The organism is Streptococcus hyointestinalis (assembly GCF_011039275.1).
In the GTDB taxonomy this organism is placed as follows: Bacteria; Bacillota; Bacilli; order Lactobacillales; family Streptococcaceae; genus Streptococcus; species Streptococcus hyointestinalis_A.
The window spans coordinates 1,149,998-1,380,683 of sequence record NZ_JAAKGB010000001.1 but is presented as its reverse complement, the minus strand read 5'-3'; the positions used below and the strand labels follow the sequence as shown (position 1 = coordinate 1,380,683).

224 protein-coding genes, 3 tRNA genes, 1 other RNA gene, 8 pseudogenes and 1 riboswitch (2 of these 237 cut by a window edge) are annotated in these 230,686 nt (G+C 43.5%); of the genes and pseudogenes, 197 read left to right on the top strand and 39 right to left on the bottom strand.

The annotated features are described in order from the left end of the window. Positions 1-4,445 (top strand): annotated as a pseudogene (locus G5B60_RS06655) (glycoside hydrolase family 70 protein); it begins 191 nt to the left of the window's first position. An 86-nt stretch (positions 4,446-4,531) separates the two neighbouring features. Here G5B60_RS06655 and G5B60_RS06650 read toward each other — a convergent pair. Beyond that, positions 4,532-4,708 (bottom strand): DUF3042 family protein, encoded by a 177-nt coding sequence (locus tag G5B60_RS06650; protein ID WP_115269045.1) that lies wholly within the window; start codon positions 4,706-4,708, stop codon positions 4,532-4,534. A gap of 120 nt (positions 4,709-4,828) precedes the next feature. On the opposite strand from G5B60_RS06650, the gene miaA reads away from it, so the two are divergent. The 11 genes from miaA (at position 4,829) to G5B60_RS06595 (ending at position 14,937) form a co-directional block, all read left to right on the top strand. Continuing rightward, the gene (gene miaA, locus G5B60_RS06645) at positions 4,829-5,734 is read left to right on the top strand and encodes a tRNA (adenosine(37)-N6)-dimethylallyltransferase MiaA (protein ID WP_164683314.1); all 906 of its coding nucleotides are present in this window, start codon (positions 4,829-4,831) and stop codon (positions 5,732-5,734) included. Positions 5,735-5,780: 46 nt separating this feature from the next. Further along, positions 5,781-7,019: a GTPase HflX gene (gene hflX / locus G5B60_RS06640; RefSeq protein ID WP_164683313.1), complete on the top strand. Its 1,239-nt coding sequence runs from the start codon at positions 5,781-5,783 to the stop codon at positions 7,017-7,019. After that, positions 7,012-7,656, top strand: a complete 645-nt coding sequence (locus tag G5B60_RS06635) for a cystathionine beta-lyase (protein ID WP_164683312.1) — start codon at positions 7,012-7,014, stop codon at positions 7,654-7,656. The genes hflX and G5B60_RS06635 overlap by 8 nt, the downstream gene beginning before the upstream one ends. A 1-nt stretch (position 7,657) precedes the next feature. After that, entirely contained in the window at positions 7,658-8,587 is a 930-nt protein-coding gene (gene rnz, locus G5B60_RS06630; protein ID WP_164683311.1) for a ribonuclease Z, read from the top strand. Further along, the gene (locus tag G5B60_RS06625; RefSeq protein WP_164683310.1) at positions 8,587-9,351 is read left to right on the top strand and encodes an SDR family NAD(P)-dependent oxidoreductase; all 765 of its coding nucleotides are present in this window, start codon (positions 8,587-8,589) and stop codon (positions 9,349-9,351) included. The genes rnz and G5B60_RS06625 overlap by 1 nt, the downstream gene beginning before the upstream one ends. Next, positions 9,348-11,567: a single-stranded-DNA-specific exonuclease RecJ gene (gene recJ / locus G5B60_RS06620; RefSeq protein ID WP_164683309.1), complete on the top strand. Its 2,220-nt coding sequence runs from the start codon at positions 9,348-9,350 to the stop codon at positions 11,565-11,567. The genes G5B60_RS06625 and recJ overlap by 4 nt, the downstream gene beginning before the upstream one ends. Next, complete coding sequence (locus tag G5B60_RS06615) at positions 11,564-12,142, top strand: sugar O-acetyltransferase (protein WP_164683308.1); 579 nt, start codon at positions 11,564-11,566, stop codon at positions 12,140-12,142. Before recJ ends, G5B60_RS06615 begins: the two co-directional genes overlap by 4 nt. Positions 12,143-12,215: 73 nt before the next feature. Further along, entirely contained in the window at positions 12,216-12,374 is a 159-nt protein-coding gene (locus G5B60_RS11790; protein ID WP_421038389.1) for a hypothetical protein, read from the top strand. 299 nt (positions 12,375-12,673) lie between these two features. Further along, positions 12,674-13,186 (top strand): adenine phosphoribosyltransferase, encoded by a 513-nt coding sequence (locus G5B60_RS06605; RefSeq protein WP_115269065.1) that lies wholly within the window; start codon positions 12,674-12,676, stop codon positions 13,184-13,186. A 107-nt stretch (positions 13,187-13,293) separates the two neighbouring features. Beyond that, positions 13,294-14,238: a homoserine O-acetyltransferase MetA gene (gene metA / locus G5B60_RS06600; protein WP_164683307.1), complete on the top strand. Its 945-nt coding sequence runs from the start codon at positions 13,294-13,296 to the stop codon at positions 14,236-14,238. Positions 14,239-14,247: 9 nt separating this feature from the next. Then, positions 14,248-14,937: a DnaD domain-containing protein gene (locus G5B60_RS06595; RefSeq protein WP_164683306.1), complete on the top strand. Its 690-nt coding sequence runs from the start codon at positions 14,248-14,250 to the stop codon at positions 14,935-14,937. A gap of 27 nt (positions 14,938-14,964) precedes the next feature. Here G5B60_RS06595 and G5B60_RS06590 read toward each other — a convergent pair whose 3' ends face one another. Beyond that, positions 14,965-16,632, bottom strand: a complete 1,668-nt coding sequence (locus G5B60_RS06590; RefSeq protein WP_164683305.1) for an Mbeg1-like protein — start codon at positions 16,630-16,632, stop codon at positions 14,965-14,967. Positions 16,633-16,723: 91 nt separating this feature from the next. On the opposite strand from G5B60_RS06590, the gene G5B60_RS06585 reads away from it, so the two are divergent. From G5B60_RS06585 to rfbB, 7 genes are read left to right on the top strand one after another with little or no spacing between them, the layout of a single operon-like run. Then, the gene (locus G5B60_RS06585; RefSeq protein WP_164683304.1) at positions 16,724-17,401 is read left to right on the top strand and encodes a tRNA (adenine(22)-N(1))-methyltransferase; all 678 of its coding nucleotides are present in this window, start codon (positions 16,724-16,726) and stop codon (positions 17,399-17,401) included. Next, positions 17,398-18,186 (top strand): Nif3-like dinuclear metal center hexameric protein, encoded by a 789-nt coding sequence (locus G5B60_RS06580; RefSeq protein ID WP_164683303.1) that lies wholly within the window; start codon positions 17,398-17,400, stop codon positions 18,184-18,186. Before G5B60_RS06585 ends, G5B60_RS06580 begins: the two co-directional genes overlap by 4 nt. Before the next feature lie 9 nt (positions 18,187-18,195). Further along, a complete protein-coding gene (locus G5B60_RS06575; protein ID WP_164683302.1) occupies positions 18,196-19,299 on the top strand; it encodes an NAD(P)/FAD-dependent oxidoreductase in 1,104 nt (367 codons plus the stop codon). A 54-nt stretch (positions 19,300-19,353) separates the two neighbouring features. Beyond that, complete coding sequence (gene rfbA / locus G5B60_RS06570; protein WP_164683301.1) at positions 19,354-20,223, top strand: glucose-1-phosphate thymidylyltransferase RfbA; 870 nt, start codon at positions 19,354-19,356, stop codon at positions 20,221-20,223. After that, entirely contained in the window at positions 20,223-20,816 is a 594-nt protein-coding gene (locus G5B60_RS06565) for a dTDP-4-dehydrorhamnose 3,5-epimerase family protein (RefSeq protein ID WP_164683300.1), read from the top strand. The genes rfbA and G5B60_RS06565 overlap by 1 nt, the downstream gene beginning before the upstream one ends. Positions 20,817-20,822: 6 nt before the next feature. Further along, positions 20,823-22,142, top strand: a complete 1,320-nt coding sequence (locus G5B60_RS06560) for a hypothetical protein (protein ID WP_164683299.1) — start codon at positions 20,823-20,825, stop codon at positions 22,140-22,142. Positions 22,143-22,199: 57 nt separating this feature from the next. Further along, positions 22,200-23,246, top strand: a complete 1,047-nt coding sequence (gene rfbB, locus G5B60_RS06555) for a dTDP-glucose 4,6-dehydratase (protein WP_115269083.1) — start codon at positions 22,200-22,202, stop codon at positions 23,244-23,246. 36 nt (positions 23,247-23,282) lie between these two features. Here rfbB and G5B60_RS06550 read toward each other — a convergent pair whose 3' ends face one another. Together G5B60_RS06550 and G5B60_RS06545 are read right to left on the bottom strand one after the other, a co-directional pair. Beyond that, the gene (locus tag G5B60_RS06550) at positions 23,283-24,560 is read right to left on the bottom strand and encodes a hydroxymethylglutaryl-CoA reductase, degradative (RefSeq protein ID WP_164683298.1); all 1,278 of its coding nucleotides are present in this window, start codon (positions 24,558-24,560) and stop codon (positions 23,283-23,285) included. Next, complete coding sequence (locus G5B60_RS06545; protein WP_164683297.1) at positions 24,541-25,725, bottom strand: hydroxymethylglutaryl-CoA synthase; 1,185 nt, start codon at positions 25,723-25,725, stop codon at positions 24,541-24,543. The genes G5B60_RS06550 and G5B60_RS06545 overlap by 20 nt, the downstream gene beginning before the upstream one ends. A 155-nt stretch (positions 25,726-25,880) precedes the next feature. Between G5B60_RS06545 and G5B60_RS06540 the strand changes: the two genes are divergently transcribed. The 6 genes from G5B60_RS06540 to mmuM all read left to right on the top strand — a co-directional run bounded on the left by G5B60_RS06540 (position 25,881) and on the right by mmuM (position 30,374). Then, on the top strand, positions 25,881-26,720 hold the full coding sequence (locus tag G5B60_RS06540; RefSeq protein WP_164683296.1) for a thymidylate synthase: 840 nt from the start codon (positions 25,881-25,883) through the stop codon (positions 26,718-26,720). 79 nt (positions 26,721-26,799) lie between these two features. Beyond that, positions 26,800-27,306, top strand: a complete 507-nt coding sequence (locus G5B60_RS06535; RefSeq protein ID WP_164683295.1) for a dihydrofolate reductase — start codon at positions 26,800-26,802, stop codon at positions 27,304-27,306. A gap of 2 nt (positions 27,307-27,308) precedes the next feature. After that, the gene (locus G5B60_RS06530) at positions 27,309-27,479 is read left to right on the top strand and encodes a hypothetical protein (protein WP_115269095.1); all 171 of its coding nucleotides are present in this window, start codon (positions 27,309-27,311) and stop codon (positions 27,477-27,479) included. Positions 27,480-27,526: 47 nt separating this feature from the next. Beyond that, complete coding sequence (gene clpX, locus G5B60_RS06525) at positions 27,527-28,756, top strand: ATP-dependent Clp protease ATP-binding subunit ClpX (RefSeq protein ID WP_164683294.1); 1,230 nt, start codon at positions 27,527-27,529, stop codon at positions 28,754-28,756. A 12-nt stretch (positions 28,757-28,768) separates the two neighbouring features. Further along, positions 28,769-29,365, top strand: coding sequence for a ribosome biogenesis GTP-binding protein YihA/YsxC (gene yihA / locus G5B60_RS06520; RefSeq protein ID WP_164683293.1), 597 nt, complete (start codon positions 28,769-28,771; stop codon positions 29,363-29,365). A 58-nt stretch (positions 29,366-29,423) separates the two neighbouring features. After that, entirely contained in the window at positions 29,424-30,374 is a 951-nt protein-coding gene (gene mmuM / locus G5B60_RS06515) for a homocysteine S-methyltransferase (RefSeq protein ID WP_164683292.1), read from the top strand. A 24-nt stretch (positions 30,375-30,398) separates the two neighbouring features. Here mmuM and G5B60_RS06510 read toward each other — a convergent pair whose 3' ends face one another. After that, entirely contained in the window at positions 30,399-31,085 is a 687-nt protein-coding gene (locus G5B60_RS06510) for a YoaK family protein (RefSeq protein ID WP_164683291.1), read from the bottom strand. A 402-nt stretch (positions 31,086-31,487) separates the two neighbouring features. On the opposite strand from G5B60_RS06510, the gene trpE reads away from it, so the two are divergent. The 15 genes from trpE to folK all read left to right on the top strand — a co-directional run bounded on the left by trpE (position 31,488) and on the right by folK (position 44,842). Beyond that, the gene (gene trpE, locus G5B60_RS06505) at positions 31,488-32,846 is read left to right on the top strand and encodes an anthranilate synthase component I (RefSeq protein ID WP_164683290.1); all 1,359 of its coding nucleotides are present in this window, start codon (positions 31,488-31,490) and stop codon (positions 32,844-32,846) included. Next, on the top strand, positions 32,843-33,418 hold the full coding sequence (locus G5B60_RS06500) for an aminodeoxychorismate/anthranilate synthase component II (RefSeq protein ID WP_164683289.1): 576 nt from the start codon (positions 32,843-32,845) through the stop codon (positions 33,416-33,418). The genes trpE and G5B60_RS06500 overlap by 4 nt, the downstream gene beginning before the upstream one ends. 25 nt (positions 33,419-33,443) lie before the next feature. Next, entirely contained in the window at positions 33,444-34,448 is a 1,005-nt protein-coding gene (gene trpD / locus G5B60_RS06495; RefSeq protein ID WP_164683288.1) for an anthranilate phosphoribosyltransferase, read from the top strand. Continuing rightward, on the top strand, positions 34,445-35,215 hold the full coding sequence (trpC, locus tag G5B60_RS06490) for an indole-3-glycerol phosphate synthase TrpC (protein ID WP_164683287.1): 771 nt from the start codon (positions 34,445-34,447) through the stop codon (positions 35,213-35,215). Before trpD ends, trpC begins: the two co-directional genes overlap by 4 nt. Beyond that, the gene (locus tag G5B60_RS06485; RefSeq protein ID WP_164683286.1) at positions 35,202-35,786 is read left to right on the top strand and encodes a phosphoribosylanthranilate isomerase; all 585 of its coding nucleotides are present in this window, start codon (positions 35,202-35,204) and stop codon (positions 35,784-35,786) included. The genes trpC and G5B60_RS06485 overlap by 14 nt, the downstream gene beginning before the upstream one ends. Then, positions 35,776-36,984 (top strand): tryptophan synthase subunit beta, encoded by a 1,209-nt coding sequence (gene trpB, locus G5B60_RS06480; protein ID WP_164683285.1) that lies wholly within the window; start codon positions 35,776-35,778, stop codon positions 36,982-36,984. Before G5B60_RS06485 ends, trpB begins: the two co-directional genes overlap by 11 nt. A 1-nt stretch (position 36,985) precedes the next feature. After that, positions 36,986-37,759, top strand: coding sequence for a tryptophan synthase subunit alpha (gene trpA / locus G5B60_RS06475; RefSeq protein WP_164683284.1), 774 nt, complete (start codon positions 36,986-36,988; stop codon positions 37,757-37,759). Between the two features lie 153 nt (positions 37,760-37,912). Continuing rightward, positions 37,913-38,761: a GyrI-like domain-containing protein gene (locus G5B60_RS06470; RefSeq protein WP_241154556.1), complete on the top strand. Its 849-nt coding sequence runs from the start codon at positions 37,913-37,915 to the stop codon at positions 38,759-38,761. 183 nt (positions 38,762-38,944) lie between these two features. Further along, positions 38,945-39,631: a YjjG family noncanonical pyrimidine nucleotidase gene (locus G5B60_RS06465; RefSeq protein ID WP_164683282.1), complete on the top strand. Its 687-nt coding sequence runs from the start codon at positions 38,945-38,947 to the stop codon at positions 39,629-39,631. Positions 39,632-39,734: 103 nt separating this feature from the next. Further along, entirely contained in the window at positions 39,735-41,021 is a 1,287-nt protein-coding gene (locus tag G5B60_RS06460) for a homoserine dehydrogenase (protein ID WP_164683281.1), read from the top strand. 2 nt (positions 41,022-41,023) lie between these two features. Further along, positions 41,024-41,887 carry a homoserine kinase gene (gene thrB / locus G5B60_RS06455; protein ID WP_164683280.1) on the top strand — a complete coding sequence of 288 codons (864 nt, stop codon included), beginning with the start codon at positions 41,024-41,026 and terminating at the stop codon, positions 41,885-41,887. A gap of 51 nt (positions 41,888-41,938) precedes the next feature. Then, positions 41,939-43,186 (top strand): bifunctional folylpolyglutamate synthase/dihydrofolate synthase, encoded by a 1,248-nt coding sequence (locus G5B60_RS06450; RefSeq protein ID WP_164683279.1) that lies wholly within the window; start codon positions 41,939-41,941, stop codon positions 43,184-43,186. After that, complete coding sequence (folP, locus tag G5B60_RS06445) at positions 43,183-43,989, top strand: dihydropteroate synthase (RefSeq protein ID WP_164683278.1); 807 nt, start codon at positions 43,183-43,185, stop codon at positions 43,987-43,989. The genes G5B60_RS06450 and folP overlap by 4 nt, the downstream gene beginning before the upstream one ends. After that, a complete protein-coding gene (gene folB / locus G5B60_RS06440; protein WP_164683277.1) occupies positions 43,990-44,355 on the top strand; it encodes a dihydroneopterin aldolase in 366 nt (121 codons plus the stop codon). It begins immediately after the preceding gene. Next, a complete protein-coding gene (folK, locus tag G5B60_RS06435) occupies positions 44,348-44,842 on the top strand; it encodes a 2-amino-4-hydroxy-6-hydroxymethyldihydropteridine diphosphokinase (RefSeq protein WP_164683276.1) in 495 nt (164 codons plus the stop codon). The genes folB and folK overlap by 8 nt, the downstream gene beginning before the upstream one ends. Before the next feature lie 264 nt (positions 44,843-45,106). On the opposite strand, the gene G5B60_RS06430 is transcribed toward folK, so the two are convergent. After that, entirely contained in the window at positions 45,107-46,192 is a 1,086-nt protein-coding gene (locus tag G5B60_RS06430; RefSeq protein ID WP_164683275.1) for a DEAD/DEAH box helicase, read from the bottom strand. A 162-nt stretch (positions 46,193-46,354) separates the two neighbouring features. Between G5B60_RS06430 and udk the strand changes: the two genes are divergently transcribed. The 11 genes from udk (at position 46,355) to G5B60_RS06375 (ending at position 56,696) form a co-directional block, all read left to right on the top strand. After that, the gene (gene udk, locus G5B60_RS06425) at positions 46,355-46,990 is read left to right on the top strand and encodes a uridine kinase (protein ID WP_164683274.1); all 636 of its coding nucleotides are present in this window, start codon (positions 46,355-46,357) and stop codon (positions 46,988-46,990) included. 272 nt (positions 46,991-47,262) lie between these two features. After that, positions 47,263-48,816: a 2-isopropylmalate synthase gene (locus G5B60_RS06420; RefSeq protein ID WP_164683273.1), complete on the top strand. Its 1,554-nt coding sequence runs from the start codon at positions 47,263-47,265 to the stop codon at positions 48,814-48,816. A gap of 9 nt (positions 48,817-48,825) precedes the next feature. Continuing rightward, entirely contained in the window at positions 48,826-49,863 is a 1,038-nt protein-coding gene (gene leuB, locus G5B60_RS06415; protein WP_164683272.1) for a 3-isopropylmalate dehydrogenase, read from the top strand. Continuing rightward, positions 49,860-50,147: a DUF1294 domain-containing protein gene (locus tag G5B60_RS06410; protein ID WP_164683271.1), complete on the top strand. Its 288-nt coding sequence runs from the start codon at positions 49,860-49,862 to the stop codon at positions 50,145-50,147. The genes leuB and G5B60_RS06410 overlap by 4 nt, the downstream gene beginning before the upstream one ends. Further along, entirely contained in the window at positions 50,125-51,507 is a 1,383-nt protein-coding gene (gene leuC, locus G5B60_RS06405) for a 3-isopropylmalate dehydratase large subunit (protein ID WP_164683270.1), read from the top strand. Before G5B60_RS06410 ends, leuC begins: the two co-directional genes overlap by 23 nt. 11 nt (positions 51,508-51,518) lie before the next feature. Continuing rightward, complete coding sequence (gene leuD, locus G5B60_RS06400; RefSeq protein WP_164683269.1) at positions 51,519-52,121, top strand: 3-isopropylmalate dehydratase small subunit; 603 nt, start codon at positions 51,519-51,521, stop codon at positions 52,119-52,121. Between the two features lie 132 nt (positions 52,122-52,253). Then, the gene (locus G5B60_RS06395) at positions 52,254-53,039 is read left to right on the top strand and encodes an L-threonylcarbamoyladenylate synthase (RefSeq protein ID WP_164683268.1); all 786 of its coding nucleotides are present in this window, start codon (positions 52,254-52,256) and stop codon (positions 53,037-53,039) included. A 107-nt stretch (positions 53,040-53,146) separates the two neighbouring features. Continuing rightward, positions 53,147-54,193: a zinc-dependent alcohol dehydrogenase family protein gene (locus G5B60_RS06390; RefSeq protein ID WP_164683267.1), complete on the top strand. Its 1,047-nt coding sequence runs from the start codon at positions 53,147-53,149 to the stop codon at positions 54,191-54,193. A gap of 80 nt (positions 54,194-54,273) precedes the next feature. Next, entirely contained in the window at positions 54,274-54,771 is a 498-nt protein-coding gene (locus G5B60_RS06385; protein WP_164683266.1) for a GAF domain-containing protein, read from the top strand. After that, positions 54,771-56,441 (top strand): DNA polymerase III subunit gamma/tau, encoded by a 1,671-nt coding sequence (gene dnaX / locus G5B60_RS06380; protein ID WP_164683265.1) that lies wholly within the window; start codon positions 54,771-54,773, stop codon positions 56,439-56,441. The genes G5B60_RS06385 and dnaX overlap by 1 nt, the downstream gene beginning before the upstream one ends. Positions 56,442-56,501: 60 nt before the next feature. Continuing rightward, positions 56,502-56,696: a DUF3272 family protein gene (locus G5B60_RS06375; RefSeq protein ID WP_164683264.1), complete on the top strand. Its 195-nt coding sequence runs from the start codon at positions 56,502-56,504 to the stop codon at positions 56,694-56,696. On the opposite strand, the gene G5B60_RS06370 is transcribed toward G5B60_RS06375, so the two are convergent. After that, the gene (locus G5B60_RS06370) at positions 56,668-57,456 is read right to left on the bottom strand and encodes a biotin--[acetyl-CoA-carboxylase] ligase (RefSeq protein ID WP_164683263.1); all 789 of its coding nucleotides are present in this window, start codon (positions 57,454-57,456) and stop codon (positions 56,668-56,670) included. The two genes, G5B60_RS06375 and G5B60_RS06370, sit on opposite strands and share 29 nt — an antisense overlap. A 192-nt stretch (positions 57,457-57,648) precedes the next feature. Here G5B60_RS06370 and metK (G5B60_RS06365) point away from each other — a divergent pair, with 192 nt between their 5' ends. The 12 genes from metK (G5B60_RS06365) (at position 57,649) to G5B60_RS06310 (ending at position 69,459) form a co-directional block, all read left to right on the top strand. Next, positions 57,649-58,839 (top strand): methionine adenosyltransferase, encoded by a 1,191-nt coding sequence (metK, locus tag G5B60_RS06365; protein ID WP_164683262.1) that lies wholly within the window; start codon positions 57,649-57,651, stop codon positions 58,837-58,839. Positions 58,840-58,991: 152 nt separating this feature from the next. After that, complete coding sequence (locus tag G5B60_RS06360) at positions 58,992-60,212, top strand: L-lactate MFS transporter (RefSeq protein WP_164683261.1); 1,221 nt, start codon at positions 58,992-58,994, stop codon at positions 60,210-60,212. A 153-nt stretch (positions 60,213-60,365) separates the two neighbouring features. Beyond that, positions 60,366-61,628: a UDP-N-acetylglucosamine 1-carboxyvinyltransferase gene (locus tag G5B60_RS06355; RefSeq protein ID WP_164683260.1), complete on the top strand. Its 1,263-nt coding sequence runs from the start codon at positions 60,366-60,368 to the stop codon at positions 61,626-61,628. Positions 61,629-61,742: 114 nt separating this feature from the next. After that, positions 61,743-62,372, top strand: coding sequence for a GTP pyrophosphokinase (locus tag G5B60_RS06350; protein ID WP_164683259.1), 630 nt, complete (start codon positions 61,743-61,745; stop codon positions 62,370-62,372). Beyond that, positions 62,372-63,052 (top strand): response regulator transcription factor, encoded by a 681-nt coding sequence (locus tag G5B60_RS06345; protein ID WP_164683258.1) that lies wholly within the window; start codon positions 62,372-62,374, stop codon positions 63,050-63,052. Before G5B60_RS06350 ends, G5B60_RS06345 begins: the two co-directional genes overlap by 1 nt. A gap of 25 nt (positions 63,053-63,077) precedes the next feature. Next, positions 63,078-64,307: a sensor histidine kinase gene (locus G5B60_RS06340; RefSeq protein ID WP_164684217.1), complete on the top strand. Its 1,230-nt coding sequence runs from the start codon at positions 63,078-63,080 to the stop codon at positions 64,305-64,307. 14 nt (positions 64,308-64,321) lie between these two features. Next, complete coding sequence (locus tag G5B60_RS06335) at positions 64,322-65,212, top strand: lactate/malate family dehydrogenase (protein WP_164683257.1); 891 nt, start codon at positions 64,322-64,324, stop codon at positions 65,210-65,212. A 202-nt stretch (positions 65,213-65,414) separates the two neighbouring features. Continuing rightward, the gene (mvk, locus tag G5B60_RS06330) at positions 65,415-66,293 is read left to right on the top strand and encodes a mevalonate kinase (protein WP_164683256.1); all 879 of its coding nucleotides are present in this window, start codon (positions 65,415-65,417) and stop codon (positions 66,291-66,293) included. Continuing rightward, on the top strand, positions 66,275-67,213 hold the full coding sequence (gene mvaD, locus G5B60_RS06325; protein ID WP_164683255.1) for a diphosphomevalonate decarboxylase: 939 nt from the start codon (positions 66,275-66,277) through the stop codon (positions 67,211-67,213). The genes mvk and mvaD overlap by 19 nt, the downstream gene beginning before the upstream one ends. Further along, positions 67,210-68,202: a phosphomevalonate kinase gene (locus G5B60_RS06320; protein WP_164683254.1), complete on the top strand. Its 993-nt coding sequence runs from the start codon at positions 67,210-67,212 to the stop codon at positions 68,200-68,202. Before mvaD ends, G5B60_RS06320 begins: the two co-directional genes overlap by 4 nt. A 4-nt stretch (positions 68,203-68,206) precedes the next feature. After that, a complete protein-coding gene (gene fni / locus G5B60_RS06315) occupies positions 68,207-69,244 on the top strand; it encodes a type 2 isopentenyl-diphosphate Delta-isomerase (RefSeq protein WP_164683253.1) in 1,038 nt (345 codons plus the stop codon). After that, positions 69,241-69,459 (top strand): DUF4649 family protein, encoded by a 219-nt coding sequence (locus G5B60_RS06310; RefSeq protein WP_164683252.1) that lies wholly within the window; start codon positions 69,241-69,243, stop codon positions 69,457-69,459. Before fni ends, G5B60_RS06310 begins: the two co-directional genes overlap by 4 nt. 388 nt (positions 69,460-69,847) lie before the next feature. Here G5B60_RS06310 and trhA read toward each other — a convergent pair whose 3' ends face one another. Then, a complete protein-coding gene (gene trhA / locus G5B60_RS06305) occupies positions 69,848-70,504 on the bottom strand; it encodes a PAQR family membrane homeostasis protein TrhA (RefSeq protein ID WP_164683251.1) in 657 nt (218 codons plus the stop codon). Further along, positions 70,473-70,937 (bottom strand): DUF1836 domain-containing protein, encoded by a 465-nt coding sequence (locus G5B60_RS06300; RefSeq protein WP_164683250.1) that lies wholly within the window; start codon positions 70,935-70,937, stop codon positions 70,473-70,475. Before G5B60_RS06300 ends, trhA begins: the two co-directional genes overlap by 32 nt. A 248-nt stretch (positions 70,938-71,185) precedes the next feature. Here G5B60_RS06300 and murB point away from each other — a divergent pair, with 248 nt between their 5' ends. From murB to G5B60_RS06260, 8 genes are all read left to right on the top strand, one after another. Next, a complete protein-coding gene (murB, locus tag G5B60_RS06295) occupies positions 71,186-72,091 on the top strand; it encodes a UDP-N-acetylmuramate dehydrogenase (RefSeq protein ID WP_164683249.1) in 906 nt (301 codons plus the stop codon). Between the two features lie 24 nt (positions 72,092-72,115). After that, positions 72,116-73,270: an ABC transporter ATP-binding protein gene (locus tag G5B60_RS06290; RefSeq protein WP_164683248.1), complete on the top strand. Its 1,155-nt coding sequence runs from the start codon at positions 72,116-72,118 to the stop codon at positions 73,268-73,270. Continuing rightward, positions 73,254-74,048, top strand: a complete 795-nt coding sequence (locus G5B60_RS06285; protein ID WP_115269214.1) for an ABC transporter permease — start codon at positions 73,254-73,256, stop codon at positions 74,046-74,048. The genes G5B60_RS06290 and G5B60_RS06285 overlap by 17 nt, the downstream gene beginning before the upstream one ends. Then, positions 74,045-74,821, top strand: coding sequence for an ABC transporter permease (locus tag G5B60_RS06280; RefSeq protein ID WP_164683247.1), 777 nt, complete (start codon positions 74,045-74,047; stop codon positions 74,819-74,821). Before G5B60_RS06285 ends, G5B60_RS06280 begins: the two co-directional genes overlap by 4 nt. Next, a complete protein-coding gene (locus G5B60_RS06275; RefSeq protein WP_164683246.1) occupies positions 74,814-75,887 on the top strand; it encodes an ABC transporter substrate-binding protein in 1,074 nt (357 codons plus the stop codon). Before G5B60_RS06280 ends, G5B60_RS06275 begins: the two co-directional genes overlap by 8 nt. A gap of 158 nt (positions 75,888-76,045) precedes the next feature. Then, complete coding sequence (gene nt5e, locus G5B60_RS06270) at positions 76,046-78,271, top strand: cell surface ecto-5'-nucleotidase Nt5e (protein WP_164683245.1); 2,226 nt, start codon at positions 76,046-76,048, stop codon at positions 78,269-78,271. A 54-nt stretch (positions 78,272-78,325) separates the two neighbouring features. Beyond that, positions 78,326-78,925: a sugar O-acetyltransferase gene (locus G5B60_RS06265; RefSeq protein ID WP_164683244.1), complete on the top strand. Its 600-nt coding sequence runs from the start codon at positions 78,326-78,328 to the stop codon at positions 78,923-78,925. A 70-nt stretch (positions 78,926-78,995) separates the two neighbouring features. Then, the gene (locus tag G5B60_RS06260) at positions 78,996-79,415 is read left to right on the top strand and encodes a VOC family protein (RefSeq protein WP_164683243.1); all 420 of its coding nucleotides are present in this window, start codon (positions 78,996-78,998) and stop codon (positions 79,413-79,415) included. A gap of 59 nt (positions 79,416-79,474) precedes the next feature. On the opposite strand, the gene plsY is transcribed toward G5B60_RS06260, so the two are convergent. After that, entirely contained in the window at positions 79,475-80,113 is a 639-nt protein-coding gene (gene plsY / locus G5B60_RS06255) for a glycerol-3-phosphate 1-O-acyltransferase PlsY (protein ID WP_164683242.1), read from the bottom strand. A 120-nt stretch (positions 80,114-80,233) separates the two neighbouring features. Between plsY and parE the strand changes: the two genes are divergently transcribed. The 13 genes from parE to G5B60_RS06190 all read left to right on the top strand — a co-directional run bounded on the left by parE (position 80,234) and on the right by G5B60_RS06190 (position 91,713). Then, positions 80,234-82,183 carry a DNA topoisomerase IV subunit B gene (gene parE, locus G5B60_RS06250; protein ID WP_164683241.1) on the top strand — a complete coding sequence of 650 codons (1,950 nt, stop codon included), beginning with the start codon at positions 80,234-80,236 and terminating at the stop codon, positions 82,181-82,183. Positions 82,184-82,195: 12 nt separating this feature from the next. Then, entirely contained in the window at positions 82,196-82,576 is a 381-nt protein-coding gene (locus tag G5B60_RS06245) for a GNAT family N-acetyltransferase (RefSeq protein ID WP_164683240.1), read from the top strand. Between the two features lie 12 nt (positions 82,577-82,588). Continuing rightward, entirely contained in the window at positions 82,589-83,068 is a 480-nt protein-coding gene (locus G5B60_RS06240) for a GNAT family N-acetyltransferase (RefSeq protein ID WP_115269232.1), read from the top strand. Positions 83,069-83,084: 16 nt separating this feature from the next. Continuing rightward, positions 83,085-83,834 (top strand): alpha/beta hydrolase, encoded by a 750-nt coding sequence (locus tag G5B60_RS06235; RefSeq protein WP_164683239.1) that lies wholly within the window; start codon positions 83,085-83,087, stop codon positions 83,832-83,834. A 43-nt stretch (positions 83,835-83,877) separates the two neighbouring features. After that, entirely contained in the window at positions 83,878-86,352 is a 2,475-nt protein-coding gene (parC, locus tag G5B60_RS06230; RefSeq protein ID WP_164683238.1) for a DNA topoisomerase IV subunit A, read from the top strand. Positions 86,353-86,418: 66 nt separating this feature from the next. Next, complete coding sequence (locus G5B60_RS06225; RefSeq protein ID WP_164683237.1) at positions 86,419-86,769, top strand: HIRAN domain-containing protein; 351 nt, start codon at positions 86,419-86,421, stop codon at positions 86,767-86,769. A 9-nt stretch (positions 86,770-86,778) separates the two neighbouring features. Beyond that, positions 86,779-88,497, top strand: a complete 1,719-nt coding sequence (pabB, locus tag G5B60_RS06220) for an aminodeoxychorismate synthase component I (protein WP_164683236.1) — start codon at positions 86,779-86,781, stop codon at positions 88,495-88,497. Positions 88,498-88,556: 59 nt separating this feature from the next. Then, positions 88,557-89,639 carry a branched-chain amino acid aminotransferase gene (locus G5B60_RS06215; RefSeq protein WP_277423791.1) on the top strand — a complete coding sequence of 361 codons (1,083 nt, stop codon included), beginning with the start codon at positions 88,557-88,559 and terminating at the stop codon, positions 89,637-89,639. Between the two features lie 68 nt (positions 89,640-89,707). Further along, positions 89,708-89,938 carry a DUF2969 domain-containing protein gene (locus G5B60_RS06210; RefSeq protein WP_164683234.1) on the top strand — a complete coding sequence of 77 codons (231 nt, stop codon included), beginning with the start codon at positions 89,708-89,710 and terminating at the stop codon, positions 89,936-89,938. 108 nt (positions 89,939-90,046) lie between these two features. Continuing rightward, positions 90,047-90,127, top strand: a tRNA-Tyr gene (locus G5B60_RS06205). Between the two features lie 44 nt (positions 90,128-90,171). Next, a tRNA-Gln gene (locus G5B60_RS06200) sits at positions 90,172-90,243 on the top strand. 123 nt (positions 90,244-90,366) lie between these two features. After that, positions 90,367-91,569: a 30S ribosomal protein S1 gene (gene rpsA, locus G5B60_RS06195; RefSeq protein WP_115269246.1), complete on the top strand. Its 1,203-nt coding sequence runs from the start codon at positions 90,367-90,369 to the stop codon at positions 91,567-91,569. Positions 91,570-91,641: 72 nt separating this feature from the next. After that, positions 91,642-91,713: transfer RNA gene (locus G5B60_RS06190), tRNA-Arg, on the top strand. A gap of 171 nt (positions 91,714-91,884) precedes the next feature. Here the strand turns inward: G5B60_RS06190 and G5B60_RS06185 are convergent. Continuing rightward, a complete protein-coding gene (locus G5B60_RS06185) occupies positions 91,885-92,250 on the bottom strand; it encodes a hypothetical protein (protein ID WP_164683233.1) in 366 nt (121 codons plus the stop codon). Between the two features lie 571 nt (positions 92,251-92,821). Here G5B60_RS06185 and G5B60_RS06180 point away from each other — a divergent pair. The 8 genes from G5B60_RS06180 to G5B60_RS06145 all read left to right on the top strand — a co-directional run bounded on the left by G5B60_RS06180 (position 92,822) and on the right by G5B60_RS06145 (position 107,267). Then, entirely contained in the window at positions 92,822-93,739 is a 918-nt protein-coding gene (locus tag G5B60_RS06180; RefSeq protein ID WP_164683232.1) for an amidohydrolase family protein, read from the top strand. Continuing rightward, positions 93,733-94,407 carry a putative quinol monooxygenase gene (locus tag G5B60_RS06175; RefSeq protein WP_164683231.1) on the top strand — a complete coding sequence of 225 codons (675 nt, stop codon included), beginning with the start codon at positions 93,733-93,735 and terminating at the stop codon, positions 94,405-94,407. Before G5B60_RS06180 ends, G5B60_RS06175 begins: the two co-directional genes overlap by 7 nt. Continuing rightward, entirely contained in the window at positions 94,404-95,516 is a 1,113-nt protein-coding gene (locus G5B60_RS06170) for a low temperature requirement protein A (protein WP_164683230.1), read from the top strand. Before G5B60_RS06175 ends, G5B60_RS06170 begins: the two co-directional genes overlap by 4 nt. Positions 95,517-95,730: 214 nt before the next feature. Next, positions 95,731-103,506 carry a GEVED domain-containing protein gene (locus G5B60_RS06165; RefSeq protein WP_164683229.1) on the top strand — a complete coding sequence of 2,592 codons (7,776 nt, stop codon included), beginning with the start codon at positions 95,731-95,733 and terminating at the stop codon, positions 103,504-103,506. Positions 103,507-103,694: 188 nt separating this feature from the next. Then, positions 103,695-104,531, top strand: coding sequence for a BglG family transcription antiterminator LicT (gene licT, locus G5B60_RS06160; protein ID WP_164683228.1), 837 nt, complete (start codon positions 103,695-103,697; stop codon positions 104,529-104,531). Between the two features lie 90 nt (positions 104,532-104,621). Beyond that, entirely contained in the window at positions 104,622-105,224 is a 603-nt protein-coding gene (locus G5B60_RS06155) for a nitroreductase family protein (RefSeq protein ID WP_164683227.1), read from the top strand. Positions 105,225-105,258: 34 nt separating this feature from the next. Beyond that, a complete protein-coding gene (gene pepV, locus G5B60_RS06150; protein ID WP_164683226.1) occupies positions 105,259-106,665 on the top strand; it encodes a dipeptidase PepV in 1,407 nt (468 codons plus the stop codon). Between the two features lie 11 nt (positions 106,666-106,676). Next, positions 106,677-107,267: a uracil-DNA glycosylase family protein gene (locus G5B60_RS06145; RefSeq protein WP_164683225.1), complete on the top strand. Its 591-nt coding sequence runs from the start codon at positions 106,677-106,679 to the stop codon at positions 107,265-107,267. A gap of 29 nt (positions 107,268-107,296) precedes the next feature. On the opposite strand, the gene mnmE is transcribed toward G5B60_RS06145, so the two are convergent. Then, a complete protein-coding gene (gene mnmE / locus G5B60_RS06140; RefSeq protein WP_164683224.1) occupies positions 107,297-108,673 on the bottom strand; it encodes a tRNA uridine-5-carboxymethylaminomethyl(34) synthesis GTPase MnmE in 1,377 nt (458 codons plus the stop codon). 249 nt (positions 108,674-108,922) lie between these two features. Between mnmE and G5B60_RS06135 the strand changes: the two genes are divergently transcribed. From G5B60_RS06135 to lpdA, 5 genes are all read left to right on the top strand, one after another. Continuing rightward, complete coding sequence (locus G5B60_RS06135; protein ID WP_164683223.1) at positions 108,923-110,839, top strand: ABC-F family ATP-binding cassette domain-containing protein; 1,917 nt, start codon at positions 108,923-108,925, stop codon at positions 110,837-110,839. Between the two features lie 203 nt (positions 110,840-111,042). Next, complete coding sequence (locus tag G5B60_RS06130; protein WP_164683222.1) at positions 111,043-112,008, top strand: thiamine pyrophosphate-dependent dehydrogenase E1 component subunit alpha; 966 nt, start codon at positions 111,043-111,045, stop codon at positions 112,006-112,008. 38 nt (positions 112,009-112,046) lie between these two features. After that, on the top strand, positions 112,047-113,045 hold the full coding sequence (locus tag G5B60_RS06125) for an alpha-ketoacid dehydrogenase subunit beta (protein WP_164683221.1): 999 nt from the start codon (positions 112,047-112,049) through the stop codon (positions 113,043-113,045). Between the two features lie 29 nt (positions 113,046-113,074). After that, complete coding sequence (locus tag G5B60_RS06120) at positions 113,075-114,451, top strand: dihydrolipoamide acetyltransferase (protein ID WP_164683220.1); 1,377 nt, start codon at positions 113,075-113,077, stop codon at positions 114,449-114,451. Positions 114,452-114,646: 195 nt separating this feature from the next. Then, on the top strand, positions 114,647-116,401 hold the full coding sequence (lpdA, locus tag G5B60_RS06115) for a dihydrolipoyl dehydrogenase (RefSeq protein ID WP_164683219.1): 1,755 nt from the start codon (positions 114,647-114,649) through the stop codon (positions 116,399-116,401). Between the two features lie 57 nt (positions 116,402-116,458). Here the strand turns inward: lpdA and G5B60_RS06110 are convergent, their stop codons facing one another. Then, complete coding sequence (locus tag G5B60_RS06110; protein WP_206225087.1) at positions 116,459-117,016, bottom strand: GTP pyrophosphokinase; 558 nt, start codon at positions 117,014-117,016, stop codon at positions 116,459-116,461. Between the two features lie 455 nt (positions 117,017-117,471). Here G5B60_RS06110 and G5B60_RS06105 point away from each other — a divergent pair, with 455 nt between their 5' ends. Beyond that, on the top strand, positions 117,472-118,464 hold the full coding sequence (locus tag G5B60_RS06105) for a lipoate--protein ligase (protein ID WP_164683218.1): 993 nt from the start codon (positions 117,472-117,474) through the stop codon (positions 118,462-118,464). Positions 118,465-118,494: 30 nt separating this feature from the next. Here G5B60_RS06105 and G5B60_RS06100 read toward each other — a convergent pair whose 3' ends face one another. Then, positions 118,495-118,686 carry a hypothetical protein gene (locus G5B60_RS06100; protein WP_164683217.1) on the bottom strand — a complete coding sequence of 64 codons (192 nt, stop codon included), beginning with the start codon at positions 118,684-118,686 and terminating at the stop codon, positions 118,495-118,497. 14 nt (positions 118,687-118,700) lie between these two features. Between G5B60_RS06100 and G5B60_RS06095 the strand changes: the two genes are divergently transcribed. Continuing rightward, positions 118,701-119,063 (top strand): HXXEE domain-containing protein, encoded by a 363-nt coding sequence (locus G5B60_RS06095; protein WP_164683216.1) that lies wholly within the window; start codon positions 118,701-118,703, stop codon positions 119,061-119,063. A gap of 212 nt (positions 119,064-119,275) precedes the next feature. Here G5B60_RS06095 and gatD read toward each other — a convergent pair whose 3' ends face one another. Continuing rightward, positions 119,276-120,061, bottom strand: a complete 786-nt coding sequence (gene gatD / locus G5B60_RS06090) for a lipid II isoglutaminyl synthase subunit GatD (RefSeq protein WP_164683215.1) — start codon at positions 120,059-120,061, stop codon at positions 119,276-119,278. Continuing rightward, positions 120,061-121,404: a lipid II isoglutaminyl synthase subunit MurT gene (gene murT, locus G5B60_RS06085; RefSeq protein ID WP_164683214.1), complete on the bottom strand. Its 1,344-nt coding sequence runs from the start codon at positions 121,402-121,404 to the stop codon at positions 120,061-120,063. Before murT ends, gatD begins: the two co-directional genes overlap by 1 nt. A gap of 159 nt (positions 121,405-121,563) precedes the next feature. Between murT and cdaA the strand changes: the two genes are divergently transcribed. The 19 genes from cdaA (at position 121,564) to G5B60_RS05990 (ending at position 140,919) form a co-directional block, all read left to right on the top strand. Further along, positions 121,564-122,412: a diadenylate cyclase CdaA gene (gene cdaA, locus G5B60_RS06080; RefSeq protein ID WP_115269293.1), complete on the top strand. Its 849-nt coding sequence runs from the start codon at positions 121,564-121,566 to the stop codon at positions 122,410-122,412. After that, positions 122,409-123,374 carry a CdaR family protein gene (locus G5B60_RS06075; protein ID WP_164683213.1) on the top strand — a complete coding sequence of 322 codons (966 nt, stop codon included), beginning with the start codon at positions 122,409-122,411 and terminating at the stop codon, positions 123,372-123,374. The genes cdaA and G5B60_RS06075 overlap by 4 nt, the downstream gene beginning before the upstream one ends. A 51-nt stretch (positions 123,375-123,425) precedes the next feature. Continuing rightward, positions 123,426-124,778, top strand: coding sequence for a phosphoglucosamine mutase (gene glmM / locus G5B60_RS06070; protein ID WP_164683212.1), 1,353 nt, complete (start codon positions 123,426-123,428; stop codon positions 124,776-124,778). 44 nt (positions 124,779-124,822) lie between these two features. Then, positions 124,823-125,410: a GNAT family N-acetyltransferase gene (locus G5B60_RS06065; RefSeq protein WP_164683211.1), complete on the top strand. Its 588-nt coding sequence runs from the start codon at positions 124,823-124,825 to the stop codon at positions 125,408-125,410. A gap of 41 nt (positions 125,411-125,451) precedes the next feature. Then, positions 125,452-126,582 (top strand): radical SAM family heme chaperone HemW, encoded by a 1,131-nt coding sequence (gene hemW, locus G5B60_RS06060; protein ID WP_164683210.1) that lies wholly within the window; start codon positions 125,452-125,454, stop codon positions 126,580-126,582. Between the two features lie 3 nt (positions 126,583-126,585). Then, entirely contained in the window at positions 126,586-127,317 is a 732-nt protein-coding gene (locus tag G5B60_RS06055; protein ID WP_164683209.1) for an acyl-ACP thioesterase domain-containing protein, read from the top strand. Between the two features lie 9 nt (positions 127,318-127,326). Continuing rightward, entirely contained in the window at positions 127,327-128,100 is a 774-nt protein-coding gene (locus G5B60_RS06050; RefSeq protein ID WP_164683208.1) for a TIGR01457 family HAD-type hydrolase, read from the top strand. After that, positions 128,090-128,734, top strand: coding sequence for a TIGR01906 family membrane protein (locus G5B60_RS06045; RefSeq protein ID WP_164683207.1), 645 nt, complete (start codon positions 128,090-128,092; stop codon positions 128,732-128,734). The genes G5B60_RS06050 and G5B60_RS06045 overlap by 11 nt, the downstream gene beginning before the upstream one ends. A 95-nt stretch (positions 128,735-128,829) precedes the next feature. Next, positions 128,830-128,994 carry a hypothetical protein gene (locus G5B60_RS06040; protein ID WP_164683206.1) on the top strand — a complete coding sequence of 55 codons (165 nt, stop codon included), beginning with the start codon at positions 128,830-128,832 and terminating at the stop codon, positions 128,992-128,994. A gap of 142 nt (positions 128,995-129,136) precedes the next feature. Next, complete coding sequence (gene ndk / locus G5B60_RS06035; RefSeq protein WP_164683205.1) at positions 129,137-129,553, top strand: nucleoside-diphosphate kinase; 417 nt, start codon at positions 129,137-129,139, stop codon at positions 129,551-129,553. Between the two features lie 124 nt (positions 129,554-129,677). Continuing rightward, complete coding sequence (gene lepA, locus G5B60_RS06030; RefSeq protein ID WP_164683204.1) at positions 129,678-131,501, top strand: translation elongation factor 4; 1,824 nt, start codon at positions 129,678-129,680, stop codon at positions 131,499-131,501. Between the two features lie 119 nt (positions 131,502-131,620). Continuing rightward, positions 131,621-133,483, top strand: a complete 1,863-nt coding sequence (locus G5B60_RS06025) for an AAA family ATPase (protein ID WP_164683203.1) — start codon at positions 131,621-131,623, stop codon at positions 133,481-133,483. A gap of 86 nt (positions 133,484-133,569) precedes the next feature. Continuing rightward, the gene (locus tag G5B60_RS06020; RefSeq protein ID WP_164683202.1) at positions 133,570-134,520 is read left to right on the top strand and encodes a helix-turn-helix transcriptional regulator; all 951 of its coding nucleotides are present in this window, start codon (positions 133,570-133,572) and stop codon (positions 134,518-134,520) included. Positions 134,521-134,595: 75 nt separating this feature from the next. Continuing rightward, positions 134,596-135,963, top strand: a complete 1,368-nt coding sequence (locus G5B60_RS06015; RefSeq protein WP_164683201.1) for a DUF262 domain-containing protein — start codon at positions 134,596-134,598, stop codon at positions 135,961-135,963. After that, positions 135,960-137,720 carry a DUF262 domain-containing protein gene (locus G5B60_RS06010; RefSeq protein WP_164683200.1) on the top strand — a complete coding sequence of 587 codons (1,761 nt, stop codon included), beginning with the start codon at positions 135,960-135,962 and terminating at the stop codon, positions 137,718-137,720. Before G5B60_RS06015 ends, G5B60_RS06010 begins: the two co-directional genes overlap by 4 nt. A gap of 56 nt (positions 137,721-137,776) precedes the next feature. After that, complete coding sequence (locus G5B60_RS06005; protein WP_164683199.1) at positions 137,777-138,475, top strand: aspartate/glutamate racemase family protein; 699 nt, start codon at positions 137,777-137,779, stop codon at positions 138,473-138,475. A 36-nt stretch (positions 138,476-138,511) separates the two neighbouring features. Continuing rightward, positions 138,512-139,162 carry an HD domain-containing protein gene (locus G5B60_RS06000; RefSeq protein WP_164683198.1) on the top strand — a complete coding sequence of 217 codons (651 nt, stop codon included), beginning with the start codon at positions 138,512-138,514 and terminating at the stop codon, positions 139,160-139,162. 24 nt (positions 139,163-139,186) lie between these two features. Next, the gene (locus G5B60_RS05995) at positions 139,187-139,654 is read left to right on the top strand and encodes a GNAT family N-acetyltransferase (protein WP_164683197.1); all 468 of its coding nucleotides are present in this window, start codon (positions 139,187-139,189) and stop codon (positions 139,652-139,654) included. Positions 139,655-139,782: 128 nt separating this feature from the next. Then, positions 139,783-140,919 carry an Mbeg1-like protein gene (locus G5B60_RS05990; protein ID WP_164683196.1) on the top strand — a complete coding sequence of 379 codons (1,137 nt, stop codon included), beginning with the start codon at positions 139,783-139,785 and terminating at the stop codon, positions 140,917-140,919. Positions 140,920-140,967: 48 nt separating this feature from the next. On the opposite strand, the gene G5B60_RS05985 is transcribed toward G5B60_RS05990, so the two are convergent. From G5B60_RS05985 to G5B60_RS05975, 3 genes are all read right to left on the bottom strand, one after another. After that, positions 140,968-141,585 carry a DUF3862 domain-containing protein gene (locus G5B60_RS05985; protein ID WP_164683195.1) on the bottom strand — a complete coding sequence of 206 codons (618 nt, stop codon included), beginning with the start codon at positions 141,583-141,585 and terminating at the stop codon, positions 140,968-140,970. 164 nt (positions 141,586-141,749) lie between these two features. Next, positions 141,750-142,099: a transfer-messenger RNA gene (gene ssrA / locus G5B60_RS05980) on the bottom strand. Positions 142,100-142,160: 61 nt separating this feature from the next. Beyond that, positions 142,161-143,357: an ROK family transcriptional regulator gene (locus G5B60_RS05975; protein WP_164683194.1), complete on the bottom strand. Its 1,197-nt coding sequence runs from the start codon at positions 143,355-143,357 to the stop codon at positions 142,161-142,163. Between the two features lie 196 nt (positions 143,358-143,553). Here G5B60_RS05975 and G5B60_RS05970 point away from each other — a divergent pair, with 196 nt between their 5' ends. From G5B60_RS05970 to G5B60_RS05865, 22 genes are all read left to right on the top strand, one after another. Then, positions 143,554-144,453 (top strand): haloacid dehalogenase-like hydrolase, encoded by a 900-nt coding sequence (locus tag G5B60_RS05970; RefSeq protein WP_164683193.1) that lies wholly within the window; start codon positions 143,554-143,556, stop codon positions 144,451-144,453. A gap of 14 nt (positions 144,454-144,467) precedes the next feature. Then, on the top strand, positions 144,468-144,779 hold the full coding sequence (locus G5B60_RS05965) for a PTS sugar transporter subunit IIB (RefSeq protein WP_164683192.1): 312 nt from the start codon (positions 144,468-144,470) through the stop codon (positions 144,777-144,779). Positions 144,780-144,784: 5 nt separating this feature from the next. Then, the gene (locus G5B60_RS05960) at positions 144,785-145,108 is read left to right on the top strand and encodes a PTS lactose/cellobiose transporter subunit IIA (protein ID WP_164683191.1); all 324 of its coding nucleotides are present in this window, start codon (positions 144,785-144,787) and stop codon (positions 145,106-145,108) included. Then, positions 145,105-146,415 (top strand): PTS sugar transporter subunit IIC, encoded by a 1,311-nt coding sequence (locus tag G5B60_RS05955; RefSeq protein ID WP_164683190.1) that lies wholly within the window; start codon positions 145,105-145,107, stop codon positions 146,413-146,415. Before G5B60_RS05960 ends, G5B60_RS05955 begins: the two co-directional genes overlap by 4 nt. A 185-nt stretch (positions 146,416-146,600) precedes the next feature. Further along, the gene (locus G5B60_RS05950; protein ID WP_115269332.1) at positions 146,601-147,467 is read left to right on the top strand and encodes a GRP family sugar transporter; all 867 of its coding nucleotides are present in this window, start codon (positions 146,601-146,603) and stop codon (positions 147,465-147,467) included. A gap of 89 nt (positions 147,468-147,556) precedes the next feature. After that, a complete protein-coding gene (locus tag G5B60_RS05945; protein ID WP_164683189.1) occupies positions 147,557-148,402 on the top strand; it encodes an alpha/beta fold hydrolase in 846 nt (281 codons plus the stop codon). A gap of 24 nt (positions 148,403-148,426) precedes the next feature. Further along, positions 148,427-148,795, top strand: a complete 369-nt coding sequence (locus tag G5B60_RS05940) for a hypothetical protein (RefSeq protein WP_164683188.1) — start codon at positions 148,427-148,429, stop codon at positions 148,793-148,795. 62 nt (positions 148,796-148,857) lie between these two features. After that, on the top strand, positions 148,858-149,799 hold the full coding sequence (locus G5B60_RS05935; protein WP_164683187.1) for a competence protein CoiA: 942 nt from the start codon (positions 148,858-148,860) through the stop codon (positions 149,797-149,799). Positions 149,800-149,817: 18 nt separating this feature from the next. Beyond that, positions 149,818-151,620: an oligoendopeptidase F gene (gene pepF / locus G5B60_RS05930; RefSeq protein WP_164683186.1), complete on the top strand. Its 1,803-nt coding sequence runs from the start codon at positions 149,818-149,820 to the stop codon at positions 151,618-151,620. A gap of 127 nt (positions 151,621-151,747) precedes the next feature. Beyond that, entirely contained in the window at positions 151,748-152,383 is a 636-nt protein-coding gene (locus tag G5B60_RS05925) for an SDR family oxidoreductase (protein WP_164683185.1), read from the top strand. A gap of 3 nt (positions 152,384-152,386) precedes the next feature. Next, positions 152,387-153,439 (top strand): LLM class flavin-dependent oxidoreductase, encoded by a 1,053-nt coding sequence (locus G5B60_RS05920; protein WP_164683184.1) that lies wholly within the window; start codon positions 152,387-152,389, stop codon positions 153,437-153,439. Positions 153,440-153,459: 20 nt separating this feature from the next. Then, complete coding sequence (locus G5B60_RS05915; RefSeq protein ID WP_164683183.1) at positions 153,460-154,074, top strand: HAD-IA family hydrolase; 615 nt, start codon at positions 153,460-153,462, stop codon at positions 154,072-154,074. 103 nt (positions 154,075-154,177) lie between these two features. Then, a complete protein-coding gene (locus G5B60_RS05910) occupies positions 154,178-154,747 on the top strand; it encodes an NAD-dependent epimerase/dehydratase family protein (RefSeq protein WP_164683182.1) in 570 nt (189 codons plus the stop codon). A gap of 2 nt (positions 154,748-154,749) precedes the next feature. After that, positions 154,750-155,190 (top strand): SRPBCC family protein, encoded by a 441-nt coding sequence (locus G5B60_RS05905; protein ID WP_164683181.1) that lies wholly within the window; start codon positions 154,750-154,752, stop codon positions 155,188-155,190. Next, entirely contained in the window at positions 155,177-155,647 is a 471-nt protein-coding gene (locus G5B60_RS05900) for an RrF2 family transcriptional regulator (protein ID WP_164683180.1), read from the top strand. The genes G5B60_RS05905 and G5B60_RS05900 overlap by 14 nt, the downstream gene beginning before the upstream one ends. A gap of 33 nt (positions 155,648-155,680) precedes the next feature. Next, entirely contained in the window at positions 155,681-156,391 is a 711-nt protein-coding gene (locus G5B60_RS05895; RefSeq protein WP_164683178.1) for an O-methyltransferase, read from the top strand. Positions 156,392-156,487: 96 nt separating this feature from the next. Further along, positions 156,488-157,534, top strand: coding sequence for a foldase PrsA (locus G5B60_RS05890; protein WP_164683176.1), 1,047 nt, complete (start codon positions 156,488-156,490; stop codon positions 157,532-157,534). A gap of 254 nt (positions 157,535-157,788) precedes the next feature. Then, on the top strand, positions 157,789-158,274 hold the full coding sequence (locus G5B60_RS05885; RefSeq protein ID WP_164683174.1) for an LURP-one-related/scramblase family protein: 486 nt from the start codon (positions 157,789-157,791) through the stop codon (positions 158,272-158,274). A 30-nt stretch (positions 158,275-158,304) separates the two neighbouring features. Further along, positions 158,305-160,923, top strand: coding sequence for an alanine--tRNA ligase (gene alaS, locus G5B60_RS05880; RefSeq protein WP_164683172.1), 2,619 nt, complete (start codon positions 158,305-158,307; stop codon positions 160,921-160,923). Between the two features lie 145 nt (positions 160,924-161,068). Further along, positions 161,069-161,398 carry a hypothetical protein gene (locus tag G5B60_RS05875; protein ID WP_164683170.1) on the top strand — a complete coding sequence of 110 codons (330 nt, stop codon included), beginning with the start codon at positions 161,069-161,071 and terminating at the stop codon, positions 161,396-161,398. Positions 161,399-161,449: 51 nt separating this feature from the next. After that, entirely contained in the window at positions 161,450-161,683 is a 234-nt protein-coding gene (locus G5B60_RS05870; protein ID WP_115269361.1) for a helix-turn-helix transcriptional regulator, read from the top strand. Next, the gene (locus G5B60_RS05865; RefSeq protein ID WP_164683168.1) at positions 161,655-162,422 is read left to right on the top strand and encodes a DUF3169 family protein; all 768 of its coding nucleotides are present in this window, start codon (positions 161,655-161,657) and stop codon (positions 162,420-162,422) included. The genes G5B60_RS05870 and G5B60_RS05865 overlap by 29 nt, the downstream gene beginning before the upstream one ends. Positions 162,423-162,453: 31 nt before the next feature. Here G5B60_RS05865 and thiT read toward each other — a convergent pair whose 3' ends face one another. The 5 genes from thiT to nrdH all read right to left on the bottom strand — a co-directional run bounded on the left by thiT (position 162,454) and on the right by nrdH (position 167,013). Further along, the gene (thiT, locus tag G5B60_RS05860; RefSeq protein ID WP_164683166.1) at positions 162,454-163,014 is read right to left on the bottom strand and encodes an energy-coupled thiamine transporter ThiT; all 561 of its coding nucleotides are present in this window, start codon (positions 163,012-163,014) and stop codon (positions 162,454-162,456) included. A gap of 57 nt (positions 163,015-163,071) precedes the next feature. Continuing rightward, positions 163,072-163,168: riboswitch (TPP riboswitch) on the bottom strand. 50 nt (positions 163,169-163,218) lie between these two features. Beyond that, a complete protein-coding gene (gene nrdF / locus G5B60_RS05855; RefSeq protein WP_164683165.1) occupies positions 163,219-164,181 on the bottom strand; it encodes a class 1b ribonucleoside-diphosphate reductase subunit beta in 963 nt (320 codons plus the stop codon). 15 nt (positions 164,182-164,196) lie between these two features. Next, a complete protein-coding gene (locus tag G5B60_RS05850) occupies positions 164,197-164,580 on the bottom strand; it encodes a nuclear transport factor 2 family protein (RefSeq protein WP_164683157.1) in 384 nt (127 codons plus the stop codon). Between the two features lie 18 nt (positions 164,581-164,598). Then, positions 164,599-166,758 (bottom strand): class 1b ribonucleoside-diphosphate reductase subunit alpha, encoded by a 2,160-nt coding sequence (nrdE, locus tag G5B60_RS05845; RefSeq protein WP_164683154.1) that lies wholly within the window; start codon positions 166,756-166,758, stop codon positions 164,599-164,601. Between the two features lie 30 nt (positions 166,759-166,788). Next, positions 166,789-167,013 carry a glutaredoxin-like protein NrdH gene (gene nrdH / locus G5B60_RS05840; protein WP_115269370.1) on the bottom strand — a complete coding sequence of 75 codons (225 nt, stop codon included), beginning with the start codon at positions 167,011-167,013 and terminating at the stop codon, positions 166,789-166,791. A 455-nt stretch (positions 167,014-167,468) separates the two neighbouring features. On the opposite strand from nrdH, the gene G5B60_RS05835 reads away from it, so the two are divergent. From G5B60_RS05835 to G5B60_RS05775, 13 genes are all read left to right on the top strand, one after another. Beyond that, positions 167,469-167,732 (top strand): phosphocarrier protein HPr, encoded by a 264-nt coding sequence (locus tag G5B60_RS05835; protein ID WP_003064009.1) that lies wholly within the window; start codon positions 167,469-167,471, stop codon positions 167,730-167,732. A 1-nt stretch (position 167,733) separates the two neighbouring features. Then, positions 167,734-169,467 (top strand): phosphoenolpyruvate--protein phosphotransferase, encoded by a 1,734-nt coding sequence (gene ptsP / locus G5B60_RS05830; RefSeq protein ID WP_164683152.1) that lies wholly within the window; start codon positions 167,734-167,736, stop codon positions 169,465-169,467. A 204-nt stretch (positions 169,468-169,671) separates the two neighbouring features. Continuing rightward, positions 169,672-171,102, top strand: a complete 1,431-nt coding sequence (locus tag G5B60_RS05825; protein ID WP_164683151.1) for an NADP-dependent glyceraldehyde-3-phosphate dehydrogenase — start codon at positions 169,672-169,674, stop codon at positions 171,100-171,102. 139 nt (positions 171,103-171,241) lie between these two features. After that, the gene (aroA, locus tag G5B60_RS05820) at positions 171,242-172,525 is read left to right on the top strand and encodes a 3-phosphoshikimate 1-carboxyvinyltransferase (protein ID WP_164683149.1); all 1,284 of its coding nucleotides are present in this window, start codon (positions 171,242-171,244) and stop codon (positions 172,523-172,525) included. Beyond that, positions 172,518-172,994: a shikimate kinase gene (locus G5B60_RS05815; protein WP_164683147.1), complete on the top strand. Its 477-nt coding sequence runs from the start codon at positions 172,518-172,520 to the stop codon at positions 172,992-172,994. The genes aroA and G5B60_RS05815 overlap by 8 nt, the downstream gene beginning before the upstream one ends. Continuing rightward, complete coding sequence (gene pheA, locus G5B60_RS05810; RefSeq protein WP_164683145.1) at positions 172,991-173,815, top strand: prephenate dehydratase; 825 nt, start codon at positions 172,991-172,993, stop codon at positions 173,813-173,815. The genes G5B60_RS05815 and pheA overlap by 4 nt, the downstream gene beginning before the upstream one ends. Positions 173,816-173,831: 16 nt before the next feature. After that, positions 173,832-175,187 (top strand): LCP family protein, encoded by a 1,356-nt coding sequence (locus G5B60_RS05805; protein ID WP_164683144.1) that lies wholly within the window; start codon positions 173,832-173,834, stop codon positions 175,185-175,187. Between the two features lie 73 nt (positions 175,188-175,260). After that, positions 175,261-176,616, top strand: coding sequence for a 23S rRNA (uracil(1939)-C(5))-methyltransferase RlmD (rlmD, locus tag G5B60_RS05800; RefSeq protein WP_164683142.1), 1,356 nt, complete (start codon positions 175,261-175,263; stop codon positions 176,614-176,616). Positions 176,617-177,052: 436 nt separating this feature from the next. Next, a complete protein-coding gene (locus G5B60_RS11465) occupies positions 177,053-177,217 on the top strand; it encodes a CpXC domain-containing protein (protein ID WP_241154509.1) in 165 nt (54 codons plus the stop codon). 41 nt (positions 177,218-177,258) lie between these two features. Then, complete coding sequence (locus G5B60_RS05790; RefSeq protein ID WP_044668935.1) at positions 177,259-177,873, top strand: CadD family cadmium resistance transporter; 615 nt, start codon at positions 177,259-177,261, stop codon at positions 177,871-177,873. Positions 177,874-177,884: 11 nt separating this feature from the next. Then, positions 177,885-178,223 carry a Cd(II)/Zn(II)-sensing metalloregulatory transcriptional regulator CadX gene (cadX, locus tag G5B60_RS05785; RefSeq protein ID WP_143934994.1) on the top strand — a complete coding sequence of 113 codons (339 nt, stop codon included), beginning with the start codon at positions 177,885-177,887 and terminating at the stop codon, positions 178,221-178,223. A 266-nt stretch (positions 178,224-178,489) separates the two neighbouring features. Continuing rightward, positions 178,490-179,602: a recombinase family protein gene (locus tag G5B60_RS05780; RefSeq protein ID WP_164683140.1), complete on the top strand. Its 1,113-nt coding sequence runs from the start codon at positions 178,490-178,492 to the stop codon at positions 179,600-179,602. Between the two features lie 14 nt (positions 179,603-179,616). Next, on the top strand, positions 179,617-180,024 hold the full coding sequence (locus G5B60_RS05775; protein WP_164683138.1) for a hypothetical protein: 408 nt from the start codon (positions 179,617-179,619) through the stop codon (positions 180,022-180,024). Between the two features lie 228 nt (positions 180,025-180,252). On the opposite strand, the gene G5B60_RS05770 is transcribed toward G5B60_RS05775, so the two are convergent. The 6 genes and pseudogenes from G5B60_RS05770 to G5B60_RS05750 form a co-directional block, all read right to left on the bottom strand. Then, the gene (locus tag G5B60_RS05770) at positions 180,253-180,546 is read right to left on the bottom strand and encodes a DUF5960 family protein (RefSeq protein ID WP_164683136.1); all 294 of its coding nucleotides are present in this window, start codon (positions 180,544-180,546) and stop codon (positions 180,253-180,255) included. Then, positions 180,533-180,910, bottom strand: coding sequence for a hypothetical protein (locus G5B60_RS05765; RefSeq protein ID WP_164683134.1), 378 nt, complete (start codon positions 180,908-180,910; stop codon positions 180,533-180,535). Before G5B60_RS05765 ends, G5B60_RS05770 begins: the two co-directional genes overlap by 14 nt. A 23-nt stretch (positions 180,911-180,933) precedes the next feature. Then, a pseudogene (locus tag G5B60_RS05760) lies at positions 180,934-182,348 on the bottom strand (Y-family DNA polymerase). A gap of 3 nt (positions 182,349-182,351) precedes the next feature. Continuing rightward, positions 182,352-182,483 carry a hypothetical protein gene (locus G5B60_RS11630; protein ID WP_260663587.1) on the bottom strand — a complete coding sequence of 44 codons (132 nt, stop codon included), beginning with the start codon at positions 182,481-182,483 and terminating at the stop codon, positions 182,352-182,354. Next, entirely contained in the window at positions 182,473-182,691 is a 219-nt protein-coding gene (locus G5B60_RS05755) for a hypothetical protein (RefSeq protein WP_143934991.1), read from the bottom strand. Before G5B60_RS05755 ends, G5B60_RS11630 begins: the two co-directional genes overlap by 11 nt. Before the next feature lie 2 nt (positions 182,692-182,693). Beyond that, positions 182,694-183,392, bottom strand: a complete 699-nt coding sequence (locus tag G5B60_RS05750) for a S24 family peptidase (RefSeq protein WP_164683132.1) — start codon at positions 183,390-183,392, stop codon at positions 182,694-182,696. A gap of 167 nt (positions 183,393-183,559) precedes the next feature. On the opposite strand from G5B60_RS05750, the gene G5B60_RS05745 reads away from it, so the two are divergent. From G5B60_RS05745 to G5B60_RS05735, 3 genes are all read left to right on the top strand, one after another. Further along, positions 183,560-186,859 (top strand): Eco57I restriction-modification methylase domain-containing protein, encoded by a 3,300-nt coding sequence (locus G5B60_RS05745; RefSeq protein ID WP_164683130.1) that lies wholly within the window; start codon positions 183,560-183,562, stop codon positions 186,857-186,859. A gap of 513 nt (positions 186,860-187,372) precedes the next feature. Further along, entirely contained in the window at positions 187,373-189,232 is a 1,860-nt protein-coding gene (locus tag G5B60_RS05740) for a hypothetical protein (protein WP_164683128.1), read from the top strand. Positions 189,233-189,603: 371 nt separating this feature from the next. Next, positions 189,604-190,173 carry a hypothetical protein gene (locus G5B60_RS05735; RefSeq protein WP_164683127.1) on the top strand — a complete coding sequence of 190 codons (570 nt, stop codon included), beginning with the start codon at positions 189,604-189,606 and terminating at the stop codon, positions 190,171-190,173. 37 nt (positions 190,174-190,210) lie between these two features. Here the strand turns inward: G5B60_RS05735 and G5B60_RS05730 are convergent, their stop codons facing one another. From G5B60_RS05730 to G5B60_RS11625, 6 genes are read right to left on the bottom strand one after another with little or no spacing between them, the layout of a single operon-like run. Continuing rightward, on the bottom strand, positions 190,211-192,166 hold the full coding sequence (locus G5B60_RS05730; protein WP_164683125.1) for a DNA polymerase: 1,956 nt from the start codon (positions 192,164-192,166) through the stop codon (positions 190,211-190,213). A 48-nt stretch (positions 192,167-192,214) separates the two neighbouring features. After that, positions 192,215-192,382 carry a hypothetical protein gene (locus G5B60_RS05725; RefSeq protein ID WP_164683123.1) on the bottom strand — a complete coding sequence of 56 codons (168 nt, stop codon included), beginning with the start codon at positions 192,380-192,382 and terminating at the stop codon, positions 192,215-192,217. Positions 192,383-192,400: 18 nt separating this feature from the next. After that, positions 192,401-192,964, bottom strand: a complete 564-nt coding sequence (locus G5B60_RS05720) for a DUF2815 family protein (RefSeq protein ID WP_164683121.1) — start codon at positions 192,962-192,964, stop codon at positions 192,401-192,403. Between the two features lie 3 nt (positions 192,965-192,967). Beyond that, positions 192,968-194,089: a DUF2800 domain-containing protein gene (locus tag G5B60_RS05715; protein WP_164683120.1), complete on the bottom strand. Its 1,122-nt coding sequence runs from the start codon at positions 194,087-194,089 to the stop codon at positions 192,968-192,970. After that, positions 194,082-194,405, bottom strand: a complete 324-nt coding sequence (locus G5B60_RS05710) for a hypothetical protein (RefSeq protein WP_164683118.1) — start codon at positions 194,403-194,405, stop codon at positions 194,082-194,084. Before G5B60_RS05710 ends, G5B60_RS05715 begins: the two co-directional genes overlap by 8 nt. Next, entirely contained in the window at positions 194,380-194,514 is a 135-nt protein-coding gene (locus tag G5B60_RS11625; RefSeq protein ID WP_277423790.1) for a hypothetical protein, read from the bottom strand. Before G5B60_RS11625 ends, G5B60_RS05710 begins: the two co-directional genes overlap by 26 nt. A gap of 287 nt (positions 194,515-194,801) precedes the next feature. On the opposite strand from G5B60_RS11625, the gene G5B60_RS05705 reads away from it, so the two are divergent. From G5B60_RS05705 to G5B60_RS05680, 7 genes and pseudogenes are all read left to right on the top strand, one after another. Then, positions 194,802-197,087, top strand: a complete 2,286-nt coding sequence (locus tag G5B60_RS05705; RefSeq protein ID WP_164683116.1) for a phage/plasmid primase, P4 family — start codon at positions 194,802-194,804, stop codon at positions 197,085-197,087. Positions 197,088-197,437: 350 nt separating this feature from the next. Continuing rightward, positions 197,438-197,719 carry a VRR-NUC domain-containing protein gene (locus G5B60_RS05700; protein ID WP_164683115.1) on the top strand — a complete coding sequence of 94 codons (282 nt, stop codon included), beginning with the start codon at positions 197,438-197,440 and terminating at the stop codon, positions 197,717-197,719. Then, positions 197,700-199,076 (top strand): DEAD/DEAH box helicase, encoded by a 1,377-nt coding sequence (locus tag G5B60_RS05695; RefSeq protein ID WP_164683113.1) that lies wholly within the window; start codon positions 197,700-197,702, stop codon positions 199,074-199,076. The genes G5B60_RS05700 and G5B60_RS05695 overlap by 20 nt, the downstream gene beginning before the upstream one ends. After that, the gene (locus G5B60_RS05690; protein ID WP_164683111.1) at positions 199,069-199,578 is read left to right on the top strand and encodes a hypothetical protein; all 510 of its coding nucleotides are present in this window, start codon (positions 199,069-199,071) and stop codon (positions 199,576-199,578) included. The genes G5B60_RS05695 and G5B60_RS05690 overlap by 8 nt, the downstream gene beginning before the upstream one ends. Before the next feature lie 113 nt (positions 199,579-199,691). Next, a pseudogene (locus G5B60_RS11785) lies at positions 199,692-199,805 on the top strand (DUF6900 domain-containing protein); the annotation flags it as partial. A gap of 47 nt (positions 199,806-199,852) precedes the next feature. Beyond that, positions 199,853-200,890 carry a methionine adenosyltransferase gene (gene metK / locus G5B60_RS05685; RefSeq protein ID WP_164683110.1) on the top strand — a complete coding sequence of 346 codons (1,038 nt, stop codon included), beginning with the start codon at positions 199,853-199,855 and terminating at the stop codon, positions 200,888-200,890. A 1-nt stretch (position 200,891) separates the two neighbouring features. After that, positions 200,892-201,257: an HNH endonuclease gene (locus G5B60_RS05680; protein ID WP_164683108.1), complete on the top strand. Its 366-nt coding sequence runs from the start codon at positions 200,892-200,894 to the stop codon at positions 201,255-201,257. A gap of 27 nt (positions 201,258-201,284) precedes the next feature. On the opposite strand, the gene G5B60_RS05675 is transcribed toward G5B60_RS05680, so the two are convergent. Together G5B60_RS05675 and G5B60_RS05670 are read right to left on the bottom strand one after the other, a co-directional pair. Continuing rightward, entirely contained in the window at positions 201,285-201,605 is a 321-nt protein-coding gene (locus tag G5B60_RS05675) for a type II toxin-antitoxin system RelE/ParE family toxin (protein ID WP_164683106.1), read from the bottom strand. Beyond that, a complete protein-coding gene (locus G5B60_RS05670) occupies positions 201,595-201,888 on the bottom strand; it encodes an addiction module antitoxin RelB (protein ID WP_164683105.1) in 294 nt (97 codons plus the stop codon). Before G5B60_RS05670 ends, G5B60_RS05675 begins: the two co-directional genes overlap by 11 nt. A gap of 331 nt (positions 201,889-202,219) precedes the next feature. Here G5B60_RS05670 and G5B60_RS05665 point away from each other — a divergent pair, with 331 nt between their 5' ends. The 29 genes and pseudogenes from G5B60_RS05665 to G5B60_RS05525 all read left to right on the top strand — a co-directional run bounded on the left by G5B60_RS05665 (position 202,220) and on the right by G5B60_RS05525 (position 228,136). Further along, complete coding sequence (locus G5B60_RS05665; protein WP_014636328.1) at positions 202,220-202,681, top strand: hypothetical protein; 462 nt, start codon at positions 202,220-202,222, stop codon at positions 202,679-202,681. Next, positions 202,653-203,531, top strand: a pseudogene (locus G5B60_RS05660) (ParB N-terminal domain-containing protein); the annotation flags it as partial. The gene G5B60_RS05665 and the pseudogene G5B60_RS05660, both read left to right, overlap by 29 nt. Positions 203,532-203,642: 111 nt before the next feature. After that, positions 203,643-204,380: pseudogene (locus tag G5B60_RS11675) on the top strand (hypothetical protein); the annotation flags it as partial. Positions 204,381-204,383: 3 nt separating this feature from the next. Next, positions 204,384-204,764, top strand: a pseudogene (locus G5B60_RS05655) (DNA-methyltransferase); the annotation flags it as partial. Beyond that, the gene (locus G5B60_RS05650; RefSeq protein WP_164683103.1) at positions 204,761-206,014 is read left to right on the top strand and encodes a DNA cytosine methyltransferase; all 1,254 of its coding nucleotides are present in this window, start codon (positions 204,761-204,763) and stop codon (positions 206,012-206,014) included. The pseudogene G5B60_RS05655 and the gene G5B60_RS05650, both read left to right, overlap by 4 nt. A 66-nt stretch (positions 206,015-206,080) precedes the next feature. After that, positions 206,081-206,362: a hypothetical protein gene (locus G5B60_RS05645; protein WP_164683101.1), complete on the top strand. Its 282-nt coding sequence runs from the start codon at positions 206,081-206,083 to the stop codon at positions 206,360-206,362. Position 206,363: 1 nt separating this feature from the next. Then, a complete protein-coding gene (locus G5B60_RS05640) occupies positions 206,364-206,576 on the top strand; it encodes a DUF4314 domain-containing protein (protein ID WP_164683099.1) in 213 nt (70 codons plus the stop codon). 282 nt (positions 206,577-206,858) lie between these two features. Then, positions 206,859-207,332 carry a phage terminase small subunit P27 family gene (locus G5B60_RS05630; protein WP_164683095.1) on the top strand — a complete coding sequence of 158 codons (474 nt, stop codon included), beginning with the start codon at positions 206,859-206,861 and terminating at the stop codon, positions 207,330-207,332. Beyond that, positions 207,329-208,921, top strand: coding sequence for a terminase large subunit (locus G5B60_RS05625; RefSeq protein ID WP_164683093.1), 1,593 nt, complete (start codon positions 207,329-207,331; stop codon positions 208,919-208,921). The genes G5B60_RS05630 and G5B60_RS05625 overlap by 4 nt, the downstream gene beginning before the upstream one ends. 70 nt (positions 208,922-208,991) lie before the next feature. Continuing rightward, positions 208,992-209,249, top strand: a complete 258-nt coding sequence (locus tag G5B60_RS05620; RefSeq protein ID WP_018374772.1) for a type II toxin-antitoxin system Phd/YefM family antitoxin — start codon at positions 208,992-208,994, stop codon at positions 209,247-209,249. Next, the gene (locus G5B60_RS05615; protein ID WP_024399328.1) at positions 209,246-209,617 is read left to right on the top strand and encodes a type II toxin-antitoxin system death-on-curing family toxin; all 372 of its coding nucleotides are present in this window, start codon (positions 209,246-209,248) and stop codon (positions 209,615-209,617) included. Before G5B60_RS05620 ends, G5B60_RS05615 begins: the two co-directional genes overlap by 4 nt. 140 nt (positions 209,618-209,757) lie before the next feature. Then, positions 209,758-211,041 carry a phage portal protein gene (locus tag G5B60_RS05610; protein WP_164683091.1) on the top strand — a complete coding sequence of 428 codons (1,284 nt, stop codon included), beginning with the start codon at positions 209,758-209,760 and terminating at the stop codon, positions 211,039-211,041. After that, a complete protein-coding gene (locus tag G5B60_RS05605; RefSeq protein WP_164683089.1) occupies positions 211,034-211,729 on the top strand; it encodes a head maturation protease, ClpP-related in 696 nt (231 codons plus the stop codon). The genes G5B60_RS05610 and G5B60_RS05605 overlap by 8 nt, the downstream gene beginning before the upstream one ends. An 18-nt stretch (positions 211,730-211,747) precedes the next feature. Further along, a complete protein-coding gene (locus G5B60_RS05600; protein ID WP_164683088.1) occupies positions 211,748-212,953 on the top strand; it encodes a phage major capsid protein in 1,206 nt (401 codons plus the stop codon). Between the two features lie 2 nt (positions 212,954-212,955). Then, complete coding sequence (locus tag G5B60_RS05595) at positions 212,956-213,213, top strand: head-tail connector protein (protein ID WP_164684210.1); 258 nt, start codon at positions 212,956-212,958, stop codon at positions 213,211-213,213. Further along, the gene (locus G5B60_RS05590) at positions 213,213-213,551 is read left to right on the top strand and encodes a head-tail adaptor protein (protein ID WP_164683086.1); all 339 of its coding nucleotides are present in this window, start codon (positions 213,213-213,215) and stop codon (positions 213,549-213,551) included. The genes G5B60_RS05595 and G5B60_RS05590 overlap by 1 nt, the downstream gene beginning before the upstream one ends. Continuing rightward, positions 213,544-213,912, top strand: coding sequence for an HK97 gp10 family phage protein (locus G5B60_RS05585; RefSeq protein ID WP_164683084.1), 369 nt, complete (start codon positions 213,544-213,546; stop codon positions 213,910-213,912). The genes G5B60_RS05590 and G5B60_RS05585 overlap by 8 nt, the downstream gene beginning before the upstream one ends. 6 nt (positions 213,913-213,918) lie before the next feature. Beyond that, entirely contained in the window at positions 213,919-214,245 is a 327-nt protein-coding gene (locus tag G5B60_RS05580; protein ID WP_164683082.1) for a hypothetical protein, read from the top strand. 1 nt (position 214,246) lies between these two features. Continuing rightward, positions 214,247-214,816 (top strand): major tail protein, encoded by a 570-nt coding sequence (locus G5B60_RS05575; RefSeq protein ID WP_164683080.1) that lies wholly within the window; start codon positions 214,247-214,249, stop codon positions 214,814-214,816. An 11-nt stretch (positions 214,817-214,827) separates the two neighbouring features. Further along, entirely contained in the window at positions 214,828-215,247 is a 420-nt protein-coding gene (locus G5B60_RS05570) for a hypothetical protein (RefSeq protein WP_014638110.1), read from the top strand. 182 nt (positions 215,248-215,429) lie between these two features. Then, entirely contained in the window at positions 215,430-218,549 is a 3,120-nt protein-coding gene (locus tag G5B60_RS05565; protein ID WP_164683078.1) for a phage tail tape measure protein, read from the top strand. Then, positions 218,546-219,268, top strand: a complete 723-nt coding sequence (locus G5B60_RS05560) for a phage tail protein (RefSeq protein WP_164683077.1) — start codon at positions 218,546-218,548, stop codon at positions 219,266-219,268. Before G5B60_RS05565 ends, G5B60_RS05560 begins: the two co-directional genes overlap by 4 nt. Continuing rightward, entirely contained in the window at positions 219,268-222,975 is a 3,708-nt protein-coding gene (locus G5B60_RS05555; protein ID WP_164683075.1) for a phage tail spike protein, read from the top strand. Before G5B60_RS05560 ends, G5B60_RS05555 begins: the two co-directional genes overlap by 1 nt. Positions 222,976-222,987: 12 nt before the next feature. Then, positions 222,988-223,194 (top strand): hypothetical protein, encoded by a 207-nt coding sequence (locus G5B60_RS05550; protein ID WP_002943561.1) that lies wholly within the window; start codon positions 222,988-222,990, stop codon positions 223,192-223,194. A 5-nt stretch (positions 223,195-223,199) separates the two neighbouring features. Continuing rightward, complete coding sequence (locus G5B60_RS05545; protein ID WP_024407620.1) at positions 223,200-223,568, top strand: hypothetical protein; 369 nt, start codon at positions 223,200-223,202, stop codon at positions 223,566-223,568. Then, on the top strand, positions 223,546-223,941 hold the full coding sequence (locus G5B60_RS05540) for a phage holin family protein (protein WP_164683066.1): 396 nt from the start codon (positions 223,546-223,548) through the stop codon (positions 223,939-223,941). The genes G5B60_RS05545 and G5B60_RS05540 overlap by 23 nt, the downstream gene beginning before the upstream one ends. A gap of 6 nt (positions 223,942-223,947) precedes the next feature. Further along, entirely contained in the window at positions 223,948-225,417 is a 1,470-nt protein-coding gene (locus G5B60_RS05535; RefSeq protein ID WP_164683064.1) for a LysM peptidoglycan-binding domain-containing protein, read from the top strand. A gap of 222 nt (positions 225,418-225,639) precedes the next feature. Further along, positions 225,640-226,881 (top strand): recombinase family protein, encoded by a 1,242-nt coding sequence (locus G5B60_RS05530; protein ID WP_164683063.1) that lies wholly within the window; start codon positions 225,640-225,642, stop codon positions 226,879-226,881. Beyond that, positions 226,784-228,136: a recombinase family protein gene (locus G5B60_RS05525; protein ID WP_206225104.1), complete on the top strand. Its 1,353-nt coding sequence runs from the start codon at positions 226,784-226,786 to the stop codon at positions 228,134-228,136. The genes G5B60_RS05530 and G5B60_RS05525 overlap by 98 nt, the downstream gene beginning before the upstream one ends. Positions 228,137-228,267: 131 nt before the next feature. Here the strand turns inward: G5B60_RS05525 and G5B60_RS05520 are convergent. Beyond that, positions 228,268-228,402, bottom strand: a pseudogene (locus G5B60_RS05520) (IS3 family transposase); the annotation flags it as partial. Between the two features lie 110 nt (positions 228,403-228,512). Between G5B60_RS05520 and G5B60_RS05515 the strand changes: the two are divergent. The 5 genes and pseudogenes from G5B60_RS05515 to G5B60_RS05495 all read left to right on the top strand — a co-directional run. Beyond that, positions 228,513-229,127, top strand: a complete 615-nt coding sequence (locus G5B60_RS05515) for a CadD family cadmium resistance transporter (RefSeq protein ID WP_346773327.1) — start codon at positions 228,513-228,515, stop codon at positions 229,125-229,127. Positions 229,128-229,139: 12 nt separating this feature from the next. Continuing rightward, positions 229,140-229,478, top strand: coding sequence for a Cd(II)/Zn(II)-sensing metalloregulatory transcriptional regulator CadX (gene cadX / locus G5B60_RS05510; RefSeq protein WP_000711078.1), 339 nt, complete (start codon positions 229,140-229,142; stop codon positions 229,476-229,478). A gap of 457 nt (positions 229,479-229,935) precedes the next feature. Further along, on the top strand, positions 229,936-230,382 hold the full coding sequence (locus G5B60_RS05505; RefSeq protein WP_164683061.1) for a CopY/TcrY family copper transport repressor: 447 nt from the start codon (positions 229,936-229,938) through the stop codon (positions 230,380-230,382). Positions 230,383-230,398: 16 nt separating this feature from the next. Further along, positions 230,399-230,599: pseudogene (locus G5B60_RS05500) on the top strand (HAD-IC family P-type ATPase); the annotation flags it as partial. Positions 230,600-230,637: 38 nt separating this feature from the next. After that, on the top strand, positions 230,638-230,686 hold the 5' portion of the coding sequence (locus tag G5B60_RS05495) for a multicopper oxidase family protein (protein ID WP_164683060.1). 1,394 nt of this gene lie beyond the right edge of the window; only the first 49 of its 1,443 coding nucleotides appear in the window; it begins with the start codon at positions 230,638-230,640; its stop codon lies off the right edge, out of view.

Here is a 230,686-nt window from a genome sequence, read left to right as displayed (position 1 = left end):
TGAAGAAGCCGCTTCTAGTCAAGAGGAAGCGACTGAAGAAAGCTCTTCTGACACAAATGTCACAGACACGCAAGAGGTGACGACGACACAAGAAGTCACAACAGAGTCTTCTCAAAGTGATAGTGACAGTCAGACAGAAGCAGAAGCGTCTACTAGTCAAGAAGAGAACACAAATGCTCAGACGGAGTCGTTGACTGCTCAAGAAACTGCTGTTTCAAAAACCTCAGCACCAGGTATTCAGACGATTGATGGTAAGACTTATTATATCGCCGAAGATGGTACTTATAAAACCAATTTTGTCGTTGAATCTGAAGATGGCAAGCTGCTTTATTTTGGTAAGGATGGCGTTCTTGAAAATAGTACGGAAACTTGGTTTAGCAGCGAAGGTTTGACCAGTCTCAATGATACTTTTAGTGAAAATAACGCTTTTGCCCAGTTAGATGAAAAAGGAGTCGAGCTGGTTGATGGGTATTTGACAGCCAATACTTGGTATCGTCCAAAGAAAATTCTCTCAAATGGAGAACAGTGGTTACCATCACGTCAGACGGATGTCCGTCCTTTATTGATGGCATGGTGGCCTGATAAGCAAACACAACTAGCTTATGTCAATTACATGGCGGCAGAAGGTTTTGGTGATATTGTCCAAGCGACAGCCAGCCAAGAAGAGCTCAATAAAGCGGCTCAAGATATTCAAAAAGCCATTGAAAAGAAAATTTACGTGAATGGTACGGCTTGGCTACGTGAGACGATTTCAACATTTGTAGCGACACAACCTAACTGGAATAGCCAAACAGAAGGATAACACAGCTGGAAAAAATCAAGACCACTTGCAAGGTGGGGCTCTGACCTTTATCAATAGTGATAAGACACCAGAAGCCAATTCTGACTATCGTTTGTTTAATGAAACGATTACCAAGGTAACTCGTGATAGAGATTTGGATAGCGAACTTGGTGCTAAAGCAGTTGATGAATTGTTAGAAAAGTACAATAATTTAGAAACAGATGGCTATGAATTGCTTCTTGCTAATGACATTGATAATTCTAATCCCGTTGTTCAAGCAGAGCAATTAAACTGGCTACACTTTATCATGAACTTCGGTGAGATTGTAGCAGGTGATGCCAGCGCTAACTTTGACGGTGTTCGTGTTGATGCGGTTGACAATGTCAATGCTGATTTGTTGCAAATCGCTTCTGACTACTTCAAGGCTAAGTATGGTGTTGCTGATAGCGAAGCCAACGCTATCAATCATCTCTCTATTTTAGAAGCTTGGTCTGAAAACGACCCTTACTACAATGAGGCTATGTCAGGTGCTCAACTGCCAATTGACAATAAAAATCGTCTGTCTCTCCTTTACTCACTCATGCGTCCTGTCGAAGGAGATGAGAGCAGAACGCCATCACTGGCACCAATCATCACAAACAGCTACAATAACCGTAGTTCAGACATTGACCCAACAACTGGCAAGGCTTATAAAGATGGCAAACGCATGGCGAACTATGTGTTTGTACGAGCACACGATTCAGAGGTTCAAACAGTTATTGCTAAGATTATCAATAAAGAGCTGGGACGTACAGATACAGACGGTTTGACCAATATCACGCTTGATGAAATCAAAGAAGCCTTCAAGATTTACAATGAAGATATGAATCAAGCGGATAAGAAGTACACTCAGTTCAATGTGCCTGCGGCTTATGCGCTCATGTTGACCAATAAAGATGCCATTACACGTGTTTACTATGGTGACATGTACACAGATGATGGGCAATACATGGCTAAAAAATCGCCTTACTATGATTCTATTGAGACCTTGCTAAAAGGGCGTATCAAGTATGTTTCTGGTGGTCAAGACATGAAACTTCATTACCCAGCAGGAGCTAATGAAAGCCTCAATAATGCAGGAAAAACAGCTTATGACAGAACGGAGCTCTTGACATCTGTACGCTATGGTAAAGGCGCTGATACAGCAGAAGACTCGGGAACAGAGGAGACACGTTATTCAGGTATATTGACCATTGTATCCAACAACCCTAAACTAGAACTTTATCAAGGCGATGATAGTTTTGCTAATACCATAACGGTCAATATGGGAGCTGCGCACAAGAATCAAGCCTATCGTCCACTCCTTTTGGGAACTGAAAATGGCATTCTTCAGTTTGCTAGTGACCAAGAAGCTAGTGCTTATATCAAATACACGGACGATAATGGCAATCTGACCTTCTCACCGAGTGAGATTAAAGGCTATGCTACCGTTGATATGAATGGTTACTTGGCTGTTTGGGTACCAGTTGGCGCCAGTGATACGCAGGATGTTCGTGTAGCAGCATCAACTGAAAAAAATAGTTCAAATCTGGTCTATGAAAGCTCAGCTGCGCTTGATTCACAAGTTATCTATGAAGGTTTTTCTAACTTCCAAGACTTTGTTGAAAACGACGCTCAGTACACCAACAAACTCATTGCTCAAAATGCAGACTTGTTCAAGTCTTGGGGAATTACTTCCTTTGAGATGGCGCCCCAATATGTCGCTAGTGAAGATGGAAGTTTCCTTGACGCTATCATCGGAAACGGCTACGCCTTTGAAGATCGCTATGATATTGCTATGAGTAAAAACAACAAGTATGGTTCTTTCAATGACTTGCTAGATGCCGTTCGTTCTCTTCACGCTGCTGGTATCCAAGTGATTGCTGACTGGGTGCCTGATCAGATTTATAATCTTCCTAGTGAGCAGATTGTCACAGCTAACCGTACCGATAGTTATGGGAACTACCGTAGTGGCGCTGTTATCAAAGAATTGCTCTATGCTGCCAAGACACGCACTAATGGCGATGATTATCAAGCGGTTTATGGCGGAGCTTTCTTAGAAGAGCTTGCGGAGAAATACCCTAGCATTTTTGAGCGTGTCCAAGTATCTAGTGGTCAAAAAATAGACCCAACAGTTGCCATTAAGCAATGGGAAGCTAAATACTTCAATGGAACCAATATTTTGGGACGTGGGGCTTATTATGTACTAAAAGATTGGGGCTCAAACGATTACTTTAGAGTGGATGAAACCACCGTTATCCTACCAAAACAATTGCTAGGGCAAGAAGCCGTGACAGGATTTGCCAAGGACGACACGGGTTACTATTATTATTCTACAAGTGGGTCTCGTGCCAAGTCTGTCTTTATCCAAGATGAAAACGGCAACTGGTACTATTTCGATGAGAATGGCTACATGGTGACAGGTGCTTACCAGATAGGTGATGATTTCTATCGTTTCTTGCCAAATGGAGTTCAATTGCGTGACGCTTTTGTCATGGACGCTAGTGGCAATTACTATTACTACAGCAAGTTAGGTGCACAGTACCGCAACGACTATTATCTCTTTGGCAGCGACTGGCGTTATTTTGATGCTAATGGTGTGATGGCACGAGGTATTGTTTCTATTAACGGTAGCAAACAATATTTTGATGCGGATGGTTTCCAACAAAAGGATATTGCCATTCGTGATGCTGATGGTAATCTTTATTACTTCGAGGCAGGTTCTGGAAATGCTGTGGCAAATCGTTGGTTTGAAATCGAAAAAGGTAGTGGTCAGTTTGCTTATGCTGGCAGCGACGGCAAGGCGGTTGTAGGCAGTCAGGTTATTGATGGCAAGTCTTACTACTTCCAAGCAGACGGCACACAAGTCAAAGGAGACTTTGTGACCAACAGCGATGGCAGCCAGTCTTACTATGACGCCGACTCAGGAGAATTGTACGTTTCCCGTTTCTTCCAAGTAGGCGATAGCTGGTATTATGCCGACAGCACAGGTCATGTAGTGACGGGTTCTCAAACTATCAACGGTCAACGCTTGTACTTTGCTACAGACGGCAAGCAAGTTAAAGGTGCCTTTGTGACCAACAGCGATGGCAGCCAGTCATACTACGACGCTGACTCAGGAGAATTGTATGTTTCTCGTTTCTTCCAAGTAGGTGACAGCTGGTACTATGCCGACAGTACAGGTCATGTGGTGACGGGTTCTCAAACTATCAACGGTCAACGCTTGTACTTTGCTACAGACGGCAAGCAAGTCAAAGGCGCCTTTGTGACCAACAGTGATGGTAGCCAGTCTTACTACGATGCTGATTCAGGAGAACTGTATGTTTCTCGCTTCTTCCAAGTAGGTGACAGCTGGTACTATGCCGACAGTACAGGTCATGTAGTGACGGGTTCTCAAACTATCAACGGTCAACGCTTGTACTTCGCTACAGACGGTAAGCAGGTCAAAGGCGACTTTGTGACTAACGGCGATGGCAGCCAGTCTTACTATGACGCTGACTCAGGAGAGCTGTATGTTTCTCGCTTCTTCCAAGTAGGAAACACTTGGTACTATGCTAACAGGGCTGGACGAGTGGTTAAGCTTAGCGCTTCAACGAGAACAGAGCTTTCACTTAAAAAAAAAGACACTGTAGACACTATCGGATAAAGACTGTCAGAGTCCGATATATCAAAGTTATCTGGATGTAACAAAAAAACCGCTGCAACAGCGGTTTTTTACTATGACAATTAAGATTAGCGAGCAATGCGTTTGCGGGCTGCTTTTTTACGGTTTTCTTCGATAAAGGCAGCTTTTTCTTCTTCAGGCTCGATGATTGTCTTTTTGACAGCATAGACAGCTCCTGCAACAGTAGCAGCAGTAGCAGCGACACCTGTAACAACACCTTTAGCAAATGCAAATTTTTTAGCCATAATCATTCTCCTTTTGGTTATTCGTTATTGAAAGGTCTCCCTCTCAGCTTCTGTGTTATAATATATAGTAACCTATGCTTGTGAAAATAGCAAGTAAAAAACGAAAAAAGGATGGAAGTCATGTCCCAAAAATTAATTTGTGTGGTAGGACCGACAGCTGTCGGCAAAACGGCGCTAGGTGTGGAGCTGGCACAGATATTTGACGGTGAGATTATCAGCGGAGATAGCCAGCAGGTATATAAGCGACTAGATATCGGAACGGCAAAGGCAAGTCAGGCTGAGCAGGCGGCAGCTCGTCATCATTTGATTGATGTTAGAGAGGTGTTTGAGACTTACTCTGCTTTTGACTTTGTCAAGGAAGCAAGACAGGCGGTTGGTGAGATTGCTGAGCGTGGTCATGTGCCCATTATTGTCGGAGGGACTGGTTTATACTTGCAGAGCCTTCTTGAGGGCTATCACTTGGGCGGACAGGTTGACCAAGAGGCGGTTCTTGCTTACCGAGCAGAGTTAGAAGGATTGTCAGACGCTCTTTTAGAAAAAGAGCTGAGTGCTTATGGGCTTTCTATGCCTTTGTCTAACCGTAGGCGTGCCATACGGGCTTTGGAGTTGGCTCGTTTTGGAAATGACATGGAAAATCAAATGCCAGATTATGACGTTCTTATCATTGGGCTAAACGATGAGCGTGAAAAGCTTTACCAGCGTATCAATGCCCGTGTTGACCAAATGGTCAAGGAGGGTCTGCTTGATGAAGCTAAGTGGCTCTATGAGACTTATCCTGATGTGCAGGCTAGCCGTGCGATTGGCTACAAAGAGCTCTTTCCTTACTTTGCAGGCGGGGTGAGTCTTGATGTGGCGCTTGATAAGCTCAAGCAAAACACCCGTCGCTTTGCCAAGCGCCAGCTGACTTGGTTTCGTAATCGCATGGCGGTGGAATTTTATAATATCAGTGACAGCAAGAGTCATGACGCTATCATAGAGGCTGTGCGTGATTTTTTAGAAAGTCAAGAGCAAAGCAAACGTAAATAGCTGAAATATGCTATAATGAAAGTTACGCAATAAAGGAGGTGAGGCGATGTTTGAGACGCAAAAAGAAGAGGAGCGTGTGCTGCTCCTTGGAGTGACACTCCCAGAGCAAGAAAACAGCGACATGTCCATGGCTGAGCTAGAAAGCCTTGCAAAAACAGCTGGGGCACAGGTCATCGACAGTTTTATCCAAAACCGTGAGCGCTATGACAGCAAAACCTTCATCGGCTCAGGAAAATTACAAGAAGTTGCCCAAATTGTTGACAGCGAAGAAATCGATACTGTCATTGTCAACAATCGCTTGACGCCACGGCAAAATACCAACCTAGAGCAGGCGCTGGGAGTTAAGGTTATTGACCGCATGCAGTTGATTTTGGATATTTTTGCCATGCGTGCTCGTAGTCATGAGGGAAAACTGCAGGTGCACCTAGCGCAGCTCAAGTATATGCTGCCCAGACTGGTGGGGCAGGGTGTTATGCTCAGTCGTCAAGCCGGTGGTATCGGCAGTCGTGGTCCTGGTGAGAGCCAGCTGGAGCTTAATCGCCGCTCCATTCGCCAGCAAATCACAGATATTGAGCGCCAGCTCAAGCAAGTGGCTAAAAATCGAGCTACCAGTCGTGAAAAACGCTTGGACGACAGTACTTTTAAGATTGGCTTGATTGGCTACACCAATGCTGGCAAGTCTACTATCATGAACGCTCTAACGGACAATAAACAATACGAAGCCGATGAGCTTTTTGCTACACTAGACGCTACGACAAAACAGGTCTATCTAGCTGAACATTTCCAAGCAACGCTGACCGACACGGTTGGTTTTATTCAGGATTTACCGACGGAGCTGGTCGCAGCCTTTAAGTCCACGCTAGAAGAGAGCAGGCATGTGGATTTGTTGCTCCACGTCATTGACGCCAGTGACCCCAACCATGCGGAGCAGGAAAAGGTTGTCCTAGATCTCCTTGATGAGCTGGGCATGTCAAACATCCCTCGCCTTGCTATTTACAATAAAATGGATAAGGTAGAGAGCTTGACAGCAACCACGTTTCCCAATATCCGCTTGTCCGCTAAGGATAAAGACAGCAAGCAAGCTTTGCGCCGTTTGATTGTTGACCAAATCCGTGAGCAGTTTGAGCCTTTCACTATTAAGGTCAATTCAAGCGAACTCTACAAGCTCTATCAACTGCAAAAGGTGGCGCTACTAGAGCCATTTGACGGCACACAAGACATAGAAGAAGTTTCAGGTTACATTTCCCCTAAAAATAAATGGAGGTTAGACACGTTTTATGACTGATTATATCGACTTGGCGCTGCGCTATGGCGGCTTTACAAGCCTTGATAAGGTCTATCTGACCAATTGCCTAAAAAACTTATCAGACGCTGATAAGCTTACTTTTATCACCCCTCCGCCTAGTGTAATTAACGCTTACTTTGCTGAGATTTACCAAAAGCAATCGCCAAAGGCAGCGACGGACTATTATTTTGACTTGTCACAGGCACTCAAGCTCTTTGTGAGTCAGCCTAATTTTGAAGAAGCAAAACCTTTTGTACGTTTGAATTTATCTGGGAAGTCCTACGGTTTTGCCTATGTCTCAGAAAGAGAGCTGGCGCAGGTTTTCTCCGAAAACTCTGAGCACATCTCGACTGCTGTGCTACTTGAGCTTGCGCAGATTTTCCCGCATTATGTAGTGTATGTGAAAGACGACGCTATCATGATGGAAGCGCTAGATTTTTCTGAAAATGTCCTAGCGGATGAAACGCCAGAGGACAGTCTTTTAGGGCAAGTGCTGCGCTTAGAAGATGATGTGATAAAAATCACAAGCTTTAACCATGAAGAGCTTTTAGACTTGGCAAAAGCCTACAGCGGACAGCGTTATTACCAATCAGACGGCAAACAAGCCACCCTCTACATCAAGGACAGAAAGGACTAATATGGAAATCCAATTTTTAGGAACAGGAGCAGGACAGCCCTCTAAGGCGCGCAATGTCTCAAGCTTGGTGCTCAAACTCCAAGACGAAATCAATGAAATCTGGATGTTTGATTGTGGCGAAGGGACGCAACATCAGATTTTAGAAACGACCATTAAACCACGCAAGGTGCGCAAGATTTTTATCACTCACATGCACGGTGACCATATCTTTGGACTGCCTGGCTTCTTGTCTAGCCGAGCCTTTCAGGCAAATGAAGAGCAGACCGACCTTGACATCTACGGTCCAGCGGGGATTAAAAACTATGTCCTCACTAGTCTTCGTCAGTCGGGCTCAAGACTGCCTTACCACATTCATTTTCATGAGTTGACTCAAGACAGCTTGGGTAAGGTTTTGGAGACGGATAAATTCACTGTCTATGCTGAGGCGCTTGACCACACTATTTTTTGCATTGGCTACCGTGTCATGCAAAAAGATTTGGAAGGAACGCTGGATGCGGAAGCGCTAAAAGCGGCAGGTGTGCCTTTTGGTCCTTTATTTGGCAAGGTTAAAAATGGCGAAAACGTGACGCTAGAGGATGGGCGTGAGATTATCGCAAAAGACTATATTTCCGAGCCTCGTAAGGGCAAGGTGATTACCATTTTAGGCGATACTAGAAAGACCAATGCTAGCGTGCGGTTGGGTCTGGGAGCGGATGTGCTCGTCCACGAGTCTACTTATGGCAAGGGTGATGAGAAAATCGCAAGAGCACATGGGCACTCGACAGCTACTCAAGCTGCTGAAGTGGCTAAGGAAGCGTTCGCCAAGCGTTTGCTGTTAAATCATGTCAGTGCACGCTTTTTAGGGCGAGACTGCAGGCAGCTAGAAGCGGACGCTAGAGAGATTTTCCCTGAGACACGCATCGTTCGAGATTTAGAGGAGTTTACAATCTAATGGCAGAGCGAGTAATACTGATAACAGGAGCCAGTGGCGGCTTAGCGCAGGCAATTGTTGAAAAACTCCCTAGCAGTGACCAGCTCATCCTGCTTGGGCGTGATGAGAAAAAACTGGAAAAACTCTACGGCAAGCGGGCCAAAACAGCGCTTTATAGCTGCGACATCACAGATGAAAAAGAGGTTGAAGAGCTAGTCGAGCAACTCTATCAGCGCTTTGGTCGCATTGATATTCTCATCAATAACGCTGGCTTTGGCTCTTTTAAAACCTACGAAAACTACACCGACGCTGAGATTCGGGATATGTTTGCGGTCAATACCTTTGCGGTCATGCTCTTTTCTCGCCTTGTCGGTGAGAAGATGGCACAGGCTGGTCATGGGCATATTGTCAACATCGCTAGTATGGCGGGGTTGATGGCAACGAGCAAGGCTTCGGTCTATGCGGCAAGCAAGTTTGCGGTCATCGGTTTTTCAAATAGCTTGCGCCTAGAGCTAGCGGACAAAAAAGTTTACGTGACCACGGTCAACCCAGGTCCTATCAGCACAGGCTTTTTTGACACAGCAGACCCATCGGGCAATTACCTCAAAAGTGTTGGGCGCTTTACACTGAGCCCAGAGCAGGTGGCAGACAAAATCATAGCGAACCTTGGTAAAAACAAGCGTGAAATTAACCTGCCACCGCTTTTAAACGCCGCTCACAAAGCCTACACGCTCTTTCCTAAAACAGCTGACTTTTTAAGCAGAAAGGTCTTTAATTTCAAATGATTTCAGCAACATACGAGTGGGCATTTGACCCGAAAACGCCTGATGAGGCTTTTTTAGAGCTGGCAAAAGCGCACAAGCTTGATGAGACGACGAGTCAGTTTCTCTACAATCGTGGCATTGATAGTGAGGAGAAGCTGACTGACTTTTTGACCCTTGACATCTCAAAGCTGCATGACCCTTATCTCCTGCATGATATGGACAAGGCAGTGAGTCGCCTGCGTATGGCTATTGAAAATGGCGAGCAGATCCTCATCTACGGAGACTATGACGCTGACGGGATGACATCAGCCTCTATCGCCAAAGAAGCACTTGAAATGCTAGGTGCCGAGGTTCAGGTCTATTTGCCCAATCGCTTTACAGATGGCTACGGTCCCAATCAAAGTGTCTACAAGTATTTCATTGAGCAACAGGCTATCTCGCTCATCTTAACGGTTGATAATGGCGTTGCTGGGCACGAAGCGATTGCTTACGCTATGGAGCAGGGTGTGGATGTGATTGTCACAGACCACCATAGCTTGCCAGAAGAATTGCCAGAAGCTTATGCCATCGTGCACCCTGAACATCCAGAAGGAAACTATCCTTTTTCCTATCTAGCAGGGTGCGGTGTTGCCTTTAAGCTGGCTTGCGCTCTTTTAGAGACAGTACCAATGGAGCTTCTAGACCTTGTTGCCATTGGGACAATTGCGGATATGGTCAGCCTGACAGATGAAAATCGCCAGTTGGTGGCAATGGGCTTGCAGGTCTTAAAAACTACCGAGCGCATGGGCTTACAAGAGCTCCTCAGACAGTCCTCTGTCCGCCCAGAGGAGGTTGATGAGGAGACGATTGGTTTTCAAATTGCACCGCAACTCAATGCCCTTGGACGCCTTGATGACCCTAACCCTGCCATTGAGCTGTTAACGGGCTTTGACGACGAGGAAGCGGCTGACATTGCCAAGATGATTGGCGCTAAAAACGAAGAGCGTAAAGCGCTCGTGCAGACCATCTACAATGAAGCTATGGATATGGTGGACTTGACAAAACCAGTGCAGGTCCTAGCAAAAGAGGGCTGGCACCCAGGTGTTTTGGGCATTGTCGCAGGGCGTATTTTAGAGAAAATCGCGCAGCCAGTTATTGTCTTGACCATTGACGATGGCAAGGCTAAGGGAAGCGCTAGAAGCGTTGAGGCGCTGGATATTTTTGCGGCGCTTGATGGGCATCGTGAGCTTTTTGTTGCCTTTGGCGGGCATAGCGGAGCTGCCGGCATGACTCTAGAAGTGGACAAGCTATCAGCTCTTGAGGAGATGCTTATCCGCTACATTTCGGACAATCATCTGGATATGTCTCGAAAGAAAGCCCTGCAGCTGGACGCTGAGTTGCGTTTTGAGTCGCTTAATCTCGAGCTTATCCGAGACATCAACACCTTGGCACCTTTTGGTATGGACAATCCAAAGCCTGTCTTTTGGCTAAAGGACATCACGGTTGAGCAAGCCAGAACTATGGGGCAAGACAATGCCCACCTAAAACTCAAGCTCTCGCAAGACGGTGTGTCTTATGACTTGGTTGCCTTTCATCAAGGCAGTCGCCTGCTTGATTTTCAGCAGGCACAGCACTTAGAGCTAGCTGTGACACTGGCTATCAATGAATGGAATGGTAAGACCACTCTTCAGCTCATGCTGGTCGACGCTCGTGTCAATGGCTTGCAGCTCATTGATTGTAGGGCAAAGACAGCGATGATTCCAGAGGGCGTGCCAGATATTTTTGAGCAGCCAGAGAGCAGTCTGGTTGCAGTTGAGGCAGTGCCAGAGCGTGAGGAGGATTTACGCCAGCTCTTTAGAAGCCATGCGTTTGAGGCGGTTTATTTTAAAAATGCTATCGCAAAACCTTACTACCTGACAGGATTTGGTACACATGAGCAATTTGCTAAGCTCTATAAGACCATTTATCAATTTCCAGAGTTTGACGTGCGCTATAAGCTGGGTGAGCTCAGCCATTACCTTAAAATCCAAGACATCTTACTCATCAAAATGATTCAAATCTTTGAAGAGTTGCAGTTTGTCAACATTACAGACGGCGTGATGACGGTCAATAAAGACGCCCAAAAACGTGAGATTTCAGAGAGCACCATCTACCAAGACTTGAAAAAACAGGTCGCCTTTCAAGAGTTGATGGCGCTTGCAACGCCAAGAGAGATTTACGACTATTTCACACATGACAAGGAGGACGAAAACCTATGACCATGTCTGAACTTGAAAAACTAGAAGCAGGACTGCCTTATCGCTTTACAGATGAGGCGGTCAATGAACGTAAACTCCAGGCTGTTGTGGGCTGTCAAAAACTCAACAGCATTAGCGTTTTAGAGACTAGCGAACGCCACAAGGCGATTGTGGACTTGCTTGGCTCAGCGGGGAAAAATCCGCAGATTTTGTCGATTTTTAACTGTGACTACGGCAAAAATATCCATGTCGGAGATGACTTTTTAATCAACTATAACGGTGTGATTTTGGACATTGCCCCTGTGACCATCGGCAACAATGTCATGATTGGACCAAACACCTTGATTACTACCGTTGGGCACCCTTTGTCGCCTGCTGGGCGCAGGGAAAAGCTGGGCATTGCAGAGCCTATCACTATTGGTAATGACGTCTGGATTGGTGGTAACGTTACGATTTTACCAGGAGTGACTATTGGAGACAATGTCGTTGTCGCAGCAGGAGCAGTTGTTACCAAAGACATCCCTTCTAACTACGTCGTCGGTGGCATTCCAGCAAAAGTCATCAAGGACATTCCAAATGATGTTGATAGGAGTTAAAGCAGTTACCGGCATTTAGTCTAATGTCATAAAAGAAAAGAGTAAAATGGTTCATTTTTGAGAGGAGGTTGCCATGGCGATTTCTCATACAAAGGTTACTCTTTTATGTCCAGTAGAAAAAGTATGGAATAAAGTAACAGATTTAACAAATTTTGCTTGGAGAAGTGACTTAGCAAATATAAAAATCATCGAAAGGAGCTTGGATAGGGAAGTTTTATGCGCATGGAGATAGAACAACACTCGATTTTACCGAAAATATAGTGTCTAAAAAACTCCTGTTGAAACCTTTTGTCAGGTCATATCTGCGAAAACAACAGAAATTGTACATCAAAGATTTAAAGCAAGCGCTCCATTGTGAAGAAGCAAGCTCTGTTTAGAAAACAGACATCGATGATAAATGTGCTAAGGCTGAACTCTCTCATTTCTATTTTGAAAAATCTGAGCACCTGTAACTTTCCATGTACGAATACTCAAAGTTATGATATAATAGACTGTAAAAAATATTTTGGTAAAAGCCTAGAAAGTAAGGAAATGGATTTAAAAAATTACATTGCCTCTATTAAAGACTATCCTCAAAAAGGGATTGTATTTCGTGATATCAGCCCATTGATGGCTGATGGTAATGCTTACAGTTATGCTGTACGTGAAATTGTGCAATACGCAACGGACAAAGAAATCGATATGATTGTCGGTCCTGAAGCCCGTGGTTTTATCATTGGCTGTCCTGTTGCCTATGAGCTTGGTGTCGGTTTTGCACCGGTGCGTAAGCCTGGTAAGCTCCCACGTGAGGTTATCTCAGCTGACTACGAAAAAGAGTACGGTGTTGACACGCTCACTATGCACGCTGATGCTATCAAACCTGGTCAACGTGTGCTTATCGTTGACGATTTGCTTGCAACTGGTGGTACTGTCAAAGCAACCATTGAGATGATTGAGCGCTTGGGTGGCGTTGTTGCAGGTTGTGCCTTTTTGATTGAGCTTGATGACCTTAAAGGACGTGAAGCTATCGGTGATTACGACTACAAAGTCTTAATGCACTACTAATCATATAGTTTATAACTATATCTAACTAAAGAAAATATATAATTGAAACCTATATCTCCATGTTCTATAATAGAGGATAACGATATTATAGAAGTGGAGATGTTTTCATGCCAATCAAAATTGATAATGCACTGCCAGCTCTAGATATTTTACGTTCTGAGAATGTTTTCATGATGGACGATAAGCGTGCCAATCACCAAGACATTCGTCCGCTTGAGGTCTTGATTGTCAACCTCATGCCTACAAAAGAAGCGACCGAAACCCAGCTTTTGCGCCTCTTAGCCAATACCCCTTTACAGATCAATATTGATTTGCTCTACATGTCCTCGCACACCTCAAAAAACACCAAGGCAGAGCACTTGGAGACTTTTTATAAGACCTTTGAGGACATCAAGAACCGCTATTATGACGGCATGATTATCACAGGAGCACCTGTTGAGACCTTGGCTTTTGAGGAAGTGGATTATTGGCAGGAGCTGTGCCAGCTTCTCAAGTGGAGTAAGAAACATGTCTTTTCCACACTTCATCTCTGCTGGGGAGCGCAGGCTGGTTTGTATTACAATTACGGCATTGACAAGGTTTTAATGCCTCAAAAACTGTCTGGTATCTATCGTCAGGACGTTTTAGACCATCTCAATCCTTTAATGAGAGGGTTTGATGATAGCTTTAAGTCGCCACACTCCAGATATACTGAGGTGACCAAAGAGAGCTTAGAAGATTTAGCTCAACTGGACATTTTAGCAGCAGGAGAGGAAGTTGGCTTGTCCATTTTGGCGACAAAGGATTTGCGGGAAGTCTACAGTTTTGGGCATTTGGAGTATGACCGTGATACGCTAGAAAAAGAGTATCAGCGTGACCTCAAAGCTGGAAAACATCCGCAAGTGCCTAAGCACTATTTTCTAGATGATGACCCGACCAAAAGACCACAGATGTGCTGGAATCTGCCTGCTGCGACTTTCTTTAGTAATTGGATTAACTATGCGGTTTATCAAGAAACCCCTTATCGTTTAGAAGAGCTAAACGATGATTACACTTACTATGCCTGTTTGTAGAGAGGATTTATGAGTTATTTAGAGTACTTTCGTCATGGTAATCTTGTCTTACCGAGTGATTTATTGTTTCACTATAGTGAACTCTTTACCTCAAGCGAGGAGTTTTTGGTTTGGCAATTTTTCTTTTTGCAAAATACAACCAAGCTCGATGATTTAGCACCGAGTCAGATTGCTAGCGCCCTTGGCAAGTCCTTGAGCGATGTCAATCGCATGATTAGTAACCTTACTAGTCAAGGGCTGCTAGACACTAAGACCATTGATATGGCGGGCGAGATTGAGGTGATTTTTGACGCTAGTCCAGCGCTTGACAAGCTAGACGCCCTCACAAAAAAGGACACAGTAGCAGAGGAGAGCCTGCCTCAAACACCTAGCAATGCCTTTAAAGATTTGGTTAGTGACTTTGAGCGTGAGCTCGGGCGTTTCTTGAGTCCCTTTGAGATTGAGGAATTGCAAAAGACCATTGACGAGGACAATACAGAGCCTGAGGTTATTCGCTTGGCGCTTCGTGAGGCTGTTCTCAATGGAAAAACCAACTTCAAATACATCAACGCTATTCTGCGCAATTGGCGACATGACAATCTCAGAACTGCCCGCCAAGTCAAGGAGCGCTTGAATGAGCGTGAAAATAAGCAGACAAAGGAAGTGCCCATCTCAGACGACTTTTTATCTGCTATTAACAATCTTTGGATGGATGATTAAAAAGCATTTGGAGTTTTCCAAATGCTTTTATCTTTGCCTCGCTCTAAAAGAGCGATAAGTCAGTGTGATAATCAAAATCATCTTATAGAGAAAAAGACAGGCTAGCCCTTGATTGGTGATAAATGCCATCAGACTAGGGAAATGATAAGCCATAAGGACAAAGACGACACCTAGAAGGCTGATGATATTTAGCGCTTTGCTAAACTCGGGAAAGTAAGCTTTGATGTGGTAGGCTTGAAAGAGGAGTTTGGCGATGAGTAAAAGGAGAAAGCCAAGCATGGAGTGTGGCAAAATTTCAGAGAATTTCTGCGTGTGTAGGATGGTTAGGACGATGGTAGCGATACTGTAAATCCCTGGAAGATAATCAAAAGACAGACGCTTTGGTGCTTTTAACCAGCGATTGAAGGCTGTGATACCAGTCACTAGTAATGCAAGCAAATAAAGGCTAGAAAAGACCAGCAGATTCAGCTCTTGATTGCGCAGGAAAAAGTAAGCGCCCCAGAGCAGAAAAGCGATAGTGACCAAGCCGAGATAAGGGGATTTGCTGGCGAGCTGTTCAGGCAGGTAAAAGAACTTTAGAAACATGCGGCGTGGTTTTAGTTTTTGGCGGTCTGAGAGGTCTTGCTCGATGTCGCTGGTGTACCAAGAGGTAAAAAAGATAGACAGTACAGCAAGAAGCCTTTGGCGCTCAACTTTTGAGCTTGATGTCATGGCTGAATAGACATTTTTTAGTCGCACAGAAAAGGGCTCTTTATCAGCTCTTTTTTTGAAAAAGAGCTTCCAGACAAAGGAAATAGCGGTTTGATTGTCGGATTTACTGGCTTGTGCTAGGTAGAGATTAGCGATTGCCTGCATTTTGCGACTGCTGGGTGTTGCATGGTCTGTGGTGACAAAGCAACACATTTTGGTATCGACTTGCCAGAGAAAAAGCAGGTGTTGCATGGCGCTGATACCATAGCTTTTGATAATAGCAGTTTCTACAGGCAGATGAAACAAGACGCCAACCAGAGACGCCTGTGGACGAAAAGCGTGAATTTTAGGAAGGGTTTCTTTAAAAGCAGTGCTTTTGGTTAGATGTTCTTGGAGACCTGGCGCATCAAAGAGGTAAACATCAGAGATGTTTGCTTTAGCTTGAGAGTAGCAAGCGGCGTAGAGTGCTAGATTGCCACCCTTAGAGTGCCCAGAGACAATGATAGAGCTATCAGTCGTTTCTGCTAGCAGGTTGAGGTAGTTGGCAGCTAGGCGTTGTGATGGGATACTCTCCATGTAAGAGAGATTGAAATCCTCTTTCCAACCAATGACACTGCTGTCAGTCCCACGATAAACGACAAGAATCCTATCATCTAGATAAAAGCTGGTCGCAGCAAACTGCGTTTCCTCCTGCTCACTAAAATAATCGCTATAGGCAAAAGCGATGACGTCTTTGAAGCGCTTACTAGTAGCCAAGCGGTGTAGCAAATCAACACGAGCCTCATAAGCGATGAGGAGTTCTTTAGGCTCTCTGTTATGGCGTTTTTGGTAAGCAAGTGCCAAGTCCTGTAAGCTCAAGCCTTCTTGTGGCTCAAAGGAAGAAGTTAAACTATCCGAAAAGGTCAGATAGCTTATCTCCGTCAGACAGGCAATGTCTAAAGCGTTTAGAGGGCGCTGTTTTAAGCTAGTGTTACTATGCTGGTTGAGGTAATCCACGATGTTCATAGTGTTATTATAACACAACGGTAGAGAGGATAGACCTTTATTTTTTGGGCGTTTGATGATAAAATGAAGTCATCACATTAAAGGAAAAACAATGGAATTACAATTATCTTATAGACTAGAAACAATAGCGACGCTTGTGCCTGATGGGGCACGTCTTTTAGATGTTGGCAGCGACCATGCTTACTTGCCAATTGCTCTGATTGAAGCAGAAAAAATCGCCTTTGCCCTAGCGGGTGAGGTGGTCAAAGGTCCTTACGAGTCCGCTGTGTCTAACGTTTGTGACCACAAGCTTCAATCTCAGATCACTGTTCGCCTAGCCAATGGACTTGATGCGCTTGAGTCTTCTGACCAGATAGACTGTATCACCATTTGCGGTATGGGTGGGCGCTTGATTGTTGAGATTTTGGAAAAAGGCAAGGAAAAGCTGGCGGATGTTGATTGTTTGATTTTACAGCCCAACAACCGTGAGGATGATGTCCGTGCTTGGCTAGCTGCAAATGGCTTTGCCATTGACAAGGAAGTTGTGCTCAAGGACAAAGGGAAATTTTACGAAATCATAAGAGCGCAAAAAGGTGAGATGAGCCTGTCAGAAGGTGAGCTTCGCTTTGGTCCCTGTCTCATGAAAGAAAGCTCAGCTATTTTCATAGAAAAATGGCAAGTGGAGTGTGCTAAGCTAGAAAAAGCGCTGTCTCGTGTGCCACTAGATAAAGCAAAAGAGCGAGGGCAACTAATAGAAAAAATCGAGAGGATAAAGGAGGTTCTCAAGTGAAAGCTAGTCAAGTAATCGAGCGATACGAAGCCTATTGCCCGCAGGATTTGTCCATGGAGGGCGACATTTCAGGACTTCAGATAGGAACTTTGGACAAGGACATCAAGACGGTCATGGTGGCGCTGGATATCCGTGAGGAAACTGTCGCAGAAGCCATCCAAAAGCAGGTGGACTTGATTATTGTTAAGCACGCACCGATTTTTCGTCCGCTGAAAAATCTAGTTGCCAGTCCGCAAAATCACATTTACTTCGATTTGATTAAGCACGATATCGCTGTTTATGTCAGCCACACTAATATCGACATTGTGCCAGATGGGCTCAATGACTGGTTCTGTGACCTGCTGGAGATAAAGGATACGAGCATTCTCAGCCCAACCAAGGACGGCTTTGGTATTGGGCGTGTGGGGACGGTAGAAGCGCAGGATTTCCAAAGCTTTGCTAAAAAGGTCAGGCAAGTGTTTAACCTTGATAGTGTACGCTTGGTGGCTTATCAGCCCACAACAAAGCTGATTTCACGTGTTGCTATTTGCGGAGGTAGCGGTCAGAGTTTTTACAAGGACGCTCTTCGTGCGGGAGCGGATGTCTTTATCACAGGAGATATCTACTACCATACAGCGCAGGAAATGTTGACAGCTGGGCTTTTAGCCATTGACCCCGGTCATCACATCGAGGTGCTTTTTGTCAGCAAGGTTGCTGAAAAATTGCGCCAGTGGCAAGTTGAGGACGATTGGGACGTGAGCATTGTTGAGAGTACAGCAAACACCAATCCCTTTTTCCACTTGTAAGGAGGTTGTATGCGAGTTGCAGTGATTGGAGCGGGTGCTGTGGGAGCCAGTGCCGCTTACTATCTCTCAAGGGCAAAAGATGTTGAGCTCACTGTTTTTGATGAGGGCATTGGGCAGGCGACCAAGGCAGCGGCGGGTATTATCAGCCCTTGGTTTTCCAAACGGCGCAATAAAGCCTGGTATCGTCTAGCGCGTTTGGGAGCTGATTTTTACCCTCAGCTCCTGTCTGATTTAGAGGCAGATGGCATTTTTTCTAATTTTTATCAGAGAACAGGTGTTTTTGTTCTCAAAAAGGACGAAGAAAAGCTGGAGGAACTTTATCAGCTGGCACTATCAAGGCGTAAGGAGTCTCCATTGATTGGGGAACTTGCTATTCTTGACGAGGCAGAAGCTAAGGAGCGCTTCCCAGACTTGGAGGGCTTTTCAAAACTGCTCTACGCTGCAGGTGGGGCAAGAGTTGATGGTCAAATGCTAACCGAGACGCTCTTAAAAGCATCAGGCGCAAAGGTCGTTGTAAAGAAAGTGACGCTAGCACCAGTTGATGACGGCTATTTGATAGGCGGACAGCACTTTGACAAGGTGATACTGGCAACTGGCGCTTGGCTTAGCGAGTGCTTAGAGCCACTCGGCTACACAGTGGATATTCGTCCGCAAAAAGGGCAGCTACGCGACTACTATTTTGAGGATAGAGACACACAGGACTACCCTGTTGTTATGCCAGAAGGCGAGATTGATATCATTCCTTTTGCTAAACATCGCCTGACTCTGGGCGCTAGCCATGAAAATGACAAAGGCTTTGACATCAGCCTTGATAGGGCTGTTTTAGACGATATGGAGCACAAGGCGCAGCCTTATTTTTCAAAATGGGACCAAGCAAAAAAGACACGAGAGCGTGTCGGTATCAGAGCTTACACCAGTGATTTTTCCCCCTTTTTTGGAGAAGTCCCACACCTAGCACATGTCTATGCAGCAAGCGGTCTAGGCTCAACAGGCTTGACCATAGGACCTTTACTGGGGCAGCAACTAGCCCAACTTGTCCTAGGTGAGCCTTTGCTGTTAGAGAGAAGAGACTATCCTATTGAAAAGTATATCCGCTTACAAGATGAGGGGTGACAGTGTCCTTAAAAAATGATAAAATAAAGTGAACAACAAGAAAGGAAAAAACGTATGAAAGGTATTATTTTAGCAGGAGGCTCTGGCACACGTCTCTACCCTTTGACCCGTGCAGCCTCTAAACAGCTCATGCCTGTCTATGACAAGCCAATGATTTACTATCCACTGTCTACGCTGATGTTGGCAGGTATCAAGGAGATTTTGATTATTTCAACACCTCAGGATTTACCACGTTTTGAGGATCTTCTTGGTGATGGCTCTGAGTTTGGTATTTCGCTGTCTTATGCAGAACAACCTAGCCCAGACGGTTTGGCACAAGCCTTTATTATCGGTGAAGAGTTCATCGGAGACGATAGCGTTGCCCTTATCTTGGGAGACAATATCTACCATGGTCCAGGGCTTTCAAAAATGCTCCAACGTGCTGAAAGCAAGGAAAAAGGAGCAACTGTCTTTGGTTATCAAGTCAAAGACCCAGAACGCTTTGGTGTTGTCGAGTTTGATGAGAACATGAACGCCATCTCTATCGAAGAAAAACCAGAACAACCAAAATCAAACTATGCGGTAACTGGTCTTTATTTCTACGACAACGACGTTGTTGAGATTGCTAAAAACATCAAGCCAAGCCCTCGTGGTGAGCTTGAAATCACAGATGTCAACAAAGCTTACCTTGAGCGTGGTGACTTATCTGTCGAGCTGATGGGACGTGGTTTTGCTTGGCTCGATACAGGGACACATGAAAGCCTACTCGAAGCTGCTCAGTATATCGAAACCGTACAACGCATGCAAAATGTCCAAGTAGCTAACCTAGAAGAAATCGCCTATCGTATGGGCTACATCACTAAAGAGCAGGTGCGTGAGTTGGCACAGCCTTTGAAGAAAAATGAATACGGACAATACTTGCTTCGTTTGATTGGAGAGGACTAATGACAGAAGAATTTTTTGGCAAAACACTTGCTGCTAAAAAAGTAGACGCTATTCCTGGCATGTTGGAGTTTGACATTCCTGTTCACGGCGATAACCGTGGCTGGTTCAAGGAAAATTTCCAAAAAGAAAAAATGGTGCCGCTTGGCTTTCCTGAAAGCTTCTTTGCCGAAGGTAAGTTGCAAAACAATGTCAGCTTTTCACAAAAAAATGTCTTGCGTGGGCTTCACGCTGAGCCTTGGGACAAGTATATTTCTGTGGCAGATGAAGGAAAGGTTCTAGGAACTTGGGTAGACCTGCGTGAGGGGGATACTTTTGGAAATACCTACCAAGCTATCATTGACGCTAGCAAGGGGATTTTTGTTCCTCGTGGTGTGGCAAATGGTTTCCAAGTGCTCTCTGATAAGGTATCTTACAGCTATTTGGTTAATGATTACTGGGCGCTTGAGCTCAAGCCTAAGTATGCTTTTGTCAACTATGCAGACCCAAGTCTTGACATTAAATGGGAAAACCTAGAAGAAGCAGAAGTGTCAGAAGCAGACAAAAACCACCCATTGCTAAAAGACGTTAAACCTTTAAGAGCAGAAGATTTGTAAGAGATTATGAAATATTCAGTTTTTGATGTAAATAAAATATCTAACACACATATCCGTAACTATTTTAGTGAGGTGCTGAGTTGTTACGAAAATGAAAATTATAGAGCTGCTATTTCTACTTTATATACTGTAATTCTCTATGATTTTGTTTTCAAATTACAAGAATTAGAAGATGAATATGAAGATTCTGATGCAAGGAAGTTATTAGCAAGTTTGAAAGAAGATGGGGATAAACGTAAAGATACTTGGGAAAACCTTTTGATTGATGGCTTACACAAATCAAAGAATTTTGAAATTGTTGATGATAATTTATACTCCACAATAAAGGCAATAAAAGATAAACGCAATTTAAGTGCCCATCCTTCCTTTCAGCATGGTCAAGAAATTTATCAGCCAACTCGAGAGTTGACACTTGCGTTCATAAAAGAAATTTTTGAAAATTTATTAATACATCCTAGTCAATTTATGACTAACAAATTGGATAGAATTTGGAATTTTTTTGAAGGACGGGTAGCTGAGTTTGGTACCTCAAATTTTTATCTAGATACGAGTGAGAGTAACTATTTTTTTAGTCATTTTAATTCTAGATATTATTCAAGAATGGGAACTGTACAAAAAACTATTTTCTTTAGGAATTTATGGGTTATAACATTTGAAAAAAATACTCCAGAATTGGAAGATAATTTTTTAAATCTTTTTGTTATAATCAAGTTATTTAATGTAGATAGACATTTATACAATGATTTTGTGCAGGATAAAATAAAGTCGGATAAGATGAAGGATGTTATTGATTTAAAAATTAAGCTTAATCGATTTATTTTGTTTCTAAATGTTTTTCCTGAATTATTTTCAAACTTGGATCAAGATGTTCAAGCTAAAATTAAAACTAAATTTCGAAATAAAGACTATTGTCTTTGTTTGTGGTATACAGAAGACTCATTATCAGAGTACCTTAATGAATTAATTGAAGATGATAATATGGACGACTTATATAAAATAACATCAAATCAGTTAAGGTTTTTCCATTTTATATGCAAAGAAAGAGGGGAAATAGAGTCTTTTAATAAGTTTTCTCTTTCCGTTTTAGAGAAATATGTCCCAGATTGGTTAGGTTATGATAGGGCTAATGACATAATGGCTACCTTTGTTTTACCATATATTAGTGGTTTTAAAGAATCAGATTTTTTAAGATATGCAGATATACGAAATCTAAATAATCAAATAAGTGGTAGAGATAGAGATTTACAAGATAATAAGGTGATGATTGAAACTATGAAAAAAGTTGGCATAGAAACGCAGCAATTCGAACAACGATTAGAATCATAATTTTTTAATTTTGAAGTTAAGGAAAAAATCATTATGAAATATATAAAAGGAGAAAACATGTCAGACTACAAAAACATCATCGTGACAGGTGGAGCTGGTTTTATCGGCTCAAACTTTGTGCACTATGTTTACAACAATCATCCAGACGTTCATGTGACCGTCTTGGACAAGCTTACTTATGCTGGAAACCGAGCTAACATCGAGGAAATCTTGGGTGACCGTGTAGAGCTGGTTGTTGGGGACATCGCAGACGCTGAGTTGGTTGACAAGCTAGCTGCTAAGGCAGACGCTATCGTGCACTATGCGGCTGAAAGCCACAATGACAACTCGCTCAACGACCCAAGTCCTTTCATCTACACTAACTTTGTAGGGACTTACACGCTTTTGGAGGCAGCACGCAAGTACGATATTCGCTTCCACCATGTCTCTACAGACGAGGTTTACGGTGACTTGCCACTACGTGAGGACTTGCCAGGTCACGGTGAAGGTCCAGGTGAGAAATTTACAGCCGAAACTAACTACAACCCAAGCTCACCTTACTCATCAACCAAGGCAGCGTCAGACTTGATTGTTAAAGCATGGGTGCGTTCATTTGGCGTTAAAGCAACTATCTCTAACTGCTCAAACAACTACGGACCTTACCAACACATCGAAAAATTCATCCCACGTCAAATCACTAACATCTTGAGCGGCATCAAACCAAAACTCTACGGCGAAGGTAAAAACGTGCGTGACTGGATTCACACCAATGACCACTCATCAGGTGTTTGGGCGATTTTGACTAAAGGTCGTATCGGTGAGACTTATCTTATCGGAGCGGACGGTGAAAAGAACAACAAGGAAGTGCTTGAGCTTATCCTTGAGAAAATGGGGCAACCAAAAGACGCTTATGACCACGTAACAGACCGTGCCGGTCACGATTTGCGCTACGCTATCGACTCCACAAAATTGCGTGAAGAGCTTGGTTGGGAGCCAGAATTCACCAACTTTGAACAAGGGCTTGAAGACACCATCAAATGGTACACAGACCACAAAGACTGGTGGCAAGCTGAAAAAGAAGCTGTCGAAGCCAATTACGCCAAGACACAAGAAATCATCAAATAATGAAAAAATCTACCATGACCATGGTAGATTTTTTGTTTAGTTAATTTGTCGTACTTGCTCTAGCAGTTGTTTAGCAACTGCTAAGTTCATGGTAGGCTGTTTGAGGAGTTCTTTAACTAGAGGCGCTACTTCGTTTTCTGTGGCACCAGCTAGAAGCGCTAGCGATTTGGCTTGCAGTTTCATGTGTCCGGATTGGATGCCTGTGCTGGTGAGGGCTTTCAGCGCCGCAAAATTTTGCGCTAAGCCGATAGAAGCGATGATAGCAGCTAAGGTCGTAGCTTTTGGCTGTCCTAGCAAGTCATGCGTTAGTCTTGTGCTAGGATTGAGCCCAATTGAGCCGCCTTTGGTGGCAATAGGCATAGGCAGTGTGAGTGTCCCTTCAAGCATTTTCGTAGACGAATTATAGCTCCAAGTGGACAGACCTTGATAGCTGCCTTTGCGACCAGCGTAGGTATGTCCAGCTGCTTCAATAGCCCGCCAGTCATTTCCCGTAGCCAGTACAACAGCGTCGATACCGTTAAATATCCCTTTGTTGTGGGTGCTGGCTCGGTAAGGGTCGACTTGTGCTAGTTGACTAGCCAATGCCATTTTGTGTGCCAACTGTTCAGCTTCATCAGGCTTTCTGCTGAGGTAGCGAAGCGGTATCTGGCAGGTACTGGTCACAAGAGATTGCGTAGCGTAGTTTGAGAGAATAGCCATGAGCGACTTGCCGCCGCTGAGCGCCTCAAGTGTCGGCACCAGTGCCTCCATCATGGTATTGACCATGTTAGCCCCCATAGCTTCCTTGGTGTCAACGCTCAAATAAACGATAAGAAAATCACCTTTTTCCTCCACGCTCAGCTCGCAAGCTCCGCCCCCACGCTTGACAATGGACGGATAAGCGCTATTGGCTAGAGCTAGCAGTTCTGCCTTTTTATCAAGAATAGCTCTTGTTGCTTGCGCTTTATTGTCTACATCATAGAGAGCGACCTGCCCAATCATTTGCCGTTTTTCTTGCTGGGTTTTAAAGCCACCAGAGCGTTTGATAATCTTGCTAGCAAAGCTAGCTGCAGCGACGACAGAGGGCTCCTCGGTGACAAAGGGCACCTGATAGACCTTGCCGTCAACCAAGACATCAGGCACCACGGAAAAAGGCAGAGCTTGTCTGGTAACGACATTTTCCACCATCTGGTTGGCAATGTCAAGAGGGAGCATTTTTTCCTGCTCTAGAGTCGCTACGCTGTCAGCTGATAAATCCAACTTTTCTAAGAAAATCGCCCGCTCTTTTGCTGTTTTCTTGGAAAATCCAGCCCAGTTAATTGTTTTCTTGTCCATCTTTTGCCTCGTATATACGCTGGTGTCCTTTGATTGCGACAAGTGAAAAATCATTTGTCACATAGTCAGCAAAGCTAGCATTGCCAGCCTCATCAAGCGCAGCTTCTTCAAAGAAGATTGTCTCATAATCAGCAACAGAAATGCTTTGGCGTGACTCAAGCTCTTCTTTGCGGTTGGTTTTGAGCTGTGCCTTGAAACCATCAACAAGTGTTGCGCTAAAGATTTCAGCCACTGCACCGCTTCCATAGCTAAAGAGAGCAATATTCTCCCCAGCTTGCAAGTTGTCGCTATTTTCTAAAAGAGAGAGCAGACCTAAAAAGAGCGAGCCAGTGTAGATGTTTCCGATTTGACGGCTGTAGGTGATTGAAGCGTCAAAATTGTCTTTCAAAGTCTCCTTTTTAGTGTCTGGGAGGGTCTTGTCCATGATTTTATTGAAGCCTTTGAGGGCTAATTTTGGAAAAGGCAGGTGAAAGCAAAAAGCGCTAAAATCAGCCAAGGTTTTTCCAGAGCGTTTTTGGTATTCTGCCCAAGTGGTTTTGAGCATATCGAGATATTGCTTGGTCGAGTACATGCCGTCCACAAAAGGCGTTGTGCTGTAGTTTGGACGCCAAAAGTCCATAATGTCACGGGTCTGTGCGACATTGTCATCATGCAGCTCTAAAAGCCGTGGATTTTGGCTGATAAGCATAGCGATACTACCTGCACCTTGTGTCGGCTCACCTGGTGTATTGATACCATATTTGGCAATATCTGAGGCAATGACCAGCACTTTTGATTGTGGGTATTTTTCCACATGTAGCTTAGCGTAGTTGAGTGCAGCAGTCGCACTGTAGCAGGCTTCCTTGAGCTCAAGGCTACGAGCAAATGGTTGAATGCCTAAAAGGCTGTGAATATAAACGGCAGCTGCCTTACTTTGGTCAATGCTCGATTCCGTTGCGACAAGAACCATGTCAATGCTAGCCTTGTCCTCCTCATCTAAAATACTGTTTGCAGCACTGGCACCTAGAGTGACAATATCCTCTGTGATAGGTGTAATGCTCAAAGCGTCAAGAAGCAATCCTTTACTGAATTTTTCAGAGTCAACCCCACGACTTTGAGCCAAATCTCCCATATCAAGACGATAGCGACCAGTTGCAAAACCGATTTTATCAATTCCGATAGTCATAGTGTTCCCTTTCTTACAAGTAATGTTATTATCCCATTCAACATTTTAACATAAAACCGCCTAAAGTCGTACTTTAAAAATGGTAAACTTTTAAGAGAAGTTTTCTAGTGGCTAGAAGTGCGCTTTTTTGGTAGAATATGCTTTTGGAGGATATCATGACCAAAGCGGATAAGATTTTTAAAGAGAACATACAAAAGATTATGGAAGAGGGCGTCTTTTCTGAAAACGCCCGTCCTGTCTATCAATCTGGTGGACAAGCCAACTCAAAATACATCACAGGTGCTTTTGCTGAGTATGATTTGAGTAAGGGAGAATTTCCCATCACAACGCTTCGTCCTATCCCGATAAAAAATGCCATTCGTGAGATTTTTTGGATTTACCAAGACCAGTCAAATAGCCTAGAGCTTTTAAACGACAAGTACAAGGTCAAATATTGGAACGAGTGGGAAGTGGGAAATACTGGAACCATTGGTCAGCGCTACGGAGCTGTGGTGAAAAAGCACGACATCATCAGAAAAATCCTCAAACAGCTAGAAGCCAACCCTTGGAATCGTCGTAATGTCATCTCACTCTGGGACTATGAGGCTTTTGAAGAGACCGAAGGGCTTTTGCCTTGTGCTTTTCAGACCATGTATGATGTGCGTCGTGTGGACGGTGACATTTATCTGGATGCGACCCTAACGCAGCGCTCTAATGATATGCTGGTCTCTCATCACATCAATGCTATGCAATATGTCGCACTTCAAATGATGATCGCCAAGCACTTTGGCTGGAAAGTCGGCAAGTTCTTTTATTTTGTCAATAATCTCCATATCTATGACAATCAATTTGAACAAGCAAGAGAACTGCTTAGACGTGAGCCAAGCGATTGCAAGCCACGCTTAGTCTTAAATGTCCCTAATGGAACAGATTTTTTTGACATCAAGCCAGAAGATTTTGAGCTGGTAGATTATGCGCCAATCAAGCCACAACTGCATTTTGACTTAGCGATTTAAAGAAAAGAAAGCGTCCATCTTTATCTCAGCATTTTTTGACGCTTTTTGTTACAATAATAGAAAGTAAAAAGGAGACAAGATGACACACAATGTAATTGCCCTCTGGGCTGAGGACGAAAAGCACCTCATCGGAGCGTGTGGCAAGCTGCCTTGGCATTTACCAAAAGAGCTCAAGCATTTCAAGGAAACAACGCTAGGTGGGGCGCTACTCATGGGACGTGTGACCTTTGAGGGGATGAATAAACGCCCGCTGCCTGGACGTGAGACGCTGGTTTTAACGAGCGATACGACATACACAGCTGATGGTGTCACCATTGTCCACAGTGTAGATGAGGCGCTTGCTTGGTTTCACCAGCAGGACAAAACACTCTACATCATAGGCGGTGCTAAGGTTTACGCCTCTTTTGATGGTTATTATGACAAGGCTATCAAAACCGTCGTTCATGGTGACTTTACAGGAGACACTTATTTTCCAAACTTGATAAAGAGCTCTTTTGTGAAAACAGCAGAGAGAACCTTTGACGCCGACGACAAAAACGCTTATGCCTTTACGGTAGAATACTATGACAACAAAGATGTGAGGTAGCTATGGAAAAAAGTTTACTCGGCTTATTTACCGCTTTTTTAGCTGCGATATGCTTTGCTTTAGCTATCCCTGCTTTTAAGAAAAAGCGCTACGGTTTAGGCATTATTTTCTTGTTAAATACCTTTACCAATCTTGTAAACACTATACATGCCTTTTACGGCACCTTATTTTAACAATCTATTCGCTGAAAATACAATAAAATAAACATTTAGGAGAACTAATGGCTGGAAATCGAAATAACGATGTTAAAGTTTATTGCTCATTCTGTGGTAAAAGTCAGGATGAGGTCAAGAAAATTATTGCTGGCAACAACGTATTTATCTGTAATGAATGCGTCGAGCTTTCTCAGGAAATCATCCGTGAAGAGCTAGCAGAAGAGGTTCTAGAGGACTTAGCAGAAGTTCCAAAACCAAAAGAACTCTTAGATATTTTAAACCAATATGTTGTGGGTCAAGACCGTGCTAAGCGTGCTTTGGCTGTCGCTGTTTACAACCACTATAAGCGTGTCAGCTTTACTGAGAGCCGTGACGAAGAAGATGTTGACTTGCAAAAGTCAAATATCCTCATGATTGGACCAACGGGTTCAGGAAAGACCTTTTTGGCACAAACCTTGGCTAAAAGCCTCAATGTGCCTTTTGCCATTGCCGATGCGACATCTCTCACAGAGGCTGGTTATGTCGGTGAGGATGTGGAAAATATCCTCCTAAAACTCATCCAAGCCGCTGATTTCAATATCGAGCGTGCGGAGCGTGGGATTATCTATGTGGATGAGATTGATAAAATCGCAAAAAAAGGTGAGAATGTCTCTATCACCCGTGACGTCTCAGGTGAGGGCGTTCAGCAGGCACTTCTAAAAATCATCGAGGGGACTGTCGCTAGTGTGCCACCGCAAGGCGGACGTAAGCACCCAAACCAAGAAATGATTCAGATTGATACCAAAAATATCCTCTTTATCGTTGGTGGGGCTTTTGATGGGATTGAGGACATCGTCAAACAACGTCTGGGTGAGAAAGTTATCGGCTTTGGGCAAACCAACCGCAAAATTGATGATGACAGCTCTTACATGCAAGAAATCATCTCTGAGGACATTCAAAAGTTTGGGCTTATCCCAGAGTTTATCGGACGTTTGCCAGTTGTGGCGGCGCTTGAGCGCTTAACGGCAGATGACTTGGTGCGTATCTTGACAGAGCCACGCAATGCTCTTGTTAAACAGTATCAAACCCTTCTTTCCTATGATGGTGTAGAGCTTGACTTTGACGAGGATGCTCTTAAGGCTATCGCTGACAAAGCCATTGCTCGTAAGACTGGAGCACGTGGGCTTCGCTCTATCATCGAGGAAACCATGCTTGACGTTATGTTTGAAGTGCCGAGCGAAGAAGGTGTGGTTAAGGTTCGTATCACTAAGGACGCTGTTGAAGGTACAGACAAGCCTGTACTAGAGACAGCTTAGCAAGGAGGCGCTATGGCTGAGGAATATTTAAATACGCACAATGCTTCCATTTTGCTAAGTGCTGCCAATCAGTCGCACTATCCAAAGGATGACCTCCCAGAAGTGGCGCTTGCAGGACGCTCAAACGTTGGCAAATCTAGCTTTATCAATACACTCCTAGGACGTAAAAATCTCGCTCGCACCTCTAGCAAACCAGGTAAAACGCAGCTGCTTAATTTCTACAACATTGATGACAAGTTGCGTTTTGTCGATGTGCCAGGTTATGGCTACGCCAAGGTTTCAAAAAAAGAGCGTGCTAAGTGGGGCAAGATGATTGAAGAATATCTAGTCACTCGTGACAATCTGCGTGTGGTCGTCAGTCTCGTAGATTTTCGTCATGAGCCAAGCAGTGATGACGTTCAGATGTATGAGTTTTTGAAGTACTATGATATTCCTGTCATTGTCGTTGCGACCAAGGCTGACAAGGTACCACGCGGCAAGTGGAACAAGCAAGAAAGTCTCATCAAAAAAAGTCTAGACTTTGATAACAGCGATGCCTTTCTCGTCTTTTCATCTGTTGAGCGTATTGGTATTGATGAAGCTTGGGACACGATTTTGGAGCATTTATAACAGAGGCTGCTTTGTCAGCCTTTTTGTTATAGTTTTTATAGACTAAAAAAGGAGCATTATGAGACAATTTAAAGACTTACTAGCTAGTCAAGATTATGTTATTTTAGATGGTGCCTTGGGAACGGAGCTGGAAAAGCGTGGTTATGACGTTTCAGGAAAACTCTGGTCCGCCAAGTATTTATTGGAACAACCCAGTGTCATCAGAGATTTACACACGGTCTACTTAGAGGCAGGCGCTGACATCATCACAACTTCTAGCTACCAAGCCACAACAAAAGGACTAGAAGCTATTGGTTTATCGGAAGAAGAAGCCCTAGAAGTTATTTCCTTGAGCGTGCTGCTTGCAAAGGAAGCACGAGAAGTTTTTTGGAGCGGTTTATCAGATGAAGAAAGGCAAAAACGCCCCTATCCCTTGATTGCTGGGGACGTCGGACCTTATGCAGCTTACCTAGCGGACGGCTCGGAGTACATTGGCAATTATCAGCTCACAAAAGAAGAATATCAAGACTTTCACCGCCCACGTATCAAAGCTTTGCTAGAAGCTGGTAGTAATCTTTTAGCCGTCGAGACCATCCCAAACTTTCTTGAAGCGAGTGCTCTTATCGACTTGCTTGCGACAGAGTTTCCTAATGTGGAAAGCTATATGTCCTTTACGGCGCAGGACAGTCAGCATATCTCTGATGGGACGCCGATTGAGAAGGTGGCACAGCTGTGTGACAGTAGTGAGCAGGTGCTGGCTTTTGGTATCAACTGTAGCAGTCCTAGCCTTATTTCTCCTTTGCTTAAGCGCATAGGAAGCCTTTCGCAAAAGCCTCTAGTAACCTATCCCAATTCTGGTGAGATTTATGACGGTAGCAGTCAGACCTGGACATCCATACCAGACAATGCCCACACGCTGCTTGAAAACAGCAGAGCGTGGCACAAGCTGGGAGCAAAAGTGGTCGGTGGTTGCTGCAGAACGAGCCCCGAGGACATTTTTTGCCTAGCAAAGGCTTTGAAAAAACATTAAAAAGGTTGGGATTTCCCCAACCTTTTAGACGTTGCTGTATTTGAGTTTGTAGCGGATGACAATGGCGGTGTAGTGGTAGCAGACAGTCGCTAGGCTAAGGGTGACCAGCCACAAGGTCTTTTCATGCAGGATATTGTCTAGAAAAGCGACACTGACAGCTCCCAGCACAAAGCTTGAGACGACAAAACTGTAATTGGTTGCTTGCCGTCTAAGTTCTGGCGATTTGTCGTGGGTTGTTAGATATTGGTACCAGCTGGTCAGCATTTTGCGGTAATTACCAGAGGTCATCAAAATAGTGTAGGCGTGCGACTCAATCTGGCTTCCTGTAAAGGTCAGTGTCAGCATGCCAGTCGCTGTCGCAAGCAGTATCACCCAAAGTGCGGCAACTTTTGGAAAAAAGGGCAAAATAGCAGAGCTAACCAGCAAGGGCAGAATGCAGTAAGTCCGCCAGTAAGCGGTCTGGGCTCTTTTTTTGATAGCCGTCGCCAAAAGAAAACCAATGGAGAAAAAGAGGATGGAGAGTAAGCGTATGATACTTTTAGAGAGAGGGCTATCATCCCAATCTGCAACAAGCAGCAAGATATTTCCCGTCTGGGTTGCTACCAGAGAGTCAAACTGCATGTGGCAGTAGACATCCAAAGCGCCACCCATAAATCCAAGTAAAATAGCATTCAAACGATTGTGCTGAGGCATGTATTTGAGATTCAGCATAAGTTCCTCCTTTAACATTCCATATTGTACCACTTTTTGACAAATGACACAGATAAAAAGGTAAATGATTATTTTTAGAAAATTTGCAAAAATCTCTTGACAAGTTTAAAATGCTTTTTGTATAATGTTAACAATCAGAAAAGTAAGTTAGAGTTGCTTTCAGGGAGTCTGCGGTTACTGCAAGCAGATAGCAGCTTTAGGTGAACATTGGGCTGATGTAGAAATGAATTTGAAACCATAACAATTCGGTGGGCACTCCTTATCGTGCAACTCGTTGTTTGACGAGTATGAGACAGGTATTTTTGTGTACCTAAGATTGAGGTGGCACCGTGTTAGCAATAACGCCCTCGTACAGAGTTTTTCTGTGCGAGGTTTTTTCGTTTTTTTGAGAGGGAGGACAAGATGGAAAAGATTTTGGCAGCAGATAGCTTGACACCGATTTTGGCTTATAAGCGTCTAAAAGGCGAGCACAAGGTGATTTTAGAGAGTATTCCTCGTGAAAAGGAAAATGCCAGATACTCTATCATCGCTTATAATCCTGTCTATGAGATTACCTATCAAGATGGCGTCCTTAAACAAAATGGGCAGGTCGTAAAGCAAGATCCGCTGGATTACTTAAATGCACTTGTCGTGACAAATAAAGAAGCGGATGCTATTCCTTTTGCAGGCGGGGCGCTAGGCTATGTGGGCTATGACATGCTGCACCTCTATGAGCCGCTGGGTACCATTCCAAAGGATACCGTGGGCACACCAGATATGCACTTTTTTGTCTATGAGTCCTATCTCATTTTTGACCATAAAAAAGAAATTGTGCGTGTGGTTGAGGACAACACTTATAGTAAGCGTAGTGTAGAAGCAGAGCAGCAAGTGCTTGATGCGGTGCTAGCGCAACTAGAAACCATGAGTGCTGATGAGCTGGCACCAAAGGCAATCGCCCCTTTGCAGTTTAGCAGTCATCTGGAAAAAGAGACCTTTGAGCGCATGGTCAATCAAGCCAAGCAGCTCATTCGTCAAGGGGATATGTTCCAGTGTGTACTCAGTCAGCGCTTTTCAGCTGACATAGAGGGCAATCCGCTGGATTATTACCGCAATCTGCGTGTGGTCAATCCGTCTAACTACCTTTATTTCTTTGATTTTGGTGATTATCAGGTGATTGGTGCCAGTCCAGAGAGCCTAGTGTCTGTCAAGGGCAAGACCGTTGTCACCAATCCAATCGCAGGCACACGCCCAAGAGGAAAAACAGAAGAAGAGGACGCAAGACTGGCTAGAGAGTTGCTAGCGGATGTCAAGGAAACCGCAGAGCACCGTATGCTGGTTGACCTAGGGCGCAATGACATTGGACGTATCGCTAAGACAGACACTGTGCAGGTCAGCAAGTACATGGAAGTGGAGTATTTCCGCTATGTCATGCACTTAACGAGCGTTGTGAAGGGCGAGTTGCGTGACGATATGTCTGCCATGGACGCCCTCAAGGCGACCTTGCCAGCAGGTACCGTCTCAGGTGCGCCAAAACTGCGTGCCATGCAGCGTATCTATGAGCTTGAGCAGGAAAAGCGTGGCATTTATGCTGGTGCTATCGGTTATCTGTCGGCTACGGGTGATATGGATTTTGCCATTGCCATTCGGACTATGATTTTGAAAAATGGCAGAGCTTATGTGCAGGCGGGAGCAGGCATTGTCTACGATAGTGTCGCCGAAAACGAGTACCACGAAACCCTCAATAAAGCCAAAGCGATGACAAAGATTGGAGACTTAGAATGATTTTATTAGTGGATAATTACGACTCCTTTACCTTTAACCTCATGCAATACCTCAGCCGTTTTGATGAGGTGCATGTGCTTAGAAATGACGATGAGCGTCTCTATGATGTTGCCAAAAAGGCAGACGGTATCGTCTTATCACCTGGTCCAGGCTGGCCTAGTGACGCTGGTCAGATGGAGGATTTAATCAAGGATTTTGCTGGTCAAAAGCCGATTTTGGGGATTTGTCTGGGACATCAGGCGATTGCGGAGAGTTTTGGTGGTAAACTTGACCTTGCAAAACAGGTCATGCACGGTAAGCAAAGTCAGATGGCGATTGAAAAGCTATCTCCTATCTTTACAGATGTCACAAAAGAAACACCTGTCATGCGTTACCATTCCATTGTCGTCTCGCAATTACCAGAAGGGTTTGAGGTGACGGCTAAAACGACAGATGACCACGAAATCATGGCCATTCAAAATCAAGACTTGCAGATTTATGGTTTGCAGTACCATCCTGAGTCTATTGGGACAGATGAGGGAATGAAGATGGTGGAAAACTTTGTAACTCTTGTAAAGGAGAGTATGGGCTAAGTTTTTTGAAAGGGAGGATGAGAGGATGAAGGAAATATTTGCAAAGTTGGTGGCAAAAGAGGATTTGAGCGCTGAGGAGATGACAGCCGTTGCTGAAAAGCTTTTTTCAGGTCAATTGTCAGACGCTGAGACGGCAGCGTTCTTGCTGGGCTTGACCGCCAAAGGAGAGAGTTTTGATGAGATTGCTAGTCTCATTAAGGTCATTCGCAGCCATGCTAAGAAAGTGCCAGGCAACTTTCGTGACCTGATGGACAATTGTGGGACTGGAGGCGACCGTTCGTTTAGTTTTAATATCTCAACGACGACAAGTTTTTTACTGGCAGCAGGAGGGATTAAGCTTGCTAAACATGGCAATCGCTCCATTTCTTCAAAGTCTGGCTCAGCCGATGTGCTTGAAGAGTTGGGCATTAAGCTGGATGCTAGTCCAGAAGTGATTGAAAGGGCGCTTGATGAGGCTGGCTTAGCTTTTCTATTTGCCCAGTCTATGCACCCAGTCATGCGCTATGTGGGACCAGCTAGACAAACGCTAGGTATTCCTACGATTATGAATATCATAGGACCGCTCAACCACCCCATGGACTTGGATTATCAGCTCATGGGCTTGTATCGGGAAGATTTGCAGGAGACCTGTGCCAAGCTTCTTGATTACCTTGGGCGCAAGCGTGCGGTTATTATCACAGGTCCGGACAATATGGATGAGGCTGCGCTCTACGGTATCAATCACTACACGCTGCTAGACCACGGCACGATTACCAAGGGGCAATTTAGCTATGCGGACTTGGGCATGGACGAGGTGCCTCTTGAGGCGATAAAAGGTGGAGATGCTAAGGAAAATGCGGCTATTCTCCTCAGTGTCCTCAGAAATGAGCCTAGTCCATTTCGAGAAACGACTATTGTCAATGCAGCGCTCGGCTTTTTTGCAGCGGGTAAGGTAGAAACATTAAAAGATGGTGTTGTACTGGCTCGCGAGGTACTTGCTTCAGGTAAAGCGCTAGCTGTTTTAGACAAACTCAAGGAGGTGCAGGTATGAGCGACGGGAAGTTTTTAGAGCGTATCCTATCGGTTAAAGAGCAGGAAAATGCAAAGCTAGAAGTCGAGGACATCAAGCCACTGCGCAAGACCTATTCCTTTTACGACTACGTCAAGGCGCACAATGATAGGGTACATGTCATCGCTGAGGTCAAAAAAGCCAGCCCTAGCCTAGGCGCTATCAATATGGACGTTGATTTGTTGGAGCAGGCGAGAAGCTATGAGGCAGCTGGTGCCAGCATGATTTCTGTCTTGACAGACGAGCCCTTTTTCAAGGGGCACATAGATTATCTGCGTGAAATTTCAGACGAGGTGGCTATTCCGACACTGAACAAGGACTTTATCATTGATGAAAAGCAGATTATCAGAGGTCGCAATGCTGGTGCGACGGTGATTTTGCTGATTGTCGCAGCACTAAGCAAAAAGCGTCTGCAAGAACTCTTTGATTTTGCGACGTCTTTGGGGCTAGAGGTCTTGGTTGAGACGCACAATCTAGCTGAGCTTGAGATTGCTCACCAGATTGGTGCTAAGATTATCGGGGTGAATAACCGTGATTTGACCACCTTTAAGACGGATTTGCAAACCAGCGTAGACCTGATTCCTTACCTCAAGAGTGAGCCAGTCTATATCTCAGAGTCTGCTATCGTCACAGCGGACGACGTCAAGCGCCTAGTGCCAGCTTATGACGGTATCCTCTGCGGGACGACCCTCATGCAGTCTGAGAATGTTACGACTAAATTAAAGGAGCTTGCTATTGACAAAGGTTAAGATATGTGGGCTAAAGACACCAGACGCAGTGCAGGCAGCGGTTGAAGCTGGCGCTGACTATATCGGCTTTGTCTTTGCGGACAGCAGGAGAAAGGTCAGCCCAAAAGAAGCAAACACTTTAGCGCAGCTGATACCAGACACCGTTCAGAAAGTTGGCGTCTTTGTCAGCCCTAGCCTAGAAGAACTGCAGGAAGTGTTAAGAGAGGTGGAGCTCGACCTCATTCAGATACACGGCGACTACGACGAGGCTTGTAGAAGCTTGGGGCTGCCTATCATTCGTGCACTAGCTGTTGGAGGGGACAATCAGCCATCTAGCGAGCTAGCGGATTATTATCTCTTTGACGCACCGACTGCAGGCAGCGGAGTGAGGTTTGATTGGGAGGCGTTTGACGCACAAAACGTTATTAAACCTTACTTTATAGCAGGGGGCTTGACCCCAGAAAATGTCACAGACTGTATCGCCCACTTTCATCCTTATGCTGTGGATGTGTCCTCAGGGGTGGAGACAGATGGCAAGAAGGACGTGGACAAGATAAAAGCATTTATAAAAGGAGTAAAACATGGCTTATAAACAACCAGATGAAAAGGGATTTTTTGGTGATTTTGGAGGGCGTTTTGTCCCAGAAACACTGATGACAGCAGTTTTAGAGTTGGACGAGGCTTATAAAGAAGCAAAAGCTGACCCAGCTTTCCAAGAGGAGCTTAACCAGCTCTTGACCTATTATGTGGGGCGAGAAAATCCGCTGTATTTTGCTAAGCGTTTGAGTGATTATGCGGGTGGCGCTAAAATTTATCTCAAGCGTGAAGACCTCAACCACACAGGAGCGCACAAGATTAACAATGCTCTTGGGCAAGTGCTTTTAGCCAAGCGCATGGGTAAAAACAAGATCATAGCAGAGACAGGTGCTGGTCAGCACGGGGTTGCGACAGCGACAGCAGCAGCGCTGTTTGACATGGAGTGCACCATTTACATGGGAGAAGAGGACGTCAAGCGTCAAGCGCTCAATGTCTTTCGCATGGAGTTGCTGGGCGCTAAGGTGGAAGCTGTCACAGACGGTTCACGTGTGCTCAAAGACGCTGTTAACGCTGCTCTTCGTGCTTGGGTGGCAAATGTAGAGGACACGCACTATATCATGGGGTCTGTCCTTGGTCCAGCGCCATTTCCAGAGATTGTGCGTGATTTTCAGTCGGTCATCGGTCGTGAAGCTAAGGAGCAATTTAAAGACTTGACTGGGCAAGATTTGCCTGACGCTCTTGTCGCCTGTGTTGGTGGTGGCTCAAATGCCATGGGGCTTTTCTATCCATTTGTCGATGACACGTCTGTTGCCATGTACGGTGTTGAGGCGGCAGGTCTTGGCTTAGACACAGAAGAGCATGCGGCGACCATGACAAAAGGCAGAGCGGGTGTTCTTCACGGCTCACTCATGGATCTTTTGCAAGACGCCGAAGGGCAAATCCTAGAAGCCTTTTCGATTTCAGCGGGATTGGACTATCCTGGTGTCGGTCCAGAGCATTCGCATTTTAATGCTATCGGTCGAGCTCACTATGTGCCAATCACAGATGAGGAGGCGCTTGAGGGCTTCAAGTTGCTGTCACGTCTTGAGGGTATTATCCCTGCCTTGGAATCCAGCCATGCGATTGCCTATGTGGTCAAGCTAGCCAAGGAACTCGGCAAGGACAAGTCTATTATCGTCTGCCTGTCAGGACGAGGTGATAAGGACGTTATGCAGGTCAAAGAGCGTTTTGAGAAGGAACAAAAAGGAGTCTAGGATGGAAAAAACACTAACACGCCTCTTGCAGGCAAAAAAAGCAGCAGGTAGTAGCATTTTTATCCCTTATATCATGGCGGGTGACCATGATAAGGGCGTTGATGGGCTGGCTGAGACCATTACTTTTCTAGCGGACTTGGGAGTGTCTGCCATTGAGATTGGTATTCCCTTTTCAGACCCTGTGGCAGATGGTCCTGTTATCGAGCTGGCTGGCAATCGCAGTCTGAAAAACGGTACAACGCCCCACACGATTGTAAAGGCGCTAAAAAGCATTGTGACAGAAACGCCTCTGATTATCATGACGTATTTTAATCCGATTTTCCAGTACGGTTTGGAGCAGTTTATCACTGACTTGGCGGACACGCCTGTCAAGGGACTCATCATTCCAGACTTGCCACATGAGCAGGCTTACTTTATCAAGCCATTGCTTGAAGAAACGGACATTGCTCTCGTGCCACTGGTCAGTCTCACCACAGGGATTGAGCGCCAAAAGGTGCTGGTCGAAGACGCCGAGGGCTTCATCTACGCCGTTGCTATTAATGGGGTGACTGGTAAGGCAAGCAGCTACCGCAAGGACTTAGACGAGCACCTCTCACGCCTAAGAGACCTAGCACCTATCCCTGTTTTGACAGGATTTGGCATTTCGACACATGAGGATGTCGAGCGCTTCAATCACGTCTCAGACGGCGTCATCGTCGGCTCCAAAATCGTCCAAGCTCTAGCTGACAAAAAAGACACAGAAATTGCAGACTTTATACGAGAAAGTTTGGGGTGAAGATATTGATTTGACTGCAGAAAAAATTATGGTGAGATAAATAGTGAAGTTTATTTTTGGACTTTAATTTTTACTTCTAACTTATCTGAAATAAAGAAGGTTAATAAAACAGGATTATTAAAATAATTTGTAAAAGAGGGAGTATTGATTTTTATGAAAATAAGTATTGCCGAAAAAACTGAAATTAAACTGTATGGTATAGAGAATCAAGCATCAAAAACTAGTGATTTTACTGCTTTTTGGGAAAACTATTATCAATACGTTTCACCGGATTATAGAACACCAATTGGATTTGTTACGACTCCAGATGAACAAGGATTTTTTAGATATTATACTTGTCTCAATCATGTTCCTAAAAAATCTGATATATTTAGTGAAGTAATACTTCCAAAAGGAAATTATGCTATTTTTGAATTGACTGGATCTGTCGAAAAGACAATTCCTAGAGCATGGAAGTTTGCTAAAGAAAATTTTGTAATTAGGAATAGCCCAAGTATTGAAGTTTATAGTGCTGGCGATAGACTTAATAAGAAATATCGCATGAAGCTCTGGATTCCTATTACAGACGTGTTACCGAACTTTAAGAAAAATACTAGTCTAATTGGTAATTTGAAGAGAAAAGTTTCAGATTCAGTTGAAAATGTTGTTGAATTTTCAAAGACTGATACTGGAAAAAAGGTATTTGTTGTTGGAGGGACAGTTTTTGTTGCGGGTGTAACATGGCTATTAGTAAGCTTAGCTAATACTAATTCTAACAATGACGAATTTGATAGTGATGATGATTCTGATATTCAAAATGATGAGAATTTTGATACTGAAAATTATTCGGTTTCCGAGGTATTAGATAATGAAGAAGCTTATCTAGGAGGAACACACGACTATCCTGATGAAAGAAAATCTCCTATTGTTCATATAGCTACTCGTGGTGAAACTAAATATCTCCGAGGCGGTTCAGATGATGAGAAACAGGCGTTCAGAGAAGAAAATAATCTAGATTTCTAATATGCGGATAGTAGATGATTAATCTTTAAGATTCTATATAAGCAATTGCAACAAGTGATAGGGGTTAGAAGTATTGAAGTTTTTAGAAAAAGAAATCGAAAGTCTTTCTTTATACTTATGATATAATATTCTCAATAACCAAAGGGAAACTTGTTTTCTCCCTTACAGAAAGGAAAATAACTTTTGTACAAATATCTTTTATTCGACCTTGACCACACTTTGCTTGATTTTGATTGTGCTGAGGATAAGGCTTTGGATGCGCTTCTTGCGCATGAGGGCTTTATGGACGTGTCGGCTTTTAAAGACTACTATATCCCTATGAATAAAGGGATGTGGCGTGATTTAGAAAAAGGAAATATTACTAAGCCTGAGCTTATCAATACCCGTTTTTCACGTGCTTTTGCGCATTTTGGAGTGGAAAAGGATGGCAAAGAGCTAGCGCAACTCTATCAACGTTTTCTAAGCCAGCAGGGGCAGACCTACGAGGGTGCACATGAGCTGTTAGCGGATTTGAAGCAGGCGGGTTATCAGATTTACGCAGCGACCAATGGCGTTACAGCTATCCAGCAGGGGCGTTTGGAGCGCTCAGGTCTTTTGCCTTATTTTGATGCCATTTTCATCTCTGAGCAGTTGGCGACAGCAAAACCGTCTCTTGATTTTTTTGAAAAAGTAAGCGAGCACATTGCTGGATTTTCAAAAGAGAAGACACTGATGATTGGGGATAGTTTGACGGCAGATATGGCTGGGGGAGCTGCCTTTGGCATTGATACCGCTTGGTATAATCCCAATCAGCTAGACAATAACAGCCCAGTGCAGCCAAGCTATACTTTGTCAGATTATGATGATTTACGTGCGCTTTTGCTAAGATAAATGCAAAAAAGTAGCCTTTGATGATTAAATTGTCGCTAAAATTTGGTATAATAGAGCTAATCACCACCTTTTTAGAAGTGTGTAAAGAAAAAAGGAGAGCCCTATGTCGATTAAAATTGGATTATTAGGATTTGGAACAGTTGCGAGCGGGATTCCGTTTTTATTGCAGGAAAATGGTCAAAAAATTGAAGAAGCCGCTAAAGATAAATTAGAAATTGCAAAAGTCTTGGTCAAAGACGACGCTGAAAAAGAGCGACTTGTCGCAGCAGGACATGCCTACAACTTTGTGACGGATGTGGATGCGATCTTAAGTGACGACGACATTCAAATCGTCGTTGAGTTGATGGGACGTATCGAGCCAGCAAAAACCTTTATCACAAAGGCACTGGAAGCTGGTAAGCACGTGGTGTCAGCTAATAAAGACTTGATTGCCACACACGGCAAAGAGCTCATTGCTCTCGCTCAAGAAAAAGGACTTGCTTTTTACTATGAAGCAGCTGTTGCGGGCGGTATTCCTATCTTGCGGACATTAGCCAACTCCCTCACTTCTGACAAGGTGACCCGTATTTTAGGTGTCTTAAATGGTACCTCTAACTTCATGATGACCAAGATGGTTGATGAAGGCTGGACTTATGACGCAGCGCTTGCTGAAGCACAACGTCTAGGTTATGCGGAAAGCGACCCAACCAACGACGTTGAAGGGATTGACGCTGCTTATAAAGCGGTTATTTTGAGTCAGTTTGGTTTTGGCATGACCATTGATTTTGAGCAGGTTGACCACCAAGGTATCTCGACCATTACGCCAGATGATGTGGCGGTTGCGCAAGAGCTAGGCTATGTCATCAAGTTGGTCGGTGATATTCGTGAGACTGCCTCTGGTATCTCTGCCGAAGTGTCGCCAACTTTCTTGCCAAAAGACCATCCACTAGCCAGCGTCAATGACGTGATGAACGCTGTCTTTGTCGAGTCTATCGGTATCGGTGAGTCTATGTACTACGGACCAGGGGCTGGGCAAAAGCCAACAGCGACATCTGTAACGGCTGATATTGTGCGCATTGCTCGCCGTTTGTCAGACGACACTGTTGGAAAACCATTTAACGAATTTAGCAGAGAAACACGCTTGGCGGACGCTAGTGACGTGAAGAGTCATTACTATTTTGCCATCACAACGCCAGATGAAAAGGGGCAACTTCTTCGCCTTGCTGAATTATTTAACGCTGAGGACATCTCATTTGAGCAAGTCTTACAGCAAAAAGCAAGTGACAACCAAGCACGTGTTGTCATCATCACGCACAGCATGAGTAAGACACAGCTAGCGCATATCACTGAGAAACTTTCAGCCATCAGCGATATGAAGCTTCTCAATACATTTAAGGTCTTAGGGGAATAAGCATGAAAATCACAGTTCCAGCAACGAGTGCGAATATTGGTCCAGGCTTTGATTCCGTTGGGGTTGCTGTCAGCAAGTACCTGACCATCACGGTTTTAGAGCCATCTAGTCAGTGGGAAGTGCAGCATGATTTGGGGGACATCCCGACAGATGAGCGTAATCTCCTCATCCAAACAGCACTCAAAGTGAAACCTGATCTTGCACCACACAAGATTGATATGGTGTCTGATATCCCACTAGCACGTGGTTTAGGGTCATCCAGTTCTGTCATTGTCGCAGGCATTGAGCTTGCTAATCAGCTAGGCGACCTTAACCTTAGCGATCAAGAAAAGCTTGACTTAGCGACGCAAATCGAAGGACACCCAGACAATGTCGCACCAGCTTTATTTGGCAATCTCGTTGTCGCAAGTTACGATGGTAAGCAGACGACAAGTGTTGTAGCACCTTTTCCAGACTGTGCTTTTGTCGCTTTCATTCCTAGCTATGAGCTCAAAACCAGCGACAGCCGTGGTGTCTTGCCGACTACCTTTGACTACAGTGAATCGGTTAAGGCAAGCAGTATCGCCAATCTCGCTGTCTCTGCTCTCTTGACAGGTGATTTGACAAAGGCAGGCAAAGCTATCGAGGCGGATTTGTTCCATGAGCGTTTTCGTCAGCAGTTAGTGGCTGAGTTTACTCCTATTAAGGAACTCGCTCACAAAAATGGCGCTTATGCGACTTATCTCTCAGGTGCAGGACCAACTGTTATGACCTTGATTGCAAAAGACAAGGCAGCGCCGTTTGTAGATCAGCTTGAAAAGCTAGGGCTTGATGGTAGCATTGAGGTCTTGAGCCTAGATACAAATGGTTTAGTAGTAACAGAATAAACAGGATAAAATGGCTAGTCAATAAGCCATTTTTCTTTAGAAGGGAAGATCATGACTTATCGAGAAGCTCTGGAGTGGATACATAGTAAGCTCACTTTTGGCATAAAGCCGGGGCTTGAGCGCATGGATTGGATGCTTGAGCAGCTGGGACATCCCGAGCGCAACTTAGCGGCTGTCCATATCGTTGGCACCAATGGCAAAGGCTCTACGACCAGCTATCTGCAGCATATTTTTAGCTTAGCTGGCTATGAGGTGGGGACTTTTACCTCGCCATACATCTTGGATTTTAGAGAGCGTATCAGTGTCAATGGCGAGATGATGGCAAAGGTGGATTTTTTGCAGGCAGTGGAGCGTATCAAGCCTGTTGTGGAGCGCATGTCACTTGAGTCTGACTTGGAGCCTGCGACAGAGTTTGAAGTGATTACGCTCTTGATGTTTGAGTATTTTGGGCATATCCATCCTGTTGACATCGCCTTTATCGAGGCAGGCATGGGTGGGCTTTACGACTCGACCAATGTCTTTAAAGCGCTGGCTGTCATTTGCCCATCAATCGGACTTGACCATCAGGCAGTACTCGGTGAGACTCACGAAGCTATCGCTCGTCAAAAAGTCGGTGTTCTAGACCAAAAGGTTCCCTTGATTTATGCCAATAGCAGAGCTGATGTTGAGCGTGTCTTTCAGGCAAAAGCAAGGGAGACCGACAGTCCGACTTATTGCTTGGGACGTGATTTTAGTATCGAGGTTGCAGGGGATAGTTTTACCTACCGCAAGCGTGCGTGTGAGATTTCAGCTATTCACTTGCAACTGCTTGGAGCTCACCAGATGGCAAATGCTAGTCTCGCCATTACTGCTAGTCTTTTGCTGGAGAAAGAGTACCCTCGTGTGACAAAAGATGTCATCAAAAAAGGACTAGAGAGCACGCATTGGGCTGGGCGGACAGAGCTAATGCGTCAAAATCTCATGATTGACGGCGCTCACAATCAAGAAAGCATAGCCGCCTTGGTTGCTGTGATGAAAGACTACACTGACAAGCCTATCAAGATTTTGGTTGCAGCTATCAATACAAAGCCAGCTGCAGCCATGCTTGAGCAGCTAGAAGAGCTAGGCGAAGTCAGTGTGACGACTTTTGATTATCCACGAGCGCTGGCTTTAGAGAATTATCCTGAAAAGTATGACAAGGTGATTTCTTGGCAGGAATGGGTGGATGAGGCAAAGAGTCCAGACGTTTTTTACCTCATCACGGGGTCTCTCTACTTTATCTCGCAAGTTAGACAGTATATCACAAAGGAGTTAGCATGAATATCGGACCTTATCACATAGACGGCAAAGCCGCTATCATGGGGATTTTAAACGTCACCCCAGATTCTTTTTCAGATGGCGGGCAATACGACAGTGTAGAAAATGCCCTCAAACAGGCAGAGCAACTCATCGCAGACGGCGCAGCCATTATTGACATCGGTGGTGAGTCGACAAGACCTGGCGCTAGCTTTGTGACTGAAGAGGAAGAAATCAAGCGTGTTGTTCCTGTCATCACAGCGATTAGAGAGGCATTTCCAGAGGTTCTCCTATCGATAGACACCTACAAGACACCTGTCGCAAAGGCAGCACTTGAAGCTGGCGCTCACATTTTAAACGATGTCTGGGCAGGGCTTTACGATGGGGAAATGCTGGCTTTAGCAGCTGAGAAAAAAGCACCGATCATCCTCATGCACAATCAAAAAGAAGAGCACTATGACGATGTGACGCAAGATGTCTGTGACTTTTTGAGCGAGCGAGTACAGGCAGCACGTGAGGCAGGTGTGCCAGAGGAAAACATTTGGATTGACCCAGGCTTTGGCTTTGCCAAAAACGAAGCGCAAAATATTGAGTTGTTAAAGGGATTGGAGCGAGTGACGTCTCTTGGTTATCCAGTGCTTTTTGGCATTTCACGTAAGCGCACGGTGAATTATCTGCTTGGTGGCAATCGTGATATGTTAGAGCGTGACCAAGGGACAGCGGCTCTGTCTGCTTGGGCACTGATGAAGGGCTGTCATATCGTGCGGGTACACAACGTCAAAGCTAATAAAGACCTTGTCAAGGTCATTGAACAGTTGGTGGATTAGATGGATAAGATATATTTAGAAAATTGCCGTTTTTACGGCTATCACGGCGCTCTTTCAGAAGAACAGGTTTTAGGTCAGATTTTTCGAGTGGACTGTGTCTTGAGTGTTGATTTGCTGTCTGCTTCACAGACGGACAATCTAGAAGATACGGTGCATTATGGGCAAGTCTTTGACTGTATCAAAGAACACGTAGAAAAGGAGCGCTATGCGCTGATTGAGCGCTTGGCGGGTGTGATTTGTGAGGATTTGCTTGCGACATTTCCAAAAATCAAGAAAGTAACTCTTAAAATCACCAAGGAAAATCCACCTATTAACGGGCACTATGATAGTGTAGGGATTGCATTGGAGCGTGAACGCCATGAGTAAAGTTTACCTCAGTCTTGGTAGCAATATGGGCGAGCGTAAAGCCTACCTAGAGCAGGCGGTGAGAGCGCTTAGCCACCTAGATAGTACAGAGCTAGTCGCCGTGTCACCTATCTATGAGACCGCCGCTTGGGGCAATACCAATCAAGACGATTTTTTAAATCTCTGCTGTCTCCTTGAGACAACGCTTTTGCCAGAAGAGTTGCTAGAGCAAACGCAGGTAATCGAGACTCAGTTAGGGCGTGTGCGCCATGAGCATTGGGGACCTCGAACCATTGACATTGACCTTTTGCTCTACGATGACCAGACGCTAAAAAGCGCTCAGCTCACCCTGCCTCACCCTTATATGTGCCAGCGTGCCTTTGTCTTGCAGCCCTTGCTGGATATTGAGCCGAAGCTTACCCTGCCAAATGGCAATAAGCTAGCAGAGTATCTGGAACAGCTAGACAGGTCTGACATTCATTACTACAGTGAATTAAACTTGTCATGAGAAACTTTAAGAAATTACGACAAGACTATAGAGAAGGTCGCTTTTCAGCTCAGGAGAGTTTTATCGAGTGGTTCTTAAAGCGAAAGCTAGGTTTTTGGGGTAAACTTTTCTTTGCTTTTTGTCTTTTCTTGTTATGGCTAATCGTTATGACACATCTTGGTATCATCATCTTTGGCTTTTATGCTGTTATCGTTTTAGCAATTGTCGTGCTGGTTTATGATTATTGGCACAGAAAAAAATGAAAAACTAGATTGGTTGTCCAATCTAGTTTTCTTTGATGTAAAATTGCTGATTTTTTAGGGAAATTTCCTGCACAGGAGCGTATTTTTTGAGCTGTTTGAGTTCTTCTTTGTTGGTGACAAACGTGATGACAGAGCCTTCTTTGTGCATGCGTCCTGTACGTCCAGCACGGTGTGTGTAGGTTTCTTTGTCTCGAGCCAGCTCTGCATTGACCACATAATCAAGCGCCTCAATATCAAGCCCACGAGCTACCAAGTCAGTCGCAAGAAGTAGGGCAATCTCATTTTGTTTAAACTTATCCAAAATCACCTTGCGGAATTTGACATTGATGTCACTGGCAAGAGACACGGCTGACGCTTGGTGAAATTGCAAACGCTCCTCACAAGCACCAAGTTCAGACAAGCTATTGAAAAAGACCAGCGCTCTAAAGTCAGGGATGTTTGAGAGCTTGCGCAAAAAGTCGGTCTTGTCGCGCTTATCAAGCATGACGTAGTAGTGCTTGATAGGTGCCGTCTCCGTATCAGACAGGTCGATACGCACCGTGTCATCTGCTAAAGCGTCCTGTGCAATTTTTTGTGTGGCTGAGATGTAAATCATCTGGTGACTACGAGGCACATAGTGGCAGATTTTGGTGACAAAGCTGTACTGAGAGTCACCGAGAAGCTCATCAAACTCGTCTAAGACGATGGTGTCAACCTTCATCATTTTGATTTTTTTGAGCTTGACCAACTCAAAAATCCGACCAGCAGTCCCAATGAGAATTTCTGGTCCTTTTTTCAAGCGCTCAATTTGGCGTTTCTGACTAGAGCCGGATAAAAAGAGCTGCGCTTGTAAGCCAAGAGGCTCTGCCCAAGTTTTGCTGACCTCAAATAACTGTCCAGCCAGCTCTGAATTTGGCGCTAGAATAAGCAATTGCTGCGCTTTTTTAGGTTGCAATTTTAGGAGCAAGGGCAGAAGATAAGCAAGAGTCTTTCCTGTGCCTGTCGGGCTGATACCAAGGACATTTTGCCCTTTAGTGATAGGCTCAAACAGCGCCTCTTGAATAGGCGTGAGTGCTGTGATATTTTTTTCCTCAAAAAGTGTGTTCCAACTATCAGGAAAACGGTTCATAGTAAATCCTCAAATTCTTTTGTTTTTACCATTATACCAAAAAAGCTAGGGAGACAGAAGTGTTCGAAAGCTTACATTTTGTCTAAGTTGCCTTTTGGGGCTTTTCAAATGTCAAATATAGTGTAAAATAGATAGGAAAGCATTTTTGAGAATGGAGTAATTATGCCTAAAAAACCAATTATTATCGGTGTTACTGGTGGTTCTGGTGGAGGAAAAACCAGTGTGTCACGAGCTATTTTGTCACATTTTCCAGATGAAAATATCGCTATGATTGAGCACGATTCTTACTACAAAGACCAAAGCCATCTGACCTTTGAAGAGCGTGTCACAACCAACTACGACCACCCGCTTGCCTTTGATACGGATCTGATGATTGAGCACTTAAACGAGCTGATTGCAGGGCGCCCAGTCGATATTCCTATCTACGACTATACGCAGCACACTCGCAGTAGCGAGACCTATCGTCAAGAACCTCAAGATGTCTTTATCGTTGAAGGGATTTTGGTGCTTGAGGATAAGCGCTTGCGTGATTTGATGGACATCAAGGTCTTTGTGGATACGGATGATGATATTCGTATCATTCGTCGTATCAAGCGTGATATGGAGGAGCGTGGGCGTAGCTTAGATAGCATTATCGAGCAGTACACAAGTGTGGTGAAGCCTATGTATCATCAGTTTATCGAGCCGACAAAGCGCTATGCCGATGTGGTCATCCCTGAGGGTGTCAGCAATGTTGTCGCTATTGACTTGATTAACACCAAGGTGGCAAGCATTTTGGCGGACGCTACTGAAGAATAAGAGTAAAAGACTTGGCACAAGCTGAGTCTTTTTTGTCTCAAAAAGTCAAAAAACTTTTCACATTATCATTGACAAAATAGTCTGAAAATTATATACTACTATCAACAAACATTCAAGGAGAAGTCAAATGCGTACAGTTTCAATCGTTTTGCTATTGAGGTGTCTGGGCTAGTGCAAAAGCATTAGTCCTGTTTGGCTTACCAAGCGGGAAAAACATCTCGCTTGGTAGTGGGATGTTTTTTAGTATATTAGAATTAGAAAAGGTGAAGCAGATGCAAACAGTTGAATTTCTTGATACCACACTTCGTGACGGTGAGCAGACACCAGGCGTTAATTTTTCCATCAAAGAAAAAGTAGCTATCGCAAAGCAGCTTGAAAAATGGGGCATTTCAGTCATTGAGGCAGGTTTTCCTGCAGCCAGTCCAGATTCATTTGAGGCGGTCAAACAAATCGCCAAAACCATGACGACAACCGCTGTGTCAGGGCTAGCCCGCTCGGTTAAATCAGACATTGACGCTTGCTATGAAGCGCTCAAAGACGCCAAATATCCTCAATGCCATGTCTTTATCGCAACCAGCCCAATCCATCGTGAGTTCAAACTCAAAAAATCAAAGGCAGAAATCCTTGACATCATCAAAGAGCAGGTCAGCTATGCTAGAAAGTATTTTGATGTGGTGGAGTTCTCGCCAGAGGACGCCACACGCACAGAGCTTGACTACCTCCTTGAGGTCTGCCAAACCGCTGTGGACGCAGGTGCGACCTATATCAACATCCCTGATACTGTTGGTTTTACAACACCGACAGAATACGGCGCTATCTTCAAACACCTCATCGAAAATGTCAAATCAGACCGCAAGATTATCTTTAGCCCACACTGTCACAATGATCTTGGTATGGCGGTAGCCAACACACTTTCTGCCATCAAAAATGGCGCTGGTCGTATCGAGGGGACAGTCAATGGTATTGGTGAGCGTGCGGGAAATGCTGCGCTGGAAGAAGTCGCTGTAGCGCTCAACATCCGAGAAGATTTCTATCAAGCTAAAAGCCCTATCAAACTCAACGAAACTGTCAATACAGCCGACTTGGTGTCTCGTTTTTCAGGGATTGCCATTCCAAAAAACAAGGCTGTGGTCGGTGGCAATGCCTTCTCACACGAGTCTGGTATCCACCAAGACGGCGTGCTGAAAAATCCACTGACATACGAAATCATCACCCCAGAGCTGGTTGGCGTCAAGAAAAACTCACTGCCACTTGGCAAGCTCTCTGGTCGTCATGCTTTCATTGAAAAGCTCAAAGAACTTGACTTGACCTTTGATGAAGCGGAAATCAAGAGTCTTTTTGCCAAGTTCAAAAAACTGGCAGATAAAAAACACGAGATTACAGACGCTGATATTATCGCCCTTGTCTCAGGTGTTGAGATTGAAAATCCAGAAGGCTTCCACTTTAGCAATCTGACCCTGACTTCAAACAGCGACGAAACCAACACAGCAGAGGTCTTTATGACCAATACAGACGGCGAAGAAGTCGCTATCCTAGCAAACGGCAAAGGCTCTGTTGAGGCAATTTACAATGCTATCGACAAGTTCTTTAACCAAACAGTGAAACTGCTCAGCTATACGATTGATGCGGTGACGGATGGGATTGATGCGCAGGCACGAGTGTCTGTTTCCATTGAAAATGTAGATACAGGCACTATTTTCAACGCTTCAGGTATTGACTTTGACGTCCTAAAAGCTGGAGCTATCGCTTACGTTAATGCCAATGCTCTTGCGCAAAAAGAAAACGCTGGCGAAATGAAGCACAAGCTTTCTGAAAAAGATTTTTAAGAGGTGCTTATGACAAAGAAAATTGTGACCCTAGCAGGCGATGGTATCGGTCCAGAAATCATGGCAGCAGGACTAGAGGTTCTAGCTGCGGTGGCGAAAAAGACAGGTTTTAGCTACGAGATTGATGATAGAGTATTTGGCGGCGCAGCCATTGACGCCGTTGGTGAACCTCTGCCAAAGGACACGCTTGAGGCAGCCAAGTCTGCGGATGCTATTTTACTAGCTGCTATCGGAAGCCCTAAGTACGACACAGCTCCAGTGCGCCCTGAGCAAGGACTGCTTGCTATTCGCAAAGAGCTCAATCTCTTTGCCAATATCCGTCCGGTGCGTATTTTCGAGGCGCTGAAGCACTTATCGCCACTCAAAGAGGAGATTATCCGAGACGTTGACTTTGTTGTCGTGCGTGAGCTGACAGGTGGTATCTACTTTGGCGAGCATCATCTTGAGGATGACAGTGCACAGGACATCAACGCCTACGCTGCTTTTGAAATCGAGCGTATCGTGCGTAAAGCTTTTGAGCTAGCCAAAGAGCGCAAGAAAAAAGTCACTAGCATTGATAAGCAAAATGTCCTTGCCACTTCAAAACTTTGGCGTAAAGTCGCTGACCAAGTCGCAAAAGACTACCCAGAAGTGACCCTAGAGCACCAGTTGGTCGATAGCGCAGCCATGCTTATGATTACAAATCCTAGCCGATTTGACGTTATCGTGACGGAAAATCTCTTTGGCGACATCTTGTCTGACGAGTCCAGTGTCCTACCAGGTACACTTGGTGTTATGCCGTCAGCCAGCCATTCTGCTAATGGACCAAGTCTTTACGAGCCTATTCACGGCTCTGCCCCAGACATTGCAGGGCAAAATATCGCTAATCCCATCAGCATGATTTTGTCTGTTGCCATGATGTTGCGTGACAGCTTTGCGCAAAAAGAAGCGGCAAGCATGATTGAAAGAGCTGTTGAGAAGACTTTGTCAGCAGGTATACTGACCGCAGACCTTGGCGGCAATGCCAAAACAAGCGAGATGACACAGGCGATTATTGATAACCTATGAGACTGTACATTTTAGTGGTGCTGGTGTGGAATAGCCTTGTCTTTTGCTGCTATGGTTATGATAAACGGCAGGCTAGAGTGAAGGGCTGGCGCTTGTCTGAAAAGAGTCTCCTTGCCATGACTTACCTTTTAGGTGGTGTGGGAGCTTATCTCGGCGCTCTTGTCTTTCATCATAAGACAAGAAAGTGGTACTTTCAGTTGAGTTGGGCGCTGGGTATTGTCATACTAGCTCTCGTTAGCTATTATCTTTGGAGGATGACAAATGAGTGGAAAATCCATTTTTGATAAATTGTGGGAACGTCATGTGATTACAGGTAGAGAAGGTGAGCCGCAGCTCATGTATGTCGACCAGCACTATATCCATGAAGTGACGAGTCCGCAGGCTTTTGACGGTCTGAGAGAAGCTGGGCGCAAAGTTCGCCGTCCAGACCTGACCTTTGGGACTTTTGACCATAATGTCCCAACTGTCAATATCTATGATATCCGTGACGTCATCTCCAAGGCGCAGATGGATGCTCTTGCTCGCAATGTCAAAGAATTTGGCATTCCGCATGCGGACCACGGCTCAGAATTGCAGGGTATTGTTCACATGGTTGGACCAGAGACAGGGCGTACTCAGCCTGGGAAATTTATCGTCTGCGGCGACAGCCACACAGCCACACACGGCGCTTTTGGTGCTATTGCCTTTGGGATTGGAACGACAGAAGTGGAGCATGTCTTTGCGACGCAAACGCTCTGGCAAGTCAAGCCAAAGAAACTCTTGGTACGCTTTGTTGGGCGTCCGCAAAAGGGTGTTTACGCTAAAGACTACATTTTGGCTTTGATTGCCAGATACGGAGTGTCTCTTGGTGTTGGTCATGTGGTGGAGTATCAAGGCGAGGCTATCTCCAACCTCACCATGGAAGAGCGCATGACCATTTGCAACATGTCCATTGAGTTTGGGGCTAAGATGGGGATTATGAATCCCGACCAGACCACCTATGATTATCTAAAGGACAAACCGCACCGTCCTAAGCGCTTTGACGAAGCGGTCGCTGATTGGAAGACGCTAGTGTCAGACGAGGATGCGACCTATGACAAGGTCATCACGCTTGATGTGTCAGAGCTAGCGCCCATGGTCACTTGGGGCACCAATCCGTCTATGGGTGTGGCTTATGGTGAAGTCTTTCCAGAGAGTCGTGACCTCAATGACGAGCGTGCCTATGCTTACATGGACTTAGAGCCAGGTCAAAAAGCCAGTGATATTGAGTTGGGTTATGTCTTTTTGGGCTCTTGTACCAATGCCAGATTGAGTGACCTTCAGGTGGCGGCTCGCTTTGTTGAGGGCAAGCATATTGCACCTAATATGACCGCCATTGTGGTGCCTGGCAGTCGTCCTGTCAAGCGTGCAGCTGAACAGCTGGGATTGGACAAGATTTTCAAGGAAGCAGGATTTGAGTGGCGTGACCCAGGCTGCTCCATGTGTCTTGGGATGAATCCTGACAAGGTGCCAACGGGAGTGCACGCTGCCTCTACCAGCAATCGCAACTTTGAGGACAGGCAGGGTGTTGGTGCACGCACGCACCTTTGTAGTCCAGCTATGGCAGCAGCGGCAGCTATTTTTGGACGCTTTGTCGATGTGAGAGAGCTAGAAGAAGCCACTTAGCAAGGAGACCTATGGAAAAATTTACCGTTTACACAGGGACGACAGTTCCCTTGATGAATGACAATATTGACACCGACCAGATTTTGCCCAAGCAATTTTTGAAGTTGATTGATAAAAAAGGCTTTGGCAAGTATCTCATGTACGAGTGGCGTTATTTGGATGACAATTACACGGAAAATCCCGATTTTATCTTCAACCAAGCGCCTTATAAGAATGCTGGCATTCTCATCACAGGGGATAATTTTGGAGCAGGCTCGTCACGTGAGCACGCTGCATGGGCGCTGGCTGACTACGGTTTTCGAGTAGTGATTGCAGGTTCTTTTGGCGACATTCACTACAATAACGAGCTCAACAACGGGCTTTTGCCTATTGTTCAGCCAAGAGAGGTGCGTGAAGAGCTGGCTAAGCTCTCGCCAGATGAAACCATCACAGTTGACCTTGAAAAGCAGTTACTTATCACACCTATTGGTGATTTCAGCTTTGAGATTGATGGTGAGTGGAAGCATAAGCTCCTAAATGGTTTAGATGATATCGGCATTACCTTGCAGTATGAGGACTTGATTACAGCCTATGAAAAGAAGCGACCAGCTTATTGGCGTGACGATGAAAAATAATTTTTGAAAATTTAGAAAAATACTTGAAAAGTCAGAATTGACATGATAAACTAAGTTTTATAAGTCATTTGTTTGTCAAAACAATGATGACAATATTAGAAATTAGAAAATAATACAGAAGAGGAAAACAAGATGACAAAACACATTCAATGGGATGGCAATCTTTCGCAGGAAGGATTTGAGATTATGCGTGGTGAGGGTGGCGTTATCGTCTGCCCGACAAAAGTTGGCTACATTATCATGACAGCGGACAGAAAAGGTTTGGAGCGTAAATTTGAAGCTAAGGAACGTAACCGCAACAAACCAGGTGTCGTACTTTGTGGTTCACTAGATGAGCTTCGTAGCCTAGCACAGCTCACTCCTGAAATTGACGCTTTTTATCAAAAACACTGGGATGAGGACATTCTCCTTGGTTGTATCCTTCCTTGGCGTAAAGACGCTTATGAAAAGCTCGTTGCCATTGGTGACGGACGTGAAGAACTCATGACAGACGTGCGAGGCACCTCATGCTTTGTCATCAAGTTTGGTAAAGCTGGTGAGCAGTTAGCTAAAGAAATGTGGGAAAAAGAAGGACGTATGGTCTATGCGTCATCAGCCAACCCATCTGGTAAAGGAAACCGTGGTAAGGTCGAGGGTATCGGTGAGCGTATCGAGTCTATGGTCGACCTTGTCATCGAAGCAGACGACTATGTAGCGTCTATCCAGCCAGATAAGACAGTTGAGACCCGCTACGAGCAAGGTGTTATGGTGTCTATGGTGGATAAGGATGGCAAGCTCATCCCTGAGCAAGGCGCAAGCAGTCGCTCAGTCACACCTTGTCCAGTCGTTATCCGCAAAGGGCTTGACATTGATAAAATCATGATGCACTTGTCAGACACCTTCAACTCTTGGGACTATCGCCAAGGTGAATACTACTAAAATCATCATACCTATTGGTTATGGTAAGCCATCACTAATAGGTATTTGTTATTTTTAAAATAAAAGCTTATAATGGGAGACAAATAAAGAACGGAAAGGGAAATACAATGAAAAAAGCTGTATTTATCAAAGAAGGGCAAGTAGCTATTCAAGACGCTCCTATGCCAGAAATCATAGAGCAAGACGATGCGGTCATCCGTGTGGTTAGAACCTGTGTTTGCGGGTCTGACTTGTGGACTTACCGAGGAGATGACGCCAAAGAAGCTGGCTCAGACAATTCAGGACATGAAATCATTGGGATTGTTGAAAAAGTCGGTGCTGCTATCAACACGGTAAAGGCAGGAGACTTTGTCATTGCGCCTTTCACGCATGGCTGTGGGCATTGTGCTGCTTGTCGTGCAGGATTTGAAGGAGGTTGTCAAAGTCATTCTGCTGCAACTAACTTCTCACACGGCTACCAGGCAGAGTATGTGCGCTACACCCATGCTGACTGGTCCTTGGTCAAAATCCCTGGTCAGCCCGACGACTATAGCGAAGGCATGTTAAAATCCTTCCTAGCACTGGCAGATGTGATGCCAACGGGCTATCACGCTGCACGTGTGGCAAATGTCAAGGCAGGTGATACGGTTGCTGTTGTCGGTGATGGTGCGGTTGGTTTGTGTGCAGTTATCGCAGCTAAATTGCGTGGCGCTAAGCGCATTATCATCATGAGCCGTCACGAAGACCGTCAACAGCTTGCTCTTGAGTTTGGGGCGACAGATGTCGTGGCTGAGCGTGGTGAAGAGGGTATCGCTAAAGTTTTGGAATTGACAAATGGTGATGGTGTGGACGCAGCGCTTGAGTGTGTAGGGACACACTTATCTACCGAGACGGCTATTGCTATTGCTCGTCCGGGTGCTGTCGTTGGACGTGTCGGTGTGCCTCACACGGGTGACATCAACATGGGCGACTACTTTATGAAAAACACTATCTTTGCAGGTGGTCCAGCCTCTGTGACGACTTATGACAAGGCAGTGCTTTTAAAGGCAGTGCTTGATGGTGACATCAACCCAGGAAAGGTCTTTACGCAAACCTACAAACTTTCTGACATTGACCAAGCCTACAAGGACATGCAAGAGCGTAAGACTATCAAAGCCATGATTACCATTGACTAGTAAAGGCAAGATGAGTTTCTCATCTTGTTTTTTACTTATATTTTCAGCGCGTGCGTAGCAAATATGCTATAATAAAAAGTATGGAAAAAGCACGAAAAAAAGAAAATTATCAGCTCATGCTAGCGCAGGCAGAAGCGCTATTTACAGGTGAAACAAATGTTATCGCAAACCTCGCAAACGCTTCAGCTCTGCTAAGAGAAACTCTGCCAAACACTGTTTTTGCTGGCTTTTATCTCTATGACGGAAGTGAGCTTGTCTTGGGTCCTTTTCAAGGGCATGTCTCTTGTGTAAGGATTGCACTTGGAAAAGGTGTCTGTGGTGAGGTCGCTCAGTCGCAAAAAGCCATGATTGTTGAGGATGTGACAAGGCACGCCAACTACATCGCCTGCGACTCGGCAGCAAGAAGTGAGATTGTCCTGCCTATGCTAAAGGACGGGCACTTGCTGGGTGTTTTAGATTTGGATTCTCAGAAAGTAGCGGATTATGACGAGCTTGACCTAGACTTTTTGCAGGCGTTTTTAGATGTTCTATTGTCAAAAACGCAGTGGGATTTTTCTATGTTTGAGGTGAGAGCATAATGTATCAGGCTTTATACCGTAAATACCGTAGCCAGACTTTTGATGAGATGGTGGGGCAGTCGGTTATCTCAACCACGCTCAAGCAAGCAGTGGCTTCGGGTAAGATTAGTCATGCTTATCTTTTTTCTGGACCACGTGGGATAGGGAAAACCAGCGCAGCCAAGATTTTTGCCAAAGCCATGAACTGCCCCAACCAAGTGGACGGCGAGCCCTGCAATCACTGTGATATTTGCCGAGATATTACCAGTGGTGCGCTTGAGGATGTCATTGAAATTGACGCTGCGTCTAATAACGGTGTCGATGAAATCCGTGACATCAGAGATAAGTCGACCTATGCGCCGAGCCGTGCGACCTACAAGGTTTACATCATTGATGAGGTGCACATGCTCTCAACAGGGGCTTTCAATGCCCTTCTGAAAACGCTAGAAGAGCCAACGGAGAATGTCGTTTTCATTTTAGCGACGACAGAATTACACAAGATTCCAGCGACCATTCTCTCTCGTGTGCAACGCTTTGAGTTCAAGGCGATTAAACAGCAGGCGATTGAAGAACACTTGGCTTCTATTTTGGAGAAAGAAGCCATTAGCTATGAGAAAGAAGCGCTAACGCTCATTGCCAGACGAGCTGAGGGTGGTATGCGTGACGCCCTGTCTATTCTCGACCAAGCGCTGAGCCTTAGCGCTGACAATCGTGTGACGCTTGCCATTGCTGAGGAGATAACGGGCAGTATCTCCCTGCGAGCTCTGGACGAGTACGTCTATCATATCGCTCAAAAAGATGTTAATGGAGCGCTCGAAAACTTGGAGACCATCTTTGATAGTGGCAAGAGCATGAGCCGTTTGGCGACGGATTTGCTGGTTTACCTGCGGGATTTGCTGGTGGCAAAGGCAGGCGGTAGCTCCTCCAGCCAGACAGAGATGTTCACGGAGAATATGTCCTTAGACAATGACCTGCTCTTTGAGATGATTGACACGGTCACCAAGCAGCTTGGTGTCATCAAGTCTGCCAGTCAGCCAAGGATTTATGCCGAGATGATGACCATTCAGTTGGTCGAGCTAGCAGAAAGTAAGACTACAACTTTACCAGAAAATGTCGCTGAAGAACTGGATAGCCTGCGTAGCGAGATAACAGAGCTCAAGCAAGAAATGGAGCGCTTGCGCACGCAAACGCCAAAAGCTAGCAGTATACCTGCTAGAGCTAAGAGTAGCTTTACCTACAAAGTAGACCGAGCTAAGATTTTGACCATCATGGAAGAAACGGTGGTCGACAGTCAAAAGTCTCGTGAGTACCTAGAGGCGCTTAAGAGCGCTTGGAATGAAATTTTGGACAGCATTTCCGTTCAGGACAGGGCGCTTTTACGTGGTTCAGAGCCAGTGCTAGCCAATAGCGAAAATGCCATTTTGGCTTTTGACGCTGCCTTTAACGCCGAGCAAGCCATGAAACGCTCAGACCTCAACGCTATTTTTGGTAATATCATGAGCAAGGTCGCTGGCTTCTCACCAAATATCCTAGCCGTTGGGCGTTCGGACTTTAACAGCATTCGTGGAGAGTTTGCTAAGCAGCGAAAAGCGCAGCAGCAGGACCAACCTGCTGAGGAAAACACCTTAGACGCCACTATCCCAGAAAACTTTCACTTTCTAGCTGATAAGATTGAGCTGGTGGAGGATTAGAACTAAAAGAGAGACTAGTACAACTAGCCTCTCTTTTTGAGAATGTGTTATAATAGCTTTATGAACATACAACGTTTTTTACTGACAGCTGTTCTGTGTGCAGCTGAGACTTACTTTATGAATGAAGCTTTTTTTGCAGGGTCTTATTTCTTTGCAGGGGTCTGGGCGTTTTTGCTGTATCGTGATTTGCGCCGTGCTTATCTTGTCTCAAAAGCGACGGACGCTATTATTGATCTGACCAAGAATCAAGACTAATCTCACCGCTTGAGAGGTATTTGACCTCACCATTATCTAACTCTACGACAAGCGTCCCTGAATTGAGGATGTCTGTGGCAAGTCCTGAAAAGAGCTTGCCATTTTCACTAAAGCGCACTCTCTGTCCAAGTACCAGTGATTTTTCCTTATAAACCTTGATATGGTCATATTCTGGAATGGTAAAAAAGAGCCGCCAAATCTCTTTGATGAGGGCATTTCGACTGATTGTCGGCATGTCATCAAAAAGACTGCCTGCTTTATCTTGTAACTCCACTGGGAAGTCTGAGATAGCAAAGTTTATCCCGATACCGATGATGACACCGTCTGTTTGCCCTGTTTTCTTATTGGTTGTGGTTTCTGTTAGGATACCAGCGATTTTTTTACCATTGCGGTAAATATCATTGACCCACTTGATGTGTGTGTCTATGCGTGTCAATTTTTTAATGGCTTTGACAATACTAGAAGCTGCCATCATGGTATAGGTAGACAGCTCTTTTTCGGCTTTTACTGGCAGGTAGAGAGACATGTAGATACCTTGATTGTTGCTGGCAAAAAAAGGACGTGAGAAGCGCCCAACAGCTGCTGTCTGGTGGTTGGCTATAAAGAGATGAGGAAGCACGAGGGCTTCTTTTTCTTTGGCTTTTTTGGCATCTAGCTGTGTGGACTGGCTATTTTCCATAAAGGTCACTGAAAAAGCGAGCTCTTTTTGCAACCACTGGGGATCTAATCTGTCTGTGTAGCTTGTATTTCCTTTTATCATAAGACCATTATACAATAGTTTTTGGCGAAATACTGATATAAAGTTTTTATCAAAAATCAGGTGTCAGCTATTTCTATAAAGGCTAAAAAGTGTTATACTTAAACAGTTATTAAGTCCCGATAAGGTGACCACTTACTTTGGTCAGTGCTTTGTAACTTTTTAACACACTATTTATTAAAAGGGGGACCGTTCATGTCAGAACGTAAATTATTCACTTCGGAGTCTGTGTCTGAGGGACATCCAGACAAGATTGCCGACCAGATTTCAGATGCTATTTTAGATGCGATTTTGGAAAAAGACCCAGAAGCGCACGTGGCAGCAGAGACAGCTGTTTATACAGGAAGCGTCCATGTTTTTGGTGAGATTTCCACCACAGCTTATGTGGACATCAACCGTGTGGTGCGTGACACTATTGCAGAGATTGGCTATGACAAAGCAGAGTATGGCTTTTCTGCGGAGTCTGTCGAGGTTCATCCGTCGCTGGTTGAGCAGTCGCCAGACATTGCCCAAGGGGTCAATGAAGCTCTTGAAGTGCGTGGCAATAAAGACCAAGACCCGCTTGATTTGATTGGTGCGGGTGACCAAGGCCTTATGTTTGGCTTTGCAGTAGATGAGACGCCAGAGCTCATGCCGCTACCTATCTCACTGTCTCACAAATTGGTCAAGAAATTAGCGGATTTGAGAAAGTCAGGTGCTCTGTCTTACCTACGTCCAGATGCTAAAAGCCAAGTTACTGTTGAGTATGATGAAAATGACCAGCCTGTGCGCGTGGATACCGTCGTTATCTCGACCCAGCATGATCCAGACGTGACCAATGAGCAAATTCAAAAAGACGTGATTGAGCAGGTCATTAAGGCTGTCATTCCAGACAAATATCTGGATGAGGAGACCAAGTACTTCATCAATCCGACAGGGCGCTTTGTTATCGGCGGACCTCAAGGGGACTCAGGATTGACAGGTCGCAAGATTATCGTTGATACCTATGGCGGCTATGCCCGTCACGGTGGCGGTGCCTTCTCTGGTAAGGATGCGACCAAGGTAGACCGCTCGGCTTCTTATGCGGCACGCTACATTGCTAAAAATATCGTGGCAGCTGGTCTGGCTAAAAAGGCAGAGGTTCAGCTGGCTTATGCCATCGGTGTGGCTCGTCCAGTATCAGTGCGCATTGACACTTTTGGGACAAGTGCGGTTGCTGAAAACAAGCTAGAAGCGGCTGTGCGTGCTATTTTTGACCTGCGTCCAGCGGGTATCATCCAGATGTTGGATTTGAAGCGCCCCATTTACAAGCAAACTGCAGCCTACGGACACATGGGACGTACAGACATTGACCTCCCATGGGAAAAATTGGACAAGGTTGAAGCCCTTAAAGCAGCGGTGCAATAACATGAAAAGTTCCTGCAAAGGAGCTTTTTTATCACGCAAATAAGAAAACGCTTTCCGGTCAAATGAATTGGTTTCTAGGTAAAAAGCTGTTAGACTAAATACGAACGATGAAACAAAAAAATAACAAAACGTTCATATATAAGGAGTTTTTCATGCAGAAAACCAATCGATATATTGTTGCTATTTCGGGAATTATCCTGCACTTGATGTTAGGCTCAACCTATGCTTGGAGTGTCTACCGCAATCCTATCATGGAAGAGACGGGCTGGAGTGCGTCGTCCGTTGCTTTTGCCTTTAGTCTGGCTATTTTCTGTCTCGGCTTGTCGGCTGCTTTTATGGGGCGGCTGGTAGAAAAGTTCGGACCACGGGTAACAGGGACCATTTCCGCTGTCCTCTATGCGCTGGGCAATATCTTGACAGGGGTTGCCATTGATAGACAGGAGTTGTGGTTGCTCTACTTTTCTTACGGCATTTTAGGTGGTTTGGGGCTAGGTGCTGGCTATATCACACCTGTCTCTACCATTATCAAGTGGTTTCCAGATAAGCGTGGTCTAGCGACAGGTCTTGCCATTATGGGCTTTGGCTTTGCTTCGCTGTTGACAAGTCCTATTGCTCAAGTCTTGATTGATGATTTTGGTGTCAGCAAGACCTTCTACATCCTAGGGGTCATCTACTTTGTGGTTATGTTTGTCGTCTCACAGTTTATCAAAAGACCGACCGAAGAAGAGCTTGCCAGTCTCTCTAAAGCAAGCACGAAAAAACACTCTAGCACAGCTGCTGAAAAAGGCATGACTGCTAATCAAGCCCTAAAAACGAAAGAATTTTACCTACTTTGGCTTATGCTTTTTATCAATATTTCCTGTGGTTTGGGTTTGATTTCCGCAGCGTCACCTATGGCGCAGGACATGACTGGCATGTCAGCAGAGGCAGCGGCTCTTATGGTTGGTATCCTAGGGCTCTTTAATGGCTTTGGGCGTCTCCTCTGGGCAGCTTTGTCAGACTACATCGGACGCCCTCTGACCTTTACGCTTCTGTTGGTGGTGAGTCTTATCATCTCTGCGCTGCTGTTGGTCGCTCACGCACCGATTATCTTTATCATTGCCATGTCTCTTGTCATGACTTGCTACGGTGCTGGCTTTTCGCTTTTGCCGGCTTATCTGAGTGATATTTTTGGGACAAGAGAACTAGCAGCCATTCACGGTTTTGCTCTGACGGCTTGGGCAATGGCAGGTTTGGCAGGTCCTATTTTGCTGTCGTCCACCTATGAGCTTTTTAACAATTACACCACGACTTTGCTGGTTTTCATCGTTATCTACCTTATCGCTCTTCTTTTGTCACTCTATCTGACAAGACTTATCAAAAAGAATGCCTAAGACAAAAAGCTGCTTTAGCAGCTTTTTTATTCTCTTGATTGACAGATTGACAAAATTTCATAGTAGGAGAAACTAAGGGCAAGTTATTGCTAAAGAGGTAGGCTTGTGGTAAAATGAAAAGGTTGAATTCATGTATAAGAAAGATTGGACAGTATGCGAAAAATTGTAATTGAAGGTGGCAAGTCTCTAAAGGGTGAAGTGGTGATTTCGGGCGCTAAAAACAGCGTCGTTGCCCTCATTCCAGCCATTATCCTAGCAGATGATGTCGTGACATTAGACGGTGTGCCTGCCATTTCTGATGTGGAAAATCTCATTGGTATTTTGCTAGATATGGGTGTGCATGTGGAGCGCTGTGGGACAAGTCTCACCATTGACCCAAGAGGGCTCAAAGACATGCCTTTGCCCTTTTCAAAGGTGACAAATCTCAGAGCATCTTATTACTTTTACAGTAGCCTTTTAGCTAAGTTTGGGCGTGCGATTGTGGGGCTTCCTGGTGGGTGCGACCTTGGTCCACGTCCTATTGACCTGCATTTAAAAGCCTTTGAAGCTATGGGAGCACAAGTGTTCTATGAGGGTGAGGTCATGCGCATTGCCGTTCCAGAAGGCGAGGAATTGCACGGAGCGCATATTTATATGGACACTGTTTCTGTGGGTGCGACCATCAACACCATGATTGCAGCCAGCAAGGCAAAAGGACGCACCGTTATTGAAAATGCTGCTCGTGAGCCTGAAATTATTGATGTAGCGACCCTACTCAATAACATGGGCGCTCACATTCGTGGGGCGGGGACAGATACCATCACTATCATAGGTGTCGAGGAGTTGCACGGTACACGTCATCAGGTCATTCCAGACCGTATCGAGGCTGGGACTTATATCGCTCTTGCGGCAGCTATTGGCGAGGGAGTTCGTGTGACTAATGTCCTCTACGAACACTTGGAGTCCTTTATCGCTAAGCTTGAGGAGATGGGCGTTCGGATGACGGTCGAAGAGGACGCTATCTTTGTTGAAAAGCAAGACAGTTTGCGTGGTGTTTCGGTGACAACAGCGCCTTATCCAGGTTTTGCGACAGATTTGCAGCAACCGCTAACGCCGCTTTTACTAAAAGCTAGCGGGCGTTCACAGGTGATTGATACCATTTACGAAAAAAGGGTCAATCATGTACCAGAACTTGCTCGTATGGGAGCGGACATCAGTCTTGTTGGCGGTCGTATCGTAGCGCATGGACCAAATAAGCTGACAGGGACACAGGTTGTTGCGTCTGACTTACGAGCTGGTGCTGCCTTGGTTATTGCTGGCTTGATGGCAAAAGGCAAGACAGAGATTACCCATATCGAGTACATCCTGCGTGGCTATGCCAATATCATTGATAAATTGCGTGCGCTGGGTGCGTCCATTACCATCGTTGATGAATAAGAGCAAAAAAGTGGTGAAAGAGACTTTCATCGCTTTTTATTGATGACCTTTTAAGGTGCAATTCCTCTTTAGTGTGCTATAATGGATAGAAAGTAACGATAAGAAAGGCAAGTTATGGATACCAGTATTTATGGGGAATACGAACCCTATTTGCAGGAGATTTTAGAGACTTTTAGCCAGCGTATCATGGCTGAAAATAAAACCCAAAAGGCAAAAACAGGCTACAAACTCTATGAGCATTTCAATGCTCGTATCAAAGCAGAAGACAGCATGCGTGAAAAGTGCAGGCGAAAAGGTCTGCCAGAGACAGAGCAATCAGCGCTCAAAGTTATTCGTGATAGCATTGGTCTTCGGATTATCTGCGGTTTTGTGGATGATATTTATAGACTAGTTGAACTTATCAGAAACTACGAGGACTGCAAGATTGTCACTGAAAAGGACTATATCTTACATGCCAAGCCCAATGGCTATCGCTCTTATCACTTGATTTTAGAGATTGAGACGGATAGACCAGACTGCGAGGGCAATCAGCCAGGGCGCTATTTCATCGAGATTCAACTGCGCACCATTGCACAGGATTCTTGGGCGAGTCTCGAGCACCAGATGAAGTACAAGCACGAGATTAAAAATCCCGAGAGGATCGTGCGTGAGCTTAAGCGCTGCGCTGATGAGATGGCGTCGGTTGATTTGACCATGCAGACTATTAGGCAGCTTATCGTGGAGAGTAGTAAGGAGGAAGAGTAATGCGGGTATTGATTGCAGAAGATGAAGTGCAGATGGCACGAGTGCTAAGCACTGCACTAGCCCATGAGGGCTACAAGGTTGATGTGGCACAGGACGGGCAGATGGCAGTAGATATGGCAAGCCAAAACGCCTATGACGTTATGGTCATGGATGTCATGATGCCAAAGAAAACAGGTATCGAAGCCGTTGAGGAAATCAGACAGTCAGGCAGTCAAGCGCACATTATCATGCTGACGGCAATGTCTGAGATTGATGACCGTGTGACAGGACTAGACGCTGGAGCAGATGACTATCTCACCAAGCCTTTTTCGCTAAAAGAGTTGCTGGCACGCCTGCGCTCAATGGCAAGACGAGTGGATAGCTTCACGCCTAATATCCTTGAGGTTGGCAGCGTCACACTTAACGTCGGTGAGCAAGAGTTAAGCAGTGAAAACACAATTCGTCTAGCTGGTAAAGAAGCTAAAATGCTCGAGTTTTTCATGCTCAATGTCGGCAAAACTCTCTCAACCGAGCGTTTGTTTAACCACGTCTGGTCAAATGACGCTGACGGTGTGGACAGCGGCTATGTCTTTATGTACGTGTCCTATCTGCGTCAGAAGCTGAAATCTGTCGGTGCCAACTTGGACATTATCGGAGATGAGGGGCGTGATTACACCCTAGTTGAGGTTTCGCATGAATAGGACGCTAGCTTTTTTTCGGCTCAATATGTTTCAAAGGCTGCGCTTGCAGTTTATCGCCATCGCAACAGCGGCTGTCTGTGTTATTTTGGGGACGGTTTTTGGCATTACCACGCTAGTCGTTGACAATCAGAGCAACACTCAAATTAACAATATCCTAACCGTTCTCTCAGACAATGGCGGTGAATTTCCAAAGCTCTCTGAAATCAGTCAAGCTCTAGGTGAGCCTGTGACGGAGGACACGCTGAGTCGCTATTCTTATTTTAGTGCGACCTTGTCTCGAAACAACGAGATAAAATCGCTCAACACCGACCATATCAGAGCTTTGAGTGAGGATGAGGTCGAGAGTTACAGCAATGATATTTTTGACATTGGTGATAGCACGGGGCGTCTTCGTATATCGGGTGTGCCCTATGCTTACAAGGTCACCAAGCAAAAAAACAATACTTACCTGCTGGTGGTGCTAGACGTTTCGGTCTTTACCTCCACGTCTTATCGCCTGCTCAATACCGCTGTCTGGCTGAGTATCGTCTGTCTTGGTTTCTTTGTGGTGGTGATTGTCGTCTTCTCTGGGCGTGCCATTCGTCCTTTTGTTGATAATTACAAGAAACAGCGCCGCTTTATCACCAATGCAGGGCATGAACTTAAAACGCCTCTGGCGATTATCTCTGCCAACACTGAACTCGAAGAGCTTATGAACGGAGAGTCTGAGTGGACCAAGTCCACTAAAGACCAGATTGCCCGCCTGACAGGGCTTATCAATAGCTTAGTTACGCAGGCAAGACTAGAAGAGCAGCCAGAGTTGGTACTAAAAGATTTGGATTTTTCAGCCATCACAGAGGATGCGGCTGAGGACTTTAAAGGACCAGTTATTCGTGACGGCAAGTTCTTTGAGATGTCCATCCAGCCCAATATCCATGTCAAAGCAGAGGAAAAATCCCTCTTTGAGCTGGTGACCTTGCTAGTGGACAATGCCAATAAATATTGCGACCCAGAAGGTACAGTCAGTGTGACTCTGACCAAGCCAAAGCGTAGCAGACGAGCTCGCTTGGTAGTCTCAAACACTTATGTGGCTGGGCGTGATGTGGACTACAGTCGCTTTTTTGAGCGCTTCTATCGAGCGGACGAGTCGCACCATAGCGAGACATCGGGCTATGGTATTGGCTTGTCCATCGCAGAGAGCATGGTGCATTTGTTTAAAGGGAGTATCAAGGTCACTTATAAAGACGACACCATTCATTTTATTGTCTTTTTATAGTAAAAGGAGAAGGTATGCATAAGGTAGGTATCATTGGTTTAGGAAATGTCGGAAGCACTCTAGCAAATAATCTGGTACAGTCTGGAGCAGTTGATGAGCTTGTTTTGATTGATAAAAGGGAAGATAAGCTCCTAGCAGACAAGCTGGATTTGGAGGATAGCTTTGCTGCAAGTGGGCATTTTGTCACTATCAGGACAAATGACTATACAGCCCTTTCTAATGCAGAGATTTTAGTCATTTCGGTTGGTGACATCAAGGCTTACTTCGGTGACAATCCTGACCGATGGGTGGAGCTAGAAATCAACCGCAAGAATGTCAAAGACATCGCTGAAAAGCTAAAAATAACTGCCTTTTCTGGCATTATCATCGTCATCTCAAATCCATGTGACGCTATCACGACATTGCTCCAAAAAGAGCTGGATTATCCAAAGGATAAAATCTTTGGGACAGGAACTTTGCTGGACACCAGCCGTCTGAAGAGACAGCTCTGGCAGGAAACGGGTATCAATCCTAGCTCTCTATCAGGTTATGTGCTAGGTGAGCATGGGGATTCGCAGTTTATCGCTTGGTCGACAGTTGATACGGCTTTGTTGTCTAACATTGAGCCTATCAGCTTTGAAGAGAGCGTACGCAAAGGCGGTCAGGCAGTCTTTAATGGCAAACGCTACACCAACTTTGCCATCGCTAAGTGTTGCCAACAGCTGATTGAGACCATTTTTCAAGATAGCCGTAGTGTCTATCCTGTCTCGACTTATCATGAGCAGTTTGGTGTCTATCTCAGTTATCCAGCTATCGTTGGTAGAGACGGCATTGTCTCCATTTATCCATTGTCCTTGAGCGAGGAGGAGGAGAAAAAGCTGTCCTTATCAGCCCAAGCTATTCTATCCAAAGCACATCCAAAGTAAAAAAGTAGTCTGGGACTGCTTTTTTTCTCATTTTATGATATAATTAGCTTTCGGACTTATGCTGATGAAACCATTAAAAAAACGGCTTGTGTCACTAGCATTTAGGTGAATAAGGAATAAGAGCGCTATCAGGTCAACAGTCGCTTTTTTAGTGGTTTTATATTACAATAGAAATGACTGAAATGTAAAAAAGAGTAGTAATATGACAAAAAAAATCGGACTCGGAAAAGCGCATAGTAAGATTATTTTAATGGGGGAGCACTCGGTGGTGTATGGTTATCCAGCCATTGCTTTACCTCTGAAGAACATTGAAGTGGTTTGTCAGGTGACAAAGGGAAGTCATCCCTTAGAGCTTGATGTGACAGATCCGCTTGCCATGGCTATTTTTGCAGCGCTTGAGCATTTGGATAAGCAAGAGGAGTGCTTGGATGTTCACATCCAATCGCAAGTGCCTAAAAAGCGTGGCATGGGCTCCTCAGCAGCGGTTGCTATCGCTGCTATTCGTGGTGTTTTTGACTATTTTGAGGAGAACTTATCACTTGAGACACTGGAGTATCTGGTCAATCAAGCAGAGATGATTGCGCACACCAACCCTAGCGGTCTTGACGCCAAGACCTGTCTCAGTGAGGTGGCGATTAAGTTTATCCGAAATATCGGCTTTTCAGAAATCGCTCTCAATCTGGACGCACACCTCTTGATAGCTGATACAGGTATCTATGGGCACACCAGTGAAGCCGTTGAAAAGGTCAAAAGCCTAGGTGCGCCAGCGCTACCTTTGCTAAAAGAGCTAGGCAATTTAGCAGAAACCGCAGAAAAAAGTATCGCCGCAGGTCAGCTAGAAGTGCTTGGTAGCAGTATGTTTGCAGCGCACAAAGCCCTAAGACAGCTGGGTGTCAGCAGCAAAGAGTGTGACCACCTTGTCGCTATTGCCCAAAAAGAGGGTGCCATAGGCGCCAAAATGACAGGCGGTGGTCTAGGCGGATGTATTATCGCACTTGTCAAAAGCCAAGAAGAAGCAGAAAAACTCAGTGGTCAACTAAAGAAAGAAGGAGCAGTCAATACATGGACGGAAAAACTGTAAGTGCCAAGTCTTACGCCAATATTGCCATTATCAAATATTGGGGCAAAGAGGATAGCCAAAAGATGATTCCCTCAACCAGCAGTATCTCTTTGACGCTAGAAAATATGTTTACCCAAACGACACTCACATGTTTACCAGATGATGCTAAAAGCGACTTGTTCTATATTGATGGTGTGCTCCAAGACGAGGCAGAACATGCTAAGATGGCGGCGGTTTTAGACCGCTTTAGAGATGGAAAAAGGCAGTTTGTCCGCATTGATACGACAAATAACATGCCAACAGCAGCAGGGCTTTCATCGAGTTCTAGCGGTTTGTCTGCTCTCATTTTAGCAGCTAATAAACTCTTTGAAACTAATCTCAGCCAAGAAGAGCTCGCTCAAGAAGCAAAATTTGCCTCTGGCTCCTCGTCACGCTCCTTCTTTGGTCCTATCGCTGCTTGGGACAAGAAGAGCGGAGCGGTCTATCCGGTTGAGACTCAGTTAAAACTAGCTATGATTGTGCTAGTGCTTAATGACCAGAAAAAGCCTATCTCAAGCCGTGAGGGCATGAAGCGTTGTCATGATACCTCTACTAGCTTTCAACAGTGGATTGAGCAGTCTGACAAAGATTACCCACAAATGCTAGATTATTTAAAATCTGGAGACTTTGAGAAGGTAGGAGTGCTGACAGAGCAAAATGCCCTTGCCATGCACGAGACGACACGAACCTCAAATCCTGCTTTTTCTTACCTAACCGACCAGTCCTACCAGGCAATGGAGTATGTGCGTGCACTTCGTAAGCAAGGTGAGCGCTGCTATTTCACCATGGACGCTGGACCAAACATCAAGGTACTCTGCTTAGAAGAGGACTTAGAGCGTCTCTCTAAGCGCTTTGAGGAGGACTACACGATTATCGCATCTAGGACAAAGGAGATCAGATGATAGAGGTCAAAACAGGTGGAAAGCTCTATGTCGCTGGTGAGTACGCTATTTTAGCGCCCAAACAAACAGCGCTGCTGGCTTTCATCCCCATCTATATGCGTGCTAGTATCCAGCCAAACAGCACCTATCAGCTCTCCTCTGACATGTTTGACTACAGCTGTGATATGGCAAGCCCTGACGCTAATTACGCTCTCATCCAAGAGACTGTTGCGGTGATGGAGGAGTATGCGCTCGCTTGTGGTCAGAAGCTTCAGTCCTTTTCTCTTGCTATCACAGGTAAGCTGGAGCGTGATGGGCTAAAGCTAGGTATCGGCTCGAGCGGTAGCGTTGTGCTTTTGACGCTAAAGGCAATGGCTGCGCTCTATCAGCTCGATGTATCAGCTGACCTGCTGTTTAAGCTGGCAGCTTATGTGCTCTTAAAGCGTGGTGATAATGGTTCGATGGGTGATATTGCTTGTATCTCTTATGAGTCTTTGATTGCCTACACAGCCTTTGACAGAGAAGCGGTGCGCCGTCAGATAGACTCGCACAGTTTACAAGAGGTGTTAGCGTCTGATTGGGGCTACAGTATTCGTCCAGTGCATTCTGTTTTAGATATTGATTTTCTGGTGGGCTGGACAAGACAACCCTCTATCTCAAAAGACATGATAAGGCGTGTCAAAGGTTCAATTGATGAAGCCTTTCTGACTGAGACAAATCAGCAGGTTTTACGCTTGATAATCGCTCTTGAGACAGGTGATAAACCCGCTATCAAGGACAGTTTAGAGATGATTAGCACACTTCTTGACCAGCTCAGCCCTGCCATTTACAATGATAGCCTACGACGCTTAAAAACAGCTAGCTCTGGCTTAGACTGTGTCGCTAAGTCATCGGGTTCTGGTGGCGGTGATTGCGGGATTGCCCTCTCTTTTGATGAGAAGTCCAGCCAAACTCTAATTGAGCGCTGGAGAAAAGAGGGCATTACACTTCTCTTACAGGAAAGGTTATAGTTTTATGAGAAATCGCAAGGATGACCACATCAAGCACGCTCTTACCTATCAGTCACCCTACAATAGCTTTGATGAGATGGAGTTGATTCAAGCGTCTCTGCCCAAGTACGCTCTTTGTGACATTGACCTTAGTACTAGCTTTTTAGGGATGGACTTTGACTTTCCTTTTTACATCAATGCGATGACAGGAGGGAGTCAAAAAGCAGCAGCGGTCAATCAAAAGCTAGCGCAAGTAGCAGAGGCGACAGGTCTTGTCATGGTGACAGGCTCCTACAGTGCTGCCCTCAAAAATCCTCATGACCAATCCTATCCACGACACGAGGACTATCCAAAGCTTAAACTCGCAACCAATATCGGCTTAGACAAGCCCCTCTCAGCAGCGCTTAAGACCACCAAGAGCATGCAGCCGCTCTTTTTACAAGTCCATGTCAATGTCATGCAAGAGCTTCTAATGCCAGAGGGCGAGCGGGATTTTAGTCAGTGGCAGAGCCATCTACAGGACTATGTGCAAAATCTCTCAACCCCTCTCATGCTAAAAGAGGTCGGCTTTGGTATGGATCTTGCCAGTATCAAGAGAACTTATGAGCTGGGCATTCGTTGCGTCGATATTTCTGGTCGAGGCGGTACCAGCTTTGCCTACATCGAAAATCAACGTGGCAAAAAGCTTGATTATCTAAACGATTGGGGACAGACAACTGTACAAGCCCTAATAAATGCAAGTCCTATGATGGACAAGATGGACATCTTAGCATCAGGTGGCGTTCGCCATCCCCTTGATATGATTAAGTGCTTGGTGCTTGGTGCTAAGGCAGTCGGGCTATCACGGACGGTTTTAGAGCTTGTTGAGCGCTATCAAGTAGACCAAGTGATTGCCATTATCAACGGCTGGAAAGAAGAGTTGCGCCTTATCATGTGTGCTCTGAATTGCAAGAACATTGCGGATTTACGCCAAGTAGATTATCTCCTCTACGGACGACTAGCGCAGGCAAATCCACAGCACAAAAGAGAAGGCGTGACAAGCAGAAAGGAGGATAGCTTATGATTACACTACGCTATCGTGATTCTTACCAAATGGAGCGAGAGCAGGTTTATGACAATCCTGATGAGTTCTTACTCGCACTATCAGGCTGTGTCACTCTGCCTGACAGCACTCCTGTCTTAAGTGTCACTTATAAAGGCAAAGACCTCGGTTACAAAGGTAACTTTGGGGATTTGTACAAAACTTTTAGTCAGTTTGACTGGTCAGCAGTTAACTAATGAAAATAGCAGGCAAAAGCCTGCTGTTTTTTCTATGGTAAAAACATTTTCCTCTCATTACTAGACATTTTAAAAAAATGCAACAAGTATATTGACAATTGTATCAAAATGAGAGATAATAGATAATGAAAAAGGGAAAGGTTGTACGAGTGCAATCAAACACCTCTTTAGCTAGACTTGTTTTTGGGAGAACGGTCTAGCTAAGGTATAGTTTTCTATACCAAGTGTTGACTAGTGATGGGACTTGTCTCTTCACAACTGAATAGACTTCCTCGTTTTTAAAGTCTATTATCATGTTACGGGAGTATAACCTCTCTAAAGTCGTTAAAGTTCCATCCTTAACGGCTTTTTTTTGTGCCAAAAAATAAAGCTTGGAAAATATCCAAGCTTATAGCATGTAGTAGACAATGCCGATATATTGTAGAGCTGAAGCAAGCAGGATAAAGAGGTGCCAAATCATATGGTCATAAGGACGCTTTCTAGCATAAAAGATAGCACCGATGGTGTAGCACAAGCCACCTGCTAACATCAAAAGCCAAAAGGCTAAGCCTGTCTTTGTCACAATAGCAGGGACAATAAAGACTGCTAGCCAGCCCATCATCAGATAGAGAAAGAGACTGAATTTTTCATTGATGTTTTTAGCAAAAATCTTATACAAAATCCCAAAGATAGTCGTTCCCCACTGCAGGATGATAATGGCGTAACCTAGCCAGCCACCGACAAGGGATAGCGCTACTGGTGTGTAACTGCCTGCGATAGCGATATAAATCATCGAGTGGTCAATAATACGCAAGACGTACTTTTGAGGTGAATTATAGGACATGGAGTGGTAGATGGTTGATGATAAAAACATGAGAAACAAGCTAATCACAAAGATAGACATCCCAACAGAGGCTGCTAGACCGTACTGCTGGTAGCTATAAGAGGCTGTGATAGGCAGTAGGATAAGCATCAAGAGGCTGCCGACAGCGTGGGTGACACTGTTTGCGACCTCTTCTCCAAAGGTTAGTTGTTTACTCAGTTTCATGGTTTGTGTTGGGCTCATACTCTTCTCCTTCTAGGTTTTGAACCAGTTTCTGTGTGTGGTCATAGAGTTTTAGCGTTTGACAAGCTGAGATGACAACCTCAGGCAGTCCGTTTGTTTCTTGCTCATTCATGCAAGCTACAAAGCCATCGTAGCTTTCTTTGGACTGGTCATTAGCGGTTAGTATGGTTAAGGTTTGGCTAATTTCTTGGATAGAAAAGACGTTTTTTAAAGCGGTAATCGCAATCAGACGCGCCAAATGTTTGCGGTTGTATTTTTTTTTGATTGGTTTTGTGAGTTGTTCGTGTTTGACATAGTTGTTAACCATTGAAGCGGTTAGCCCCTTGTCACTTGGAATATTATGTTGCGTGACTTGATTGACATAGAGCAATACCTGATCGAGATAGAGATCAATAGCTGGCAACTCGTCCCAGCTCGGGTAATGATAAGTCATAATATAAAAACACCTCTCATCTAGTATTGATAACTAGATTATATAATTATCAAAAGTAAAAGTCAAGTCAAAATGGCAGAATTGTCGCATAAAAGTTCAAAATGTAACAATAGAATAATAAGGCAGACTTTGGAAAGGTATAGCATGAATTGCTTTTTTTTGCTATAATGTGTGTAGGTATTTCTACCTGTATGAGAATAAAAAATGAAGGAAAGCTGAGACAACTGTCCCAGCTACTTTAGTGTCAAATGCTTAATAAACTACATGAAGAGTTAAAGGGAATTGATATTCGTATTGATGAACCTTTGAAAAAGTATACTTATACCAAGGTTGGTGGACCAGCAGATTTTTTGGCTTTTCCAAGAAACCGCTACGAGCTTTCACGCATTGTTCGCTTTGCCAATCAAGAAAATATTCCGTGGATGGTGCTAGGAAATGCTAGTAACCTTATCGTGCGTGATGGAGGCATTCGTGGTTTTGTCATTATGTTTGACAAGCTAAATACCATCACTGTTGACGGCTACATCATCGAGGCTGAAGCAGGTGCCAATCTGATTGAGACGACACGTGTCGCTCGTTTTCATAGCTTGACTGGTTTTGAGTTTGCCTGCGGTATTCCAGGCAGTATCGGCGGAGCCGTTTATATGAATGCTGGCGCTTATGGTGGCGAGATTGCGCATATCTTAGTCTCTGCCCAAGTGCTTAATAAAGCAGGTGAGGTGCGCACCATAGACGCTCGTGAGATGAAGTTTGGCTACCGCCACTCTATCCTGCAGGATGAGGGCGATATTGTCATCTCTGCTAAGTTTGCGCTAAAACCAGGAGACTACACGCTGATTAGTCAGGAGATGGACCGTCTGACGCATCTTCGTCAGCTTAAACAGCCACTTGAGTATCCGTCCTGCGGTTCTGTCTTTAAACGTCCTGTTGGGCATTTTGCGGGGCAACTCATCAGCGAAGCAGGTCTACAAGGCGTGCGTGTTGGTGGCGTTGAAGTGAGTAAGAAACACGCTGGTTTCATGGTCAATGTCGCAGAGGGTACTGCAAAAGACTATGAAGACCTGATTGCACAAGTGATTGCAAGAGTAGAGGAAAAATCTGGTGTCATACTAGAGCCAGAAGTTAGAATTATCGGAGAAAGTGAGAGCGATTAGCGCTCTGTGGAGGTTTTATGTCAAGTGACTAATCCTATTATTTCATTTAAACATGTGTCAAAGGTTTTTGAAGATAGCGGGACAGTTGTCCTAAAGGACATCAACTTTGAGTTGGAAGAAGGGAAGTTCTACACTCTTCTTGGGGCATCTGGAAGTGGGAAATCAACGATTTTAAACATTATCGCAGGTCTCCTAGACGCCACTTCTGGAGATGTATATCTAGACGGCAAGCGTATCAATGATATTCCCATCAATAAACGGGACGTGCACACCGTCTTTCAGAACTATGCTCTCTTTCCGCACATGACAGTTTTTGAAAACGTCGCTTTTCCACTAAAGTTGCGTAAAGTGGACAAGAAAGAAATCAAAGAGCGTGTCACAGAAGCGCTCAAGATGGTGCGTCTTGATGGTTTTGAAAAGCGTGCCATTCAAAAATTGTCCGGTGGGCAGAGGCAGCGTGTCGCTATCGCTCGTGCCATCATCAATCAACCAAAGGTTGTCCTACTTGATGAGCCCCTGTCTGCGCTTGATTTGAAGCTAAGAACGGAAATGCAGTATGAACTGCGTGAGTTGCAGCAGCGCCTTGGCATTACCTTTGTCTTTGTCACGCATGACCAAGAAGAAGCACTTGCTATGAGTGACTGGATTTTTGTCATGAATGACGGTGAGATTGTCCAGTCTGGGACACCTGTTGACATCTACGATGAGCCGATTAACCATTTTGTGGCGACCTTTATCGGAGAGTCCAATATTATCGCAGGGAAGATGATTAAGGACTATCTAGTGGAGTTCAATGGACAGCAGTTTGAGGCAGTTGACGGTGGTATGCGCCCTAATGAGCCTGTTGAAGTGGTTATTCGCCCAGAGGACTTGCAAATCACATTGCCAGATGAGGGCAAACTCAGAGTCACTGTTGACACCCAGCTCTTTCGAGGGGTGCACTATGAGATTATCGCTTATGATGAGCTTGGCAATGAATGGATGATTCACTCGACTAGAAAAGCCATCGAGGGTGAGGTTATCGGACTTGACTTCACCCCTGAGGATATCCATATCATGCGTCTCAATGAAACTGAGGAAGAGTTTGACGCTCGTATCGAAGAATACGTTGACCTTGAGGAGCCAGAAGAAGGGCTTATCCATGCCATTGAGGAGGAGCGTCATGAAGAAAACCTCTAGTCTTTTTTCGCTTCCTTACCTCCTGTGGCTCTTTCTCTTTGTCTTAGCGCCTGTGGCTCTCATCATCTGGACGTCTTTTTTTGACATTCAAGGGCGCTTTACGCTAGATAATTACAAGACCTTTTTTAGCTCTTGGACTTATCTGCTCATGAGTGTCAATTCGGTCCTTTATGCGGGGATTATTAGCCTAGTGACGCTTGTCATCAGCTACCCAGCAGCCTATGCGCTGACCAAGTTTAAGCACAAACAGTTGCTGCTCATGCTGGTTATTTTGCCCACTTGGATTAACTTGCTTCTAAAAGCTTATGCTTTTATGGGAATTTTTAGCCAGCAGGGTGGTATCAATCAATTCTTAAATTTCATCGGTATCGGCTCAAAGCAGCTGCTCTTTACTGACTTTGCCTTTATCTTTGTAGCGAGCTACATTGAGTTGCCTTTTATGTTACTGCCTATTTTTAATGCGCTGGATGATATTGACCAAAATCTCATCAATGCCAGCTACGACCTTGGCGCTAATAGCTGGCAGACTTTTAGAAAAGTCATCTTTCCTTTGTCGCTCAATGGTGTCAGAAGTGGTGTGCAGTCTGTTTTTATCCCCAGCCTCAGCCTTTTCATGCTGACACGTCTCATCGGAGGCAATCGTGTCATTACGCTTGGGACAGCTATTGAACAGCACTTTTTGACCACGCAAAATCGTGGAATGGGCTCAACCATCGGCGTGATTTTAATTCTCGCCATGGTTGTCGTGATGTGGTTGACAAAGGAGCGAAAACGATGAAAAAACTAGCACATTTTTATTTGGCATTTGTCTTTATTATCCTCTATATTCCTATTTTTTACTTGATTGTCTATTCGTTTAACAGCGGAGGTGACATGAATGGCTTTACAGGGATTACCTTTGAGCATTATAAGGACATGTTTTCAGACAGTCGCTTGATGTTGATTTTGCTGCAGACCTTTTTCTTGTCCTTTCTAAGTGCTCTGTTAGCGGCTGCTATTGGGACTTTTGGCGCTATTTGGATTTATCAAGTCAAGCAAAAACGCCAGCAGACTGTGCTGTCGCTGAATAACATCCTCATGGTGGCACCTGATGTTATGATTGGGGCGAGCTTTCTCTTGCTCTTTACAGCGCTTGGTTTTCAGCTGAGCTTTGTCTCAGTTTTACTGAGTCACATCGCCTTTTCCATACCGATTGTGGTCTTGATGGTGCTTCCTAGACTCAAGGAGATGAATGACGCCATGATTCATGCGGCTTATGACCTTGGGGCGACCACTTGGCAGATGTTGCGTGAGGTCATGTTGCCTTATCTGACGCCGGCTATCATCTCTGGATTTTTCATGGCATTTACCTACTCGCTAGACGACTTTGCAGTGACTTTCTTTGTCCAAGGAAATGGCTTTTCAACGCTGTCTGTTGAGATTTACTCCCGAGCAAGACGTGGGATTTCGCTAGAAATCAATGCCCTCTCAACCATTGTTTTTCTCTTTAGTATCTTGCTAGTTATTGGCTACTACTATATCGTCAGAGAAAGAGAGGACAAGCATGCGTAGATTATATTCCTTTATTTTAGGTATTGTAGCGGTTATTGTTCTACTCTTTGTGGGCATGACCATCATGGAAAAGACGACGAGCACGAGCGCCCAGTCGGATAAGCTAGTCATCTATAACTGGGGAGACTATATCGACCCTGCCTTGATTACCAAGTTCACCAAAGAGACAGGTATCGAGGTGCAGTATGAGACCTTTGACTCTAACGAAGCCATGTACACTAAGATTAAGCAAGGTGGGACGACCTATGATTTGGCGGTTCCTAGTGATTACATGATTGACAAGATGATTAAGGAAAATCTGCTCATCAAGCTGGATAAAAAGCGTATCAAGGGTTTGGAAAATATCGGCAGTGAGTTTCTTGGCAAGAGCTTTGATACCAATAACGACTATTCCATTCCTTACTTTTGGGGAACAGTTGGTATTGTTTACAATACTAAGCTAGTCAAGACCGCACCCAAGCATTGGGATGACTTGTGGGATAGTAGCTATCGCAACAGCATTCTCCTAGTTGACGGAGCTCGTGAAGTCATGGGTGTTGGGCTCAACTCCCTAGGTTACAGTGTCAATACCAAAAATATGACTGAACTCAAGCAAGCTCTAGCGAAATTACAAAAACTCACACCAAACATCAAGGCGATTGTTGGTGATGAGATGAAGGGTTATATGATACAGGGAGATGCTGCTATTGGTGTGACTTTTTCTGGTGAGGCTAGTGAAATGCTGGAGTCCAATCCTGATCTGCGCTACATCGTCCCAAGCGAAGGCTCAAACCTCTGGTTTGACAATCTAGTTATCCCTAAAACAGTCAAGCACAAAGACCAAGCCTATGCCTTTATCAACTTTATGCTAAAACCTGAAAATGCTGCGCAAAATGCAGAGTATATCGGCTATGCGACACCTAACCAAGCCGCTAAAAAACTTCTGCCAAAAGCGCTTCGAGAAGATAAGGCATTCTATCCTGACCAGTCCACTATCAACCATCTAGAAGTCTACGACAATCTAGGACTCAAGTGGCTGGGCATTTACAATGACCTCTATCTGCAGTTTAAAATGTATCGCAAATAGGAAGGAGCAAGAAGAACATCTTGCTTCTTTTCATATCAAACTAAAAAAATCCTTAAAATATTGTCTAAAGATTTCCAAAAATGTAAAAAATAGTGTACAATAGAGGTAATAGCGGTAGCTGTAAGCTACCAAGTACGATATTATTTGGGAGGTTTTCAATGAAAAAGAAAAGTTTGCTATTGTCAACTGTTCTTATTTCAACAACTTTATTGGCAGGGCAGGTCGCTGCTGATGAGACAGAGGTCAGTCTAGTACAGGAGAGTAATGTTAGCCAGCAAACAAGCGTTGTATCAAACGAACAGGCAACACCATCACCTGTAGAGACAAACACACCATCAGCTGAAGTCGCAGAAGTTACAGCCGAGTCTACAAACCAAGCACAAGAAGAAACGCCAGCAGCTACAACAGAGGACACAAGCACAGCTGATAATCAGTCAGAAGAGCTAGCGTCAACAAGTGAGACAAATTCAGATGACACCATCACTGTCCTTCATACCAATGACATGCATGGGCGTATTGTTGAGGAAAGCTCTGTCATCGGGACACCCAAGTTAGCAGAAGCAGTCAAGGAAAGCAGAAGTCAGGGAACGACTTTGGTACTTGACTCAGGTGACGCTTTCCAAGGCTTGCCGATTTCAAATAGCACCAAGGGTGAGGACATGGCGACACTCATGAATGAGATTGGCTATGACGCCATGGCGATTGGCAATCACGAGTTTGACTTTGGCTTGGATCAGCTCAAAAAACTAAAAGAGCTTTTGCAGTTTCCGCTTTTGAGCGCCAATACTTATGTCAACGGTGCACGTTTGTTTGAAGCCTCAACGATTATTGATAAAAATAAAGAAGTTGTGGGCGATGAAGTGGTGGTTATCGGAGTGACGACACCTGAGACTGCTACCAAAACGCACCCTAGAAATGTTGTCGGTGTGACCTTTAGCGACCCAATTGCAGAGGTGACATCTGTCATCGCTGAAATTGAAGCAAGGGCTAAGGCAGAGGGTAAGAGCTACAATAAATACATCATCCTTGCTCACCTAGGTGTGGACACAACGACACCAGCTGAGTGGCAAGGCTCTACATTGGCTGAAGCTTTATCGCAAAATGCTCTACTTTCTGGAAAAAATGTGCTGGTTTTAGATGGGCATTCGCATACAGCAAAGGTTGATACCTATGGCAATGTCACCTACAACCAAACAGGTAGCTACCTCAATCACATTGGGAAGATTGTGCTGAATTCTGAAAAAGTGCTTGAAAACAGCCTCATCACAACAGAAGCCGGCAAGGCTCTAAAGGAAGACGAGACTGTAGCAGCACTTGTCAAGACCATCCAAGAAAAGTATGCGGCTGAAAATGCCGTTGTTGTCCTAGACAAGAGCCCAGTGGAGCTCAATGGGCAACGTGAAAACGTTCGTGTTCGTGAGACCAATCTTGGAAATATCGTTGCTGACGCTCTCTACGACTACGGTCAAACAGGCTTCTCACACCCAACTGACCTCGCTGTGACAAACGGTGGTGGCTTGCGTGAGACCATCCAAAAAGATAAGCCAATCACAAAAGGCGACATCATCGCTGTTCTTCCTTTTGGCAATATCATCTCACAGATTGAAGTGACCGGTCAGCAAACCAAAGACATGTTCATCAAGTCTCTAGGCTCTATCAATCAAGTCGACAGCAACGGCAATGTCGTCCTAGATGAAAATGGACAGCCTTTACTTGAGCCAAGTGGCGGTTTCTTGCAAATTTCTGGTGCACGAGTTTATTATGACACAACTTTACCAGCTGACCAGCGTGTTCTAGCTATACAAATCCTAGACCATGAAAGCCAGACTTATAAAGACTTGGTGCTTGATAAGGTTTATTATCTAGCGACAAATGACTTCCTAGCTGCTGGCGGTGACGGCTACACCATGCTTGGTGGTAGTCGTGAGGAAGGTCCTTCCATGGATGGTGTTTTTGCAGACTTCTTGGCAAAAGCAGACCTCACCAAGTACGCTGTTATCAATCCAAACTCACGCACTATCTCTATAAAAGCAAGTGAGCTTGCAACATACCTAACACCAGAAGAGACAAAACCGACAAAAAACAATACGCAACGAACAACACAAAACACAACGACCACTACAACACTAGAGCTCAGTCCTAGTGGTCAAACGAAGACCATAACAGTCAGCTATCAGACAGCAGCCTTTAGGCCCAAAGCGCAAGTAGCACATGGGCAAAACAAGGTAAAAGACAATCTCTATTTTGGACAAGCCTTAGCATTTGCTGATGGGGACTTATTGACGCTGCCGTTGACAGCAAGCAATCGCTCTATTGCAGCAGTTTTGGTTGGATTTGTCCTCTTGTTAGTTGGTCTTATCGGTGTTCGTAGAAAACGTCATTAACATCAAAGCCCCAGTTTTGGGGCTTTTTGCCTAATCACACAAGGAGAGAAAACGATGACCTTAGAAGAACAAAGACAAGATATCCTATCAGGAGCGGTCTATGATGACCTAACACCTGAACTCATCAAGGCAAGACAAGCAGCTGTTTTATTGACAAATGCCTACAATCAAGCCTTTGGTCAAGATGAAAAGATTAGACAAGACTTACTCAAAAAGCTTCTGAAGTCCGTTGGAGACAATTGTTATTTTGAGCCCAACTTTCGCTGTGAGTTTGGCTACAACATCGCTATCGGTAAAAATTTCTATGCTAACTTTGACTGTGTGCTGCTAGATGGTGGTGGGATTGAGATTGGTGATGATGTGCTGTTTGGTCCACGTGTCGGTATTTACACATCAAATCATGCTACTGACGCTAGTGAGCGAGCAGCAGGCGCTTGCTACGCAAAGAGAGTCACGATTGGCAATAAAGTCTGGGTCGGTGCAGGTGTGCATATTAATCAAGGCGTCACTATCGGAGACAATACCATCATAGGCTCTGGTAGCGTTGTCACCAAGGACATCCCAGCCAACGTCATTGCTGCTGGCGTGCCTTGCCGTGTTATTCGAGAGATTACTGAAGCGGACAAAACAGGCTTTACATCAGCTAGGCTCTAGGAGCATATAGCTCGTCTTATTTTCTGATTTTCAGTATAATGGAAACATAAGGAAAATAAAAGGAGCTAGTATGATTAAACGTATTGACACCTATATCGTGACAGACGGCAACGGTCAAGAAGCAGTTGAGTTTTACAAAAATGTATTTGACGCAGAGCTTGTGAGTCTCAAACTCTGGGGTGAGATGGTGCCAGACTGCCCCGAAGACAGAAAGCACTTGGTGCTAAATGCTCAGTTAGCTTTTGATGGCTTACTTTTGCAAATCTCTGACGAAAGTCCAGACTATGCCTATCAAGCAGGTAAAAATGTTGTGCCAACCTTGATTGTTGACTCAGTTGAAACGGCTAAAAAGCTTTATGCTGCCTTGTCTGTGGATGCCAAGGAAATTTTTATGGAGTTGCAGGAAACCTTTTGGACGCCTGCTTATGCCAACTTGGTAGATAAGTTTGGTGTCATGTGGCAAATTTCGGCTGAAGTCGCAGAAAGCTAGAATAGTACATAAAAAAACGCTGAAACTTTTGTGTTTCAGCGTTTTGTGTCTAGCTAGAATTATTTACTTGGCTTTTGATGGCTGAGGTTGAGCCCAAAAGGTACGATATTTTCTTTTTTCTGACGGATACGGCTCAGATTTTCTCGGTGTCTGACAATGATAAGTGTGGCAATGGCTAGCGTTATTATCATAAAGAGTGGGTCGTAGCTGGTCAGGATAAAGTGGCAGGCAGGAAAGACCAAAACGCCAATAATACCGACACTAGCTGCAGCGACACTGGCTAGCGAAATCATGCTGTACAAATACAGCACAATGCCAAAAATAATCAGCAAGAAGATGAGGAAAATCGGTGAATAGCCCAGCAGTACCCCAGCACTAGTAGCAACGGCTTTTCCTCCCTTAAAGCCTGCAAATATCGGAAAAGTATGCCCGATGATGGCAAAAAAACCAAACAAAAGCGGATTGACGCTAACGCCAAAAAGGGCAGGCAGGCAAGTGGCGATAGTCCCTTTTAGAGCATCGATAACAAAAGTGGTGATACCAGCCTTGGCACCTAAGATACGAAAAGTGTTGGTGGTTCCTGTATTGCCAGAGCCGTGCTCTCTAAGGTTTGTGTGGTAAAAAATCTTTCCAATCCAAAGCCCACTAGGAATGGATCCTAATAAATAAGCGATTAAAATAAAAACGAAAACTCTCATGTTTCTAGTATATCACATAAAGCCCTTTTAGCTAAATTCTTTTTGAAAAATAGCAATTTATTTTGCAAAAATCGCCAAAAACTTGTAAGATAGAAAAGATGACTTATTCTGGAGGTTCAAATGCCTAAAAATGATATTAATATAACAAATTATGGTGATGACGCTATTCAGGTGCTAGAGGGGCTTGATGCGGTTCGCAAGCGCCCTGGGATGTATATCGGCTCCACCGATAGCACAGGTCTGCATCACTTGGTTTGGGAGATTGTCGACAATGCAGTTGACGAAGCACTGTCTGGCTTTGGTCAGCAGATTGATGTGACGCTAAATGCGGATGGTTCTGTCAGTGTCGCAGACAGCGGTCGTGGAATGCCAACTGGCATGCACGCTATGGGAATCCCTACTGTTGAGGTGATTTTTACTGTGCTTCACGCTGGAGGGAAGTTTGGTCAAGGTGGCTACAAGACCTCTGGTGGTCTTCACGGTGTCGGCTCATCTGTTGTCAATGCCCTCTCAACATGGCTTGAAGTAGAAATCAAACGTGACGGCAATCTCTACAAGCAGCGCTTTGAAATGGGCGGAAAACCTGTCACAACGCTTGAAAAAATCGGCAAAGTGCCTAAAAATCAGACAGGGACAAAAGTAACCTTCCTGCCAGACGCCAGCATTTTTTCAACAACGGAGTTTAAATTCAATACCATTTGTGAGCGCTTGAAAGAGTCTGCTTTTCTCTTAAAGGACGTCACCATGACGCTGACGGATTTGCGAGGTGACGAGCCGGTCAAGGAAACCTTCCACTATGAAAATGGTGTTGAGGACTTTGTCAGCTACCTCAACGAGGACAAGGAAACGCTAACGCCTGTTATCTTTATCGAGGGCAGTGAGCAGGAGTTTCAAGTGCAGGTGGCACTACAGTATAACGACGGCTTTTCTGACAATATCCTCTCCTTTGTCAATAACGTCAGAACCAAGGATGGCGGGACGCATGAGACAGGTCTCAAGTCAGCCCTGACAAAAGCTATGAACGACTACGCCAGAAAAACGGGGCTTTTAAAAGAAAAAGACAAAAATCTAGAGGGTGCTGACTACCGGGAGGGGCTGTCTGCCGTGCTGTCTATCCTCGTGCCTGAGGAGTATTTGCAGTTTGAAGGGCAGACTAAGGACAAGCTAGGCAGTCCTCTTGCTCGTCCCATTGTTGAGGGCATTGTCGCTGAAAAGCTGACCTTTTTCCTTTTAGAAAATGGTGAGGTGGCGACCAACCTCATCAAAAAAGCCATTAAAGCCCGTGATGCTCGTGAGGCGGCACGAAAAGCCCGTGACGCTAGTCGCAATGGCAAGAAAAACAAGAAAGACAAGGGCTTGTTGTCTGGAAAATTGACCCCAGCCCAGTCTAAAAATCCAGCTAAAAATGAACTCTATCTGGTCGAAGGAGACTCTGCGGGAGGTTCAGCCAAGCAAGGACGTGACCGCAAGTTCCAAGCCATTTTACCGCTACGTGGTAAGGTACTCAACACCGCTAAAGCTAAGATGGCAGACATTCTCAAAAACGAGGAAATCAACACCATGATTTACACCATAGGTGCTGGTGTGGGGAGTGATTTTAAAATTGAGGACATCAACTACGACAAGATTATCATCATGACCGATGCGGATACGGACGGTGCGCACATCCAGACGCTGCTGTTGACCTTTTTCTACCGCTACATGCGTCCGCTGGTTGAAAAGGGGCACGTCTACATCGCCTTGCCGCCACTCTATAAGATGAGTAAAGGCAAAGGCAAGTCTGAGAAAATCGCTTATGCTTGGACAGATGGCGAGCTTGAGGAATTGCGCAAGAGCTTTGGCAAGGGAGCGAGTCTGCAGCGCTACAAAGGGCTCGGTGAGATGAATGCCGACCAACTCTGGGAGACGACCATGAATCCAGAGAGCCGTACGCTCATTCAGGTGACTATTGATGACCTTGCACGTGCTGAGCGCCGTGTCAATACCCTCATGGGAGATAAAGTCGCCCCACGTCGCAAGTGGATTGAAGACAATGTCAAGTTTACCTTGGAGGAAAATACAGTGTTTTAGGAGGTGTTTGCAATGGCTGATATTACACTACGTTTTGGGAAGCCTAGTGACCTAGATGGGATTTTTGTGCTTTACGAGGCTGAGGGATGGACAAACTTTAGTAAAGACAAGGTCGCAAAGATGTTAGCCGCTCCCCTGTCTATTTACTTGGTTTTGGTAGACGATGAGGAGATTGTCGGCTTTGCCCGTTATATGACGGACGAGGTTGAGATGACCTTTATCGGGGAGTTGATTGTCTCCAAAAACTACCGCAGGCAAGGTCTAGGCAGGCGCTTGATAGAGGAGATAAGCGCTCGTCATCCCAAGACACGGCTGGAGCTGGTCTCAGAAGAAGACGACTTTTACAAGGCTGTCGGCTTTTCCTTTATCGGTCATGGCTTTCGGAAAAGATAGGAGTAAAGCAAAATGCAACTAAAACCCTACGAAGATAAATATAAAAATCAAGTTATTGCGCTTATTCTCTACCTGCAAAACTATGACAACAAGGTAGACTTGTCGCTAGAGGAACAGCCAGATATGAATGCCATTCCTCGTTACTATTTTGAGACGGGTGGCAATTTCTGGATTGTGGTCAACGACGAGGACTTGGTGGTAGGCACTATTGGTTTTCTAGTCAAGGGAAAGACCGGTGTGCTCAAGAAATTTTTCGTTCATCCAGACTACCGCGGGCGTGACAAGGGCGTCTCAACGCCGCTTTATGACAAGCTAATTGAGACGGCAAAGGAAAAAGAGCTGGACGCTATCGTGCTAGACACGCCAGCCAACTGTCACGCTGCTCATCGTTTCTACGAGAAAAAAGGATTTGTCCGCATCGAAAAAGATGATTTGCCAGTGCAGTATGATTATCCCGACAGGGATTCGCTCTTGTTTTTGCTAGAGCTTTAGAGGGAAAAGAGAGAGTATGACGAAAACGATTGTGTTTATTCATGGCTTTATGAATAACAATAAGGTCTGGACGGACTGGAAGAGCTTTTTTGAGGAGCGAGGTTACACGGTACATGCGCCGTCATGGCCTTACTTGGACGGAAGAATAGCAGAGCTGCAACAATCTCCAAATCCTGCTTTAGCGCAGCTGATTTTTTCTGATGTGGTCAGCTATTATCAAGACTACATCGCAAAACTCACTGAAAAGCCGATTCTCATCGGGCATTCCTTGGGTGGCGTTATTGTCCAAAAACTAGTAGAGTTGGATTGTGCTGCAAAGGCGGTTTGTGTCAACTCTGGTCCGCCAAAAGGCCTAGCGATTTTGGATTGGAACTTTATCGTTTCTAACCTTCAGTTATTAAACCCATTGTCAAAAGCGCCTACGGTTTGGATGTCGGATAAGTGGTACCACACCTATGTGACCAACGACCTCACCTTTGAGGAGACCAAGGTTTTTAGAGAGAGCTACACGCTACCAAGCAGTAAGCAAGTGGCAAAAACTATCGAAGCCATTGATTTTGCAAAACCGCATGCGCCGCTGCTCTTTATCGCAGGAGGGGCTGACAAGTCACAGCCCGCCAAGATTAACCTCAAAAACGCCAAAGCCTACACGGACAAAAACAGCCAAGTAGACTACAAGTGCTTTGATGAAAGAACCCACAATACCCTCAACCAAACAGGTTGGCAGGACGTGGCAGACTACATCTGTCATTGGGTGGAGAGTTAGGAAAAGGGAAATAGGAGTCGATTAGAAAATTAAGAGGAATCTTATGACCAACATTCAACACATGTCCCTAGAGGACATCATGGGAGAGCGCTTTGGGCGCTACTCCAAGTACATTATTCAAGAGCGGGCGCTGCCTGACATTCGTGATGGGCTAAAGCCTGTTCAGCGTCGTATTCTCTACTCCATGAACAAGGACGGCAATACCTTTGACAAGGGCTACCGCAAGTCAGCGAAATCCGTCGGAAATATCATGGGGAATTTTCACCCGCACGGTGATAGCTCCATCTACGACGCTATGGTGCGCATGTCTCAGGACTGGAAAAACCGTGAGATTTTAGTGGAAATGCACGGGAACAATGGTTCCATGGACGGTGACCCGCCTGCGGCTATGCGTTATACCGAGGCGCGTCTATCTGAGATTGCGGGATATCTCTTGCAGGACATTGACAAGGAGACCGTGCCTTTTGCTTGGAACTTTGACGATACGGAAAAAGAACCGACCGTTCTTCCCGCTGCCTTTCCAAACCTTCTAGTCAATGGTGCGACAGGGATTTCTGCTGGTTATGCCACGGACATTCCACCGCACAATTTAGCGGAAGTCATTGACGCTGTGGTTTATCTGATTGACCATCCAAAGGCGAAGCTAGACAAGCTCATGGAGTTTTTGCCAGGACCAGATTTTCCGACAGGCGCTATTATCCAAGGGCGTGACGAGATTAAGAAAGCCTACGAGACCGGCAAAGGTCGTGTCGTGGTGCGTTCTCGCACAGCGATTGAAACGCTAAAAGGTGGTAAATCGCAGATTGTCGTGACCGAGATTCCTTACGAGGTCAATAAAGCCACGCTGGTGAAAAAAATCGACGAGATTTGCCTCAATAACAAGGTACCTGGTATTGCAGAAGTGCGTGATGAGTCTGACCGTACAGGGCTTCGCATTGCCATTGAGCTAAAGAAAGACGCAGACCAAGAGACCATCCTCAACTACCTGCTCAAATACACCGACTTGCAAATCAACTATAACTTCAATATGGTAGCTATCGACCACTACACGCCTCGTCAGGTGGGCTTGATTGCTATGCTGTCCAGCTACATCGCACACCGCAAGGATATCATCATTTCCCGTTCTCGCTTTGACAAGGAAAAGGCAGAAAAACGCCTGCACATCGTTGAGGGGCTGATTCGTGTCATTTCCATCTTGGATGAGGTGATTGCGACTATCCGAGCGTCTGAAAATAAAGCGGACGCCAAAGAAAACCTCAAGGTCAGCTACGACTTTACCGAGGCACAGGCAGAAGCTATCGTGACGCTTCAACTCTATCGCCTGACCAATACCGATATTGTCACGCTTGAGGAAGAAGAAGCGAGCCTTCGTGAGCGCATTACGCTCCTGCAAGCCATTATCGGTGATGAGCGGACCATGTACAATGTCATGAAAAAAGAACTGCGTGAGGTCAAGAAAAAATTTGCCAGCCCACGTCTGTCTGAACTGCAAGACCAAGCAGAGGTCATTGAGATTGACAGCGCCAGCCTTATCGTGACTGAGGACACCTATGTCAGCGTGACGCGTGGCGGTTACCTCAAGCGCACTAGCCCACGTTCTTATTCGGCGTCGACGCTAGAAGAACTCGGCAAGCGTGAGGATGATGAGCTGATTTTCCTTGCGCAGGCAAAGACCACGCAGCACTTGCTGCTCTTTACCAACCTTGGCAATGTCATCTACCGTCCTGTGCATGAACTGGCTGACATTCGCTGGAAGGAAATCGGTGAGCATTTGTCGCAGACTATTACTACTTACGGCGTTGAGGAGGAGATTATTCATGCGGAGCTTGTCGACGACTTTGAGACATCAGCAGTTTACATGGCAGTCACTGCTCACGGACAAATCAAGCGCTTTGAGCGCTCAGACATCGCACCGTGGCGTACTTACAAGTCAAAAGCACTCAAATACGCTAAGCTAAAAGACGACAAAGACCGTGTGGTGCTATTGACTTTTGCAAATGATGAGGATGTCATGCTGGTATCGCAAAAAGGTTACGCTCTGCGCTTTAATAGCTCGGAAGTGCCCATTGTCAGCAACAAAGCGGCTGGTGTCAAAGCCATGAATCTCAAAGACGGGGACGTCATCAACAGTGCCTTTCTTGTTGTGACAGATAGTTTTTATCTTTTGACCCAGCGTGGTAGTCTCAAGCGCATGGCAGTTGATGTCATTGCCCCAACTAGCAGAGCCAAGCGTGGACTTCTCGTTCTACGTGAGCTCAAGTCAAAACCGCACCGTGTCTTTAAGGCAGGTAGCCTACGAGCTGACGACGCAGCGCTTGATTTATTTACCGCAGAAAATAGCACAAATGCTCCACAAGAACTTGAAATCCTCTCGACCACAGGACAAGTTTACCGTGTCGTGCTGTCAGACTTATCGCTCTCAGAGCGCACAAGCAATGGTAGCTTCATCTCAGAGACTATCTCAGACGAGGAAGTGCTGTCTGCTCGCATTATCAACGATACTTTTGTGACCAAGTAGTAGGATTCTACTTGGTTTTTCATTTGTCTTTTTGCTATAATGTCAGATAGAAGTAGGAGGATAACCATGACTGATATTGTAAAAGGATTTGAGCTGAGCAGGCATTTTTGTGATTTTCATTTGGCAGGATTTACCTACCATGACGGGCTTGACGTGATTAGCGAGTTGACCTTGGGAGCACCAGTCTCTCTAAAGGCTGAACCAAACAACATCCACGACCCAGAAGCTGTCGCTGTCTTTTACGGCGACACCAAGATTGGCTATGTACCACAAGGCAAAAACAAACGTCTCTTTCAGCTCATCTATTTTGGCTATGCGGATATCTTGGAAGCACAGATACAAATGGCAAAGCTAGATACCCATCCAGAGCGCCAATTTCGAGTGCTGGTGCGCCTAAAGGATGGACGTAAGAAGTAGGAAGTGAGCATGCATAAAAAGACCATTATTGATTTTAAGGCCTTAGGCAAACGTCTCATTTTTACTGAACCAATAGCAGAGCTTGTAGCGAGAAAACTCAGCGATGTGAAGCAAGTGCTTGATGCGGTGCAGGCCTATCAAGATAAAGGCTACTATGTCGTAGGCTATGTCAGCTACGAAGCGGCACCAGCTTTTGAAGCTCATTTTGCGGTCAAAAAAGAAGGTTTATCACAAGAATATTTGGCTTATTTCACCGTTCACAAGTCTGCAAAAGAAGTCCCTTTTCCAAGCAGTTACGAGTCAGTCACTATGCCGACTCAGTGGGACAATGCTGTCACAGAAGCTGCCTACCAAGCGGCTATCAGTGCCATTCACGAGCAGATTAGACAAGGCAATACCTATCAAGTCAACTACACGACTTGTTTGAGTGCAGATTTGGCAGCTGATTCCCTCGCTGTTTACAATCGTCTCGTGATTGAGCAGGGCGCTTCTTACAATGCTTACATTGCCCATGATGACTTTGCTGTGGTGTCTGTCAGTCCAGAGCTCTTTTTTGAAAAGCGAGGGCAAAAACTTATCACACGCCCCATGAAAGGGACAACTAAGCGAGGACTAACAGCAGCAAGTGACCTCGAAAACAAGGAATGGCTCAAGAAAGATACGAAAAATCGTGCGGAAAATCTGATGATTGTTGATTTACTGCGTAACGATATGGGGCGCATTTCAGAGATTGATAGCGTTCAAGTCGCTAAACTGTGCCAAGTGGAGCAGTACTCGACCGTCTGGCAGATGACCTCCACTATCGAAAGCAAACTCCAAAAAGATAAGAGACTGCCTGCTATTTTTGAAGCTCTTTTTCCCTGCGGGTCTATCACAGGAGCGCCCAAGATTGCGACCATGGCGATTATTGAGAAGCTTGAAACGCAGGCACGAGGTGTCTATTGCGGGACGATTGGTCTTTGTCTGCCAAATGGCGATGCGCTCTTCAACGTTGCCATCAGGACGCTTCAGATAGCGGGTAGAAAAGCTTACTACGGTGTTGGAGGAGGTATCACATGGGACAGCCAGTGGCAGGACGAGTACATAGAAACTCAGCAAAAAAGCGCTGTGCTCACCCACACCAAGCCTAGCTTTGAGCTTTTGACAACAGCTAAGATTGAAAATGCTCAAGTGACTTTTCGTGACCAACACCTAGAGCGTCTAAGCGAAGCCAGTCGTTATTTTGCTTATCCCTTTGATGAGGAGACTATCTGTGCGCAGCTATCAGCCTTGTGTGAGCAGCTAGATGTGCAAAAGATCTATCGCTGCCGCATGCGTCTCGATAAGCTAGGGCAGTTCACGGTTGACTGTGAGGAATTGCTGCCGCTAGCAGCTAGCATGACAGAGGCTGTGCTTGTCCAGCGAGAGAAACCAGCTGATACTCCCTTTTATTATTTTAAAACCACTTACCGCAAGCATATTCCAAGTGTGTCTCATGAGCAGATTTTCATCTCACCAGATGGCTTTTTACAGGAAACGTCAATTGGTAATATCGTTTTGAAATATGGTGATAGCTACTATACACCGCCTGTTGATGTTGGTATCGTAGACGGCATTTACCGCAGGTTCCTTATTGACAAAGGGCAAATCATTGAGAAACAATTGACACTCAGTAGCCTCAAAAAAGCTGACGCTATCTATGCTTGCAACAGCGTCAGAGGTCTTTATGAATTATGCTTGAAAAGCTAGGAAACATCTCTCTTTAGAGATGTGACCAAAGAAAATTTTCTGAATTTTTAGAAAAACACTTGAAAAACCGTGAAAAAAGCGTACAATATAATACAAGTAAACAGGAAAGAGGACACGCCATGACAGTAGAACTTGACTGGGAAAATCTAGGTTTTTCTTATCGCAAATTACCATTTCGTTATATTTCTTACTATAAGGACGGCAAATGGGACGATGGACAATTAACAGAAGATGCCACCCTTCATTTGTCTGAGAGCTCACCAGCCCTTCACTATGGACAACAAGCTTTTGAAGGCCTGAAGGCTTATCGTACCAAGGATGGCTCTATTCAGCTTTTCCGCCCAGATAAAAATGCAGAGCGCCTGCAAAGAACAGCAGACCGCCTTCTCATGCCGCAAGTACCAACGGAAAAATTCATCGACGCAGCTAAGCAGGTCGTTCGAGCAAACGAAGAGTTTGTGCCGCCTTACGGCACAGGTGCGACCCTTTATCTACGTCCATTGTTGATTGGTGTGGGGGATATTATCGGCGTTAAGCCTGCCGATGAGTATATCTTTACCATCTTTGCCATGCCTGTTGGCAATTATTTTAAGGGTGGCTTGGCACCGACAAACTTTATCGTTTCTGAACATTACGACCGTGCAGCCCCTTACGGAACGGGTGCCGCTAAGGTTGGTGGTAACTATGCCGCTAGTCTCTTGCCTGGTAAGTACGCTCACGACCATCAGTTCTCAGACGTTATTTACCTAGATCCTGCCACTCACACTAAGATTGAAGAAGTCGGATCAGCCAATTTCTTTGGTATCACAAGGGACAATCAATTCATCACACCACTAAGCCCATCTATCTTGCCATCTGTGACCAAGTATTCACTGCTTTACTTGGCTAAAGAAAGATTTGGTATGGAAGCTATTGAGGGTGATGTGAAGATTGATGAGCTGGATAAGTTTGCTGAAGCAGGAGCTTGTGGCACAGCAGCCGTTATCTCACCTATCGGTGGTATCCAGTACCGCGATGATTTCCACGTCTTTTACAGTGAGACAGAGGTTGGACCAGTTACACGTAAACTTTATGATGAATTGACAGGCATTCAATTTGGTGATATTGAAGCACCAGAAGGCTGGATTGTCAAAGTAGACTAAGAAAATGAGCTTGCTCTTGCAAGCTCTCTTCTTTTTGTGTACAATAGAACGAGTGAAAGGAGCATGTTATGGCAAAAAAAGATAAAAAAATTGAAATTCAACTTGTAGATGCTAAGGTTACTGTCAATGCCACATCTGTTGATGGCAGTCAATTAGTGATTGGAAAGCGCATTGTCGGCAACATCGCAGAGCTAGATGGTAAGTTTGCTGTTATTAAAAACGAACAAGTGGCTAGCTTTTACAAAACACTTGACCAAGCCATCGAGAGTATCATCGAAGATTATAACCTCAATCACTAATAAATACATCGAAACAGGCATTTGTGAAAAAATGAGCCTGAAAAGATGAGAAATGGTGAAAAAGGCTTGCACACTAACAAAAACTATGTTAGAATAGTATTTGTTTTTGGAAGGGTAGCGAAGAGGCTAAACGCGGCGGACTGTAAATCCGCTCCTTCGGGTTCGGGGGTTCGAATCCCTCCCCTTCCATTTTTTAGATACTAAACGGGTAGTATTTAAATTAAAATACATCTTGGGGTATAGCCAAGCGGTAAGGCAAGGGACTTTGACTCCCTCATGCGTTGGTTCGAATCCAGCTACCCCAGTCAAAGGTATCAAACTTAGTTTGACACCGTAAAAGCGATAGTCATTGTCCTTGCGGGTTACCTTGAAAAATATATTGTTATCAAAAGTTAGTTAGGCTAACTTTTGTCGGAGGATTTTTTAGAATGAATGAATTTGAAGATTTGCTAAACAGTGTTAGCGATGTTAACCCTGGTGATGTTGTCACTGCGGAAGTTTTAACAGTTGATAATAATCAAGCAAACGTTGTTATTGAAGGAACAGGTGTTGAAGGTGTCTTGACACTTCGTGAATTGACTAACGATCGTGATGCTGATATCAATGATTTTGTTAAAGCTGGTGACACTGTTGAAGTGCTTGTTCTTCGTCAAGTTGTAGGTAAAGATACAGATACTGTAACTTTCCTTGTCTCTAAAAAACGTTTGGAAGCTCGCAAAGCATGGGATAAACTTGTTGGTCGTGAAGGTGAAGTTGTTACTGTTAAAGGAACACGTGCTGTTAAAGGCGGACTTTCAGTTGAGTTCGAAGGTGTGCGTGGTTTCATCCCGGCTTCAATGATCGATACTCGTTTTGTACGTAACACTGAAAAATTTGTTGGCGAAGAATTTGAAGCTAAAATCAAAGAAATCGACCCATCAGAAAACCGCTTCATCCTATCACGTCGTGACGTTGTAGAAGAAGCTGCAGAAGCTGCACGTAAAGAAGTCTTCTCTAAACTTGAAGTTGGTTCTATCGTTAAAGGAACTGTTGCTCGTTTGACTAGCTTTGGTGCTTTCGTTGACCTTGGTGGTGTTGACGGACTTGTTCACGTGACTGAGTTGTCTCACGAACGTAACGTGTCACCAAAATCAGTTGTTTCTGTTGGTGAAGAAATCGAAGTTAAAGTACTTGCTATCGATGAAGAAGCAGGTCGTGTATCATTGTCATTGAAAGCAACTACACCTGGACCTTGGGATGGTGTTGAACAAAAACTTGCTGCTGGTGATGTTATCGAAGGTAAAGTAAAACGTTTGACTGACTTTGGTGCTTTCGTTGAAGTATTGCCAGGTATCGATGGACTTGTTCACATCTCACAAATTTCACACAAACGTGTCGAAAATCCAAAAGATGTTCTTTCAGTAGGTCAAGACGTTACTGTTAAAGTTCTTGATGTGAATGCTGCTGATGAACGTGTATCACTTTCTATCAAAGCACTTGAAGAACGTCCAGCACAATCTGAAGATAACAACAACGAAAAACGTCAATCACGTCCACGTCGTCCACGCCGTCAAGAAAAACGTGATTACGAACTTCCAGAAACTCAAAGTGGTTTCTCAATGGCTGACTTGTTTGGCGATATTGAATTATAATAACAAAAAAGATTTATCAAGATGATAAATCTTTTTATTTTTGCTTGAAATGTGGTATAATGATATCTGTTGCCACCTTTAGTGTAATGGATATCACGTAAGATTCCGGTTCTTGAGATGGGGGTTCGATTCCCTCAAGGTGGATAATATGACGCTCTAAACCCTTGATATACCAAGGGTTTTTAATTATCTTGTCCATTTTTTAAAATGATTTGAATAGTATAGGGATATTGTTTGCAATCAGATAAGATAATTTTGATAGTTATTAAAATCTTTTGAAATTATTTAATTTATTGGAATTATCTATTGCCATGGTTAGTAGTTTTTCTTGATAATGAATTGTGATGATGTATCTTCTTTATCATCATCGGGTGAGGGAAACTTGTTCAAATCATTAAATATATTGTTAACGATTGTCTTTATTTCGAGGATATCATGATAAAGTCTTTCCTCTAAAGTCCCTTGCTCAAGGTCATTATGGGGAGAATATTCTAAATTATTAGCTGTGTTGGATATTCTTTCTTTTGCAATTTTCACATTTGCCAGAGTCTTTTCTCCACCATCTTTGATATTGTAGGAGATGATATTGATCGTTCGGATGTCAAATGGAATATTCTCAGGAGTTTCCTGTCGGATATAAATTGTCGGCTTATTTAAAGCTATTCTATAACCTAGTTCCAAAAAGACATTTGGATTATTGTCTGTGATATCAACTAATACTAAATCAGAATTGATAAGTAATTCAAATATTTTTTCGTCAATTTTGTCAGAATGATAGATTTCATCTACTCGCTTAACATCAAATCCTGATTCAAGCGCTGGTTTGATGATGTGTTCAAGGACTGTATCTGCGTGTTTACGAATTTCAGTTCCCTCTTCGCCAATAGCTGAAACAACAAAGCAAGTTTTTTTTTAGGCATAAAAATCTCCAATCATTTTTAGTTGCATAATATAAAATTAATTGCTATACGGTTAAAGTATTTAGTTTTCAATTAATATATTATGTTTAGGGTTGTGATATTCGAATAATATATTTATGATACCATTTTAAAATCCATTTGTAAATAAAAAATCGAATATTTAGAACATTTTGTCATTCAAGGCTGGTAATGGTCATCTTGATTATATCTAATAAGATAAGTTATTGGTGTAGGTATGCTATTTATAACCTTTCTTCCACACAATACCCTAAAGCGTCTACTTATGCTATAATAGGCATAACATGTGTTTGAATGGTTTTGGAGGGAAAGAGATGAAGATAGATGTGTTTGCGCATGTGTGGTTGCCGGAGTTTAAGAAGCGGATGTTGATGTTGGATGACGATTTGCTGGCTAAGTATCCTTTTGCTAGGCATCCTGATTTAGATAATTTAGCTTTGCGTAGGGAGCATGCTCAATCGGATGTACGGCAGATTGTGTCTTATATCAACACCAATCCAGAGGATTATATGGCAGGGAAAATGGCTGCGCTGCTTGTGCGAAAGGCAAATGAAGAGTTGCTAAAGACTGTCAAAGTAAATGACGACCTCTTTTACGGTGCTGTTGCCATGCTGGCGCTCAACAATATTGATGAGAGTTTGAACATACTAGAGGATACTGTGCTAGCGCACAAGGAAATGCTTGGTGTTCAGCTCTTTACACGCCATTTGGGTAAATCTGTTGCAGGTGAGGCATTTCGTCCTATTATCAGCGCTTGTGCTAAGCTAGGCATTCCTATTTGGTTGCATCCTGTTTTTGATGAGCGTAAGCCGGATAATAATGTCGTATTTTCGTGGGAATATGAGCAGTCGCAGGCGATGTTGCAGCTGGTTCAAGCGGGTTATTTTCAAGAGTTTCCAGATTTAAAAATCATCGTTCACCATGCAGGAGCGATGGCACCTTATTTTGCAGGCAGGATTGAGCATATTTTACCAAAGGAGCTGGCGGCTGACTTTAAAAAGTTTTATGTGGACACGGCACTTTTGGGAAATAGCAAAGCGTTAGAGCTTGCTGTAGATTATTTTGGTGTTGAGCATGTCCTGTTTGGGACAGATGCACTGCTCGGGATTGCGCCAGCTGGTGCGACCAAGGAGATTATAGCAGCTATTGAACAGCTGCCTTTGTCATCCCAAGACAAGGAAGCTATTTTCAAGACTAATATCGAGCGCTTAGTAAGGAGAAAGAGATGTTAACACAACCACCAATGATGCGATTATTTTTTCTAGAGCCTTTTGAGGACAAGATTCAAGAGTTTTCACGTTTGGGGCGAAATAATTTTTCCTCGTCTTTAGAGAAAGAAGAGGGAACGCTTTTTATGGCGTGTGCGCATGAAAAGAACAATCCAGCTAAAAAGATTGTCTTTGAGGTGTATGAGGATGCAGTTGCTTATCAAACGCACGCTGCCTCACAGCATTTCAAAGCATTTGCCTCTTTTGCCAAAGACAACTTGAAAGAGCGTCGAGTCGTGGAGCTTTCTCCGCAGATTTTAGTGGAAAAGCATGGCGAGAAAGCCTTTTTATCGGAAGTGGCTGTAGATATGCGACTAGCCCGTCTAAAGTTCAACCCAGCCCATGCTAAAGCATTTGAAGCGATTGTGGCGAGAGAGATGAAAAAGGCAGTTGCCGTAGAGGATGGTGTTCTCTCCTTGATGGCTGCAAGGGACGTTTCTGACTTGTCTACTTGGTACTTTTTTGAAATTTATAGCAGTCAAGAGGCTTACGACCTCCACAGAGAGACAGCGCATTTTAAAGACTACATCACAGAGTCGCTAGAACTTGTCAGCCAAAAATCCCTTTTTCCTCTATCTGCTGAGTTTCTTATTAGCAAGGGCGGGCTTTCTTTTGAAGGAGGTCTAGCGTGAAGCATAAAAAAGTTGAGTTGACAGAGTTGTTTTATGACCTCGTTTATGTCTATGCTATCAGTCAGATTACTGGCCTCATTCATCACCTGCACCACGGCGTGGTTGCACCTTATGCCTTTTTTAGCTTTGCCTTGGGCTTGATTATTTTTGTCAATTCCTGGATGGTGCAAACTGTCTACACCAACCGTTTTGGGAGCAATTCGCTGGTCAATATCTGCTTTATGCTGGCTCAGATGATTCTTCTGATGATTTCTGCGACAGCTATGTCGCTGGATTGGCAGGAAAACTTTGCAACGATCATGCTCCCTATGGCTGCCATTTCAGGTTTGCTCTTACTGCAGTATGCGGTGAGCTATTATCAAACGGACAATCCTGCTGACAAAGTCTTTATCAAGAATTTCTTTGTCATTTTAGGTGTTCGTACCTTGGTTCTAGCCGTTTCGGTCTTCTTGCCCTATCACTTAGGACTTTTATGTGCTGCGGTTGGTGTTGTGGGGACTTGGATTTTGCCGGGAGTCTTGGGTGCTAGAGGGCATGCCATCAATGCTAAATCCACGCAGCTTAATTTTCCCCATCTCATCGAGCGTCTGTCCTTGCTTGTGATTATCACTTTTGGGGAGATGATTATCGGCATTGCGCCCTTTTTCAAGGAAGAGGTGCTGTCGATCTGGTCAGTTTTGATTTTCATGATTGTGGCGAGTTTGTTTATGGTTTATATCGTAGAGATAGACCATTTGATAGACACTAACCGCAAGGAGCTGACGGGCAATCGTGCTATTTATTTTCACTACCTTATCTTCTTTGGGCTTAGCTTTATCACGGTAGCACTGAGCTTTTTAGAGCAAAGCGGGGTCAATCTTATCTTTGCAACAAGTGTTTTGTATCTTGGGATTGGCTTAGTCCTGCTAGGGACATTGCTACACAATTGCTACAATAAAACCAGCCACCGTATCGAAAGCCTTTTACGCTGGCAGTTGCTTCTCATCTACCTCATCAGTCTAGTACTTACTGTGCTTGGTCGAAATGTGGAAGTCATCATCCTTACAACCTTCATCAGTACCCTGTTAATGGCTGTGCTCATGGTCAGACATAATATCCAAAAAAGCTGAGATTTTTCTCAGCTTTTTTTAATCATACACTGGTTTATCCTTAATAAATGAAAAGATAAAAATAAAAATATTAAAAAAAAAGACCATTTCGTTTTGTTTTAATAATGTGTTATGTTACAATATGACATATAAACATACCAAAACCAAATGTGATAAAGTACAGATGGCGTTAGGTACGGTGTGTTGGAATAGAAAAGGAAGGATGGCGTTTGACATGAAAACATTTGATCCAAAACGCACGAATTTGAAAAGGCAAGATCACTTTTCAATTCGAAAATTTAAGTATGGCGTAGCCTCTGTTTTGATTGAGACAGGCTTGCTCTTTAGTCCAGGAGTAGTTGCAAAAGCATCTGAAACAACAGCAACATCTAATCCAGAAACTCCAGTTCTTACCGTTGACGATAATGACACAACGACTGCAAGTAGTAGTCAAGAAATTATCGCTGAAGCAACTGAAACAGCAGCTAGCTCATCAACTCCAGCAGCTGAAGTAGCCGATACGACAGCTTCGACCTCAAACGAAGAAACGGCTACTGACACAACGGCGGATAAAAGGCTAGACGCTGAAGTATCTGCTTCAGGTGTTGTGACCTTTACGGATGGCACAGCTGTTCAGACAGTAACCCTTAATGGTGGGGCAACGACTTATCCAGTAGATGGTGGTACTTTTGTCATTACAGGGACAACAGTGTCCTTTATATCTAATGGTACAACGGATGCCACTTACACTGTGACAGTAGAAGCTTACGATGCAGATGGCAATAAAGATACTGAAACCTATAGTGTAACCGCTAAAAAGTCGGAATCTTCTGAAACAACTGCGCTAGAAGCGGAGGAAGTAGCTACCGAAGAGACTGCTACTGAAACCGCTACAGAAACGACAACACTTGAAAATGTAAGCGTTTCTAATGTGCTAAAAGCAGAGGAAGTCACAACAGTGCAGGCTACCATAGAGCAAGACGCTACAGAACAAACCATGGTGGCTCTAGACGCTACAAACGTAATCATGGCTTTAGATGATAGCAATGCGCTAGAAGTAGCCGCTACAAGCGCAACAGCTACAACAAGCAGTGCGACAACATCAGGAACAACGGACAATGACTACCGTACAGATAAGGCAATCATTACAGAAACGGTCGAGGAAATCGCTGCTGTAACAGCCACAAACCCAACACTTAACAATGACCACTATACCAAGTATGCTGACTACAATCTTAACGATTTGAAACAACAAATCGCTTGGCTGAACTTGAATGACGCATCTGTTACCATTACAGACGCAAATGGTAACAGCATTGAGCCAGGTACTGTCAATACTTTGTCTGTTGGTATGACCTTTACTCAGGAACTTGTTCCAGGTTATACGGTTGTTGTGACGGTTACGGGTCTACAACCATTCCAAGCCAGTGATGTTTTCCGTCAACGTTTGATTGATGCTGGGCTTGACCCAGACGATCCAGAGGTTCGTGCAAGAACAGGTTATGACCCAGATGACTACAACCGTTATGCTGTATTGATGAAAGACTCTGACGATAAGAACTACTCAGTAGAAGCACCAGTTATCTTGAGTACTCCAGACTCTTACTCTTCAGCACGTACTTACGGCTATGATACTGGTGACCTTGATGGAGACGGTAACCGTACAGACTGGACAGCAATTGGTGTCGGTAGTCCTACGGGCTCTGTAGTTGGTGGTGACGGTGGTGCTGTCGGTATCCAACTTAACATCAAAGCCTACAATGCCGCAGGTGAGCAAGTACCAGCCAACATTATCATGATGGATAATGAAGAAGCAGGGACCAATGAGTTTACAGCTTACACGACAGATGGTGAAGGTTGGGAGCTTATTTATGAATTGTCAAATGAAAATGTTGTAGGATCTTACACGCCACTAGGTACCCGTCTAGGTCTCTCTGAATATGGAGCGACGATGGGCGTGGACTACTCGCTTCGTTACTTCAAGGACAAAGATGGTCATTACCTTTCTGAAAAATCAGACCCACTAACCACATCTCAAGGTGGTCCAGAGGTTCAAGGGGTAACTGCTGAGAACGCGAAATATTGGGTCAGCCGTGAGTTGACCGACTCTACCGTTCGTGCGCACCAGTTTGTCATTGCCCAAGATGGCAATGAAGAGGAAGACCTGTCTCTCATCGTAACAGATGGTCTTGGTACCCAAGTCTTTGGTCCTGTTTCTAACAAACAAAACACCTATTCTGTACCAATCGTTATGTCACGTAATGCAGAGAACATCGGTCTCTACATCATGTCTACAGGTATGCAGCGTGCTTCTATTGGATTCATCGTTTTGGATACGGGGGATGCGCCAGATAGCTATGGTTCAGCCAGCCACGCCATTACAAACGCTAATGAGTTGCCTTACCTTGGTACAATAAAACCTGACGCTGATAACTACACGAGTACAACTCTTGAAGACGAGACGAAAGTGGGTAGTGGTTGGGTACTTGATGACAATATCAACCCAGTAGAAGATGGCAAAGCTGCCTTTGCCGATGAAGGCAATCTGCAGTTGGTTGGTGAGAGCGAAATCCACAATGGAACAGAGTTGACTCTCCACAAGGCAACAGACGGCACTTATCAGATTAGTGTCCTTGCAACAGCTGGTGACACGTCTGGTGTTGCCTATGTTCACGGTTTCATCGACTTTAACAACAACGGTGTCTTTGACGAGGGTGAAGGTTCTGATATTGTAGAAACGACCAATTCTGAACCCGGTCTTGTGACCTTGACTTGGTCTGACATTTCACAAAGCGTGGACACCAGTGCTACTCAACTGGGATTCCGTGTGCGTATCTCTTCAAACGCCGCAGATATTGCAGAAGCTACAGGTATGGCATTTACCGGTGAAGTGGAAGATAGCACTATCCAACAAACCTTCCCACCACGTGGTTCAAAAGTAACAACAAGTGGTAACAAAGGGGAAACACAAACCAGCCAAGTGACCTTCACTGCTTATGGTCAAATTGACTACGACTTTACAACAGTCAATACGATTGACACAAGTAAGGTCTACAAGCTCGTTGTAGATGGTAATGAAGTAGATGACACCACACTTACTGTTGCTGGACAAGGAACCTACACTCTTAATAACACCACAGGTGAAGTGACCTTTACGCCTGAAGCAGACTTTGTCGGCACAGCTACTGGTATCGTTGTACGTGCTTGGGATAAGAATGGAGCTAGCACAGGCTGGACAGCAGATACGGCTACAAACGGTCTTGAAAATGTCCAACAAATCCAAACAACCTACACCATGGACTCTGTCTACATCCCAACCGTTGTTGCTCCAACCATTTCTGGTAAGGATGTGACCTCTACAGGTCTCCAAAATGTGACACAAACAGGCACACCAACCTTTACCGACTCTAATGGCAATGCTGTAGCTGCTAGCGCTACTTACCCAGCTAAGTTAGTGGATTCAGACGGGAAATTAACTGATTCTATTAGCATCGCTGGTGAGGGAACGTACACTATTGACCCATCAACAGGTGTTGTGACCTTCACCCCAGTAGAAACCTTTACAGGTGTAGCGACAGGTGTTACGGTTCAATTAGAAACTTCTGTAGGTACGGATGAAGATGGCAATGCTGTAACAGCCACAGCGACTGCGACCTACACTCCAACGGTTCTTGCAACAACACCAACTATCGAAGATGTGAACACTGCAGCAACCACTGTTACCGTCGGTGTTCCAACAGAATCAATCGGTATGGTAACAAGCTTGGAAGTGACCTTCCCAGTCTCAACCAATACAGACACCAGCTCAACCACATCTTCTACCGTTTCTGTAACGCTTACTAAAGGCACAGATGGTACTTGGACAGACGCAGATGGCAACACTTACACAGCGACAACAGGTACAGATGGTCTTACTACCTTTACCGTCAAAGTGCCAGCTACAGCAGACTTGCAAGCAACAGGAGACGGCTATACAACCAGCCCAATCACTGTAGAAGCTAGCTACACAGATGGCGCAAATACCACGAAAGCTTCTGCTAAAGATGTCATCACCAACCAAGCGCCAGTGATTACGACTGTAACAGCGGTTAAGGAAATCGAAAAAGGCTCAAGCTTGACCGAAGCGGTTCTTGCAGCCCTCTTTGATGGTGGTAGCGATAAGGAAGATGATACGTCTGCAACGGACAGCAAGACCTCAACAGTGACTTACGTCATTACAGACGCTAGTGGTAGTGTGGTCACCCCTGAACAAGCAGCTGCGAACCCAGGCAACTATACTGTCACAGCTACTATCACTGATTCTGATGGTAAGACAGACACGGCTGTTTCTGTCCTTGTCACAAAAGACACAACAGCACCAACTGTAGATGTTGCGGATGTTCGTACAGATGCGACTGACGTTACATTGACCGTTTCTGATGATGTAACCGAGTTGACCGTGAACTTCCCAGTCTCAAGCAACACAGACACCAGCTCAAGCACCGCTTCAACGGTTGCGGTGACCCTTACTAAGAATGCGGATGGTTCTTACACAGGTAGTAATGGCAATACTTACACCACAACAGCTAACGGAGATGGTACGGTGTCATTGACCGTCAAAGTACCAGCCACAGCGGACTTGCAAGCGACAGGAAATGGCTACACCACTAGCCCAATCACAGTGACTGCTCGTGACGCCGCAGGAAATACTGCTACATCCACAGACATCATCACCAATGAAGCACCAGTCATCACAGCTACTGTAGAGAGCACAACGCTTGCTCAAGGTGACAGTGTCGATGTTGCTGCTAAGTTCACCTCATCAGACCTTGAAGATGACGCATCAGCTACAGACAACAAGACCTCAACTGTTACTTACAGCTTGACTGTGGGCGATACAGTATTGACTGATGAAGCAGCTATCAATGCTTATATCTCAGCTAACCCAGGTACTTACACTGTAGTTGCGACCATTACCGATTCTGATGGTAAGACTGCAACAGCTTCAACCGTATTTACCACAGAAGATAAGTCTGCACCGGTAGTTACAGTAGAAGATGTCAATACTGCTGCTACAGAAGTTGCAGTGAAGGTATCTAGTGATTCAACCAAAGTGGACGTCAACTTCCCAATCTCAACCAATACCGATACCAGCTCGACAACAACTGGAACAACAACCGTAACTCTTACTAAGAACGCAGACGGCTCTTACACAGGTACGGATGGTAACACCTACACACCAGTGGATAATGGTGACGGTACGGTGACATTGACCGTGAAAGTCCCAGCAGAGGCTGACTTGCAAGCGACAGGAGACGGCTACACAACCAGCCCAATCACCTCAACTGCAACAGACGCAGCTGGCAACAGTACGACATCTAGTGATGTGATTTCTAACGAGCCACCTGTTATCACAACTGTAACTCCAACGACAGTTATTGAAAAAGGCAGCACGCCATTGACAGAAGCTCAAATTGCAGCGCTCTTTGATGGCGGTAGCGATAAGGAAGACGATGCCTCAACCACAGACAGCAAGACCTCAACCGTCACATATGTGATGACCGACTCTGAAGGCAATGTTGTCACTCCTGAACAGGTCGCTGCAAACCCAGGTGACTACACAGTGACAGCGACCATCACTGATTCTGACGGTAAGAGCGCAACAGCGACTGCTCTCATCACGACTAAAGATACCACCTCACCAAGTGTGGCAATTGAAAATGTTAGCACAGCCGCTACAGAAGTTGCCGTAACTGTTTCAGATGACGCTGAAAAAGTAGATGTCACCTTCCCAGTATCAACCAACACTGGTACGACATCTACAACAACGGGTACAACAACTGTAACTCTTACCAAGAACACAGATGGTTCTTACACTGGTACTGATGGTAATACTTACACACCAGTAGCTAATGGTGACGGTACGGTGACATTGACGGTTAAAGTCCCAGCAGACGCTGACTTGCAAGCGACAGGCGATGGCTACACAACCAGCCCAATCACCGCAACTGCAACAGACGCAGCCGGCAACAGCACGACATCAAGTGATGTCATCACAAATACGCCACCGGTTATTGAAACCACTGTTCCAGTAACCACCATCACTAAGGGGGCTTCTGTTGATGTGACAAGTCTCTTTGATGGCGGTAGCGATAAAGAAGACGACGCTTCAACCACAGACGCTAAGACTTCAACGGTCACTTACACGGCTGTAGACGCTTCTGGTAATGCCGTAACAGCTTCAAGTGTTGAAGAGTTGAACAGTTACATTTCAGCTAACCCAGGTACTTATGTGGTAACAGCGACTATCACCGATTCAGATGGTCTTACAGACACCGCCACTGCGACTGTTGTGACGACCGCAACAACCGTAACTACCTTCGTAGATGAAGACGGCAACACCGTATCACCAGAAGAAGAAGGTAACCAGCCTAAGAAGGATATCGATGGCTACACTTACATCACAACTAACGTTGACGAAAAAGGTAATGTAGAACACGTTTACGCTAAGACCACAACTTCTTATGTAGACAACAACGGTAACCCAATCGCACCAGATGAAGACGGTACCCAAACGAACAAAGAAATCCCAGGCTACACTTACGTAACCACTAAGACTGAAGGTGGTAAGACCATCCACGTCTACACTCCAGTTGAGGTCACTAAGACTACCTTCGTGGATGAAGACGGCAACACCGTATCACCAGAAGAAGAAGGTAACCAGCCTAAGAAGGATATCGATGGCTACACTTACATCACAACCAACGTTGACGAAAAAGGTAATGTAGAACACGTCTACGCTAAGACAACAACTTCTTATGTAGACAACAACGGTAACCCAATCGCACCAGATGAAGACGGTACCCAAACTAATAAAGATATCCCAGGCTACACTTATGTAACCACTAAGACTGAAGGTGGTAAGACTATCCACGTCTACACTCCAGTTGAGGTCACTAAGACAACCTTCGTAGATGAAGACGGCAACACCGTATCACCAGAAGAAGAAGGTAACAAGCCTAAGAAGGATATCGATGGCTACACTTATGTAACCACTAAGACTGAAGGTGGTAAGACTATCCACGTCTACACTCCAGTTGAGGTCACTAAGACAACCTTCGTAGATGAAGACGGCAACACCGTATCACCAGAAGAAGGTAACAAGCCTAAGAAGGATATCGATGGCTACACTTACATCACAACTAACGTTGACGAAAAAGGTAATGTAGAACACGTCTACGCTAAGACCACAACTTCTTATGTAGACAACAACGGTAACCCAATCGCACCAGATGAAGACGGTACCCAAACTAATAAAGATATCCCAGGCTACACTTATGTAACCACTAAGACTGAAGGTGGTAAGACTATCCACGTCTACACTCCAGTTGAGGTCACTAAGACAACCTTCGTAGATGAAGACGGCAACACCGTATCACCAGAAGAAGAAGGTAACAAGCCTAAGAAGGATATCGATGGCTACACTTACATCACAACTAACGTTGACGAAAAAGGTAATGTAGAACACGTCTACGCTAAGACAACAACTTCTTATGTAGACAACAACGGTAACCCAATCGCACCAGATGAAGACGGTACCCAAACTAATAAAGATATCCCAGGCTACACTTATGTAACCACTAAGACTGAAGGTGGTAAGACAATTCATGTCTACACACCAGTAACACCAGAAACTAAGACAACAACGTCTTATGTAGATGGAGATGGCAACCCAGTTGCACCAAGTGAAGATGGTAACCAGCCAAATAAAGATATCCCAGGTTACAAGTTCATCACTACAACAGTAGATAAAGATGGCAATGTGACTCACATCTACACGAAAGTAGAACCAGCTACGCAAACACCTCCAGCAGCAAAAACTACCACAGCCAAGGCGGAATCCGCTCAATCTGATAAAGCCTTGCCTAAGACAGGTAGCGATAGTGGTATCCTAGCAACCGCTATAGGTAGCGTCCTTTCTGCACTTGGACTTTTCGGAATTGGAAAAGGTCGCAAGAAAGATGATGACTAATTGTCATTAGCCTAGCTTCTATACTAGCAGAGATGTCTCTCATGTGTAGTTGAGAAGAGAACCCTTTAGGGTTCTCTTTTTATGTCGTAAAATCCTTTAACCCATCGAATAATCTGCCTATCTATGCTATAATAGCAAGAGGAACAAGTGGCTGGTTGGTCATGAGGATAAGGAGTACAGTTAGTGCCATGAAGATCGAAAAAGTGTATAATAACAATGTTGTGCAGGCTAAGAGTTCATCTGGTGATGAGATTATCCTCATGGGTGCTGGGCTTGGTTTTCAAAAGCGTGCAGGTGATGAGCTGGACGAGAGTCGGATTGAAAAGACCTTTGTGCTCTATGATAGTGATAAGGTAGAGGACTTTTCACAACTTTATCATACTTTGCCAGAAGCTGAGATTGACCTAGTGCTAGAGTTGATTGCTTATGCCAAGGAGGAGCTTGATGTGACTTTTGAGACTAGCTTTTATATCGGGCTAGCTGATCACATTCACTATGCCATAGAGCGCAATCGCAATAATCTCCCTGTCCAAAATCCGCTGAACTGGGAAATCAGAAAGTTTTATCCCAAAGAGTACCAGTTAGGCAGAAAGGCTGTTCAGATGATTTTTGAGCGTTTGCAGTTGTTACTTCCAGAGGATGAGATTTCCTCTATCGCTCTGCATTTTATCAATGCCCAAAAGGAAAAGTCCATCAGCTCAGAGAGCTATCGGGTGACTAAGATTGTGCGGGATATTCTAGGCATTGTCCGTCTCTACTATGGGCAGGTCACAGACGAGGACTCCATCAGCTACAACCGCTTTGTCACGCATATCCAGTACTTTGCCCAGCGTGTCAGTAGCGGTCTTGTCCAAGGGAAAAACGACAGTTTTCTCTACGAGCAGGTTAAGCTCAACTACCCACAAGCCTTTTCTTGTACGCAAAAGATAAAGGCCTACGTGCTGTCGTCTTATGACTTTGACATGAGCTATGATGAGCAAGTCTACCTCACCATTCACATCGCTCGCTTGGAGACGAGTCCATAAAAGACTTTGTGAAAATGTAACAAAGTGCTGAAAACCATTTCAAAAAATGGTAAAATAGCAGTAGTTATCACTAGAGAGGACGATTTTGCCATGAAGTTTCTGGATTTAAGTAAAAAACGCCGTGCCATTAAGCACTTTAATGAGAAGCCTGTCGATAAAAAGGATGTGCGTACAGCCATTGAAATCGCAAGCCTTTCCCCATCTGCCCACAATATCCAACCGTGGAAGTTTGTGCTGGTTGATAGTAAAAAAGAAGAGCTTGCAGATAGCCTGCCAGCTGCAAACAAGGAGCAAGTCCAGTCAGCAGCTTATGTGATTGCCTTGTTTTCTGACACGGACTTGGAAAAGCGCGCGCGTAAAATCGCCCGCATTGGGCGTAAGGACTTGTCTGATGGACAGCTTAGCTATTTCATGGAGACCATGCCAGCTCGTTTTAAGGGCTTTGATGAGGTGACAAAAGGTGAATATCTAGCGCTCAATGCTGGGCTTGTCGCTATGAACTTGGTGCTTGCGTTGACGGACCAAGGGCTTAGCTCCAACATGATTTTGGGCTTTGACAAGAGCGCGACTAACGCTATTTTGGCGATTGATGAGCGCTTTCGTCCTGAGCTCTTGATAACGGTTGGCTATAGCGACGACAAGCCAGAGCCGACTTACCGCTTGCCAGTGGACGAGATTTTGGAAGAACGCTAAAGCATAGGAAAAAACACACTTGAGAGGAAGAACAATGACAGTAGATTTTAACGCAGAAGTCGAAAAACGTAAAAGTGATATGATGGAGGACTTGTTTAGCCTCTTGCGTATCAACTCAGAGCGTGACGATAGCAAGGCAGACAAGGAACATCCATTTGGACCTGGACCAGTTAAAGCTTTGGAGCATTTCTTGAAAATGGCAGAGCGTGACGGCTATGAAACAGCCAATATCGACAACTACGCTGGGCACTTTACCTTTGGTGAAGGGGACGAAGAACTCGGTATCTTTGCGCACTTGGACGTTGTGCCAGCAGGTAGCGGCTGGGATACAGACCCTTATGAGCCTGTTATCAAGGATGGTCGTCTCTATGCTCGTGGTTCGTCTGACGACAAGGGGCCAACTATGGCTTGCTACTATGGCTTGAAAATCATCAAAGACCTAGGGCTTCCTGTGTCTAAAAAAGTCCGCTTTATCGTGGGGACAGACGAGGAGTCTGGCTGGGGCGATATGGAGTATTACTTTGCCAATAGCGGTTTGAAAAAGCCAGATTTTGGTTTTTCTCCTGACGCTGAGTTTCCTATCATCAATGGGGAAAAAGGAAATATCACAGAGTATCTCCATTTTGCTGGCAAAAATGCTGGTGACTTTACGCTTATCAGCTTTACAGGTGGTTTGCGTGAAAATATGGTACCAGAGTCTGCTACAGCTGTCTTTACAGCAAATAGCAGCCTAGCTGCTCTGCAAAAAGACCTAGAGGCATTTACCAGCCAACATCCAGTCACAGCAGAAGTGAGCGAGGAAAACGGACAGTTCAGCGTGACTGTCTATGGAAAATCAGCTCACGGTTCAACTCCAGAAGAAGGGATTAACGGAGCGACTTATCTCGCTAACTTCCTCAAGGAGTATGCCTTTGAAGGCGCAGCCAAAGACTTTATCGCCCTAACAGCTGACGTTTTACACGACGACTTTGACGGTAAAAAACTAGGTGTTGCCTACACAGACGCTAAGATGGGTGCGCTGTCTATGAATGCTGGTGTCTTTAACTTTGACGCTAATTCTGATGACAATACCATTGCTCTCAACTTCCGCTACCCACAAGGCACAGACGCAAAAACTATCCAAGCAGAACTTGAGAAGCTAGCAGGTGTGACAAAAGTCACTCTGTCTGAACACGAGCACACACCACACTATGTCCCAGTGGATGACCCGTTGGTTGTGACTTTGCTATCTGTTTACGAAAAACAAACAGGGCTCAAAGGACATGAGCAAGTCATCGGTGGCGGTACCTTTGGTCGTCTCCTAGAGCGTGGTGTCGCTTACGGTGCTATGTTCCCAGACTATGTCAATACCATGCACCAAGCCAATGAATTTGCTGACGTTGAGGATCTCTACCGTGCAGCGGCTATCTACGCCGAAGCTATCTACGAGCTCATCAAGTAAAGGAGCGACTTATGGTGTTTGAGACGATTGAGGAGATAAGGACTGCCATTATGGCAGATGAGGCAAATCAAGCCTACACCAAAGCTGGTATCGAGCCACTCTTTGCCGCACCCACGACAGCTAAAATCAATATCATTGGACAAGCTCCAGGACTCAAGACCCAAGAAGCAGGGCTCTACTGGAAGGACAAGTCAGGGGACCGTCTGCGGGACTGGCTGGGTGTGGATGAGGAGACCTTTTACCAGTCGGACAAGATTGCTGTCATTCCTATGGACTTTTACTATCCAGGAAAGGGCAAGTCTGGCGACTTACCGCCTCGGGTTGGCTTTGCTAAAAAATGGCACCCGCAGATTTTACGTTTGCTGCCAGACATTGAGCTGACCTTGCTCATCGGAAGCTACGCTCAGCACTACTATCTGCACCAGAAAAGCTCGGTCAAACTGACAGATAATGTCCGCCAGTTTCGAGATTTCCTCCCAGACTTTTTCCCAATCGTTCACCCCTCACCGAGAAATCAAATCTGGCAAAAAAAGAACCCTTGGTTTGCGACAGAAGTGCTGCCAGAGCTAAAGGAACGTGTGACCAAGATTTTAGAGGACTAAAAAGACACTGCTTAGGCAGTGTCTTTTTGCTATTTACCAAGGCAAAATTGGCTAAAGAGCTGGGTGATGAGCTCGTCTGGTGCAGCGTCTCCTGTAATCTCGCCCAAAATCTCCCAACAGCGGGTCATATCGACTTGGAGCAGGTCAACAGGCATACCTAGCTCCAAACCTTCATTGACAGACTTGAGACTGTCAAGCGCATTCTCAATCAGTGAGATGTGGCGGGCGTTGGAGAGGTAGGTGGCGTCTTTTTCGACCGCCTCAGCATTGTCAAAGAAGAGTTGATTGATACGTTCTTCGATTTTGTCGATATTTTGGTTGTTGAGGACGGAGATAGGGATGACGTCCTCAGGCAGTTGGTCACGCTCAATAGCTTCCGGAAGGTCGGTTTTATTGAGCAAAATGATACGGTTGGTCATGTCACTCAAAGCTAGCAAATCTCTATCCTGCTGGGTGAGTGCTTCTGCGCTGTTGAGCACAAGGAGGATAAGGTCAGCTTCGCTTAGTGCTTTTCTGGAGCGTTCAACCCCAATCTTTTCAACGACATCATCAGTCTCACGGATACCAGCAGTATCGATGAGTTTTAGCGGCACGCCCTTGATATTGACATACTCCTCGATGACATCTCGTGTCGTCCCCTCAATATCTGTGACAATGGCTTTGTCCTCACGCAGGAGATTATTGAGCAGGCTTGACTTGCCGACATTTGGGCGTCCGATGATAGCAGTAGACAAGCCCTCACGCAGAATCTTGCCACGTCTAGCCGTTTTGAGGAGGTTTTCAAGGAGGGTTTGAAATTCCTTGGTCTTTTCACGCATGAGAGCAGTGGTCATCTCCTCGACGTCGTCATACTCTGGGTAGTCGATATTGACCTCGACTTGAGCGAGAGTGTTGAGGATTTCCTGACGGGTGTTGTTAATCAAGTCTTTGAGGGAGCCGTCCAGCTGTTTGACGGCGATATTCATGGCTTTATCGGTCTTTGCTCGGATGATGTCCATTACCGCCTCGGCTTGCGTTAGATCCATGCGACCGTTGAGAAAGGCACGCTTGGTAAACTCACCAGGCTCTGCCATGCGTGCGCCAGAGCGTAGCACGAGCTGCAGGATTTCATTGGTCACAGCGATACCGCCGTGGGTGTTAATCTCAACGACAGTCTCACGGGTGAAAGTCTTTGGGGCGTGCATGACGCCGACCATGACCTCATCGAGCACTTCGTCTCGCTCTGGATCGATGATATGCCCGTAGTTGAGCGTGTGGCTGGCGACATTCGCCAAGTCCTTTCCTTTAAAAATACGCTTGCTGATGGTAATAGCGTCGCTTCCTGAGATACGAACGATACCAATCGCCCCCTCACCAAGCGGCGTTGAGATAGCAGCGATAGTATCAAAATCTTTTGTAATTGGCATAAGCTCTTCCTTTGTCATCTTTTTTCAGTTCTTTCATTATACCACTTTTAGAGGGGAATGTAATCTAGCAAAAATCGTGGTAAAAGAAGCGGAAAATACTAGGTGTACATAAATAAATATGTAGCATTGTAAGAAGGTTTTCCTTTTTTAGCTCAAAAAATCAAATAAGGAAGGCTGTGAGCATTTTCTATCATAGCAACAATTTTCCCCCACTAGCCTATACGCTAGCAAATATGCTATAATAAGACCATGATTATACTACAGGGAAACAAGCTAGAGCGCTCATTTTCAGGTGATGTGCTTTTTGATAATATTTCGATTCAGGTGGATGAGCGTGACCGGATTGCGCTTGTCGGGCGTAACGGTGCGGGCAAGTCGACTCTGCTCAAGATTTTAGTTGGTGAGGAGGCACCAACATCTGGTGAGATTAACACCAAAAAAGATTTGAGTCTCTCTTATTTGGCGCAGGATAGTCGCTTTGAGTCCAGCAATACCATCTTTGAGGAGATGCTTTTGGTTTTTGACGATTTGCGTCAGATGGAAAAGCGCTTGCGCAGCATGGAGATGCAAATGGCAGAGCTCTCTGGAGCGGAGCTAGAGCAGCTCATGTCAGCTTACGACCAGCTGTCTGAGGATTTTCGCAAAAAAGGTGGCTTTAGCTACGAGTCGGATGTCAAGGCGATTTTGAACGGCTTTAAGTTTGACGAGAGCATGTGGCAGATGCCTATTTCTGAGCTGTCTGGTGGGCAAAACACCCGCCTAGCTCTTGCTAAGATGTTGCTTGAGAAGCCAGAGCTTTTGGTGCTGGATGAGCCGACCAACCACCTTGACATTGAGACTATCGCTTGGCTGGAAAATTACCTGACCAACTATCAAGGCGCTCTTATCATCGTCAGTCACGACCGCTATTTTCTGGATAAGGTCGCAACCGTGACTTATGATTTGACGCCGCATTCGCTAGACCGCTATGTGGGCAATTACTCGCAGTTTATGGACTTGAAGGCAGAAAAGCTTGCCACCGAGGCGAAAAACTACGAAAAGCAAGCCAAGGAAATTGCTAAATTAGAGGACTTTGTCAACCGCAATATCGTCCGAGCCTCAACGACCAAGCGAGCGCAGGCAAGACGCAAGCAGTTAGAAAAAATGGAGCGCCTCGACAAGCCACAAAGCGCTCAAAAGTCAGCCCACATGACCTTTCACGCTGGTAAGGTCTCGGGCAACGTCGTCCTCACTGTCGAGGATGCGGCTATCGGCTACGACGGCGAGATTTTAGCTGAGCCGATTGACCTTGCGGTGAAAAAGTTTGACGCTATCGCTATCGTTGGACCAAACGGTGTCGGCAAATCAACCTTTATCAAGTCGGTTGTGGGGCAGATTCCTTTTATCAAAGGGCAGGCGAGCTACGGTGCTAATGTCGAGACTGGCTACTATGACCAGAACCAAACCAACCTCACCAGAACCAACACAGTGCTCGATGAGCTGTGGAATGCCTTTCCAACGACACCAGAAGTGGAGATTCGCAACCGTCTGGGTGCCTTTCTCTTTTCCGGTGATGACGTCAAAAAGTCTATCAGTATGCTGTCTGGTGGCGAGCGAGCTCGTGTTTTGCTGGCTAAGCTCTCCATGGAGGACAATAACTTTCTCATACTGGATGAGCCGACCAACCACCTAGACATCGACAGCAAGGAAGTTCTGGAGAATGCTCTGATTGACTTTGATGGGACACTACTTTTTGTCAGTCACGACCGCTACTTCATCAACCGTGTGGCGACCAAGGTGCTGGAGATTTCAGAGGATGGCTCGACCCTTTACTTAGGCGACTATGACTACTATGTGACCAAAAAAGCTGAACTTGAGGAATTGCAGCGCTTAGAGGAGGAAAAAACTACTCCAAAAGACGAGCCAAAACCGTCAGCTGGCGCTATGGACTACCAAGCGCAAAAGACCAACCAGAAAGAGCAACGCAAGCTCAAACGCCGAGTTGAGCAAATCGAAGCCGAGCTAGAGGGCGTTGAGGATAAGCAAGCAAGCGTCACCGAGCGCATGCACACCACCAACGACACGACCGAGCTCATGGATTTGCAGGCAGAGCTTGACGAGCTGACGCAAAAAAGCGAAGCCCTTATGCTCGAGTGGGAAGAGCTCAGCGAACAGCTAGAAGACTAGATGAAAACACCTCAAGGAGGTGTTTTTTTGCTAGCATAAACTTTGTGAAAAAACGAACGAGACAAGCATTAAAAAGCTCATTGTAGCGCTAGTTGAAAGCGAGTTCAATTGCTTGCAGTTTGTGAAAAAAAACGATAAAATGAAAGCAATCAAGAGATTGATAAAAGGTTATCAGTTTAGGAAAAACAGTTAGGAGGCTCGCTATGAGTTTATCAAAAGAAGATTACTTGGATATGTTTTTGAAAATGCAACGTATCCGTGATATAGATATGACCTTTAATAAATTGGTGCGCCGTGGCTTTGTGCAGGGCATGACGCACTTTTCAGTTGGTGAGGAGGCAGCTTCAGTTGGGGCTATTCATGCGCTGACAGATGAGGACATCATCTTTTCAAACCACCGTGGACACGGGCAAACCATCGCTAAGGGCATTGACATCGGCGGCATGTTTGCTGAGCTTGCTGGCAAGGCGACAGGAACGTCCAAAGGGCGTGGTGGCTCTATGCACCTTGCAAACATCGAAAAAGGCAACTACGGTACCAACGGTATCGTTGGGGGTGGCTACGCCCTAGCCGTTGGAGCTGCGCTGACACAGCAGTATGAAAATACAGGCAATATCGTGGTGGCTTTTTCGGGTGATTCTGCGACCAACGAAGGGTCTTTCCATGAGTCGGTCAATCTAGCTGCCGTTTGGAATTTGCCGGTGATTTTCTTTATCATCAATAATCGCTACGGTATCTCGACAGACATCAGCTACTCGACGAAAATCCCTCACCTCTATCTGCGTGCGGATGCTTACGGCATTCCTGGGCATTATGTCGAGGATGGCAATGACGTCATCGCTGTCTACGACAAGATGAAAGAAGTGGTGGATTCTGTGCGTGCGGGCAATGGTCCAGCTATTATCGAAGTGGAGTCTTACCGTTGGTTTGGGCATTCAACAGCGGACGCTGGCGCTTATCGCTCAAAAGAAGAGGTCGAAGAATGGAAAGCTAAAGACCCGCTCAAAAAATACCGCAAGTATCTGCTTGACAACGCTATCGCAACAGAAGAAGAGCTGGACGCTATTGTCAGCCAAGTCAAGGAAGAAGTCGAGCAGGGCGTTACCTTTGCCCAAGACAGTCCCTACCCAGACTTGTCCGTTGCTTTTGAGGATGTCTATGTGGACTAATCATTACCAGCTAGAAATTAAAAGATGTGGAGGAAATCATGACAGAAACAAAAGTAATGGCTTTGCGTGAAGCGATTAACCTTGCTATGAGCGAGGAAATGCGAAAAGACGACAAGGTATTTTTGATGGGTGAGGATGTCGGTATCTACGGTGGTGACTTTGGGACTTCCGTTGGTATGCTGGCTGAGTTTGGCGACAAGCGTGTGCGTGATACACCGATTTCAGAGGCAGCGATTGCAGGGGCTGCCATCGGTGCTGCACAGACAGGATTGCGCCCGATTGTGGATCTGACCTTTATGGACTTTGTGACTATTGCCATGGACGCTATTGTCAATCAAGGGGCTAAGACCAACTACATGTTTGGTGGCGGCTTAAAGACGCCAGTTACTTTCCGTATGGCGTCTGGTGGGGGAATTGGCTCCGCTGCTCAGCATTCTCAGTCGCTAGAAGCGTGGCTGACTCACATCCCAGGGCTAAAAGTGGTCGCACCAGGGACAGTCAATGACGCTAAAGCCCTTCTAAAATCCTCTATTCTGGACAACAACCCTGTTATTTTCCTAGAACCAAAGGCGCTTTATGGTAAGAAAGAAGAGGTCAATCTCGACCCCGACTTTTACCTGCCGCTTGGCAAGGGCGACATCAAGCGTGAGGGGACTGATGTGACCGTTGTCTCTTATGGTCGCATGCTGGAGCGTGTGCTTCAAGCAGCAGACGAGCTGGCAGCGGACGGTATCAATGTCGAGGTCGTTGACCCACGTACGCTTATCCCGCTTGACAAAGAGCTTATTATTAACTCGGTCAAGAAAACAGGCAAGCTTCTCCTTGTCAACGACGCTTACAAGACAGGTGGCTTTATCGGCGAAATCGCTGCGCAAATAGCTGAAAGTGAAGCCTTTGATTATCTCGACTATCCTATCGTGCGCCTAGCTAGCGAGGATGTGCCAGTGCCTTACTCACGTGTGTTAGAAGAAGCTATCCTGCCTGATGTGCCTAAGATTAAAGACGCCATTTACAAAATGATGGCAAAGGGAAAATGAGTCTGACAGAAAGGAGCACAAAGTAGAATATGGCTGTCGAAATTATAATGCCAAAGCTCGGTGTGGACATGCAAGAAGGCGAAATCATCGAGTGGAAAAAACAAGAGGGCGATGTGGTGAGTGAAGGCGATATCCTCCTTGAAATCATGTCGGACAAGACCAATATGGAGCTAGAAGCTGAGGATTCTGGTGTTTTGATTAAGATTGTCCATGGCAATGGCGATGTCGTGCCTGTCACAGAAGTCATCGGCTATCTAGGGGCTGAGGGCGAAGTGGTCGCAGAAAAGACTACAACCCAAGCGCCAGCTCAGCCTACACCACAAGAACAGGTAAAATCAGCGCCTGCTAATGAGCCAGTTCAAGAAGTGGCTATCAAGCGTTCAGCAGGTGAAAAGGTTCGTGCCACGCCAGCCGCACGTGCCACCGCTCGCAAGCTCGGACTTGACCTTGAGGTTATCCCAGGCAGTGGTGCCAAGGGACGCATTCACAAAGACGACGTTGATAACTTCAAGGGTGCACAGCCTAAGGTCAGTCCACTGGCAGCTAAGATTGCGCTTGACCACGGACTGGACCTAGCAACCATCACAGGTACAGGGACTAATGGCAAGATTATGAAAGCAGATGTTCTAGCTGCCATTAAGCCAGCTGTGGCTGAACAAGCAGCGCCAGCACCAGCGATTGAGGAAAAACCAGCCTTGCCTGAGGGCGTTGAAATCATCAAGATGAGTGCTATGCGTAAGGCGATTGCAAAAGGCATGACCCATTCTTACCTGACGGCACCGACCTTTACGCTCAACTATGACATTGACATGACCAATCTTATTGCCCTGCGTAAGCAAGTCATTGAGCCTATCATGAATAAGACCGGCAACAAAGTGACCTTTACCGATTTGATTGGGCTTGCGGTGGTTAAGACGCTGATGAAGCCAGAGCACCGCTATCTAAACGCCTCTCTCATCAATGACGCTCAAGAAATCGAGCTGCACCAGTTTGTCAATCTGGGAATTGCTGTTGGACTTGATGATGGTTTGGTCGTGCCAGTTGTGCATGGTGCGGACAAGATGAGCCTGTCTGAGTTTGTCACAGCCTCAAAAGACGTTATCAAAAAAGCACAGACCGGCAAGCTAAAAGCTGCTGAAATGTCTGGTTCAACCTTCTCTATTACCAACCTTGGTATGTTTGGCACCAAGAGCTTTAACCCAATCATCAATCAGCCAAACTCAGCTATCCTAGGGGTAGCAGGGACCGTGCCAACGCCTGTAGCGCTTGACGGTGAAGTCGTTATCCGACCAATCATGGCAATGTGCCTGACCATCGACCACCGTATCGTTGACGGCATGAACGGCGCCAAATTCATGGTTGACCTCAAAAACCTACTCGAAAACCCAATGGAACTACTGATATAAGAGCGTAAAAAACGAAGAAAAAATAGGAAAGCGGCGCAGGGACTGCAAGTCCCAAGACGACTTTATCTTTTTTCCAAAGTGTTTCGAGCAAACTCAGTTGTTTTTTGAAAAATGGGAAAACAAAAAAAGTTTACATAAATATAAGTTTGTGAACATCTATTTCAAACGATTATCATAAAAAGAATAGGAGACATCATGGCAGTTGAAGTGATTATGCCAAAACTCGGGGTGGATATGCAGGAAGGCGAGATCCTCGAGTGGAAAAAACAAGAAGGTGATGTGGTCAACGAGGGCGACATTCTCCTTGAGATCATGTCGGACAAGACAAATATGGAGCTTGAGGCAGAGGACTCAGGTGTGCTTTTGAAAATTGTGCACCAAGCAGGTGAGACGGTGCCTGTCACCGAGGTTATCGCCTACATCGGTGCCGAGGGCGAGAGTGTAGAAGCGCCAAGCGCAAGTGCGATTATCACTGCAGCAGACGGTCAGTCTGTCACAGCACCAGCACAACCAAGTAAAGAAGCCGTCGCAGAAGTGGCAGCCCAGCCAAAAGAAGCGCTCGGTGCGGATGAGTACGATATCGTGGTCGTCGGCGGTGGTCCTGCTGGTTACTACGCAGCCATCCGTGGCGCTCAGTTGGGTGGCAAGATTGCCATCGTCGAAAAGTCAGAGTTTGGTGGCACCTGCCTCAACAAAGGCTGTATTCCAACCAAGACTTACCTCAAAAACGCAGAGATTCTCGATGGTCTGAAAATTGCAGCGGGTCGTGGAATTAACCTCGCCTCAACCAACTACAGCATTGATATGGACAAGACTGTAGCTTTCAAAGACGGTGTGGTTAAGACCTTGACCGGCGGTGTGCGTGGGCTTTTGAAAGCCAATAAGGTCGAGATTTTCAACGGTTTGGGGCAAGTCAACCCAGACAAGACCGTAGTTATCGGTGATAAGGTCATCAAAGGACGCCATATCATCCTTGCCACAGGCTCAAAAGTCTCTCGTATCAACATCCCAGGTATCGACTCACCGCTTGTCCTCACATCTGACGATATCCTTGACTTGAAAGAAATCCCAAGTTCACTGGCTGTTATCGGTGGTGGCGTTGTCGGGGTTGAGCTGGGGTTGGTTTATGCGGCTTACGGCACAGAAGTGACCGTTATTGAGATGGCAGACCGTATCATTCCCGCTATGGACAAGGAAGTGTCGCTTGAGCTTCAACGTATCCTCGCTAAAAAGCACGGCATGAAGTTCTTGACCTCTACTTCTCTAAGCGAAATTGTCGAGCACGGCAACCAGCTGACACTGAAATTAGCGGACGGTACTGAAATTGTCGCTGACAAGGCACTGCTTTCTATCGGTCGTGTGCCACAGCTCAAGGGGCTTGAAAATCTTGACCTTGAGCTTGAGCGTGGACGTATCAAGGTCGACGCTTACCAAGAAACATCTATCAAGGGTATCTACGCCCCAGGTGATGTCAACGGTACCAAAATGCTTGCCCACGCTGCTTATCGTATGGGTGAGATTGCGGCTGAAAATGCGCTGCGTGGCAATACAAGAAAAGCCCACCTCGACTTCACACCAGCAGCTGTTTACACCCACCCAGAAGTGGCAATGGTCGGCTTGACCGAAGACCAAGCCCGTGAGCAGTACGGCGAGATTTTGGTCGGCAAAAATAGCTTTGCCGGAAACGGTCGTGCCATCGCTTCAAACGAAGCAGAAGGCTTTGTCAAAGTCATCTCCGAGCCAAAATACCACGAAATCCTAGGTGTCCACATCATCGGACCAGCTGCCGCTGAAATCATCAACGAAGCAGCCACCATCATGGAAATGGAGCTCACCATCGACGAGGTTGCCCAATCCATCCACGGACACCCAACCTTTTCAGAAGTTCTCTACGAAGCCGTTATGGACGTCCTTGGCGAAGCCATTCATAACCCACCAAAACGTAAATAATGATAAACAAATAGAAGCCTGATTAAGGGCTTCTATTTGTTTATTTTTATATGAAAGTCATTTTGAAGCAAGAGCTTGCTTATGACTTTCAATGTTTTGTTTAGCATCTTTTTCATCCCAAATCTGTAACTCCCAAGGAAAGTTACCATTAGGAGCGAAATAAGCATGAACACCAATATAACCGTCAGCGTCTTTCAAGTACCAATTATTAAGTTTGTAATTATCTGTCCAATCATCTATCTTGTTTAAGACAGCATTGACATCATGAGAATCAAGTATCACCCTCACCCCAAAAATGTCGTTTAAAATGGTGTTGACGGGATATTTTGTCTCTTTTTTCCTGTGGTAGTCGATTTTGTCTAAGATACTTTCAGATGTCTTGACTCTGTAATAAAAATTGATGTCTTTGATGTCAGCTTTATACAGATAATCATTGATAGATTCATGCAAATGTAAGCGATACGCCAAAATATGCTCTGTAGGAACTTTGCTAAATGTCCTAGAAAAATTGACTTTTTCAACTTTACTGGTCTCAAAATAATCTTTTGCGTATTGTTCATGTATCTTATTGATTTCAGCAACTAAGCGTTCGACTTTTTCAATCATTTTTGACATTATTTCTATTAGTAACTGCAGCGTTTACTTTGGTTGCTGACTGTTGTGAACGGGATATTTGCGCCCTTGTTTATGGTGCTTGTTTTGACGTTTTCGTCTTGTAATAGGTCTACTGTACGTGCTTTCATTGTTGTTACGGCTATTATCTCTACTAATCCAAAGATAAACTAAAAGGCAAAAAGCCAAAGTCAAAATGTATTTCATTATTGTACTCCCTCACCATTCATCATTGTTGGAATCCCAACTCTTCTATACTGTTGTTATATCAATTTTTGACAACAATAAAAAGCGTATTTTGTCTCTTTTCTAATGAACTTTGGATGGTGGTAAGGCTTTTTATGGTCTTGTCATTATATGGAGTTATATTATTTGGGCTGTGTGCGGCTTTATGCTATAATGAAAGCGGTTAGGTGTTGAAAAACATCTCAAAAACCTTTTAGAAAGAGTGCGTTTTTATGAAATATATCGTTAATAACAGTCATGACCCTGCTTATAATATCGCCCTTGAAGCTTACGCTTTTCGTGAGTTGACGGCGCTGGATGAGATTTTTATCCTTTGGATCAATGAACCTGCCATCATCATCGGCAAGCACCAAAACACCATTGAGGAGATTAACAAAGCTTTCACCGATGAGCACGGTATCCACGTGGTTCGTCGGCTGTCCGGTGGCGGTGCGGTTTACCATGATTTGAATAACCTCAACTACACCATCATTTCTAATAAATCCGACGAAGGAGCTTTTGATTTTAAGACCTTCTCAAAACCGGTCATTGATACGCTGGCAAATCTCGGTGTTAAGGCGGAGTTCACAGGGCGCAATGACCTTGAGATTGACGGCAAAAAGTTCTGTGGCAATGCGCAAGCCTACTATAAAGGGCGCATGATGCACCATGGTTGTCTCCTTTTTGACGTGGATATGTCTGTTCTTGGGCAAGCCCTCAAGGTGTCAAAAGACAAGATTGAGTCTAAAGGGGTCAAGTCAGTGCGTGCCCGTGTGACCAATATCGTTGACGAATTGCCAGAGAAAATCACAGTGCAGGAGTTCAGCGACGATTTGCTTAATCAGATGAAAAAAGAGTATCCTGATATGGATGAGTATGTCCTGACAGACGAGGACCTTGTCGCCATTCAAAAGATGCGTGATGAGCAGTTTGCGACATGGGATTGGACCTACGGGCAAGCGCCAGAATACACTATTGAGCGTAGCGTGCGCTACCCAGCTGGGAAAATCACGACCTATGCTGATGTGGAAAATTCCATCATCAAGTCGCTCAAGATTTACGGGGATTTCTTTGGCGTGCGTGGAGTTGAGGATATCGAGGAGCTCCTAAAAGGCGTGCGCTACGAATACAGCGATGTGCTGGCCAAGCTCAAAACCATCGACACTACCCAGTATTTCTCACGCATGACCACCGAAGAAGTAGCAAAAGCCATTGTCGAAGCTTAACGAAAAGCTCTCTACTTGTGTAGAGGGCTTTTAGAGTATATTGAGCTTTGCGACAAGTTCTGCGATGATAGCGGCGACTTCCTGTGAGGGGCGGTCGTAGTCTAGTGTGAGGTAGTATTGCAGCGTTCCAAAGATAGCGTTTGCCATAAAGTGGGCTTGGTAGTGTCGCTTGGCTCGAGTGAGCGGTTTGTCTGAAAGCATCAGCAAGCAAGCCTCAACCATTTGACTTTTTCTTTGTGATTTGGTGGCATCAGTTCGAGGAATACCGCCTGCCAGGAGGTGAGGCTGCTATTACCAATCTCGCCATGCAGCCAAGTGATGAAGGACCGAGCGACCGCTATCCGCTCAATCAAAACAATGCCATGCTCATCAATATCCTAGCTAGTCTTATCTTTTACTTTTTACCTGTTTTCTTTCCAAATGTCCTTTGGCTTAGCTTTGCGCCTGTAGTCTTTGGGCTCTTGCAGTTTGTCGGGCATGCTATCATCACTCCTAAGAAAATCGGCAACCGCTTTTACTCACCAGGTCTAGGCGCTGTCATTTTAGGGCATGTGCTTATCGCTTGTTATTGGTTCTACTATACCATAACAAAAGGATAGTTAACACTACTTGATGTCGTATTTGGTGTTGTTTATCTCATGCTCTTTGTGGCTGGCTTTATGATGAAAATAGGCTACGGGCTTCTAAAAAGCCCAACATCACCCTATCCATTTCCAAAAACTGAATTTGAACGTGGCGGCTATGCTGAGCGTATCAGACAGTTGCAGAAAAAATAACACACAAAAAAGCTTCCTTGTGGAAGCTTTTTTGTCTATTGAAATTCAGCTTTGCTTTTGACATCGCTGTATTCCTCAGGAGTTTCAGCAGAGAGGATGTCCTCGTAGCTGGGGAGTTTGATGTCCTTGCCGTATTTGTTTTTGAGAGCCGTTGTGACAAGGCGGTAGGCAAGATTAGCATTGCGTGAGAGGATAGGTCCGTGGAAATAAGAGCCAAAGACGTTTTTGTAGTGGACGCCCTCGCCGCCATCTTCCTTATTATTGCCATTGCCATAGACGACCTTGCCAAGTGGTTTTTCATCGTCTGAGAGGAAGGTGCGCCCTTGGTGATTTTCAAAACCATAGTAGGTCTCGTCAAACTCGTCGTTATGAATCTTGATGTCGCCGATGTAGCGGTTGTTTTGCTGGTTGAGGGTGTAGTGACCCATGACACCGATGCCATTGATTTTCTCGCCGTTAGCTTGAACATAGTATTGCCCGAGGAGCTGAAATCCACCACAGATAGCAAGGATAACGCCGTCATTTTGGATATAGCGCTCAATAGCGTCGTGTTTTTGAGGCAGGTCTTTTGCCACGATAGACTGCTCGTAGTCCTGACCACCTCCGAAAAAGACGAGATTGTAGGCAGCGTCGTCAAAGTCATCGCCTATAGACACGATGTCAACGGTCACGTGCGCTCCCAGTTTTTCAGCGACGTATTTCATCATGAGAATATTGCCATTGTCGCCGTAGGTATTCATGAGATTACCATAGAGATGGGCGATGCGTAAGCTGTAGGGAAAGTTCTTTTGAGCAGACGATTGTAGAGAAGTATAGGTCATTAGTTCATCTCCTTTTTCACAGCGTGGCGCTCAGCGAGCATCTCACGAAACTCCAGCATAGCAGTATAAGTCGCAAGGATATAAGCATGCTTGGTCTCTTGTTTTTCAATCATGGTCATAATATCTGCAAGCTTATCTGCCTGTCTAATCTTGTCCTCAGGATAGCCTGTGACACGTAGACGCCGTGCGATTTCCGAGTGTCTCACCCCACCTGCAAAAATCTCTGGAATATCCATATCTAAAATCGCCTCAAAATTGGCATCCCAAATCCAGCTGGTATCAATCCCGTCAGCGTAGTTGGCGTTGAGAAGCACCGAAAGAGTGAATGGATAAGGCGCAAGCTTAATCATGTCCAGTGCTTGAGAGGCACCGACAGGATTTTTGATGAGGACAAGGGTACAGCTCTTATCCCCAATGGTAAAGGTTTCCTGACGCCCAAAGACAGCACGGCTCTTGTCAAAACCAGCTTTTATCTGGCTAGGCTCCACCCCAAAGTACTCAGCAACAGCAACGGCAGCTAGGGCATTGTAGATATTGTAGAGACCACCGACGTTAATCTTGTAGTCTTGACCATCAATGACAAAGCGTGATGAAGTGTTTGTGATTTCGGTAAGCTCTGTAAGAGCGTAGTCCAGCTTTGGTCGCTCAAAGTCGCAGTTAAGACAAGTGTAGTCGCCTAGGTTTGCATAGGTATTGAGGCGGTAGTTGAGGATACTTTGGCAACGTGGGCAAAGCACACCCTCGGTGTTGTAGTGAGCGAGCTGTGGAGCAGTTTTTTCCGTGTCAAAACCGTAAAACTGTACAGGATTGACCACCTCCTTGGAGTTAAAGAGGGGGCTGTCACCATTTGCTAGAATAGTCGCTCTTGGAGCGTTAGCGGCACCGTCCAAAATCATCTGATAAGTCGTGTAAATCTCACCGTAGCGGTCCATCTGGTCACGAAAGATATTGGTAAAGACAAAAAGGCTTGGTGTGATGTACTTGGTGATTTTTGGCAGGCTCGCCTCGTCTATCTCAAGCACTGCAATTTTCTTGCCAGATTTGGCTTTTTTAGCGGTCAAAAAAGTCGAGACGATACCCGTTATCATATTGGCACCGCTCGGGTTAGTAGTGACCTCACCAAAGGCTTCCTTTAAAATACCGACGGTAAGCGCTGTGGTCAAGGTCTTGCCGTTAGTACCTGTCACGACCACAATCTCATAATCTTTAGCAATTGTATCCAAAATATCAGGGTCGCATTTGAGCGCTAGACGCCCAGGATAAGTAGAGCCACGTCCTAGCTTATTTAACACAAAATGCGCTGATTTCCCAGCTGTAATTCCCATAAAAGTCTTAAATTTCATATCCTCATTCTACCAAAAAATAATTTAAATGGATAGTTGAAACATTGCTTTTGATTTGTGGTATAATAAAAGTATTCCGCTTTTGGACTGTTTTTGCTTGAGTTTATGGAAAATTAAAAAAAGTGGAACAAAGTACAGTTAAGATTGTGAAGTAAATGAATGAACTTTTTAGAAATGTTTAATAATACCTTTTGGCAAAATCTGATTGAAAATCCTTGGCTGATTGTCATTCATGCCTTGGATATTGGGATTGTGACCTATCTCATCTATCGTTTGATTAAGGCGCTAGCTGGGACCAAGATTATGTCGCTTATTCAAGGGGTCATCCTCTTTGTGCTTCTACGTTTAGTGGCGGAGTGGATTGGGCTGACGACCATCACTTATTTGATGAATCAAGTCATCACTTACGGTGTTATCGCAGCTGTTGTGATTTTTGCGCCTGAGATTCGCACAGGTCTTGAAAAGTTTGGGCGCACCACGCAGGTTTTTCGCCAACGCCCGCAGCAAAGTAAGGACGAAAAGTTGGTGGACGCTCTCTTAAAAGCAGTAGCTTACATGAGCCCTCGTAAGATTGGCGCTTTGATTTCGATTGAGCAAACGCAAACGCTACAAGAATACATCGCAACAGGTATTCCGCTAGACGCAGACATCTCTAGTGAATTGCTCATCAATATTTTCATCCCCAATACACCGCTCCATGACGGAGCTGTCATCATTCGTGACGATAAGATTGCGACAGCCTGCTCTTACCTGCCTTTGACAGAGTCTATGGGGATTTCAAAAGAATTTGGAACACGCCACCGTGCCGCTATCGGTCTGTCTGAAAACTCAGACGCTCTGACAGTGGTCGTCTCTGAGGAAACAGGTGGTATCTCCATTGCGGTGCGTGGTGAGTTTATGCACGATTTGACCAAGGAAAACTTTGAGTCCGTCCTCAGAGCAGAGCTTATCCAAAACGATAAGACCGACATGACTTGGCTGCAAAAGATAATGGGGAGAAAGAAATGAGAAAAAAAATAGATTTTCTAAGCAATAAAGGCTGGCTCATCCTCATCTCCTTTTTTCTGGCGCTTTTGCTCTTTTTGACAGCGACGGTCAATACAACCAACAAGGTCGGCACGCAGATTTCAGGAGCGACGGAGACCTACACCCACACGCTAACCAATGTTCCGATTGACCTCAAGTATGACAATGACAAGTATTTTGTGAGCGGCTATTCCTATGAAGCAAAGGTCTATCTCAGCTCGGTCAATCGGGTTAAGCTGGATTCTGAGATTAACAGTGACACCCGTCAATTTAAGGTTGTTGCTGACTTATCCAATGTCAAGACAGGTACCCAAACCGTCAAGCTCAAAATCACCAATCTACCAAGCGATGTCACAGCTACCGTTGAGCCAAAGGCTATCTCGGTCACGATTGGCAAGAAAAAGACTAAAACCTTTGATGTGGTCAGCAATGTCCCTACTAGCCAAGTGGCAGAGGGATATGAGGTGACTAAAGTGGAGACCAGCCTCAAAACCGCTCAGGTCACAAGTGACGAGTCCATCATCAGTCGAATCGACCACGTGGAGGCAAGCCTACCAGAGGATGAAGTATTGACAGGTGATTACAGTGGCAAGGTCAATCTGCAGGCGGTTGCCAAGGACGGTACGGTGCTTGCAGGCATTATCAGCCCGTCAAAAGCAAAATTGAGTGTTTCTGTCACAAAACTCACCAAGCAAGTCCCTGTCAAGCTCAATCTGACAGGAACTATGAGCGATAGTCTTAGTAAGATTGACTACAAACTCAGCCAAGATACGGTGACGATTTCTGGTAGTAAGGAAGCGCTAGATGCGACTTCAGAGATTACAGCTAACCTTGATATCTCGCATATCACAAAGGATACCTCAAAGACCATCACCTTATCCGCAGATAAAGTGACCATCACACCAGCTCTAGTGACTGTTCAGTTGACAACCACTAAAAAATAGTAGATAATAGACAAGATTAGACATGGAGGAAGCGAAAACTCGCAAATTATTATGGGAAAATATTTTGGAACGGACGGTGTCCGTGGTGAAGCAAATGTTGAATTAACCCCTGAATTAGCCTTTAAACTAGGACGTTTTGGTGGCTACGTCCTTAGTCAGCATGAAAATGAACGTCCACGTGTCTTTGTTGGGCGTGACACACGTATCTCAGGTCAGCTTTTGGAGTCAGCCTTGGTCGCTGGGCTTTTGTCCGTTGGTATCGAGGTTTACCTGCTTGGTGTGGTGGCGACACCTGGTGTGTCTTACTTAGTTCGCACGGAAAAAGCGAGCGCTGGTGTCATGATTTCAGCTAGTCACAACCCAGCTCTTGACAATGGTATCAAGTTCTTTGGTGCAGACGGCTTTAAGCTGGATGATGAGCGTGAGTTTGAGATCGAAGAACTCTTAGACGCTGATGAGGATACACTCCCTAGACCATCAGCAGAAGGGCTTGGGACAGTTGTTGACTATCCAGAGGGCTTACGTAAGTACGTCAAGTTCCTAGTGTCTACAGGGATTGACCTAGACGGCATGCCGATTGCACTGGATATGGCAAATGGTGCTGCGTCTGCCTCTGCTCGTGATGTCTTTTTAGACCTTGGTGCAGACATCACTGTCATGGGTGACCAGCCAAATGGTCTCAACATCAATGACGGTGTGGGCTCAACCCATCCTGAAAATCTCCAAGAATTGGTCAAAAAATCCGATTGTCAAATGGGACTTGCCTTTGACGGCGATAGCGACCGCTTGATTGCTGTTGATGAAAATGGTGAGCTGGTTGATGGTGATAAAATCATGTACATCATCGGCAAATACCTCTCTCAAAAAGGGCAGTTGGCGAAAAACACCATTGTCACAACCGTCATGTCCAACCTTGGTTTCCACAAGGCGCTTGAGCGTGAAGGCATTGAAAAAGCCATTACCGCTGTTGGTGACCGCTATGTGGTTGAGGAAATGCGCAAGTTTGGCTACAATCTCGGTGGTGAGCAGTCAGGGCATGTCATCATCATGGACTACAACACCACAGGAGATGGGCAATTGACTGCCATTCAGCTGGCAAAAGTGGTCAAAGAAAGTGGTAAAACACTGTCAGAGCTTGCTGCTGAGGTGACTATTTACCCACAAAAACTGGTCAATATCCGTGTGGAAAACAGCATGAAGCACAATGCCATGGAAGTGCCAGCTATCGCAGACATTATCCATAAGATGGAGGATGAAATGGCGGGCAACGGTCGTATCTTGGTCCGTCCAAGTGGTACAGAGCCGCTCCTTCGTGTCATGGCAGAAGCGCCAACGCACGAGGAAGTAGACTATTACGTTGACACCATTGCAGATGTTGTCCGAAAAGAAATCGGTATTGAATAGATAAAAAGAGGTTGTACAACCTCTTTTTTAGAAGAAAGGTGAACATGGAGACGATAGAAGCATTTTCAGAGCGCTTTAGTGGGAAGGCTAAGAACATTTTGACGCAGATGATACCAGAGTACCAAGAACGCTACAGGGACTATGTCCACGAGACAGAAAATCCTGCAACGCAAAAGCGTCGTATCAAGTACCTGACCAAGTGCTTTTTGCGCTTGCTGGAGCAGCCTTACTTTTACATCCAGCCTTTGGCAAAGAAGCGAGCGCAGGAAGCTACTTGCTGGCAATACCCCACAAACTATCCTCTGTGTGATGAAGAGGAGCTCTCTCGTCTGCTCAGCACAATAGATGAACAGACTTTTGAGGTCATCTACAACGGTGCTTTTGTCGGACTGTGTCATTTTGATGTGACAGGCGATGAGCTTATGTTGCGCTTTGCACTGCGTCCAGACAGACTAGGACAAGGTCTCGGTGAGGGATTTTACCAAGCTATTGAAAGTTATGCTACAGAGTACTATGAGACTAAGAGACTTTGCATTTTGACGAGCGTTAACCTTTTACAGACTTTTATGGAAAAGCGAGGTTACCAGAAAGAAAGCGACAACCCCAAACTGATGAAAAGGCTAAGAGATTAAAAAGTCTCCCTTTTTATCCTTGAAAATGTTACAATAGTTTTATGTTTAAACAACCAACATCCGCTTATGTGCACATCCCTTTTTGCACACAAATTTGTTATTATTGTGATTTTTCAAAAGTTTTCATCAAAAATCAGCCTGTTGATGACTATCTGAGGGCGCTTATTGCTGAATGGGACAGCTATGGTATTAAAACACTAAAGACCCTCTATATCGGTGGTGGGACGCCAACTGCTATCAGCGCCGAGCAGCTGGCTTATCTCTTGGACAATTTGACCAAAAACCTAGATGTATCAAGTTTAGAGGAGTTCACCATCGAGGCAAATCCTGGGGACTTGACGGCGGATAAAATCGCTGTACTCAAAAACTCAGCTGTCAACCGAGTGTCGCTCGGTGTGCAGACCTTTAACGACCGTCATCTCAAGAAAATCGGGCGCAGCCACAATGAAGCACAGATCTATGAAAGTATCGACGCTCTCAAACAAGCAGGCTTTGACAATATCTCGATTGACTTGATTTATGCGCTTCCAGGGCAGACCATGGAGGATGTGCGTGACAATGTCCAAAAAGCGCTAGCACTTGACATTCCGCACCTGAGTCTCTACAGTCTCATCCTCGAACATCACACAGTTTTCATGAACCGCATGCGCAGAGGCAAATTAAATCTGCCGACCGAGGACTTGGAAGCGGAGATGTTTGACTACATCATCAACCAGCTGGAGCAAAGTGGCTTTGAGCACTACGAGATTTCAAACTTCACAAAGCCTGGCTTTGAGAGCCGCCACAACCTCATGTATTGGGACAATGCCGAGTATTATGGTGTGGGAGCAGGCGCTTCAGGTTATCTAAATGGCGTGCGCTATCGCAACCGAGGACCTATCCAGCACTACCTAAAAGGTGTCGCTAGTGGCAATGCAAGGCTGTCTGAGGAGGTCTTGACCTTAGATGAGAAGATGGAAGAAGAGCTCTTTTTGGGACTGAGAAAAAAAACAGGTGTCTCAACCGCACGCTTTGAGGAGAAGTTTGGGCTGTCCTTTTGGACACGCTATGGTCAAGTCGTTAAAGATCTTGAGCGTGACGGGCTTCTCATTGTGGAGAAGGACAATGTTCGCATGACGAAAAAGGGGTTGTTTTTAGGGGATACCGTTGCAGAAAAATTTATTTTGGAGTGAACTATGGGCTTATTATACAGTGAACCGTATCAAGTACCTTTTTATGAGACAGATGTCAATCATTATATGAAATTGCCGCAGCTCTTGTCGTTGGCTTTGCAGGTGTCTGGCAGGCATTCGCTACAACTCGGCGTCAGTGATGAGGCGATTTTTGAGCAGTATGGCTTGGTCTGGGTGATTACCGACTATCACTTGGACATCATCCGTCTGCCACGCTATGCTGAGAAGATTCGCATTGAGACCGAGGCTATTTCTTACAATCGTCTCTTTTGCTACCGCAATTTCTACATCTACGGTGAGGATGGCGACAAGATTATGACCATTTTTTCTGTCTTTGTCCTCATGGACTTTGAGACCAGAAAAGTGCACCCTGTCGTTGAGGATATTGTCAGCGTCTATGAAAGCGAGAAAATCAAAAAAGCCATCCGTGGACCACGCTACAAGGCGTTAGAAAACGCCAGCGACACGCTGTATCATGTGCGTTATTTTGACCTTGATATGAATGGGCATGTCAATAACAGCAAGTATCTGGAGTGGATGTTTGAGGTCGTTGACTTTGACTTTCTAAAGGGGCATGTGCCAAAGACCATTGACCTCAAGTATGTCAAGGAAATCCACTATGGCAGCGACATTGTCTCAAGAGTTGAGACGCTTGAGAATACAACCAAGCATGAAATCACAGCCGACGGTGCGGTGCATGCGCAAGCCATTATCGAATGGCAAGAAAAAGAGTAAGGAGTGACTATGACGTATCAGGGTTATTTGATTGATTTGGATGGGACGATTTATAAGGGCAGTGAGCGCATTCCTGCAGGTGAGCGCTTCATCGAGCGTTTGCAGGAGCGCAAGATTCCCTATATGCTAGTAACCAATAACACGACACGCACGCCAGAGATGATACAAAACATGCTGTCAAGTCAGTTTCATGTCAACACACCGCTTGAGACCATCTACACAGCCACTATGGCGACTGTGGACTATATGAATGACATGAACCGTGGCAAGACCGCCTATGTCATCGGCGCCGAAGGGCTAAAGTCAGCTATCTCTGCAGCTGGCTATGAGGAGGACACGGAAAATCCTGCCTATGTCGTTGTCGGGCTGGACTGGGAGGTCACTTATGAAAAGCTAGCCACAGCGACCCTTGCTATCCAAAAAGGAGCGGTCTTTATCGGGACCAACCCAGACCTCAATATTCCGACAGAACGTGGGCTTATGCCAGGTGCAGGCAGTCTTTTGGCGCTCCTTGAGGCAGCCACTCGAGTGAAGCCTATCATCATCGGAAAACCAGAAGCTGTCATCATGAATAAAGCCCTTGAGCACCTCGGTGTTGAGCGCTCCAAAGCCATTATGGTGGGTGACAACTACATGACCGACATCACAGCAGGTATTAAAAATGACATTGCTACCCTTTTGGTGCTGACTGGATTTACAACAAAAGAGGAGCTGCCAACGCTTCCTATCAAGCCGGACTTTGTCCTAGATAGCCTAGATGAGTGGAATTTTGATGAGAGATAAGTGGCTTTTTCCTTTTAGTGTCCTTTGGTTGCTGGCGCTCTGTGTGGTGGCGACCATCTACATTGCTTGGCTTGCCTACCCTTTTGAGATAGACTTTTTGCGCCTGACTGATGTCGTAGAGCTCAGTAAAGCGGATATCTGGCACAATTTCAACCAGCTCATGACCTATCTGACCAACCTATTTGCAGGGAAACTCACTATGGATGACTTTCCCTCGTCTGCTATGGGGCTCAAGCACTTTTTAGATGTCAAGCACCTATTTCACCTAGCGCAAGGAGTGGCACTGCTTTTTAGCCCTCTTGCGCTGGTCTTTTTCTACCGTCAGCTTAAGCACAAGAGCCTGTTCATCTATCAGAGAGCCTTTGTGATTTTGGCGATTTTGCCCTTGCTTTTTTTGCTAATGGCGGTGCTGGTAGGCTTTGACAGCTTTTTCACTTATTTTCATCAGCTGCTCTTTCCAGGAGATACAAGCTGGGTCTTTGATCCACTAGTCGACCCTGTCATCTACATCCTACCTGAGGATCTGTTTTTACATTGCTTTGTGGCCTTTTTCCTCCTCTATGAGTCGGTCTTTTTGGGGTTAGCGATGATAGCACGCTATCAGCTCAAGAAAAGGTTGGAAACAGCAACTTAGAAACCGCTTGCAAAATTACCTCTTATCTGCTATACTAAAGGTGTAGAAGATTGGTTTGACGTTAATCGTCCTTTTGTGCAAAAGGGGGTGTCGTTATGATGTTATATCTGATGTTGAGCCTTTTGGCTTTTGCACTACTTGCTGTTTTTCTCATTCCAGAGCTTATGGATTTGGTTGAGGAGATGCAGGCGTTTAAGAAGGCTGGATTCCCTTTTCATGACCAATTGTTAGAGATGATGGGCTTTACCCTTCGTCATTAAGGTGAAATAGCTGTGGCTCGCTTGTTGGGTTGCAGCTATTTTTAGCTTAATCTTGTGAAAATGAATGTTATGATTTTCAATTTTTTACATTTTTCACAGGATATGATAAAATAAGGTAACTAAAAAAAGAGGAGTGACGACTTTGAAACAAACGTTTTTTATCATCAAACCTGACGGTGTGAAAAGAGGGCTGGTTGGAGAGATTTTGACACGCATTGAGCGTCGTACCTTTACCATTGAACATTTAGAGGTGCGCATGGCGAGTGAGGAGCTTTTGCGCAAGCACTATGAGGACTTGGTTGACCGTCCGTTTTTCCCGCAGATTGTCGACTATATGACCAGCGGTCCTGTGGTGATTGGCGTTATTTCTGGCAATGACGTCATCCAAACATGGCGTACTATGATGGGCGCAACCAACCCTAAGGACGCTGTTTTAGGCAGTATCCGTGGAGACTTTGCCCAAGCACCAGCTGAAGGTGGCGCTACCTTTAACGTGGTTCACGGCTCAGACTCAAAAGAATCCGCAGAGCGTGAGATTGCCCTCTGGCTTGGAAAATAAGGAGAAAGGTCTAGCAAAGCTAGGCTTTTTTTGCTGAGAGATAAAGAAGTGGCTTTGTCTCTTTCTGTCTGTGGCGCTTTTTGGTATAATAGTAGGTAAGACTAGATTAGTATAGGAAGATGACATGAATATTGAAGAACTGAAACAACGACAGGAAAAAATCCGCAATTTTTCGATTATTGCCCATATTGATCACGGGAAGTCGACGCTGGCTGACCGTATCTTGGAGGCGACAGAGACCGTTTCTAGCCGTGAAATGCAGGCGCAGCTCCTTGACAGCATGGACTTGGAGCGTGAGCGAGGGATTACCATCAAGCTAAACGCCATCGAGCTTAACTACACATCAAAAGATGGCGAGACCTATATTTTCCACTTGATTGACACGCCAGGACACGTGGACTTTACCTATGAGGTATCTCGTTCGCTGGCTGCCTGCGAAGGTGCGATTTTGGTCGTTGACGCAGCGCAAGGAATCGAAGCGCAGACCTTAGCTAACGTCTATCTGGCACTAGACAATGACCTTGAAATTCTGCCGGTCATCAATAAAATCGACCTGCCTGCAGCTGACCCAGAGCGTGTGCGCACCGAGATTGAGGATGTGATTGGGCTGGACGCTTCAGAGGCAGTATTGGCTTCAGCCAAGGCTGGTATTGGGATTGAGGAGATTTTGGAGCAAATCGTTGAGAAAGTCCCAGCACCTGCTGGTGACTTGGAAGCACCGCTTCAAGCCCTTATCTTTGATTCGGTTTATGACGCTTATCGTGGGGTTATCCTGCAGGTGCGCATTGTCAACGGAATGGTCAAACCTGGGGACACCATTCAGCTCATGAGTAATGGCAAGACTTTTGACGTGACTGAGGTCGGTATTTTCACACCAAAGGCTGTTGGACGTGATTTCCTTGCGACAGGGGACGTTGGCTACATTGCAGCTTCTATCAAGACAGTGGCGGACACTCGTGTCGGAGATACCGTGACTCTGGCAAATAATCCAGCAGCAGAGCCACTGCACGGCTACAAGCAGATGAACCCAATGGTCTTTGCAGGGCTTTACCCAATCGAGTCCAACAAATACAACGACCTACGTGAAGCACTTGAGAAGTTGCAACTCAACGACGCTAGTCTTCAGTTTGAGCCAGAGACGTCGCAGGCTTTGGGCTTTGGTTTTCGCTGTGGTTTCTTGGGACTCCTTCACATGGACGTTATCCAAGAGCGCTTGGAGCGTGAGTTTAACATTGACCTCATCATGACAGCGCCGTCCGTAGTTTACCACGTGACGACAACAGACGGTGAAATGCTTGAAGTGTCTAACCCGAGCGAATTTCCAGACCCGACACGTGTCGACTACATCGAAGAGCCTTATGTCAAGGCGCAAATCATGGTCCCACAGGAGTTTGTCGGAGCGGTCATGGAGCTTTGTCAGCGTAAGCGTGGCGACTTTGTGACCATGGATTATATTGACGACAATCGTGTCAATGTCATCTACCAAATTCCTTTGGCTGAGATTGTTTTTGACTTCTTTGACAAGCTTAAAAGCTCTACTCGTGGCTACGCTAGCTTTGACTACGAGATTTCAGAGTATCGCAAGTCACAGCTGGTCAAGATGGATATTCTCCTCAATGGCGACAAGGTGGACGCCCTCAGCTTTATCGTGCACAAGGAATTTGCCTATGAGCGTGGGAAACTCATCGTTGAGAAACTCAAGAAAATCATCCCTCGTCAGCAGTTTGAAGTGCCTATCCAAGCTGCCATCGGTCAAAAAATCGTGGCACGTACAGACATCAAAGCCTTGCGTAAGAACGTCCTTGCCAAGTGTTATGGTGGTGACGTCTCTCGTAAACGTAAGCTCCTCGAAAAGCAAAAAGCAGGTAAAAAACGCATGAAAGCTATCGGCTCTGTCGAAGTCCCACAAGAAGCCTTCCTCAGCGTGCTTTCTATGGATGAAGAATAAACACGTAAAACCTTGAAGTCATTTCAAGGTTTTTATTTTTATTTTTATGATAAGGTGGACAGTATACGTCCGCTAGATGTTATAGACTAATCTTGTAGAAAACAAGAGAGGTGACACAAATGAACTATTATCATATCAAGCTAGATATAACTGGCGAAAAAAGGAAAACAGTAGATGAGGGTGCTGTTTTTGAGCAAGATTTCCTTTATTTTCAGACTAGTGAGGAGGACATGTACTTGGTATCCTCTAATGAGTGTAGTCAAGAGGACATCACAGAAAAGCTAAACAGTTTTGATTTTAAGCTAGAACATTATGCCTCTGTTTCTGAAGAAATATTTGTAAAAGAGGTCGGAAAGGATAAGCTGGGGATTTTTGGTTATTTTTTACTAAGTCAGAAGACGTTAGGAAAGTCTGCTCAGATGACTCCAAAGGATGACGTAGTAGCTGAATTGGATCAGATTATCTCGCTAACACCGTTTAAAAGTGAGGTGAGGTATTTACTAGCGGATATAGCTCGGCAAGAGAAAGCTTCAAGCGTTTCAGAAACACTAGCAAAAGAGCCTATCATTTGGATTTTCAATGGTAAGGAAGGTTCTGGAAGAAAATTTGCGATTTCATTTTTAGAGCGCCTATTTGGTTTATCTGCCATGATTTTAAACTTTAGACGCTATGGCTTTCCTGAGATAGGGGATAAGGAATTTCCTGTTATTTATGACACTTCAAGTATCGATACAAAGGATAAAATCGCATTTGCGGAGGCTTTGAAATCAAAAGAGAGTACAAGGTTTGGTATTGTTGTCGCACATTCTAGCGAGGAAGCACATCAATTAAAGCAAGAACTGAGTAGCAATTTTTATCAGATAACTATTGTTGATTTCCCAAGATATAGCAAAGAGGAACTGTACAAAATAGCAGATAGCATGTTACAAGAGAGAGCTATTCATATCCGACCAAGAGACCTGAAGGAACTTTTAGAAAATCGTTTCAAGGTCCAAAATGCCAAAGAAGTTCGTCAGCTAGTGCAAGAGCTCTATCACTTTGTAGTAGCTATTGACTATGAATATGATGAACAGAACTTTATCAATCTTTGCGACTTTCAAGAGGATAAGCCAAAAATATCGACATCTAAAGAAGCTTATAAAAAGTTGACAGAAATGGTAGGATTACACTCTGTCAAGGACTTGCTAGCGCAGCAGTTAGCTTATGCACGTATCATAGCTCTAAGGAAAGAGAATGATTTGGCTAGTGATGATAGCAATAATCATCTTGTTTTTTCGGGAAATCCCGGTACAGGAAAGACAGAAGTGGCACGACTGTATACAGAGATTTTGTTTGAACACCAGCTTATCAAAGACAATAAGTTGGTAGAGGTTGGGCGAGCTGACTTGATAGGAGAATATGTCGGACAGACCGCACCAAAGATAAGAAAGGCATTTGACGCTGCAAGCGGTGGTGTTCTTTTCATTGATGAAGCTTATAGTTTGACGCCACAAAATGAGCGTGATTTTGCTGTTGAGGCGATTCCTGCTCTTATCCAAGAAATGGAAAACAGACGAGATGAGGTGCTAGTGATATTTGCTGGTTATCCTGACTTGATGAGGGACTTTGTAAAAGCTAATCCCGGTTTGCAGTCTCGGATTTCACGAGAGATTGCTTTTAAAGACTATTCTATTTGTGAACTGTGTGACATCTTTTTGTTAATGGTCACAAAGAGAGACTACATCTGTACACCTGCTTGCAAGGACATTTTATCAGCCCATTTTTCAACGATAGTTCATCAGATAGACTTTGGCAATGGTCGCTATGTCCGAAAATTGTTAGAGCTAACTCTTTACCAGCAGGCAAAGAGGCTCATGGCAGGAGATATTAGCCGGTTAAGCAAGAAAGAGTTAAGAGAGATTAGAAAATCTGATATTGTCCATGCTATAAAAGAGATAGACTCTAAGAAAAAGTCCACGAGAGTCATTGGTTTTGGCAGGTAGAGTATATAAATGTAGTCCTTTGGCTAACTCACCATTGAAGAGTCCTTGTTTAGGATGATATAATAAAACTGAAATCGAGGTATACTATGAACGGTCAAGAACGATTATTAAGGATTTTTTTACGCTTGCAGGCGGGCGCTCATTTGTCCAAGCGTCAGTTGGCAGATGAGTTTGAGATTAGTGAAAAAATGATTCAACGAGATTTTGCACTCCTCTCTAGCTTTCTAGAGGAGCAGCCGACGATTGCAGCGGAGCTGGCTTATGATAGCAAGCACCACACACGGTATCTTAAGGGCAAGTCACTCTTTAACAAAAAGGATATTTTGGTTATTGCAAAGATTTTACTAGAAAATCGTGCTCTAAATGAGGCAGAAAATAAGGGGCTTATTGATAGCCTTTTAGCCTTGCTTTCTAAGGAAGAGCGTAAGGAAATCTCAAGCATTATCGCAAGTGAGCTACTGAACTATGCACCGCTGTCGGACAGGCAAAATCGGATTGACAAGATTTGGGACTGGTCAGAAGCTATCCGAAAGGAGCAAGTGCTAGAGATTACCTACAAAACGCCCTATCAAGAAAAGAAAGCGCATACTATTCTTCCGGTGTCGCTCTTTTACGACAGTCACTACTTTTACACTGTGGTCTATCACTTGAGGCATGAGTCCTACATGACCTTGCGCCTAGATAGGATAGAGGACTGGTCACTCTCTGAAGCGAAAAAGCCTAGCCTTTCTTATGGGAGGAAATTTCGTGATGGGGACATTCGCAATTTTCGAGTGGATTCCTTTATGGGAAAGGAAGTAACAGTCAAGGTTCGTTTTCGCTACGACCCCACCATCGTTTTAGATCAATTTCCCACCGCAAAAGTTTTGGAACAGACTGAGGAAGCAAACATTATCGAGTTTGTCAGCCAAGACACACCTGGGCTGAAACGTTGGCTACTCAGCCAAGCAGATGGACTTACTATTTTGTCTCCACAAAGTCTTGTGAGTGAGATAAGGGAGATTTTGCAAAAAATGGCAAAAAGCTATGAAGAATAGCTAAGCTGGACACATAACGTCCAACCTATCTGTTATCATAAACGTAGACATAAGGAAAATAAAAAGGAGAATAGCATGGAATCAAAAGAAGATGTGACTTTTTCTGCTAGGACGGTTGCCGAGATTTTACAGGACGAAAGGCTTACTATCCCGCCTTATCAGCGTCCCTACAAATGGCAACGCCACCATATCCGAAATCTCTTTTACGACATTAAGGAGATTGTGGAGGGTGAGAAGAACGATTATCAGCTGGGGTCTTTGATTTTACATCGGCATGAGGGAAATTTAGATATTGTTGATGGACAGCAACGTCTCATATCTATCTCGCTTTTCTTGCATGCTTTGGGGCGTTTAGAGGACTATAGAGGAGCGACCAATCTTTTAGCGAGACCTTACGGCGCGCTCAGTCGTCAGTACGCTAAGGAAAACACTCAAGAGTGGCAGCAGCTCATCGAGACAAATGGCAGACAAAAAGCGGACGAGATCTGTGATTTTCTGCTTTCTAAGTGCTCATTGTCTGTGATTAGCTTGCCAGAGAAGCGTTTGGGAGAAGCTTTCCAGCTCTTTGATTCGCAAAACAATCGTGGCAAGTCACTTGAGCCTCACGACCTGCTCAAAGCGTATCACTTGAGGAGTATCGACAAATCGTCTGAGAAGGCAGTTGAGAAAGCCGTTGAAAACTGGGAAAAGTTGGTGACAGATGAGAACTTACCGCTGAAAGACTTGTTTGATAGGCATTTGTTTCGCTTGCGTCGTTGGACAAGTGGTGAAACTGGTTTGACAAAAAGCGGACGTCGCAATTACCTGTCTTTCACAAACGCCTTTATTGATGATTTCAAGGGTGTTGACTTGAATAGGAACAATCAAGCCTATCCTTATCTGAGACTTTATTGCTTGCTGGAGGAAGCAGGCAGAGACTTCCCTCAGTCCTTGGTCATGCCTATCATCAATGGCAACTATTTCTTTGACTATGTCCAACATGCGCACGAGCAGTTTGCCAAGTTGATTAAGACTGATACACTTCTCGCATCAAAGTCGCAAGAAGGTGACGATGAAACAGTGTCAAGGCGTCTGCTTGACTTGGTTAGAGACAGTGAAGTCGCTGAACTTTTAAAACAAAAGGCTAGTAAATACGAGCGTCCTAAAAATCTTTTTTACAATATTTTGGCGCTGTTTATTGACCGCTTCGGTGAGGAAGCACTAGATAAGGAAGTCCTAGAAGTGCTTGCGACCTGGGCTTACTATCCTAGAAAAGCCAAGCGTATCATGGATTCAACCCTAGCCAACTATGCAGCAGGTGGGACATTTCAGAAAAAAGAAGTTCAAAAACTCTTTCAAGTGCTCAATCACTCGCTGACACCTAGTGATTTCTTACAGAAAATCAACAGAGATTATTTTGAAAATATCACTTTAAAAGATTTAATAAAGGAGATTAACACATGACAAAAGACCATCAAACCTTGCGCATCTGTGATTTATTTGCAGGCAACTATCATATTCCGCCTTATCAGAGAAATTTTGCTTGGACTTATAAGGAAATCGAGCAACTCATCCAAGACATCGAGGACTCTTGTAAGGACACTAAAGACCGCTATTATATCGGTACCTTGGTGGTGGATACGAAAAATAATATCATCGACGGTCAGCAAAGAAGCACAGCACTGACTCTTATTGCCTTGGCTTTGCAAAATGATTATGAGAAAGCCATTCTCAGTCACATCCCAATTAGCTTTCCTGCTAGAAAGGGCTCAAACGAGACGCTTCAAAAACTCTACAAGGGCGAGATTCCAGAGGAAGATGATGAGATTAAGCGAGGCTATCACGATGCCAAGGAAGGCTTGAAAAAAGTTGAAAACATTGAGCAGTTTACACAGTATCTGCTTCATCAGGTGTCTATCTTTCAGTCTATCTTGCCAGAGCACCTAGACCTCAATCTTTATTTTGAACGCTTTAACTCACGAGGCGAGCAGCTGGAAGCTCACGAGATTATCAAGGCGCAAATGATGGCAAAGCTAGAAGAAGACTATGCTCAAAACTTTGCCGAGATATGGGATGCCTGCTCAGAGCTAGAAATTCCAATCATCAAGAGTAAGAACGATGACAATGCTTCTCCGGCACAGAGTTCTTTTGAGAGTGACAGTAAGCTCTCTATTTTGGACGCCTTAAAAGAGGACCAAAATAGAGATGTGGTTGGTCGAGAGGAGAAGGCAGAATTCAGCAACTACACCCCAATTATCAATTTTGAAACACTTCTGCTCTACTGTATAGGTATCGTCAAAGGTGATGATGCCTCTAGTGTTCAGCTAGATGACAAGAAGTTGCTTCAGGTCTTTGATTTGAAGGATAAATCAAGCAGCTGGGTGATGGATTTTTTAGCTGAGCTCTTGTGTTTACGTCAGCTTTTTGACACTTATATTATCAAAAATGACAGAGACATATCGTCTAGTGGCGAGACGCATTGGGTTTTGAGGAAGAAAATAAAGATTGGTAATAAAAAACGGTCAATAGTGAATCTTTTTGAAGATTCACTCAACAAAAAGATTATCATGCTGCAGTCTATGTTTGCAGTGACGTTCACGGCTAATCGTGACAGCCGTTGGTTGTACGAGGTCATGCAGTTCCTGTACCAACATGATGACTGTGTCCTCGACCAAGAGGAGCTTGGTCAGCTCTTTGTGAACAAGCTAGAGAGTATGGCTATTGCCTATGCTAAGAAGTCTCGTATCTTTAGCGATGACGCTTGCACTAAAATCAGGTCTTACCAAGAAGTGCCTATCTATGCCTTTAACTTTGTGGATTACGTGCTTTGGGACAATCGTGAGGAACTTAAAGAACGTTTTTTTGACGCAGACAATTTTAGATTTACCTATCGCCGTTCCATTGAGCACTGGTATCCGCAGAATCCAGACAAAGAGTCCAAGCTAGAACGCTTGGATGATGAGACGCTTCACGCTTTTGGCAATCTCGCCATTACAACAGGCAGTCAAAACTCAAAATTCAGTAATCTAACTCCAGCGGCTAAGTACAATCAATGGGAAGAAATTTTCAACCGCCAAAGTCTGAAACTCCAATGGATGGCAAAAATCACAGACAGCAATGGTTGGGATAAAGACCAGATTGACAGGATGACAGTAGAGATAGAAGAGTTGGTGAGTGATTTTATCAATACCCACCAAAAGGGATGGCAGTTCTTGCATTGACAGTTGTAACCAATGAGCGTATAATACAATTACTTTATTTATTCTAGGAGGGCAGTATGGATCAGACAAAAGTCATCGGGCTCATCGGCGGGATGAGTTGGGAAAGTACGATAACCTATTATCAAGTCATCAATGAGACGGTCAAGGAAGCGCTAGGTGGCTTGCACTCGGCTAAAATTCTCCTCTACAGTGTGGATTTTGCGGAGATTGAGGCGTGTCAGTCTAGTGGCGACTGGGATAGGAGCGCAGCTATTTTGACAAAAGCCGCTAAAAACTTAGAGCAAGCTGGTGCTGATGTGATTGTCATTTGTACCAACACCATGCACAAGGTCGCCCCACAGATAGAAAAAGAGCTTACCATTCCCATTTTACACATTGCCGAGGCGACTGCAGATAGCCTGCTTAGCCAAGGTATTCAAAAGGTAGCGCTTCTAGGGACCAAGTACACTATGACCCAAGATTTTTACAAAGATGTGCTGACGCAAAAAGGCTTAGAGACTTTAGTACCAAATGCCACTGACATTGAACTGGTTAATGACGTCATTTATCAAGAACTTTGCTTGGGGCGTGTTTTGGAAAAGTCACGTGTAGAATATCAGCGTATTATCCAAGAGTTGAAAGACAGGGGAGCAGAAGCAGTTATCCTCGGCTGTACGGAGATTGGTCTCTTGATTAAGCCAGAAGATTCTAGCCTGCCTGTCTTTGACACGACCCTTATCCATGCCCAAAAAGCAGCTCAGTGGTCACTCACATAAACCGTTTTATGGTACAATAGAGACCGAGGTGAAAACATGCGTGATAAAAAGGATATCTTATTGGCGGCGGAAAAGTTAGCTTACGAGAGCTGTGAGGGTGACAGTAGTGGTCATGATTGGTGGCATATTGTGCGGGTGAGAAATCTTGCAGGCACGATTGCGCAAAAAGAAGGAGCAGATGTCTTTATCTGTGAGCTGGCTGCGCTTCTTCACGATGTGGCAGATGAAAAGTTGGTGCCTGACCCTAAAAAGAGAGAAGAAGAGCTTTATCTCTGGCTTCTTGAGCAGGGCTTAGCCGAAAAAGACTGCCAGCATGTGATGACTATCATCAAAACCATGTCCTTTAAGGGTGGCACTAACCCACCTATGACGACACTAGAGGGGCAGGTCGTTCAAGACGCTGATAGGCTGGATGCTATCGGTGCTATTGGGATTGCTCGGGTGTTTGCTTACTCGGGTGCTAAGGGTCGCCCGATTCACGACCCTAACAGGACAGCCAGAGAGCTACTTACCCTTCGTGACTACCGCAGTGGTCAAGATACCGCTATCATGCATTTTTACGAGAAATTGCTCAAGCTAAAAGACCTGATGAACACCGACTACGCTAAGACTTTAGCGCTTCATCGTCATCAGTTTTTAAAAGATTACCTCGGGGAATTTTTAGCAGAATGGGACGCCAAGTCCTAAAAAATCAAGAAGGGAACTGATATTATGCCGATTCGTCGTGCGACAAAAGAAGATATTCCAGCAGTTGAAGCCTTGCTGGCGCAGATTTTAGAACACCATCACAAGCTCCGTCCAGATATTTTTGAGGTAAAGGGCAGCAAGTTTACCACTGAAGAATTGACAGCGCTCATGGAGGATGACATGCGCCCTGTCTTTGTCTACGAGGGGGAAAACGGTGAGATTTTAGGGCATCTCTTTACAGTGATTGAGGAGGCAAAAGTACCAAAGAAACCGCATAAGACCTTGTTTATTGACGATTTGTGTGTGGATGAAAAGGCACGAGGGCAAAAGCTGGGCGAGCAGTTTTACCAGTTTGCGCTAGCCTTTGCCAAAGAGCAAGGCTGCTACAACATTACGCTAGATGTCTGGGAAGGAAACGACGGTGCTAAACGCTTTTACGAACGCCTAGGGCTAAAACCGCAAGAATACAAACTCGAGTACATCATCGACTAAGCGAAAACCCGCAAATGTACATTTGCGGGTTTTTGTCGAACAAGCACTTGTCTAAACTTGACAGCTATCACAAAAGTCGCTACAATAAAGGCAATTAAAATGAATAAAATATGAGAAGAGTAAATACTATGCCAAATTTATTAAACTATCTTAAAGCAGCAAAAGACCTATCATTTGGCGATTTACCACTAAATGACTTAGATCGTATTTGTATCAATGAACTTGCCTACATCCCTTTTGGAGAGCTTGCTGGCTGGACGACGTCTGATAGCCAGACCTTATTTGACTTTTTAGAGGAAAATGTCGAGCACCTGCAGGTAGGGGCTCTCATCACTGAAAATCGTCTGCGTTTGAGCTATCTCATGGCGATTTCAAAGCGTTTTGAAAACCTAACCATTAGCCACTATGTCAGCAGTATCACCGTTGAGTTTGAGCGCCAGTTTGCGGCAGCTTTGTTTACCTTGCCAGACGGCAACTATCACCAAATCGTTTTTCGTGGGACAGATGACACGCTGATAGGCTGGAAAGAGGACTTTAAGCTGACTTATATGCGTGAGATTCCATCGCACCGCTCTGCCATTCGCTATCTCAAACATCTCTTACCACATTTAGAGGGGGAAATTGTCATATCTGGGCATTCAAAAGGGGGCAATCTTGCCCTCTACGCTAGCACTCAGCTACCAAAGGACTTGCAAGACAAGGTCAGTCGTATCATCTGGCTAGATTCCCCAGGTGTCCAAGAGTATATGCTCACAAGAGAAGGTTATCTCAATATCAAAGACAAAGTGCAAGGTTATCTACCGCAGGACTCGATTGTCGGTATCATGCTTTGGCACCTTGAGTCCAAAGAGCGAGTGGTTAGCGACGCCTTTAGTATCGGTCAGCACAATATTTTTTCTTGGCAGGTAGACTTAAAACACCTTGGGACATTTCAAGAGGTGACTCATCAAGGTGAGGTCAGTCGCAGTCTTGAAAAGACCTTCAAGGAGTGGACAGATGAGCTTGGCATTCACGAGCTCAAGCAGATATTTGACTTGGTGTTTGATAGTTTTTTGGACAATGGGCTGAGCCGTTTTAGCGATTTTACCTTTGACGAAAAATGGAAAATCCTAGCTGCTCTTGCGCAGTTTGGCTCTCTAGACAAGGCAAAACGTCATCTATTGACCCACTCAGCAACGCTGCTGTTAGCACAGTTTACGACCAACTTTGTGGCGGAAAATTTCAAAAAACACCCAGCACCACAAGAACATCGAAATAAACAATAAGAGAGTGGAACAAAATCGCATTTGACGATTTTTGTCCCGCTCTCTTTTCTAGTTGACACCAACGATAGCTTTGTTGGTGAGTTGATTGTTGACGAAGTTGAGCGTGATTTGAGGGTTGTTTTTGCTATCAGCTCCCTCGATACCACTGACCCAGACAGCTTGCAGTTTTGTGTATTCAGACGAAGCTGACTCAGAGTAGATGTCAGGCTGTCCGAGCAGGTCAACGGCTTGCTGGAAGGTCATATTATCTGTGATTTTAGCGATTTTGTCTTTGGTGATGGTATTGTAGCGGATGAAGCTAAAGTTTGAGATCGAGCGTGTGATGGCGCTGTCTCGCAGGAGATTGACCGTGATAGTGACTTCATCAAACTGCCAAGTATAGCCATCTAGCGTCACATCACCAGCAGGTGTCTGAAAAGTTTGAGCAGGCTCGCCAAACATGGCTTTTAATTGCTCCAAGTTTGTCCCACCAGCAAATTCAGAATCCTTGGTTCCCAGTGTGATATTGTTAAAAGCAAGCCGTATGTCTTGATGTTTAGCAGGAACATCAGAGACAGCCGTTAGGCTAGATGAGCTCGTTTGTGATTTGTCTTGTTTTTGAGGGGCGCAGGCGACAAGTCCTAGCCCCAACACACATAATAGTGTGAATTGACCTAATTTTTTCATACTATTTCCCTCTTTATACGATTCCTTTTATACTACTATTATACCACAAGTCAGCAAAAAGCGCAGAAGTGATTTCTTTTTATTTTCTAATATAAAACAAAAAGCCCCATCCTAAAGAGGCTCTTTCCTATGAATTTAAAAAATGAAAAACAGGCTAATTGCTTTAATGGAGCCGGTGGGGATCGAACCCACGTCCAAACACCTGCCAACATATTCATCTACAACCATAGGCTATGTATTGATTTAACCAAAGAGCGACACATAGCTCAAGCCTCTTTTTGGCGAGCCTATCAATCTCTTTTTAGCCAGCTAGGCAATGGCTAAACGTAGTTTGCTCATCAATAAGACCTTCAAACAAACGCAAACAATCTGTAGAAAGTCACGCAGGCTGGTGTTTAGGCAGCTACTGCGTAAGAAGTGTTATTTTTTGCAGTTATATTTAACTGGCAATTTTACATCTGCCGATGAGTTGCCGAATATGCCTCATAATGCCTGTCGAATCCAAAACGACCCCAGAAACATTAGCTCATTTAGTATATCAAAGGAGATAAAAGAAAGCAAGTAAAAAGGTTTTTTTAGATTTTTCCTTTGTAACTGAGATAATACTCATCAATACAAAGGCCAACAGCTCCAACAGCTCCGTTAAAAACAGAAAATGGCATAACAGAGATATCAGGGAAATGTTGATTTTCAAGAACTTTGGTTGTTTGATTGAGTGTATTTAAGATTTTATCAGCTAATTTTGGGTAACTAATGAATTTCCCGTGAAGGTAAATCTGTTCAACATCTAGTAATAGTGTTAGGTTAGATATAGATACTACCAAGTAATTGATAGCTGTGTCTATCAAGGTCATGGCTCCTAAGTCTCCTAGTTCATAGGCGGCTAAAAGATGGTCTAAAGTCAAATCTTCTTCATTTTGGACTAGACTTTTTAGATAACTTTTATCCGTTGCTCTGTAGAGCAACCTTGCTTTTTTTAAAATCCAAGTGTTGCTAGCATAAGTTTGCAAACACCCTCGCTTACCACATTCGCAGAGTTCTCCATTTGGATTGACAACTGTGTGTCCAATTTCACCGATAGCGGGATTATAACGACTGAAGATTCTTCCTTCATACATATAAGAACAGTGCATGCCCCTTCCAACATGAAAAATAATAAAGTTACGTTGACTTGTATTTTTGTCAAATAAACGTTTAGCGATGATGAGGCAGTGTCCATTATTACTATAATAAACAGGAATATCAAAAGAATGAGAAAGTTCCTGTAAATCAACATGACGCCAAACAGGGTTGTTAGTATTGATATGTTTAGCATCCCCTTTTTGTCTGTCATAGTGCCCAGGAAGAGCCATGCCGATTGCCTTTATTGATAATTCGGCATGCTTTTCTAGAAATTCTGTGATGAATTGAATGACGAAAGAACTAGTGTAAGCTTTATCAGTATCTGTAATTTCAAGGTCTTTAGTATCTAAAATTGTTCCTAAATTATCAGTAATAACAGCATAAAAATGTTTTTCTGTCAGCTCCACACCGAGAAAATAACAGGCATTTTTCTTTATATCAAGGAGGATTTTTTTACGCCCAACAGTGTGATCGTCTAGCTCACCTACTTCACAAATCAATTGTTCTGCCAAGAGTTCCTTTGTGATGTTGCCAACTGTAGCAGGAGTTATGCCGTTGAACGTAGAGATATCAACACGTGAAATAGGGCGTTGTGTATAGATGGTATCTAAAACCTTGGCATAGAGCTCTCGTTGTTTATCTGTTTTCATTGTTTTCCTCTGTAAAATTGATAATATTTTTATATCAATTATAGCAAAAAATAAATAAAGTTTCAGTGAAAGCGTTGACAAAAAAGGAAAAGAAGATTATAATTTATTTAGTAATAAAAAATAATCAAAAAAAGGATTGCTACCGCTAAGTTTTGGTTAAAGTTATAAAATAAAAGTAAAAAAAGGAGTGAATGGTATGGGGGTACGTTTATTGAGTGCTGATAGTTCTGAGCTTCTCAATCTATCGGCAACAGAGCTTAAGCAGGCTATAAAAGCAAGTGATGGAAGGGTTGTTTTATCTGAAAATGTTGCCCCACGTCCTTCTTGGACAGGGGATATTATCACAAATGCAGAGATTGCCGCTGCTTTTAGCGCCGATTTGATTTTGCTTAATTGTTTAGATGTCTTTAATATCGACATTTTTGGCTTGCCAGAGAGTGACCGTCCTATTCAAACATTACGTCATCTTATAGGACGTCCAATTGGTGTTAATTTAGAACCAATTGACCTAACCATGGAGATGACAGAAAATCGTCAACGGTTACCAGAAGGGAGACAGGCAACATTAAAAACGTTTCAAAAAATTGAAGATTTGGGGTTTGATTTTGTTTGTTTGACGGGTAATCCAGGTGCAGGTGTGAGCAATAGTCAGATTGAAAAAGCAATCAAACTTGCTAAAAGTACTTTTTCAGGATTAGTTATTGCTGGAAAAATGCATGCTTCGGGTTCTAATGAACCTGTAATTGATATAAAAACTGTTCAAAATTTCATTAAAGCGGGCACTGATATTGTTTTAGTTCCTGCAGTTGGCACGGTTCCTGGATTTACAGAGCAGGAGTTGAAAACTATTGTTGAACAAGCACATGCTTTTGAGGCTTTGGTTATGTCGGCTATTGGGACTAGTCAAGAAGGGGCGGACAGCAGTGTGATTAGAACAATTGCTCTTCGCAATAAAATATGTGGTGTAGATATTCAGCATATAGGAGATGCTGGATATAGCGGTGTTGCTCCTGTTGAAAATATTTATGCTCTTAGCGATACCATTCGAGGAAAACGCCATACCATTGTTAGAATGGCACGCTCCATTCGTCGATAAAGGAGGAGAAAATCATGACAAAAACTATTATGTTAGCTTGCGCAGCAGGCATGAGTACCAGTTTGTTGGTGACCAAAATGGAGCAAGCAGCTACAGAGAAGGGCTTAGATCTATCTATTTTTGCTCTATCACTGGCAGAAGCTGAAGACTATGCCCAAAATAATCCTGTTGATGTGATTTTACTAGGTCCACAAGTAGCTTATAATCTGAAACGTTTTCAAGAATTGTTTTCTGACACCATTCCCGTTGCCGTTATTCCCATGGTGGATTATGGTATGATGAATGGAGCTAAGGTGGTTGAGTTAGCTGAAAATCTAATGAGGTAACTAAAATGGATCAAGAACAATTAGAAAGTATCATGGAGCTCATTCTTCATGGGGGTCAGGCAAAGTCCTTAGCTATGGAAGCTATCGCTCTTGCTAAGTCCAATCAATGTGACAAAGCTAATGAAATGCTAAAAGAAGCAGATAAAGCCTTAATAGCCGCCCACCACTCTCAAACAGCAATGTTGACACAAGAAGCACAAGGTCATGCAGTTCCTTATAGTCTGCTCTTAGTGCATGGTCAAGATCATTTGATGACTAGTATTACTTTTGTCGATTTGGCCAAAGAAGTTGTTGCTATATATGACAGAATATCAGGAGAGATGTTATGAGTAAGTTTGAAGTATTTGTTCAGGAAAAATTAGTTCCAGTTGCTGGACGTCTAGGGAATAACAAACTATTGATTGCTATCCGTGACGGGATAACCTACTCTATTCCTTTGATTTTGATTGGGTCTTTATTCATGATTATCGCAAGTTTTCCTATTCCTGGCTGGGAAGCTTGGCTAGGAGAAATCGGTGTAGCAGGTTATCTATGGAAAGGTGTAGACTCTAGTTTTAATCTTATTGCCTTAGTTGCAGCTTTTGGCATTCCTTACAGTTTAGCTAAACAAAACAAGGCTGACGGTGTGTCTGCAGGTTTTATCAATGTTTCCGCATTTTTAACCGTGACGCCCTATTCCATTCCTTTTATCAATGAAGCAGGTAAAAAGCTCGGTGAAGTTTCAGGAATAGCGCCCTCTTTCTTGTCATCAGGTGGTTTGTTTGTAGCCATTGTGATGGGGCTTATCAATGGTTCTATTTACCTTTGGTTCATGAAAAAAGATATTCGTATCAAGATGCCAGATGGTGTGCCACCTGCTGTTTCAAAGAGTTTTAGTGCGATTATACCAGGCGCAGTCATTATTGCATCATGGCTTCTCATTTATGCTTTGCTAGATAAGTTCGCTCTACCAAATGTTCATGATATTGTAAAAACCGTTTTAGGTGTGCCATTTGGTCTTTTAGGAAGTACCTTAATTGGGAATCTCATTGTCGTACTCCTCAATGGTCTTTTGTGGTTTTGTGGTGTTCACGGTGGAAATGTCCTAAACAATCCCATCATGAAACCGATTTGGCTGGCAAATTTAACGGAAAATGCAGCTGCTCACAAGGCAGGTCAAGAGTTGCCACATATTTTTACTTCTGTTTTTATGGATAATTTTGTGTTCATCGGTGGTTCCGGAGCAACCATTGGGCTCGTTTTAGCCTTAGCCTGGTTAGCACGTCGTCAAAAAGCGAGTAAACAAGCTAAGGTACTCTCTCCCATTACCCTTCTTCCTGCTTTGTTTAACATCAATGAGCCAACGATGTTTGGGTTGCCTGTTGTCCTTAATATACTGACAGTTATTCCATTTGTTTTAGCGCCAGCTCTTAATCTTGTGGTTGCCTATGTAGCATTTGCGACGGGAATTGTCCCTGGTACTTATGCCGACCCAGGTTGGACCATGCCTCCTATCATTTCGGGATTTTTGGCGACAGGTAGTTGGCAAGCCTCTATCTTACAAGCTTTGTTAATCGTTTTAGATATTCTTCTTTATCTACCGTTTGTGATGAGCGTTGAACGCAGATGGCAAGCTAGTGAAAATGAAGAAAATTAAATTTTTAGAAGAAATTGCTCACTAATTGGCAATTTCTTTTCTTTGTGTCCAAAATAGCTCTATAGGATGTGATAATGATTAGAAAAAGATTGACATAGCGCTTTCTTTTTGGTAGGGTGGTAGGTAGCTATTTTTTGTATGGCTATCCATAGTCTAACTGGCATGTTAAGGAGGTAATCATCATTATGTCAGCTTTTGGTTTACTAATCGCACTTATTCCAGCGATTGGCTGGGGGATTCAGCCCTTGATTTTGAAAAAGATTGGTGGAACACCTGTCAACAGTATGTTGGGGTTTGGGATTGGTGCAACCGTTATTGGAGTCATCGTGCAGCTCGTGTGTCATCCGAGCGGTCTGTCAAGCACAGCTTTATTACTCAGTTTCATCTCTGGGATGTTCTGGGTTATTGGTCAAGCTGGGCAAGTGTCTAGCTATGACGTGATTGGTGTTTCAAAAACAATGCCAATCTCAACAGGTCTGCAATTGCTTGGGACATCTATCATCGGTGTTTTAGCTTTTGGAGAATGGTCTAGTTGGACGTCTAAAATCTTTGGTTTTTTAGCGATTGCGCTCTTGATTTTCGGAGCTTATCTGACTTCGCTTGAGCCAAAAGGCGCTAGCAACAAACCGACTCATCTAGCAAAAGGAGTGCAGATTTTAGCTTTCACTAGCTTTGGTTATTGGTTTTACAGTGCTGTGCCTAAAATGGTCAATGCAGATGGTTTGTCTATGTTTCTACCACAAATGCTTGGTGTTTTAGTCGGGTCTGTTCTTTACGCTAGCTTCAAAGAACGCCAAGCTTTCAAGGCAAAAGAAAGCTGGCAATGTGCTGGTGTTGGGATTATCTTTGGGATTGCGTCATTAGCTTACATCTTCTCAGCTAAGCTAAACGGCGTGACGCTCGCCTTTATCCTCACTCAGCTCAATGTCATCCTCTCAACACTAGGTGGCATTTACATTCTCAAAGAAACGAAGCCAAAACGTGAGCTTTTCCTCACTTATCTAGGGCTTGTCATTATCGTGCTTGCAAGCGTGATGACGATTTTCCTATGATAGCCACAAAACTCTCCAGACGGGGAGTTTTTTTAGTGTTATAATAAGGTCAGGACTATTTGTTTGGGGATTATTAGCAAGGAGAGAAAATGTATAATCAAGTAGAGAGTGTCAATGGCAGAAAACTGGCTTATTGTCGGAGTGGCGATTGGCAGGATGAAGTGATTGTCTTTTTTCATGGCTTTGTGGGGTCAAAGGCTTATTGTTTAGAGGCTGGTAGTTGCTGTCTAGTTTCTTTTGAGCGCTTTGGGATTGGGCAGTCGCAGGTAGTGCCTTACTACAGCATGGAGGATTTTCTCGAGTGTGTCCATGAGATTTTACAAAGGCATAAGGTAAGATCTGTCAAACTCATTGGACATAGCGCAGGAGGCTACTATGCTCAGCTTTTTGCACAGCATTTTCCTGATATGGTCACGTCACTGACCTTGGTGAGTAGCATGATCCCCATCAACTCTCCTGCGACAAAGAAAATCATATCCCCTAGCTGGAAATGGATAGCTTTTTTGACCTTGAAATGTAAAGCGCTTTCTAAGTTCTGTTTTAAACGCATGGCAAAAGCCATCACAAGCCATTATGACAAGCAGCTTGCGCACAATTTAGCGACTCTGTCTGAGACAGAACGGCAATTTATCAAGGAAAACCAAGATGTGATAAAATCAGCAGTCCTAAACGCCGTGGCAAATGATGGTCTAGGTGTCTACTACGACGCCTACGCCCTTTGTCAGAAGCGAGATACACTCAAAATCCCCGACCATATCCCAGTCTATCTTTGGCATGGTAGAGAGGACAAAACCGTCCCCATTTCCTATGTAGACTACTTTGAAAGCCATTATCATATCACAAAAAAGCATGTCCTTGATGATCTAGGACACATGCTTTATCTGGTGTATTGGCAGGAGATTGTGCGTGAGGTGGGATGTCATGATGACAAATGAAAGGGATAGGAATAGGTGAGCACAGTGCAGTTTGGATTTTCTTATGTAGGGCTGATTTATCTGATAATGCTAGCGCTGCCAAATATAATATGGACAAAACACCAACCAAAGGGCTATCAAGAATATGCGAGCAGGGAAAATAAAGCACTTCAATTATTGGAGCGACTTGGACAGGTTGCAGTCTCTGGTCTTGTTCTTATGTTTAAGGCCTTTAATGTGAAGACATGGTCAGGCTGGTCGTGCTGGCTGATTCTGTCCTTTTCTCTAATGCTCCTTTATGAAGTTTACTGGATTCGCTATTTTAGAAGTGCCAAAACAATGGCGGACTTTTACAAGAGTTTACTGGGGATTCATCTAGCGCACTGTAGGGAGATACAAGATAAAAAGAGTTGACACCACCACCAAGTAATCGCTTTCTATGTTTTCTTACGAATAGTCTAGTAGGAGGTGGTGTGATGTTAGTGGCACATAATAGTGACAATCAACTGGTGACGGTGCTGGATGGCGTTCCAGAGAAGCGGGACTTTTTCTGTCCTGCTTGCAAGCAACCTGTCCGGCTCAAGGTGGGCAAGGTCATGCGGACGCATTTTGCGCATATCAGCTTAGAAGCCTGCCAGTTTTATAGTGAAAACGAATCAGCAGAGCACTTAGGCTTAAAGGCGGAGCTTTACAAGGCAATATCTAAAACATCAAAAGTAGAGGTGGAGCGTGTCCTAGAGGAGATTGGTCAGATTGCTGATGTCTTTGTGGGTGAGCGCTTAGCGCTTGAGGTGCAGTGCAGTCGTCTGTCTGAAAAACGGCTCATAGAGCGTAGCAAAGCCTATCAGCAGGCAGGCATTCATGTCCTGTGGTTGCTGGGGGAAAAGCTGTGGTTGGGCAAGAAAATCTCGCCCTTGCAAGAACAGTTTTTACAGTTTTCCAAAAACATGGGCTTTTACTATCTGGAGCTTGACTACAAACAACGCCTCATCAGGCTCAAATACCTCATCTACCAAGACCTCAAAGGGCAGCTGCATTATTTGACCAAGACCTGCTCTTTTGATGAGGATGTGTTGGCGTTTTTGCGCTTGCCTTACAAAGCGCAGGCAGTCAGCAGCTACAGTATCAAGCAGGATGACAAGATTCTGACCTATATCCAGCGTCAGCTCTACAATGGCAATCACCGCTGGCTAAAAGAGCAGGAAAAGGTTTACCTTTCTGGTGGTAATCTCTTGGGGCAGCCAGCGTCAGCCTTTTTCCCGCAGGTGAGACCTTTTGATAGCCACAAACTCAGTCTTGTCACAGAGGATTTGACTTGGTTTTATCAAGCTTTTTACAAATATTATCAAAAGCTAGGTTCAAGCGCTGTTCAAACGCTTTATTCGCCAGCATTTTATGGTACAATAAAGGAAAACTAAAGCTTAAGGAGAGAAGAGATGTCAGATAACCGACAAGCGATTGATGAGAAGTACCAATGGGATTTGACCACTGTCTTTGAGAGTGATGAGGCGTGGGAGCAAGAGATGACGGAACTGTCAGCAGCTATTGATGAGGCAAAGAGCTGTGCTGGGCACCTTTTGGACTCAAGTGAGAGCCTAAGAGACATTACTGACCTGGAGTTGGCTTTGTCTCGCCGCCTAGAGAAAGCCTACGTCTATGCGTCTATGAAAAATGACCAAGACACGACCGTCGCTAAATACCAAGAGTTCCAAGCCAAGGCAACAGCGCTCTATGCCAAGTTCAGCGAGACCTTTTCCTTTTACGAGCCAGAGTTTATGGCGCTTGATACGGCTACCTATGCGCAATTTTTAGAGGAAACACCAGACTTGAAGCGCTACAGCCATTTCTTTGAAAAGCTCTTTAAACGCAAAGAGCATGTGCTGACCCAAGCAGAAGAAGAGCTCTTAGCAGGAGCTAGTGAGATTTTCAACGCAAGTAGCGAAACCTTTGAAATCCTCGACAATGCTGACATTGTCTTTCCATTTGTCAAAGATGAAGAAGGAAAGGACATTCAGCTTAGTCATGGTAATTTCATCAGTCTCATGGAGTCAAAAGACCGCAAGACCAGAAAAACTGCCTACGAAGGACTTTACAGTGTCTATGAGCAGTATCAGCACACCTATGCCAAGACCCTACAAACTAATGTCAAGGTGCATAATTTTGACGCACGTGTGCACAAGTATAGCTCAGCGAGACAAGCTGCGCTGGCTAGCAATTTTATCCCAGAGAGTGTCTATGACACGCTCCTTGAGACGGTTAATGAAAACTTGCCGCTGCTTCACCGCTATGTGGCGCTACGTCAAAAAGTGTTGGGGCTTGATGACTTGAAGATGTATGACCTCTACACACCACTGTCTGAGATGGATATGGCTTATAGCTACGAGGACGCACTTGAAAAAGCGCAGGAAGTGCTGGCTGTTTTTGGTGAGGATTACCTCAAAGAAGTCAAGCGTGCTTTTAGTGAGCGCTGGATTGATGTCAAGGTCAATAAAGGCAAGCGCTCAGGCGCCTACTCTGGTGGCTCTTACGACACCAACGCTTTTATGCTCCTTAATTGGCAGGACACTTTGGATAACCTCTTCACCCTTGTCCACGAGACAGGGCACAGCATTCACTCTACTTTTACGAGAAGTCATCAACCTTACGTGTACGGTGATTACAGTATTTTCCTTGCGGAAATTGCTTCTACGACTAATGAAAATATTCTAACGGAAACGCTGTTAAAAGAAGAAACGGATCCGAAAAAGCGCTTTGCTATTTTAAACCATTACCTAGATGGCTTTAAAGGTACAGTCTTTCGTCAAACGCAGTTTGCAGAGTTTGAGCAGGCGATTCACAAGGCAGACCAAGATGGCATTGTCCTAACTAGCGAGTACCTCAATACGCTCTACGCTGATCTCAACGAGAAATACTATGGGCTCAAAAAAGAGGACAATCATTTCATCCAGTACGAGTGGGCGAGGATCCCGCATTTCTACTATAATTACTACGTCTTTCAGTATGCGACAGGCTTTGCGGCAGCCAGTTATTTGGCTGAGCGCATTGTCCACGGTGAAGAAGCCGATAAAGAGGCTTATCTCAATTACCTCAAAGCTGGAAACTCCGACTATCCGCTTAATGTCATTAAAAAAGCAGGCGTGGATATGGAAAGTAAAGACTACCTCACAGCAGCCTTCAAAGTCTTTGAAGAACGTTTAGCTGAGCTTGAAAAACTTGTCGAAGCTGGCGCTCATCTCTAACCTAAAAAATGCCCTTAGATTGCTAAGGGCGTTTTTAGACGGTGTGAGATAGTTTGTAAATCAAATCATTGTCCAAAAAGTCTGAAAATGTTACAATACTAACCATAACTAGAAAGGGGAGAAGAGTATGGATGTCTTTGTTATTGGGAGTACTGGTCGTGTTGCGACTAGTTTATTAAAGCAGTTAGTAGCAGATGGGCATACGGTCAGAGCTGCAGCGAGAAATCCTGAAAAGGTGATAAAACTTAGCGGTGTAGAGCCTGTCGCCTTTGATTTACACGCTTCAGTAGAGGAGATGAAGCAGCTCATGGCAGGAGCAGACGCTGTTCTTTTTGTAGCGGGTTCACGAGGGCGTGATTTGTTGCAGACGGATGCTTTTGGGGCGGTGAAAACCATGCAAGCAGCAGAGAGCCTTGGCATTAAGCGCTACGTTTTACTGAGCTCACTTTATGCGCTGGAGCCTGACAAATGGTCACACCCTAATCTCAGCAAGATTATGGATTACAACGTTGCCAAGTTCTTTGCGGATAACTATCTAGTGACCAATACCAAGCTTGACTATACTATCGTGCAACCTGGCGCTCTTTCTGAAAAAGAGGGGACAGGCATGATTACAGTTACCAATGATGCTTATGGCAGCATTGCTATAGAGGATGTGGCGTCTGTACTTGCTAAGAGTCTTAAAACGCCTGAGACCATTGGTAAGGTCGTTAAGATTATCGAGGGTACTACCCCTATCCAAAAAGCGCTGGAGGACTTATGATACATGACCAAGCTATCTGTCTTAAACTTAGTTCCTGTCCGTCAAGGACATAGTTATCAAGAAACCATTGTTGAGATGAAGCGCTTAGCCCAACGTGTCGAGGAGTTGGGGTATCATCGTTACTGGATTGGTGAGCACCACAACACCAAGCTTTTTGCCTGCTCTTCAACGCCACTTCTCATCCAAGAAGCCCTGTCTGCCACCAAGAGCATTCGTGTAGGGTCTGGTGGTATCATGCTTCCTAACCACAGCCCCTATATGCTTGCTGAGCAGTTTGGGACGCTGGCAGCACTCTACCCCAATCGTCTAGATTTAGGACTTGGGCGTGCACCGGGGACAGACACGGAGACGGCACAGTCTCTACGTCGTAAGACCTTGGATGACGAAGAGCATTTTAAAAATGACATCCTAGAATTACGCTCTTACCTTGAAGGGACAAATACGGTCCACGCCTATCCTGGTGAAGGTCAAGACATTCCCTTTTACATCTTAGGTTCAAGTACAAAAAGCGCTCTTTTAGCAGCGCAACTAGGGCTTCCTTATGTATTTGCAGGGCACTTTGCTCCGCAAATGATGGAGGAGGCGCTGAGCCTTTACCGCCTGCGCTTTCAACCGTCAAAATACCTAGAGCAACCTTACGCCGCTCTAGGCGCTAACGTCATCATGGCAGATACGCAAAAAGAAGCGGACTATCTTGCCACCACGCAAACGCAAGCCTTTGTTGACATCGTGACGGGGCAACAAAGAAACCTTTGCCCGCCTGTCAAGGACAGCGAGACGGTTTGGAAAAATCTCTCCGACTCCAAGCACGCTCCGCATTTTGGACCAGTTGCTTTTAGCCAAGACACCTTTATCAGTCAAGAAAAGAAAATCGTTGAGCGTATGTCAGAGCTCACTCTTATCGGCGACAAAAAGAGTGTCTACAGTCAATTGCTAGCGCTTAAAATGCGTGTCCCAATTGACGAACTGATAGTAGCGACTTATGTTTATGACGAAACCGCACAGCACCATTCCTTTGAACTTCTCGCTGAGTTGGCAAAGGAAAAAGCGATTTAAGTAAAGCAAGAAAGGCGATTATGACAGCATTTATTTGGGATTTGGATGGGACGTTGATTGACTCTTATGAAGCCATCATCGAGGCGCTCGAGGTGACTTATAGAGCTTTTGATTTTCAAGATTGGGACAAAGAGGCTATTCATGCTTATATCCTAAAAGAGTCTGTAGGGCAGCTTTTGGAGAAGAAAGCTGGGGAAACGGGCACTTCTTTAGCGCAGCTAAAAGCCTTTTTCAACGACGAGCAGACCAAGCGTGATGATAAAATCAAGCTCTTACCATCCAGCAAAGAAGCGCTAGCTTTTGCAGACAAAGAAGGTATCCAGCAGTTTATGTACACGCACAAGGGGGCGAGTACGCAGGCTGTTTTAGAGGATTTGGGCATTAAGAGCTATTTCACCGAGATTTTGACGGGTGTTTCTGGCTTTGAGCGCAAACCCCATCCAGAGGGCGTTTACTATCTCATGGACAAATACAAGCTCAATCCTCATGACACCTACTACATCGGTGACCGTAAGCTAGATGTTGAGGTGGCAAAAAATGCTGGCATTGGCTCGATTAACCTCACTCAAGAGAGCAGTCCTATCAATCAAAAAATCCAAGATTTACGAGATCTTGAGACCTTATTTGCCAAATAATCAAAAAAATCATCGGAAACGGTGATTTTTCTGTTGACAAAAAAAGTCTTAGGATATATAATAGCCAAAGATAAAAAATATCCTAGGAAATGAGGTAAGGAAAATGACAACAATCGTAATGTTAGGTGGAAATGGTTATATCGGACGTCACACGACTATGAAATGGCTGGAAAAAGACAGCACAGCGCAGTTTTACGTGCTCTCACGCTCTGGCAAAAACAGATTGGTTGACCCACGAGTGCACACGCTAAAGGCGGATGTGTCTGACTATCAGTCTGTTGAGAGCGTCTTGCCAGACAAGGTCGACTATATCGTGGACTTTGTCGGACGCCCAGAAAAAGACCCAGAAGTCTTTAAGCAGGTCAATAACAAACCTGCAGAGGTCATGCAAAAAATCGCTGAAGAAAAAGGAGCGAAGGCTATGGGATTTGTCGGTGGAACCTTTGGTCCAAAATCCTTTGTCAATGGAAAAAAAGCCATTATGCAAGACCTTCAAAAAAGCTCAGTCCGCCTAGAAGTAGTAGAGCCAACGGTCGTTTACGGAGCAGACCGCAATGACGCTATCAGTAAAATGGTGCCACTCTTGAAAGTGTTCGGCGTTTTCTTCAAACAAATGAAACCAGTCACTGTTGACGCAGTCGTAAGCGAGTTGGTCGCAAAATTAACGAGGTAATCATGACAAAACGAGTTATTGTAGAAGAGACGATTAAAGCGCCGCTGGCTGAGACTTTTGACTGGTTTTACAAGTCAGAGCATTTCATCAAGTCACCTATTGTCTTTCGCTCCAGTTGGCGAGGGGAAAAGCACCGAGCGGGCACTAGACGAGACATCGTCATGATAGCAGGCTGGTACTCTGAGGAAATCACGGCTGTAGAAAAAGACAAGTTCATCCAGTACAGGGTGGTCAAGTCTGTACCAAGCGTTCGGCAGGATTTCACAGAGATTGCCTTTGAGGAGACATCATCAGGCACCAAGGTCACTTGGACTATTGACGTTGATGTCCCGCTTCCTCTGCTGAATAAGCCGATGACGGGCTTTGCTGGGCAAATGGCAAAGACGCTTTATCGGACGATTTTAAAAGCGGGCAAGGAGGAGCTGGAAAATGAAGATAAATAAAAGCGTTGAGCAGGGCATTTATGTACTTTTGATGATGGCACTGCAAAAAGAGCACGCCCCTGTCAAGAGCCATGTGCTCAGCCAGATTTTAGGGGTGTCTGACTCCTATCTCAAAAAGATTTTGATGAAGCTAGGAAAAGCGCAGCTGGTCGTCTCCAGTGCCAACAAGCACGGAGGCTACAGGCTGGCTCGTCCTATCACTGATGTGAGCCTAGCAGATGTCCTGATGGCGCTAGACGATGACAAGACTATTACTTTTAAGCACTTGTCGCAGGCTATCTTTGATGACAAACAGCATGTCAAAGAAGGTGAAGACAAGATTTTAAAAGCGCTAGAAGCAGGTCAGGCAGCTTTCTATCAAGAAGCCAGCAAGCTCAAACTCTCTGAGCTTCTACACGAGTACGCCTATGAGTCAGGTGTTTTTGACTGGGAAAAGCGTCTGGATGACGCTGATTAGCCAAGTGTTTTCTTTTTTGATATAATGTAATCTATGGTCAAATCATATTCAAAAAATGCAAATCACAACATGCGTCGTCCTGTGGTCAAAGAGGAGATTGTCAGCTTCATGCGGGAGCGCCAGCAGCAAAATACCGGCTTTCTAGCAGAGTTAGAGGCTTTTGCCAAGCATGAAAATATCCCTATCATCCCGCACGAGACGGTGGCTTATTTTCGTTTGTTACTGCAGACTTTGCAGCCCAAAAACATCCTTGAAATCGGGACTGCCATCGGTTTTTCAGCCCTTTTGATGGCAGATAATGCACCAAATGCGCACATCACAACGATTGACCGCAATCCTGAGATGATTGACTTTGCCAAGGAAAACTTTGCCAAGTATGATACTAGACAACAGATCACCTTGCTAGAAGGCGATGCGGCAGAAGTGCTGGGTGAGCTTGAGGGTTCTTATGACTTTGTTTTCATGGACTCTGCCAAGTCCAAGTACATCATTTTTTTGCCAGAAATTCTAAAGCGTATGCCTGTTGGTGGTGTGTTGGTGCTTGATGATATTTTCCAAGGCGGGGATGTGGCAAAGCCTATCCTTGAGGTGCGTAGAGGTCAGCGGACTATTTACCGAGGTTTGCAGCGTTTGTTTGACGCCACTTTGGACAATCCTGACCTGACAGCGTCCCTTGTGCCACTGGGCGATGGACTACTCATCCTGCGTAAAAACAAAGAGGACGTTATTCTACCAGAAAATTAAGCATGTTTTAAGAAATTATGGTATAATGAGTAAGATTAGTGTATGTTATTACTAATACACGCTTGTATCTTATCGATTAAGGAGACATATCTAACAATGAAAAAAAGCCGTAAAATCGCAGCTGGTCTCGTAACCTTATTGTCCGTAGCTACACTTGCAGCCTGCTCATCGTCATCAAAAGATTCATCTGTTATCACGATGAAAGGTGACACGATTACTGTTTCAGACGTCTACAATCAAGTCAAAAACAATTCAGCAACACAGCAAGCTGTGCTCACATTGACACTTCAACGTGTGCTTCAAGACCAATACGGTGACAAGGTCAGCGATAAAAAAGTCAGCGAAGCTTACAACAAAGTCGCTGAACAATACGGGACGTACTTCTCTGCCATCCTTGCGCAACAAGGTTTGACAACAGAAACCTACAAGCAACAACTGCGTGTGCAATTGCTCGTTGAAGCAGCAGTAGATGCCGCAGCGAAAAAGGAATTAACCACTAAAAACTATAAAGCCGCTTTCAAGAACTATGTGCCTGACACTAAGATTGAAGTCATCAAGCTAGACTCTGAAGATACAGCCAAGTCAGTCCTTGAAGAAGCTAAAAAAGACGGCGCTGATTTTGCAAGTATCGCAAAAGAAAAGACCACTGCGTCTGACAAAAAATACAAATACACTGTCAACTCAGCAACGACAAGCTCTACCTTACCATCAGCTGTATTGAGCGCTGCTTTGTCACAAGACGTGAACAGTGTGTCTGATGTTATCACCGTTACTGGCTCAAGCAGTTCATCTTACTATATCGTCAAAGTGACAGGTCGTGAGACGAAGAAATCAAACTGGAAAGACTATAAGAGCCAGTTGAAACAAGTCATCTTGAACGAGAAGAAATCAGACCAAAGCTTCCAAAACCAAGTCATCTCAAATGCACTTAAGAAAGCTAACGTTAAGGTGAAAGATTCTGCCTTTAGCAGTATCATGTCTGCTTACATCAACAACAGCTCAAGCAGTTCATCATCTTCATCATCTTCATCATCTTCATCAAGTTCTTCAAGCAGTTCAAGCTCATCAAGTAGCTCATCATCTTCAAGCGAAGCAAGTTCAGAAGCTAGCTCAACAGAAGAAAGCAGCTCAGCTTCTGAGTAATCAGACTTTCACTTGACCTAAGACCTAAAAGACAGTATAATAAAAAAGGATTTGACGCTTAAATCCCTATCAAGAGGATACTTTCAAACACTGGATTCAGAAAATTGGCGGTTGCTGCGAGCCAAGGACAGTGGAGAGTTGGCTACTTGATAGTCATAATTAAAGACAAATGAGAATGACAAGTTCATTGAATGAAGGTGGTACCGCGGTTTTTCGCCCTTCGTGAGATGACTTGTCTTTTTTGAGGTGATGTTATGGTAAAATGTTTTCGGATACAAGAAAAAGTCCTGTCCCTAGGTGGTCGCTTTGCTATCTATGACCAGTCAGGAGAAGTCGCTTACGAAGTTGAGGGGAGCTTTTTGAGACTTCCTAAAACCTTTACCATCTATGATACCAGCGGACAGGTGGTCAGTCGACTTGAAAAGCACATGGTGTCTCTGCTGCCTAAGTTTGACGTTATTCTGCAAAATGGCAGGACATTTACCATCCAAAAGGACTGGTCGCTCTTTAAACCGCACTATAGCATTGAAGCGCTAGGACTTGAGGTTGAGGGCAATTTTTGGGAGATGGACTTTAGGCTGTTAGCAAATGGCACAGAAGTCGCTACTATCTCACAAGAATGGCTGCGCCTGACATCAACCTACAATATCACTGTCTATGACGACAGCTATGCTGACTTGGTGATTTCACTGGTTATTGCTATCGACTATGTGAAAGAACTCGAAAATGCTGCAAACTAATGTGTACAAGAAGAAAGGATATATGATTTTATGAAACAAATGACAAGCGCTCAAGTGCGCCAGATGTGGTTGGATTTTTGGAAATCAAAAGGACACAGTGTAGAGCCATCGGCTAACCTCGTCCCTGTCAATGACCCAACTCTTCTGTGGATTAACTCTGGGGTTGCGACACTGAAAAAATATTTTGACGGCTCTGTTGTCCCTGAAAATCCACGTATCACCAATGCCCAAAAAGCTATCCGTACCAACGACATTGAAAATGTCGGAAAAACAGCTCGCCACCATACCATGTTTGAAATGCTTGGAAACTTCTCTGTTGGTGATTATTTCCGTGACGAAGCCATTGCTTGGGGCTATGAATTGCTGACTAGCCCTGAGTGGTTTGGTTTTCCAAAGGACAAGCTCTACATGACCTATTATCCAGATGACAAGGACTCTTACAACCGCTGGATTGAGATGGGAGTTGAGCCTAGTCATTTGATTCCGATTGAGGACAATTTCTGGGAAATCGGTGCTGGACCTTCTGGACCAGATACAGAGATTTTCTTTGACCGTGGTGAAGAGTTTGACCCAGACAATATCGGTATCCGTCTCTTAGCAGAAGACATCGAAAACGACCGCTATATCGAAATCTGGAACATCGTATTGTCACAGTTCAATGCTGACCCATCTGTACCACGTAGTGAGTACAAGGAATTGCCACACAAAAATATTGATACGGGCGCTGGTTTGGAGCGTTTGGTTGCTGTCATCCAAGGGGCTAAGACCAACTTTGAGACTGACCTTTTCATGCCGATTATCCGTGAGATTGAAAAACTTTCAGGTAAGACCTATGATCCAGATGGCGACAACATGAGCTTTAAGGTCATTGCTGACCACATCCGCTCACTTGCCTTTGCCATCGGTGACGGGGCGCTTCCTGGAAATGAAGGACGTGGCTATGTGCTTCGTCGTCTGCTTCGTCGTGCCGTTATGCATGGACGTCGTCTCGGTATCAAGGACACTTTCCTCTATAAGCTCGTTCCAACTGTTGGGCAAATCATGGAAAGCTACTATCCAGAAGTGCTTGAAAAACGTGATTTCATTGAAAAGATTATCAAGCGTGAAGAGGAAACCTTTGCTCGTACTATCGACGCTGGCTCAAACATGCTAGATGATTTGCTAGCTGAGCTCAAGGCTGAAAACAAAGACACACTGGATGGCAAAAATATCTTTAAACTCTATGATACCTACGGTTTCCCAGTTGAGTTGACAGAGGAGTTGGCTGAGGACGCTGGCTTTAAGATTGACCACGAAGGGTTTGAAAAAGCCATGAAAGAACAGCAAGAGCGTGCTCGTGCAAGTGTCGTCAAAGGTGGCTCTATGGGTATGCAAAACGAAACCCTATCAGGTATCACAGAGCCTTCAAGCTTTGACTACGAGCGTCAAGAGCTTGACGCCAAACTTTCTGTTATCGTCGCTGACAATGAACGCACAGAGATGGTCTCTGAAGGCGAAGCGATTCTCGTCTTTGACCAAACACCATTCTACGCTGAAATGGGTGGACAAGTAGCTGACCACGGTGTCATCCAAAATGCCAAGGGTGAGCTGGTTGCTCAAGTGACTGACGTTCAAAAAGCACCAAACGGTCAAGCCCTTCACACAGTAGAAGTGCGTGCGTCACTAGCTGTTGGGGAAACTTATCATCTTGTTATTGACAAGACACGCCGTCAACGTGTCATGAAAAACCACACAGCAACGCACCTGCTCCACGCTGCGCTGCACAATGTCATCGGACAACACGCTACACAGGCAGGTTCTCTCAATGAAGCTGAGTTCCTACGCTTTGACTTTACCCACTTCGAAGCAGTAAGCGCAGATGAGCTCAAGCGTATCGAGCGTGAAGTCAATGAAAAAATCTGGGAAGCTATCCCTGTAGTTACTATCGAAACAGATATTGACACCGCTAAGGGCATGGGAGCTATGGCGCTCTTTGGTGAAAAATACGGCAAAGATGTCCGTGTCGTGACTATCGGTGACTACTCTATCGAGCTTTGTGGTGGTACCCATGTTGGCAACACCTCTGAAATCGGTATCTTCAAGATTGTCAAAGAAGAAGGTATCGGCTCTGGTACACGTCGTATCCTTGCAGTGACTGGTCGTGAAGCTTACATGGCATTCCGTGAAGAAGAGGAAGCGCTAAAAGAAATCGCACAAACCCTCAAAGCACCACAATTGCAACAAGTACCAAGCAAAGTCGCAACACTTCAAGAGCAAGTGCACAAACTGCAAAAAGAAAACACAAGCTTGAAAGAAAAAGCTGCAGCTGCCGCAGCTGGCGATATCTTCAAAGACGTCAAAGAAGCTGCAGGCAAACGCTACATCGCTAGTCAAGTTTCTGTATCAGACGCTGGTGCGCTCCGTACTTTTGCGGACAATTGGAAACAAAAAGACTACTCTGATGTGCTTGTTTTAGCTGCAGCTATTGGTGACAAGGTCAATGTCCTTGTGGCAAGCAAATCAAGTGATGTTCACGCTGGTAACCTCATCAAGACCCTTGCGCCAATCGTGAGCGGTCGTGGTGGCGGTAAGCCAGACATGGCAATGGCAGGCGGTAGCGACGCATCCGCTATCGACAAACTCCTTGCCGCAGTGGGCGACAATCTCTAATACATGAAAAACGAACCTCGTGTTCGTTTTTTTCTGTCTCTAATGACAAAAATCGTTAGATTTTTGACAAATATCCTTGTCAAAATGACAGTGATGTGTTACAATAAAAGTATGGAAAACGATTACAAGAAAAAGGAGAAAGTCTATGGGATCTTTGGGATGGATGATGTTATCGTTTTTGGTTCTGGTTTTCATTGTTTACTATGCAGATAACCAGAACAAGATGAAGCGATTGCAAAAGCAGGTTAAGCGTTTAGCTGCAGGAGAGAAAGGAGTCAATGAAATGTCAGTATTATTACAAGAATTTGTCGGAAAGAAGTGTGTTATTGTCTTAGATGATTCAATAACAGGACTTGATAATTGGATTTTAGAAGCTTATGATGAGCAGTGGGCGAAGTTGACACGAGAAACAAAAAAAGGTCAGAAAGTAAAACTCATCCGTGTTGATGACATCAAGACTATTCAAGACTATTGATTATGCGTGAGCGCTTGGTGCGAGCGTTAAAAGACGAGGAGGTGTCGCTAGATGTTGCAAAATCGTCTGAAAGAACTACGGGCTAGAGAGGGGATCAATCAGACTAAAATGGCGCAGCTTGCCGGTGTTTCACGGCAGACCGTCAGCCTGATTGAGCGGGGTGAGTACACGCCGTCGGTTCTGATTGCCCTAAAGATAGCACAGGTTTTTAAGGAGCCACTGGAGAGAGTATTTTGGTTAACGGAGGAAAAGGAAGATGAAAACAGCGAAGAAACAGCCAAATAGCTGGTTGAGACTGGTCAAGCAGTTGCTTATCGGAGGGATTTCAGGACTCGTTTTAGGCGGTGTGACAGGATTTTTATTGGCGTATTTTAGATACCACGAAAGCCCTTCTATCAGCTCAGAAGACGTGCTGATGGTCGTCTCCACTTTGTTTCGTGTGACTTATGTTGTTCTGACTGTGCTAGCTGCCATTTTTCTCTATCTAGCAGCTAGAGACATGAAGGTGTACAGTAATTGTGAGGATGATGAGGCGAGCGATACGCTCTATCGTAGGCTCAACCGCAGATTTGCTTATGGTACAACAGCAAGTGGCAGTGCGAGTATCCTAGCTCTTGTGAGCTTAGTAACGTCCTTTCGTATCGTTCCAAGTGCAGGTGATGTTGACCTGCAAATCATGCTTGTCGATTTTGTCGGGCTTATTGTAGCAGGTGGACTTCAAGCCTACTCCTTACATCTTTATCGGAAATTCCGTGGCATTAGTATGTCTCTATTTCCAACATTGAAAGAAATAAAAGCCAATGCACTGCAGCAAGACGAAGCGGAGCTCCAAGCCAACTATAAAATCAGCTTTGATATTGTCATGGGATTGAGCGGTATTGTCTTACCAACGCTTTATGTCATTTTGATGGTACTATCATTTTTTACAGGTCAGGTGCAGATTGTGGGGCTCTGTGTCGCTGTTGTGATTCACCTTTATATCTTTATCATGCAGATTAAGATGGTCAATGACTTTTACAAATAAAAAAGCCAACTCTTAGCAGTTGGCTTTTTAGCTAGTCGACCTCAAACAATCGAGGGTAAGATAGGATTAAAACGGTTAAGCAGATAGCGACAATGACCCATGTGGCGAGTCCGGCAGGAACGTTTACTGTTACAGAGTACCAGACAGCGCTCATGCCTTTTGGCGCATAAGACCCCCAAAAGAGAAAGCCAGCCACAAAGTGAAAGAAATAGCGCACAGCACAGGCGATAAAAGAAGCCAAATAAGCCGTTGCAAGAGCTTTAACTTTTTGCTGTGCTTTTAGTTGTTTCTGAAAACGATTAGCAAAAAGCCCTGCAAGTCCCATAACCGTAAAGGCGATGAGGTACTCGATAACGACTTGGCTAAGACTGAGATAGTAGACTTTTCCAAGGACAAAGTGCAAGAGCCCCCAGATAAAACCACTGACCAAACCATACTTGAGTCCACGACGTAGGCTGAGAAAGACCAAAGGAATAGCTCCAAAAGATGGCGTCACCCATGACGCAAAGTCAGGGATGAAAGATAAAACCATAGCCAGAGCGGCAAAGAGAGCTGCCTCGATGAGGGCTCTGCTGTTCGATGATGTTGACATAAAAACTCCTCTCAAATCAGAAAGGAGTTTTGTGTCTTGCGTTCAAATGATGTATTTAACCGTCAATGTCACAATCCCTACGCTCGTCCTAACGAGATCAGGTTAGAGGATTTCGCAAATGCGATCTCAGCTCAAGGCACTCCTTTGTGATATGTAATTGTTTACATTCTATCATGAAAGCGCAAACTTGTCAACTAGCTTGTTTTAGTCTAGTCCATATAGGTAGTCGCTATCTGTCATCGCCTCAACAGTACCAAGGAGATAGCCATTGCCGACTTGAGAGAAGAAGTCGTGGTTTGATGTTCCTGTTGAGATACCGTTCATGACGATAGGATTGACATCGTTTGCTGTGTCAGGAAAGAGGGGGTCTTGCCCTAAGTTCATGAGGGCTTTGTTGGCATTGTAGCGTAGGAAGGTCATGACCTCCTCAGTCCAGCCGACAGCGTCGTAGAGTGTATGGGTGTATTTTTCCTCGTTTTCATAGAGTTGGTAGAGGAGGTCGTACATCCACTCACGAAAGGCGTCTTGTTCTTCCTCTGATAGCTCGTTAAAGCCCAGCTGGAACTTGTAGCCGATGTAGGTGCCGTGCACAGACTCGTCACGGATGATGAGCTTGATGATTTCAGCGACATTGGCGAGTTTGTTATTGCCCAGATAGTAAAGAGGGGTGAAAAAGCCAGAGTAGAAAAGGAAAGTTTCAAGATAGGTAGAAGCGACCTTTTTCTGGAGGGCGTCACCGTTTTGGTAAATGTCGTTGATGATACGTGCTTTTTCTTGCAGGTATTCGTTGTTATTAGTCCACTCAAAGATGTCTTCGATTTCAGACTTGGTGTTTAGGGTTGAAAAGATAGATGAGTAAGATTTGGCGTGTACAGACTCCATAAACTGGATGTTGTTGAGGACAGCTTCTTCGTGCGGTGTGCGAACGTCTGCTCGGATAGCTTCGACACCAGACTCAGACTGCATGGTGTCAAGCAAAGTCAAGCCCCCAAAGACTTTTCCAACCAAGTCCTTTTCAACATCTGAGAGCTTGCGCCAGTCGTCAAGGTCATTAGACAGAGGGATACGAGTATCCAACCAAAATTGCTCGGTCAGCTTTTCCCATGTCGACTTGTCGATAACGTCTTCGATTTCATTCCAGTTAATGGCTTCATAGTAAGTAGGCATTGTATTCTCCTTTGGTTAAAACATGGTACGACCAGACTTGGTATCTACGATAACTTCTTGGATACTATCCCAGTGTTCAACGATTTTGCCCTTAGTATCAAAGCGGAAAAAATCCATAGTGATGTATTCTTTATTGTCAGGTGCGCCCCAAACTTGGTGTGTATGGAGAGCGACAAGGTCGTCTTGAGCAATAGCACGCAAGAAACGCACAGACTTATCAGGATATTCTCTTTGCATGCGATTGAAATAATCAATAAACCCTTGTTTGCCGTCTGCTACAAGCGGATTGTGCTGAAAGTAGTCGTCTCCAACATAATCGTGAACCGCTTTTTCAGGATTACCCTCAAAAGCCATTTTATAAAACTGGATAGCTGTTTTTTTGTTTTCGAGTGGTGTCATGGTGTACCTCCTGTGCTGCTAGATAACGCAAGATTCACATTGATTGGCGCCAACTTCATCGCCATCATCGGTATAGGTGCGGATGTAGTAGATAGACTTGACCCCTTTGTTAAAGGCATAGTTGCGCAAAATAGAGAGGTCACGTGTGGTTTGTTTTGTTTGCGTTTTCCACTCGTAGAGCCCTTCAGGAATCTCGCTACGCAAGAACAAAGTCAGAGACAAGCCTTGGTCGACATGCTCTGTCGCAGCAGCGTAGACATCAATCACCTTACGCATGTCCATGTCATAGGCAGAAGTATAGTAAGGAATGGTGTCTGTTGACAAACCATAGGCGGGATAGTAGATTTTACCGATTTTCTTTTCTTGGCGCTCCTCGATACGCTGTGTAATCGGATGAAGCGAAGCCGATACATCGTTGATGTAGCTGATAGAGCCGTTTGGTGCGACAGCTAGGCGATTTTGGTGGTAAAGTCCATCTGCCATAACCGCATCACGTAGAGCCATCCAATCTTTTGCTTGTGGGATGAAGTGGTCTTTAAAGAGCTCTTTGACGAGGTCTGACTGTGGCACAAAGTTACCTGTGATGTATTTGTCAAAGTAAGAGCCGTTAGCGTAGTCAGAGTTTTCAAAGCCGACAAAGCTGGTCTTACGCTCACGAGCGATTTGATTAGACTCGACCAGTGTCCAGTAGTTCATCAACATAAAGTAGATATTGGTAAACTCGATAGACTCTTTACTGCCGTAGTGGATGTGATTTTTAGCAAAGTAAGAATGCAGCCCCATTGCCCCAAGTCCGATAGTGTGCGCTTGGCTGTTACCGTTTTTGATAGTCGGCACTGCTTCGATGTTTGAGCTATCTGTGACAAAGGTCAGCGCACGTGTCATGGTTCTGATAGAGCGCCCAAAGTCAGGCGAGGTCATCATATTGACGACGTTTGTAGAGCCGAGGTTACATGAGATGTCTGTTCCCATGACTTCGTATTCTTGTGCGTCATTGATAAGGCTAGGCTTTTGCACTTGAAGTACTTCAGAACAGAGGTTAGACATGATGATTTTCCCGTCAATCGGATTGTGGCGGTTAGCCGTGTCAATATTGATGATGTAAGGATAGCCAGACTCTTGTTGGAGTTTTGAGATTTCTGTTTCTAAATCACGTGCCTTGATTTTAGTTTTGACGATGTTTGGATTAGCCACCATCTCGTCGTATTTGGCAGTGATGTCGATGTAGTTGTAAGGCACACCATACTCACGCTCAATAGAGTAAGGGCTAAAGAGATACATATCAGCGTCTTTACGCACCAACTCGTAAAACTTATCTGGTACGGTAATTCCTAGAGACAAGGTCTTGACACGTACTTTTTCATCGGCATTTTCCTTTTTAGTAGAGAGGAAGTTGAGAATATCTGGGTGAAAGACATCAAGATAAACCGCACCAGCTCCTTGGCGTTGCCCCAACTGGTTAGAATAGGAAAAGCTATCCTCAAAGAGTTTCATAACTGGCACCACACCAGAAGCCGCTCCAGCATAGCCCTTGATAGGAGCGCCAGCTTCACGCAGATTGCTAAGGGAAATCCCAACACCACCACCGATACGAGACAATTGCAGAGCAGAGTTGATAGAGCGCCCAATAGCATTCATATCGTCAGTCACTTGGATAAGAAAACAAGAGACAAACTCGCCACGACGGCTACGCCCAGCATTTAAAAAGCTAGGTGTCGCTGGTTGATAGCGTTGGTTAATCATCTCAATCGCCAAATCATGCGCTAACGCTTCATTGCCATCAGCAAAGTAGAGAGCGTTGAAAAGCACACGGTCTTCGATACTTTCTAGATAGTAATTGCCATCATTGGTCTTTAGCGCATACTGCTGGTAAAACTTGTAGGCAGCCATAAAGGACTTGAAGCGGAACTTATGCTCTTTTAGTTCTTGTGCGAGCTTTTCGATAAAGGCTGGTGTGTATTTCTTGATAAAAGCACTCTCGATATAGTCATGCTCGATAAGATAGTTGATTTTATCTGTAATCGTGTCAAAAGGCATGGTGTTAGGCTCTACATTTTCAACAAAAAATGCCTGCAAGGCTTCTTTGTCTTTATGAAGTGGGATTTGCCCATTGACAGGACGATTGATTTCATTATTTAGGCGAAAATATGAGACGTCGCCCAAGTTTTTTAAGCTCATAGGATTTCCTTTTTCTATTTAAAATGTTGTTTAGAGAATTTCTTTTAGTTTACTTGGTTGGAAACCAGAAAAACGAACATCACCTGCTTCGATGACAGGGACGGCTTTAAAGCCAAGGTTGACAAGGTATTCAATCTTTTCAGGATGTTCATCAACATTGATTTCTTCAAAGTCAGCTCCATTTTGCTCCAAAAATTTCTTTGTCATTTTGCATTGCATGCAGTTATTTTTTGAAAATAGCGTAATCTTAGCCATAAACAGTCTCCTTTGAAATTTTGTACCTTCTTAGCATAGCCCAATATAGACAAAAATGCAAGCTTTTTATTTTGAAAGACACAAGATATAGTATTGCAATTATTTTTCAAAAACTAAATATTGGGATTTTTAATCTTTTTTAAACCAAAATAGAGAAATCCAATCTTTTTTAGGATTCATTCTACGAAAAAGACTGGAAATGACTTTCAAAAAAGCGCTTTTTTCTGTTAGATAGTTGCTAAAAAATGAGGAAATGAAAAAGAAAATAAAGGAGAATAAAAGCGCTGTAAAGTCAGTGTTTTAAAGGGCTTAGCAAATTCTCTGAAAATAAGATAGACAGCTTTGAAATTTTAATCTTGAAAATCAAATCATATTGTGCTATAATCTCTAGTTGTAAGGGTTATCATCTCGATAATTCAAAAATTTACAAATTATTTATAAAGGAGAATCCAATTATGGCTTCAAAAGATTTCCACATTGTTGCAGAAACAGGTATCCACGCACGTCCAGCAACTTTGCTTGTTCAAACTGCTAGCAAATTTGCTTCAGATATCACTCTTGATTACAAAGGTAAAGCAGTAAACCTTAAATCTATCATGGGTGTTATGAGCCTTGGTGTTGGTCAAGGTGCAGATGTTACTATCTCTGCTGAAGGTGCTGACGCTGACGATGCTCTTGCAGCTATCGAAGAAACAATGACAAAAGAAGGATTGGCATAAGATGACAGAAATGCTTAAAGGAATTGCGGCATCTGACGGTGTTGCTGTTGCTAAAGCATATCTACTCGTTCAACCGGATTTGTCATTTGAGACTGTTACAGTTGAAGATACAAATGCAGAAGAAGCTCGCCTAGATGCAGCATTAAAAGCATCACAGGACGAGCTTTCTGTTATCCGTGAGAAAGCAGTAGAAAGCCTTGGCGAAGAAGCAGCGGCTGTCTTTGATGCTCACTTGATGGTTCTTGCTGACCCAGAGATGATTGGTCAGATTAAAGAAACAATTCGTGCAAAACAAGTCAACGCAGAAAGCGGACTTAAAGAAGTAACAGACATGTTCATCACGATTTTTGAAGGCATGGATGACAATCCATACATGCAAGAACGTGCTTCAGATATTCGTGACGTGGCTAAGCGTGTCTTGGCGCACTTGCTCGGTGCTAAATTGCCAAACCCAGCGACTATCGACGAAGAGTCTATCGTTATCGCTCACGATTTGACACCATCAGATACAGCACAATTAAACAAAAAGTTTGTTAAAGCATTCGTAACCAATATCGGAGGACGTACAAGTCACTCTGCTATCATGGCACGTACGCTTGAAATTGCAGCTGTTCTTGGTACAAACGACATCACAGAACGTGTGAAAGACGGTGATATTGTTGCTGTTAACGGTATCACAGGTGATGTGATTATCAACCCAACAGATGAGCAAATCGCTGAATTTAAAGCAGCTGGTGAAGCTTACGCTAAACAAAAGGCAGAATGGGCACTTCTTAAAGATGCTAAAACCGTAACAGCTGACGGCAAACACTTTGAACTTGCAGCCAACATCGGTACACCAAAAGACGTTGAAGGTGTTAACGCTAATGGTGCTGAAGCTGTTGGTCTTTACCGTACAGAGTTCCTCTACATGGACTCTCAAGATTTCCCAACAGAAGATGAGCAATACGAAGCTTACAAGGCTGTTCTTGAAGGTATGAACGGTAAACCAGTTGTTGTCCGTACAATGGACATCGGTGGTGACAAGGAACTTCCTTACTTTGACCTTCCAAAAGAAATGAACCCATTCCTTGGTTTCCGTGCCCTTCGTATCTCTATCTCTGAAACTGGAAATCAAATGTTCCGTACACAACTTCGTGCCCTTCTTCGTGCTTCTGTACACGGTCAATTGCGTATCATGTTCCCAATGGTAGCGCTTCTAAAAGAATTCCGTGCAGCAAAAGCTATCTTTGAAGAAGAAAAAGCAAACCTTAAAGCTGAAGGTGTAGCGGTTTCAGATGATATCCAAGTTGGTATCATGATTGAAATCCCAGCAGCAGCTATGCTTGCGGACCAATTTGCAAAAGAAGTTGACTTCTTCTCAATCGGTACAAACGACCTTATCCAGTACACAATGGCTGCAGACCGTATGAACGAACAAGTGTCATACCTCTACCAACCATACAACCCATCTATCCTTCGTTTGATTAACAACGTTATCAAAGCAGCTCACGCTGAAGGCAAATGGGCTGGTATGTGTGGTGAAATGGCTGGTGACCAAACTGCTGTGCCACTTCTTGTGGGTATGGGACTTGATGAGTTCTCAATGTCAGCAACATCAGTTCTTCGTACACGTAGCTTGATGAAGAAACTAGATACTAAGAAAATGGAAGAATACGCTAACCGTGCGCTTACAGAATGCTCAACAATGGAAGAAGTTATTGAGCTTGGTAAAGAATACGTTAACGTTGACTAATTCCTATTAAGATACTTAATCGTTTGATTAAGTGTCTTTTTTTATCTTTTGCTTGAAGGAAATGAGTTTAGACATGCTTTAACGCTTTAAGAATTAGTCAAGAAGAATTTTTTCAAAATTTTCAGACTTTTTCTGTAGTAAATCGTTGCTAATTTCCTAAAAAATGATAAAATAGGAATTAACTTATATTAGGAGGATTGACTTTTGACTAAAGCTTATAAAAACTATGTCAACGGCGAGTGGAAACTTTCAGAGGAATCTATCGAAATTTTTGCCCCAGCAACTGGCGAATCACTAGGGACTGTCCCTGCAATGACAACTGCAGAGGTAGATGAGGTTTATGCGAAAGCAAAAGCTGCACAACCAGCTTGGCGTGCACTTTCATATGTTGAGCGTGCGGCTTACCTTCACAAAGTAGCAGACATCTTGGTTCGTGACGCTGAAAAAATCGGTGCGGTCTTGTCTAAAGAAATCGCTAAAGGCTATAAATCTGCAGTCAGCGAAGTGATTCGTACAGCAGAAATCATCAACTACGCTGCCGAAGAAGGGCTTCGTATGGAGGGTGAAGTGCTTGAAGGTGGTAGCTTTGAAGCCGCAAGCAAGAACAAAATTGCTATTGTACGTCGTGAGCCTGTTGGACTTGTCCTTGCCATCTCACCATTCAACTACCCAATCAATTTAGCAGGATCCAAGATTGCTCCTGCCCTTATCTCAGGAAACGTTGTTGCCCTTAAACCACCAACGCAAGGTTCTATTTCAGGACTTCTTCTAGCAGAAGCATTTGCAGAAGCTGGTCTTCCAGCAGGTGTCTTTAATACCATTACTGGTCGTGGTTCTGTCATCGGTGACTACATCGTTGAGCACGAAGCAGTTAACTTCATCAACTTCACAGGTTCAACACCAATCGGTGAGCGTATTGGAAAATTGGCTGGTATGCGTCCAATCATGCTTGAATTGGGTGGTAAAGACTCAGCTATCGTCCTTGAAGACGCTGACCTTGACTTGACAGCTAAAAACATCATCGCAGGTGCCTTTGGTTACTCAGGTCAACGTTGTACAGCCGTTAAGCGTGTCTTGGTCATGGACTCTGTAGCAGACGAGTTGGTTGAAAAAATCCGTCAACAAGTGCTTGACCTAACCATCGGTAATCCAGAAGATGACGCTGATATCACACCACTTATTGACAAGAACGCTGCTGACTTTGTTGAAGGACTTATCAATGATGCTAGCGACAAGGGAGCTGAAGCACTTACTGAAATCAAACGTGAAGGCAACCTTATCTGCCCAGTCTTGTTTGATAAAGTCACTACAGATATGCGCCTTGCTTGGGAAGAGCCATTTGGTCCAGTCCTTCCAATCATCCGTGTGAAATCTGTCGAAGAAGCTATCGAAATTTCAAACAAATCAGAATACGGACTTCAAGCGTCTGTATTTACCAACAACTTCCCACTTGCCTTCAAGATTGCTGGTCAACTTGAGGTGGGAACAGTTCACATCAACAACAAAACACAACGTGGTACAGACAACTTCCCATTCTTGGGAGCTAAGAAGTCTGGTGCTGGTGTTCAAGGGGTTAAATACTCTATCGAAGCTATGACTAGCGTCAAATCTGTTGTTTTTGACATCGCAAAATAAGAGAACAAACAAAAAGAACTTTGCATGCAAGGTTCTTTTTGTTATTCCATTATATTTTTGAAGAATTTTACAGAAATTTAAGTTGTTTGCCCTCAAATTATGCTACAATATTTTTATACTATGATAATGGGGGATTTGTATGAAGCTACAAACCAATGCAAGACAATTACAGGGTACTATTAGAGTGCCAGGGGATAAATCCATCAGCCACCGCTCTATCATGTTTGGGAGTATAGCTACGGGGACTACAGTTGTCCGTGATATTTTACGTGGCGAGGATGTGCTCTCAACCATGCAGGCTTTTCGTGATATGGGTGTGACGATTACAGATGACGGTGACAGCATCACGATAGAGGGTGTTGGCTTTTCTGGTCTAAAAAAACCTCAAAACAAACTGGACATGGGCAATTCTGGGACGTCTATTCGCTTGATTTCAGGTGTTTTGGCTGGTCAGGATTTTGAAGTGGAGATGTTTGGTGATGATAGCTTGTCTAAGCGTCCTATGGACCGCATTACCATCCCTCTACGTCAAATGGGTGTTGACATTTCTGGGCAAACAGAGCGTGATTTGCCTCCATTGACGCTAAAAGGGTCTAAAAACTTGAAGCCTATCCATTATCATCTGCCAGTAGCTTCTGCACAGGTCAAGTCGGCGCTTATTTTTGCGGCTTTGCAGGTTGAGGGTGAGTCTGTTATCATCGAAAAAGAGAAAACACGCAATCACACTGAGGATATGATTAAGCAATTTGGTGGGGAAATTACCATCAATGATAAGGAAATTCGTATCACAGGCGGTCAAGCGTTTACTGGTCAAGAAGTGGTTGTGCCAGGTGACATCTCAAGTGCAGCTTTTTGGCTGGTTGCTGGGCTGATTGTGCCAAACAGCAAGATTGTCCTCCAAAATGTCGGTATCAATGAAACCCGCACAGGTATCCTTGACGTTATCCGCTCTATGGGTGGCAAACTACAGCTGTCTGATATTGATGAAGTGGCAAAATCAGCGACAATCACGGTAGAAACGTCAGAGCTGGTAGGGACAAGAATTGCTGGCGACATTATCCCACGTTTGATTGATGAGTTACCAATTATCGCTCTTCTTGCTACCCAAGCTGAAGGAGAGACAGTGATTTGTGATGCTGAGGAGCTCAAGGTCAAAGAGACAGACCGTATCCAAGTGGTGGCGGATGCGCTAAACAGCATGGGTGCTGCGATTACACCGACAGAGGACGGTATGATTATTAAAGGAAAAACGGCTCTTCATGGTGCTAAGGTCAATACGTTTGGCGACCACCGTATCGGTATGATGGCAGCTATCGCAGCGCAGGTAGCGACAGAAGGTGTCGTTGAGATTGAGCGGGTGGATGCTATCAATACAAGCTACCCAACTTTCTTTAGTGATTTGGAGGCGTTGAGTCATGTCTAAGATTTTAGTAGGGTTCATGGGAGCTGGCAAGTCAACGGTTGCAAGACTTCTAGACCCTGATTACATTGATATGGATGAAGTTATCGAGAAGCGTATTGGAATGCCGATTGCTGACTTTTTTGCTAGCCAAGGTGAAGCGGCTTTTCGTCAGATAGAGGCGCAAGTTCTTGAAGAGCTATTACAGAGCAATCACGTGGTCTCAACTGGTGGTGGTGTGGTTGTGAGCGAGACTAATCGTAGCTTGCTCAAACATCATCCAGATACGGTCTATCTGCGAGCTTCTTTTGAGACCCTTTATGAGCGTATCCAGTCAGATGAGGCAAATGTACGTCCTTTGTTTGTCAATAACAGCAGAGAAGAGTTCAAGGCGATATTTGACGGGCGTTTGGATTGGTATGAGGAAGTAGCGAGCCAGATTGTGGATGTGGATGACAAGACACCACAGGTTATCGTAGAGGTCATCAAATGAAAGTTGCTTATCTTGGACCAAACGGCTCTTTTACCCACGCTGTAGCTAGCAAAAGCTTTAGTCGTGATGAGCTGGTGCCTATGGCAAATATCACAGAGGTTATCAAGGCGTATGAGGAAGGTAGTGTTGATTATGCTATCGTTCCCGTTGAAAACTCCATCGAAGGCTCTGTGCATGAGACACTGGATTACCTTTTTCACCGTAGTGACATCACAGCGGTGGCAGAGATTATTCAGCCCATCAAGCAGCAGCTGCTAGCGACGGATAAAAATCGTCCGATTGAGAAAATCCTCTCACATCCGCAAGCTATTGCGCAGGGAAAACAATACATCAAAACGCACTATCCTCATGCGACCATTGTGACGACAGCTAGTACCGCCTATGCGGCACGCTATGTCGCAGAACACCCAGAGCAGGCATTAGCAGCTATTGCGCCTTTGCAAGCTGCTAGCACCTATCATCTAGAGGTGGTTGCAAAGAACATCCAAGAAATTGATGAAAATTACACCCGTTTTTGGGTACTGGGCAAGCAAGCGCCAGACCTGAATTTGACAAAAGAAACGGCTAAGATGACCTTGGCTTTGACTTTGCCGGATAATCTGCCCGGTGCTCTTTACAAGGCTTTGTCTGTTTTTGCTTGGCGTAGTATTGATTTGACAAAGATTGAGAGCCGTCCCTTAAAGACTGTTTTGGGAGAGTATTTTTTCATCATTGATTTGCTGGTGCCAGAGGAAAAGTTGATTACTTACGCTCTTGAAGAGCTCAAAACGGTGGGTATCACCACCAAAATATTAGGAAATTACCAAGTGTATCACCTATAGTTTAGGGAATGGACAAATGACGAATCGAAACAATGGACTAAGCCATCACGAAGAATTGCGGTATAATTATCTGCTTCACAATCTTCAGTATTTGAATACTAAGGAAAAAGAGGAGTTTGCTTATCTGAATCAGAAGCGTCAACGTGCCTTGTACCAGACGCCATCTTATTCACAACCGCCTCAAAGACGCTATAGTCGGTCCTATGACGATGACGATAGCTACGACGATACTGTGAATGCAGACTATCCTTATCAAGAGAATAGCGACTTGCCAACTTATCCTAGCGAGGCTCCTCTCACACGACCAAAACGAAAGAAAAAGCCAAAAGAAAAAGCGCTAGATGACGCACAAGCAAAGCCTAAGCGTAAAAAGAGAAAAACGCTTAAGCGAGTGCTTTTGGGTTTGGCTGCCTTTATCGGACTGGTGCTTGCAGGGATGATTTTCATGTTCTTTAAAGGGATGAATGATGTCGGTAGCAATTCTAATTATTCTCCAGCGGTTACAGAGACTTTTAACGGTCAGGAAACGTCTGATGGCACCAATATTTTGATTTTAGGGAGCGACCAGCGGGTCACCCAAGGCTCTACTGACGCTAGAACGGACACCATCATGGTCGCAAATGTCGGCAATAAATCTGGCAAGGTGAAGCTGGTCAGCTTTATGCGAGACACTTTGGTCAATATTCCAAATTACAGCGTGGACGACTACACTGACTTGAAGCTCAATACCGCTTTTAATCTAGGTGAGCAGGATGACAACCAAGGGGCTGAGTACATCAGACAAGTCCTCAAGCATAATTTTGGGATCAACGTCAAATATTATGTCATGGTGGATTTTGAGACGTTTGCAGAAGCCATTAACACCCTCTTCCCAGATGGTGTGGAAATCACTGCCAAGTTTGGGACAGTTAACGGCGAGTCTGTGTCATCTGTTGAAGTGCCAGATGACTTGAACGCAAAAGATGGTGTCGTACCTAACCAGACCATCAAGGTCGGCAAACAGCGCATGGATGGACGCACGCTGTTAAACTACGCTCGTTTCCGTAAGGATGACGATGGCGACTACGGGCGCACCAAACGTCAGCAGCAGGTCATGTCAGCCATCATCTCGCAGGTCAAAGACCCAACCAAGCTCTTTACTGGAGCGGCTGCGGTCGGAAAAGTCTTTGCCATGACGTCGACCAACTTGTCTTATTCCTTCCTTTTGACAAATGGTATCTCTATGCTGCAAGAAGCGCAAAACGGCGTTGAGCAGGTGACGATTCCAAACGAAGGCGACTGGGTGGACGCCCTTGATATGTATGGCGGCTCTGGTTTAGACATTGATTTTTCAAAATATAAAAAAGTCTTGGATAAACTTGGAATGCGCTAATAAATTTATGATATAATGAAGGCTAGAGCGAAAGGTTCTAGCCTTTTTGAGAATACAAGTAGAAAGAGTTAATATGATTCAAAAAAATGATGTAATACGTGTGACCATCACAGATCTCAGCCACGACGGCATGGGTGTGGCAAAGGCAGATGGTCTGGTCTTTTTTGTGGACAATGCCCTACCAGGTGAGGTGATTGATATGCGTGTGCTCAAGGTCAATAAACGCCTTGCTTACGGGAAAGTGGAGGCGTTCATCGAGATGTCTCCTCATCGTGTGGACACGCTAGATAGAGTGTATTTGCGTAGTGGGATTGCTGACTTGGGGCACCTCGCTTATGACCAGCAACTGCTCTTTAAGCGCCAGCAGGTGAAAAATGTCCTCCACAAGACCGCTCACATCAAAGATGTCGAGGTTCTTGAAACACTTGGTATGGCGCTGCCTTTTGCTTACCGCAATAAGGCGCAGGTGCCTGTCCGTCGTGTCAATGGTCAATTAGAGATTGGCTTTTTTAGAAAAGGTTCTCATGACCTCATGCCTCTTGAGGATTTTCTCATTCAGGATAAGGAGATTGACCGTCTGCTCGTTTTTGTGCGTGATTTGCTACGCCGCTACGCTGTTAAGCCCTATGATGAACAGGCAGGGACAGGGTTGATTCGTCAGTTAGTGGTGAGACGAGGGCACTACACTGGTGAGATGATGTTGGTTCTAGTGACCACTCGTCCTAAGATTTTCCGCATTGAAGCGATGATTGCTGACATTGTCGCTGCCTTTCCAGCGGTGACCTCCATTATCCAAAATATCAATGACCAAAGGACAAATGCTATCTACGGGCGAGAGTTTCGCACGCTTTACGGCAAGGACACCATAGAGGATGAGATGTTGGGCAATCGCTACGCTATCTCTGCTCAGTCCTTTTACCAAGTCAATACTGAGATGGCAGAAAAGCTCTACCAGACAGCCATTGATTTTTCAGAGCTGACAGAAGAGGACGTTGTCATTGACGCTTACTCAGGTATTGGTACCATTGGTTTATCCTTTGCTAAAAAGGTCAAAGCGGTTTACGGTGTCGAAGTTGTTGCACAAGCGGTCGAAGACGCCAAGAAAAATGCAGAGCGCAACGGTATTACAAACGCCCACTATGTTCACGGAGACGCTGAGGACGTGATGAAAAAATGGCAAGCGGGAGGTATTGAGCTAAGTGTCATCCTTGTCGATCCCCCAAGAAAAGGCTTGAGTGAGCGTTTTATCAAAGCAAGTGCTAGCATGAATCCAAAGAAAATCACCTACATCTCTTGCAACCCAGCAACCATGGCACGTGACATCAAGCTCTATGAAGAGCTAGGCTACAAACTCACAAAAGTCCAGCCTGTTGATTTATTCCCGCAGACACATCACATCGAGTGTGTTGCTCTGCTCGTAAAAGCCTAGAAACATTGGAACGAAAGGGATAGTGAAAAGCCTTGATTGCAAGGCTTTTTCTTGTATAGTGGGGAAGTATAAGAGTGAGGAATTTTTTGGAGTGAGTAGAAGTGATAGCTAGAAATTATCTCAATCTATTTCCATTTACCCTGTGGGTACGTGTTTATTTCCATTGACAAGGAGTTTGTGGGAATAGAAACGTCCCCACCTCTAATATCACCTAAATGGTCGATTGAAGTGTGAGTTCTGAAATTGATACAATTTAACTTTTTTTGAAAAAAATTTCAAAATTTATTTTGCATTGCAAAGATAATAAGTGAGAGCAAGTTACTTACTTAATAACGATGAAGAGGAAAAGTAGAATGACAACAATTTTTTAACAAAAACAAACTGCACTAATTGCGGAAAACAAAGTACTTTTGAAAGATTTGATAGGGTTTATGCGGTGAAGACCCCTGAGATTGTTTCTGCTATTTTGGACTGGGATTTCTTTAAATTTACCTGCCATAACTGTAACCATATGGTGCTAATTGATTACCCAACAGTCGTAGTAGATGAAGAACAAAAAATAATTATTCAGTATGACCTCTTTGACATCTACAAAGTTTAATGTTAAAATACATTCAAAAATATATTTGAATGAGGTGTTTTATGATTCAAAATGTTGTTACTTCAATAATCCTGTATTCTGGGACAGCCGTAGATTTACTTATTATCCTAATGTTATTTTTTGCCAAAAGAAAAAGCAGAAAAGACATCATCAACATCTATTTAGGACAATTTCTAGGCTCCGTTAGTCTAATATTGCTAAGTTTGCTTTTTGCATTTGTCTTAAATTATATTCCTAGTAAAGAGATTTTAGGTTTACTCGGTTTGATTCCAATTTTCCTAGGCCTCAAAGTTTTGCTTTTAGGAGATTCTGATGGAGAAGCTATTGCAAAAGATGGTTTGCGAAAAGACAATAAAAACCTGATTTTTCTAGTCGCTATGATTACTTTTGCAAGTTGTGGCGCTGACAATATTGGTGTCTTTGTCCCATATTTTACCACCTTAAATTTAGCGAATTTGATAGTGACTTTACTTACTTTTCTAGTCATGATTTATCTCTTGGTTTTTTCTGCCCAAAAATTAGCACAAGTCCCTTCTGTTGGAGAAACTTTGGAAAAATATAGCAGATGGTTTATTGCCGTTGTCTATTTAGGATTGGGGATGTATATCCTGATTGAAAACAACAGCTTTGACATGCTATGGGCTGTGTTAGGCTAGGAGAAAAAATTATGAAAAAAGATAGTATCTGTCAAATGGATGTTATAAATCAACAAAATGTTACAACTGCAACGAACTACCTTGAAAAGGAAAAAGTCCGAAAATCACTTCGCATTTTATCAAAGTTTACCGATAATAAACAGATAAATATCATCTTTTATCTCCTTGCTGTTGAAGAACTATGTGTCTGCGATATAGCCTGTTTACTAAATCTCAGTATGGCATCTGCCTCCCACCATCTTCGTAAACTAGCCAATCAAAATATCTTGGACACTAGAAGAGAGGGGAAAATTATATATTATTTTATAAAAGATGAGGAAATCAGAGATTTTTTTAATCAACTAGGATAACAACTATTTTTACTACTTTTGAGTTTATTCATACAGACCTTAGTAGACATTTGTTGTCTATTAAAGTGTGTATTACATATTACATATTACATAGACTCTAGATGGGCGGAATCATTCTCTCGTACCAGTTTGGCATAAAATTTTAAATCTATTTACAAGTATAAATGGCCTAATTTTTAGTTAGGTCATTTTTTATCTTCTAATTTAGAAAAACGTAGTTAATATATATAATTATTATGTAGATTTCTAGAAAGGAGGTAAAACTAATGGTAAGACGGAATTCTAAAATTACTCGTCAACAGAAGAAAATTCGAGATGCATTTGTATCTGAGAGAACTGTTGAAATTATTCCTGCAAAGCGAGAGTTCACAGATGTTAAAACTAAGAAGTTGCGTGTTGCTGCCTATTGTCGAGTAAGTACTTTTGACGAATCTCAGTCAGGTAGTTTTGAACTTCAAAAACAAACCTATACTGAAAGAATCAATAGTAATCCTGATTGGATAATGGCTGGAATCTATGCTGACCAAGGAGCATCAGGAACATCAATCAAACGACGTGAACAATTCCAACAGATGCTTCATGATTGTAGATGTGGGAAGATTGACTTGATAATCGTTAAGAGTGTTAGCAGGTTTGCTCGCAATCAGCTAGATTTCATTAGTATTTACCGAGAGTTGAAGGCACTATCCCCTCCAGTTGGAATATATATCGAAGATATAAACTTGAATACACTTGATACGAATAGTGAATTCATTCTTGGTATTATGGCCATAGTAGCTCAAGGTGAGAGTGAACAAAAAAGTGCGTCAATTACATGGTCAGTAATAGAACGCTTCAAGAGAGGAATACCAATAATTCCAACTCACAATTTGCTCGGCTACACAAAAGACCAATATGGACGAATTGTGATAGATGAGTCAGAAGCCAAAATTGTCAGATTCATTTACGACTCATATATCGACGGCATGTCTGCTCGAGAAATTGCTGAGTCACTCATGGATAGCCATATTCCTACAGTCACAGGTTTGGATAATTGGTCTAATCTAGCAATATATAACATTCTCAAGAATGAGAAATATAAGGGTGAAATCATCATGCAGAAGACTTTTACTGTTGATTGTTTTAGTCATAAGTCTCGCAAAAATAATGGTGAGAAGCCCAAATATCGTCTAAAAAATGGAATTCCCTCTATCATACCAGAATCTAGATGGGATTTAGTGCAAGAACTTCTTAAACTGCCAAGAAGAAAATCGAAATCTACAAATAAAGTTATTGCACCTAAACTCTACGTTAAGAAGCTCAAAACTGGTAAGTTGAGGGATTTTGTTGTACTTGATCCTAGTTGGAAGACTAAGGACATCAAAGAAATATTTAAATAAGAAAGAGGAATATTATGCGTTTTAAAGATTTTAATTTAGAAGTAGTAACTGTTGAGCGTTCGTCATTCGATTATAGCATGACCATCAATAAAAACTTTGTTACTTTTAGTAAGGGGATTGTTCAAGAGTTGGATTATCCTGCTCAAGTTTTGATTGCTTTCAATAAGGAAACAAGGGTTATGGGAATTCAAGTTTGTCGTGCCAAAACTAGAGGGTCGTTCAAGTTTTCAAAACCAGAGGGTGAGCAAAAGGGGATTGTTCAAGTCATGAATAAGAATCTGAAAGAAACTCTGCTTCATATCATGCCAGAGTGGAAAAGCGACAAACGTTACAAAATCGAGGGAATTCACATACCTGAAGATAAGGCTTTTGTTTTTGAGCTATCTAAATTTGAAGAGTTACCTGACTTCCGTAAGAAATAGTCTACAATTAAGGAATAGTATTATTAGTGGTCACGGTTATATTGGCAGTAAATTTCCAATAGCTAAGTTACTTGTCAACTATCCAAAGGGTGTTTGAACTAAAACTGAAATTGAGTTAGCTACGGAGCGAGCAGCAAGACGGATTGCAAATTTTATTTTTGAGAGATAATATTATTCTTTACAAAGATGATAGAATCAAAAGGAGCACATCAATTTGAGTGCTCCTCTTTATTTTAAATTCGTGACTGTTTTTTGATAGATATACTTCTTGGTGAGTTTACTGTCCTCGAGTTGCTCTACCATGAATATGAAGTAGTGATCGCGGCTATCGGTAGCCTTCTCTTTATTGAGCTTAAAATAGTTTTTTCTTGATTTTGCCATGGTCAACAAAATATCATCAGTTAAGAAAGTGAGTGGTGTATCTAAAGCAGAGTAGCGGTAGAAGTCAGCTTCAAATTGTCTGTAGTTATCACTGAAATAGTCCATTTGAAGTTCATTATGATGAAACTCAAGCTGATTCATATAGCACCTCCAGTTCTTCCTCAAACAAGCCGATGTGAAGAATATCTTTGAAGGAAGCGTTTATGTAACCTGATTTGGTCTTTATCAATAGATTATTTTTATTTAGTTCGGACACAGTTCCAACATAGCTTACTGATTTATTATTCTCCAGCATGTCGAAGTGAGCTATTAGCTGACTTGAATAAAGTTGACTGGTTAAAAGTAATTTATTTTCAAGAGTTAAGTCTGATAGATATGAAATCTTACTTGCATCAGTATCAAGAGCAGTTGTATGCTCGGATAGGAAGAAGCCCATCCATTTCTGCATGCCTACGTCTTGATACTCTCTGGCACATTGCCAAGGGAGATATGAACGGTCAACCATAAGTAACACCTCCTGTAATCAATTTATTTTAGTCCGTCTAAGCCACCTGCAGAGTGTCCCCCAATCAATTTACTACGTTCAATATTTCGTGAACCTTCGGTAAGAACATTGGCTTTTTGAATGGCTAAGAATCCAAATTGCTCTCGAACTGAATCAATAGCGGTTTGGAGCTTTTCTTCTTTTTCAATAGTCTCCATATCATCAAAAAGTGAAATCAAACCATAGCTTTCATCAGCAAATCCACTGTATGAAATACCAATCTGTCTCACTGCTCCAGAATCGTACTTGCTGCGGAAAAGTTCGATAACATGCTTGACCATAGTCTTGGTCAGATTGGCAGGTTCAATCTTCATCTGTGCATTGATGGATTTCTTCATCTCAATATTTGAGTATCCAATATGGATAGAAACAATAGTGGCTTTTTTGTGGGCTTTTCTCAAGCGTATGGTAACTTGTTCAGCCATTTCAGATAAGACAAGCTCTATCTCCTTTTGATTGTGATAATCACGCTGTAAGACTTGTGAATTGCCTAATCCGTGGCTTTTTGGTTGATAGGGATTATGTACATTACTCTCATCAACCCCATTAGCATGGAACCATAGTTGCAGACCAACTTTACCAAATTCTTTCTTAAGGGTAGTTGGATCCACATTGGCCAGTTCTTTAATGGAATTAATACCAAGTTTATGAAGTCGTTTCTCGGTTCGACTGCCAATCCCCCAGAAATCGGTAAGGGAAGGTATAGCCCAAACTTTACTCTCCACGTCTTCATAGGACCAATTAGCTCGCATGGTAACAGTCTTCTTGGCTTCGTTATCAAGAGCAAGTTTAGCAAGGAGCGGATTGGCATTACTCATTCCAACAGTTGAGTAGATACCAGTTTCTCTCCAAATATCTCTTTGGAGCATAGCTGATAGATTATCGAGTTTTGCTTTTCGAGACATGGATTTATCATGGATGAAGTAGTTGAGGGATGAAGTTAAATTAATGAAGCCCTCATCTATAGAGTAGGGGTGAATATCATTTGGAGCAGCATAGTTCTGGAAGATGTGCTGTATTTCCAAGTTCTTCTCAATATACCTATCCATACGAGGAGAGACGATAAGAGTCCGTTTAGCCCAGTGTTCGATGAAAGACTTGTACTTGGGTGTTACTTCAATTCCTTGTCGCCAAGCGTTTTGATAGCTGAATTTTCTTGTCTTAATATCAAAAGGAAGGTCATAAGACCGACCAACGTTTGATTTGCCAAAGACCTTTTTGAACATAGGAGAAGAAGCGAGGATAAGCCCAGCAGAATTATCAGAACGACTCATGAACAGAGAGAAGTGTGCAGTGGATTTAGCCCACGGTCTACACATTCCACGGAAGCATAGAATGATTTCATATCGACGAAAGCAATATCAGAAGTTGGTTCTTTTGAATAGTCGATATATCCCATAAATTACCTCTCTTTAAGTTTGGAGAGTTCCTCGGTTAGCTCTTGTACATAATCGGTAATATCATATTCTTTTAAGTAGGGAGTGAATAAGATGCGGTCATCTTTGATGTAAATCATTTCCACTTTAACCGACATTATCTTCCTCCTTCATTACGATGAGAATGGAGTCTTCGATTAAGAAAGCGTAGCGGTAAATAGTGCAATCTTCATCGTCTGGAATAAGAATTTCATCAAAACCTTCATTCTCTAAACGTTCTTCGAAGTTATCCATGTTGAAAATTTCTACTTTGCATTCTGGATTGTATCCATAGGTACCTAATTCTAAAATATCCTTGAGTTTCATAATTAAGCTCCTTCTATTGGCATGAAATGTCCGACTACCTTACCAACAATACGGAAATCATCATCTTTGGAAATGAAACGTTCTGGATTTCCTGCTTCATTGATGGAGACCATTCGGAAACCATCTTCAACTTTGTATAGCTTTTTGATGTAAGTCTGCTCATTCCAGACTAAGGCATAGACTGCTCCATCATAGTCAAAACCAGTTTCACGAATAAGGGCTACCTCGCCATCTAAGTATTTAGGAGACATAGAAGTTCCTTTGATCCAAGTAGCAAAGTCGTAACCATATTGTTCCTCATCAGAGTAAACAGTACGAGTCTCGTATTCGTCTGCAAAACTTTGTCCAGGACCAGCAGATAGCGAAATATCGTCCAGAACCTTGATAGGAAAAAGCTTAATGACCGTACGCTCAGCCTCACGCTGAGTTTGAAGTAAGTCCTCCATATATTCCTCAGCTAGAACTTTGTTGAAGTCGTTGAGCTGCAGGAAGTTGTTGACAATATTGTACTCTGACTCGAAGTAAGTAACTGGCACTTCAAGAAGAGCAGCTAGAGCAGTAAGGTTTTTTTGATTCGGTATATTTTTTTCGTTTTCCCAGTTATGATAGGCAGAGCGATTAACTTTTAATTTTTTTGCTATATCAGATTGAGAAAAATTTTTTTCTTTTCTTCTTTTTTTTAAACGTTTCGCTGAAAACATAGCTCCTCTTTTGTTAAGTAATTACTTAACAAATTATACTAGATTTTGAGGAAATATCAATAATTAATCTACATAAATGTCGTTTTTTGATTGTCCACTATAAAAATATATTTTTTACTTGCTGTCCACTCAAAAAGTGATACAATATTAATGAAAGAGGTGTCAGTATGAAATTAAATAATCAACAACTTATTTATTTAGATTCAAAAGAATACTTATTAGATTTGGAGGAATCTATCTCACGCATTAAATCACAAGTACATCAAACTGATAATGAGAGTATGATTGCTTCTGCGTTTGAAAAAGAAATTTATCTCTTTTTGTTAACAAAACTTGGAGTACCAGATAATCAAAAAAAAGAGTTCACTCAAACAGATTTTGGCTTTGAATTTTCTGGTCGGATTGACATGATGGATGGTGGTTTATTAGTTGAATATAAAAGGCCTGCTGTTTTAACATCTGGAACTAGCCAGGAGAAAGCACAAAATCAGCTTGTAAACTATTACAAACAATTACGTGATAATTTTGATATAACGCTAATGATCGTTACAGATGGAAAAAAAGTTTCTGAAATTGTTGAGAATATTGATGGAATCAGGTCAACTCCTTTTAAAGAACTGGATGTTTTGACATTCGATAGAATAATTAAAGCGATTATTGCATCTGATTCAAAACAACTGAATTCTTACAATATTGTAAGGGATTTTTCTCTTGAAAACGAAGATAGTCTTACAAAGCGAATTTCCAATAAGTTATATTCAATCTTATCAAATTCTGACGAAAACGATCAGATTGATATTTTGCATAGGGAATGGCAAGAACTCTTCCATCTTTCAGAAGCCGATATGGGGAAAAATCAAGATATTGCAAAAAGGAGAGAAGCATTAAGTGCACTATTTAAGATTAAAATTGATACTCCAAAGGCTGAATATAGAGGATTATTTGCATTACAAACAACGTATGCGATAATTGTTAAATTAATAGCTTGTAAAATCGTTCATAGAGTATTTACGTTCGAAGAAATTAAGTACTTTAGTGATTTAACCTCAGTTGAAGAAGACCAGTTACACAGATTTCTTCAAAAAATGGAGGATGGTTATTCTTTTGCAGATCAAGGGATACATAATCTTTTAGAAGGTGACTTTTTTTCCTGGTATGTATGGGATGGAGAATGGGATTACGAGTTATTTGAGTTGATCAAGGAGCTTGTTACAAGAATCGAAGACTACTCTATTTTCGGATTGGAGAGTAATATTAATTCAGCTGATATTTTTAAAGATCTTTATATTGAAATAATGCCAAAAGCGGTGCGACATTCTTTGGGAGAGTATTTTACCCCCGCATGGCTTGCGGATAGTCTACTTAAGGAAGCTGTATCTCAAATTAAGAATGATGAAAGTTATATTGCTGTCGATCCTACATGCGGCTCAGGTGTATTCCTGATAACAATGATTCAAAGCATTATTGCTAAGAATGATATCGTTAACTATACGAATCAAGAAAAGAAGGAGTTATTAGAGCAAATTCTACATAGAGTAAAAGGAATTGATATAAATCCTTTAAGTGTATTGACATCTAGAGTAGGATATATATTAGCAGTTTCTCCGCTTCTAACTAAAGATGTGGAGTTTGAAATTCCTGTGTATTTAGGAGATTCAGCTGTTACACCAACTAAGGAGAGTATTGGAAATGTAGAGTGTTTCAGATATGATATGTCTAGTATTCAAAGTGAAATCAATGCAGTATTTCCAGTAAAATTAGTTGAGGATCAGGATAAGTTCTCAAAAGTAATACGCTTCCTAGCCAAAATGGCTCAGGAAGGGAATGAGGAATTATTATTTAGGTATTTATCAGAGAGCGTAGAAAGCTATGTTGGTACTCTTGATCCAATGCTGGAAGTTAGGTTTAGGGACATGATAGATCAGATGATTGCACTAGATAAAAATAGTTGGAATGGTCTATGGATTAAGGTAATTGGTAATTTCATCAAAATTACTACAATTAAGGAAGTAGATATTGTAGTAGGGAATCCACCGTGGGTTAAATGGGAATTTCTACCAAGTGCATACGCTGAAAGAATTAAATCTATTTCAATTGATAGACATCTGTTTAGTGGTCAAACTTACATGGGAGCAATTTCTTTAAACATCTGCGCATTGATTGCTCATGTTACAGCAACAAACTTCTTGAAAAAAACAGGGGTTCTGGCATTTTTAATGCCGAAAACGATTCTAACTCAAGACTCCTATGAAGGCTTTAGGAATTTTATCATTGATGAGGACAATGGTGAAAGATTCTATCTTCAGAAGTGTATTGATTGGGAAAAGTCAGGGCACCCTTTTATAGATATGAAAGATGCATTTTTATCGTATATTTACAAGAGAGATTATGTTGATTACAAGCAAGGGCTTCCTTTAGAATTTGTAACTAAGAAAAGAGGAAGTAAAAAAATGAGTGTTATCAATTTAGAACATTCATTTGAAAGCGTAAAATCAAATTTTGACTTTGTTGAGGGGAAATTAATTCAGGTGGATTCCTCTAGATCAGGATTTACTTTTGTCAGAGATGGTAGTCAAGCTGAATATTTTTCTAAAATTGTAGGGTACTGCTCATATAAAGCTAGATCTGGTGTTGAGTTTACTCCAAAAGAAGTCTATATGTTAATTGAGGAAGACGACAATACTTCATCGAATAAATCTAATTGGATTTTTCAAAATGATACAACTAAAGGAACAGTTCATAAAGTTAACCATAGTGGTCCTCTAAAAATTGAAACGAAATATGTGCGCCCACTAATTAAGGGGCCAATGATTAGTAAATTCAACATAAACTGGCAAAATGAATATGCAATTTATCCATACAATGAACTTGAAACTACTTCGGTACCAATTGTGGATTTATACAATTCTTCAAATAGATTAGCGGAGTATCTAGTCAACCAAAAAGATGTAATCGGAGCACAAAGTGAAAGATCGAAGGCTATCGCAAAAGGGGATGATTTTTATTCATTAAGTAAGATTGGAGTTTACACCTATGCTCCGTATAAAGTTGTTTTCAGAGATAATAGTGATTGGGCTGCTGCAGTCCTCGGTCCAATGAGAACTTCTTGGGGTGATACAGTTACTGCTATTCCAGCAAAGCATGCACCGTATTTTTCTCAACGGAAGCTACGAGCCGAGGAGAAAGTTGCTAATGAGTTAGAGTTATACATTACTCAGGAAGAAGCGTATTATATTTGTGGGGTACTAAATGCACCGGTAGTCAAAAACTATATACTAAGTACATTTAGTACACGGAGCATATCAATTGATTTAAAAATCAAACTTCCACTATATGATGAAAACGATCCAAATCATAAAAAAATTTCAGATTTGGTAAAATCGATTTATGAGAAAAATACCGTCGATGACTCTGATTTATTGAAATTGAATGAGTATTACTTAAATATCTGTAATGAGACTGAATAATTACTTGATATAATTTATCTTAAGAGCTAATATACCAACAACGGAAGGAGTTGGTATATTTGAATAAAAATATTGATAACGAGATACTATCTGAAATTTCCAATTTTTTAGATTCGATTTCACAGTTTGAAGATTATATGATGGAGAATCAATTTCTTTATTACTCTTTAAGTGAATTAGTCATTTTGCTACGTTTATCATTACAGATATTAAAAGAAAAAATCGATAGAAGTTGATATCCAGAGTAACAAAAATGATTTAAAAGTAGGATTGAATTAAAAGGAAAAATGGTTCAAGTAAATGCAAAATCGAAACTATCAAGTATTACCAGGCTTGATAGTGATTCATAAAAAGGAAATCAATATCTTGTGCCTCGTTAAGTGACATTAGCACAAGATATTGTTTTTTAGTTAATGAAATATTGATTTTTCAATTTTATCTGGTATAATATCATCAAGAAAAAATAGAAAACAATATTAAAAAATTTACTATAGAAAGATAAGTGGTGAGCCATTGGACTTTAAACACTATTTGAATAATAATCCCCATGTTACTAGATTCATTAATAGTTGGATTAGTGAATATCTTGATGCACTACATGATGTTCCATTTTTCATCAAGGACATTGAAATTTCAATTTATCAAGTAAGGTTTTGTACAATATACTGGACTGATCGTGAGAGTTTTGTATCTGAGTGCAGTACGGTAGTTAAGTATAAGGTCTTGAGTGAGGGTTTGACTTATACAACACGTTTTTCATTTTGGTTAGATGGTTATTTTGTTTCAGACGACTTACAAGTAATGAACTTTAGGACCTCTGCGCCAAAAGGACTTGAAAACCACTTTACCCAGCGACTTGATTTAGTTCCCTATATGAATCGTGGAGAGTACGATCTTGCTGCGAAACATATTTTGTCCAAGTATTATCCCGAATTTTCATCATCTACTGACAATGTTGGTACAATTGATGTAATGGTACTGGCACGACGAATGGGATTGAATGTGGTGTTTTTGAATGTATCGGAAGTAAATGAGCAACAGCGCGCCATGGTCAAATTTGACAGTGAACCTGTTAAAGCTTTTGATCCAGAAACAGGGGAAATCTTCGAGTATTTCTCAAATATGGGGGACTTAATAGTTGATGCTAAATTACTTATTCCTAGACGAGTTGGAGAGTTGAATAATTCTATTTTGCATGAATGTGTCCATTGGGAATATCACTGGCAACATTTCGCTTTCAAACGAATGCTCTCTAACCATTACGGAAGTCCAAAGCTAATACCTCTCAATCTTGTTAACGATAATCCTGAGTACTCCATGGAATGTCAAGCTAAGGGAATTGCACCAAGAATTCTCATGCCGAAAAACTCAGTTGAGAAGATGGTTATTAGTACCATGGGAGAATTCAGTTACCTTGGTTTTAGTAATGTGACTGAGTTATCACTTCTGGCCAAAGCCGTTGATAAGGTCGCTATTGCGTATCATGCTTCTAGGCAGTCCGCCAAGATTCGATTAGAAGAACTAGGTTTCTCAAATAATAGTAGTGCATATGACTATATTGATGGCTCCTATGTTCCTAGTCACATCACTTCGACAAATGGAGAAATTTATCTACACCAGACTTTTACAATTGGTTTTTCGGAACTGATTAATTTAGCGAGTACTAATAAAGAGCCCAGCGAATTATTACTCTCTGGGGAATATGTCTACGCTAATACATTTGTCTGTCTTAATGATTCTCGCTATGTTAAAGTTGGACCATTCGGACATTTAGTATTAACTGAAGAAGCGCTGAATGACGTGAGCAAATGCTGCTTAGCATTTAGTTATGAATACCTAAGCTTTAATTCTGGGTTATCAACTCAGTATGAGTACACACTCTTTAAGTTATCGGATGATGATTATGGTCGAATTCTGAATGGTTTTAACCAAAATGCTGAGGTACTAGATGTTAGGGAAGAGGCAGTCGCACTTGATAATTTCAATGTTTATATCCAGGAAATCATCACTGAGAATGCTGGAATCGTTGATTATTTGTATGATGTCCACCTTTCTTTTGAAGAAGTAGTTAGTAAAATCGTTGACTATCGAGGTTATGATAATCAAGAATTTATGGCTCAAACCAATCTTCATCGGAACTTCTTAGGTAAACTTCGTCAATTCAAAGGTACCTCATATGAGGAAATGACACTCTTGAAACTTTTTGTAGGGTTGAAAATTCCAACAATCTATCTTGAAAAATTCTTTGCTATTGCTGGCAGAACCATTAACCCAACTGACCAAAAAATGCAGTATATCACTCAACTTTTATCTGTATACCATGGAATCGATATTGATAAGTTTGAGAAACTCGTAAAACAAATTCCGGCATAGAAAAATAAATTTGCACCTAGGCTAGGTGCATTGGCAGAGCAGAAATGCTCTTTTTTTGTACTCAATTTTTGAAAATCATTGATATTACTTTAAACCCTGTGCACCTAGGCTGGTACACAGGGTTTTTCGTTTTAAAGTACACTAGAGTTACTAATAGAGAGTAAGAACTCTATATAAATTTCTACTAGTAGTTCTGTCACTGATCATGACCATTAACCATAAGAACCAGCTAGTAGGAAATGTCAACGTGTATGGTTAGTTGACCAATTATGTATAACCGCAAAGGAAAAGCATATGAGGTCACTATTTAAATTTAATAATGCATTGTCATCCCCTTTTTCTTTGCAAGTCAAAGTCAAAGGAGTCAAACAATGCCAATTAATGTCAACTTTTTCAACTACTGTCAAGCTCAATCTTCATCAACTGGTGTAGAACCACTAGAGGGTGAGGTTCTAGCCCCAATGTTTGTGCAGGGCTATTATATGTCGTCAAGTTATTCAGGTCTAATCCGTGGGACATTTCGACAATGCCGTATCATGGGTATTCCAATTCTAACAGCCTTTGTACCTGTTGCAGAAGAGGAGTATGAACAAATGGTCTGGTGGTATAACAACTCAGTCAATGATTATCTCAAGGATTTTCGTAAGCCAAACAAGAATGCTCCAGAAATATCATCGTGGGAAGCTTTCACTGAAAAGCAAGATTTAGTAATTGCTGATGAAGGTATCGAACTTTACTTAGCAATGGAGCAGTTCGATTATTTGAAAACAATACTTGCTGAATCCAATTATCAAGCGCCAGAAATTTTGGAAATGCTACTGGAAGGTTATGAGTATAAAGAAATCTTTGAGAAGTTAGGTGTTAAAAAATCAGCTGGATATAAAAAGGTCAATAAAGTTCAGAAAGACGGATTGGAGCTTTACAAAGAGTTAAACAAATAATTAAATCGCCATCTCAAATGAGGTGGCGATTTTTTGTCTAGTCTTTCTGATAGAAGAGACATTCGTATCCATCAGCTCTGAGGTTAATATCAGACATCCAGTCTGGTGCAACTCCCATCAATGAAGCAATCTTATCGAGACTTTGGTCCTGGTCACACTCAATGATGACCTCATCGTGGATGTGACCTACAATCTTGAAGTCTTTCAGTTGTTTCATGGAGTAGGCTAGGATATCTCGACTGATAGCTTGGACGATATTCTCGACAAATTTTGGACCGTAGCTTTCAAGCCTTTCCCAGCGTTTGGCTGTGCCTGTTCCTTCATAGGTGACAGACTCTCCACCAAATTGGTTCTCACCCATTTTGGGTTTGACGTAGGCAAGTTTTCGTCCAGATGGAAGTGTGATAAATAACATGCCCTTTCTTGCCTTAAATTGAATACCATGGGTTTCGGTTTGCTCTTGGAACTTTACTGCAGACTTTACAGCTTTGTCGACATCCCACCAAAAGAGAACAATGTTAGGATTAGCTTGACGCCACGAGTCCACAAGAGGTTGAAGTTCCTCCTCATTAAGCCCCATATCAATAGCCCCCATGGCTTTAAGTGCACCGATTGCCCCGCCATAGCCACAAGCCAACTCGGCAATCTTTCCTTTCTGACGCAGGTCGGAGTTTTGACCATGCTTCTCAACTGGAACTCCAAACATCTGGGAAGCAGACATACAGTAGATGTCTTTGCTTTGTTCAAAGACTCTGATCCGCCATTTCTCACTAGCTAAGTGAGAGAGCACTCGTGCTTCAATGGCAGAGAAGTCACACACAATGAACTTTTTACCATCTCTTGGAACAAAAGCAGTCCTAATAAGTTGTGACAGGGTATCCTGTGTATCGTAGAGAAGTTCAGTTGCTTCTAAGTCACCAGTTTTGAAGATTTCTCTTGCTTCATCAAGGTCAAGAAGGTGGTTCTGTGGGAGGTTTTGCAGCTGAACTAAGCGACCAGCCCATCGACCTGTTCTGTTAGCACCGTAGAACTGGAACATTCCTCTAGCTCGTCCATCTTTACAGACGCAGTTCATCATGGCTTGATATTTAGAGACACTGGATTTAGCTGCCTGTTGTCTCAACTTAAGAACTTTAGCTGTCTTTTCATCAACTGCCTTTAATAGTTCTTTGACAGCTTTTTTATCGAGAGAATCAGTGGTTACTCCGTGTTCTCGTAGCCAACCAATCATCTGAAGAACAGAGTTTGGTTTTTCAAGCCCAGTAAGCTCTTTTAGTTCTTCTTGGATTTTGGCTTTACTTTCTTCATCAATGGCAATAGCAGCTTTGACAAAATCCACATCGATTCCAATCCCGCGATCATTTATGACTTGGTCTTGATGGTACTCCTCCCAAACAAAGTCAGGAACAGGGTGGTTGCGGAGTTTTTCTTTGATGGCTAGTTCAACCTCAACATCACGCTTATTGTAATCAATGAAAGCTAACCACTTATCAGGTGCATGATTTGGATAGTTACGAGTGCGTCCGCCATTGACTTTGGTGGGTTTACAAGGGAGACAGAAGTAGCGGATTAAGCCTCCACCTTCCTTCAACTTTTGGTCTTTAAGTTTGAGAACAGTTCCGACTCCTTCAAGAGAGAGCGGTAGCCCAAGATATGCTGACCAAACCATGCTACAACGCCATGAATTAGGAGACAGAAATCCCTCGGACAATAATTTTGGATGATGTTTCTTTAGCCAGTTAGATAGGCAGATGCGTTCAAAGGAAGCATTAAAAGCCCATTTGATAATAGTGTCATCAACTAGGGCATGCAAGACTTCATGAGGTAGAATTTCTTTGGTTAAATCATAGACAGTCACTGGACCACTGTCAATTGAGACTGCTATGAGAAGTATTTCAAAGGAATCATCTTCTGCGTAGCGATAGATACCAGTCTTTCTTAAGTCCACTTCGCAGTAGGTTTCTAAGTCAATGGATAGTTCTTTAATTGGCATAGTTTGTCCTTTCGTAAAAAGGTGACAGAAGTACTGCCACCTGGAATATTATCTGCTACGTCGTAGAGGTGTCGTGTTGTCGGTCTGACGTTTCTTTTCAGCCTTTCGCTCCCTCTCACGACGAATATCGTCACGGATGGTCATGTAATTGAGGTACATGCTGAGAAACAGGTAAGCTCCAAATACGGCAGAAAGTAAGTAGTAGAAAATGGTCATAAGATTAGTCCTCCATTATTAGTTCAAGAAATCATCATCGTCATCAGTCGCAAAGTCATCTTCAGCACGAGTACGTCCACCGAGTGGCTCTCCATCACGGAGTTTTTGGAGATTATTCAAACCACAGGCAATGCCCTTGTTACCGTTAGAGTTAAAGGCATAGAAGGAGATAGACGCACGACCGTAGATGCCTGAGTAAAGCTCAGAAGTATCGATAATCTCTTGGCGGTTACCGTCAACGACACCAGGTTTATGCGGTGAGTTGGCATTGACGAAGTAGGCATTGCGATAAGCGTCATCATCAGGACGCTCCAAGTCTCCATCACGAAGTGGAGTTTTCAATACTTCAAGAGCAGGGACAGATTTTCCATTACCTTTGAGTTTAGATTCGCCTTCCTTATAGGCAAGCTCAATCGCTGCTTTGATTTTGTCCACAGTCTCAATATCATCTTTTGGAATGATAAGAGAGACGCTATACTTCGGTGTGCTTCCATTAATGGATTTGGGTTCATTGGCGTTCAGGTAGCTGAAGCGTGTGTTTTTACCAGTGATTACCTTTGTTGTTTGTACTTTAGTTGGCATTCTTTAATCCTCTTTGAATTCATTTGTTGCTAAGTTCATTTCTTGACGATTATCATCAAGAGGAACGAGTGTTGCTTTACCGCTTGGTTTTACAACCAGACCACCAAGTAGGTCGTTAAAGGTTTTCTTGCCAAGGAGTTTAGTCATGGCAGTGATAGTTAGGAGTTTCTTTTCGTAAGGGTCAAAGCCAGCTTCAATCACAGCTTGACTGACGGCAGTTTCATCTGAAAACTTACGAACCGAACGTCCTTCTACAAGTTTAAATCCAGGAATGGTGTGTCCTTCAGCAGCTTCTTGAAGGGCGTATGCTTTGATATCATTTGCCCATGAAATCAGTAAGTCCAGTTTAGGCAAAATCTCTGCGATATCCTCATAGTCTAGAGTAGCAGGGTCTGCGAACTCCATCTTGGCGAGTGCTAAGTTATCCTCCGCACGTTTGCGGCAGATATTCTTGAGTTTGCAGAACTGACAGTGTTTACCGGAGGTCATCTCTCCCTCGCCCTTAAAGGCGAGTTCAGCTTTGGGGGCGAGTTCGTTTTCAGCCCACTCAAGCAGTTCAACCTTATCCATCTCAAAGATAGAAATGTTGTTCTTTCGTGGTTGGAAGATGGTCATGGTGACCTTATCAAAATCATAGAGACCGTCAAACATTTCAAGAGCCCCAAGAGCGTAGCACATCATCTGTGGGTTATGGTCTGCATCAACTAGAACGCCTAGTCCATGCTTGTAGTCGATGACTTGAAGAAGTCCGTCTGCCACAATCAGACAGTCGCCAGTACCGAAACCCTCTGGCACCCATTTGGAGAAGTCCAGACGTTGCTCAACTAGAACTGTAGGATCTCGAGAGTAGCCTTTGGCTTTCTCGACTTGTTCCATGACGTAGTTTCGATATTCCTCGGCACAATTTTGCATTTCTTCGTTGTAGAAGGATAAGTCCTCAGTTGGATCGCGAGCCTTTCTGCCCAATGCTTTCTCAAGAAGATAGGCACAAAGCTCGTGCGCGTCTGTTCCTTCAAGGGCAAACTCCGAGGTCACATCTGGCAAGTCCTCGGTTAAGCGAACAGAGGGCGGACAGTTGAGCCAACGGTGGGATGCGGAAGCAGAGAGAAGAGCATGGTTAGTCATGACCGATTCCTCCAGCTTCTTCAATAACCGCTGCGTAGTGTTCAGTAGCTAAGGCTGACAGGGACTCTGCACCGTATTTGTTGAGAAGAGCACGAATCTCATTCTTGTAGCCATCTTTAGCTTTGGTCGCAAGAACGGCACGGAGATCCTCTAGTTTAAGTTCTTTTTCAGGTTCAGATTTTGGTTTTTCTTTAGTTGTTACAATTTCTTCTTCACTAGATAGAAGTTTCTTGAACTCATCTACCAAGCGAAGGTAGTATTTGGCTGTGCCTTCCATTTCATTAATTAGTTCATTCAGTTGCTTCATTTTGCTCATGTTGTCTTTCCTCCGTAATTTTCCGAGCGAGTAATTTTGAGATAACGCTGATGGCTATAAGCGTATCTGCCACGTCATCATCAGATTCAATGTATGGTTCGTTTGCCATATTGGGTCCTCCTATCTTACTAAGTAAGGTTTTGAGTGGATTTTCCACTTTGGAAGAGATTTTTTATTTTTTATCCCTTACACCTTACTAAGTAGGGTTGAGATAAATTTTTCCACCTGATAAGAAAAAAATTTGCTCATCAAAAAAAGTTTCCTGTGCAATTAATAGGAAACTTTTATTTTTTTAGAAAAAATTTTCTGTTTAAGTGGAAAATCTTGTCTGATTTTTACTTAGTAAATTAGGAAGAGAAATTCCTCAATCAACAACAAAAGATGGAGGCATGATGTATGCAATTTACCTTATCTCACTCTGGACAGACTGGTATTCAAACGACAACAGTCTATCCTCATCAAGTAACAGTTTCAGACAAAGCAATTCTTCAAAAGATAGCACTTTATGACCATGTGGCTGGCTTGTTTACCAATAATACTCGTTCCAATGCCAACTTCATCAAATCAGATGTATTGGTCATGGATATTGATAATGACCATACGGACAACTCTGATGAATGGGTAACGGAAGAGCTACTTAAAGATATCTTTGCGGATTACAACTTTGCTTTAGTGACCAGTCGTAACCATTTGGTTCAAAAAGGGGATAAGGCCGCCAGACCAAAATTCCATATCTACTTCCAAATCAATGAAGTCACAGATAAGGACACCTATGCCTTACTGAAAGAAGAACTTGTAAATTGCTATGGCATCTTTGACACTAATGCCAAAGATGCGGCTCGTTTCTTCTTTGGGAATCCTAACTCACAAGTCCTATGGCATGACTCTTGGTTGACCATTGATGAGGATTTGCTTGATGACACGACTTCCCAAGATGATGAAGAAGACTTCGATGCAGATTTCTATCAACCACCAACAGGACCAATCACAGAAGGTAGTCGGAACTCAACCATGTCGGTTTTTGCGGCGAAAATCCTTAAGCGATTAGGTGTAACAAAAGAAGCACGAGACGGCTTTGATGAACAAGCTCTCAAATGTGTTCCCCCTCTTGAGAAAGCAGAGCTTGATACCATTTGGGGCAGTGCTGTTCGCTTCTATAACAAAACCATCAAAAACTCAAAAGATTATAAATCTCCAGAAGAGTTTCAACGTGGGGAGATGCAACCAGATGATTATTCAGATATCGGAGAAGCAGGTCTTCTCGCTAGAGAGTTTGGTGACAAGATTGCCTTTACTAGGGAAACAGACTACCTCGCTTACGATGGTAAGCACTGGGTGGAAGATGAGCAGTTAGCCATGCGTCAAATTCATCAGTTCCTTGATATGCAGCTAGAAGTTGCAGTAACCAAGCTTAATAATGCCACTCAAAAACTGAAGCAATCTGGTATTCCTGAAATGCTAATCCAACAAGGTGGTAAAAAGCTAGAAAATGCGATTGAGACACCAATTCAACTGGTTGCTTATCAGGACTATAAGAAAGCACTCGAGTTTTATAAGTTTGTTATGAAATACCGTGACTATCGAAATTTATCAGCAATCGCCAAAATGGCCAAACATATGGTTCGCATGAGTGTGTCTGATTTAGATAAGAATGAACTCTTACTGAATACTCCAGAGGCGACTATTGATTTATCACAAGGCTTGTCTGGTATTAGGGAACATGATTCTGCTGATTACTTAACCAAAATGACCAATGCCTCTCCGAGTGATAAGGGAGATGGTCTGTGGCAGGAGACCCTTGCGACCTTCTTTTGTGATGATACAGATCTTATCAATTATGTTCAAGAGATTGTAGGCATGGCTGCTATTGGTAAAGTTTATCAAGAGCATATGATTATTGCCTACGGTAGCGGTGCAAACGGCAAGTCTACCTTTTGGAACACCATTGCAAGAGTTCTTGGTAACTATTCAGGAAAACTCTCGGCTGAAGCTCTGACCATGAGTGTGAGACGGAATGTCAGTCCAGAAATGGCTGAACTTAAAGGGAAACGTCTTATCATTGCTTCAGAGATGAGTGAGGGAATGCGACTGAATACAGCCATGGTTAAACAGCTCTGTTCGACAGATGAAATTTTAGCTGAGAAAAAGTACAAGGCACCTTTCCATTTTGTCCCATCACATACGCTGGTTCTTTACACTAACCACCTGCCTAAAGTAGGTGCGAATGATGATGGGATTTGGAGACGACTGATTGTCATTCCTTTTAATGCCAAAATCACTGGTCGGTCAGACATCAAAAACTTTGCGGACTACCTTTACGACGAAGCAGCACCAGCTATCATGTCTTGGATTATTGAGGGGGCAGAAAAAGCCATCAAAGCAAACTTCAAATTGACCTTGCCACAAGTAGTTGCGGACTCTGTCTCAGCTTATCGAGAAGCCAATGACTGGATGGGTCAATTCCTTGGAGATTGTTGTGAAATCGGTGACCACTTGACTGAGAAATCAGGAGAACTTTACTCTGCTTATCGAGCTCACTGTGCCCGTATCAATGAGTACACGCGCAGCACGACGGACTTTTATACAGCTTTGGCAAACGCTGGATTCACCAAGAAAAGAACTAATAAGGGTGTCATGGTAAAAGGTCTACAGTTGAAATTAGAAGATGATTTTCTTGATTAACCGTGAAAATCAGTGAAAGTTGCTTTTATCATCAGAGGGTGTTGGTGTAAGCCGTGATAGTCAAGTCACAACTTAAATCTTTGAAACACGGAGAGTTATTGTTCGTTGGTAGTGAGAAGAGTTTAGACAAAACTATCACGACTTTCACGGGTCTTAAAAAGTGCAAGTCGAGAAGGTCATATACAAAAGTTGTCATAGGGGATTTCAAAGTGCAGGTTTAGTAGGTCTTTTCTATAACTTAGATATAAAGAAAAATAAAAAAAGATAAAAAGAGGTATAGGAAAGTAATGTAACTGACTAGCGTGAACTGCACTTTTCCTTTGGCGATGTTTCTGACGGAAGGATTGGGTATGCGAGAAAAAGTTGTTGAGAGAAAGTTAGTGAGTGAAGTCAGAAAGCGTAGTGGGATTTGTCCTAAGTGGGTGTCACCATCTTTTGCAGGAGTACCAGATAGGTTGGTGTTTTTACCTAATGGCAAGATTGGCATGGTGGAAGTAAAAGCCCCTGGTGAAAAGCCACGTTTGTTACAAGTCTCTAGGCACAGACTATTTGAGCGATTAGGTTTCAAGGTCCATGTGCTAGACACTGTTGAGAAGATCGGAGAAGTGCTAGATGAAATTGAAACTACATGACTATCAAGAAGTCACCAAAGACTTCATCATAAGAACCCCCTATGCAGCGGTCATCCTAGACATGGGGATGGGAAAGACAGCCACCACCTTGTCAGCTATCAATGAGCTGATGTTTGACCGTTACGAAGTTTCAAAGGTCTTGGTGATTGCCCCCCTTCGTGTCGCAAACACGGTATGGAGTGATGAAATTGAGCAGTGGGAGGCACTCAAGCACCTTCGCTATTCCAAGATTGTGGGAACACCTAAACAGAGACAAGCAGCTCTCGAGAAAGATGCTGACATCTATATTGTTAACCGAGAAAACCTCCCTTGGCTGGTGGAACAATGTAGCACCTACTTCAAATGGGATATGGTGGTCATTGATGAGCTCTCTTCTTTCAAGTCTTGGAAGTCCAAACGCTTTAAGGCCTTTATGGCGATGCGCCCCTACATGAAACGTGTGGTTGGGTTGACTGGAACACCAAGTTCCAATGGACTTATGGATCTCTTTGCGGAGTTTAAGGTCATTGATTGTGGGGAACGTTTGGGTCGGTTCATCGGAGAATACCGAAGCCGATACTTTGAAGAAGGTCGTAGAAATGGCAATGTCGTCTATGAGTATATCCCTATGGACTATGCAGAGTGTCAGATTTTCGACAAGATTGACGATATCACTATTTCCATGAAAGCCATGGATTATCTGGAAATGCCTGAATTGATATCGACCAAGAGGCTAGTGAGGATGTCTGATAAAGAGAAAGAGCGGTATGGAGAGTTCAAGAAGGAGTACGTTTTATCAGAGATAGAAGGTGTAGAAGTGACAGCTGCGAATGCGGCTAGTCTGTCAAACAAGTTGGTTCAAATGTCTAATGGGGCTGTCTACTCAGATGACCATCAAGTGTTGAGTCTCCATGATCAAAAGTTGGATGCTCTTGAAGATATTATCGAAGCAGCTAATAATGAGCCAATTCTTGTTGCTTATTGGTTTAAGCACGACCTTCAGCGTATTGAGGAACGGTTGGCAAAAATCAAAGTTAAGGGAACAGTCCTTAAAACTGAGCAGGACTTTCGTGAGTGGAACAAGGGTAATATTACAGTTGGTCTCCTTCATCCAGCGAGTAGTGGTCATGGACTGAACCTGCAAAAAGGTGGACACCACCTCGTTTGGTTTGGTCTGACTTGGTCCTTGGAACTCTACCAACAAACCAACGCTCGTCTGTGGCGACAAGGACAACAAGCAGAGACTGTGGTCGTCCAGCACATTGTAACGGAAGGCACTATTGACGAGGAAATCCTTAAAGCCCTAGAAAACAAATATGCTCAACAGTCACGGCTGATTGAAGCCGTCAAAGCACAAGTAGGAGGAACGGATGGATAGGATTGAGTATTTGATGAAAAACTATAGCGATGTGAAGTTGAAGCTTGCATTGGTGGAGAATCAACTGTTAAACTTTCGCCCCATCAGCGAGGAGAGTGTGATTCAGTCACTGGTTTATGAAAAACAAGATATGGAGAGGGTAAAAACTTCTCAGACCAATTCACGTTCAGAGACTATTGCACTCAGTTTCCGAGAAAAGTTGGCGAAAGAAAACAAGGAATATTGGGATAGTTTGATGGAGTGTTATCATTTTCTTAAGACTGAGCTAGAGTTCTTTGAAAGTATGGTCAACCTTATACCAGATGACTTGAAGCAATTTACGAAGGACTTGATTTTCAATGAGATGAGCTGGGACGATATTTCTCGTCATTATGAGATTAGTCGTTCCACAATCTCTTACCGTAAACGTAAAGTGCATCAGCAACTAAAGAAATGTTATGGTTGGATGAGTAGGAACATTGATTTAGATGAATCAGTGTTTCAAATTCCTCTTTCGAACTAAATTCGAACCAAATTCGAACTGTTTTCGAACCAAATTTGTACCAAATTCGAACTGTTTTTATTTTGAGACTGTGTTATACTTAAGATGTCAAAAAATGTAAAAATTTCCAAGCTAAAATTTTGGAAACACTCCGAAGCGATAACCTCGATTTCTACGATGTTTCGGTTTGGGGAATTAAAAGAGCACTCGAGAGAGCCTACGAAGCAGGCCAACAATCAGTAAAATAAATCAAAGCCTAGTCCTCAAGGGTTGGGCTTTTTGCGTGGAGGAAAACATGATTATTACCAGTGAACAAGTTTCAAGTGGACACCCCGACAAGCTCTGTGACCAAATCTCAGATGCTATTGTGACGGAATGTCTCAAGCATGATAAGAACAGCCGTGTGGCGGTTGAAACCTTAATCAAAGATAACCAAATGGTTGTGGCAGGTGAAGTCTCAACCAAGCACTTCTTTAACCTTGAAGGTATTGTCAAAAAGGTTCTTGAACCTTACGGTATGACAGATGTCATGGTGACGAACCTTCTTGGAGTTCAAAGCCCAGACATCTCTCAAGGTGTGGATAAGGGTGGTGCAGGTGACCAAGGGATTATGTTTGGTTATGCGACCGATGAAACCCCTGAGTTCTTACCACTTCCTTATGTGTTGGCGACTCGTGTTCTTGAAAAGTTAACCAGCCTTGGTCACCCTGCCTTGGGCAAAGATGCCAAAGCTCAAGTCACATACGATTATGAAAACAAGCGTATCGAGACTTTCTTAGTGTCTATCCAACACGACGAGGAGGTTGACCTTGCCTCAGTCAAACGCATTGTCACCCAAGCTATGATGTCGGTTGCTCAACGCTACCGTCAGAACCTTGACTTCAGGGTTTTGGTTAACCCAACTGGTCGCTTTGTTCTTGGTGGCTCTTACGCTGATGCTGGTGTGACTGGTCGTAAGATTGTAGCAGATACCTACGGTGGCTTTGCCCACCACGGTGGTGGAGCTTTCTCTGGGAAAGATCCAAGCAAGGTCGACCGTTCAGCCGCTTACATGGCACGGAAGATTGCCAAGGACTTTGTCCGTGAAGGGTATGCCAAACGCTGTGAAGTCCAGTTAGCTTATGCCATTGGGGTTGCAGAGCCTGTAGGTGTTTATGTGAACATCTTTGGGACAAGTGATTATCCTCTTGAACAACTAGAAGGAGTGGTTCGTGAACGCTACGATCTTACCCCACAAGGAATTATCAAGGAGCTGAACCTCTTGGATGTGGACTACACCAAGACCACTTGCCTTGGGCATTTCACCAAGCCTTATCTTCCTTGGGAGCAGTAAGATGCCACGTCGACCAAGCACCCCTTGCAAGCAGCATGGTTGTCCCAACCTTGTGACCTATGGAAACAAGTACTGTGAAGACCATAAAAGCAACCACTTACTTGATGCTAAGTCCACCAAATCAAAAGGCTACAACGCTCAGTGGAACAAGGCTCGGCTTCGTTATCTGAAGCTCCATCCTCTGTGTGTTTACTGCCAAAGAAAAGGGAGACTGACCAAGGCAACAGTGGTTGACCACATCATTCCTCACCGAGGAGACCAAGACCTTTTTTGGAATCAATCCAACTGGCAAGCCTTGTGCAAACCCTGTCATGATAGAAAGACTAAGACGACTGACCGATATGTGGAATATACTTATTGGTTCTAACAAAAAACCACTCGTAAGTGGTTCGTTTTATTTGAAGAGTTGCACCCAATTTTGTTTTTGGTAGAGAACTCTAAGAATTGCGACCGTTGTGTCATCAAAAACGTAGAAGACAAGGTAATTGCCAGCAATCATCATTTTTAATGGATGTTCGTTTGAAAATTGACGACCGACACGTTCAGATACATCAATGCCGAGACTTGGCACTTCCGCAATTTTTGTAATGGCAAGTTTGATGTTAGACATTGTATTTTCGGCAGCTTGAGGTGCAAGAAAGTGATTAAGGATGTAGTTATAAATACCATCTAAGTCGTTTTCTGCTTCTGGTGTAATTAATACATTATGCGCCATATTTTGCGAACACCTCATCTAATGACTTACCTTCTCCTTCAAGGTAACTTTGATAGCCTTGTTGTATCTCGCCATAGAGCTCATCGATGATACGTTCTTTTTTGGACTGCTCCTCGTTTAAAAGCAGAGAGGGAACTTGACCTTGATTCACTACTTGGATTAACAGGTTATTGAAGAGTGTTGACATATCAATGTTTTCGTAGCTAACAATTTCTTTAGCTTTGGATAGTAAATCTTCGTTTGTTCTAAAGCTAAATTGAGAATTTTTAGTAATAGTAGTCATGATTTAACCTCCTGTATATATCGTATATACATTATAACGAAAATTATTATTAAACGCAAATAAAACTTATCTTCAGGGGTAGGGGGGATGAAATCTCTAAACCCTTGGGAGACTAAGACCGACGCCCCCTCAAACGTGTAATTTCGCAAAATTCGCAAGCGGGTACATTAAAATTGCTCAATTTTGACGTTCCTTCCCACCGTTATCACGTTTCTAATGTGGGGATGTAGCGTTCCCTAGTATGTAATTTTGGTAATAAAATAGTGAAAAAGGCTAGAAACAATGTAGAAAATAGTTGTTTTTAGTCCTTTTTTGCTGGAAAGGAAAACAAATGGACGAAAGTCAACGCAAACAAATATGGAAAATGCGCGCAGAAGGTCTTGGTTATGGATTCATCGGTAAGGCTACAGGTTTATCTAGAGATTCCGTTAAGAAATACTGTAAACGAAATCCAGCATTGCTTGGACATGGTGCTGCGACAAAGCAGATGGCAAAAGCCGACCAGAATGATGGACTTCGTTGCCCACAGTGTTATCAAGCACTTAAGATTCATAAAATAGGAAGACCAAAGAAGTTCTGTTCGGATAAGTGTCGTAAGGTTTGGTGGACCACTCATTCTGACGAACACGATAAATCAAAAACCGCATATGAAGATTTGACTTGCCAACAATGTGGTAGGTCATTTTTATCTTATGCCAATCCAAATAGAAAATATTGTAGCCATTCGTGTTACATCCAATCACGCTTTTATAAAGGAGAAATCAATGACAAGTCAACCAACAATGGAAATTAGAGAGGTTCGATTATCTGAATTACACCCAGCCTCTTACAATCCTCGGAAAAAACTCAAAAAGGGTGATAAGGAGTATGAAAAGATTAAGCAAAGCCTACTCAAGTTTGGCTACGTTGACCCCATCATCGTCAATAAAGATTTGACGGTTATTGGTGGCCATCAACGATTGACTGTATTGAAGGACTTAGACTATGAAACTGCCAAATGTGTCATTGTCAATTTATCCAAGGAAGATGAAAAGGCCTTAAACATTGCCCTTAATAAAATCACCGGTCAATGGGATGACCAGCTTTTGGCGGATTTGCTTTTGGATTTACAGGAGTCAGATTTCAATCTCGACCTGACTGGTTTTGAACCACCAGAAATTGACGATATCCTATCAAATGTCCATGATAAAGACCTATCAGATGATGACTTTGATGTAGAAGATGAATTGAAGAAACCGACCTTTTCAAAACGAGGGGACATTTGGCAACTTGGTAATCACCGAGTGATTTGTGGAGACTCTACGAAAGCTGAAACTTATGACCAACTTTTAGGTGATAAAAAGGCAAATTTGGTTGTGACTGACCCTCCCTATAATGTTAATGTAGAAGAAACAGCTGGAAAGATTCTCAATGACAATATGCCTGATAGTGACTTTTACCAGTTTCTCTTTGATATGTTCACTCAAGTAGAAAAACATATGGAGTCTGATGGTTCAATCTATGTATTCCATGCGGATACGGAAGGACTGAACTTCCGAAAGGCATTTAAAGATGCAGGTTTCTATCTCAGTGGGTGCTGTATTTGGAAGAAGAACTCATTAGTTCTTGGACGTAGTCCCTATCAATGGCAACATGAACCATGTCAGCCAGCAGGTACGATTGTTCAAACTATAAATGGTCCCGTTCCAATAGAAGACTTAAAGGATGGTGATAGGGTCATTAGTTACAATTCCTATTCAGGAACAATTCTGGGGATGCGTAATGGTGGCTATGAGATAAAAACAGCTTCTCGATATTATAATGGCACCTTATACGGTATAAAAATTGGAAATAAATTAACGTGGGCTACGGATAACCACCAGTTTTCGGTTCGTTTTAATGAATCAACGAAAAACAATTATTGTACCTATCTTATGCGTAAAGGAGACCGTTGGCGTGTAGGGATTACTGAACTCTATAACTCGAGGGGCTTTGGTTTGAAAACGAGACTTCGTGGAGAGAAAGGTGAAGAGGCTTGGGTCATTGATGTATTTGATGATAAAGTAACAGCCCAGTGCCACGAACAGTTATTAGCCCTCAAGTACGGTATTCCTTATACTCATTGGGAAATAGATAGAGGACTTCCAAAGAAAGAAACTCAACGCACAACTCATCATGTCGATATGATTTATGATAACTTGGATAGCCAAATTCAATTAGATAACGCTAGACGTTTGCTTGTTGACTATGGTCGAAATATCAAATACCCACTCATTCACAAAGGAAATGGACATGAGGCATTTAGTAAACGAGTAACTGCTCGCATCAATGCTTGTAATCTGATACCTCAAATTATGCAAGTTCCAATTCCAAAAACTTATGAAAAGGAAACGAAAGAAAATTTTTACTGGGGCGTAATTGATGAGGTTCTTACAAAAGGATTCAGTGGACCTGTTTATTCTCTTGCTGTTGAAAAATATGAACATTATATTGCGGATGGAATTGTTACTCATAACTGTCTTTATGGCTGGAAACAAAAGGGAAAACACCAGTGGTTTAGTGACCGTAAACAGACGACCATTTGGGAATATGACCGCCCTAAATCTAGTAAAGACCACCCAACTATGAAACCCATTCCGCTCATGGCCTATCCTATTCAAAATTCATCCATGCGTGGGACTATTGTTCTTGATCCATTCCTTGGTTCTGGCTCAACCCTAATGGCCGCAGACCAAACTGGTCGGGTTTGTTACGGCATTGAGTTGGATGAAAAGTTTGTGGATGTCATTGTCAAACGTTATATAGAGTCAACAGGGAATCATAACGTGACGGTGTTGCGCGATGGACAGACTTTGACCTTTGATGAAGCCTATTCAATGATGGAGGAGATGGTATGACCTTAAACTTTCTTGATTTCTTTGCAGGAGTGGGTGGTTTTCGTCGTGGTTTGGAATTAGCTGGTTTCAAATGTATTGGTTACTGTGAAAAGGATAAGTTTGCACGAAAATCTTATGAAGCAATGTATGACACGAAAGGAGAATGGTTTCATGACGACATCACAAGCATTGACCCAACACAACTTCCAAAAGCAGATTTATGGACTGCGGGAAGCCCTTGTCAAAATGTGTCTATCGCAGGGAAGCGAGCAGGTCTATACGGTGAACGAAGTGGACTCTTTTTTACATTTGTTGACCTCCTCCAAAGCCAAGAGGAAGAAGATAAACCCGAGTGGATACTCCTTGAAAATGTTAAGGGACTTTTATCAAGTGGCGGGGGACGAGATTATCTCGACTATCTCTCTATCTTGGATGAAGCAGGGTACGACCTTGAGTGGCAAGTGTTCAATTCAAAAGACTACGGAGTTCCCCAAAATCGAGAACGCATCTACACTCTCGGACATCTTAGAAGCAGAGGTCAACGAAAAGTACTACCTATCAGCGGAGAAAGCGGTAGCCATCTTAAGCAACTTGTAGGTGGTATGCAAAGCTACCGTGTCTACGACCCTAGTGGAATTGCTACAACTCTTGTTGGTGAGGGTGGGGGACTGGGTGCTAAGACAGGTCTTTATCTAATTGACCAATCTTTGACAGAACCAAAGTTGACAGATGAGGCACGTTGTATCACCGCACGATATACTGCTGGAGCTACAAAACGGACTGCGATGAATTCTGGAGTACTCGAAATTCAACCCATTCTGACACCCAATCGAATCCAGAAACGTCAAAATGGATGTAGGCTCAAAGAAAAGGATGAGCCAATGTTCACATTGACCTCTCAAGACCGTCATGGTGTTCTTGAAGGCATCAAGGTCAGGAATGGTACGAAGCAAGGTTATCAAGTTGCGGAGGTTGGAGATTCAGTGGATTTATCCTATCCAAACTCTCCAACGAGAAGAGCAAGAGTTGGGAAGGGAATTGCCCATAACCTCTCCTGTGGTGGTCAAATGGGGGCAGTGGTTTGGAATAATCGAGTTGTAAAAATCAGACGTTTAACCCCTCGAGAATGTTTTCGCCTACAAGGTTTCTCGGATGATTTGTTCGAGAAAGCCCAAGCAGTAAACTCCGATGCCCAACTGTATAAACAAGCTGGAAATGGTGTGACGGTAACAGTTGTCTATGCCATTGGATGTGCCATTCTGGCAAGTTGAGAATTATCGAAAATATCTTCGAAATAACCCAGGAATGACTGGATATATGTCTCCTTTAGAGTTAATATGTACACAACAAAGGAAGAGGAGAACAAATCTATAACAACAACACTTGAAAAACTTAACGAAAAATACCCAGCAACCGTAAGCATCATTCCTTACAAAGATTGGGTCATCGTTGCATCGAATGGATATAAAGGAACAGAAGTTGAGATTTACGAAACGGCTGATAGTCTTGAAGAGTTTGAAAACTTCGAACGCAGATTTGACCGCATTTACCAAGAAGCAGGAACATTCGAACACTTTGGACATGCAGTTAAGTGGGCATTTGAAAAGATTGGAGAATAACATGGACGCAAAAATTTTCAATAACCTAAAGGTAATCTATCCGGTTGGTACAAAGGTTAGATTAGTAAAAATGAATGACCCACATCCAGTTCCTAAAGGCACACTTGGCACTGTTATTGGAGTGGATGACATTGGTTCACTCTTAGTTAAGTGGGAAAACGGCAGTTGCCTAAATGTTTTGTATGGAATTGATATCGTAGAAAAGGTAATGTAAGATGTGGGAAATTATGACTCGAACGGTTGGAGACAGACATTACGTTTGTGAGTTTCTCCGTGAAGACACAACAGACCCAAGGAATATAGACGGTGTTTGGATTAGAATACTATCGTTCAAGCGAGATGGTAACTATATTTACCAATACCGATACGGAAATGAAATAGATAACATGAACGACATTGACAGAACTGTTTGTCAGGCTGTACTTGATAACTTTAATGAAGTTTAAGAATGAACTTGAATTGAGTTCTTTTTTCTTACTCTAAAGGAGGTGAGATTGTGGCAATCAGGGGGCGAAAACCAAAGCCTACGAATATGAAAATACTTGAGGGAAATCCTGGTAAGCGACCACTTCCTACGAATGAAGTCAAACCCAAACAGAAAGCCCCACGTTGCCCACAGTGGCTTGAAGATGATGCAAAGAAGGAGTGGAAACGGATGGGAAAAATTCTCGAACAGTTGGGAATTTTGACCGAAATGGACATGACTGCATTTGCAGGTTATTGTCAAGCTTACGCTCGCTGGAAAGAGGCGGAAGAGTTCCTTTCAAAGCATGGATCCATTATCAAAACTCCGAATGGCTATCTCCAACAAGTCCCTCAAGTCTCTATCAGCCAGACTAACCTCAAAATCATGCTTAAATTCTGTGAACAATTTGGTTTGACACCTTCAGCCCGTAACCGTCTAGCAACGATGGATGCGGAAGTTGGTACTGGTGATGAAATGGAAGATTTGTTAGGAGGAATTTTATGAGCTATCATTATGAACCAAGTCCATTCATGCTTTCAACTTCTCACTATGATAAGGCAAAGGCTGATAGGGCAGTAAGATTTATCAATAACCTCTCCCACACCAAAGGCAAGTGGGCAGGAAAGCGATTTGATTTGTTGCCGTGGCAGGAACAAATTGTCCGTGACCTATTTGGAATTGTCAAGGAGGATGACAACCGTCAATTCCTGACAGCCTATATAGAAATTCCAAAAAAGAATGGCAAGTCTGAGTTAGCGGCAGCTATCGCTCTTTATCTATTATATGCGGATAATGAAGCCAGTGCAGAAGTTTATGGTGCGGCTTGTGACCGCAACCAAGCGTCAATCGTGTTTGATGTAGCCAAGCAAATGGTGCAGATGAGTCGTCCCTTGGAAAAGCGGTCGAAGATAATGGGTGCTACCAAGCGTATTGTAAATTATTCTAACGCTGGGTTTTACCAAGTTCTTTCTGCAGAGACTGGAACAAAACATGGACTAAACGTATCTGGCTTGGTCTTTGATGAAATCCATGCTCAGCCAAATCGTCATTTGTATGATGTATTGACCAAGGGGTCAGGAGACGCAAGGGAACAACCCCTCTTTTTTATTATCACGATAGCTGGAACGGATAGAAACTCTATCTGTTTTGAGTTACATACCAAAGCATTAGATATTCTGAATGGTAGAAAGAAGGACACGTCATTCTATCCAGTGGTTTATGGTTTATCTGATGAAGATGATTGGAATGATGAAGCCAACTGGCTAAAGGCTAACCCTTCACTAGGGCATACAATTGGGATTGACCGTGTTAGAGAAGCCTACCAACAGGCACTTGATAATCCTGCAGAAGAGAATGTCTTCAAGCAGCTCCGTCTAAATATGTGGACAAGCTCAAGTGTTGCTTGGATTCCAGAACATGTTTATGCGAAGGGAAATGATCCCATCCAATATGATAGCCTCAAGGGGCGTAGCTGTTATGCAGGTTTAGACCTTTCTAGTACGTCAGATATAACGGCTTTTGTCTTGGTATTTCCTCCTAGATTTGAAGAGGAGAATTATATCGTTCTGCCATTTTTCTGGCTACCTGAGGATACACTGGAACTGAGATGCCGACGTGACCATGTTCTATATGATGTTTGGGAGCGTCAGGGATACATCAAAACTACAGAGGGGAATGTTGTTCACTATGGTTTTATCGAAAAGTTTATTGAAGACTTATCGGAAATCTATCATATTAAGGAAATAGCCTATGACCGTTGGAATGCGACACAGATGGTTCAGAATCTAGAAGGAATGGGCTTGACCATGGTGCCTTTCGGTCAGGGATACAAGGATATGAGTCCACCATCAAAGGAACTTTATAAACTTATGATGGAAGGCAAGATTCAACATGGTGGGCATCCAGTTCTGAAATGGATGGGACAAAACGTAGTCATGAGACAAGACCCTGCTGGTAATATCAAGCCTGATAAGGAAAAGTCAGTCGAGAAGATTGACGGTATTGTAGCACTCATTATGGGACTGGACCGTTGTATACGTCACCAAACCGATGAAGGAAGTGTGTATGATGAACGTGGAATATTGAGTTTTTAGGATATATTCAACCTAAATAGGTTGAATATATCCTAAAAAGTGGTAGAATAGAGAAAAGGAGGATATTACCATGCAAATCAATATTGAAAACTTAGTCTCTATTTCTGAAGCAAATCAAAACTTTTCTAAGGTAGCTCGTATGGTCGATACGAATGGTACTGCAGTAATTTTGAAAAATAACACACCAAAGTATGTATTAGTGGACTATCAGAGTCTAATTAAAGAGGAGCAGGCAACACCTACGGTTGTTGAACAATCAACTTTGGATGAAGTTGCGACTTCGGTTTTATCACGCCATCTTGATGCATTTAAGGAATTGGCAAAATGAAAGTATTAACTGTTGAACAGGTTATTGAATTACACACTAGGTTAATTCAAGCTACTGGGGGTTTAGATGGTGTTAGGGATGTTGGTTTAATAGAATCTTCACTATCTTCAGCTTTTAGTACTTATTTTGGTGTTGAGAAGTATCCAAGTATTGAAGAAAAGGCTGCTAGACTTTGTTATTCGCTAGTTAATAATCATGCCTTCCTTGATGGGAACAAGCGAATTGGAGTTTTTGTCATGATTATTTTCCTAGAATTAAATGGCATCGTGTTAAATCAGACTGATGATGAGATAGTGAAGCTAGGACTTGGAGTAGCTTCATCAGAATTAGATTATGATGCAATTTTAGAATACATTCGGAATCATTAAAACTTTTCTTATTGAGGATATAACTTCAAGAAAGTGATAGAACATGGTATCTTCTTGAAGAAGGAGAGATGAAAACCATCTAAGAATAAACGAAAAGCACTTCAATTGAGGTGCTTTTTTCGTACTCAAAAGGAGGAAGTATGGGACTACTAGATTTACTGGGACGTAAGCGTGCTAGAGATAAACCACGAAATAGCTATGAAGGTCAGGACTTCTCATATCTATTTGGACGAACGACCAGTGGGGAGAATGTGGACGAGTTTAAAGCTATGCAGACGACTGCTGTTTATGCTTGTGTCCGTATCTTAGCTGAAGCAGTAGCTTCACTACCCATTCATGTTTATGAGAGAACGGCAACTGGAAAGGAGAAGAAGGTGGAACATCCCCTTTATTTTCTCTTACATGATGAACCTAACTCTGAGATGTCATCCTTTGTCTTTAGAGAAACCTTGATGACCCATCTATTGATATGGGGAAATGCCTATGTCCAGATTATCCGAGATAGGAGTGGACAAGTTATCAGTCTTTACCCACTCTTACCAGATAAGATGTCTGTTCATCGAGACGAGAGTGGTAAGCTCTATTACAAATACAAGCGTCAGTCAGAGGAAAATCCAAACTTTAAGGAAAAAGGAGATGCTATTTTGAAAGCTGAGGATGTTCTCCATGTTCCAGGTCTGGGTTTTGATGGATTGATTGGCTATTCTCCAATTGCCCTTGCAAAAAATGCCATCGGTATGACCTTGGCTACGGAAAACTATGGTGCATCATTCTTTAAGAATGGTGCAAATCCTGGTGGTGTTTTGGAACACCCAGGGATTCTCAAAGATCCCAAACGAGTGAGAGATTCATGGAATGCAGTCTACAATGGGGTAACCAATGCCCATAAAGTGGCAGTTCTTGAGGAAGGGATGAAATACACTCAAGTAGGCATACCACCTGAAGAAGCTCAGTTTCTTCAGACAAGAAAATTCCAAATCAATGAAATTGCAAGGCTCTACCGCATTCCACCTCATATGGTTGGCGACTTGGAGAAATCCTCATTTTCAAACATTGAGCAACAATCTCTAGAATTTGTTAAATATACCTTAGACCCTTGGGTAGTTCGTTTCGAACAGGCTTTCAAGAGGTCTCTTTTTTTACCTGAAGAAAAGAAAACCTACTTTGTGAAGTTTAATGTGGATGGTCTTCTTCGTGGTGACTATCAGAGTCGAATGAATGGTTATGCGATTGGGAGACAAAATGGCTGGCTATCGACGAATGATATACGTGAACTTGAGGACTTGAACCTCCTTTCAGATGAGGAAGGAGGTAATCTCTACTTGATAAACGGAAACATGACGAAACTGAAGGATGCGGGTGGCTTTATGAAACAAGGACCAGTAGAACAAGAAACTCAATCTGAGGAGGATATGAATGCATAAGTTTTGGAATTTTACAGAAGATGATAGTGGTCGAACACTTCGTATTGAAGGACAGATTGCTGATGAGACGTGGTTTGGCGATGAAGTCACACCCCAAGTATTTAAAAATGATTTACATGCAGGAAGTGGAAACATCACCCTCTGGATTAATAGTCCAGGGGGTGATGTTTTTGCGGCTGCTCAAATCTATAACATGTTGATGAATTACAAAGGTGATGTCCATGTAGTGATTGATGGCTTAGCCGCAAGTGCTGCTAGTGTCATTGCTATGGCAGGTACAACGGTTTCTATGAGTCCTGTTGCCATGATGATGATTCACAACCCTTGGACTGTGGCACAAGGTGAAGCCAAGGACATGAAGAAGGTCATTGAAATGTTGGGAGAAATTAAGGAATCCATCATCAATGCCTATGAACTAAGAACAGGACTTTCAAGAACCAAGCTATCATACCTCATGGACTCAGAGTCTTGGTTCAATGCCAAAAAGGCTGTTGAACTAGGCTTTGCGGACAAGATTCTCTTTGACAAACAAGAGGATCAGGGACTGGAGACTGAGAGTTATTCTTTCAGTCGAAATGTTGCCCATCAAGATTTACTTGTAAAAATGCAGGCGAAACTTGAAGTCCTACAACCAAAGAAAATAATCCCTATCAATCAGTTGGAAAAACGATTGAATTTGCTCAAATAACGAAAGGAATATGAACTGATGTCTAAATTACTTGAATTGAAAGAAAAACGTAACCAAGCTTGGCAACAAGCAAAAACCTTCCTTGATTCTGTTCGCTCAGAGGACGGACTGGTATCAGAGGAAGATTCCAAACGCTACGATGACATGGAAGCAAAAATCAACCTCTACAATCAAGAGATTGCTCGGTTGGAACGACAAGAAAAGATTGACCTTGAACTTTCTCAACCAGCCTCACAGGCTCTAATTGGACAACCCACAACAGTTTTGAATGACAAGACTACTGAAGAGGAAAAGAAAGGTGTGGCTTCAGATAGCTATGCCAAGACATTTTGGACAAGTGTCCGTAAGCGTCACTTCTTCGATGTCAAGGATGTCCTTCGAGTTGGGGAGGATACCGAAGGTGGTCATCTAGTTCCAGATGAGTATGAGAAGAAACTGGTTCAAGGATTACAAGAAGAGAATTTCTTCCGTAGCCTTGCGACTGTCATCAAAACCTCTAGTGGTGAGCGTAAGATTCCTGTTGTGACAGGACATGGCTCAGCATCATGGATGGATGAGAATGGTCTCTATCCTGAAACAGAAGAAACCTTTGGTCAGGTGACACTCGACTCCCATAAGATTGGGACTGCCATTCGTATTTCAGAAGAGCTGCTTAACGATTCAGTCTTTGACCTTGAGTCCTATATGACAGCAGAATTTGCGCGTCGTATCGGAACAGAAGAAGAGAAGGCATTCTTGATTGGTGATGGCTCTAAGAAACCAACTGGTATCTTTACTCAGGCAGATGTAACTGGTCCAACGACTGCTACAAAGGATATTACCTTTGACGATATGATTGAACTGTATCATTCTCTACCTGCACCATATCGTAAGAACGCAGTTTGGATTTTACATGATACAACTGTCAAAGCTATCCGTAAACTCAAGGACAACAACGGTAATTACATTTGGCAGCCATCCACTCAAGCTGGACAACCAGATTTGATTTTTAATCGTCCATACTACACATCCACATTTGCCCCACTTCCTGAAGCAGGAAACAAAGCCATTGCATTTGGTGATTTCTCTTATTATTGGATTGCGGATCGTCAGGGTCGTACCTTCAAACGTCTGAATGAACTCTATGCCAATAATGGACAGATTGGTTTTCTTGCTTCACAACGTGTGGATGGTAAGTTAGTCCTACCTGAAGCCGTTAAGACTTTAACTGTGAAGGCTAAGTAATGATGGTCAGTTTAGTAGAAGCAAAACAGTATCTCAAAGTGGAACACGATGATGAGGATGGACTGATTGAGCAATTGCTTGAAACCAGTCAACAACTCTGTGAAGATATTTTGCGACAATCAATTTATTCAGAAGTTATAAAGACGGCAATCCTATATGGGGTTGCCTATCTTTATGAACATAGAGAAGATGCAAATCATAGAGAGTTGAAGGAGACGCTTTATCACTTATTGTTGGCTGAACGAAAGGATGTGTTCTGATGAAGATTGCACCTTTGAGGGAACGCTTGTCGTTTCATGTTCGACAGATTGTTCAAGATGAGATTGGCAATGAAAGTTCGACTTGGATACCTTTATTTGAACGGTGGTGCTCTTGTCGTCCTCTTACCTTGACCGAAAGGGATGGGAGGGTGACGAAACTGGAACAAGAGAAAGTCCAGTTCACCCTCAGGTATGAAAAAGCAATTCTTGGACTTCATTCCTTAACGACTCGCATTAAATTTCGTGGTCAAACCTATGAGATTGAGTCGATTGATGGAGATACAGTGCCAAGGCAACTGATTTACATCGTCGCCATTAAGGAGGAGAGTTATGACTAGAATTGAATTGGGTGCACTAGAATCTGCCATCGCAAATGAGCTAGCTGAATATGTGCAGAACACCACAGAGGTGATGCGTGAAGTTGTAGAGGAAGTCACTGAGGAGTCTATTGAAACCTTGAAAGCAACGTCACCTAGAAAGAGTGGTTCCTATGCCAAAGGGTGGAAGAGTAAAGCAACGATTGATACCAGTACAGGTCTAACCAAAACCATTCATAATCGAACGCCAGGCCTGACGCATCTATTAGAAAATGGTCATGCCAAAAGCTCTGGTGGGCGAGTTGAGGGAATCAAGCATATCGCACCTGTTGAGAAACAAGCGATACAATCCTTAGAAGAAAAGCTGAGAAAGCGAGTGTGATAAGACATGTTCCTAAGTGAAATGTACTCCATTCTCAAAGAATTACAGCTTCCAGTTGCCTACCATCATTTTGAAGAAGGGAGTCGTCCAAGACCACCGTATCTGGTATATTTGGTGACTGATTCAGATAATCATGGTGCAGACAATTGGACTTATCATAAGCAGAACAACCTGCAAGTGGAACTCTATACCACTAAGAAAGATTTAGCAACTGAACAAAAGGTGGAGTCATTATTTGACAGCCACCTTATTTATTTTGAAAAAGTAGAGACCTATATCTCATCTGAGAAACTCTATCAAATAACCTATTACATCACATTACATGGAGGATAATATGGCTGAAAAGAATAAGGTCACCTTTGGACTACAAGATGTCCATTGGGCAGAAGTTACAAGCGAAGGTTCTGATGGTGCGTTGACATACGGCAATATGGAACGCCTTCGTGGTGCTGCAGAATTAACCCTAGAACCAACAGGCGACAAGGGGTCTTATAAGGCAGACAATATCAATTTTTATACTACTGAGTCAAACGATGGTTATGAAGGAACGCTAAAAGTTGCTCTTCTAACGCAAGAATTTTTGACTCGAGTCCTTGGAGAACAGTTGGATGCGACGACAAATACCATTTCAGAAATCGCAAACAGCGAAAAGAAAAATTTTGCATTGATGTTCCGTTTTGAAGGGGATAAAAAAGAAACATTACACGTTTTGTATTATTGTTACGCATCTCGTCCGACTGTTGGTTCGAAAACCAAGTCAGGTTCGGATATCAATGAGGTAGAGTTGACCTTTACTGCCAGTCCTCGCCCACTTGATAAGGTAGTACGTAGACGAACAACAGAGGAAACGAGCGATGAGATACGTCAAAACTGGTTCAAGGCAGTTTTTGAACCTCGTAAGTAAGGGAGAAGGCAATGAGAGAAAGCATTACCATAGCAGGAACGACCTACGAGTTAGCAACCAATGCCTACACCCCAATCGCCTATAAAGAGCAGTTTGGCAAGGACTATTTCCAAGATTTATTCTCGATGGTCAATAGTCAAGCAATCCTCGCAAAACTTGACCAGTTGGAAGAAGGAGAAGATTTACAGGCACATCATATTGATGTTTCAATTTTGTCTGATTTCGACATGACATTTTTCCATCGGATTTTTTGGGTCTTTGCGAAGTCAGCCAATCCACGAGTGAAACCATTTGTGGATTTTTATATGGAGATGGAAGAATTTCCAGTGCAGGATATTGCCCCGGTCTTGATGAATATGTTGAACCAAGGGATGTCAACCAGAAAAAAGCAGATGAAACAGAAACAGCGAGTGAGGAAATCTTCACAGTAGAGAGCTATTTCTCCTGTTGTAAGGAGACTGGTCTGACCATTGACGATTTAAAACATATCTCTATTGGGATGGCACTTGACTACCAAACGGATTATGTGGAGATGCGTACTCGGGAAACTTCTCAAACACGCCCAGCAACTCAAGCTGATTTTGATAATTTCTGATGGTAGAAAGGAGGGACTATGGCTGGAAACATAAAGGGAATTACGATTGAAATTGGTGGCGATACCCAACCTTTACAAGATGCCCTAAAGGGTGTAAACAAACAAGCATCTGAAGCTACCAAAGAACTAAGACAGATTGATAAGGCTCTCAAGTTTGATACAGGCAATGTCACTCTCCTTACTCAAAAGCAGGAAGTATTAGCTAAACAAGTTGAAACAACTCGAGAAAAGCTAGCGACATTAAGGCAAGCACAAGCTCAGGTTGAGGCTCAGTTTAAGGCAGGTACCATTGGAGCAGACCAGTACAGAGCCTTTCAACGGGAGCTTGAAACCACCAAAAATGTTCTGACTAGTTATGAGGGTAAACTTGCAAGTGTCACACGTACCATTTCTGAAAACGGCAGCCAGGTTGAAAGTAATAAGGCTAAACTACAAGCACTTCAGGCAGAACAGGCTCAATTAGTATCTGAGAGTGAGAAATTAACAAGTACATTTAAGCTTCAAGAATCAGCTCTTAACTCAAACGCAAGTGAGTCCGATAAGCTAGCACTTGCCCATCAAAAGGTGACTGGGCATTCAGAGATATTGGAGCGACAGATTCAAAATTTAGAGAAACAACTGGAGCTGACAAAGAGTGAATTTGGTGATCAGTCAATAGAAGCCAATAAACTGGAGAAAACACTCAATGAAACCAAGGTAGCCTACAACCACCTTCAAAATGAGATGGAAGAAATGGCATCTAGTTCAGATGTTGCAAAGTCTAGTCTATCTGAAACCAATCAGCTCCTTAAAGCTGACCTCCTAATGGAGTTTGGTGACCAAATTAGTGAATTATCTCAGAAACTAGTTGATTTTGGGAAACAATCCTTGGATGCCTTTCTTGAGATAGATGAAGGGATGGACGTGATTGTCACAAAGACAGGGGCAACTGGAGCTGCCCTTGACGAGATGACTGATATGGCTAAGCAGCTTGCGACAGAGATACCGACCGATTTCAATACCGCAGGAACTGCAGTTGGGTTATTGAATACGCAATTCGATTTAACAGGTGATGCCCTAAAATCAGCATCCACCCAGTTGATTCAGTTCTCAGAAATCAATGGTAGTGATGTTTCAAGCTCTGCAATTTCTGCAAAACAAGCCATTGAAGCATATGGCTTGCAGGCTAGTGATTTGGCAAGGGTTCTCGATACAGTCACTTACACAAGTCAAGAAACTGGAGTCGGTGTTCAGGAATTGATGGATAAGGCAGTTGCAGGAGCACCTCAGATAAAATCACTCGGTTTGTTATTTGATGATGGTGTGACCCTTATGGGGCGGTTTGAGAAAGCAGGTGTGGATTCATCTGCGGCTCTCTCTTCATTATCCAAAGCAGCAGTAGCATATGCCAAAGATGGCTTGACACTAAAAGATGGCTTGGCTGGGACGGTTGAACAAATCAAACAATCCACCAGTGAGACAGAAGCACTGTCTTTGGCATCAGAAGTATTTGGCAGTAAAGCGGCTCCACGAATGGTTGATGCCATTAAACGAGGAGCTTTAACATTTGAAGACCTAGCAGGAACAGCGGAAAAAGCTGCAGGTATTGTCACTCAAACCTACGAGGGTACGCTTGATCCAATTGACCAGTTCACAACAGCACAAAATAGTGCCAAGTTGGCAATGGGAGAAATAGGTGATGCAATTGCCTCAACACTTGCCCCAGTATTACAAATCTTGGCGGAGTTATTGCAGCAGGTTGCGACATGGTTTTCTGGTCTTTCAGAACCGATTAAACAGTTCTTGGTAATTGTCGGACTTCTAGTTGCTGGTTTTGGGTTATTACTCCCAGTTTTTCTTGCTCTCCAAGCTGCCGCTATGGCTATGGGAACAACCATTGTCGGTTTACTAACGGCAGCAGCTCCCATAGTAGGTATGGTTTTAGGAGTAATTGCGGTTATAGCCCTCTTGGTTGTTGGGATTCAACAGCTCTGGCAACATAACGAAGGATTTCGGGCGGCTGTCATGGAAATATGGACGGCTATCTCCAGCTTTATATCGACCATCATTCAAGAAGTTTCAAGTTTTATTATGTTCATTTGGGGGACGTTTACTACTTGGTGGAGTGAAAACCAACAACTGATACTTGATGCTGCAAACACAGTATGGAATGCTATTTCAACGGTCATCACAACAGTAATGACAATTCTTGGACCATTGATTCAAGCTAGTTGGGAAAATATCAAACTCATTATCACAACCGCATGGGACATGATAAAGATAGTGGTTGAAACAGCTATAAATGTGGTTCTAGGAATCATTAAAGCTGTGATGCAAATCATAACTGGTGATTGGGCGGGTAGCTGGGAAACGATTAAGCAGGTACTTTCAACGGTATGGGAGGGAATTACATCTCTTATATCTATTGCATTAAACTTCATTGCCCAATTTATTTCAACTGCTTGGACGGGTATCAAGAATACCATCTCAAATATACTGTCTGCCATTAGTTCAGTCATTTCATCTATCTGGTCAGCTATTCAAACGACAATATCCAGTGTCCTGTCTGCGATTGGTTCAACTGTTTCAACTATATGGAATGGTATCAGTAGTACCGTATCTAACATCTTGAATGGGATATCCAATACGGTTTCATCTGTTTGGAATGGTGTGAAAAATACTATTTCAAGTGCGATCAATGGTGCAAAAGATGCCGTGAGTAATGCCATCAATGCCATTAAAAATCTCTTTAACTTTCAAATCAGATGGCCACATATTCCCCTTCCTCATTTTCGAGTGTCAGGTTCAGCCAATCCACTGGATTGGTTAAAGGGTAGAATCCCAAGAATCTCCATTGATTGGTATGCCAAAGGAGGAATTTTAACCAAACCAACCGCATTTGGTGTAAATGGCAATAGCCTAATGGTAGGGGGTGAGGCTGGAAAAGAAGCAGTCTTGCCTTTGAATGAACAAACATTGGGTGCGATTGGTCGAGGAATCGCAAAGACCATGACAAGTAATCTACCAACCATTCACATCACCATTACTGGAAATACGGTAAGAGAAGAGACTGACCTTCATCGACTAGCGGAGATGGTTGGAGAGAAACTCGTTTATGAATTAGAACGTCAGCAAGGATTGAGAGGAGTGAAACCATGATTAGACATAATGCATTAACCATTGGTGGAGTGTCCACGGCTAGTTTTCCTTTTAAGGTAATCGTGGAAGATAGCCCTTCTATCACAGTAAGTGAAAGTAAGACGCAATTGATCGAACACCAAGGTCTGTCAGGAGCGGTTCTTCAAACCAATCCTCGCAGAAGTGTCATGGAACTGAGCTACACCCTCTATCTTGTAAAACCTAGTGAAGAACAACTATTTGCCTTTTTGAAACTATTTTTGAAAGAAGGACTTTGGCTTGAATCAGCAAGTTTTACGACCATACGCTTTTGGTGTTACAAGGTGTATCATTCACCAGTTCAAAAGGATAAGCTGGGAGTCTATGAGCTTAAGGTTACCTTTTCTTGTCGCCCAACCAAGTGGTTCAAAACGACGACCTCGCAGGTGTTTAGAACCAGTGGTGTTTTGCGATGTCAAGGTTCAGCCATCGCTTTTCCAAAGATTACCATAAGTGGCAACTCGAGTAGTGAAACTAGCTTTACGATTGGGGATGATGTCATCCGCTTGGATCGATTACAAGAAACACTCATTATGGATAATAATCCTAGTCAACCTAGTTTTAAGACACAAAGAGGTCAGTTCATTAAATGGGCTGGCGATTTTCTTTCTATAGATGCAGGAAGAAATGACTCAGTTGGAGTTGTCTTAGGTACTGGCATCACATCATTAACAATAGAAACGAATTGGGGGTGGGCTTAATGTTATCATTATTAGACAAAACTGTTCGAACGGCAAAATGGCATGGGAAACCACTCCCAGAGACCATAAAAGCAAGTGTCAAAGAAAACTTGAATGGGGATTTTGTCCTGAATTTTACCTATCCAATCACAGACAGCGGACTATTTCGAGAGTTAAAAGAGGACTACCTCGTTCGTAGCCCAGTTCCAGTATTGGGACACCAGTTGTTTCGGATAAAGAAAGTCATCGAAGGAGACACCAGTCTTGAAGTTGTAGCCTATCATATATCAGATGACATCATGACTAGGTTGTTATCGCCATTTAGGTGTGAACAGGTACCCTGTGCAACAGCTCTATCAAGCATGGTCATGGCAAGCAAGTCTCCACTGGGAGATTTTTCTTTTACCAGCGACATTGTCAAGAACAGAACCTATACAACGGACAAGGAACAGACTCTTTACTCTAACCTGTTGGATGGCAAACATTCTATCCTTGGAACTTGGGAGGGAGAATTGGTTCGAGATAACCTTGCCTTATCAATTAAGAGTGAGCGAGGACAAGACCGTGGAGTTGTTATCTCTACTCACTACAATTTGAAAAAGTATCAGCGAACCAAAGAAAGTTCACAGATTATCACACGTATCCATGCCACTTCAAGCTTTAAACAAGAGGGGCAGGATAGGGAAACTGTCCTTCAAGTCACAGTAGACAGTCCACTGATAAACTCCTATCCTTTCATTAATGAAGTAACCTATACCAATCATCATCTCAGAACTCGTCAAGAGTTAATAGAGTGGGCTAGTAGCAAGTTTCGCTTAGAGGGAATTGATAAGCCAAAAGATGCCATCATCCTTGAGGCATTTGAGTTAGATGGACAAACGGTTCATCTAGGCGATACAGTGACTTTAAAAAGCAAGCTACACGGCATTGATGTGAGGAAGAAAGCTATCGCTTATGATTATGATCCCCTAGCTGATACATATCGCTCTATCACGTTTGATGATAAGGCAAGTATCGGAACAGGTAAAACGGGCGGTAGCTTATCTACACTAGCAAATAATCTCCTTGATGGGAATAAGCGGAGTGAGGATATTGCCATTGAAATTGCCCTTGAGAATGCCAACAGAGCCTTTGACGCAGAATTTGAGAATCGTCAGACAGCTATTGATAATGCCATCCTTCAGGCTCAAAGTCGTGGGGAGGTCTATGCGGATCGATTAAAGGCTAGCATTGATAGTGAACTTTCTACTATTCACCAACAGATGCGGCAACAAGAAGAGGAACAGCAACGCACAACTCGTGATTTATTGGCGAAGACTGGGGTAAATACTGACCTAGCCACAGAAGCCAAGCAAAAGGCAGAACAGGCTCAAACTGGGGCAACTGAAGCCCTCAGAAGGGCAGCACAAGCCAAGCTTGATGCCATTCAAGAAACCAATCGTTTAGTAGACAGTGTTCAGTCTCTTTTAAAGAGTCAGCTTACTTCTCAGCAAACACTCATCAATCAAACGACTTCAGGAATTGAACAGTTATCAACCAAACTGACTGAGACAAATGGCAAGTTGACAAGTGCAGAAACAAGAATCCGCCAGTTGGTAAATGAGGTGTCCTCAAAAGTCAGTCAAACTGACTTTAATATCGTGAAACGTACTCTTGAAGGACATACCACATCCATACAACAGACGCAACAATCCGTTTTGCTTAAGGCTGACAAGACAGTTCTTGAGGGTGTCAAAACAACCGCTGACAATGCCTTGGCTAAGGCCAACACAAATGCAAGTCAGATTATTCAAACCAAGGCTGATTTACGGATTGCCAATGATGCCATTTCACAGAAAGTCGCAAAAACTGATTTTAATAGTTTAACTGGTCGAGTAGCAAGTGCAGAAACCACTATCCGAACACAGGCTGGGCTAATTGAACAACGGTTAACAAGTACGCAGGTTGAATCTGCCATTAACTCAAAAGGCTACCAAACTAAGGCACAGGTTGATTCTAATATTACGGGTCGTGGCTATCTTACAAGTAGTTCACTACAACCCTATGCGACAACAACTAGTGTGCAGAATTTGGTCAAAACAACATCTGATAGCTTTATCCAACGTATCAGTCAAACGGAAAGTAGAATCCCTACCTCAGTTTCGCATCGCAACTTGATAGCTGGTACTTCGGATAGATGGGGTACTTATCAGACGATAACTACATCAAGTAACTGGACTGTTTTATTGGGTAGAGTTCAATTTGGAGATAGTAGTGGCATTTACGTTGGGTCAAAAGTTCATTTATATGTTCATCTTGCGGCGGATGACATTACATTTGACCCTGCCGTGACAAACCGTTTTATGAGACTCCAAGGTCCAATTTTGGATAATCAGAATACCTGGACCTGGATCAACTGGAATTTGTATCACCCTTTCTATAATAAGTGGAGCAGCAATCTTTCAACTGGTAACAATTATCGATTGATAAAACTAACCACTACCATCACACAGGAGATGTACCAACATTCAAAAGGATTTGAACTACAAATCAGGATTGATGGTGTTAAGACTGGTAAGTTCCATTTGAGAGCCTTAATGGTATCAACTGGTGATATTTTTCCAGACTATTGGACACCGTCCTTAGACGACTTTACGACAGTAACTGCCTTTCATGAGATGCGAGATACGGTGACAAGTCATACTCGAACAATTGGAAGTCAAACCAATCAAATCAGTCAGGTTGTTCAAACGGCTAATGGGATAGTGACACGAGTCGGAAATCTAGAAACAAGTCGAGCGACAACAGCTACAGTAATTGTCATTCAAACCCAGGTTTCAACACTTGCAGGATCGTGGTCGGTTCGAAATCTGACCAGTGCAGGGACAGTTCTGAGTCAGCTCAATCTCAACAAGGATGGGACAGTCAAGATCGACGGAAAACTCGTCCAAATTACAGGCACAACCTATATCCAAGATGGAGTGATTGCGAGTGGAAAGATTGCAAGTCTTGATGCAGGCAAGATTACGACAGGTATTATCTCAGCAGCTCGAATTGGAGCAGAAGCTGTTACTGCAGACAAGTTAAAGGTTGACCAAGCCTTCTTTACTAAATTTATGGCGACAGAAGCCTACCTCAAGCAGTTGTTTGCCAAATCAGCATTTATTTCCCAAGTACAGACGGTAACCTTATCTGCCAATAAAATATCTGGAGGTATTTTGTCAGCAATCAACGGAGCTATGAAGATTAATCTATCACTTGGAAACATCAAATTCTATACCAACTCTCCATCCATTTCTCGTGAAGTTAGTGGATATCCCCACCAATGGGTTTCCTTTGAGACAGGAACGTCAAACGGGAAACCATGTGGTGTAACCATTATCGGTTCGAATCGATGGAACAACTGGAATGCCAATGACGGAGGTTTTGTAGGGATTCGAGCATGGAATGGTACTGATACCGACCAAATTGATGTGGTAGGTGATAAAGTTCGCTTAGCAAGTGCTCCATATACCAATCCAGATGGGTGGGAGATTGTAACGTTGCCTAACCGACTGAGTATTGATGCCTTTAAAGCATCCGACCGACCAAGTTCCATTTTGAATATCGGAGATATCCGCATCTATCGAAATGGGACAACCTATGTCAGCTTGAAAGACGTACTTCATCAATTCAATCACAATTTTAAACACTTAGTAAACATCACAGGTCGAGGTGACGTCATCTTGACATGGGATACGATTAAATAAAGGAGTTCACAGATGAATCTAGAACAAATCAACCAATCACTAAAACTAACTATCCAGGAGCTTGTCACCAAGTTATCTGATGAAATTACTGCTAAGAACCTCATTGCCATCCAATTGGTCGAAAGGGATGAGGAACTTAGCTTATTGCGTAAAGAAAAACAGGAATTGACTGAGCTGTTAGAAGTTCAGACAAAACCTGAAGAAGGGAAAGGAGAATAGTTATCATGGCACTTCTCAATATTGACAAAGTAACAGAACCATTTGATTTGGAGACAGCTCTCGCTTACATGCGTAAGAATGGAGAGTTCATTCGTTGTAAGACAGCAGAGCAGGATTTTTACATGTATCTTGAAGAAGTAAGGCGACCTGCCATTAAAAATGGAAAGCGGCAGTTGGTTACAACAGAAACAGTTTGGGCCTTTAATCAGTGGGGTAGTACGACATTAACTCTGAACCTTTCTGATTTATTCCATGAATGTTTTTATCTGATGCGGTTTGATGAGAACGGTCAACCGGATTGGTCAGACCCTACCATTGTGCAGGAAGGTTCAGTAGAAAGTGAGGTGACCGATGAAGGAACTGTTAACTCTTAATAAGATTTTATTTTCCATGATTGGAGCCTTGATTGGTAGTCTATTTGGAGAGTTGGATGGTATCTTATATGCCCTACTTGTCTTCATTATTATTGACTATCTAACAGGAATTTTTGCGGCAGTTGTTGAGAAACAATTGTCGAGTAGTATCGGTTTTCGTGGCATCTTTAAAAAGATAGCCATTTTATTTTTAGTTTCACTAGGTCATCTGATTGATACAGCCATTATCAAGCAAGGTGGAACAATACGAACCATGGTTATTTTCTTTTATCTCAGTAATGAGGGGTTAAGTATTCTAGAAAATACCGTTCGAATTGGTTTACCGATACCTGAGAAACTACAAGCAATCTTAAAACAAATCAACGAGAGGTGAGAAGATATGGGAAAACATCTAGTCATTTGTGGTCATGGACAAGGGCGAACAGGCTATGATCCTGGAGCAGTGAATACCAAACTAGGCATCACAGAAGCAGGAAAGGTTCGAGAATTAGCCAAGTTAATGTCTAATTACAGTGGACAACAGATTGATTTTATTACCGAACAAAATGTTTATGATTATCGGAGTATTACTAGTATTGGTAAGGGATACGACTCGATTACTGAATTGCACTTCAATGCCTTTAATGGTAGTGCCAAAGGAACAGAAGTCTTGATTCAATCTTCCTTAGAAGCAGATAAGGAAGATATGGCTATCCTATCTCTCCTTTCACGTTATTTCCAAAATCGTGGCATTAAGAAGGTAGATTGGCTCTATAATACCAACCAAGCAGCAAGTCGTGGATATACTTATCGTTTGGTGGAGATTGCCTTCATCGATAATGAACAAGATATGGCGATTTTTGAGAACAAGAAAGAGGACATTGCGAAAGGTCTTGTATCAGCAATAACAGGAGTTGAAGTCAAGACCATAGTTCCATCGCCCCCCAGTTCAACCGCTGGGAGTTCAGGAACTCCTTCAAAACCAATCTATCTTGTTGGTGATAGTCTTAGGGTGTTGCCTCATGCGACTCATTATCAGACTGGTCAAAAAATCGCCAACTGGGTCAAGGGGCGCACCTACAAAATCCTCCAAGTGAAGAATGTTCACCAGTCCAACAGTAAGAGAGCATATCTACTTGATGGAATCAAGTCATGGGTGCTTGAGCAGGATGTAGAAGGAACAACTAAAGGCCATAGTGAGCAGACCTATCAAGCACAGAAAGGCGATACCTATTATGGAATCGCTCGGAAGTTTGGTTTAACAGTTGATGCTCTTCTAGCGGTAAATGGCTTGAAGAAGACGGATATTTTAAAAGTTGGACAAACTCTAAAGGTCAACGCAGCTTCAAGGACAACACCCGCTATTCCAACCAGTGTTGCAAGTCGTGTGGTTGCGTCCGCTTTATCTAAGGTCGGTCAAAAGGTGACTGTTTCATCTAACCCTTATGGTGGACAGTGTGTTGCCTTGGTGGATAAGATTGTTCAAGAACTTACGGATAAAAATATGTCCTATACGAACGCCATTGATTGTTTGAAAAAAGCAAAATCAAATGGTTTCCAAGTAATCTACGATGCTTGGGGTGTGAATCCTAAAGCAGGTGATTTTTATGTCATTCAGACGGATGGTTTGGTATATGGTCACATTGGTGTCTGTGTGACGGATTCAGATGGAAAAAGTATTGATGGTGTGGAACAGAATATTGATGGTTATTCTGACCATAATATGAACGGTATCAATGACCAATTGGAAATTGGTGGCGGTGGTATCACTCGTCGTGTGAAACGTCAATGGATGGCGGATGGCTCACTCTACGATTCAACTGGAACAGTTAAACTCGGTAAAATTGTAGGTTGGTTTAGAATTTCATAATTATGTTATTAGCCTGGTGGAAACATCAGGCTTTATTTTTTTGCCTTTTTTTCAATAAGTGCGGAAAAATTACTCGCAAACCTACCTAGTAAGGTAGGAGGAATATTTGTATTTCATGAACTATAGCATAAATGTATCAGGTCGAATTAGTTGGTCTGATAACTTGACTAATTTCCTTTTTAGAGTGATATATAGTGTGCCATTACATAGGAAGGAGAGTAAATGTCCGTAAAGAAGATTAGAGTCAATAGACAAAAACATAGAAAGAGGGTCTGTGCCTACATTCGAGTTTCGACGACTAATGGAAGTCAGTTAGATTCATTAGAAAATCAGAAGCAGTATTTTGAAAATCTGTATTCCAATAGAGACGATATTGATTTTATGGGTGTTTATCATGACAGAGGTATATCTGGTTCTAAAGATAATCGTCCAAATTTTCAAGCTATGATTGAAGATTGTCGTAGAGGTAGGATTGATGTTATTCATACCAAGTCAATTGCACGCTTTGCCAGAAATACGGTTACAGTTCTTGAAATTAGTCGTGAACTGAAGGCAATAGGAGTAGACATATTCTTTGAGGAGCAAAACATTCATACCCTTTCAAGTGAGGGGGAAGTGATGCTTTCAGTATTAGCTAGTATTGCCGAGGACGAGTTAAGGAGTATGAGTGGCAATCAACGTTGGGCTTTTCAGAAGAAATTCCAACGAGGAGAGCTGGTCATTAACACCAAGCGATTCTTAGGATACGATGTTGACGAAAACGGTGAGTTGATTATCAATCCAGAAGAAGCCTTAATAGTAAGGGAAATATTTGCACTTTACCTTGTAGGAAATGGTACACATCGTATTGCCAAACAGTTAAATGAAAAGGGAGTTGCGACTGTTACAGGTGCTAAATGGCATGACACCACAATCCGTCAAATGTTAAGCAATGAAAAATACAAAGGTTCAGTCTTACTGCAGAAGTATTTCCATGATGGTGTGAATGGTCCTAAAAAATTGAACCAAGGAGAACTTGAACAATACTTGATAGAAGATAATCATGAAGCTATTATTTCAAAAGAAGATTGGCAAAGAGTCCAAGATAAGCTAAATAGTAGAAGATGGCAACAAGGTAGAAACAAAACCTATAAATTTACAGGTTTGTTAAAGTGTCAGCATTGTGGCTCGACTTTAAAGAGACAAGTTTCCTATAAGAAAAAAATTGTTTGGTGCTGTTCCAAATATATAAAAGAGGGAAAAGTAGCCTGTCAGGGAATGCGAGTGCCAGAAGTAGATATTTCAAATTGGGTGATAACCTCACCAATTACAGTAATAGAAAGGGATAGAAATGGGGAAAAGTATTACAGTTATTCCGGCCAAGAAAGTGCAGACCAGCGTTCTGCATCAGGTCAGGAAGAAAATCAAGGTAGCCGCATATTGTCGAGTGTCCACCGACCAAGAAGAACAGCTATCAAGTTATGAAAACCAAGTTAATTATTACCGAGAGTATATCTCCAAACACGAGGACTATGAGTTAGTTGACATCTATGCGGATGAGGGCATCTCAGCAACCAATACTAAAAAACGTGATGCCTTCAATCGCTTGATACAAGATTGTAGAGTAGGTAAGGTGGATAGGATTTTGGTTAAATCAATCAGTCGATTTGCCAGAAATACCCTAGACTGCATTAAGTACGTCCGTGAGTTGAAGGAACTTGGGGTGGGGGTAACTTTTGAGAAGGAGAATATTGATAGCCTAGATTCGAAAGGTGAGGTTCTGTTGACGATACTTTCTTCCTTGGCACAGGATGAGTCACGTTCCATATCAGAGAATGCGACTTGGGGGATTCGTAAGAAGTTTGAACGTGGTGAAGTTCGTGTGAATACCACTAAGTTCATGGGTTATGACAAGGATGAGAATGGTAGACTTATCATCAATCCAGAGCAAGCAGAAACTGTCAAATTTATCTACGAGAAATTCTTAGAGGGGTATAGTCCTGAGTCCATAGCTAAATATTTGAATGACAATGAAATACCTGGTTGGACTGGAAAGGCTAACTGGTATCCAAGTGCTATACAGAAAATGCTTCAAAATGAAAAGTATAAAGGTGATGCCCTATTGCAAAAGACTTTTACGGTTGATTTTTTGACTAAGAAACGAGTTCAAAATGACGGTCAGGTTGACCAGTACTATGTAGAAAATAGCCATGAAGCTATTATTGACAAAGACATTTGGGAATTAGTACAGTTGGAATTGGCAAGGAGGAAAGCCTACCGAGAGGAGCATCAGCTCAAGTCCTATATCATGCAAAATGACGATAACCCTTTTACAACTAAGGTGTTCTGTAAAGAATGTGGTTCAGCCTTTGGTCGAAAGAACTGGACCACCAGTCGAGGTAAACGCAAGGTTTGGCAATGTAACAATCGATATAGGGTCAAAGGACAGATTGGCTGTCAGAATAACCATATTGATGAAGAAACGTTAGAGAAAGCCGTAGTAATGGCTGTAGAACTATTGAGTGAGAACGTGGATCTGTTGCATGGGAAGTGGAATAAGATTCTAGAAGAAAATCGTCCGCTAGAAAAGCATTATAGTACAAAGTTGGCTGATATAATAAACAAGCCATCCTGGGAATTCGATTCGTATGAGATGTGTCAGGCATTGGATAGTATTACAATTGTGGAGGATGGACAGATAACTGTCAGATTTTTAGAAGGAACTGAGGTAGACTTGTAACTAGGCTATTACTCTAGTTAATGTTTGTAATTAGACATATATACATCATACGAGATTTCCAATGGCTCATAAATCGAAATAGTTTTAAGCTCAATCAACGATCGTGGGACTGACCCCAAAAAAGTGAGAATTTAATAAAAACACCCTAGGGCTACCTGTCTCCGGTATTCAACCGGAGACAGGTAGCCCAATTTTTGTTGGATTCTTTTTTCATTATAATATTTGATGTAATTTTCTACAATTTGAATTACAATATATTTCTGAAACTACACAATACAAATATTGACATGCAATTATTAATTGGTGGATTTTAAGTTGACATCTATAAAATTTAATGTTAGAATACATTCAAAAATATATTTGAATGAGGTGTTTTATGATTCAAAATATTGTTACTTCAATAATCCTGTATTCTGGGACAGCCGTAGACTTACTTATTATCCTAATGTTATTTTTTGCAAAAAGAAAAAGTAGAAAGGACATCATTAACATCTATTTAGGACAATTTCTAGGCTCTGTTAGTCTAATATTCCTAAGTTTGCTTTTTGCATTTGTCTTAAATTATATTCCTAGTAAAGAGATTTTAGGTTTACTCGGTTTGATTCCAATTTTTCTAGGCCTCAAAGTTTTGCTTTTAGGAGATTCTGATGGAGAAGCTATTGCAAATGATGGTTTGCGAAAAGACAATAAAAACTTGATTTTTCTAGTCGCTATGATTACTTTTGCAAGTTGTGGCGCTGACAATATTGGTGTCTTTGTCCCATATTTTACCACCTTAAATTTAGCGAATTTGATAGTGACTTTACTTACTTTTCTAGTCATGATTTATCTCTTGGTTTTTTCTGCCCAAAAATTAGCACAAGTCCCTTCTGTTGGAGAAACTTTGGAAAAATATAGCAGATGGTTTATTGCCGTTGTCTATTTAGGATTGGGGATGTATATCCTGATTGAAAACAACAGCTTTGACATGCTATGGGCTGTGTTAGGCTAGGAGAAAAAAATTATGAAAAAAGATAGTATCTGTCAAGTGGATGTTATAAATCAACAAAATGTTACAACCGCAACGAACTACCTTGAAAAGGAAAAAGTCCAAAAATCACTTCGCATTTTATCAAAATTTACCGATAATAAACAGATAAATATCATCTTTTATCTCCTTGCCGTCGAAGAACTCTGTGTCTGCGATATAGCCTGTTTATTAAATCTCAGTATGGCATCTGCCTCCCACCATCTTCGTAAACTAGCCAATCAAAACATCTTGGACACTAGAAGAGAGGGGAAAATTATATATTATTTTATAAAAGATGAGGAAATCAGAGATTTTTTTAATCAACTAGGATAACAACTATTTTTACTACTTTTCCATGATTATAGGGAGATTATATATGAAATTTTTGATGAAAATTACTCACAAGAAATACCTACTCGTATCAAATGTTTAAGAAAAAAGTATAATTTAAAGCAAAGCGACCTACGATTATATCAGCGTTTACAGACATTCAAGAGAAATCTCTTGGATGTCTTTTTTGGGCTAAAGCAAGGCTATGATTAGCCTTGGCAAATTTGCCTAACAGCTCCAAACCTGTCATCAAATGAAATCAATGACTTATCAGAATGAGTCGTAGCCTTCATCTCACAGTATAGGTAGATGGCTAATTTCATTTTAAAACTTTCAGTTTTAAGGGACTGACCCCAAAAAGTGAGAATTTAATAAAAAGACTTGACATATTTCGTTTACAATAGTAAACTTATTTTGAACATATTCGTTTACATCTGTAAACAACAAGGAGGAAAGGAAAATGAGCACAATAGAACTTAATACTTCTATCACAGATGCTGAATGGGAAGTCATGCGTGTAGTTTGGGCAAATGATCGAGTAACTAGTAAAAAAGTCATTTCCGTAATGCAAGAAAAAATGGACTGGACACAATCCACTATCAAAACGATCTTAGGTCGATTAGTTGGAAAAGGCGTACTAAATACAGAGCATGAAGGTAGAAAGTTTATTTACACTGCCAATATTGAAGAGACAGAAGCCGTAAGGGATTATGCAGAAGATATTTTTAACCGTATTTGCAATAAGAAAGTCGGAAATGTAATAGGAAGCATCATTGAAGATCATGTTTTAAGCTTCGATGATATAGATCGACTAGAAAAAATATTAGAGATGAAAAAATCTTTCGCAGTAGAAGAAGTGGATTGTCAGTGTACAGAAGGGCAATGCGATTGCCATGAAGGCTGTTAAATAACTTAGAAGACGCGGTGTTGAAGTAATCATGATTACTGGAGATAACAAACGAACAGCCAAATCGAATGCTAAGCAAGTGGGTATAGACAGTGTATTAAGTGAAGTATTACCTGAAGATAAAGCCGAGGAAGTCAAAAAACTACAAGAGGCAGGCAAGAAGGTAGCGATGGTTGGAGACGGCATTAACGATGCACCCGCATTAGCTCAAGCAGATTATTATTAATTAGAATAATAATTTATGGAGGAATAAAAATGAGTAAGAATAAACATATGTTATTAGGTATTGGACTTACAGTCGGAT

What these genes read in the sequence shown, in the direction of transcription:
- G5B60_RS05900 (WP_164683180.1), top strand. Translation starts at nt 155,177, where the DNA reads ATGAAGATAAATAAAAGCGTTGAGCAGGGCATTTATGTACTTTTGATG.
- rpsA (WP_115269246.1), top strand. Translation starts at nt 90,367, where the DNA reads ATGAATGAATTTGAAGATTTGCTAAACAGTGTTAGCGATGTTAACCCT.
- cadX (WP_143934994.1), top strand. Translation starts at nt 177,885, where the DNA reads ATGAAAAAAGATAGTATCTGTCAAATGGATGTTATAAATCAACAAAAT.
- G5B60_RS05690 (WP_164683111.1), top strand. Translation starts at nt 199,069, where the DNA reads ATGGATAGGATTGAGTATTTGATGAAAAACTATAGCGATGTGAAGTTG.
- G5B60_RS05770 (WP_164683136.1), bottom strand. Translation starts at nt 180,546, where the DNA reads ATGAATCAGCTTGAGTTTCATCATAATGAACTTCAAATGGACTATTTC.
- G5B60_RS06075 (WP_164683213.1), top strand. Translation starts at nt 122,409, where the DNA reads ATGAGAAAAAAAATAGATTTTCTAAGCAATAAAGGCTGGCTCATCCTC.
- nt5e (WP_164683245.1), top strand. Translation starts at nt 76,046, where the DNA reads ATGAAAAAGAAAAGTTTGCTATTGTCAACTGTTCTTATTTCAACAACT.
- leuD (WP_164683269.1), top strand. Translation starts at nt 51,519, where the DNA reads ATGGAAAAATTTACCGTTTACACAGGGACGACAGTTCCCTTGATGAAT.
- G5B60_RS06335 (WP_164683257.1), top strand. Translation starts at nt 64,322, where the DNA reads ATGCATAAGGTAGGTATCATTGGTTTAGGAAATGTCGGAAGCACTCTA.
- G5B60_RS06245 (WP_164683240.1), top strand. Translation starts at nt 82,196, where the DNA reads ATGGCTGATATTACACTACGTTTTGGGAAGCCTAGTGACCTAGATGGG.
- G5B60_RS05595 (WP_164684210.1), top strand. Translation starts at nt 212,956, where the DNA reads ATGGTCAGTTTAGTAGAAGCAAAACAGTATCTCAAAGTGGAACACGAT.
- mvaD (WP_164683255.1), top strand. Translation starts at nt 66,275, where the DNA reads ATGGACGGAAAAACTGTAAGTGCCAAGTCTTACGCCAATATTGCCATT.
- G5B60_RS06370 (WP_164683263.1), bottom strand. Translation starts at nt 57,456, where the DNA reads ATGATAAAAGGAAATACAAGCTACACAGACAGATTAGATCCCCAGTGG.
- G5B60_RS06350 (WP_164683259.1), top strand. Translation starts at nt 61,743, where the DNA reads ATGGATACCAGTATTTATGGGGAATACGAACCCTATTTGCAGGAGATT.
- parE (WP_164683241.1), top strand. Translation starts at nt 80,234, where the DNA reads ATGCCTAAAAATGATATTAATATAACAAATTATGGTGATGACGCTATT.
- fni (WP_164683253.1), top strand. Translation starts at nt 68,207, where the DNA reads ATGAGAAATCGCAAGGATGACCACATCAAGCACGCTCTTACCTATCAG.
- G5B60_RS06005 (WP_164683199.1), top strand. Translation starts at nt 137,777, where the DNA reads ATGGATCAGACAAAAGTCATCGGGCTCATCGGCGGGATGAGTTGGGAA.
- G5B60_RS05560 (WP_164683077.1), top strand. Translation starts at nt 218,546, where the DNA reads ATGATTAGACATAATGCATTAACCATTGGTGGAGTGTCCACGGCTAGT.
- G5B60_RS05570 (WP_014638110.1), top strand. Translation starts at nt 214,828, where the DNA reads ATGAGAGAAAGCATTACCATAGCAGGAACGACCTACGAGTTAGCAACC.
- G5B60_RS05680 (WP_164683108.1), top strand. Translation starts at nt 200,892, where the DNA reads ATGCCACGTCGACCAAGCACCCCTTGCAAGCAGCATGGTTGTCCCAAC.
- G5B60_RS05935 (WP_164683187.1), top strand. Translation starts at nt 148,858, where the DNA reads ATGTTAGTGGCACATAATAGTGACAATCAACTGGTGACGGTGCTGGAT.
- gatD (WP_164683215.1), bottom strand. Translation starts at nt 120,061, where the DNA reads ATGACCTATACTTCTCTACAATCGTCTGCTCAAAAGAACTTTCCCTAC.
- dnaX (WP_164683265.1), top strand. Translation starts at nt 54,771, where the DNA reads ATGTATCAGGCTTTATACCGTAAATACCGTAGCCAGACTTTTGATGAG.
- cadX (WP_000711078.1), top strand. Translation starts at nt 229,140, where the DNA reads ATGAAAAAAGATAGTATCTGTCAAGTGGATGTTATAAATCAACAAAAT.
- G5B60_RS05715 (WP_164683120.1), bottom strand. Translation starts at nt 194,089, where the DNA reads ATGACTAACCATGCTCTTCTCTCTGCTTCCGCATCCCACCGTTGGCTC.
- trpA (WP_164683284.1), top strand. Translation starts at nt 36,986, where the DNA reads ATGGAAAAAACACTAACACGCCTCTTGCAGGCAAAAAAAGCAGCAGGT.
- trpC (WP_164683287.1), top strand. Translation starts at nt 34,445, where the DNA reads ATGAGCGACGGGAAGTTTTTAGAGCGTATCCTATCGGTTAAAGAGCAG.
- G5B60_RS05870 (WP_115269361.1), top strand. Translation starts at nt 161,450, where the DNA reads ATGTTGCAAAATCGTCTGAAAGAACTACGGGCTAGAGAGGGGATCAAT.
- G5B60_RS06510 (WP_164683291.1), bottom strand. Translation starts at nt 31,085, where the DNA reads ATGCTGAATCTCAAATACATGCCTCAGCACAATCGTTTGAATGCTATT.
- G5B60_RS11630 (WP_260663587.1), bottom strand. Translation starts at nt 182,483, where the DNA reads ATGTCGGTTAAAGTGGAAATGATTTACATCAAAGATGACCGCATCTTA.
- G5B60_RS05875 (WP_164683170.1), top strand. Translation starts at nt 161,069, where the DNA reads ATGGGATCTTTGGGATGGATGATGTTATCGTTTTTGGTTCTGGTTTTC.
- G5B60_RS06530 (WP_115269095.1), top strand. Translation starts at nt 27,309, where the DNA reads ATGGAAAAAAGTTTACTCGGCTTATTTACCGCTTTTTTAGCTGCGATA.
- trhA (WP_164683251.1), bottom strand. Translation starts at nt 70,504, where the DNA reads ATGAGCCCAACACAAACCATGAAACTGAGTAAACAACTAACCTTTGGA.
- G5B60_RS06385 (WP_164683266.1), top strand. Translation starts at nt 54,274, where the DNA reads ATGGAAAAAGCACGAAAAAAAGAAAATTATCAGCTCATGCTAGCGCAG.
- G5B60_RS05720 (WP_164683121.1), bottom strand. Translation starts at nt 192,964, where the DNA reads ATGCCAACTAAAGTACAAACAACAAAGGTAATCACTGGTAAAAACACA.
- G5B60_RS06280 (WP_164683247.1), top strand. Translation starts at nt 74,045, where the DNA reads ATGAAAAAACTAGCACATTTTTATTTGGCATTTGTCTTTATTATCCTC.
- G5B60_RS05615 (WP_024399328.1), top strand. Translation starts at nt 209,246, where the DNA reads ATGAAAGTATTAACTGTTGAACAGGTTATTGAATTACACACTAGGTTA.
- murB (WP_164683249.1), top strand. Translation starts at nt 71,186, where the DNA reads ATGCTTAATAAACTACATGAAGAGTTAAAGGGAATTGATATTCGTATT.
- G5B60_RS05955 (WP_164683190.1), top strand. Translation starts at nt 145,105, where the DNA reads ATGAGTAAGTTTGAAGTATTTGTTCAGGAAAAATTAGTTCCAGTTGCT.
- G5B60_RS05550 (WP_002943561.1), top strand. Translation starts at nt 222,988, where the DNA reads ATGAATCTAGAACAAATCAACCAATCACTAAAACTAACTATCCAGGAG.
- pabB (WP_164683236.1), top strand. Translation starts at nt 86,779, where the DNA reads ATGCATAAAAAGACCATTATTGATTTTAAGGCCTTAGGCAAACGTCTC.
- G5B60_RS06560 (WP_164683299.1), top strand. Translation starts at nt 20,823, where the DNA reads ATGAAATATTCAGTTTTTGATGTAAATAAAATATCTAACACACATATC.
- G5B60_RS05705 (WP_164683116.1), top strand. Translation starts at nt 194,802, where the DNA reads ATGCAATTTACCTTATCTCACTCTGGACAGACTGGTATTCAAACGACA.
- G5B60_RS05960 (WP_164683191.1), top strand. Translation starts at nt 144,785, where the DNA reads ATGGATCAAGAACAATTAGAAAGTATCATGGAGCTCATTCTTCATGGG.
- ptsP (WP_164683152.1), top strand. Translation starts at nt 167,734, where the DNA reads ATGACAGAAATGCTTAAAGGAATTGCGGCATCTGACGGTGTTGCTGTT.
- G5B60_RS06345 (WP_164683258.1), top strand. Translation starts at nt 62,372, where the DNA reads ATGCGGGTATTGATTGCAGAAGATGAAGTGCAGATGGCACGAGTGCTA.
- G5B60_RS06040 (WP_164683206.1), top strand. Translation starts at nt 128,830, where the DNA reads ATGATGTTATATCTGATGTTGAGCCTTTTGGCTTTTGCACTACTTGCT.
- G5B60_RS05725 (WP_164683123.1), bottom strand. Translation starts at nt 192,382, where the DNA reads ATGACCATTTTCTACTACTTACTTTCTGCCGTATTTGGAGCTTACCTG.
- G5B60_RS05700 (WP_164683115.1), top strand. Translation starts at nt 197,438, where the DNA reads ATGCGAGAAAAAGTTGTTGAGAGAAAGTTAGTGAGTGAAGTCAGAAAG.
- hemW (WP_164683210.1), top strand. Translation starts at nt 125,452, where the DNA reads ATGTTTAAACAACCAACATCCGCTTATGTGCACATCCCTTTTTGCACA.
- nrdH (WP_115269370.1), bottom strand. Translation starts at nt 167,013, where the DNA reads ATGGCTAAGATTACGCTATTTTCAAAAAATAACTGCATGCAATGCAAA.
- G5B60_RS05965 (WP_164683192.1), top strand. Translation starts at nt 144,468, where the DNA reads ATGACAAAAACTATTATGTTAGCTTGCGCAGCAGGCATGAGTACCAGT.
- G5B60_RS05590 (WP_164683086.1), top strand. Translation starts at nt 213,213, where the DNA reads ATGAAGATTGCACCTTTGAGGGAACGCTTGTCGTTTCATGTTCGACAG.
- G5B60_RS06260 (WP_164683243.1), top strand. Translation starts at nt 78,996, where the DNA reads ATGATTAAACGTATTGACACCTATATCGTGACAGACGGCAACGGTCAA.
- aroA (WP_164683149.1), top strand. Translation starts at nt 171,242, where the DNA reads ATGAAGCTACAAACCAATGCAAGACAATTACAGGGTACTATTAGAGTG.
- G5B60_RS05835 (WP_003064009.1), top strand. Translation starts at nt 167,469, where the DNA reads ATGGCTTCAAAAGATTTCCACATTGTTGCAGAAACAGGTATCCACGCA.
- G5B60_RS06450 (WP_164683279.1), top strand. Translation starts at nt 41,939, where the DNA reads ATGACTTATCGAGAAGCTCTGGAGTGGATACATAGTAAGCTCACTTTT.
- G5B60_RS05890 (WP_164683176.1), top strand. Translation starts at nt 156,488, where the DNA reads ATGAAAAAAAGCCGTAAAATCGCAGCTGGTCTCGTAACCTTATTGTCC.
- plsY (WP_164683242.1), bottom strand. Translation starts at nt 80,113, where the DNA reads ATGAGAGTTTTCGTTTTTATTTTAATCGCTTATTTATTAGGATCCATT.
- G5B60_RS06595 (WP_164683306.1), top strand. Translation starts at nt 14,248, where the DNA reads ATGAGTTATTTAGAGTACTTTCGTCATGGTAATCTTGTCTTACCGAGT.
- thiT (WP_164683166.1), bottom strand. Translation starts at nt 163,014, where the DNA reads ATGTCAACATCATCGAACAGCAGAGCCCTCATCGAGGCAGCTCTCTTT.
- G5B60_RS05540 (WP_164683066.1), top strand. Translation starts at nt 223,546, where the DNA reads ATGAAGGAACTGTTAACTCTTAATAAGATTTTATTTTCCATGATTGGA.
- G5B60_RS06360 (WP_164683261.1), top strand. Translation starts at nt 58,992, where the DNA reads ATGCAGAAAACCAATCGATATATTGTTGCTATTTCGGGAATTATCCTG.
- G5B60_RS05710 (WP_164683118.1), bottom strand. Translation starts at nt 194,405, where the DNA reads ATGAGCAAAATGAAGCAACTGAATGAACTAATTAATGAAATGGAAGGC.
- G5B60_RS06430 (WP_164683275.1), bottom strand. Translation starts at nt 46,192, where the DNA reads ATGAACCGTTTTCCTGATAGTTGGAACACACTTTTTGAGGAAAAAAAT.
- G5B60_RS06395 (WP_164683268.1), top strand. Translation starts at nt 52,254, where the DNA reads ATGACAAAACACATTCAATGGGATGGCAATCTTTCGCAGGAAGGATTT.
- trpD (WP_164683288.1), top strand. Translation starts at nt 33,444, where the DNA reads ATGAAGGAAATATTTGCAAAGTTGGTGGCAAAAGAGGATTTGAGCGCT.
- G5B60_RS06310 (WP_164683252.1), top strand. Translation starts at nt 69,241, where the DNA reads ATGATTACACTACGCTATCGTGATTCTTACCAAATGGAGCGAGAGCAG.
- G5B60_RS06065 (WP_164683211.1), top strand. Translation starts at nt 124,823, where the DNA reads ATGGAGACGATAGAAGCATTTTCAGAGCGCTTTAGTGGGAAGGCTAAG.
- alaS (WP_164683172.1), top strand. Translation starts at nt 158,305, where the DNA reads ATGAAACAAATGACAAGCGCTCAAGTGCGCCAGATGTGGTTGGATTTT.
- G5B60_RS06540 (WP_164683296.1), top strand. Translation starts at nt 25,881, where the DNA reads ATGACCAAAGCGGATAAGATTTTTAAAGAGAACATACAAAAGATTATG.
- G5B60_RS05765 (WP_164683134.1), bottom strand. Translation starts at nt 180,910, where the DNA reads ATGGTTGACCGTTCATATCTCCCTTGGCAATGTGCCAGAGAGTATCAA.
- folB (WP_164683277.1), top strand. Translation starts at nt 43,990, where the DNA reads ATGGATAAGATATATTTAGAAAATTGCCGTTTTTACGGCTATCACGGC.
- G5B60_RS05735 (WP_164683127.1), top strand. Translation starts at nt 189,604, where the DNA reads ATGCCAATTAATGTCAACTTTTTCAACTACTGTCAAGCTCAATCTTCA.
- rlmD (WP_164683142.1), top strand. Translation starts at nt 175,261, where the DNA reads ATGATTCAAAAAAATGATGTAATACGTGTGACCATCACAGATCTCAGC.
- G5B60_RS06535 (WP_164683295.1), top strand. Translation starts at nt 26,800, where the DNA reads ATGACACACAATGTAATTGCCCTCTGGGCTGAGGACGAAAAGCACCTC.
- G5B60_RS05995 (WP_164683197.1), top strand. Translation starts at nt 139,187, where the DNA reads ATGCCGATTCGTCGTGCGACAAAAGAAGATATTCCAGCAGTTGAAGCC.
- clpX (WP_164683294.1), top strand. Translation starts at nt 27,527, where the DNA reads ATGGCTGGAAATCGAAATAACGATGTTAAAGTTTATTGCTCATTCTGT.
- G5B60_RS05850 (WP_164683157.1), bottom strand. Translation starts at nt 164,580, where the DNA reads ATGACACCACTCGAAAACAAAAAAACAGCTATCCAGTTTTATAAAATG.
- murT (WP_164683214.1), bottom strand. Translation starts at nt 121,404, where the DNA reads ATGAAATTTAAGACTTTTATGGGAATTACAGCTGGGAAATCAGCGCAT.
- G5B60_RS06055 (WP_164683209.1), top strand. Translation starts at nt 126,586, where the DNA reads ATGGGCTTATTATACAGTGAACCGTATCAAGTACCTTTTTATGAGACA.
- mmuM (WP_164683292.1), top strand. Translation starts at nt 29,424, where the DNA reads ATGAGACAATTTAAAGACTTACTAGCTAGTCAAGATTATGTTATTTTA.
- G5B60_RS06470 (WP_241154556.1), top strand. Translation starts at nt 37,913, where the DNA reads ATGAAAATAAGTATTGCCGAAAAAACTGAAATTAAACTGTATGGTATA.
- G5B60_RS06625 (WP_164683310.1), top strand. Translation starts at nt 8,587, where the DNA reads ATGGCAGAGCGAGTAATACTGATAACAGGAGCCAGTGGCGGCTTAGCG.
- mnmE (WP_164683224.1), bottom strand. Translation starts at nt 108,673, where the DNA reads ATGCCAATTACAAAAGATTTTGATACTATCGCTGCTATCTCAACGCCG.
- glmM (WP_164683212.1), top strand. Translation starts at nt 123,426, where the DNA reads ATGGGAAAATATTTTGGAACGGACGGTGTCCGTGGTGAAGCAAATGTT.
- udk (WP_164683274.1), top strand. Translation starts at nt 46,355, where the DNA reads ATGCCTAAAAAACCAATTATTATCGGTGTTACTGGTGGTTCTGGTGGA.
- G5B60_RS06120 (WP_164683220.1), top strand. Translation starts at nt 113,075, where the DNA reads ATGGCTGTCGAAATTATAATGCCAAAGCTCGGTGTGGACATGCAAGAA.
- metK (WP_164683110.1), top strand. Translation starts at nt 199,853, where the DNA reads ATGATTATTACCAGTGAACAAGTTTCAAGTGGACACCCCGACAAGCTC.
- miaA (WP_164683314.1), top strand. Translation starts at nt 4,829, where the DNA reads ATGTCCCAAAAATTAATTTGTGTGGTAGGACCGACAGCTGTCGGCAAA.
- G5B60_RS06585 (WP_164683304.1), top strand. Translation starts at nt 16,724, where the DNA reads ATGGAATTACAATTATCTTATAGACTAGAAACAATAGCGACGCTTGTG.
- parC (WP_164683238.1), top strand. Translation starts at nt 83,878, where the DNA reads ATGACCAACATTCAACACATGTCCCTAGAGGACATCATGGGAGAGCGC.
- G5B60_RS06605 (WP_115269065.1), top strand. Translation starts at nt 12,674, where the DNA reads ATGGATTTAAAAAATTACATTGCCTCTATTAAAGACTATCCTCAAAAA.
- G5B60_RS05990 (WP_164683196.1), top strand. Translation starts at nt 139,783, where the DNA reads ATGCCAAATTTATTAAACTATCTTAAAGCAGCAAAAGACCTATCATTT.
- G5B60_RS05905 (WP_164683181.1), top strand. Translation starts at nt 154,750, where the DNA reads ATGACAAAACGAGTTATTGTAGAAGAGACGATTAAAGCGCCGCTGGCT.
- G5B60_RS06125 (WP_164683221.1), top strand. Translation starts at nt 112,047, where the DNA reads ATGACAGAAACAAAAGTAATGGCTTTGCGTGAAGCGATTAACCTTGCT.
- mvk (WP_164683256.1), top strand. Translation starts at nt 65,415, where the DNA reads ATGACAAAAAAAATCGGACTCGGAAAAGCGCATAGTAAGATTATTTTA.
- G5B60_RS05650 (WP_164683103.1), top strand. Translation starts at nt 204,761, where the DNA reads ATGACCTTAAACTTTCTTGATTTCTTTGCAGGAGTGGGTGGTTTTCGT.
- folP (WP_164683278.1), top strand. Translation starts at nt 43,183, where the DNA reads ATGAATATCGGACCTTATCACATAGACGGCAAAGCCGCTATCATGGGG.
- G5B60_RS06500 (WP_164683289.1), top strand. Translation starts at nt 32,843, where the DNA reads ATGATTTTATTAGTGGATAATTACGACTCCTTTACCTTTAACCTCATG.
- G5B60_RS06145 (WP_164683225.1), top strand. Translation starts at nt 106,677, where the DNA reads ATGGTGTTTGAGACGATTGAGGAGATAAGGACTGCCATTATGGCAGAT.
- G5B60_RS05515 (WP_346773327.1), top strand. Translation starts at nt 228,513, where the DNA reads ATGATTCAAAATATTGTTACTTCAATAATCCTGTATTCTGGGACAGCC.
- G5B60_RS05805 (WP_164683144.1), top strand. Translation starts at nt 173,832, where the DNA reads ATGACGAATCGAAACAATGGACTAAGCCATCACGAAGAATTGCGGTAT.
- G5B60_RS05920 (WP_164683184.1), top strand. Translation starts at nt 152,387, where the DNA reads ATGACCAAGCTATCTGTCTTAAACTTAGTTCCTGTCCGTCAAGGACAT.
- G5B60_RS06320 (WP_164683254.1), top strand. Translation starts at nt 67,210, where the DNA reads ATGATAGAGGTCAAAACAGGTGGAAAGCTCTATGTCGCTGGTGAGTAC.
- rnz (WP_164683311.1), top strand. Translation starts at nt 7,658, where the DNA reads ATGGAAATCCAATTTTTAGGAACAGGAGCAGGACAGCCCTCTAAGGCG.
- G5B60_RS05775 (WP_164683138.1), top strand. Translation starts at nt 179,617, where the DNA reads ATGCGTTTTAAAGATTTTAATTTAGAAGTAGTAACTGTTGAGCGTTCG.
- G5B60_RS06045 (WP_164683207.1), top strand. Translation starts at nt 128,090, where the DNA reads ATGAGAGATAAGTGGCTTTTTCCTTTTAGTGTCCTTTGGTTGCTGGCG.
- G5B60_RS05750 (WP_164683132.1), bottom strand. Translation starts at nt 183,392, where the DNA reads ATGTTTTCAGCGAAACGTTTAAAAAAAAGAAGAAAAGAAAAAAATTTT.
- G5B60_RS06100 (WP_164683217.1), bottom strand. Translation starts at nt 118,686, where the DNA reads ATGGTTGAGGCTTGCTTGCTGATGCTTTCAGACAAACCGCTCACTCGA.
- G5B60_RS06175 (WP_164683231.1), top strand. Translation starts at nt 93,733, where the DNA reads ATGTTAACACAACCACCAATGATGCGATTATTTTTTCTAGAGCCTTTT.
- G5B60_RS06105 (WP_164683218.1), top strand. Translation starts at nt 117,472, where the DNA reads ATGAAATATATCGTTAATAACAGTCATGACCCTGCTTATAATATCGCC.
- pepF (WP_164683186.1), top strand. Translation starts at nt 149,818, where the DNA reads ATGTCAGATAACCGACAAGCGATTGATGAGAAGTACCAATGGGATTTG.
- G5B60_RS06590 (WP_164683305.1), bottom strand. Translation starts at nt 16,632, where the DNA reads ATGAACATCGTGGATTACCTCAACCAGCATAGTAACACTAGCTTAAAA.
- G5B60_RS06225 (WP_164683237.1), top strand. Translation starts at nt 86,419, where the DNA reads ATGACTGATATTGTAAAAGGATTTGAGCTGAGCAGGCATTTTTGTGAT.
- G5B60_RS05530 (WP_164683063.1), top strand. Translation starts at nt 225,640, where the DNA reads ATGTCCGTAAAGAAGATTAGAGTCAATAGACAAAAACATAGAAAGAGG.
- G5B60_RS06025 (WP_164683203.1), top strand. Translation starts at nt 131,621, where the DNA reads ATGAACTATTATCATATCAAGCTAGATATAACTGGCGAAAAAAGGAAA.
- yihA (WP_164683293.1), top strand. Translation starts at nt 28,769, where the DNA reads ATGGCTGAGGAATATTTAAATACGCACAATGCTTCCATTTTGCTAAGT.
- rfbA (WP_164683301.1), top strand. Translation starts at nt 19,354, where the DNA reads ATGAAAGGTATTATTTTAGCAGGAGGCTCTGGCACACGTCTCTACCCT.
- G5B60_RS05945 (WP_164683189.1), top strand. Translation starts at nt 147,557, where the DNA reads ATGTATAATCAAGTAGAGAGTGTCAATGGCAGAAAACTGGCTTATTGT.
- G5B60_RS06110 (WP_206225087.1), bottom strand. Translation starts at nt 117,016, where the DNA reads ATGTCAAAAATGATTGAAAAAGTCGAACGCTTAGTTGCTGAAATCAAT.
- G5B60_RS06615 (WP_164683308.1), top strand. Translation starts at nt 11,564, where the DNA reads ATGACCATGTCTGAACTTGAAAAACTAGAAGCAGGACTGCCTTATCGC.
- G5B60_RS06210 (WP_164683234.1), top strand. Translation starts at nt 89,708, where the DNA reads ATGGCAAAAAAAGATAAAAAAATTGAAATTCAACTTGTAGATGCTAAG.
- G5B60_RS05745 (WP_164683130.1), top strand. Translation starts at nt 183,560, where the DNA reads ATGAAATTAAATAATCAACAACTTATTTATTTAGATTCAAAAGAATAC.
- G5B60_RS06130 (WP_164683222.1), top strand. Translation starts at nt 111,043, where the DNA reads ATGAGTTTATCAAAAGAAGATTACTTGGATATGTTTTTGAAAATGCAA.
- metK (WP_164683262.1), top strand. Translation starts at nt 57,649, where the DNA reads ATGTCAGAACGTAAATTATTCACTTCGGAGTCTGTGTCTGAGGGACAT.
- G5B60_RS06240 (WP_115269232.1), top strand. Translation starts at nt 82,589, where the DNA reads ATGCAACTAAAACCCTACGAAGATAAATATAAAAATCAAGTTATTGCG.
- G5B60_RS05535 (WP_164683064.1), top strand. Translation starts at nt 223,948, where the DNA reads ATGGGAAAACATCTAGTCATTTGTGGTCATGGACAAGGGCGAACAGGC.
- pheA (WP_164683145.1), top strand. Translation starts at nt 172,991, where the DNA reads ATGAAAGTTGCTTATCTTGGACCAAACGGCTCTTTTACCCACGCTGTA.
- recJ (WP_164683309.1), top strand. Translation starts at nt 9,348, where the DNA reads ATGATTTCAGCAACATACGAGTGGGCATTTGACCCGAAAACGCCTGAT.
- G5B60_RS06155 (WP_164683227.1), top strand. Translation starts at nt 104,622, where the DNA reads ATGAAGTTTCTGGATTTAAGTAAAAAACGCCGTGCCATTAAGCACTTT.
- G5B60_RS05640 (WP_164683099.1), top strand. Translation starts at nt 206,364, where the DNA reads ATGGACGCAAAAATTTTCAATAACCTAAAGGTAATCTATCCGGTTGGT.
- G5B60_RS06650 (WP_115269045.1), bottom strand. Translation starts at nt 4,708, where the DNA reads ATGGCTAAAAAATTTGCATTTGCTAAAGGTGTTGTTACAGGTGTCGCT.
- leuC (WP_164683270.1), top strand. Translation starts at nt 50,125, where the DNA reads ATGAGTGGAAAATCCATTTTTGATAAATTGTGGGAACGTCATGTGATT.
- G5B60_RS05580 (WP_164683082.1), top strand. Translation starts at nt 213,919, where the DNA reads ATGTTCCTAAGTGAAATGTACTCCATTCTCAAAGAATTACAGCTTCCA.
- G5B60_RS05970 (WP_164683193.1), top strand. Translation starts at nt 143,554, where the DNA reads ATGGGGGTACGTTTATTGAGTGCTGATAGTTCTGAGCTTCTCAATCTA.
- G5B60_RS06135 (WP_164683223.1), top strand. Translation starts at nt 108,923, where the DNA reads ATGATTATACTACAGGGAAACAAGCTAGAGCGCTCATTTTCAGGTGAT.
- G5B60_RS06410 (WP_164683271.1), top strand. Translation starts at nt 49,860, where the DNA reads ATGAGACTGTACATTTTAGTGGTGCTGGTGTGGAATAGCCTTGTCTTT.
- G5B60_RS06575 (WP_164683302.1), top strand. Translation starts at nt 18,196, where the DNA reads ATGCGAGTTGCAGTGATTGGAGCGGGTGCTGTGGGAGCCAGTGCCGCT.
- G5B60_RS05585 (WP_164683084.1), top strand. Translation starts at nt 213,544, where the DNA reads ATGACTAGAATTGAATTGGGTGCACTAGAATCTGCCATCGCAAATGAG.
- G5B60_RS06265 (WP_164683244.1), top strand. Translation starts at nt 78,326, where the DNA reads ATGACCTTAGAAGAACAAAGACAAGATATCCTATCAGGAGCGGTCTAT.
- G5B60_RS06180 (WP_164683232.1), top strand. Translation starts at nt 92,822, where the DNA reads ATGAAGATAGATGTGTTTGCGCATGTGTGGTTGCCGGAGTTTAAGAAG.
- G5B60_RS05915 (WP_164683183.1), top strand. Translation starts at nt 153,460, where the DNA reads ATGACAGCATTTATTTGGGATTTGGATGGGACGTTGATTGACTCTTAT.
- G5B60_RS06275 (WP_164683246.1), top strand. Translation starts at nt 74,814, where the DNA reads ATGCGTAGATTATATTCCTTTATTTTAGGTATTGTAGCGGTTATTGTT.
- G5B60_RS05730 (WP_164683125.1), bottom strand. Translation starts at nt 192,166, where the DNA reads ATGCCAATTAAAGAACTATCCATTGACTTAGAAACCTACTGCGAAGTG.
- G5B60_RS06010 (WP_164683200.1), top strand. Translation starts at nt 135,960, where the DNA reads ATGACAAAAGACCATCAAACCTTGCGCATCTGTGATTTATTTGCAGGC.
- nrdE (WP_164683154.1), bottom strand. Translation starts at nt 166,758, where the DNA reads ATGAGCTTAAAAAACTTGGGCGACGTCTCATATTTTCGCCTAAATAAT.
- G5B60_RS05665 (WP_014636328.1), top strand. Translation starts at nt 202,220, where the DNA reads ATGGACGAAAGTCAACGCAAACAAATATGGAAAATGCGCGCAGAAGGT.
- G5B60_RS05985 (WP_164683195.1), bottom strand. Translation starts at nt 141,585, where the DNA reads ATGAAAAAATTAGGTCAATTCACACTATTATGTGTGTTGGGGCTAGGA.
- folK (WP_164683276.1), top strand. Translation starts at nt 44,348, where the DNA reads ATGAGTAAAGTTTACCTCAGTCTTGGTAGCAATATGGGCGAGCGTAAA.
- G5B60_RS06285 (WP_115269214.1), top strand. Translation starts at nt 73,254, where the DNA reads ATGAAGAAAACCTCTAGTCTTTTTTCGCTTCCTTACCTCCTGTGGCTC.
- trpB (WP_164683285.1), top strand. Translation starts at nt 35,776, where the DNA reads ATGGCTTATAAACAACCAGATGAAAAGGGATTTTTTGGTGATTTTGGA.
- G5B60_RS05925 (WP_164683185.1), top strand. Translation starts at nt 151,748, where the DNA reads ATGGATGTCTTTGTTATTGGGAGTACTGGTCGTGTTGCGACTAGTTTA.
- G5B60_RS06460 (WP_164683281.1), top strand. Translation starts at nt 39,735, where the DNA reads ATGTCGATTAAAATTGGATTATTAGGATTTGGAACAGTTGCGAGCGGG.
- G5B60_RS06390 (WP_164683267.1), top strand. Translation starts at nt 53,147, where the DNA reads ATGAAAAAAGCTGTATTTATCAAAGAAGGGCAAGTAGCTATTCAAGAC.
- lepA (WP_164683204.1), top strand. Translation starts at nt 129,678, where the DNA reads ATGAATATTGAAGAACTGAAACAACGACAGGAAAAAATCCGCAATTTT.
- G5B60_RS05645 (WP_164683101.1), top strand. Translation starts at nt 206,081, where the DNA reads ATGTACACAACAAAGGAAGAGGAGAACAAATCTATAACAACAACACTT.
- G5B60_RS06340 (WP_164684217.1), top strand. Translation starts at nt 63,078, where the DNA reads ATGTTTCAAAGGCTGCGCTTGCAGTTTATCGCCATCGCAACAGCGGCT.
- G5B60_RS05910 (WP_164683182.1), top strand. Translation starts at nt 154,178, where the DNA reads ATGACAACAATCGTAATGTTAGGTGGAAATGGTTATATCGGACGTCAC.
- cdaA (WP_115269293.1), top strand. Translation starts at nt 121,564, where the DNA reads ATGAACTTTTTAGAAATGTTTAATAATACCTTTTGGCAAAATCTGATT.
- hflX (WP_164683313.1), top strand. Translation starts at nt 5,781, where the DNA reads ATGTTTGAGACGCAAAAAGAAGAGGAGCGTGTGCTGCTCCTTGGAGTG.
- G5B60_RS05505 (WP_164683061.1), top strand. Translation starts at nt 229,936, where the DNA reads ATGAGCACAATAGAACTTAATACTTCTATCACAGATGCTGAATGGGAA.
- G5B60_RS06020 (WP_164683202.1), top strand. Translation starts at nt 133,570, where the DNA reads ATGAACGGTCAAGAACGATTATTAAGGATTTTTTTACGCTTGCAGGCG.
- G5B60_RS06015 (WP_164683201.1), top strand. Translation starts at nt 134,596, where the DNA reads ATGGAATCAAAAGAAGATGTGACTTTTTCTGCTAGGACGGTTGCCGAG.
- G5B60_RS05695 (WP_164683113.1), top strand. Translation starts at nt 197,700, where the DNA reads ATGAAATTGAAACTACATGACTATCAAGAAGTCACCAAAGACTTCATC.
- G5B60_RS05895 (WP_164683178.1), top strand. Translation starts at nt 155,681, where the DNA reads ATGGTCAAATCATATTCAAAAAATGCAAATCACAACATGCGTCGTCCT.
- G5B60_RS06000 (WP_164683198.1), top strand. Translation starts at nt 138,512, where the DNA reads ATGCGTGATAAAAAGGATATCTTATTGGCGGCGGAAAAGTTAGCTTAC.
- G5B60_RS05565 (WP_164683078.1), top strand. Translation starts at nt 215,430, where the DNA reads ATGGCTGGAAACATAAAGGGAATTACGATTGAAATTGGTGGCGATACC.
- pepV (WP_164683226.1), top strand. Translation starts at nt 105,259, where the DNA reads ATGACAGTAGATTTTAACGCAGAAGTCGAAAAACGTAAAAGTGATATG.
- G5B60_RS06165 (WP_164683229.1), top strand. Translation starts at nt 95,731, where the DNA reads ATGAAAACATTTGATCCAAAACGCACGAATTTGAAAAGGCAAGATCAC.
- rfbB (WP_115269083.1), top strand. Translation starts at nt 22,200, where the DNA reads ATGTCAGACTACAAAAACATCATCGTGACAGGTGGAGCTGGTTTTATC.
- G5B60_RS06375 (WP_164683264.1), top strand. Translation starts at nt 56,502, where the DNA reads ATGAACATACAACGTTTTTTACTGACAGCTGTTCTGTGTGCAGCTGAG.
- G5B60_RS06565 (WP_164683300.1), top strand. Translation starts at nt 20,223, where the DNA reads ATGACAGAAGAATTTTTTGGCAAAACACTTGCTGCTAAAAAAGTAGAC.
- G5B60_RS05620 (WP_018374772.1), top strand. Translation starts at nt 208,992, where the DNA reads ATGCAAATCAATATTGAAAACTTAGTCTCTATTTCTGAAGCAAATCAA.
- licT (WP_164683228.1), top strand. Translation starts at nt 103,695, where the DNA reads ATGAAGATCGAAAAAGTGTATAATAACAATGTTGTGCAGGCTAAGAGT.
- G5B60_RS11625 (WP_277423790.1), bottom strand. Translation starts at nt 194,514, where the DNA reads ATGGCAAACGAACCATACATTGAATCTGATGATGACGTGGCAGATACG.
- G5B60_RS05610 (WP_164683091.1), top strand. Translation starts at nt 209,758, where the DNA reads ATGGGACTACTAGATTTACTGGGACGTAAGCGTGCTAGAGATAAACCA.
- G5B60_RS06550 (WP_164683298.1), bottom strand. Translation starts at nt 24,560, where the DNA reads ATGGACAAGAAAACAATTAACTGGGCTGGATTTTCCAAGAAAACAGCA.
- G5B60_RS06300 (WP_164683250.1), bottom strand. Translation starts at nt 70,937, where the DNA reads ATGACTTATCATTACCCGAGCTGGGACGAGTTGCCAGCTATTGATCTC.
- G5B60_RS05975 (WP_164683194.1), bottom strand. Translation starts at nt 143,357, where the DNA reads ATGAAAACAGATAAACAACGAGAGCTCTATGCCAAGGTTTTAGATACC.
- G5B60_RS06355 (WP_164683260.1), top strand. Translation starts at nt 60,366, where the DNA reads ATGCGAAAAATTGTAATTGAAGGTGGCAAGTCTCTAAAGGGTGAAGTG.
- thrB (WP_164683280.1), top strand. Translation starts at nt 41,024, where the DNA reads ATGAAAATCACAGTTCCAGCAACGAGTGCGAATATTGGTCCAGGCTTT.
- G5B60_RS05605 (WP_164683089.1), top strand. Translation starts at nt 211,034, where the DNA reads ATGCATAAGTTTTGGAATTTTACAGAAGATGATAGTGGTCGAACACTT.
- G5B60_RS05670 (WP_164683105.1), bottom strand. Translation starts at nt 201,888, where the DNA reads ATGACTACTATTACTAAAAATTCTCAATTTAGCTTTAGAACAAACGAA.
- G5B60_RS05675 (WP_164683106.1), bottom strand. Translation starts at nt 201,605, where the DNA reads ATGGCGCATAATGTATTAATTACACCAGAAGCAGAAAACGACTTAGAT.
- G5B60_RS05600 (WP_164683088.1), top strand. Translation starts at nt 211,748, where the DNA reads ATGTCTAAATTACTTGAATTGAAAGAAAAACGTAACCAAGCTTGGCAA.
- G5B60_RS06050 (WP_164683208.1), top strand. Translation starts at nt 127,327, where the DNA reads ATGACGTATCAGGGTTATTTGATTGATTTGGATGGGACGATTTATAAG.
- G5B60_RS06235 (WP_164683239.1), top strand. Translation starts at nt 83,085, where the DNA reads ATGACGAAAACGATTGTGTTTATTCATGGCTTTATGAATAACAATAAG.
- G5B60_RS06545 (WP_164683297.1), bottom strand. Translation starts at nt 25,725, where the DNA reads ATGACTATCGGAATTGATAAAATCGGTTTTGCAACTGGTCGCTATCGT.
- leuB (WP_164683272.1), top strand. Translation starts at nt 48,826, where the DNA reads ATGACAAAGAAAATTGTGACCCTAGCAGGCGATGGTATCGGTCCAGAA.
- G5B60_RS05950 (WP_115269332.1), top strand. Translation starts at nt 146,601, where the DNA reads ATGTCAGCTTTTGGTTTACTAATCGCACTTATTCCAGCGATTGGCTGG.
- lpdA (WP_164683219.1), top strand. Translation starts at nt 114,647, where the DNA reads ATGGCAGTTGAAGTGATTATGCCAAAACTCGGGGTGGATATGCAGGAA.
- nrdF (WP_164683165.1), bottom strand. Translation starts at nt 164,181, where the DNA reads ATGCCTACTTACTATGAAGCCATTAACTGGAATGAAATCGAAGACGTT.
- G5B60_RS05815 (WP_164683147.1), top strand. Translation starts at nt 172,518, where the DNA reads ATGTCTAAGATTTTAGTAGGGTTCATGGGAGCTGGCAAGTCAACGGTT.
- G5B60_RS05755 (WP_143934991.1), bottom strand. Translation starts at nt 182,691, where the DNA reads ATGAAACTCAAGGATATTTTAGAATTAGGTACCTATGGATACAATCCA.
- G5B60_RS05780 (WP_164683140.1), top strand. Translation starts at nt 178,490, where the DNA reads ATGGTAAGACGGAATTCTAAAATTACTCGTCAACAGAAGAAAATTCGA.
- G5B60_RS05865 (WP_164683168.1), top strand. Translation starts at nt 161,655, where the DNA reads ATGAAAACAGCGAAGAAACAGCCAAATAGCTGGTTGAGACTGGTCAAG.
- trpE (WP_164683290.1), top strand. Translation starts at nt 31,488, where the DNA reads ATGGAAAAGATTTTGGCAGCAGATAGCTTGACACCGATTTTGGCTTAT.
- G5B60_RS05575 (WP_164683080.1), top strand. Translation starts at nt 214,247, where the DNA reads ATGGCTGAAAAGAATAAGGTCACCTTTGGACTACAAGATGTCCATTGG.
- G5B60_RS05545 (WP_024407620.1), top strand. Translation starts at nt 223,200, where the DNA reads ATGGCACTTCTCAATATTGACAAAGTAACAGAACCATTTGATTTGGAG.
- G5B60_RS05790 (WP_044668935.1), top strand. Translation starts at nt 177,259, where the DNA reads ATGATTCAAAATGTTGTTACTTCAATAATCCTGTATTCTGGGACAGCC.
- G5B60_RS06420 (WP_164683273.1), top strand. Translation starts at nt 47,263, where the DNA reads ATGCAAACAGTTGAATTTCTTGATACCACACTTCGTGACGGTGAGCAG.
- G5B60_RS11790 (WP_421038389.1), top strand. Translation starts at nt 12,216, where the DNA reads ATGGCGATTTCTCATACAAAGGTTACTCTTTTATGTCCAGTAGAAAAA.
- G5B60_RS06635 (WP_164683312.1), top strand. Translation starts at nt 7,012, where the DNA reads ATGACTGATTATATCGACTTGGCGCTGCGCTATGGCGGCTTTACAAGC.
- G5B60_RS05625 (WP_164683093.1), top strand. Translation starts at nt 207,329, where the DNA reads ATGAGCTATCATTATGAACCAAGTCCATTCATGCTTTCAACTTCTCAC.
- G5B60_RS05555 (WP_164683075.1), top strand. Translation starts at nt 219,268, where the DNA reads ATGTTATCATTATTAGACAAAACTGTTCGAACGGCAAAATGGCATGGG.
- metA (WP_164683307.1), top strand. Translation starts at nt 13,294, where the DNA reads ATGCCAATCAAAATTGATAATGCACTGCCAGCTCTAGATATTTTACGT.
- G5B60_RS05885 (WP_164683174.1), top strand. Translation starts at nt 157,789, where the DNA reads ATGGTAAAATGTTTTCGGATACAAGAAAAAGTCCTGTCCCTAGGTGGT.